This window comes from Pseudomonas sp. KB-10 (genome assembly GCF_018221585.1).
Taxonomy (GTDB): Bacteria; Pseudomonadota; Gammaproteobacteria; order Pseudomonadales; family Pseudomonadaceae; genus Aquipseudomonas; species Aquipseudomonas yangonensis.
Map to the genome: position 1 here is coordinate 1 of NZ_QYYB01000001.1, position 230,686 is coordinate 230,686.

197 protein-coding genes, 4 tRNA genes, 3 pseudogenes and 1 riboswitch (1 of these 205 cut by a window edge) are annotated in these 230,686 nt (G+C 63.5%); of the genes and pseudogenes, 96 read left to right on the forward strand and 108 right to left on the reverse strand.

What is annotated here, in order from left to right; all coding sequences use genetic code 11:
- Both DXK50_RS00005 and DXK50_RS00010 read left to right on the forward strand, forming a co-directional pair.
- Positions 1-606: pseudogene (locus DXK50_RS00005) on the forward strand (hypothetical protein); the annotation flags it as partial.
- Positions 606-1,637 (forward strand): phage integrase, encoded by a 1,032-nt coding sequence (locus DXK50_RS00010; RefSeq protein WP_212628922.1) that lies wholly within the window; start codon positions 606-608, stop codon positions 1,635-1,637. The pseudogene DXK50_RS00005 and the gene DXK50_RS00010, both read left to right, overlap by 1 nt.
- A 34-nt stretch (positions 1,638-1,671) precedes the next feature.
- Here the strand turns inward: DXK50_RS00010 and DXK50_RS00015 are convergent.
- The 7 genes from DXK50_RS00015 to fdnG all read right to left on the reverse strand — a co-directional run bounded on the left by DXK50_RS00015 (position 1,672) and on the right by fdnG (position 11,565).
- Positions 1,672-1,767: transfer RNA gene (locus DXK50_RS00015), tRNA-Sec, on the reverse strand.
- Positions 1,768-1,848: 81 nt separating this feature from the next.
- Complete coding sequence (selB, locus tag DXK50_RS00020; RefSeq protein WP_212628923.1) at positions 1,849-3,825, reverse strand: selenocysteine-specific translation elongation factor; 1,977 nt, start codon at positions 3,823-3,825, stop codon at positions 1,849-1,851.
- Positions 3,822-5,234 (reverse strand): L-seryl-tRNA(Sec) selenium transferase, encoded by a 1,413-nt coding sequence (gene selA / locus DXK50_RS00025; RefSeq protein WP_212628924.1) that lies wholly within the window; start codon positions 5,232-5,234, stop codon positions 3,822-3,824. Before selA ends, selB begins: the two co-directional genes overlap by 4 nt.
- An 11-nt stretch (positions 5,235-5,245) precedes the next feature.
- The gene (fdhE, locus tag DXK50_RS00030; RefSeq protein ID WP_212628925.1) at positions 5,246-6,178 is read right to left on the reverse strand and encodes a formate dehydrogenase accessory protein FdhE; all 933 of its coding nucleotides are present in this window, start codon (positions 6,176-6,178) and stop codon (positions 5,246-5,248) included.
- Positions 6,179-6,914: 736 nt separating this feature from the next.
- Positions 6,915-7,547 carry a formate dehydrogenase subunit gamma gene (locus DXK50_RS00035; RefSeq protein ID WP_024306859.1) on the reverse strand — a complete coding sequence of 211 codons (633 nt, stop codon included), beginning with the start codon at positions 7,545-7,547 and terminating at the stop codon, positions 6,915-6,917.
- Between the two features lie 9 nt (positions 7,548-7,556).
- Positions 7,557-8,483: a formate dehydrogenase subunit beta gene (gene fdxH / locus DXK50_RS00040; protein ID WP_212628926.1), complete on the reverse strand. Its 927-nt coding sequence runs from the start codon at positions 8,481-8,483 to the stop codon at positions 7,557-7,559.
- Between the two features lie 10 nt (positions 8,484-8,493).
- Complete coding sequence (gene fdnG / locus DXK50_RS00045) at positions 8,494-11,565, reverse strand: formate dehydrogenase-N subunit alpha (protein WP_161864814.1); 3,072 nt, start codon at positions 11,563-11,565, stop codon at positions 8,494-8,496.
- 277 nt (positions 11,566-11,842) lie between these two features.
- Between fdnG and DXK50_RS00050 the strand changes: the two genes are divergently transcribed.
- Positions 11,843-12,970: a GGDEF domain-containing protein gene (locus DXK50_RS00050; RefSeq protein ID WP_212628927.1), complete on the forward strand. Its 1,128-nt coding sequence runs from the start codon at positions 11,843-11,845 to the stop codon at positions 12,968-12,970.
- 114 nt (positions 12,971-13,084) lie between these two features.
- Here the strand turns inward: DXK50_RS00050 and DXK50_RS00055 are convergent, their stop codons facing one another.
- The 4 genes from DXK50_RS00055 to DXK50_RS00070 form a co-directional block, all read right to left on the reverse strand.
- Entirely contained in the window at positions 13,085-15,016 is a 1,932-nt protein-coding gene (locus DXK50_RS00055; RefSeq protein WP_161864812.1) for a methyl-accepting chemotaxis protein, read from the reverse strand.
- A gap of 201 nt (positions 15,017-15,217) precedes the next feature.
- The gene (gene pbpC / locus DXK50_RS00060) at positions 15,218-17,590 is read right to left on the reverse strand and encodes a peptidoglycan glycosyltransferase PbpC (RefSeq protein ID WP_249186590.1); all 2,373 of its coding nucleotides are present in this window, start codon (positions 17,588-17,590) and stop codon (positions 15,218-15,220) included.
- A gap of 33 nt (positions 17,591-17,623) precedes the next feature.
- A complete protein-coding gene (locus DXK50_RS00065; protein WP_212628928.1) occupies positions 17,624-17,962 on the reverse strand; it encodes an endonuclease domain-containing protein in 339 nt (112 codons plus the stop codon).
- Between the two features lie 186 nt (positions 17,963-18,148).
- Positions 18,149-23,047, reverse strand: a complete 4,899-nt coding sequence (locus DXK50_RS00070; protein ID WP_212628929.1) for an alpha-2-macroglobulin family protein — start codon at positions 23,045-23,047, stop codon at positions 18,149-18,151.
- Positions 23,048-23,210: 163 nt separating this feature from the next.
- Between DXK50_RS00070 and DXK50_RS00075 the strand changes: the two genes are divergently transcribed.
- The 3 genes from DXK50_RS00075 to DXK50_RS00085 all read left to right on the forward strand — a co-directional run bounded on the left by DXK50_RS00075 (position 23,211) and on the right by DXK50_RS00085 (position 26,228).
- The gene (locus DXK50_RS00075) at positions 23,211-24,569 is read left to right on the forward strand and encodes an MATE family efflux transporter (RefSeq protein WP_212628930.1); all 1,359 of its coding nucleotides are present in this window, start codon (positions 23,211-23,213) and stop codon (positions 24,567-24,569) included.
- A 144-nt stretch (positions 24,570-24,713) separates the two neighbouring features.
- Positions 24,714-25,751, forward strand: coding sequence for a GGDEF domain-containing protein (locus tag DXK50_RS00080; protein WP_212628931.1), 1,038 nt, complete (start codon positions 24,714-24,716; stop codon positions 25,749-25,751).
- Between the two features lie 12 nt (positions 25,752-25,763).
- On the forward strand, positions 25,764-26,228 hold the full coding sequence (locus DXK50_RS00085; protein ID WP_161864806.1) for a DUF2214 family protein: 465 nt from the start codon (positions 25,764-25,766) through the stop codon (positions 26,226-26,228).
- A gap of 1 nt (position 26,229) precedes the next feature.
- Here the strand turns inward: DXK50_RS00085 and DXK50_RS00090 are convergent, their stop codons facing one another.
- Genes DXK50_RS00090 through DXK50_RS00100 form a run of 3 tightly spaced genes read right to left on the reverse strand, consistent with a single transcriptional unit; the run spans position 26,230 to position 27,717 of the window.
- On the reverse strand, positions 26,230-26,661 hold the full coding sequence (locus DXK50_RS00090; protein WP_161864805.1) for a carboxymuconolactone decarboxylase family protein: 432 nt from the start codon (positions 26,659-26,661) through the stop codon (positions 26,230-26,232).
- Complete coding sequence (locus DXK50_RS00095) at positions 26,658-27,281, reverse strand: FMN-dependent NADH-azoreductase (protein WP_212628932.1); 624 nt, start codon at positions 27,279-27,281, stop codon at positions 26,658-26,660. The genes DXK50_RS00090 and DXK50_RS00095 overlap by 4 nt, the downstream gene beginning before the upstream one ends.
- A gap of 1 nt (position 27,282) precedes the next feature.
- The gene (locus DXK50_RS00100; RefSeq protein WP_212628933.1) at positions 27,283-27,717 is read right to left on the reverse strand and encodes a GNAT family N-acetyltransferase; all 435 of its coding nucleotides are present in this window, start codon (positions 27,715-27,717) and stop codon (positions 27,283-27,285) included.
- Between the two features lie 91 nt (positions 27,718-27,808).
- Between DXK50_RS00100 and pdxR the strand changes: the two genes are divergently transcribed.
- Entirely contained in the window at positions 27,809-29,230 is a 1,422-nt protein-coding gene (pdxR, locus tag DXK50_RS00105) for a MocR-like pyridoxine biosynthesis transcription factor PdxR (protein ID WP_212628934.1), read from the forward strand.
- Here the strand turns inward: pdxR and speA are convergent.
- The 4 genes from speA to DXK50_RS00125 form a co-directional block, all read right to left on the reverse strand.
- Positions 29,215-31,128: an arginine decarboxylase gene (speA, locus tag DXK50_RS00110; RefSeq protein WP_212628935.1), complete on the reverse strand. Its 1,914-nt coding sequence runs from the start codon at positions 31,126-31,128 to the stop codon at positions 29,215-29,217. The two genes, pdxR and speA, sit on opposite strands and share 16 nt — an antisense overlap.
- A gap of 120 nt (positions 31,129-31,248) precedes the next feature.
- Positions 31,249-31,620, reverse strand: a complete 372-nt coding sequence (locus tag DXK50_RS00115) for a translation initiation factor Sui1 (RefSeq protein WP_024306846.1) — start codon at positions 31,618-31,620, stop codon at positions 31,249-31,251.
- A 312-nt stretch (positions 31,621-31,932) separates the two neighbouring features.
- Complete coding sequence (locus DXK50_RS00120; RefSeq protein ID WP_212628936.1) at positions 31,933-32,481, reverse strand: NUDIX hydrolase; 549 nt, start codon at positions 32,479-32,481, stop codon at positions 31,933-31,935.
- Entirely contained in the window at positions 32,481-33,542 is a 1,062-nt protein-coding gene (locus tag DXK50_RS00125) for a DUF2333 family protein (RefSeq protein ID WP_212628937.1), read from the reverse strand. The genes DXK50_RS00120 and DXK50_RS00125 overlap by 1 nt, the downstream gene beginning before the upstream one ends.
- 257 nt (positions 33,543-33,799) lie before the next feature.
- Here DXK50_RS00125 and DXK50_RS00130 point away from each other — a divergent pair, with 257 nt between their 5' ends.
- The 25 genes from DXK50_RS00130 (at position 33,800) to ureC (ending at position 63,566) form a co-directional block, all read left to right on the forward strand.
- A complete protein-coding gene (locus DXK50_RS00130) occupies positions 33,800-35,413 on the forward strand; it encodes a response regulator (RefSeq protein WP_161864798.1) in 1,614 nt (537 codons plus the stop codon).
- A 1,025-nt stretch (positions 35,414-36,438) separates the two neighbouring features.
- Entirely contained in the window at positions 36,439-37,482 is a 1,044-nt protein-coding gene (locus DXK50_RS25320) for a methyl-accepting chemotaxis protein (RefSeq protein ID WP_461818366.1), read from the forward strand.
- 168 nt (positions 37,483-37,650) lie between these two features.
- A complete protein-coding gene (gene dsbD, locus DXK50_RS00140; protein ID WP_212628939.1) occupies positions 37,651-39,438 on the forward strand; it encodes a protein-disulfide reductase DsbD in 1,788 nt (595 codons plus the stop codon).
- A gap of 158 nt (positions 39,439-39,596) precedes the next feature.
- The gene (aroQ, locus tag DXK50_RS00145; protein ID WP_024306841.1) at positions 39,597-40,043 is read left to right on the forward strand and encodes a type II 3-dehydroquinate dehydratase; all 447 of its coding nucleotides are present in this window, start codon (positions 39,597-39,599) and stop codon (positions 40,041-40,043) included.
- Between the two features lie 50 nt (positions 40,044-40,093).
- Positions 40,094-40,558, forward strand: coding sequence for an acetyl-CoA carboxylase biotin carboxyl carrier protein (gene accB, locus DXK50_RS00150; RefSeq protein ID WP_161864795.1), 465 nt, complete (start codon positions 40,094-40,096; stop codon positions 40,556-40,558).
- Positions 40,559-40,575: 17 nt separating this feature from the next.
- The gene (gene accC / locus DXK50_RS00155) at positions 40,576-41,931 is read left to right on the forward strand and encodes an acetyl-CoA carboxylase biotin carboxylase subunit (RefSeq protein WP_024306839.1); all 1,356 of its coding nucleotides are present in this window, start codon (positions 40,576-40,578) and stop codon (positions 41,929-41,931) included.
- A 77-nt stretch (positions 41,932-42,008) separates the two neighbouring features.
- Entirely contained in the window at positions 42,009-42,680 is a 672-nt protein-coding gene (locus DXK50_RS00160; RefSeq protein ID WP_212628940.1) for a DUF4272 domain-containing protein, read from the forward strand.
- A gap of 83 nt (positions 42,681-42,763) precedes the next feature.
- Positions 42,764-43,642 (forward strand): 50S ribosomal protein L11 methyltransferase, encoded by an 879-nt coding sequence (gene prmA, locus DXK50_RS00165; protein WP_212628941.1) that lies wholly within the window; start codon positions 42,764-42,766, stop codon positions 43,640-43,642.
- Positions 43,643-43,695: 53 nt separating this feature from the next.
- Positions 43,696-44,973, forward strand: a complete 1,278-nt coding sequence (locus DXK50_RS00170; protein ID WP_212628942.1) for a DUF3426 domain-containing protein — start codon at positions 43,696-43,698, stop codon at positions 44,971-44,973.
- A gap of 229 nt (positions 44,974-45,202) precedes the next feature.
- Entirely contained in the window at positions 45,203-46,201 is a 999-nt protein-coding gene (dusB, locus tag DXK50_RS00175) for a tRNA dihydrouridine synthase DusB (RefSeq protein WP_212628943.1), read from the forward strand.
- Positions 46,198-46,518 (forward strand): DNA-binding transcriptional regulator Fis, encoded by a 321-nt coding sequence (gene fis, locus DXK50_RS00180; RefSeq protein ID WP_026088753.1) that lies wholly within the window; start codon positions 46,198-46,200, stop codon positions 46,516-46,518. Before dusB ends, fis begins: the two co-directional genes overlap by 4 nt.
- Before the next feature lie 74 nt (positions 46,519-46,592).
- A complete protein-coding gene (gene purH / locus DXK50_RS00185; RefSeq protein WP_212628944.1) occupies positions 46,593-48,200 on the forward strand; it encodes a bifunctional phosphoribosylaminoimidazolecarboxamide formyltransferase/IMP cyclohydrolase in 1,608 nt (535 codons plus the stop codon).
- Between the two features lie 130 nt (positions 48,201-48,330).
- A complete protein-coding gene (gene purD, locus DXK50_RS00190) occupies positions 48,331-49,620 on the forward strand; it encodes a phosphoribosylamine--glycine ligase (protein WP_212628945.1) in 1,290 nt (429 codons plus the stop codon).
- A 108-nt stretch (positions 49,621-49,728) separates the two neighbouring features.
- The gene (locus tag DXK50_RS00195; RefSeq protein WP_161864788.1) at positions 49,729-52,509 is read left to right on the forward strand and encodes a hybrid sensor histidine kinase/response regulator; all 2,781 of its coding nucleotides are present in this window, start codon (positions 49,729-49,731) and stop codon (positions 52,507-52,509) included.
- An 82-nt stretch (positions 52,510-52,591) separates the two neighbouring features.
- Complete coding sequence (locus DXK50_RS00200) at positions 52,592-53,185, forward strand: MarC family protein (RefSeq protein WP_161864787.1); 594 nt, start codon at positions 52,592-52,594, stop codon at positions 53,183-53,185.
- A 636-nt stretch (positions 53,186-53,821) separates the two neighbouring features.
- Positions 53,822-55,087, forward strand: a complete 1,266-nt coding sequence (gene urtA / locus DXK50_RS00205; protein WP_212628946.1) for an urea ABC transporter substrate-binding protein — start codon at positions 53,822-53,824, stop codon at positions 55,085-55,087.
- A gap of 172 nt (positions 55,088-55,259) precedes the next feature.
- Positions 55,260-56,828: an urea ABC transporter permease subunit UrtB gene (gene urtB / locus DXK50_RS00210; protein ID WP_212628947.1), complete on the forward strand. Its 1,569-nt coding sequence runs from the start codon at positions 55,260-55,262 to the stop codon at positions 56,826-56,828.
- Positions 56,828-57,919 carry an urea ABC transporter permease subunit UrtC gene (gene urtC, locus DXK50_RS00215; RefSeq protein WP_212628948.1) on the forward strand — a complete coding sequence of 364 codons (1,092 nt, stop codon included), beginning with the start codon at positions 56,828-56,830 and terminating at the stop codon, positions 57,917-57,919. Before urtB ends, urtC begins: the two co-directional genes overlap by 1 nt.
- Entirely contained in the window at positions 57,916-58,758 is an 843-nt protein-coding gene (urtD, locus tag DXK50_RS00220) for an urea ABC transporter ATP-binding protein UrtD (protein ID WP_212628949.1), read from the forward strand. The genes urtC and urtD overlap by 4 nt, the downstream gene beginning before the upstream one ends.
- A 103-nt stretch (positions 58,759-58,861) precedes the next feature.
- Positions 58,862-59,560, forward strand: a complete 699-nt coding sequence (gene urtE, locus DXK50_RS00225) for an urea ABC transporter ATP-binding subunit UrtE (protein ID WP_212628950.1) — start codon at positions 58,862-58,864, stop codon at positions 59,558-59,560.
- Positions 59,561-59,725: 165 nt separating this feature from the next.
- Positions 59,726-60,562: an urease accessory protein UreD gene (locus tag DXK50_RS00230; RefSeq protein ID WP_212628951.1), complete on the forward strand. Its 837-nt coding sequence runs from the start codon at positions 59,726-59,728 to the stop codon at positions 60,560-60,562.
- A gap of 42 nt (positions 60,563-60,604) precedes the next feature.
- A complete protein-coding gene (gene ureA / locus DXK50_RS00235; protein ID WP_024306823.1) occupies positions 60,605-60,907 on the forward strand; it encodes an urease subunit gamma in 303 nt (100 codons plus the stop codon).
- A gap of 3 nt (positions 60,908-60,910) precedes the next feature.
- Entirely contained in the window at positions 60,911-61,411 is a 501-nt protein-coding gene (locus DXK50_RS00240; protein WP_212628952.1) for a GNAT family N-acetyltransferase, read from the forward strand.
- A 7-nt stretch (positions 61,412-61,418) separates the two neighbouring features.
- On the forward strand, positions 61,419-61,727 hold the full coding sequence (locus tag DXK50_RS00245; protein WP_064493952.1) for an urease subunit beta: 309 nt from the start codon (positions 61,419-61,421) through the stop codon (positions 61,725-61,727).
- 138 nt (positions 61,728-61,865) lie between these two features.
- Positions 61,866-63,566, forward strand: a complete 1,701-nt coding sequence (gene ureC / locus DXK50_RS00250) for an urease subunit alpha (protein ID WP_212628953.1) — start codon at positions 61,866-61,868, stop codon at positions 63,564-63,566.
- An 84-nt stretch (positions 63,567-63,650) separates the two neighbouring features.
- Here the strand turns inward: ureC and DXK50_RS00255 are convergent, their stop codons facing one another.
- Together DXK50_RS00255 and DXK50_RS00260 are read right to left on the reverse strand one after the other, a co-directional pair.
- Positions 63,651-64,193, reverse strand: a complete 543-nt coding sequence (locus DXK50_RS00255) for an REP-associated tyrosine transposase (protein ID WP_212628954.1) — start codon at positions 64,191-64,193, stop codon at positions 63,651-63,653.
- A 104-nt stretch (positions 64,194-64,297) separates the two neighbouring features.
- Positions 64,298-64,741, reverse strand: coding sequence for a hemerythrin domain-containing protein (locus DXK50_RS00260; RefSeq protein ID WP_024306818.1), 444 nt, complete (start codon positions 64,739-64,741; stop codon positions 64,298-64,300).
- 295 nt (positions 64,742-65,036) lie between these two features.
- Between DXK50_RS00260 and DXK50_RS00265 the strand changes: the two genes are divergently transcribed.
- Positions 65,037-65,450, forward strand: a complete 414-nt coding sequence (locus DXK50_RS00265; protein ID WP_212629537.1) for a DUF3592 domain-containing protein — start codon at positions 65,037-65,039, stop codon at positions 65,448-65,450.
- 22 nt (positions 65,451-65,472) lie between these two features.
- Positions 65,473-66,063 carry a hypothetical protein gene (locus tag DXK50_RS00270; protein WP_212628955.1) on the forward strand — a complete coding sequence of 197 codons (591 nt, stop codon included), beginning with the start codon at positions 65,473-65,475 and terminating at the stop codon, positions 66,061-66,063.
- Positions 66,064-66,067: 4 nt separating this feature from the next.
- Here the strand turns inward: DXK50_RS00270 and DXK50_RS00275 are convergent, their stop codons facing one another.
- The 6 genes from DXK50_RS00275 to DXK50_RS00300 form a co-directional block, all read right to left on the reverse strand.
- Positions 66,068-66,334, reverse strand: a complete 267-nt coding sequence (locus tag DXK50_RS00275) for a DksA/TraR family C4-type zinc finger protein (RefSeq protein ID WP_212628956.1) — start codon at positions 66,332-66,334, stop codon at positions 66,068-66,070.
- Between the two features lie 69 nt (positions 66,335-66,403).
- On the reverse strand, positions 66,404-67,267 hold the full coding sequence (locus DXK50_RS00280) for an isocitrate lyase/PEP mutase family protein (protein ID WP_161865077.1): 864 nt from the start codon (positions 67,265-67,267) through the stop codon (positions 66,404-66,406).
- 137 nt (positions 67,268-67,404) lie between these two features.
- Positions 67,405-68,406, reverse strand: coding sequence for a type II secretion system F family protein (locus DXK50_RS00285; protein ID WP_212628957.1), 1,002 nt, complete (start codon positions 68,404-68,406; stop codon positions 67,405-67,407).
- Between the two features lie 53 nt (positions 68,407-68,459).
- The gene (locus tag DXK50_RS00290) at positions 68,460-69,218 is read right to left on the reverse strand and encodes a substrate-binding periplasmic protein (protein WP_161864776.1); all 759 of its coding nucleotides are present in this window, start codon (positions 69,216-69,218) and stop codon (positions 68,460-68,462) included.
- Between the two features lie 49 nt (positions 69,219-69,267).
- A complete protein-coding gene (locus DXK50_RS00295) occupies positions 69,268-70,041 on the reverse strand; it encodes a substrate-binding periplasmic protein (RefSeq protein WP_161864775.1) in 774 nt (257 codons plus the stop codon).
- 78 nt (positions 70,042-70,119) lie between these two features.
- Positions 70,120-71,043, reverse strand: coding sequence for a substrate-binding domain-containing protein (locus DXK50_RS00300; protein ID WP_212628958.1), 924 nt, complete (start codon positions 71,041-71,043; stop codon positions 70,120-70,122).
- A gap of 166 nt (positions 71,044-71,209) precedes the next feature.
- Here DXK50_RS00300 and DXK50_RS00305 point away from each other — a divergent pair, with 166 nt between their 5' ends.
- The 7 genes from DXK50_RS00305 to DXK50_RS00335 all read left to right on the forward strand — a co-directional run bounded on the left by DXK50_RS00305 (position 71,210) and on the right by DXK50_RS00335 (position 76,516).
- Positions 71,210-71,938, forward strand: coding sequence for a VC0807 family protein (locus tag DXK50_RS00305; protein ID WP_161864773.1), 729 nt, complete (start codon positions 71,210-71,212; stop codon positions 71,936-71,938).
- A 33-nt stretch (positions 71,939-71,971) separates the two neighbouring features.
- Positions 71,972-72,409, forward strand: coding sequence for a YqaA family protein (locus tag DXK50_RS00310; protein ID WP_212628959.1), 438 nt, complete (start codon positions 71,972-71,974; stop codon positions 72,407-72,409).
- Positions 72,410-72,619: 210 nt separating this feature from the next.
- Positions 72,620-73,594 (forward strand): lysylphosphatidylglycerol synthase transmembrane domain-containing protein, encoded by a 975-nt coding sequence (locus DXK50_RS00315; protein WP_161864771.1) that lies wholly within the window; start codon positions 72,620-72,622, stop codon positions 73,592-73,594.
- 64 nt (positions 73,595-73,658) lie between these two features.
- Complete coding sequence (locus DXK50_RS00320) at positions 73,659-74,924, forward strand: Hsp70 family protein (protein WP_212628960.1); 1,266 nt, start codon at positions 73,659-73,661, stop codon at positions 74,922-74,924.
- A gap of 99 nt (positions 74,925-75,023) precedes the next feature.
- A complete protein-coding gene (locus DXK50_RS00325) occupies positions 75,024-75,380 on the forward strand; it encodes a DUF6152 family protein (protein ID WP_212628961.1) in 357 nt (118 codons plus the stop codon).
- Complete coding sequence (locus DXK50_RS00330; RefSeq protein WP_212628962.1) at positions 75,381-75,863, forward strand: hypothetical protein; 483 nt, start codon at positions 75,381-75,383, stop codon at positions 75,861-75,863.
- A 113-nt stretch (positions 75,864-75,976) separates the two neighbouring features.
- On the forward strand, positions 75,977-76,516 hold the full coding sequence (locus DXK50_RS00335) for a hypothetical protein (RefSeq protein WP_161864767.1): 540 nt from the start codon (positions 75,977-75,979) through the stop codon (positions 76,514-76,516).
- 66 nt (positions 76,517-76,582) lie between these two features.
- On the opposite strand, the gene DXK50_RS00340 is transcribed toward DXK50_RS00335, so the two are convergent.
- From DXK50_RS00340 to dctP, 3 genes are all read right to left on the reverse strand, one after another.
- Positions 76,583-77,908 carry a TRAP transporter large permease gene (locus DXK50_RS00340; RefSeq protein ID WP_161864766.1) on the reverse strand — a complete coding sequence of 442 codons (1,326 nt, stop codon included), beginning with the start codon at positions 77,906-77,908 and terminating at the stop codon, positions 76,583-76,585.
- A gap of 157 nt (positions 77,909-78,065) precedes the next feature.
- Positions 78,066-78,584, reverse strand: coding sequence for a TRAP transporter small permease subunit (locus tag DXK50_RS00345; protein ID WP_212628963.1), 519 nt, complete (start codon positions 78,582-78,584; stop codon positions 78,066-78,068).
- Positions 78,584-79,594, reverse strand: coding sequence for a TRAP transporter substrate-binding protein DctP (dctP, locus tag DXK50_RS00350; RefSeq protein WP_161864765.1), 1,011 nt, complete (start codon positions 79,592-79,594; stop codon positions 78,584-78,586). Before dctP ends, DXK50_RS00345 begins: the two co-directional genes overlap by 1 nt.
- Between dctP and DXK50_RS00355 the strand changes: the two genes are divergently transcribed.
- Positions 79,593-79,790, forward strand: coding sequence for a hypothetical protein (locus DXK50_RS00355; RefSeq protein ID WP_212628964.1), 198 nt, complete (start codon positions 79,593-79,595; stop codon positions 79,788-79,790). The two genes, dctP and DXK50_RS00355, sit on opposite strands and share 2 nt — an antisense overlap.
- A 4-nt stretch (positions 79,791-79,794) precedes the next feature.
- On the opposite strand, the gene DXK50_RS00360 is transcribed toward DXK50_RS00355, so the two are convergent.
- The 8 genes from DXK50_RS00360 to DXK50_RS00395 form a co-directional block, all read right to left on the reverse strand.
- A complete protein-coding gene (locus DXK50_RS00360; protein ID WP_212628965.1) occupies positions 79,795-80,964 on the reverse strand; it encodes an iron-containing alcohol dehydrogenase in 1,170 nt (389 codons plus the stop codon).
- Between the two features lie 8 nt (positions 80,965-80,972).
- Positions 80,973-82,361 (reverse strand): aldehyde dehydrogenase family protein, encoded by a 1,389-nt coding sequence (locus tag DXK50_RS00365; protein WP_212628966.1) that lies wholly within the window; start codon positions 82,359-82,361, stop codon positions 80,973-80,975.
- A 98-nt stretch (positions 82,362-82,459) separates the two neighbouring features.
- On the reverse strand, positions 82,460-83,833 hold the full coding sequence (locus DXK50_RS00370; protein ID WP_212628967.1) for a glutamine synthetase family protein: 1,374 nt from the start codon (positions 83,831-83,833) through the stop codon (positions 82,460-82,462).
- A 253-nt stretch (positions 83,834-84,086) separates the two neighbouring features.
- Positions 84,087-85,124: a TRAP transporter substrate-binding protein gene (locus DXK50_RS00375; protein ID WP_212628968.1), complete on the reverse strand. Its 1,038-nt coding sequence runs from the start codon at positions 85,122-85,124 to the stop codon at positions 84,087-84,089.
- A 134-nt stretch (positions 85,125-85,258) separates the two neighbouring features.
- Positions 85,259-86,584, reverse strand: a complete 1,326-nt coding sequence (locus tag DXK50_RS00380) for a TRAP transporter large permease (RefSeq protein ID WP_161864759.1) — start codon at positions 86,582-86,584, stop codon at positions 85,259-85,261.
- Positions 86,584-87,090, reverse strand: coding sequence for a TRAP transporter small permease subunit (locus DXK50_RS00385; protein WP_212628969.1), 507 nt, complete (start codon positions 87,088-87,090; stop codon positions 86,584-86,586). Before DXK50_RS00385 ends, DXK50_RS00380 begins: the two co-directional genes overlap by 1 nt.
- 158 nt (positions 87,091-87,248) lie before the next feature.
- On the reverse strand, positions 87,249-88,196 hold the full coding sequence (locus tag DXK50_RS00390) for an alpha/beta fold hydrolase (RefSeq protein WP_212628970.1): 948 nt from the start codon (positions 88,194-88,196) through the stop codon (positions 87,249-87,251).
- 92 nt (positions 88,197-88,288) lie between these two features.
- Positions 88,289-89,188 (reverse strand): AEC family transporter, encoded by a 900-nt coding sequence (locus DXK50_RS00395; RefSeq protein WP_212628971.1) that lies wholly within the window; start codon positions 89,186-89,188, stop codon positions 88,289-88,291.
- 276 nt (positions 89,189-89,464) lie between these two features.
- On the opposite strand from DXK50_RS00395, the gene DXK50_RS00400 reads away from it, so the two are divergent.
- Complete coding sequence (locus DXK50_RS00400) at positions 89,465-89,992, forward strand: hypothetical protein (protein WP_212628972.1); 528 nt, start codon at positions 89,465-89,467, stop codon at positions 89,990-89,992.
- A 72-nt stretch (positions 89,993-90,064) separates the two neighbouring features.
- Here the strand turns inward: DXK50_RS00400 and DXK50_RS00405 are convergent, their stop codons facing one another.
- Both DXK50_RS00405 and DXK50_RS00410 read right to left on the reverse strand, forming a co-directional pair.
- Positions 90,065-91,147: a fatty acid desaturase family protein gene (locus tag DXK50_RS00405; RefSeq protein WP_461818088.1), complete on the reverse strand. Its 1,083-nt coding sequence runs from the start codon at positions 91,145-91,147 to the stop codon at positions 90,065-90,067.
- A complete protein-coding gene (locus DXK50_RS00410) occupies positions 91,144-92,232 on the reverse strand; it encodes a ferredoxin reductase (protein ID WP_212628974.1) in 1,089 nt (362 codons plus the stop codon). Before DXK50_RS00410 ends, DXK50_RS00405 begins: the two co-directional genes overlap by 4 nt.
- A 148-nt stretch (positions 92,233-92,380) precedes the next feature.
- Here DXK50_RS00410 and DXK50_RS00415 point away from each other — a divergent pair, with 148 nt between their 5' ends.
- From DXK50_RS00415 to DXK50_RS00505, 19 genes are all read left to right on the forward strand, one after another.
- Positions 92,381-93,016 (forward strand): TetR family transcriptional regulator, encoded by a 636-nt coding sequence (locus DXK50_RS00415; RefSeq protein ID WP_003246868.1) that lies wholly within the window; start codon positions 92,381-92,383, stop codon positions 93,014-93,016.
- A gap of 163 nt (positions 93,017-93,179) precedes the next feature.
- Positions 93,180-93,680, forward strand: coding sequence for an urease accessory protein UreE (gene ureE / locus DXK50_RS00420; protein ID WP_161864752.1), 501 nt, complete (start codon positions 93,180-93,182; stop codon positions 93,678-93,680).
- A gap of 37 nt (positions 93,681-93,717) precedes the next feature.
- Entirely contained in the window at positions 93,718-94,392 is a 675-nt protein-coding gene (locus tag DXK50_RS00425; RefSeq protein ID WP_212628975.1) for an urease accessory protein UreF, read from the forward strand.
- Positions 94,393-94,408: 16 nt separating this feature from the next.
- The gene (gene ureG / locus DXK50_RS00430; protein WP_003246865.1) at positions 94,409-95,023 is read left to right on the forward strand and encodes an urease accessory protein UreG; all 615 of its coding nucleotides are present in this window, start codon (positions 94,409-94,411) and stop codon (positions 95,021-95,023) included.
- 21 nt (positions 95,024-95,044) lie between these two features.
- The gene (locus DXK50_RS00435; protein ID WP_161864750.1) at positions 95,045-95,617 is read left to right on the forward strand and encodes a HupE/UreJ family protein; all 573 of its coding nucleotides are present in this window, start codon (positions 95,045-95,047) and stop codon (positions 95,615-95,617) included.
- 719 nt (positions 95,618-96,336) lie between these two features.
- Entirely contained in the window at positions 96,337-96,951 is a 615-nt protein-coding gene (locus tag DXK50_RS00440) for a LysE family transporter (RefSeq protein WP_212628976.1), read from the forward strand.
- Between the two features lie 235 nt (positions 96,952-97,186).
- Entirely contained in the window at positions 97,187-97,774 is a 588-nt protein-coding gene (locus DXK50_RS00445; RefSeq protein ID WP_161864748.1) for an LOG family protein, read from the forward strand.
- Between the two features lie 65 nt (positions 97,775-97,839).
- On the forward strand, positions 97,840-98,775 hold the full coding sequence (locus DXK50_RS00450) for a DUF808 domain-containing protein (RefSeq protein ID WP_212628977.1): 936 nt from the start codon (positions 97,840-97,842) through the stop codon (positions 98,773-98,775).
- 388 nt (positions 98,776-99,163) lie between these two features.
- Positions 99,164-99,613, forward strand: a complete 450-nt coding sequence (gene azu, locus DXK50_RS00455; RefSeq protein WP_024306788.1) for an azurin — start codon at positions 99,164-99,166, stop codon at positions 99,611-99,613.
- 386 nt (positions 99,614-99,999) lie between these two features.
- Positions 100,000-100,782, forward strand: coding sequence for an efflux RND transporter periplasmic adaptor subunit (locus DXK50_RS00460; protein WP_212628978.1), 783 nt, complete (start codon positions 100,000-100,002; stop codon positions 100,780-100,782).
- Positions 100,779-102,098 carry an efflux RND transporter periplasmic adaptor subunit gene (locus DXK50_RS00465; RefSeq protein WP_212628979.1) on the forward strand — a complete coding sequence of 440 codons (1,320 nt, stop codon included), beginning with the start codon at positions 100,779-100,781 and terminating at the stop codon, positions 102,096-102,098. The genes DXK50_RS00460 and DXK50_RS00465 overlap by 4 nt, the downstream gene beginning before the upstream one ends.
- Positions 102,098-104,191, forward strand: coding sequence for an efflux RND transporter periplasmic adaptor subunit (locus tag DXK50_RS00470; protein WP_212628980.1), 2,094 nt, complete (start codon positions 102,098-102,100; stop codon positions 104,189-104,191). Before DXK50_RS00465 ends, DXK50_RS00470 begins: the two co-directional genes overlap by 1 nt.
- Positions 104,192-104,205: 14 nt before the next feature.
- Positions 104,206-105,006: an aspartyl/asparaginyl beta-hydroxylase domain-containing protein gene (locus DXK50_RS00475; protein WP_212628981.1), complete on the forward strand. Its 801-nt coding sequence runs from the start codon at positions 104,206-104,208 to the stop codon at positions 105,004-105,006.
- Entirely contained in the window at positions 104,994-106,007 is a 1,014-nt protein-coding gene (locus DXK50_RS00480) for a sulfotransferase family protein (protein WP_212628982.1), read from the forward strand. The genes DXK50_RS00475 and DXK50_RS00480 overlap by 13 nt, the downstream gene beginning before the upstream one ends.
- A 131-nt stretch (positions 106,008-106,138) precedes the next feature.
- A complete protein-coding gene (locus DXK50_RS00485; protein ID WP_212628983.1) occupies positions 106,139-106,630 on the forward strand; it encodes a GNAT family N-acetyltransferase in 492 nt (163 codons plus the stop codon).
- Complete coding sequence (locus DXK50_RS00490) at positions 106,627-106,941, forward strand: DUF6916 family protein (protein ID WP_212628984.1); 315 nt, start codon at positions 106,627-106,629, stop codon at positions 106,939-106,941. Before DXK50_RS00485 ends, DXK50_RS00490 begins: the two co-directional genes overlap by 4 nt.
- 61 nt (positions 106,942-107,002) lie before the next feature.
- Positions 107,003-107,566 carry a phage tail protein gene (locus tag DXK50_RS00495; RefSeq protein WP_212628985.1) on the forward strand — a complete coding sequence of 188 codons (564 nt, stop codon included), beginning with the start codon at positions 107,003-107,005 and terminating at the stop codon, positions 107,564-107,566.
- A gap of 151 nt (positions 107,567-107,717) precedes the next feature.
- Positions 107,718-113,807: an Ig-like domain-containing protein gene (locus DXK50_RS00500; protein ID WP_212628986.1), complete on the forward strand. Its 6,090-nt coding sequence runs from the start codon at positions 107,718-107,720 to the stop codon at positions 113,805-113,807.
- A gap of 51 nt (positions 113,808-113,858) precedes the next feature.
- The gene (locus DXK50_RS00505; RefSeq protein ID WP_212628987.1) at positions 113,859-115,343 is read left to right on the forward strand and encodes a TolC family protein; all 1,485 of its coding nucleotides are present in this window, start codon (positions 113,859-113,861) and stop codon (positions 115,341-115,343) included.
- 5 nt (positions 115,344-115,348) lie between these two features.
- On the opposite strand, the gene DXK50_RS00510 is transcribed toward DXK50_RS00505, so the two are convergent.
- The 3 genes from DXK50_RS00510 to DXK50_RS00520 all read right to left on the reverse strand — a co-directional run bounded on the left by DXK50_RS00510 (position 115,349) and on the right by DXK50_RS00520 (position 120,096).
- Positions 115,349-116,458: an SO2930 family diheme c-type cytochrome gene (locus DXK50_RS00510; protein WP_212628988.1), complete on the reverse strand. Its 1,110-nt coding sequence runs from the start codon at positions 116,456-116,458 to the stop codon at positions 115,349-115,351.
- A complete protein-coding gene (locus DXK50_RS00515) occupies positions 116,455-117,702 on the reverse strand; it encodes a parallel beta-helix domain-containing protein (protein ID WP_212628989.1) in 1,248 nt (415 codons plus the stop codon). The genes DXK50_RS00510 and DXK50_RS00515 overlap by 4 nt, the downstream gene beginning before the upstream one ends.
- A gap of 117 nt (positions 117,703-117,819) precedes the next feature.
- Positions 117,820-120,096: a YgiQ family radical SAM protein gene (locus tag DXK50_RS00520; RefSeq protein WP_212628990.1), complete on the reverse strand. Its 2,277-nt coding sequence runs from the start codon at positions 120,094-120,096 to the stop codon at positions 117,820-117,822.
- Positions 120,097-120,376: 280 nt separating this feature from the next.
- Between DXK50_RS00520 and DXK50_RS00525 the strand changes: the two genes are divergently transcribed.
- The gene (locus DXK50_RS00525) at positions 120,377-122,284 is read left to right on the forward strand and encodes a diguanylate cyclase (protein ID WP_212628991.1); all 1,908 of its coding nucleotides are present in this window, start codon (positions 120,377-120,379) and stop codon (positions 122,282-122,284) included.
- Here DXK50_RS00525 and alr read toward each other — a convergent pair.
- From alr to rnr, 8 genes are all read right to left on the reverse strand, one after another.
- The gene (gene alr / locus DXK50_RS00530) at positions 122,281-123,357 is read right to left on the reverse strand and encodes an alanine racemase (protein ID WP_212628992.1); all 1,077 of its coding nucleotides are present in this window, start codon (positions 123,355-123,357) and stop codon (positions 122,281-122,283) included. The genes DXK50_RS00525 and alr overlap by 4 nt on opposite strands.
- A gap of 222 nt (positions 123,358-123,579) precedes the next feature.
- Positions 123,580-124,974, reverse strand: coding sequence for a replicative DNA helicase (gene dnaB, locus DXK50_RS00535; RefSeq protein WP_024306768.1), 1,395 nt, complete (start codon positions 124,972-124,974; stop codon positions 123,580-123,582).
- 260 nt (positions 124,975-125,234) lie between these two features.
- Positions 125,235-125,681: a 50S ribosomal protein L9 gene (gene rplI / locus DXK50_RS00540; RefSeq protein WP_161864741.1), complete on the reverse strand. Its 447-nt coding sequence runs from the start codon at positions 125,679-125,681 to the stop codon at positions 125,235-125,237.
- Positions 125,682-125,702: 21 nt separating this feature from the next.
- A complete protein-coding gene (locus DXK50_RS00545; RefSeq protein ID WP_212628993.1) occupies positions 125,703-126,590 on the reverse strand; it encodes a YybS family protein in 888 nt (295 codons plus the stop codon).
- Between the two features lie 36 nt (positions 126,591-126,626).
- Entirely contained in the window at positions 126,627-126,857 is a 231-nt protein-coding gene (gene rpsR, locus DXK50_RS00550) for a 30S ribosomal protein S18 (protein ID WP_003246847.1), read from the reverse strand.
- A gap of 28 nt (positions 126,858-126,885) precedes the next feature.
- Positions 126,886-127,308: a 30S ribosomal protein S6 gene (gene rpsF / locus DXK50_RS00555; protein WP_161864739.1), complete on the reverse strand. Its 423-nt coding sequence runs from the start codon at positions 127,306-127,308 to the stop codon at positions 126,886-126,888.
- 175 nt (positions 127,309-127,483) lie between these two features.
- Complete coding sequence (rlmB, locus tag DXK50_RS00560) at positions 127,484-128,230, reverse strand: 23S rRNA (guanosine(2251)-2'-O)-methyltransferase RlmB (RefSeq protein ID WP_212628994.1); 747 nt, start codon at positions 128,228-128,230, stop codon at positions 127,484-127,486.
- On the reverse strand, positions 128,227-130,713 hold the full coding sequence (gene rnr / locus DXK50_RS00565; protein WP_212628995.1) for a ribonuclease R: 2,487 nt from the start codon (positions 130,711-130,713) through the stop codon (positions 128,227-128,229). Before rnr ends, rlmB begins: the two co-directional genes overlap by 4 nt.
- 207 nt (positions 130,714-130,920) lie before the next feature.
- Here rnr and DXK50_RS00570 point away from each other — a divergent pair.
- Together DXK50_RS00570 and DXK50_RS00575 are read left to right on the forward strand one after the other, a co-directional pair.
- Positions 130,921-131,007 (forward strand) — tRNA-Leu (locus DXK50_RS00570).
- Positions 131,008-131,090: 83 nt separating this feature from the next.
- Positions 131,091-131,177: transfer RNA gene (locus DXK50_RS00575), tRNA-Leu, on the forward strand.
- A gap of 205 nt (positions 131,178-131,382) precedes the next feature.
- On the opposite strand, the gene DXK50_RS25325 is transcribed toward DXK50_RS00575, so the two are convergent.
- Together DXK50_RS25325 and DXK50_RS25330 are read right to left on the reverse strand one after the other, a co-directional pair.
- Positions 131,383-132,267: a methyl-accepting chemotaxis protein gene (locus DXK50_RS25325; protein ID WP_461818369.1), complete on the reverse strand. Its 885-nt coding sequence runs from the start codon at positions 132,265-132,267 to the stop codon at positions 131,383-131,385.
- Positions 132,241-133,299: pseudogene (locus DXK50_RS25330) on the reverse strand (HAMP domain-containing protein); the annotation flags it as partial. The pseudogene DXK50_RS25330 and the gene DXK50_RS25325, both read right to left, overlap by 27 nt.
- Before the next feature lie 90 nt (positions 133,300-133,389).
- Between DXK50_RS25330 and DXK50_RS00585 the strand changes: the two are divergent.
- The gene (locus DXK50_RS00585; RefSeq protein ID WP_212628997.1) at positions 133,390-133,557 is read left to right on the forward strand and encodes a hypothetical protein; all 168 of its coding nucleotides are present in this window, start codon (positions 133,390-133,392) and stop codon (positions 133,555-133,557) included.
- Here the strand turns inward: DXK50_RS00585 and DXK50_RS00590 are convergent.
- From DXK50_RS00590 to DXK50_RS00645, 12 genes are all read right to left on the reverse strand, one after another.
- Positions 133,542-134,837, reverse strand: coding sequence for an adenylosuccinate synthase (locus tag DXK50_RS00590; RefSeq protein WP_161864734.1), 1,296 nt, complete (start codon positions 134,835-134,837; stop codon positions 133,542-133,544). The genes DXK50_RS00585 and DXK50_RS00590 overlap by 16 nt on opposite strands.
- Before the next feature lie 57 nt (positions 134,838-134,894).
- Positions 134,895-136,082, reverse strand: a complete 1,188-nt coding sequence (locus DXK50_RS00595; RefSeq protein ID WP_212628998.1) for an ATP phosphoribosyltransferase regulatory subunit — start codon at positions 136,080-136,082, stop codon at positions 134,895-134,897.
- Between the two features lie 37 nt (positions 136,083-136,119).
- Positions 136,120-136,305, reverse strand: a complete 186-nt coding sequence (locus DXK50_RS00600) for a DUF2065 domain-containing protein (protein WP_013713860.1) — start codon at positions 136,303-136,305, stop codon at positions 136,120-136,122.
- A 105-nt stretch (positions 136,306-136,410) separates the two neighbouring features.
- Positions 136,411-137,280 carry a protease modulator HflC gene (hflC, locus tag DXK50_RS00605; protein ID WP_161864732.1) on the reverse strand — a complete coding sequence of 290 codons (870 nt, stop codon included), beginning with the start codon at positions 137,278-137,280 and terminating at the stop codon, positions 136,411-136,413.
- Positions 137,280-138,449: an FtsH protease activity modulator HflK gene (hflK, locus tag DXK50_RS00610; protein ID WP_212628999.1), complete on the reverse strand. Its 1,170-nt coding sequence runs from the start codon at positions 138,447-138,449 to the stop codon at positions 137,280-137,282. The genes hflC and hflK overlap by 1 nt, the downstream gene beginning before the upstream one ends.
- Positions 138,450-138,546: 97 nt before the next feature.
- Positions 138,547-139,848 carry a ribosome rescue GTPase HflX gene (hflX, locus tag DXK50_RS00615; protein WP_161864730.1) on the reverse strand — a complete coding sequence of 434 codons (1,302 nt, stop codon included), beginning with the start codon at positions 139,846-139,848 and terminating at the stop codon, positions 138,547-138,549.
- Between the two features lie 12 nt (positions 139,849-139,860).
- Positions 139,861-140,121, reverse strand: a complete 261-nt coding sequence (gene hfq, locus DXK50_RS00620) for an RNA chaperone Hfq (RefSeq protein ID WP_024306757.1) — start codon at positions 140,119-140,121, stop codon at positions 139,861-139,863.
- Between the two features lie 100 nt (positions 140,122-140,221).
- On the reverse strand, positions 140,222-141,193 hold the full coding sequence (gene miaA / locus DXK50_RS00625) for a tRNA (adenosine(37)-N6)-dimethylallyltransferase MiaA (RefSeq protein WP_212629000.1): 972 nt from the start codon (positions 141,191-141,193) through the stop codon (positions 140,222-140,224).
- A gap of 53 nt (positions 141,194-141,246) precedes the next feature.
- Positions 141,247-143,127 carry a DNA mismatch repair endonuclease MutL gene (gene mutL, locus DXK50_RS00630; protein ID WP_212629001.1) on the reverse strand — a complete coding sequence of 627 codons (1,881 nt, stop codon included), beginning with the start codon at positions 143,125-143,127 and terminating at the stop codon, positions 141,247-141,249.
- A complete protein-coding gene (locus tag DXK50_RS00635; RefSeq protein WP_212629002.1) occupies positions 143,127-144,554 on the reverse strand; it encodes an N-acetylmuramoyl-L-alanine amidase in 1,428 nt (475 codons plus the stop codon). The genes mutL and DXK50_RS00635 overlap by 1 nt, the downstream gene beginning before the upstream one ends.
- A 10-nt stretch (positions 144,555-144,564) precedes the next feature.
- Positions 144,565-145,032 (reverse strand): tRNA (adenosine(37)-N6)-threonylcarbamoyltransferase complex ATPase subunit type 1 TsaE, encoded by a 468-nt coding sequence (tsaE, locus tag DXK50_RS00640; protein WP_212629003.1) that lies wholly within the window; start codon positions 145,030-145,032, stop codon positions 144,565-144,567.
- Complete coding sequence (locus tag DXK50_RS00645; protein WP_212629004.1) at positions 145,020-146,519, reverse strand: NAD(P)H-hydrate dehydratase; 1,500 nt, start codon at positions 146,517-146,519, stop codon at positions 145,020-145,022. The genes tsaE and DXK50_RS00645 overlap by 13 nt, the downstream gene beginning before the upstream one ends.
- A gap of 61 nt (positions 146,520-146,580) precedes the next feature.
- Between DXK50_RS00645 and queG the strand changes: the two genes are divergently transcribed.
- On the forward strand, positions 146,581-147,645 hold the full coding sequence (gene queG, locus DXK50_RS00650) for a tRNA epoxyqueuosine(34) reductase QueG (protein WP_212629005.1): 1,065 nt from the start codon (positions 146,581-146,583) through the stop codon (positions 147,643-147,645).
- A gap of 50 nt (positions 147,646-147,695) precedes the next feature.
- Here queG and orn read toward each other — a convergent pair whose 3' ends face one another.
- Both orn and DXK50_RS00660 read right to left on the reverse strand, forming a co-directional pair.
- Complete coding sequence (gene orn / locus DXK50_RS00655; RefSeq protein ID WP_212629006.1) at positions 147,696-148,238, reverse strand: oligoribonuclease; 543 nt, start codon at positions 148,236-148,238, stop codon at positions 147,696-147,698.
- Positions 148,239-148,268: 30 nt separating this feature from the next.
- Positions 148,269-149,063, reverse strand: a complete 795-nt coding sequence (locus DXK50_RS00660; RefSeq protein ID WP_161864723.1) for a class I SAM-dependent methyltransferase — start codon at positions 149,061-149,063, stop codon at positions 148,269-148,271.
- A gap of 89 nt (positions 149,064-149,152) precedes the next feature.
- On the opposite strand from DXK50_RS00660, the gene rsgA reads away from it, so the two are divergent.
- Positions 149,153-150,184 (forward strand): small ribosomal subunit biogenesis GTPase RsgA, encoded by a 1,032-nt coding sequence (rsgA, locus tag DXK50_RS00665; RefSeq protein ID WP_212629007.1) that lies wholly within the window; start codon positions 149,153-149,155, stop codon positions 150,182-150,184.
- Here the strand turns inward: rsgA and motB are convergent.
- Positions 150,178-151,182: a flagellar motor protein MotB gene (gene motB, locus DXK50_RS00670; RefSeq protein ID WP_212629008.1), complete on the reverse strand. Its 1,005-nt coding sequence runs from the start codon at positions 151,180-151,182 to the stop codon at positions 150,178-150,180. The two genes, rsgA and motB, sit on opposite strands and share 7 nt — an antisense overlap.
- A 3-nt stretch (positions 151,183-151,185) precedes the next feature.
- The gene (motA, locus tag DXK50_RS00675; protein WP_024306747.1) at positions 151,186-152,037 is read right to left on the reverse strand and encodes a flagellar motor stator protein MotA; all 852 of its coding nucleotides are present in this window, start codon (positions 152,035-152,037) and stop codon (positions 151,186-151,188) included.
- A gap of 119 nt (positions 152,038-152,156) precedes the next feature.
- Between motA and DXK50_RS00680 the strand changes: the two genes are divergently transcribed.
- From DXK50_RS00680 to DXK50_RS00700, 5 genes are all read left to right on the forward strand, one after another.
- Complete coding sequence (locus tag DXK50_RS00680; RefSeq protein WP_212629009.1) at positions 152,157-153,680, forward strand: HDOD domain-containing protein; 1,524 nt, start codon at positions 152,157-152,159, stop codon at positions 153,678-153,680.
- 50 nt (positions 153,681-153,730) lie between these two features.
- Positions 153,731-154,546, forward strand: a complete 816-nt coding sequence (locus DXK50_RS00685) for a rhodanese-like domain-containing protein (RefSeq protein WP_161864719.1) — start codon at positions 153,731-153,733, stop codon at positions 154,544-154,546.
- Between the two features lie 62 nt (positions 154,547-154,608).
- Positions 154,609-155,469 carry an archaetidylserine decarboxylase gene (asd, locus tag DXK50_RS00690; RefSeq protein WP_212629010.1) on the forward strand — a complete coding sequence of 287 codons (861 nt, stop codon included), beginning with the start codon at positions 154,609-154,611 and terminating at the stop codon, positions 155,467-155,469.
- Between the two features lie 167 nt (positions 155,470-155,636).
- Positions 155,637-157,439 (forward strand): molecular chaperone, encoded by a 1,803-nt coding sequence (locus DXK50_RS00695; RefSeq protein WP_212629011.1) that lies wholly within the window; start codon positions 155,637-155,639, stop codon positions 157,437-157,439.
- A gap of 62 nt (positions 157,440-157,501) precedes the next feature.
- Complete coding sequence (locus tag DXK50_RS00700) at positions 157,502-159,571, forward strand: EAL domain-containing response regulator (RefSeq protein ID WP_212629012.1); 2,070 nt, start codon at positions 157,502-157,504, stop codon at positions 159,569-159,571.
- Positions 159,572-159,634: 63 nt separating this feature from the next.
- Here DXK50_RS00700 and serB read toward each other — a convergent pair whose 3' ends face one another.
- On the reverse strand, positions 159,635-160,849 hold the full coding sequence (serB, locus tag DXK50_RS00705) for a phosphoserine phosphatase SerB (RefSeq protein WP_212629013.1): 1,215 nt from the start codon (positions 160,847-160,849) through the stop codon (positions 159,635-159,637).
- A gap of 174 nt (positions 160,850-161,023) precedes the next feature.
- Between serB and DXK50_RS00710 the strand changes: the two genes are divergently transcribed.
- The gene (locus DXK50_RS00710) at positions 161,024-162,544 is read left to right on the forward strand and encodes an AhpA/YtjB family protein (protein WP_212629014.1); all 1,521 of its coding nucleotides are present in this window, start codon (positions 161,024-161,026) and stop codon (positions 162,542-162,544) included.
- Positions 162,545-162,560: 16 nt separating this feature from the next.
- Here DXK50_RS00710 and DXK50_RS00715 read toward each other — a convergent pair whose 3' ends face one another.
- The 4 genes from DXK50_RS00715 to DXK50_RS00730 form a co-directional block, all read right to left on the reverse strand.
- Positions 162,561-163,469 carry a metal ABC transporter ATPase gene (locus DXK50_RS00715; protein ID WP_161864713.1) on the reverse strand — a complete coding sequence of 303 codons (909 nt, stop codon included), beginning with the start codon at positions 163,467-163,469 and terminating at the stop codon, positions 162,561-162,563.
- A 143-nt stretch (positions 163,470-163,612) separates the two neighbouring features.
- Positions 163,613-164,422, reverse strand: coding sequence for an aldo/keto reductase (locus tag DXK50_RS00720; RefSeq protein WP_212629015.1), 810 nt, complete (start codon positions 164,420-164,422; stop codon positions 163,613-163,615).
- Positions 164,419-165,594, reverse strand: coding sequence for an NAD(P)/FAD-dependent oxidoreductase (locus DXK50_RS00725; protein WP_212629016.1), 1,176 nt, complete (start codon positions 165,592-165,594; stop codon positions 164,419-164,421). Before DXK50_RS00725 ends, DXK50_RS00720 begins: the two co-directional genes overlap by 4 nt.
- Before the next feature lie 62 nt (positions 165,595-165,656).
- A complete protein-coding gene (locus tag DXK50_RS00730) occupies positions 165,657-165,989 on the reverse strand; it encodes a DMT family transporter (RefSeq protein WP_024306736.1) in 333 nt (110 codons plus the stop codon).
- 88 nt (positions 165,990-166,077) lie between these two features.
- Between DXK50_RS00730 and DXK50_RS00735 the strand changes: the two genes are divergently transcribed.
- Together DXK50_RS00735 and waaA are read left to right on the forward strand one after the other, a co-directional pair.
- Complete coding sequence (locus tag DXK50_RS00735) at positions 166,078-166,965, forward strand: LysR family transcriptional regulator (protein ID WP_212629017.1); 888 nt, start codon at positions 166,078-166,080, stop codon at positions 166,963-166,965.
- A gap of 43 nt (positions 166,966-167,008) precedes the next feature.
- Positions 167,009-168,274: a lipid IV(A) 3-deoxy-D-manno-octulosonic acid transferase gene (gene waaA, locus DXK50_RS00740; RefSeq protein ID WP_212629018.1), complete on the forward strand. Its 1,266-nt coding sequence runs from the start codon at positions 167,009-167,011 to the stop codon at positions 168,272-168,274.
- Positions 168,275-168,343: 69 nt separating this feature from the next.
- On the opposite strand, the pseudogene tnpC reads toward waaA, so the two are convergent.
- From tnpC to DXK50_RS00760, 4 genes and pseudogenes are all read right to left on the reverse strand, one after another.
- A pseudogene (tnpC, locus tag DXK50_RS00745) lies at positions 168,344-169,363 on the reverse strand (IS66 family transposase); the annotation flags it as partial.
- A gap of 156 nt (positions 169,364-169,519) precedes the next feature.
- Positions 169,520-171,073: a hypothetical protein gene (locus DXK50_RS00750; protein ID WP_212629019.1), complete on the reverse strand. Its 1,554-nt coding sequence runs from the start codon at positions 171,071-171,073 to the stop codon at positions 169,520-169,522.
- Between the two features lie 612 nt (positions 171,074-171,685).
- The gene (locus DXK50_RS00755) at positions 171,686-172,237 is read right to left on the reverse strand and encodes a sugar transferase (RefSeq protein WP_212629020.1); all 552 of its coding nucleotides are present in this window, start codon (positions 172,235-172,237) and stop codon (positions 171,686-171,688) included.
- Between the two features lie 148 nt (positions 172,238-172,385).
- A complete protein-coding gene (locus tag DXK50_RS00760) occupies positions 172,386-173,828 on the reverse strand; it encodes a TolC family outer membrane protein (RefSeq protein ID WP_212629021.1) in 1,443 nt (480 codons plus the stop codon).
- Between the two features lie 223 nt (positions 173,829-174,051).
- A riboswitch (TPP riboswitch) is annotated at positions 174,052-174,158 on the forward strand.
- A 96-nt stretch (positions 174,159-174,254) separates the two neighbouring features.
- Between DXK50_RS00760 and thiC the strand changes: the two genes are divergently transcribed.
- Together thiC and DXK50_RS00770 are read left to right on the forward strand one after the other, a co-directional pair.
- On the forward strand, positions 174,255-176,138 hold the full coding sequence (gene thiC, locus DXK50_RS00765) for a phosphomethylpyrimidine synthase ThiC (protein WP_212629022.1): 1,884 nt from the start codon (positions 174,255-174,257) through the stop codon (positions 176,136-176,138).
- 228 nt (positions 176,139-176,366) lie between these two features.
- A tRNA-Thr gene (locus DXK50_RS00770) sits at positions 176,367-176,441 on the forward strand.
- A 54-nt stretch (positions 176,442-176,495) separates the two neighbouring features.
- Here DXK50_RS00770 and DXK50_RS00775 read toward each other — a convergent pair.
- From DXK50_RS00775 to DXK50_RS00785, 3 genes are all read right to left on the reverse strand, one after another.
- Positions 176,496-177,230: an SDR family oxidoreductase gene (locus DXK50_RS00775; protein WP_212629023.1), complete on the reverse strand. Its 735-nt coding sequence runs from the start codon at positions 177,228-177,230 to the stop codon at positions 176,496-176,498.
- Positions 177,231-178,442, reverse strand: coding sequence for an FAD-binding oxidoreductase (locus tag DXK50_RS00780; RefSeq protein WP_249186624.1), 1,212 nt, complete (start codon positions 178,440-178,442; stop codon positions 177,231-177,233). It abuts the gene before it with no gap.
- A gap of 73 nt (positions 178,443-178,515) precedes the next feature.
- Positions 178,516-178,926, reverse strand: a complete 411-nt coding sequence (locus DXK50_RS00785) for a GtrA family protein (protein ID WP_212629025.1) — start codon at positions 178,924-178,926, stop codon at positions 178,516-178,518.
- Positions 178,927-178,954: 28 nt separating this feature from the next.
- On the opposite strand from DXK50_RS00785, the gene DXK50_RS00790 reads away from it, so the two are divergent.
- The 5 genes from DXK50_RS00790 (at position 178,955) to DXK50_RS00810 (ending at position 183,718) form a co-directional block, all read left to right on the forward strand.
- On the forward strand, positions 178,955-179,839 hold the full coding sequence (locus DXK50_RS00790) for a decaprenyl-phosphate phosphoribosyltransferase (RefSeq protein WP_212629026.1): 885 nt from the start codon (positions 178,955-178,957) through the stop codon (positions 179,837-179,839).
- A complete protein-coding gene (locus DXK50_RS00795; RefSeq protein WP_212629027.1) occupies positions 179,839-180,249 on the forward strand; it encodes a divergent PAP2 family protein in 411 nt (136 codons plus the stop codon). Before DXK50_RS00790 ends, DXK50_RS00795 begins: the two co-directional genes overlap by 1 nt.
- A gap of 374 nt (positions 180,250-180,623) precedes the next feature.
- Positions 180,624-180,971, forward strand: a complete 348-nt coding sequence (locus DXK50_RS00800; RefSeq protein ID WP_052178371.1) for a DMT family transporter — start codon at positions 180,624-180,626, stop codon at positions 180,969-180,971.
- 15 nt (positions 180,972-180,986) lie between these two features.
- Positions 180,987-181,955 (forward strand): glycosyltransferase family 2 protein, encoded by a 969-nt coding sequence (locus DXK50_RS00805; protein WP_212629028.1) that lies wholly within the window; start codon positions 180,987-180,989, stop codon positions 181,953-181,955.
- Between the two features lie 59 nt (positions 181,956-182,014).
- Positions 182,015-183,718, forward strand: coding sequence for a glycosyltransferase family 39 protein (locus DXK50_RS00810; protein ID WP_212629029.1), 1,704 nt, complete (start codon positions 182,015-182,017; stop codon positions 183,716-183,718).
- Positions 183,719-184,030: 312 nt separating this feature from the next.
- Here DXK50_RS00810 and wsfD read toward each other — a convergent pair whose 3' ends face one another.
- Both wsfD and DXK50_RS00820 read right to left on the reverse strand, forming a co-directional pair.
- On the reverse strand, positions 184,031-185,479 hold the full coding sequence (gene wsfD, locus DXK50_RS00815) for a glycan biosynthesis hexose transferase WsfD (RefSeq protein ID WP_212629030.1): 1,449 nt from the start codon (positions 185,477-185,479) through the stop codon (positions 184,031-184,033).
- The gene (locus DXK50_RS00820) at positions 185,476-186,408 is read right to left on the reverse strand and encodes a lysophospholipid acyltransferase family protein (protein WP_212629031.1); all 933 of its coding nucleotides are present in this window, start codon (positions 186,406-186,408) and stop codon (positions 185,476-185,478) included. Before DXK50_RS00820 ends, wsfD begins: the two co-directional genes overlap by 4 nt.
- A 51-nt stretch (positions 186,409-186,459) precedes the next feature.
- Between DXK50_RS00820 and DXK50_RS00825 the strand changes: the two genes are divergently transcribed.
- Positions 186,460-187,248 carry a peptidoglycan DD-metalloendopeptidase family protein gene (locus tag DXK50_RS00825; protein WP_212629032.1) on the forward strand — a complete coding sequence of 263 codons (789 nt, stop codon included), beginning with the start codon at positions 186,460-186,462 and terminating at the stop codon, positions 187,246-187,248.
- Between the two features lie 36 nt (positions 187,249-187,284).
- On the opposite strand, the gene DXK50_RS00830 is transcribed toward DXK50_RS00825, so the two are convergent.
- The 5 genes from DXK50_RS00830 to DXK50_RS00850 all read right to left on the reverse strand — a co-directional run bounded on the left by DXK50_RS00830 (position 187,285) and on the right by DXK50_RS00850 (position 195,018).
- Positions 187,285-188,184 (reverse strand): foldase protein PrsA, encoded by a 900-nt coding sequence (locus DXK50_RS00830; protein ID WP_212629033.1) that lies wholly within the window; start codon positions 188,182-188,184, stop codon positions 187,285-187,287.
- Between the two features lie 124 nt (positions 188,185-188,308).
- Positions 188,309-190,144, reverse strand: a complete 1,836-nt coding sequence (locus DXK50_RS00835; protein WP_212629034.1) for a hypothetical protein — start codon at positions 190,142-190,144, stop codon at positions 188,309-188,311.
- A 71-nt stretch (positions 190,145-190,215) separates the two neighbouring features.
- Entirely contained in the window at positions 190,216-191,871 is a 1,656-nt protein-coding gene (locus DXK50_RS00840) for a hypothetical protein (protein ID WP_212629035.1), read from the reverse strand.
- Between the two features lie 427 nt (positions 191,872-192,298).
- The gene (locus DXK50_RS00845; RefSeq protein WP_212629036.1) at positions 192,299-193,993 is read right to left on the reverse strand and encodes a glycosyltransferase family protein; all 1,695 of its coding nucleotides are present in this window, start codon (positions 193,991-193,993) and stop codon (positions 192,299-192,301) included.
- Positions 193,994-194,115: 122 nt separating this feature from the next.
- On the reverse strand, positions 194,116-195,018 hold the full coding sequence (locus tag DXK50_RS00850; RefSeq protein ID WP_212629037.1) for a glycosyltransferase family 2 protein: 903 nt from the start codon (positions 195,016-195,018) through the stop codon (positions 194,116-194,118).
- A gap of 367 nt (positions 195,019-195,385) precedes the next feature.
- Here DXK50_RS00850 and DXK50_RS00855 point away from each other — a divergent pair, with 367 nt between their 5' ends.
- On the forward strand, positions 195,386-196,063 hold the full coding sequence (locus DXK50_RS00855) for an NAD-dependent epimerase/dehydratase family protein (RefSeq protein ID WP_349292073.1): 678 nt from the start codon (positions 195,386-195,388) through the stop codon (positions 196,061-196,063).
- 8 nt (positions 196,064-196,071) lie between these two features.
- On the opposite strand, the gene DXK50_RS00860 is transcribed toward DXK50_RS00855, so the two are convergent.
- The 15 genes from DXK50_RS00860 to DXK50_RS00930 all read right to left on the reverse strand — a co-directional run bounded on the left by DXK50_RS00860 (position 196,072) and on the right by DXK50_RS00930 (position 212,130).
- Positions 196,072-196,479, reverse strand: coding sequence for a hypothetical protein (locus DXK50_RS00860; RefSeq protein WP_212629039.1), 408 nt, complete (start codon positions 196,477-196,479; stop codon positions 196,072-196,074).
- Between the two features lie 21 nt (positions 196,480-196,500).
- Entirely contained in the window at positions 196,501-198,693 is a 2,193-nt protein-coding gene (gene gspD, locus DXK50_RS00865) for a type II secretion system secretin GspD (protein ID WP_212629040.1), read from the reverse strand.
- 64 nt (positions 198,694-198,757) lie between these two features.
- Complete coding sequence (locus DXK50_RS00870) at positions 198,758-199,255, reverse strand: hypothetical protein (RefSeq protein ID WP_212629041.1); 498 nt, start codon at positions 199,253-199,255, stop codon at positions 198,758-198,760.
- Positions 199,252-199,848: a type II secretion system protein GspM gene (gene gspM, locus DXK50_RS00875; RefSeq protein WP_212629042.1), complete on the reverse strand. Its 597-nt coding sequence runs from the start codon at positions 199,846-199,848 to the stop codon at positions 199,252-199,254. Before gspM ends, DXK50_RS00870 begins: the two co-directional genes overlap by 4 nt.
- A complete protein-coding gene (locus DXK50_RS00880; protein WP_212629043.1) occupies positions 199,845-200,954 on the reverse strand; it encodes a PilN domain-containing protein in 1,110 nt (369 codons plus the stop codon). The genes gspM and DXK50_RS00880 overlap by 4 nt, the downstream gene beginning before the upstream one ends.
- Positions 200,955-200,959: 5 nt before the next feature.
- Entirely contained in the window at positions 200,960-201,769 is an 810-nt protein-coding gene (locus tag DXK50_RS00885; protein WP_212629044.1) for a hypothetical protein, read from the reverse strand.
- The gene (locus DXK50_RS00890; RefSeq protein WP_212629045.1) at positions 201,766-202,392 is read right to left on the reverse strand and encodes a prepilin-type N-terminal cleavage/methylation domain-containing protein; all 627 of its coding nucleotides are present in this window, start codon (positions 202,390-202,392) and stop codon (positions 201,766-201,768) included. The genes DXK50_RS00885 and DXK50_RS00890 overlap by 4 nt, the downstream gene beginning before the upstream one ends.
- Positions 202,389-202,790 carry a type II secretion system protein gene (locus DXK50_RS00895; protein WP_212629046.1) on the reverse strand — a complete coding sequence of 134 codons (402 nt, stop codon included), beginning with the start codon at positions 202,788-202,790 and terminating at the stop codon, positions 202,389-202,391. Before DXK50_RS00895 ends, DXK50_RS00890 begins: the two co-directional genes overlap by 4 nt.
- Entirely contained in the window at positions 202,787-203,260 is a 474-nt protein-coding gene (locus DXK50_RS00900; RefSeq protein WP_212629538.1) for a GspH/FimT family pseudopilin, read from the reverse strand. Before DXK50_RS00900 ends, DXK50_RS00895 begins: the two co-directional genes overlap by 4 nt.
- Positions 203,235-203,663, reverse strand: a complete 429-nt coding sequence (gene gspG / locus DXK50_RS00905; RefSeq protein WP_212629047.1) for a type II secretion system major pseudopilin GspG — start codon at positions 203,661-203,663, stop codon at positions 203,235-203,237. Before gspG ends, DXK50_RS00900 begins: the two co-directional genes overlap by 26 nt.
- 113 nt (positions 203,664-203,776) lie before the next feature.
- Positions 203,777-204,997, reverse strand: a complete 1,221-nt coding sequence (locus DXK50_RS00910; protein WP_212629048.1) for a type II secretion system F family protein — start codon at positions 204,995-204,997, stop codon at positions 203,777-203,779.
- A gap of 12 nt (positions 204,998-205,009) precedes the next feature.
- Positions 205,010-206,710 carry a type II secretion system ATPase GspE gene (gene gspE, locus DXK50_RS00915; protein ID WP_349292054.1) on the reverse strand — a complete coding sequence of 567 codons (1,701 nt, stop codon included), beginning with the start codon at positions 206,708-206,710 and terminating at the stop codon, positions 205,010-205,012.
- 54 nt (positions 206,711-206,764) lie between these two features.
- The gene (locus DXK50_RS00920) at positions 206,765-210,034 is read right to left on the reverse strand and encodes a class I SAM-dependent methyltransferase (RefSeq protein WP_349292074.1); all 3,270 of its coding nucleotides are present in this window, start codon (positions 210,032-210,034) and stop codon (positions 206,765-206,767) included.
- Between the two features lie 64 nt (positions 210,035-210,098).
- Positions 210,099-211,364, reverse strand: coding sequence for an ABC transporter ATP-binding protein (locus DXK50_RS00925; protein WP_212629050.1), 1,266 nt, complete (start codon positions 211,362-211,364; stop codon positions 210,099-210,101).
- Complete coding sequence (locus DXK50_RS00930; RefSeq protein ID WP_212629051.1) at positions 211,354-212,130, reverse strand: ABC transporter permease; 777 nt, start codon at positions 212,128-212,130, stop codon at positions 211,354-211,356. The genes DXK50_RS00925 and DXK50_RS00930 overlap by 11 nt, the downstream gene beginning before the upstream one ends.
- A gap of 333 nt (positions 212,131-212,463) precedes the next feature.
- Between DXK50_RS00930 and DXK50_RS00935 the strand changes: the two genes are divergently transcribed.
- From DXK50_RS00935 to DXK50_RS00975, 9 genes are all read left to right on the forward strand, one after another.
- Positions 212,464-213,063, forward strand: a complete 600-nt coding sequence (locus DXK50_RS00935) for an NUDIX domain-containing protein (RefSeq protein WP_212629052.1) — start codon at positions 212,464-212,466, stop codon at positions 213,061-213,063.
- Positions 213,054-213,506, forward strand: coding sequence for a DUF1249 domain-containing protein (locus tag DXK50_RS00940; protein ID WP_161864686.1), 453 nt, complete (start codon positions 213,054-213,056; stop codon positions 213,504-213,506). The genes DXK50_RS00935 and DXK50_RS00940 overlap by 10 nt, the downstream gene beginning before the upstream one ends.
- A 211-nt stretch (positions 213,507-213,717) precedes the next feature.
- Entirely contained in the window at positions 213,718-214,533 is an 816-nt protein-coding gene (gene cpdA / locus DXK50_RS00945) for a 3',5'-cyclic-AMP phosphodiesterase (RefSeq protein WP_212629053.1), read from the forward strand.
- Between the two features lie 103 nt (positions 214,534-214,636).
- A complete protein-coding gene (locus tag DXK50_RS00950; RefSeq protein WP_161864684.1) occupies positions 214,637-215,248 on the forward strand; it encodes a YqiA/YcfP family alpha/beta fold hydrolase in 612 nt (203 codons plus the stop codon).
- Between the two features lie 15 nt (positions 215,249-215,263).
- Positions 215,264-217,162 (forward strand): DNA topoisomerase IV subunit B, encoded by a 1,899-nt coding sequence (gene parE / locus DXK50_RS00955; protein ID WP_212629054.1) that lies wholly within the window; start codon positions 215,264-215,266, stop codon positions 217,160-217,162.
- Positions 217,162-218,145, forward strand: coding sequence for an esterase-like activity of phytase family protein (locus DXK50_RS00960; RefSeq protein ID WP_212629055.1), 984 nt, complete (start codon positions 217,162-217,164; stop codon positions 218,143-218,145). Before parE ends, DXK50_RS00960 begins: the two co-directional genes overlap by 1 nt.
- Positions 218,146-218,180: 35 nt before the next feature.
- Positions 218,181-218,666: a retropepsin-like aspartic protease family protein gene (locus tag DXK50_RS00965; protein WP_249186629.1), complete on the forward strand. Its 486-nt coding sequence runs from the start codon at positions 218,181-218,183 to the stop codon at positions 218,664-218,666.
- Between the two features lie 7 nt (positions 218,667-218,673).
- Entirely contained in the window at positions 218,674-220,923 is a 2,250-nt protein-coding gene (gene parC / locus DXK50_RS00970) for a DNA topoisomerase IV subunit A (protein WP_212629056.1), read from the forward strand.
- Between the two features lie 166 nt (positions 220,924-221,089).
- The gene (locus tag DXK50_RS00975; RefSeq protein WP_161864679.1) at positions 221,090-221,812 is read left to right on the forward strand and encodes a PqiC family protein; all 723 of its coding nucleotides are present in this window, start codon (positions 221,090-221,092) and stop codon (positions 221,810-221,812) included.
- Between the two features lie 48 nt (positions 221,813-221,860).
- Here the strand turns inward: DXK50_RS00975 and DXK50_RS00980 are convergent, their stop codons facing one another.
- The 5 genes from DXK50_RS00980 to DXK50_RS01000 all read right to left on the reverse strand — a co-directional run bounded on the left by DXK50_RS00980 (position 221,861) and on the right by DXK50_RS01000 (position 228,353).
- Positions 221,861-223,072, reverse strand: coding sequence for an acyl-CoA dehydrogenase family protein (locus DXK50_RS00980; protein ID WP_212629057.1), 1,212 nt, complete (start codon positions 223,070-223,072; stop codon positions 221,861-221,863).
- 14 nt (positions 223,073-223,086) lie between these two features.
- On the reverse strand, positions 223,087-224,367 hold the full coding sequence (locus DXK50_RS00985) for an acyl-CoA dehydrogenase family protein (RefSeq protein ID WP_212629058.1): 1,281 nt from the start codon (positions 224,365-224,367) through the stop codon (positions 223,087-223,089).
- A 142-nt stretch (positions 224,368-224,509) separates the two neighbouring features.
- Positions 224,510-225,949, reverse strand: a complete 1,440-nt coding sequence (gene hldE, locus DXK50_RS00990) for a bifunctional D-glycero-beta-D-manno-heptose-7-phosphate kinase/D-glycero-beta-D-manno-heptose 1-phosphate adenylyltransferase HldE (protein ID WP_212629059.1) — start codon at positions 225,947-225,949, stop codon at positions 224,510-224,512.
- Between the two features lie 81 nt (positions 225,950-226,030).
- The gene (locus tag DXK50_RS00995) at positions 226,031-227,452 is read right to left on the reverse strand and encodes a PIG-L deacetylase family protein (protein ID WP_212629060.1); all 1,422 of its coding nucleotides are present in this window, start codon (positions 227,450-227,452) and stop codon (positions 226,031-226,033) included.
- Positions 227,453-227,456: 4 nt separating this feature from the next.
- On the reverse strand, positions 227,457-228,353 hold the full coding sequence (locus tag DXK50_RS01000) for a GNAT family N-acetyltransferase (protein WP_161864674.1): 897 nt from the start codon (positions 228,351-228,353) through the stop codon (positions 227,457-227,459).
- Positions 228,354-228,462: 109 nt separating this feature from the next.
- Between DXK50_RS01000 and DXK50_RS01005 the strand changes: the two genes are divergently transcribed.
- A complete protein-coding gene (locus DXK50_RS01005; protein ID WP_349292055.1) occupies positions 228,463-229,644 on the forward strand; it encodes an O-antigen ligase family protein in 1,182 nt (393 codons plus the stop codon).
- Positions 229,641-230,303 carry a BUD32 family EKC/KEOPS complex subunit gene (locus DXK50_RS01010; protein ID WP_212629061.1) on the forward strand — a complete coding sequence of 221 codons (663 nt, stop codon included), beginning with the start codon at positions 229,641-229,643 and terminating at the stop codon, positions 230,301-230,303. The genes DXK50_RS01005 and DXK50_RS01010 overlap by 4 nt, the downstream gene beginning before the upstream one ends.
- A 63-nt stretch (positions 230,304-230,366) precedes the next feature.
- On the opposite strand, the gene DXK50_RS01015 is transcribed toward DXK50_RS01010, so the two are convergent.
- Positions 230,367-230,686: the 3' portion of a glycosyltransferase gene (locus tag DXK50_RS01015; protein ID WP_212629062.1), read on the reverse strand. The gene runs 559 nt beyond the window's last position; 320 of the gene's 879 nt are visible here — the last part of the coding sequence; its start codon lies beyond the right edge, outside the window — the gene reads right to left on this strand; its stop codon occupies positions 230,367-230,369.

Here is a 230,686-nt window from a genome sequence, read left to right on the forward strand (position 1 = left end):
CGAGCTATCGACAAGCTCGATTACTGCGAAGGTGTCTGGAAACGTCGCGATAGCTTCGATGAAGGCGACCCGGACAACTACGACCCAGAGCAAGACGTCTGGCGTGTCGAGCTGCGTTATCACCACTCAGTGATCCAGCAATTCGCCTCCGGCTCGTTCGATCTGCACAGCGGCGAAACCATCGAAACCAACAGCTACGCAGCCTTCGCTCCGCACCTAGACGGCCTGTGGCGTTATGGCCTGCGCCAATTCAAGCTGCTGGCTCGCCCTGGCTACTTCGAACCCATCTGGACGCTGATCCGTGACGATGTGCGCGTCGATCTGCCGGTGGATTCCCTGGTGGATGAAACCGAGTACAAGCGCCAATACAAGACCTCGCGGGGCTTCTCAGGCAAGAACGTCGAGTTATTCCTGGGAAACTTCGTCAGCCTGCTGGCACGGGAGCGAGTGGGCGCTAGGCGAGCATTTCACCGGCTCAAGGATTGGGAATGCTGGCCGGTGATCCGCGACCACTATGCTGCCAAAGGCATGGATGAAGACGGGTTGTATAAGCACATCAAGGGAATACTTGAAGAACGGCATGTGCGTTGGGGGCGTGCTGTCTGATGGCTATCGAGCAGCTGCCTGATGGTCGCTGGAAAGTAGACGTTGAACCCATCAAGGGCCGGCGCTTTCGCAAGACCTTCAAGACCAAGGGTGAGGCTCAGCGCTTCGAAGCCACCTGCAGGGCAAAGGTCATAGAGACGCCGCACTGGTCACCCAAGCCCAAGGATAAACGCCGCCTGCTGGAGCTGATCGAACGCTGGCGTTTACTCCACGGCCACACCCTGGTGGATGTAGAACGGACCGATCTGGTCCTACGCCGCATGGCGGAGGCAATGGGCAATCCGATAGCCGCTCAAATGACCGGGGCAACCTACACCGCCTACCGTGCTGCTCGGCTCGCTGCTGGCATCAGTGGCAAGACGGTTAACACCCAGTTCGGGCACCTCTGCTCGGTCTTTAACGCCCTATACCGCCTGCAGGAAATCGACTACGAAAACCCGCTGGCCTCGGTCAAACCGCTCAAGCTGCAGGAACGCGAACTGTCTTACCTGAGCAACCCGCAGATAGATCAGCTGTTTAACGCCATCCGTACCCACTGCAAGACGCCGCACACCTACATGGTTTCCACCATCTGCCTTGCCACTGGTTGCCGCTGGGGAGAAGCCCAAGCCCTGACACCTGAGCGAGTCCGGGACGGCCAAGTGTTGTTCGTGAACACCAAGGGCAAGCGTCGTCGATCGGTGCCGATTGATCAGGCGTTACTTGACCGAATCCATGCCCACTTTCGCCAGCACGGCCTGTTCAGCAACTGCCGCGATAGCTTCGACTTCGCTGTAAAAATGTCCGGCCTCAAGTTACCGGCTGGCCAGAAATCCCACGTACTGCGACACACCTTCGCGTCTCACTTCATGATGAACGGCGGGAATATCCTCACCCTGCAAAAGGTGCTCGGCCATGCCTCCCTGGTAATGACCATGCGCTATGCCCACTTGGCGCCGGACTACCTCAAGGAAGCCATGGTCCTCGGACCGATTCGGGGTTTTCGACACTTATTCGACACTGACGCCGAAAGTGAAAAAGAGGAACGCTAGAACCCGCGTCGTTCGGGGCTTCTAGAGGAGTGATTGGCGGAAGGCAGTGAGAGTCGAACTCACCCAGGAACGGATGCCGTCCCCCACCGGGTTTGAAGCCCGGCCACGCCACCGGGCGTGATTGCCTTCCCTGTTCGGTGGCTGCCGGTCGCTCGGCAGCCGTTGCGTTGGTTGTGCAGGTTAGCCCATGGCTACCGCTAGTCGTCAATCGCTAAGAGTGCGGCGGATGCACCGACCGTTCGCCGACCGGGTTGCTTGCAGTACCCTCCTGCTGGTTTCCCACAAGCTGAATCGCCAGCGCCGAGTCGCTACGGATACGCCGCTCGTTGGCCAGGCGACGGGTGAAGCCGATGCGGTCGAAGTACTCCAGGAGCTGGATGGCACGCTTGCGGCCGATGCCGATACGGTCTCGCCAATCGACCACACGCAGACTGCCATGCTGCTCCACCAGTTCCAGCGCACGGGCGGCGAGACTGTGCAGGGTTTGCTCGGGATAGAACAGGTCGCGGACCACCTGATGCAACAGGCCCAGGCGCGCCAGTTTTCGCAACAGCAGGCGCACGGATGCCTCGTCCCGTTGCACGGCGCCAGCCAGGTCACGAACCCAGGGTGGGTCGAAGCCGCCATCGAGCAGCAGCGGCCAGATTCGTTCGCGCAGGGCTTCGTCGTCCGGGCTGAGCTGCACGCGGTGGTCCGGCAGGTGCAGCCAGGGGCCGCTGCTGGCGATGCGTCCATCGGCCAGTGCCTCGTCGAGCAGGGCAACGAAGACCGGGCGCTCCAGTTCGCTCAGGGCATAGCGGCGCAGGCGGTCACGGTCGGGACCGAGTTCGTCCGGCGATTCATCATGGAAACGGCGCAAGCCTTCGACCAAGGCATCGCGTAGCGTCTGCAGATGCCCCGCATCGAACAGGCGCGTGCCCTGACGGGTTGCCAGTTCGCACGCCCCGTCCGGCAGCGCCCAGCTCTCACGCGGACGATTGAACTGCCGCTCCAGCAGGGCGGGATCGAGGCCGTTATCGGCCGACTGCAACAGCACCGGCAGGGCCTGTTCCAGGCTGGCGCCCTGCAGGGCCTGCAATTGCCGCAAACGTTGCGGCGCACGGCGGCCGCGGGCCGGGGCGAAGGGATCGAGCACACGGCCGCCACCCAGCGTGCGTTGCGCCGACTGGTCGCGCAGCACCAGGGTATCGCCGTGCACGGCATGCGCCGGGGCGTTGAGCAGCAACTGCGCCAGACAATGCTGCCCGGGCGCCAGGCTGCCGGTGTCGAGCAGGGCGATGCGTCCGGTGACATCCTGCGCGCCCAGGTGCACGTGCACCGGCGTCCAGTGCGCCAAAGCTCGCGACTCCGAGGCAAGCAGCTGCAGTTGGACATCCAGCCGGGTGGTCGGCGCCAGCAAGGCCGGCGCCAGCAGCCAGTCGCCTCGGTGCAGTTGCTCGACCGCCAGCCGCTCGCCAGCCAGGTTCAGCGCCACTCGCTGGCCGGCAAAGGCGCTGTCGGCCTGGCGATTCTGCGCGTGCAGGCCGCGCACGCGCACGCGGCGCCCGGATGGACTTAGCAGCAGCTCGTCACCCAGCGCCACACGGCCGGTAAAGGCGGTGCCGGTCACCACTACGCCAGTGCCCTCGACGCTGAAGGCGCGGTCGATGGGCAGACGAAAATGGCCATAGCTGGTGCGCGCCTGATGCACCGCAGAGATGGCCAGCAGGCGCTCACGCAGGAGTTCGACGCCTCGCCCGCTGAGGCTGTCCACCGCCAGCAGTTCGGCGCCCGCCAGCGGCCCGGGGGCGAGCAGGTTTTCCACCTGCTCGTGCACCTGTTGCACACGCGCGGCATCGACCCGGTCGATCTTGGTCAGGGCGACGAGCGCCTGGCGGATGCCCAACAGCTCGGCTATCGCCAGGTGTTCGCGGGTCTGCGGCATCACCCCGTCGTCGGCGGCCACCACCAGCAACAGCAGGTCGATGCCACTGGCGCCAGCGAGCATGTTGTGGACGAAGCGTTCGTGCCCAGGCACGTCGATGAAGCCGGTGAGCTGGCCGTCGCCCAAGTCGGCGTATATATAACCCAGGTCGATGGTGATGCCACGGGCGCGCTCGGCCGGGCGGCGGTCACCCTGCTGGCCGGTCAGCGCCTGCAGCAGCGCGGTCTTGCCATGGTCGATATGGCCGGCGGTGCCGACGATCACGCCTGCGCCTCGCGCAGCTGCGCCAGCTGTGAGACGAAGGCGGGTTCATCGTCGAGCTGGCGCAGGTCGAGCCACAGGGCGTCGTCATCGATGCGGCCGATCACCGGGATAGGCAGCTCGCGCAACTGCCCTTCCAGTTCGCGCAACGCACGACCACGCAGGCGTTTTGAGGTCTGCGGGCGGATGCACAGCGCCGCACTGGGCAGGCGCGCCACCGGCTGCGCGCCGCTGCCGATCATGCCCAGGGCATTTTCCACGCTGACCTGCCAGTGTTCGCCAAGGCTTGTGGCCATTGTCGGAGCGACACGCTCGGCCTGGGCGCGGATATCCGCCTGCGGACGGCTGAGCAGGCGCAGGCTGGTGAGGCGCTCGCCGAGGCGATCCGGGTCGCGGTACAGGCCGAGCACCGCTTCCAGCGCGGCGAGGGTCAGCTTGTCCACGCGCAGGGCGCGCTTGAGCGGGTTCTTCTTGATACGCCCGATCAGTTCCTTGCTGCCGAGGATGATGCCGGCCTGCGGGCCGCCGAGTAGCTTGTCGCCGCTGAAGGTGACGATATCCGCGCCGTCGCGCAGCGCTTCCTGCACCGTGGGTTCCTTGGGCAGGCCCCAGCGCGAAAGATCGACCAGGCTGCCGCTGCCAAGGTCCTCCAGCAGCGGCAGGCCGTGAGCGTGGGCGATGGCGGCCAGGTCGCGGGTGGCGACGCTGGCGGTGAAGCCCTGCACGCTGTAGTTGCTGGTGTGCACGCGCATCAGCAGACCCGAACGCGGGCCGATGGCGGCCTCGTAGTCCTTGGCGTGGGTGCGGTTGGTGGTGCCGACCTCGACCAGTTTGACCCCGGCACGGGCCATGATGTCGGGGATGCGGAAGGCGCCGCCGATCTCGATCAGCTCGCCACGGGAGATGATGCCCTCCTTGCGCGCACCCAGGCTGTTGAGCGCCAGCAGAACAGCCGCGGCGTTGTTGTTGACCACGGTGACCGCCTCTGCGCCGGTCAGCTCGCGGATCAGGCCGATGATCAGGTCGTCGCGGTCGCCGCGCTTGCCGCTGGCCAGATCGAATTCCAGGTTGAGGGGGTAGCGTGCAGCCTGGGTGATGGCGTCGATGGCCTCCTCCGGCAACAGGGCGCGCCCGAGGTTTGTGTGCAGCACCGTGCCGGTCAGGTTGTACACACGGCGTACACGACCGGCGTGGCGTGCGGCCAGGCGTTCGCCGGCACGACCGGCGAGCACCGCCTCGCTGAGCTCCACGGCGGCAAGTTGGCCGCTGCGGGCGGGTTCGCGCAACTCATCAAGCAGATCACGCAAGATGGCCAGCAAGGCATCGCGACCGTAGCGCTGCTGCAGGGGCGCCACGCTTTCGCAACGCAGCAGGCGGTCAATGGAAGGAAGACGGGCAGCATTGGCATTCATCGTCAGCGCCCTCAGTCGGAACTGCCGGGTGCCAGCAGCAGGTTCGGCGCCCGGCGCAGGTGCCCCTCCTCACTCAGGCGCATGTCCAGATCGAGACTGGCCAGATCATCGGCGACAGCATCGGCCTGATCGTCGAACTCCAGGTAGCACTGCTTCAGGTAGCTCTGGCAGCTCGGGCAGGTCTCGGCGCGGATCGCCGAGCGCTCGGGCGCCACGCCCTCACGCGCGAGCGACAGATAGGCCAGGTGCTTGGAGGATTCGCAATGGCTGCACTTGACCCGCACGTGGTGCCATTCGCAGGCACACAGCGAGCAGCTCAGGTAGCGCAGCCCGGCGTACTTGCCGCGATGGCGCAGCATGCCGGCCACCGGTGGCGAGCCGCAGGCCGGGCACAGGGTCTGGCTGGAGGTTTCCACCAGCCGCTCGCTGGGCAGTGCCAGCAGCCAGTGGCTGAAGGCGACCTGCAGGGCGGCGCCGAGAAACGGCACCAGCGCCGCCGGCAGCAGATCGAACTGGCCACCCAGCAAAGCAATGGCCCAGGCCTTGCGCTGGCCGCTATCGGCCTCGCGCAAGCCTGCCAGGGCGGCACATACCGACGGATTACCGTCGGCCTTGATCCCGGCCAGCAAGGCGTCGAGGGCGGGCTGCCAGGCATCGCCGCGTACCAGGGTGTCGAATGCCAGCGGCGGCATGCGGTGCTCGAAACTGCGCGCCAGGGCTTCGGCCGATGGGCCTGGCAAGGGCGGTGGCGCATCCAGCACACGCTGCTGCGCCTCGCACAGATCGGCCATTAACAGCAGGTAGGCCGCCAGCGGATGATCGGCCGCCAGGCTACGCAGGCGCCGGGCGCGGCGGCTGAACAGGTCGGGCTCGGGCAGGTGGAGAAAAGGCGGGATGTTGGCCGCGGCTTCGATCTGCCCCGGCTCGAGAATCTGGCCTGACACGCAGGACTCCTTAGGGACTGCTCCCGTGAATATGGCTCGTGATCAGCCTAGACCAGGCTGAAGGGGTTTGCCGGTTGCAGAGTTGAGGTTGGCTGGGCGTGGTCGCAGATTGCATCTGGATACGAGACGGTGTGCACGGTTGCCGTGGGAGGTGATTTAGTGGCGCGCGTTGATCGCGGCTGAAGCCGCTCCTACGGGTGTGGGCTGTCGCGGCTAAAGCCCCTCCCACAAAAGCAGAGCGCGCCCCGAGATTACATCCAGGCTACGGGGAGCCCGGTGGCGTGGGAGGCGCTTTAGCGGCGAGCTTTTATCGCGGCTGAAGCCGCCCTACGGGTGTGGGCTGTCGCGGCTAAAGCCCCCACAAAAGCAGAGCGCGCCCCGAGATTACATCCGGGCTACGCGGAGCCCGGTGGCGTGGGAGGCGCTTTAGCGGCGAGCTTTTATCGCGGCTGAAGCCGCTCCTACGGGTGTGGGCTGTCGCGGCTAAAGCCCCCCACAAAAACAGAGCGCCCCGAGATTACATCCGGGCTACGCGGAGCCCGGTGGCGTGGGAGGCGCTTTAGCGGCGAGCTTTTAACGCGGCTGAAGCCGCTCCTACGGGTGTGGGCTGTCGCGGCTAAAGCCCCTCCCACAAAAGCAGAGCGCGCCCCGGATTGCATCTGGCTACGCGGCAGAAGCCGCTCCTACATGAAACGACATCCCGTAGGAGCGGCTTCAGCCGCGATACAGTCATCATTCAGTGGCGCTTGTGGCTGTCTTTGCTGACTTCCTCGTACCAGGCGGCATGGTGCTTGCGCGCCCAGCCGCGGCTGACCCAGCCATTGAGCATGGCGCCGATGGAGCCCTTGACCCAGATGCCGGCGTAGACGTGCACGATGATGCAGATGATCAAGCCCCAGGCCGCCGCGGCGTGCAGCAGCGAGGCCAGGCGGATCAGCTCGATACCGAACAGGTGGCTGAAGTACTGGCGCCACATGACGATGCCTGTGGCCAGCAACACCAGCATGCACAGCAGCAATACCCAGAACAGCAGCTTCTGCCCGGCGTTGTAGCGCCCCACCGGCGGCAGGCGCTCCTCACGGTTGCTGATCACGTCACGCCATTGCGCCAGCCACTGGCGATCGCGCGCCTCGAGGCGGTTGTGCCCGGCGAAGCGCATCACCAGCCAGAGGAAGAACAGGAACATGGCCAGGCCGAGGAAGGGATGCAGAATGCGCGTCCACACCCCGCCGCCGAACAGGTTGCTGAGCCAGAACATCGACGGGTGGAACAGCGCCAGGCCGGACAGGCCGGCGAGGACGAAGAGGATCGCCACCACCCAGTGGTTGCTGCGTTCGCCGGCCGTGTAGCGTTGGATATCGTGTTTCATGCTGGTCTCCTACGGCCGCTGGTTCGGATCATAGGTGTGCACGGCCGGGTCGACCTGATGCACGGCAGGGTCACCCGTCACGGGCTCGTCCTCCTCCACGCGGTTGCGCCCGACGCGGATGTAGTGGAAGAACCCGATCAGCGCCGTGGCGCCCATGGCCAGCAGACCGAGCGGCTTGGTCACGCCCTTCCACAACGACACCAGCGGGCTGATGCTCGGCTCGTTCGGCAGGCCGGCATAGAGCGACGGCTGGTCGGCATGGTGCAGCACGTACATCACGTGGGTGCCGCCGACGCCATCAGGATCGTACAAACCGGCGTTGTCGTAACCGCGTGACTTCAAGTCGGCAATGCGCCCATCGGCATGCTCCTTCATCGCCTCCTTGGTGCCGAAGACGATGGCGCCGGTCGGGCAGGTCTTCACGCAGGCCGGCTCCATGCCCACGGCTACGCGGTCGGAACACAGGCTGCACTTGTAGGCCTTGTGATCCTTCTGCGAGATGCGTGGGATGTTGAACGGGCAACCGGTGATGCAATAGCCGCAGCCGATGCACTTGTCCTGATTGAAGTCGACGATGCCGTTGGCGTACTGGATGATCGCGCCCGGGCTCGGGCACGCCGCCAGGCAGCCGGGCTCGGCGCAGTGCATGCAGCCATCCTTGCGGATCAGCCATTCCAGCTTGCCAGCTTCGTCCTCGTGCTCGGTGAAGCGCATCACCGTCCAGGAGCTGGCGGTGAGGTCGGTCGGGTTGTCGTAGGTGCCGTGGTTCTGACCGACGTCGTCACGCAGGTCGTTCCATTCCGAGCACGCCACCTGACAGGCCTTGCAGCCGATGCACTTGGAAACGTCGATGAGCTTGGCCACCTCGCCGACCTGCCGTACGGAGGGCATCGGCGTGGTGGTGGCGGAGCGGGCGATGATGTCTTGTGAGGCCATGGCGCTGCTCCTATGCCTTTTCCACGTTGACCAGGAACGACTTGAATTCCGGGGTCTGCGTGTTGCCGTCGCCGACGAAGGGCGTCAGGGTGTTGGTCAGGTAACCGTTGCGCGCCACACCGGCGAAGCCCCAGTGCAGCGGGATGCCGATCTGATGCACGGTTTTGCCGTCCACGGTCAGCGGCTTGATGCGCTTGGTCACCACCGCCACCGCCTTGATATAGCCACGGTTGGACGACACCTTGACCCGCTCGCCGGCGACGATGCCCAGCTCCCTGGCCAGCGCCTCGCCGATCTCGACGAACTGCTCGGGCTGGGTAATGGCGTTGAGCCGACAGTGCTTGGTCCAGAAGTGGAAGTGCTCGGTCAGGCGGTAAGTGGTGGCGGCATAGGGAAAGGCGTCCGCCTTGCCCAGCATCGCCATATCGGCCTTGAACACCCGCGCCGCCGGGTTGCTGATGGCCAGCGCATTGTCCGGGTGCATCGGGTTGCGCCCGATCGGCGTCTCGAACGGCTCGTAGTGCTCGGGGAATGGGCCTTCGGCCATCTTGTCCACGGCGAACAGGCGCGCCACCCCTTCAGGGTTCATGATGAAAGGGTTCATGCCCTCGGCCGGCGGCGAGTCGGCCTTGAAGTCGGGCACGTCGGTGCCGCCCCAGGCCTTGCCGTTCCACCACACAAGACGCTTCTTCTCGACGTCCCACGGCTTGCCGCTGGGGTCGGCCGAGGCACGGTTGTAGAGAATGCGTCGGTTGGCCGGCCAGGACCAGGCCCAGCCAAGCGTCTGGCCCATACCGTAGGGGTCGGCGTTGTCGCGCCGCGCCATCTGGTTACCCTGCGCCGTCCACGAACCGCAGAAGATCCAGCAACCACTGGCGGTGGAGCCATCCGCGCGCAGCAGGCCGAAACCACTGAGCTGCTCGCCGGCCTTGGCCTGCAACGCCCCGGTGGCCGGGTCATGGAGATCTTCCAGGGCCTTGCCGTTGAACTCGCGGGCGATCTCGTCCGGCCCGGGCTCGTCCGGTTTCAGGTACGACCAGTCGAGGTTGAGGATCGGATCGGGGAAGGCCCCGCCCTCGGTGGCGTAGGCCTGGCGCAAGCGATGGAACAGCCCGGCCATGATGGCGATGTCGGTGCGTGCCTGGCCGGGCGGTTCGGCGCCCTTCCAGTGCCACTGCAGCCAGCGGCCGCTGTTGACCAGCGAGCCGTCCTCCTCGGCGAAGCAGGTGGTGGGCAGGCGGAACACCTCGGTCTGGATGCTGGCGGTGTCGACGTCGTTGAACTCGCCGGCATTGCGCCAGAACTCCGAGGTCTCGGTGGCCAGCGGGTCCATGATCACCAGGTACTTGAGCTTGGCCAGCGCGGCGCTGACCTTGGCCTTGTCGGGGAACGAGGCGATGGGATTGAAGCCCTGGCAGAAGTAACCGTTGACCTTGCCCTCGTACATCATGTCGAAGACCTTGAGCACGTCGTAGCCGGGCACATCCAGCTTGGGCAACCAGTCGAAGCCCCAGTTGTTCTCCGCCGTGGCGTTCTTGCCGTACCAGGCCTTCATCAGGCTGACGTGGAACTTCTCGTAGTTCTGCCAGTAGGACAACTGCCCCGGCCGCAGCGGCTTGGGCGAGCGCCTGGCGATGTAGGCGGCATAATCCTGCTCGGCGTCCAGCGCCAGGCTGAGGTAGCCCGGCAGCAGATTGGAGAGCAGGCCGAGGTCGGTCAGGCCCTGGATGTTGGAGTGACCACGCAGGGCATTCATGCCGCCACCCGGCATGCCGATGTTGCCCAGCAGCAACTGCAGCATGGCGCCGGTACGGATCATCTGCGAACCCACCGAGTGCTGGGTCCAGCCCAGGGCGTACATGATGGTCATGACCTTGCCCGGTGCCGAGCATTCGGCGACGGTTTCCCACACCTGCAGCATCTGCGCCTTGGGTGTGCCGCAGATGCTGCTGACCAGATCCGGCGTGTAACGGCTGTAGTGCTTCTTCAGCAGGTTGAACACGCAGCGCGGGTGGGTGAGCGTCGGATCGACCACGGCGTAACCGTCTTCACCGATCTCATAGCCCCAACTGCTCTTGTCGTAGCGCCGCATCTCGGCGTTGTAGCCGCTGAACATGCCGTCTTCGAAGGCATAGTCCTCGCGCACCACGAAGCTGACGTCGGTGTAGTTGCGCACGTACTCATGCTGGATCTTGTCGTTCTCCAGCAGGTAGTTGATCAACCCACCGAGGAAGGCGATATCGGTACCGGTACGGATCGGCGCATAGAAGTCGGCCACGGAAGCCGAGCGAGTGAAGCGCGGATCGACCACCACCAGCTTGGCCTTGTTGTGCGCCTTGGCTTCGGTCACCCACTTGAAGCCACAGGGGTGGGCCTCGGCGGCATTGCCGCCCATGATCAGCACCAGATCGGCATTCTTGATGTCGGTCCAGTGGTTGGTCATGGCTCCACGGCCAAACGTCGGGGCAAGACTTGCCACCGTCGGGCCATGTCAGACACGTGCCTGGTTGTCGAACCCCAGCATGCCAAGGGAACGCACCACCTTGTGGGTGATGTATCCAGCCTCATTGCTCGATGCCGAGGCGGCCAGAAAGCCCGAGCTCAGCCAGCGGTTGACCGTCTGGCCCTGCTCGTTCTTCTCGATGAAATTGGCGTCGCGGTCGGCCTTCACATGCCGGGCGATGCGATCCAGCGCTTCGTCCCAGTCGATACGCTTCCACTCGTTGGAGCCGGCTTCGCGTACTTGCGGATACTTCAGGCGGTTGGGGCTGTGGACGAAGTCCAGCAGGCCTGCGCCCTTGGGACAGAGGGTGCCGCGGTTGACCGGATGGTCGGCGTCGCCCTCGATATGGATGATGTTCTGCGCCACGTTCTTGGCCGCATCGCCCTGGCTGTAGAGGATCAGGCCGCACCCGACCGAGCAGTAGGGGCAGGTGTTGCGGGTTTCCGTGGTGCTGGTCAGTTTGAAGTGCCGCACCTGGTCGGCGAAGGCTTCCGGGGGCGCGACTCCCAGAGCCGCCAGGCTCGATGCTCCAAGGCCTACACCGCAGACCTTGAAGAACTGTCGACGGTTCATGTCCATCGTAGGTCTCCCAAATCAGGCTGACGCCCGGTGCGTTGCCGGGCGCATCGTTATCAAGCCTAGACCATCGCGTCACGTTCGCCAGCCAGCTCGCCGCGGCGTTGGCGAGATCGAGAACGACGAGCGGCAAACAGATAGTGGCATTTAGACATCCGAGCAATCCCAAAAACCGCTATGCTCGGCAAGTGACTTCTGTGATCACAGAAGCTTTTGGAGAAGTTTTGACGTCGCTCCAACGGCCCGGACGCTGGTTGCCGGCGACTGTGGACCGAAAACCATGACCGACGCCGAAGTACCGCACCAGCCCAGCACCTTCGCCTTATGGCGCGAGGTGGACGACACCCGCATTCGCACGCGCCTGGGGGGCGTCTTCTACCTGCTCGCCTGGCTGCTGACCTGGATTTTCAGCGCCGCCCCGGCCGAACAGGTCTTCAGCGGCATGCTGGGTTGCGCCTTGTTTGCCGCACTTCTCGCTGCGCGTCTGCTGCATCGTCCCGATGGCCTCGACAGCCCCGAACAGTTACAGCGCTGGCTGGATCGTCACTGGGGGCTGATCCTCCTGACCGCGCTGTGCTGGGGCCAGGCCCACGCCCTGGCCCTTTACAGCGACGCCTATACCGATTCGGAAATGGTCGCCACCCTGGCCACGGTGGCATTCAGCACGGCGATGACCTTCAACTTCGCCATGCGCCGCGGTCGCGCGCTGCTGGCGCTGGGGCTGCTCTACCTGCCAGGCCTGGCTGTCATGGCCCTGAACTGGCAGCAACAATACGCGATGTTTACCACCCTGGCCTTTTACCTCGGTTATCTGGTGCTGGTGCTCGGTCGCAATCATCGTGAATACCGCGCCACCCTCGACCTCGAGCTGAAGCTGCTGGAACAGCAGAGCCAGCTCGACCTGCTCAGTCGCACCGACAGCCTGACTCAGCTGGGCAACCGCTATCAATTCAACAATCTGTTCCCCAGCCTGGTGGCCAACGCGGTGCGCCAGGGCGAGCCACTGTCGCTGGTGCTGATGGACATCGATTTCTTCAAGAAGGTCAACGACGAACGCGGCCACGCCGGAGGCGACGCCTGCCTGAGTGCCTTCGCCGAGCGCATGCGCAAGGTGTTTCGCCGCGATGGCGACGCGCTGCTGCGCCTGGGCGGCGAGGAGTTCGGTGTGCTGCTGCCGGGCACCCCGCTGGCCCAGGCCCTGGACCTGGCCGAGCAGTTTCGTCAGGAGCTGGAAAGCGAAGGCCTGCTATTGGCCGGTCAGCACCTGGCGCTGACCACCAGCCTCGGCGTCGGCTGTTTCAGCAGCCGCCACGATGGCGACGCCGACGCCTTCTTCAAGCGCGTCGACGAGGCGCTTTACCGCGCCAAGCGTGAGGGCCGCAACAGACTGGTGGCGGCCGATCATTGAGGCCCGCCTGCCTCGGCATCAGGCAGGCCTTTGGCTGGGGGCCGACCAGGCTGCGCGCCCCAGCAGATCGTCGGCGCTAATCGCTGCGCACCACACCGTTGAAAACCGTCAAGCCTAAAGGCGGAACTTGCCCATTTGCACGGTCAGGTCCTCGGCCAGGCGGCTCAGCGTCTGGCAATCCTCACGACAGGCGTGCACTTCACCGGCGGTGGCATGTGCCAGGTCGGCGATGCCCTGCACGTTGCGGTTGATCTCCTCGGTCACCGAGCTTTGCTCTTCGGTGGCTGCGGCCACCTGGGTGTTCATGTCGCTGATGCGCTCGACTTGCGAAGTGATCGCCCCGAGCGACTGGCCTGTACGCTGACTGGATTCGACGCCGGTGCTGGTAGCCGACTGGCCGGCATGCATCGAGCTGACTGCGGTTTCCGCGCCCTGCTTGAGGCGCTGAATCATCTGCTGGATCTCGTCGGTCGAGGCCTGGGTACGGCTGGCCAGGGTGCGCACTTCGTCAGCCACGACCGCAAAACCGCGCCCCATTTCTCCGGCCCGCGCCGCCTCGATGGCGGCATTGAGCGCCAGCAGGTTGGTCTGCTCGGAAATGCCACGGATCACCGCCAGCACCTGGTCGATGGAGGCGACCTGCTCGGCCAGCTCGCTCACCGCCTCGGCGGCACTGCCGATGTCGGCGGACATCCGTTCGATATGGGCGATGGACTGCCCGACCACCTGACGCGCACTCTGCGCTTCCTCGCGGGCGCTGTGCGAGGACTGTGCAGCATCGCTGGCGTTACGCGCGATTTCCTGCACGGTCAGGCCCATCTCGTTCACGGCGGTGGCCACCATATCGGTCATTTCCTGCTGCTGGCCCGCGCGTCCGGCGGTGTTCTCCACCACCCGCGCGACCTGGCTGACCGCGGTACGCAGCCGCTCGCTGGTGGCCAGCACATCGCCGATCAGGTCACGCTGGCTGGCGAGAAAACGGTTGAAGCCACGGGCCAGATCGCCCAGTTCATCAGCCCGCGATTCATCGAGGCGCCGTGTCAGATCACCGCCACCCCCACCGATTTCCACCAGGGCCTGGGTCACCTGACGGATCGGCCGTACCAGGCCACGCGCCAGCAGCACCACCAGGCCAAGGAACAGCAGCGCCACAGCCACGCCGATCAGGCTGGTCATCAGCAGCGCCTGACGGGCCTCGGCGTAGACTTCGGCCTCCGGCACCTGGCTGACCAGCAACCAGTCGATACTGGCGAATTTCTGCGCCACGGCAAGAAAGGTCTCGCCATCGCGTTCGAAGCGCACCGCACGGCTGTCGCCGCTGAGCACCTGGCGGCTGGCATCGGCACCGAACAGCTCATCAAGCTTGCCATTGCCGCTCAGCTCGGACCGCGGGTGCACCTTGACGTTGCCCTGGCTGTCGATCAGAAATACCTGCCCGCGCTCACCAAAGCGAAAGTCGCTGATCATTCTCGACATGTCCGCCAGGTCGTAGCCCAGGCCGGCGACACCGAGCGTCTTGCCGCCACGCTTGATGCGCTGATTGATGAACAGCGTGGGCAGGCGCGTGGTCTTGTCGATGTCGATTTCCAGCACGCGATCACGATCACCGTCGACCAGGCGATAGAACCACTGGTTCTCCGCCTGATTGCGGTCGAGCGTGCGCATCAGGCCTTCGCCAGTGGTGTAGTTGCCGCTGGCCAGGGCAACGATGGACGTGGTCATGGCGTTCTGCTGTGCACGCACGCCTTCGAGATAACGGGCGAACTCGTCACGTCTCGCGGCGTCCTCACCTGCAGCCAGCCAGTCCTGCACCAGACTGTTCTCGGCAATGGAGGCGTTGGCGGTGATCGGCGCGGTAAGCACGCGTTCCAGGTCGTTACGGATCGCCAGCACCCGAGCTGGCAGCGCTTCATCGATCAGGTAGCGCTCGGTCAGGCGGTCGACCACCGCGGAGTAGATGCCGACGACGATGAGAATGCTGGCCAACAGGGCCGCACCCATGCTGAGGATCAATTGCCACTGAATACTGCGTTGCCAGAGGCGCATGGAAGCTTCTCCCGGTGGTGGTTTGGAGTTTGGCCGGACAATTGGATACAAAAATGTACACAAATTGCAATTAGGTTACCGCCAGATTCCATATCGGCGGTTCATGACCAAGCTTTATTCACCAATACCGGATGATTCGCTGCGCTAGCCGGGCGCTCGGAACAGAGCGGCCGCGGCTTGCAGCTTCGCCAGCGAATCCAGTCAGGGCCCTACGCTGAATTCCAGACGAGCGGTCTGGCCGCCTTCGTCGAGCACACTGAGCTGGTGCCTGCCGCTGTCGAAGGCATGGCTGAAGGGCGCATCCTGAGCACTGTCACCCAGTGGCTGACCATCGACAAACCACCAGCGTCGGCCATTGCCGCCCAGAGCCGAAAGGCTGAGGCGCAGCGGTTCATGATTGCCCTGCGGCCGGCGCAAGCGATCACCATCGCGCACGCCGACAATGGAAAGGGGCGCTACCTGGCTGCTGCCTGGCGGTGGACAACTCGGATCGACAGCAGGCAAGCGCGCCAAGCGCCGCTCCCGACGTGGCAGCCAGGGTTCCAGCGGTGCCGGCCACAACACCAGCTCACGCGTCTCGGCGCCTACGCAGGTGGGCCCGACGCGCTGTCCCTCGGCATTGACCCAGTAACGTTCGCGCAGGCCACTGCCCAGCGGCTGATCGGCAGCCTGCAAGGTCGGTGGCGTGGTGCCCTCCAGCGTCCAGGCGAAGCGCAGGCGTCGGCAGTTGGGATCGTCCCTGCTCATTGGCTGCCCCAGCGGCCAGCAGATGGCGGCCACGCCAACCTCGGCCGGCTGCGGATCGGCCGGTGCGGCGATGCCGCGCTGGCTATCGCGATTGACCAGCAGATCATGCACCTGCAGCAACAGCGGCGCAGCCGAGGCCAGACCGAACTGGCCGGGCACCGGGGTGCCGTCCGGTCGACCGATCCAGATGCCGATCAGATGGCGCGGCCCGACGCCAATGGCCCAGGCGTCGCGAAAGCCATAGCTGGTGCCGGTCTTCCAGGCCAGGGTCGGGCGCTGTGCCAGCTGTGCGCGCGGGTCGCGATCCGGCCGCGCCTGGCCGCTGAGGATGCGCCGGATGATCCAGGCCGAACCGGGTGACAGCAGACGGCGCTCACGTAATTCATCGTCTGGCTGCAGGCGCGCGCGGGCCGCCATACCACCGCGGGCGAAGGCGCTGTAACCGGCCACCAGCGATTCCAGCCGCGAGCCACCGCCACCAAGGATCAGCGCCAGGTTGGGCTCGGCCAGCGCCGGCAGACGGATCGGCAGCCCCGCGCTGCGCAGCTCGCCGGCAAAACGCTTCGGGCCGTAGGCTTCGAGCAGCTGCACGGCCGGCAGGTTGAGCGAGGTGGCCAGCGCCTCGCTGGCCGACACCGGGCCGATGAACCCGGCGGCGAAGTTGCCGGGGCGGTAGTCGCCGTAATGCCGCGGCACGTCCTGCAGCAGCGACTCGGAGTGGATCAGCCCGGCATCCAGCGCCATGCCGTAAAGAAAGGGTTTGAGCGTCGAGCCGGGCGAACGCAGGGCGCGCACCATGTCGACGTGGCCAAAGCGCGAGGTGTCAGCGATATCCACCGAGCCAAGATAGGCGCGCACCGCCATGCTCTCGTGCTCCACCACCAGAATCGCCGCCGAGGTGCGCTCGGGCAGGCGCGCGCGCCAGCCCAGCAGCAGGTCTTCCAGGCGCAGCTGCAAACCGGCATCGAGGGTGGTGCGAATCAGCGGCGGGCTGCCGGCACGGTTCAACCGCCGCGCCAGCAAGGGCGCCAGGCTCGGCTCGCGGCGCGGCGCGAGAAATACCGGCTCTTCCAGCGCTTCGTCCACCTGGATCTGCGGCCACACCTGAAACTCACCCAGGCGCCTGAGCACCTTGTCGCGCGCCGCCTGGGCGCGCTCGGGGTGGCGATCAGGGCGCAAGCGGCTGGGCGCCTGCGGCAATACGGCAAGCAGCGCAGCATCGGCGCGGGTGAGCTGGCTTGGTGGCTTGCCCAGATAGCTCCAACTTGCGGCGGCAACGCCCTGCAAGGTGCCACCGAAGGGCGCGCGATTGAGATAGAGCGTGAGTATCTCGTCCTTGGACAGGTGCCACTCCAGCTGCGCGGTGCGCCAAAGCTGCTTGAGTTTGCCAGGCAGGTCACGCCCGTGCGGATCGAGTAGGCGCGCCACCTGCATCGACAGCGTACTGCCGCCGGACACCACACGCCCGCCGTTCAGGTTCTGCCAGGCCGCACGCCCCAGGGCTAGCGGGTTGACCCCGGGGTGCTGGCGGAACCAGCGGTCTTCGTACGTCAGCAGCGCTTCCAGGTAATAGGGTGAGACCTCGTCCGGCGTCACCGGGTAGCGCCATACGCCGTCACGGTCGGCGAAACGCCACAATGGCGTGCCGTCTTCGGCCAACACCACGCGGGCCAGGTCGTCTTCGGGCAGGGGCAGCGGGAAGAGGCGGTCGGCTAGCCAGAGCAGGGCCAGGGGAAGCAGGAGGATAAGGAGCGCTCGCAGCCCTCTCCCCCAGCCCCTCTCCCGCAAGCGGGAGAGGGGAGCCGTTCGGTGTTTGGCCTCGGTCATATCGACACCCGCACCACCCCAGCGAAGACGCAGCTATTCATCAGGACGAGCAACCTGGCGAATCTGCTCAAGTACAGCCTCCGTTTCGGCCAGCACCTGATGATTCCAGAAACGCAGGACACGATAGCCTCGACTCTCCAGATAATGCTCACGTTGCTGGTCGTATTCCGTCTGCTGCTGGTGTTGGCCACCGTCCAGCTCGATGACCAGCCAGCGTTCGGTGCAGATGAAGTCGACGATATAGGGGCCAATGGGTTTCTGCCGTTTGAACTTCAGGCCTAGGAAACGGTGAGCGCGCAGGTAATACCACAGCCGTTGCTCGGCATCGGTCATCTCGTGCCTAAGGCGTTTGGCGTTGTCGAGTAAGGTCATGGTTCCTCCTTGAACCTGTTTTGCCCTCTCCCCCAGCCCCTCTCCCGCAAGCGGGAGAGGGAGCTATATGAGGTAAGCCTGATACCGAGTGCACCCTGCCTTGCAAGCCGTGTGACGCACATCTGACAGCTGACACGATCGGCTCCCTCTCCCATTTTTGGGAGAGGGTTGGGGAGAGGGCCGCTTTTAACGCCCCCTCACCACCAGCGAAGACGGCGCGCTTCCCAGTGCCTGCCAGCTCGGCCGGTACATCGACTCCACCTGAGGTGGCGGTACGCGGTAGCTGCCAGGCGTCACCGCGCGGGCCAGGTAGAGCAGATGGGTAGTGCCGTAATCATCCACGTCCACCGCTGCCACGTAGCGGTCGCCGCGATATTCCTGATGCTTGATCCGCGCGTTCTGCATCGACTGGCGCCACTCCTTGACGTTGCTGCCGGCGTCGTCGAGGCTCGCCGCGCTTTGCGCCAGGTTCTGGTTCTCCAGCTCCAGGCCGGCCGGCAGCAGGTCGACCACCAGTGCATCCGGTACGCGCTGGCGGGCCCGCACGGCCAGGTGCACCAGCACCAGTTCGCCGCTGTCCAGGCGCTGCAGATCGAGCGGACGGCCGTCCATGCCCAGGTACTCGCGCTCGATGCTGAGGTTCTCGCCCCCGGCGCGCGGCGCCTGGCTCGGGTAACCGGACAGGGTCAGCTGCTGATACAGCTTGGCGCTGCCGGCGTTGCTCACGCTAAGCGGCTCGGCCAGCTCGCCACGCTCCAGTTTGATACCGGGCTGCTGGTTGCTCAGCTCGAACTGGAAGGCGCCGCTGGCAAGCGCAGCGCTCCAGGTCTGCTCCGGCTTGCCGAGAATGCCGCGCCCGGCGAGGAACAGCGAGTTGCGCTCCTGAGTCGACAGCCAGCGCTGACCCGCCAGCTCATCGGCCAGGTTGAACAGCCGCTGCTCGCGCTGGCCGGCCGCCAGGTCGTGCTCCTCAAGCAAGGCGAGAATCAGCGCCTGGTCGCGCAGCGGGCTGCCGTAGTCGGCCATCCAGCGTTCGCCATCGCGCTGCTGGATCAGCCCCTGGTTCAGCGCCTGCTCGGCACGCGGTGCATCGCCCATCAGCTTCAGCGCAGCGGCCAGTTGCACCAGCGGCAGGCCGGAGCGCGCATCGTTGCGGCGGTCGAACAGGCTACGCAGCGCCCCCAGCGGTGCCTGCTGGCTGCGCGCCAGAACGTAGCCGGCGTACGCCTGCACGGCGAAGCGGGTGTGGGCGAAGTCCTGGCTGTAACTGGCCTCGATCAGGCTGCTCTGCTGCAAATAGCGCAGCAGGCGATCATTGGCCTTTTTCAGCGCCTCGGCCGGTACGCCGAAGCCCTGCTCGCGGGCACGCAGGAGGAAATCGGTGACATAAGCAGTAAGCCAGTATTCCTCTTCGCTCTCGGCGCTCCACAGGCCGAAGCCACCGTTATGCCGCTGCATGCCGAGCAGGCGCTCGATACCCAGCTCGATGCTCTTGCGCCGCTGTTCGTCCGGCTCGCCTTCCAGCCCCAGGCGCTTGAGGCTCGCGGCGTCGGCATAGAGCGACGGGTACAGGCCACTGGTGGTCTGTTCCAGGCACCCGTACGGATAGGCCTTGAGTGCACGGATCTGCTCGCCGAGGTTTAGCGGCGGCCGGCTCGACAGCGCCAGCACGGCTTCCAGCCCGGCAGGCTCGAACTGGTTCAAGATACCGGCCGGCAGGGTCCAGGGCTCGCCCTCCCCCAGTACCGCACGGAAGTGTTGCAACTGCGCCGGGTAAGCCGGACGGATGCCCAGCGTCCACTCGCGGCTGAAGTCGCCCAGCGTCTCGTTCGGCAGCACCAGCCCCTGCACCTCGACATGGATACGGCCCTGGCCCAGCCCGCCTTCGGCGCGCACCGGAATGCGCAGGGTCGTGCGCTGACCATCGTTCAGGCGGATCGGCGCTTCGCCCTGGTTGAGCAGACGCAGTTGGCCTTCCACACCGACCTGCACGTCGAGCTGCTGCTCGGCGCCGGACAGGTTGGTCAGGTCCAGCGCCAGGGTGGTTTCGTCACCACCGGCAAGGAAACGCGGCATCGACAGTTCGGCGATCAGCGGCGCCGCGACTACCGTCTTGGCCTCGGCCATGCCGAAGCGTTCGTCGGTCCAGGCTTGGGCCATAAGTCGCAGCTCGCCGTTGAAGTCGGGAATGTTCAGGCTGACTTCGCCTTCGCCCTTGTCGTTCAGCTGCAGCGCATCGCTCTGCAGCGCGACGATCAGCACGCTGGTATCCGGGCGCTTGCCACCGGCGGCAAGGCCGGCGTCACCACCGAAGGCCAGGCTGGCGACGCGCCCCTGGGCCTCGATCAGTTGGCCGTAGATATCCAGCTGGTCGGCGCCATAGGCCTTGCGCCCGAAGAAGGTGGCGAAGGGATCGGGCGTGGCGTAGCTGGTGATGTTGAGGATGCCCACGTCCACCGCGGCGACCAGCACATGCACCTTGTCGGGAATGCTGCCGTCGGCATTACGTGCACTGACCTTGACCTTCAGCGGCTGTTTGGGCCGCATCTTCTCTGGCGCCTCCAGGCTCACCGCCAGCTTGCGCGGAGCACGTTCCAGCGGCAGATGCAGCAGGCCGACCGCGCGTTTCGGCGTGACCTGCGCCTTGCGCTCACCCGGTCGCACCACCAGGGCACTGAGGTAGAGGTCGTGGCGTGCCCATTTCTCGTCGATGGGCAGCTCGAAGGTCTTGCCCTCGGCCGGCACGCTGATTTCCTCCCACCACAGCGGCCCCTCGCTGGACTCGACCAGCAGGTAGCCGTTACCGGCAGCGGGCGGGGTGACGGTGATCTTGGCCACATCGCCCGCGGAATAGGCGGGTTTATCCAGCGCCAGCTTGACCTGGTCCGGGCGCACCGCGCCGCCATCGGCGTTGTCCTGCCAGCGGTAGCCGGCCCAGAAGCGCAGGCTGCTGACCAGCCCGGTCTGGTTGTCCACTACCTCGACCCGATAAGGGCCCCACTCCACCGGAAAGCTGACCTTGGCGGTGCCGCCCGCGGCGACCTTCAGCGGCTCGTCGCTGAGGGTCAGGAATTTCTCGTTGTAGTTGTGACGCCAGCCTTCTCCGTCGGAGAAGCTCCAGAAGTAGTCGCGGCGCTCGCGCACCAGGCGCACGTTGAGGTTGTCGGCCGCCAGCTTGTTGCCGGCGGCGTCGGCCACCAGGATTTCGAATTCGGCCAGGCTGTCCGCGTCGACTTCCTCGCCCTCGAACAGGCCACGCAGGCCCGGCAGGCGGTCGGCCGGCCATACCGGCTGGACGATGCGGCGGGTGATGGGGCGGCCACCGGACTCCTGCAGGCTGGCCTGGAGGATCAGACGCAGCGGCGATTTGGCGTCACCCCAGCGGTTTTCCGGGCGCAGCGTGGCGCGGCCCTGGTCGTCGAGATTGACCTCGTCGAGCTCCTGATCCTGGCTCAGGTCGGCTTCGGTGACGTCGCCGAACTGATAGCCCGGCAAGCTCGCCACCGCCTCACGCAGCGGGCGCACGTAGAGCTGCCCGGTCAGACGATTACCGGCGGCCGGCGCACCGTAGAGGTAACGCCCGGTCACCGCGAATTCGGCGCTGTCGCCCGGCGCGTAGGGCTGGTCCTGGCCTTTGAGCTCCAGGGCCATGCGCTCGGGCAAAAAGTCCTCGACGAGGAATTCATAAAGCTGCGGGCTGCCGTCGCCCAGATCGAGCAACAGTTGCCAGCGACCGGTCGGCGCCTCTTCGGCCAGCGGCAGCTGGTACTGGTAAAGACCGTCGTCACCGGCATTCCAGACGAACTTGCGGCTGATCTGCTCGTCCGGGCGGCGCACCTCGACGCTGACCGGCTGAGCCTTGACCGGGCTACCGTCGGCATCGCGCAGCAGGCCGTTGAGCAGCACGGTCTCGCCGGGGCGGTACAGATCGCGCGGGCCGAACACGAAGAACTGCAGGGCATGCGCCTTGGGGCCGGTGATATCGAACTCGGCCAGATCCAGCGCCGGCGTGTTCAGGCGCAGCAGGCTGGTCTGTTCGTCCTGCTTGGCCAGCAGCACCTGGGCCTTGGCCGGCAGCGGCAACTGCGCATGGCCCGCCGAATCGGTCTTGCCTTCGGCGAGCAGCGCACCGTCGCCATCGAGCAGTTCCAGCTGCACCCCGGACTGCGCCTTGCCACCTTCCAGCGCCTGAGTGAACACATCCAGACGGTCACGATAGCGATGCGCGGAGAGGCCGATATCGCTCAGGGAAAACAGCGTTGCCGGCTGCGAATAGCTGTAACTGCCAGCCTCGCGCATCACCGCCAGATAAACACCAGGCTGCTTGAACGGCTCCAGGCCGGCGATGGGCAAGAGCAGGGTTTCACGGGTGTTGCGCGCCGGGTTCAGGTCGAAGCGGCCGCCATAGACCAGCTCGGCCATCGGCAGCAGCTCGCGCGCCTCCCAGGTATCCAGGTTGCTGGCGCGGCCCCAGCGCGAGAGGAAATTCGGCAGCGCCTCGGGCTTGATGCGGAAGAACTCGACATTGACCTTATCGACGTTCAGCGCGATCACCGGCAGGCCCTCGGCCAGGCGGGTCGGCAGAAGCGATCCACGGCTGGCGAAACCGACGCTGGCCTGCAGATCGCGAGTCTCGAAGCGGCTGACATGCTCGGCAGCGAGCTTGCCGCCGTTGATCGACTTCAGCCCGGCATCGATGGTCAACGACAGCTTGCGCTTGGGCTCCAGGTGACGCAGGCGCAGTTCACTGAGATTGTCTGTCAGCTCCCAGGCGCCATCGACCTTGCCCGAGACGCTGTCAACCAGATGCAGGCGTTCGGCGAAGGGCTGGTCGGGGTCCAGCGGGATGGAGAAGGTCACCGACAGCGCACTGGCACCATCGAGCTGTACTTCGGAAACATCGACCACCTCCAGCTCGCGCCCGGCGTAACGCTCGGCCAGCGCGTCACGGTCGACCGCAGGCTTGGGCGCCTGCGGCTGTTGCGCCGCGGGGGCAGCGGGGGTCACCGTCGCTGGGGGTTCAGAGGAATCACAGGCGCTGAGCAGGGTCAGCACCAAGGCCAGAAGCAGTCCTTTGTTCGGCATTGCGGGCTCCGGAATCAGGGGGCGCAGAGGCCGACAACTATAGCCGAGGCGCCCTGAAGGCGACGAGTCGTGCCGACGAATTCGCCAAGCCACTCACACTCCTGAGGAGCCGTGCGGCCAGGCCGGCGCTGTGCCTATAATCGGCGTTTTGCCGGAGCTGTCCATGTCCGCCCTGCTCGAGGCCTGGCGCCACACCCCAACCCAGCGCAAGGTCTGGGCGCTGGCGGCGCCGATGATTCTCTCCAACCTCTCGGTGCCGATGGCGGCGCTGGTCGATACCGCCGTGGTCGGTCACCTGCCGCATGCTCACCAGCTGGCGGCCGTAGCAGTGGGTGGCAGTCTCTATACCCTGCTCACCTGGGCCATGGGTTTTCTGCGCATGGGCAGCACCGGTTTTGCCGCACAGGCTGCCGGCCGCGAGGACGGCGGCGCCCTGCGTCAGGTGCTACTGCAGGGGCTCGGCCTGGGCGTGTTGCTGGCCTTGCTCCTGGGTTTGCTGGCTGTGCCCTTCAGCAGCGCCGCGCTGAGCCTGATGCAGCCATCGGCCGAGCTGGACCAGTTGGCGCGCCACTACTTTCAGATTCGCCTGTTCGGCCTGCCCGCCAGCCTGGCGACCTATGCGCTGATCGGCTGGCTGCTGGGCACCCAGAGCGCGCGCGGTCCGCTGGCCATTCTGCTCAGCGCCAACCTGATCAACGTGTCGCTGGATCTGCTTTTCGTGATCGGCCTCGAATGGGGTGTGGCCGGCGCGGCCTGGGCCTCGGTGATTGCCGAATGGAGCGGTGCCCTGCTCGGCCTGTGGCTGGCCCGCAGCGCACTGGCTCGCTATCCAGGCCAACTCGACGGCAGCGCACTCAAACGCTGGAACAACTGGCGCCCGCTGCTGGCGGTCAACCGCGACATCTTCATCCGCACCCTGGCGCTGCAACTGGTGTTCTTCCTGATCACCGTGCAGGGCACACGCCTGGGCGATGCCACGGTGGCGGCCAACGCCCTGCTGCTCAATGGCCTGACCCTGACCGCCTATGCCCTGGACGGCCTGGCGCATGCCGTCGAAGCCTTGTGCGGTCATGCCCTTGGCGCGCGGGACCGCGATGCGCTGCGCCGCTCGCTATTGGTGGCCGGCACCTGGTCGCTGCTGGCCAGTGCCGGCTTTGCGCTGTTCTTCCTGCTCGGCGGGCACTGGTTCGTCGGTATGCTCACGAACATTGCCGAGGTCCGCGAACTGGCCCTGAACTTCCTGCCTTATCTGGCGTTGCTGCCTCTGCTGGCGGTGTGGAGCTACCTGCTCGATGGTCTGTTCATCGGCGCCACCCGCGCCCGCGAGATGCGCGACGCCATGCTCATCGCCCTGGCATTGACGCTGCCGCTGGGCTGGTGGCTGCAAAGTCTGGGCAACCACGGGCTGTGGTTGGCATTTCTGGCATTCATGGGGCTGCGCAGCCTGGTATTGGCTGGCTATGCTTGGCAATTGAGCCGTCGCGACCTGTGGTTCCCTTCCCCTGAATTAGCAGGCCGTTGAAAAACGTAGGCGAGGCAGGTAAGACAAGGCAAAAACGGCCGAAAAAGCGCAGTTTACAGGTGTAAATGAGCATTTTGAGGCCGTTTTTAACGCAGTATTGCCAACGTAGGTAGTTTTTCAACAGCCTGCTAGGAGAGATCGCTCATGCTCAGCGTGCCAATCCCACCGAATGAAGCCGAGCGCCAGGAAGCGCTGGATCGCATGGAGCTACTCGACACGCCCGCCGATCCCTATCTCGACGCGCTGACCCGCCTGGCCCGCGACCTGTTTCAGGTGAAGATGGCGCTGGTCAGCCTGGTCGACCGTGATCGTCAGTGGTTCAAGAGCCGCCAGGGGCTGGACGCAGCTGAAACGCCGCGCAGCCTTTCTTACTGCTCCCAGGCGGTACTGCGCAACGAGCCACTGATCGTCGAGGACAGCCAGGCGGATGTGCGTTTCGCCCGCACCGAACTGGCGCGTAATACCCCTGACGTGCGCTTCTATGCCGGCTGGCCGCTGCACAATGCCGACGGCTTGCCGCTGGGTACCCTATGCCTGGCCGACCCGAAGCCGCGCGCGTTCGGCAAACAGGACATATTCAAGCTGCGCGACCTGGCCTACCTGGCCGAACACTATTTGCACCTGCAGCATTGCTCGCAACAGGCCAGCGACCTGCGCGACGCCCTGAGCCGCGAGCAGCGCAAGGGCATGCTCGATGCGCTGACCCAGCTGTGGAACCGTGCAGGGCTGCTGCACTTCCTGCCGCTGGAGCAAGCCGCAGCCGAGCGCCACCAGTTGCGCCTGGGCCTGATCTACTGCGATCTGGATCACTTCAAGCAGGTCAACGACAGGTACGGCCACGATGGCGGCGACCACGTGCTGTGGGAAAGCGCGCGGCGCATGAGCGCAGCGGTACGCCCCCAGGATGTGGTCACACGCAATGGTGGCGAGGAGTTCGTCATCCTCTCCCAGGTGCACGATGAACAGGAGCTGCTGCAAATTGCCGAACGCATCCGCCTGGCCATCGCCAGCCAGCCGATGCAGCTGGAAAAGGCCGAACTGCAACAGACCGCGAGCCTCGGCTGCACGCTGATAGGCGCCAACGAGAGCCCCACGGACGCACTCAAACGTGCTGATCAGGCGCTTTACCAAGCCAAGCATGGCGGTCGCAACCGCACTGAACTCGCCCCCAACGCCCACTGAAAGGAAACACGGATGGCTGCCGCGTTCGTCGCTTACCTGCACTACCTGTCGATCTTCGCCCTGTTCGCCCTGCTCAGCATCGAACACGTGCTGTTCAGGGCGCCGCTGGATCTGTCCCGGGCACGCAGCCTGATGATCGCCGACCTGGCCTACGGCATCTGCGCCGGCCTGGTGCTGGTCACCGGTATCGCCCGGGTGCTGTGGTTCGGCAAGGGCGCGGCCTACTACATGGGCAACAGCCTGTTCCACGCCAAGCTCGGGCTGTTCGTGCTGGTCGGCTTGCTGTCGATCCTGCCCACCCTGGTGTTCATCAAATGGCGTAGCACGGTGAAGGCCGGCCAGGTGCCCGAGCCGAGCGCGCGGCAGGTTCGCCTGGTGACCTGGAGCATTCGTATCGAGCTGCTGCTGTTGCTGGTGATACCGCTGCTGGCCACGCTGATGGCGCGCGGCTACGGGATGATCGCGGCAACGCCGTGATTCACAGGCGCATGCCGATGGCCAGACGATTGAGCCCGCTCATCAGGGCTACGGCGATGGTCAGATCGGAAATTTCCCTGGGCGAGAAATGCGTCTCCAGCGGCAGATAATCCTCATCGGCAGCGTGGCTGCGGGTGATGTCGCTCAGCGACTCGGCCCAGGCCAGCGCCGCTCTTTCGCGCTCATCGAAATGGCCACTGACCCGCCAACCGGCCAGGCTGTCCAGCTTGACCTGCGGCACGCCCTCCTCACGCAGTGACTGACTGTGCTTCTCCAGGCAGTAGGCACAGCCGTTGATTTGCGACACACGCAGATAGAGCAGCTCCACCATCGCCTTGCCCAATGGTCCGTGCTCCAGCGCGGCCTTGGTGGCAAGCAGCGCCTGCGTGGCTTCGGTGGATAACTCGTAGTAAGGCTGACGTAGCGCCGTCATGACAACGTCTCCTGTGCAATGAGATGGGGATTGAGAGCCAGCTGCTCGCGCGCCTGCGCCAGCATCGCCTGCGCATGCTCCTGGCCACGCACCAAGCCCTGGAGATGGACGAACTCAAGGTCATGAATGCCAATGGTGCTCAGCACATGGCGTAGATAGGGCGTAAGAAAATCCGGCTGGCGCGCCTGCTCGCCGCGATAGACGCCACCAGAGCTGACCACCACGAAGGTCGGCCGATCTGCCAGCAGCCCGACCTTGCCCGCCTCGGTATTGGCGAAACTGCGGCCGATGCGCAGCACATAATCGATCCACGATTTGAGCGTCGCCGGCACGGTGAAGTTGTGCATCGGCGTAGCGATCACCAGACAGTCGCTGCGCTCCAGCTCATCGATCAGTTGCTCGGAAAGGCCCAGCGCCGGCTCGTCGTTCGGCGCCCGCGCCACCAACGCAGTGGCGTAATCAGCGTGCGGCGCCGGCAGGGGTTCGCTGGCCAGGTCACGCTCAAGCAACTGCACGTCGGGATGACGCTGACGCAGACGCTCCACCAGTTCCAGAGCCAGGACGCTGCCGCGGCTCTGACGGCCATATGGACTGCAGTGCAATAACAGGATTCGTTGCATCTTAAAGTGCCTCGCGAAAGTGCATGCCCAGGGCCAGCAACCCCTGACGGTAGTAGAAGCGCTGCCCGCGCGCATTAGCCAATGCCGTATCCAGCACCAGATTGACGCAGCTCAGCCGCCGCGCCTGCGCGCGGGCCTCGTTCAGCAACTGCTCGCCGATGCCCTGGCTGCGCAGGTTCTCGCGCGTCACCAGATCGTCGAGGTAGAAAAAACGGCCATGCAGCAGGTTCTCCTGCAAGCGACAGCCGGCCAGCCCCACCACCTCGTCACCGGCACGCGCGGCCAACAGGCGATAGCCTTGCTCGGCCTGGCGCTGCAGGCGCTGGACGAAGTCATCGGCATCGCTCAGGTGCGGACGCAACACGCGCATCAGCTCGAAGCAGGTGCGCCATTGCTGAGGGGTATCGAGCCATTCGTAGTAGTAGTCGGGGTTCATGGCGGTTCTCCGGCGAAGATGAGCACTACTCTAGGCAGAACATGGCATAGTCAGTAGAGCCAAGACCTTGCAAATTGAGTAGGACATGGAAATGCGCGTTCAACTCGCTCCCATGCGTGATCAGGCGGCGCCGATCTATCTGCAGCTTTATCAACGCTTGCGTGAAGCTATCGCCGATGGGCGCTTGCAGCCAGGTGAGCGCGTGCCTTCGGTGCGCGCCCTGGCCAGCGAACTGAACCTTGCGCGCGGCACGGTGGAAGCGGCTTATCAGTTGCTGGTCGGCGAAGGCTATCTGCTGCCCCGCGGCCCGGCCGGCACAGTGGTCTCACCCCAGCTACCGCAATCCCCGCCAAGCACCGGCGTGTCGACCAAACCCCGAACCAGATCAGCACCGAGCGAACGCTCACTGCGCGAAGCACTACCCTTCCAGCTCGGCTTGCCAGCCCTGGACGCCTTCCCCCGCAAGCTGTGGAGTCGCCTCGGCGCCCGCCATTTGCGCCAGCTGGCGTCGGCCGACCTGGACTATCCGGACGCGCAGGGCCTGTACGCCCTGCGCAGCAGTCTGGTGCGCTATCTGGGTGTGTCGCGCGGCATCGCCTGCGAGCCGCAACAGGTGTTCATCACCTCCAGTTACCGCAGCAGCCTTCTGCTGATTCGCCAGGCGCTGCTGCAAGCAGGCGATGCCTGCTGGTTCGAGGATCCAGGGTATTTCAAGGCGCGCGAGGCACTCGAAGGTGCCGATCTGCAGTTGATTCCGGTGCCGGTGGATGATCAGGGACTGCGCGTGGATGATGGGCGCAAGCTAGCCGCCAATGCCCGTTGCGCCCTAGTCACGCCATCACACCAGAGTCCGCTCGGCGTGTCCCTGAGCCTGCCGCGCCGCCTGGCACTGCTGGACTGGGCGCAAGCCAGCCAGGCCTGGATCGTCGAAGACGATTACGACAGCGAATACCGCTACGTCGGCCCCCCGCTGCCGGCCCTGAAGAGTCTCGATCACCACGGTCGCGTGCTGTATTGCGGCACCTTCAGCAAGGTGCTGTTCCCCGGCCTGCGTCTTGCCTATTTGGTGGTGCCGCCGGCGCAGGTGGAGCGCTTCACGGCCTGCGCACGCATCTTCGATCACGCCGGCCCGGCATTGTCCCAGGCCATCACTGCGGACTTTCTCGACCAAGGCCACTTCGCCCGCCACCTGAAACGCATGCGCACACTCTATGCCGAACGGCGCGACTTTCTGGCAAAGGCACTGGAGCAGGTATTCGGCGCGCGTTTACGGGTGGAGTTGCAGGCTGGCGGTATTCACCTGCTGGCACGGCTTAACGAGTCCGAAGATGACAGCGCCCTCGCCGCCCGGGCGCAAGGTGCAGGGCTGGCCGTGATGGCCTTGTCGCAATGGGCGCGCAAGTATCCCTGCGGTAGCGGGCTGCTGCTGGGCTTCACCAATATCGCCAGCGCCGAGCAGGCATTGCACCTGGCCCGGCGGCTGGCGAAGGCGCTCGATCAGGAGGCCAGGTAGGACGAGCGGGTCAGCCCCAGACGCAGCGCGTCGAGGAACTGGGTACGCTCACGGGCACTGATCCTGGCGCTGGCTACCTTGTCGCGGTAGTGGGTCATCAGCTCCTCGGGCGACAGGTGCACGTAGCGCAGCATGTCCTCGATGGTGTCGTGGGTCTCGATGCCGGCATGCACCACACTGCCATCGGCGGCCTGGTAGATGTTCACCGAGTCGGTATCGCCGAACAGGTTGTGCATGTCGCCAAGGATTTCCTGGTAGGCGCCGACCAGGAAGATGCCCAGCACGTAGTCCTCGCCCTCGCGAATCTCGTGCACCGGCAGACTGGTCTCGATGGACTGCTCGTCGACGTACTGACGGATCTTGCCGTCGGAGTCGCAGGTCAGGTCCTGCAGCACGGCGCGGCGCAGCGGTTCCTCGTCCAGGCGCGACAGCGGCAGGATCGGCAGGATCTGGCCGATGGCCCAGGTGTCCGGCAGGCTCTGGAATACCGAGAAGTTGCAGATGTACTTGTCGGCGAGCTTGTCGTTGAGTTCGTCGAGCACCGCGCGGTGCGAACGCTGGCGCGCCTTGAGCTGGTTGTGCAGGCGACGGCAGATGGCGAAGTAGCACTGTTCGGCCAACGCCTTCTGCGCCAGGCTCAGCTTGCCGGCGGAATACTGCGCGGCCACTTCCTCGATGTAGTGGGTGGCGCGCCAGTAGGTCTCGGCGACCATTTCCGGGTCGCTGTCGTCGAGCAGCTCGATCAGCCAGTGCAGCACTTCCGGCTGCTCCACGCTCGGGTCGATCTCGGGCACCTTGTCGTTGTGTCGCTCGACGTCGGTGACCTGCACCAGTAGCACGGCGTGGTGCGCGGTCATCGCCCGGCCGCTCTCGGAAAAGATGTGCGGATGGGGGATTTCCTGGCGGTCGCAGAACTCCTTGAGCATGTCGACCACGGCATCGGCGTAGTCACGCATGTCGTAGTTGATCGAGCTGGCGTTGCGCGAGTGGGTGCCGTCGTAGTCCACACCCAGGCCGCCGCCGACGTCGATGTGATCGACCGGCAGGCCCATGGCGCGCAGCTCGCCGTAATAGCGGATGGCCTCACGGAAGCCCTTGCGGTAGTCGGCGATGTTGGCGATCTGCGAGCCCATATGGAAATGCAAGAGCCGAATGCCTTGGTCCAGCCCGGCGGCACGGAAGCGCTCGACCACCGAGAGGATCTGCGCGGCGGACAGGCCGAACTTGGACTTCTCGCCGCCGGTGTCGGCCCACTTGGAAGATGCCAGCGAGGACAGGCGCACGCGCAGGCCGATCTGCGGTGCCACCTTGAGTTCGGCCGCCTCCTCGATCACCAGGGCGACTTCCGACTCCTTCTCGATGACGATGAACACGTTGTGACCGAGCTTCTGCCCCATCAGCGCCAGGCGGATGAACTCGCGGTCCTTGTAGCCGTTGCAGACGATGGTGCCGCCCTTCGGCGCCAGTGCCAGCACCGCCAGCAACTCGGGCTTGGAGCCGGCTTCGAGGCCGATGGAGACGTTCTGCGTGGCGATGATGTTCTCGATCACCGCCTCCTGCTGATTGACCTTGATCGGGTACAGCGCGGTGTAGCGGCTCTGGTATTCCAGGCGCTCGATACTGGCGTCGAAGGCGCCGGTCAGGCGGCGCACGCGATCCTGCAGGATGTCCGGGAAGCGCACCAGCAGCGGCAGCGACAGGCCGCTCTGACGCAACTCGTCGACCTGCTGACAGAGGTCGATGGGCTGGCTGTCCGGACCATTGGGACGCACTTCGATACGCCCGGCATCGTTGATCGAGAAGTAACCGGCGCCCCAATGGCGAATGCCATAGACACTGCGGCTATCGGCTACGGTCCATTGGCTGCCGTCGTCTTTGCGGGTGCGTCGTGCGGACATCTAAGTCTCCCTGGAAATGGGTTTTCGCAACCGAAGGTCGCGTCAGAAATTAAAGGCGATAGATGACGGTTGCTCGGCGGTCGACCACCAAAGCTCGTCGAAAGTTTAGAAAAAGCTGGCTCAGCCGCCGGACTTCTTCGCGGTAAACCCGCGTTTGCTCAACTCGGCGAGCAACAGATCGACATGGTCGCCCTGAATCTCGATCACGCCATCCTTGAGGGCACCGCCGGTGCCGCAGCGCTTTTTCAGCGCGCTGGCCAGCTCCTTGAGCGGCTCCTCGGCCAAAGGCACCCCGCTCACCGTGGTGACGGTCTTGCCGCCTCGCCCCTTGGTTTCGCGACGTACACGGGCGATGCCATCGCCCTCGGGAATGCGCGTCTGTTTGCAGATGCAGGCATCCACCGGCTGATTGCAGTCCGGGCAATGGCGACCGCCATCGGTGGAATAGACGAGACCGCTCAGGGCGGAGAATGAAGAGGCTTTCTTGACCACCGGTTTGTCCTCGTAGGGGTCAGGATAGCGACTGGCTGAACGGATTCAGCCGCGAAGCCCCACTCAGGCAGGGGCAGCGCAGGCGGACAGACGTCCGCCGAAAAGGCCGCGCAGTGTAACGGCAAAGGCCGGGATTGCTAAGACCATATTTGCGTCATTGTGCGGCACTTTGGCGACCCACCTGACACCTTGCCAGAGAACTGGTAGGGCGGGTGCAACACGCCGCAGCGAAAACTCGACGAAACACGCGAGCCGACACGACCACCCTCTCCCGCCCTTCGGGCACCCTCCCCCATAAATGGGAGAGGGACATCAGCCGACCGCAAGCGGCCGGCTTATATAGCGCTGCAGCGCCGCCAGCGAGTCCGGGCAATAGGGTAGACGGTGGGTTTCCTCCAGCGCCTGCTCGATGCTGATGAAACGCGCCTCCAGCACCTCTTCCGGTTGCAACACCAGCGGCGCATCGGACACCGCCGAGTAGGCCATGCACCACAAGCGGCTTTCCGGTGCGTCGTAGAGAAAATGCGAGTGCTCGATCAGCTCGGCATCGACTATGCCCAGTTCCTCGGCCAGTTCGCGCTCGGCGGAAAGCCGGTAGTCCTCGCCCTCCAGCACCATACCGCCGGCTGCCACATCCCAGTAGCCGGGATACAGCGCCTTGCTCAACGTGCGCCGGTGCACGCACAGCAAACCGGCCGAGTTGAACAACAGGATATAGGTGCCACGCCCGATCAGCCGCCTCTCGCGCAGCTCGGCGCGGGAGACGCCGCCCAGCGGCTGGTCGTTCTCGTCGACCCAGGCGACTCGCTCCTGGTCCGAAGCGGCGCGATGCGCCGCCTCGGTCGCCGAGATCGCCTCCATCACCCCTGGCTCAGCAGCTGGCGCAGGTCGATCAGGCCGGCGTTGGCGCGGGAGATGTAGTTGGCCATCACCAGCGAGTGGTTGGCGAGAATGCCGTAGCCGCTGCCATTGAGGATCATCGGGCTCCACAGGGTCGCTTGCGCTGCCTCCAGCTCGCGGATGATCTGGCGCACGCTGACGGTGGCGTTCTTCTTCGCCAGCACGTCGGCGAAATCGACCTCGATGGCGCGCAGCAGGTGAGCCAGCGCCCAGGCCTGACCGCGGGCCTCGTAGAACACGTTGTCGATCTGCAGCCAGGGCGTCTCGTACACACCGTCACGCCCTACCAGGCCGGACTCTTCGGCGTCGTTGCCGACCTGCAGATTTTCGTTCAGGCGCACCTGACCCACGCTGGCGGAGAGGCGCTGAGACAGCGAGCCAAGGCGAGTGCCGGCATCGCCCAGCCAGTTGTTGAGGTTGTCGGCACGGGCATAGAACAGCGCGCTTTTCTGCCCCGAATCGGACAAGCGGGCGAGGTAGCGATCCAGCGACTTGATGCCCTCGCGATACTCGGACTCGGACGCCGGCAGCGCCCAGCTCTTGTTGTCGAAGTGAAAGCGCGGCTCGGCCTTGGCCAGGTCCGGATCCTCGGTGGACTGCGACTGCGAGCGGGCGAAATCCTTGCGCAGCGCGCGGGAGAAATCGCGCACCTGCACCAGCACGCCATATTCCCAGCTCGGCATGTTGTCCAGCCACAGACCGGGCGGGGCAAGGTCGTTGGACAGGTAGCCACCCGGCTTGTCGAGCAGTGTGGAGGCGACCTGCTTGAGCGTCTCCACCGTCGTATAACCGGTGACCATCTGCCGCTGCGCCTGCTGCGCCGCGCTCTGCGCGTGCTGCTGTACCTGGAAAGCAGACGGCTCCTGACTCCAGTACCAGCCGACCACCAGGGCGATCAGCAGATAGGCGCCTATCAGGCCGCCCAAGGCTCGGGCGATCAGGCTGCCGCCGCTGCGGCTGCCTGCTGAGGCCTTGTCGGCACCGTCTTGCGAGTTCGTCGCACGATTCTTCCAATCCAGCATGGCAGTGTCCTTTTCAAGCGAATTCGAGTGTTCGACCACAACCCGGCCAGCGGGTTGCGACCTGCTGCGCACTATAAGACAAGCCCACGGCAAAGCGCAGGAAACAGAGGCAAACTTACCGCTGGTACGGGAAACTTCCGTTTCTGTCGCTTATTCGACAGAAATACCGGCGTCAATTGATCGACGGCAATGTCAGAATCGCCAGCAGGTGATAGCATCAAGCCACCACTGACTTAACCCTTTATAGAAGTCGGCCCATGACCGAGCACCCGGACCCCAGTCGCGATCGGCTCAAGCATCACTTCGCCCAGCGCGTGATCCACCAGGCACGCCAGGTGCTGGAAGTCTGGCAGCGCCTGCAACGCAGCGAATGGAACGACACCGGCATGGCCGAGCTGAGCGAGGCCAACCTGCGCCTGCTGCGTTATGCCGAGCGCTTCGACCAGATCGAACACGCACAACTGGCGCAGAGCATCGGCACCAGCCTGGACGAAGTGGTGGAAAACCGTGGCCGCCTGAACAGTAGCCTGATCGCCAGACTCAATCAGGCCATGCAGCGCCTCTCACGTACCGGCCTGCGTCATGGTGACGCCTTCGAGCAAACCTTTCTGCCGCCGCTGCGCAAGCCGGTGTACATCGCCCTGCAGGACGCCAAGCGTGCCGAGCGCCTCGCCCAGCAACTGGAGTTCTTCGGTCTGGCCGCACAGGCGCTGAGCGATGAGCGCGCCTTCCGCGCCGCCATCACCGAGCGCCACCCGGCGGCCATCGTCATGGATGTCGACTTCGCCGGCGCCGGGCTTGAGCTGGCCGGCTCGGTGCAGGAAGGCCTGGAGCAGAAGATTCCACTACTGTTCTTCAGCCACTGCGATACCGATACCCCCACGCGCCTGGCCGCGGTACGCGCCGGCGGCCAGGAATTCTTCACCGGCTCGCTGGATGCCTCGAGCCTGCTCGAACGCATCGAGGTGCTGACCCACGTTTCGCAGTACGACCCGTACAAGGTGTTGATCGTCGACGACTCCAAGGCCCAGGCGACTCACACCGAGCGCGTCCTCAACAGCGCCGGCATCCTCACCCATACGCTCACCGAACCTATTCGGGCGATGGACGCGCTGGCCGAGTTCCAGCCGGACCTGATCATCCTCGACATGTACATGCCCGAGTGCAACGGCACCGAGCTGGCCAAGGTGATCCGCCACAACGACCGCTACGTCAGCGTGCCGATCATCTACCTGTCGGCAGAGGATGATCTGGACAAGCAACTCGACGCCATGAGCGAGGGCGGTGACGACTTCCTCACCAAGCCCATCAAACCGCGCCATCTGATCGCCACCGTGCGCAACCGCGCAGCCCGCGCGCGCAATCTCAAGGCGCGCATGGTGCGTGACAGCCTCACCGGCCTGTACAACCACACCCACACTCTGCAGTTGCTCGACGACGCCTGTTATCGCGCGCGCCGCGAAGATCAGCCGCTGGCCTTCGCCATGCTCGATATCGACCATTTCAAGAAGGTCAACGACACCTATGGCCACCCCATGGGCGACCGGGTGATCAAGAGCCTGGCGCTGTTCCTCAAGCAGCGCCTGCGCAAGACCGACCATATCGGTCGTTATGGCGGCGAAGAGTTCGCCGTGGTACTGCCCGATACCGACGAGCAATCGGCGCTCAAGGTGCTGGAGGAAATTCGCCTGCGCTTCGCCGAAATCCACTACCCGGCCCAGCCGCAGGACCTGTCCTGCACGTTCAGTTGCGGCATCGCCATGCTGCAACCGGGGCTCGATGGCAACGCATTGTCCAAGCGCGCCGATGAAGCGCTGTACAAGGCCAAGCACGGCGGCCGTAACCGGGTGGAGCTGTACAGCGGCGACTGACTGCCGTGCCGGGCGCAAAACGTGATGCAGCGCACGTCGTCATAAGCCTGTAACCAAACCGCAATAAGCTCGCGCGCATCGTTCAGTTGTCGATCGAGCCCGCCATGCGTCTCAAGCTGCTCACCAACCTCAACACCCTGCTACTGGTCACCGTCTGCATCGCCCTGGCAGCGACGCTCTGGTGGTCACAGCGCGCCTTGCAGCAGCCGGTACAGTTGATGGAGCGCTATCTGACGCTGTCCCAGCAGTTCCAGCACGACGTGGCCGACAACATCCAGGCCTACCTGGCCAGCGGCAATGCCGTGCAACACAGCGCCGCGACCCAGGCCATCGACGCCTTCGACGAATCCCTCGAACAGCTGCCGCAACAATTGGCCAATGAGCTGCGCCCAAGCCTGGAACAGCTGCGCGCGTTCAGTGCCAACCAGCTGCTTGCGGCCGGCAAGCTGGCCGGCGACCCACAGGGGCTACTGCTGCAGGCCGAACGCGAGATGCTCGCTGCGCTGGAGCAACTCGGTCAGTACGTCGACAGCGCCACCAGCCCGGTTGCTGCGAGCTATCGCAAGCCGTTGCAGGAGGCCGGCTCGCGCCTGCTGAAGCTGGCACATGCCCGTGAGCGCTTCACCAGTCAGGGTCGCAGCGAACTGCTCGGCGACGTCGAACGCGAACTCAAGGCCCTGGGCCAGCAGGTGGAAGCGCTCGACAGCCTGCCACTGCTCGGCGTGCAACAGGCCGACAGCTCCGCCAGCATAGGTTTCGCCGCCCTGCTCGGACTGGATGATGCAGACCAGGAGCAACAGGCACAGGACCGCGGCATCGATCTGAAACGCGAGCTGAGCGCTCTGGTGCGCCGCTACCCAGGCGAACTGCAGCGCACCCGTGAACTGGTCGAGCAGCGTCAGCAACTGGCCGTGACCACGGTTGAGCGCGTGAGCCAGGTGCAGCAGGCCCTGGCTGCGCTGGAGCCGCTGGTGAAAGGCGAGTACGCACGCATCCAGCGCGAAGTGCGGCTGATCCAGGGCCTGATGATCGGCCTGATCCTGCTGATCGCCCTGGTGATAGATCGCATCCAGCGACGCCTGTCCCAGGTGCTCGGGCATCTGGTGCCGGCGCTGTCGAGATGGGCCAGCGGAGATTTCGCCACACCGATCAGCATCAACTCACGTACCCGCGAATTGCGCGACATCGAAGACTCGCTCAACCATCTGCGCCGTTATCTGGTGGAGCTGGTCGCTAGCATCCGTGGCCACGCCGAACAGGTCGCCGGTTCCAGCCGCACCCTGGCCGATCTCAGCGGCGGCCTGCACAGCGGCGCGCAGCGCCAGGCAGCCGATACCACATTGATCCGCGACGCGCTGAGCGAACTGGAGGCCACCATCGGCCAGGTCGCCGAAGATGCCAGCCAGACCGCCGATGCCAGCCGCGACGCCGACCGAGCGCTGGTGCACGGTCAGCAGGTCATCGGCCAGAGCCTGGAAGGCCTGCACGCGCTGGTCAGCGAAGTGCAGGACAACGCACAGGCCATCGAGCGTCTGGCCAACGAGACCGCGACCATCGGCGGCGTGTTGACGGTGATTCGCGGCATCGCCGAACAAACCAACCTGCTCGCCCTCAACGCCGCCATCGAAGCCGCGCGTGCCGGTGAGGCCGGCCGTGGTTTCGCCGTGGTCGCCGACGAGGTGCGCTCGTTGTCACAACGCACCGGCAGCGCCACCGCGGAAATCCAGGAAGTGATCGGTCGCCTGCAACAGGCAGCGCACCAGTCCGTACAGGCGATGCGCGCGCAGGTCGAGCATGCCGAGGCCACTGCCGGCAAGGCCGAGACCGCCGACGGCGCGCTGGATGAAATCGTCAGCGCCATCCGTACCATCGCCAGCATGGCCCAGCGCATCGCCGAGGCCACCGCCCAGCAGAGCGGTGCGGTCGGCGAGATTCGCGAGCACGGCGAACGCATCCACCAACTGGGTGACGACAACCTCAGCCTGATCGCCAGCGGACGCAACGAGAGCGAACGTCTGCTGCAGCTTGGCGGCCAGTTGCACAGTGCCGTGCAGGCGTTTCGCGTCTAGCGGGCTGCGACACGGCAGCGCAGGGCAATTCTCGGCAGGAACTCGGTAGCACCGGACTTCTCCAAGGCTCCGCTCATACCCCATATCCGACGCTCCGGCATGGCGACGGCGATGCGGCGGAGCGCTTTCCGGTATCATGCCGCCACCTTTAGTCGAGATGTTCGCCCGATGTCACTGCGTCGACTGTTACTTCCCCTGCTTCTGCTCTGCCTGAGTTTGCCTGCCGGCGCCGGCCTGTTCGATCAGCGCCCGGCCGCGTCGACGATTGGCGCGCCGCTGAACAACAGCAGCGATTTCCTGCCCGTACGTGAAGCCTTCAAGCTGAGCCTGGTAAGCAGCGATAAACAGTCGGTCACGCTGCGCTTCGTCGCCGCCGAGGGTTACTACCTCTACCGCCACCGCTTCAACTTCAGCGTCGAGCCGGCGGACCTGACACTCGGCGAGGCCGAGTTGCCTGCCGGCCAGGCCAAGCACGACGAGTTCTTTGGCGATGTCGAGGTGTACTACGGCGTGCTGGATATCCGCCTGCCGCTGAACAACCCGGACGAGCGCCCGCTGCGCCTGCAGGTCGGCTATCAGGGCTGCGCCGACAAGGGCCTGTGTTATCCGCCGGAAACCGAATTCATCGAGATTGGCGAGATGCCGGCTGCCAGCGGCGGCGATGCAGCGCCAGTCGCGGCAGACTGGAACTGGAAAGAATTGGCACTGTTCTTCCTCGGCGGTCTGGCGTTGACCTTCACGCCCTGCGTACTGCCGATGCTACCGATCCTGTCTGGAGTGGTGCTGCGCGGCCAGCTCGGCGGTCTGCGCAGCCTGACCCTGTCACTGGCCTATGTCCTGCCGATGGCCGCCTGTTTCGCCATTCTCGGCACGCTGATGGGGCTGTTCGGCGCCGGCCTCAATTTGCAGGCACGCCTGCAATCACCCTGGGTACTGGTGCCCTTCGCCGCCTTCTTCGCCGTTTTCGCCCTGGCCATGTTCGGCCTCTTCGAGTTGCGCTTGCCACGCGCCATCAGCGAACCGCTGGATCGCCTGGCTGGCAAGACGCACGGTGGTTCGCATGTGAATGCCGCACTGCTCGGTGTACTTTCCAGCCTGTTGGTCAGCCCCTGCGTTTCCGCACCGCTGGCAGGCGCGCTGCTTTATATCAGCGCCAGCGGCGATGCCCTGGGCGGCGGCCTGAAGCTGCTCGCCCTGGGCCTTGGCATGGGCACACCGCTGGTGCTGTTTGCCGTGGGCGGCGGTGCATTGCTGCCAAAAACCGGGACCTGGATGGTCACCGTGCGCAACGCCTTCGGCGTGTTGCTCCTGGCCGTCTCGGTCTGGCTGCTCGAGCGCGTGCTGCCGGGTAGCCTCAGCCTGGCGCTCTGGGGGCTGCTGGCCGGCGGTGTGGCAGTGTTCCTCGGCGCCCTGGAGTTCGGGCCCAAGACGCACCGACAGAAGCTCGGCCAGATCGCCGGGTTGGCTTTGCTGGTCTATGCCCTGGCCGCCTGGGTCGGTGCCCTGCAGGGCGCCAGCGATCCGCTCAAGCCGCTCGGCCAGTTGCAGGCCGGCACCAGCCAGAGCAGCGCCAAGAGCGGCGCCTGGCAAACCCTGAGCAGCCCGGCCGAGCTGGACGCGGCCCTGGCCGACGCCAAAGCCGGCGGCCAGCCGCTGTTGCTGGACTGGTACGCCGACTGGTGCATCAGCTGCAAGGTCATCGAGCGCGAGGTGTTCGGCAATGCCGAGGTTGGCAGCAAGCTGGCCGGCTGGCGCCTGATCCGCTTCGATATCACCGAAAGCAACGCCGCGCAGCGCGCCCTGCTGGACCGCTACAAGCTGTTCGGCCCACCGGCCATCCAGCTGTTCGCCGGCAATGGTGACGAATGGCTCGATCTGCGTGTCGTAGGAGAGGTCGACGCCGCCACCTTCGCCGCCCGCCTCGACCAGGCCGGTAGCCGTCAGGGCGGCCGCTGAGAAACCTCGGCGCGATCAGCGCCAGGCGCCTGGCAACGACCAAAATCAGCGCTATAGTCATATTTTTGCCGCAAACGCCGGGCATCGTGTCGGCTATTGCCGACATCGGGCCAGCTACGGCATAGTCCCGCGCAGCCCGAACAACAAGGAACGCGACCATGGCCACCCTACTGGTGCTGCACGGCCCCAACCTGAACCTGCTGGGCACCCGCGAGCCCGACAAATATGGTGCGACCACCCTCGCCGAGATCAATCAGGATCTGGAGCAGCGCGCCCGCGAAGCAGGTCACCATCTGCTGTACCTGCAGAGCAATGCCGAGTACGAACTGATCGACCGCATTCATGCCGCAAAGGGTGAAGGTGTCGACTTTATCCTGATCAATCCCGCCGCTTTTACCCATACAAGCGTCGCATTACGTGACGCGTTGCTGGCGGTGAGCATCCCATTCATCGAAGTGCACCTGTCCAACGTGCACAAGCGTGAACCTTTCCGCCATCACTCCTACTTTTCCGACGTTGCCGTAGGGGTGATCTGCGGGCTTGGCGCCAGCGGTTATCGGCTGGCCCTGGAAGCGGCACTCGAACAACTGACCGGGCGCGCCTGACGCGTAGCCTGGTAGACAAGTCCTACCTCACCTCTGGGAGTTGACCATTCATGGATATCCGTAAAGTCAAGAAACTGATCGAGCTGCTGGAAGAGTCCGGTATCGACGAGCTGGAGATCAAAGAGGGCGAAGAGTCCGTACGTATCAGCCGTCACAGCAAGCAGCCGGCCTATGCCGCGCAGCCGGTCTACGCCCCGGCACCCGCTCCGGCTGCCGCGCCTGTAGCCGCTGCCGCCGCTCCGAGCGCTGAAGCTGCTCCGGCCGCCGCGCCGAAGCTGAACGGCACCGTGGCTCGTTCGCCGATGGTCGGTACCTTCTACCGCGCCGCTTCGCCGACCTCTGCCAACTTCGTCGAAGTCGGTCAGACCGTGAAGAAAGGCGACATCCTGTGCATCGTCGAAGCGATGAAGATGATGAACCACATCGAAGCCGAAGCCAGCGGTGTGATCGAATCCATCCTGGTGGAAAACGGCCAGCCGGTTGAGTACGACCAACCCCTGTTCACCATCGTTTGATGCACGGGGAGCCTGCAATGCAGAAGCTGGAAAAAGTCCTTATCGCCAACCGTGGCGAAATCGCCCTGCGTATCCTGCGTGCCTGCAAGGAGCTGGGTATCAAGACGGTGGCCGTGCACTCCACCGCCGACCGCGAACTGATGCACCTGGGCCTGGCCGACGAGTCCGTCTGCATTGGTCCGGCAGCTGGTGCGCAGTCCTACCTGAACATCCCGGCGATCATCAGTGCCGCTGAGCTGACCGGCGCCACCGGTATCCACCCGGGCTACGGCTTCCTCGCCGAGAACGCCGACTTCGCCGAACAGGTGGAGAACTCCGGTTTCGCCTTCATCGGCCCGACCGCCAACGTGATCCGCCTGATGGGCGACAAGGTGTCGGCCAAGGACGCCATGATCAAGTCCGGCGTACCGGTGGTTCCCGGCTCCGACGGCCCGCTGCCGGAAGACGAGGAAGAAGCCCTGCGCATCGCCCGTGAAGTGGGCTACCCGGTGATCATCAAGGCCGCCGGTGGCGGCGGTGGTCGCGGCATGCGCGTGGTGCACAAGGAAGAAGACCTGATCAAGTCGGCCAAGCTGACCCGCACCGAAGCCGGTGCGGCGTTCGGCAACCCGATGGTCTACCTGGAAAAGTTCCTCGGCAACCCGCGTCACGTGGAAGTCCAAGTGCTGTCCGACGGCCAGGGCAACGCCATTCACCTGTATGACCGCGACTGCTCGCTGCAGCGTCGCCACCAGAAGGTGATCGAAGAAGCTCCGGCCCCGCTGATCGACGAGAAGGCCCGCGCCGAAGTGCTCAAGCGCTGCGTCGATGCCTGCATCGAGATCGGCTACCGTGGCGCCGGCACCTTCGAGTTCCTCTACGAAGACGGTCGCTTCTACTTCATCGAGATGAACACCCGTGTTCAGGTAGAGCACCCGGTCACCGAGATGGTCACCGGCATCGACATCGTCAAGGAAATGCTCAGCATCGCCGCCGGCAACCCGCTATCGATCAAGCAGGAAGACGTGAAGATCCTCGGTCACTCGGTCGAGTGCCGGATCAACGCCGAAGACCCGGACAACTTCATGCCCAGCCCCGGCAAGGTCAAGCACTTCCATGCTCCGGGCGGCAATGGCGTTCGCGTCGACTCGCACCTGTACAGCGGCTACAGCGTTCCGCCGCACTACGACTCGCTGATCGGCAAGCTGATCACCTTCGGCAAGGACCGTGACGAAGCCATGGCGCGCATGCGCAATGCCCTGGACGAGATCGTGGTCGACGGCATCAAGACCAACGTGCCACTGCACCGCGACCTGACCCGCGACAAGGGTTTCGTCAAAGGTGGCGTGAACATCCACTACCTGGAAAAGAAACTGGGTATGGACAGGCACTGAGCAGGTTCTTGTAGCATCGAAAGGGAGCGGCCAAGGCCGCTCCCTTTTTACATTCCACCCTGCGAAGGATGAACCACATGAACGGACTCACCCCCGCGGAGCGCAAGGCCGCCTCCATCGCCAGACTCCAGGCAGCCGGCATTCCCTATATCGACCACCTGCCAATGATCGAGCCCGCCAGCGAGGTTCGCATACGCAGTGCAGAGGAAATCGCCCAGCGCGCCATTGCCTGCCTGATCACCATCCAGGCCGCCTGTGACCGCAATGCCGGCAACTACTCGCCCGACACGGCGCAGTGGTGCCAGCAACTGCTGGAGCAATACGGCGTCACCGAGCTGACTCCCGCCGAGGTGCGCATCCTCAGCAATCAGGGCGAGCAGCAGGACGTCATCAATATGGTCTGGAAGTACGAAGCCTACTGGGTACTGCTCTGGGCCCTGGGCATCGTCGAGACGCTGGATTTTCCCGACCACACCATCGACTGCGATTTCGCCATCGAGGCCGTTTCACGGCATGAGGATTTCGCGGCGTTCCTGCAGCACGTTCGGCTACGCGACATCCACAGCATCCTCGACGAGGCCGATCTTATCTATCGCTACCACTGGGCCTGCGTCGACGCCCGCCTGAAACAAGCGCCGATGCCCGCCAGCATGAACGCAAGCGTAGTCATGGAACGCCACGCCGCTTTAAACTGGCTAATCGATAACGATGGCCAGAACGACTGGGACAATCCCGACGTCAGTACCTGAGTAGCCCATTGCTCCGCCTTCGGGCGCCCGAACCAAACACGCCGCGCCCAGTTCGACCGCGCGGCTCGCACAGAGAGTTTCCCATGCCCTGGTTACAAGTCCGTCTCGCCATCACTCCCGAACAGGCGCAAACCTACGAGGACGCCCTGCTGGAAGTAGGCGCCGTATCGGTGACCTTCATGGATGCCGAAGATCAGCCGATCTTCGAGCCGGACCTGGGCACTACCCCGCTGTGGTCGCACACCCATCTGCTGGCCCTGTTCGAAGCCGACACCGACGAGACCGCACTGATCGCCCACCTGCAACTGCTGTGTGGCGGCTCGCTGCCGGAGCATCATGTCGAGCGCATCGAGGATCAGGACTGGGAGCGCAGCTGGATGGACAACTTCCAGCCGATGCGCTTCGGCCAGCGCCTGTGGATCGTACCGAGCTGGCACGCCGCCCCGGAGCCGGACGCAGTGAACCTGCTGCTCGATCCTGGCCTGGCCTTCGGCACCGGCACCCACCCGACCACCGCACTGTGCCTGGAATGGCTCGACGGCCAGACGCTCGACAACTGCAGCGTGCTCGACTTCGGCTGTGGCTCGGGCATCCTCGCCATCGCCGCCCTGCTGCTCGGCGCGCCGCAGGCGGTGGGCACGGATATCGACCCACAAGCTCTGGAAGCCTCGCGCGACAATGCTTCGCGCAATGGCATCGACCCGGCACGCTTCCCGGTCTACCTGCCGGCCGATCTGCCACAGCAGCCGGCGGACGTGGTCGTCGCCAACATCCTCGCCGGCCCGCTGGTTTCCCTGGCACCTCAGATCACCGCGCTGGTCAAAGGCGGTGGACGCCTGGCGCTGTCGGGCATCCTCGCCGAGCAGGCCGAGGAAGTCCGCGCTGCCTATGATGGCGCCTTCGACCTCGACCCGACGGCCACCAAGGACGGCTGGGTGCGCATCAGCGGCGTCAAGCGCTGATCCGCCCACAGTCGTTGCGTTAGACTAGCTGCTTGGATTTTCCGGACCCGCGCATGAGCGAAAGCCACGTCACCCAGTGCCCCCATTGCCGTACCAGCTTCCGCGTCAGTCAGGCGCAGCTGGCTGCTGCCCATGGCGCAGTGCGCTGCGGTGCCTGCCTGCACGTGTTCAATGCTGCCGAGCAGCTCTTCGGCCCTCGTGCTGCGGCACCTGCACAAGCGCCTGCTAAAGCAGCCAGTGCTCAGGCCAGCACGACTCAGGCGGACAGCAGCGCCAAAACGCCAGCGAAGAAGCCGGTCGACGATACCCTGTGGATTCATGACGACCTCGATCTGGACAGCCTCGACCTCGACGAAGAGCTGGCCAGACTGGAGGAGCAGGAACAGCAGTTGTCACAGCAGTTCCTCGCTCTGGAACGGGCGCCGCGTTACGCCGAAAACTTCCACAGCAGCGCCGCGGACGAACCCGAAGAAGCGCATGACGAAGCCTGGGCCGAAGCCCTGCTGCGTGACGAGCAGGTGAAGCGCGAGCGCGACAACTTCGAACTGCAACCGGCTGAAGACCAGCCCGATTCGATTGCCGCACCTGAACCCAAGGTCACCGCCGAGTTCGCCCCGCCTATCACGCCCCGTACGCAGTCCATCGACGAGGACCTCGACGAAGCCGACGAGCCACGCCTGGGCAATCTCGATGACGAACCGGACGAGCGCGAGCAGCAGGACGAAGAGCTGCGCGGCGAGCATGAAGCGCCCAGAGTGACCCGCAACGAGCCGGGTCTACGCGAGGAGCGCCTGTTCGACCTGGACGACGAACCCCTGCAGCTCGACTGGCGCCAGCCACAGGGCATCGCCTGGGGACGCGTATTCGGCTGGGGCCTGCTCAACCTGCTGGCGGCAGCGGGCCTGCTGGCACAATACGCTGCGTACAATTTCGATGAACTGGCACGCCAGGATCGCTATCGCCCCTGGTTCGAACAGCTATGCCCAAGCATCGGCTGCACCCTGCCGTCGAAAGTCGATATCGGCCAGATTCGCAGCAGCAACCTGGTGGTGCGCAGCCATCCGGAGTTCTCCGGTGCGCTGATCGTCGACGCCATCCTCTACAACCGCGCGCCTTTCGCCCAGCCCTTCCCGCTCCTGGAAATGCGCTTCGCCGACCTGGGCGGGCAATTGGTCGCCAGCCGTCGCTTCAAGCCCAGCGAATACCTCGCCGGCGAGCTCGCCGGGCAGAGCGAAATGCCACCGCAGACGCCCATTCACATCTCGCTGGACATCCTCGATCCGGGAACCCGCGCGGTCAATTACAGCCTCAGCTTCCACTCGCCCGAGTAGCCTGCAGGCGGCGCGGCCGTTGGTCGCAGGCCTTCGATCTAACTACTGGCGATAAGCCCATAGCTGTTCAGAATTTGTTCAAAACGACCTTTATCCGGTCACCCAGAGCGGGTATCATGCCCACCCTTTCGCGAGCACCGACCCACCATCGTTTCCCCTGAGGACACAGTGGAGGCCAGGTGTTGATCGCCAACTGTCTCAACTGCGAACCAACAAGCAGGGACGCCCCATGTCGGCCCCACGTATTGGCCCCTACACATTGCCCAATCGGTTGATTCTGGCCCCCATGGCCGGCGTCACCGATCGCCCGTTCCGCCAGCTGTGCCGTCGTCTTGGTGCCGGCCTGGTGGTGTCGGAGATGGTCACCAGCGATGTGCGCCTGTGGAACAGCCGTAAATCCAGCCTGCGCCTGCTGCATGCCGGTGATCCCGAGCCACGCTCGGTGCAGATCGCCGGTGGCGACCCGCAGATGATGGCCGACGCCGCGCGCAAGAACGTCGAACTGGGCGCGCAGATCATCGACATCAACATGGGCTGCCCGGCCAAGAAGGTTTGCAACAAGGCTGCCGGTTCCGCCCTGTTGCGTGACGAGCCGCTGGTGCGCGAGATTCTCGACGCCGTGGTCGGCGCGGTGGACGTGCCGGTGACCCTGAAGATTCGTACCGGCTGGGACCGAGCGAACAAGAACGGCGTTACCGTGGCAAAAATCGCCGAAGACGCCGGTATCTCTGCACTTTCCGTACACGGCCGCACCCGCGCCGACCTCTACACCGGCGAAGCCGAGTACGAGACCATTGCCGCCATCAAGCAGGCGGTATCGATTCCGGTGTTCGCCAATGGCGACATCGACTCCCCAGAAAAAGCCAAGGCCGTGCTCGACGCCACCGGCGCCGACGCCTTGCTGATCGGCCGCGCCGCTCAGGGCCGGCCGTGGATCTTCCGCGAAATCGAGCATTACCTGCGCACCGGCGAGACCCTGCCGGCACCGAGCTTGCTCGAAGTGGAACGCATTCTGCTGGAACACCTTGCCGCACTGCACGCCTTCTATGGCGAATTGATGGGCGTACGCATCGCCCGCAAGCATGTCGGCTGGTATCTGGCAACCCTGCCGGGCGCCAGGGAGTTTCGCGCCCAGTTCAACCGTCTGGATAGCACGGACGCACAGTGCGCCCACGTTCGCGCGTTCTTCCGCGAACGGCACAACGATGAAAACGAGGTGGCCGCATGACGTTGATGACAGAGACCCTAGTGAGTGGAATTGCACCCGTGAGTGACAACACCAGCCTTAAACAGCACCTGAACACGCCGAGCGAAGAGGGCCAGACCCTGCGCGGCGCCGTGGAGAAGGCGCTGCACAACTACTTCGCCCATCTTGAGGGCGCGGACGTCACCGACGTGTACAACCTGGTGCTCACCGAAGTCGAAGCGCCGCTGCTGGAAACCGTCATGAATTACGTGAAAGGTAACCAGACCAAGGCGTCCGAGCTGCTCGGCCTGAACCGTGGCACGCTACGCAAGAAGCTCAAGCAGTACGACCTGCTGTAACCCCGAACTCCCGAAAAGGGCGGCCCGCATGAGCCGCCTTTTTTGCTGATATCCCCGCTCTGATGGATAGTGAAATGACCGACCAGACCACCCTTCTGCCCGTCCGCCGCGCGCTGATCAGCGTTTCCGACAAAACCGGTGTCCTCGAGTTCGCTCGCGAGCTGGCCGCCCTCGGTGTCGAGATCCTCTCCACCGGCGGCACTTACAAGCTGCTCAAGGACAATGGCGTGAGCGCAGTGGAAGTCGCCGACTACACCGGCTTCCCGGAAATGATGGACGGCCGCGTGAAGACCCTGCACCCGAAGATCCATGGCGGCATCCTCGGTCGCCGCGCGCTGGACGGCGCGGTGATGGACGAGCACGGCATCAAGCCGATCGATCTGGTCGCGGTCAATCTCTATCCCTTCGAAGCCACCGTAGCCAAGCCTGATTGCTCTCTTCCCGACGCCATCGAGAACATCGATATCGGCGGCCCGACCATGGTCCGTTCGGCGGCGAAGAACCACAAAGATGTGGCCATCGTGGTCAACACCGGCGACTACGCCGGCATCGTCGAGTCCCTGAAAGCCGGTGGCCTGAGCTACGCCCAGCGCTTCGACCTTGCGCTCAAGGCCTTCGAGCACACCGCCGCCTACGACGGCATGATCGCCAACTACCTGGGCACCATCGACCAGGGGCGCGACACTCTGTCCACCGAAGGCCGTGGCGCCTTCCCGCGCACTTTCAACAGCCAGTTCATCAAGGCGCAGGAAATGCGCTACGGCGAGAACCCGCACCAGAGCGCAGCGTTCTACGTCGAGGCGAAGAAGGGCGAGGCCAGCGTTTCCACCGCCATCCAGCTGCAGGGCAAGGAACTGTCGTTCAACAACGTGGCCGACACCGACGCCGCGCTGGAATGCGTGAAGAGCTTCGTCAAGCCGGCCTGCGTCATCGTCAAGCACGCCAACCCGTGCGGCGTGGCCGTGGTACCGGAAGACGAGGGCGGCATCCGCAAGGCCTACGACCTGGCCTACGCTACCGACACCGAGTCGGCGTTCGGCGGCATCATCGCCTTCAACCGCGAGCTCGATGGCGAGACCGCCAAGGCCATCGTCGAGCGTCAGTTCGTCGAAGTGATCATCGCCCCGAAAATCAGCGCCGCCGCCCGTGAAGTGGTGGCCGCCAAGGCCAACGTACGCCTGCTCGAGTGTGGCGAATGGCCGGCCGAACGCGCTGCTGGCTGGGACTACAAGCGCGTCAACGGTGGCCTGCTGGTACAGAGCCGCGACATCGGCATGATCAAGGCAGAAGACCTGAAGATCGTCACCCAGCGCGCGCCGAGCGAGCAGGAAATCCACGATCTGATCTTCGCCTGGAAAGTGGCCAAGTTCGTCAAATCCAACGCCATCGTCTACGCCAAGAACCGCCAGACCGTCGGCGTCGGCGCCGGCCAGATGTCGCGCGTCAATTCCGCGCGCATCGCCGCGATCAAGGCCGAGCACGCCGGCCTGCCGGTCCCGGGCGCGGTGATGGCCTCCGACGCCTTCTTCCCGTTCCGCGACGGTATCGACAACGCCGCCAAGGCCGGCATCACCGCAGTGATCCAGCCGGGCGGTTCGATGCGCGACAACGAGGTGATCGCGGCGGCCGACGAGGCCGGCATTGCCATGGTGTTCACTTCGATGCGTCACTTCCGCCATTGATCGACAGGTGGATGGCTTCGTCCATCCACCCTACGTCACGCGAAATGTGTAGAACGTAGCCCGGATGAAATCCGGGGACGCCCTAATTGAAAGCCCCGGATTGCATCCGGGCTACGCTCAGGAGAACCCCATGAACGTACTGATCATCGGCAGCGGCGGTCGCGAACACGCCCTGGCCTGGAAAGTGGCGCAGGACAAACGCGTCGAGAAGGTCTTCGTCGCCCCCGGTAACGCCGGCACCGCGGTGGAAGCCAAGTGCGAGAACGTGGCCATCGACGTGCTGAACATCGAAGCGCTGGCCGACTTCGCCGAGAAGAACGTACAACTGACCATCGTCGGCCCGGAAGCGCCGCTGGTCAAAGGCGTGGTCGACCTGTTCCGCGCACGCAAGCTGGACATCTTCGGCCCCACCGCCGCCGCCGCCCAGCTGGAAGGCTCCAAGGCCTTCACCAAGGATTTCCTGGCCCGGCACAAAATTCCCACCGCCGACTACCAGAACTTCACCGAGATCGAGCCGGCATTGGCCTACCTGCGCGAGAAAGGTGCCCCCATCGTGATCAAGGCCGATGGCCTGGCCGCGGGCAAGGGCGTGATCGTCGCCATGACCCTGGCCGAAGCCGAAGACGCCGTGCGCGACATGCTCGCCGGCAATGCCTTCGGTGAAGCCGGTTCGCGCGTGGTGATCGAGGAGTTCCTCGATGGCGAAGAAGCCAGCTTCATCGTCATGGTCGACGGCGAGAACGTGCTGCCGATGGCCACCAGCCAGGACCACAAGCGCGTTGGCGACGCCGACACCGGCCCCAACACCGGCGGCATGGGCGCCTATTCGCCGGCACCGGTGGTGACCGCCGAGGTGCACAAGCGCGTGATGGACGAGGTGATCTACCCGACCGTGCGCGGCATGGCCAGCGAAGGCAACGTCTACACCGGTTTCCTTTACGCCGGCCTGATGATCGACAAATCCGGCGCGCCGAAGGTCATCGAGTTCAACTGCCGCTTCGGCGATCCGGAAACCCAGCCGATCATGTGCCGCCTGGAAAGCTCCCTGGTGCTGCTGGTCGAGGCCGCGCTGGCCAGGGCGCTGGACAAGGTCGAAGCGACCTGGGACCCGCGTCCGACCGTGGGTGTGGTGCTGGCCGCCGGCGGCTACCCGGGCGACTATGCCAAGGGCGACGTGATCGAAGGCCTGGACGAGGCTGCCAAGCTCGACGGCAAGGTGTTCCACGCCGGCACCGCACTGAAGGATGGCCGGATCGTCACCGCCGGTGGCCGCGTGCTGTGCGCGACCGCCATCGGCGCCAACGTGGCCGACGCCCAGCAGCAGGCCTACCGCCTGGCCGAAAAGATTCGCTGGAACGGCATGTTCCATCGCAACGACATCGGCTACCGCGCCATCGCCCGCGAGCAGGACGAAGGCTGAAGGCGCTCAAGAATACGGCGCGGTAGGTGGTAAAAAGGCTCGCCGCACCGTATTCCCCCGAGCAAATGCTTGGCTATAATCCGGCCACTCATTTAGAAGGATTTGCCCGTGCGCCGGCTCAGGATTGCCATCGGACTACTCGCCAGTTTGCTGTTGCTCGGCCTTGCCCTGACAGCCAGTGCGAACTCAGCCCCGACAATCGCCCACGGCTGGTCCTATCTGGTCGACGCCAGCGCCCGCCTGGGCCTCGAAGAAGTGCGCGCCCAGCGCCAGCAATTCAAGCCACTGAGCAAACAGTCCTTCACCTTCCCGCCCAGTGACCACGCCGTGTGGCTGCGCGCCGAACTGGCGCCACAGCAGCAGCCAGCCTGGCTGTGGATCTTCTCGCCACGGGTGCAGTATCTCGACTACTACCTGCTGAAAGACGGCCAGCTGGAGCAGAACCTGCACACCGGCGAAGCCATGCCGCTGAATTCGCGACCGCTGCCATCGCGTTTCTACCTGATGCCCCTGCCCAACGACGGCCAGGCCCGCGTCGCCTATGTCCGCCTGACCTCCAACCATCCGCTGATGACCTGGTTCAAGGTCATGGATCAGGCCGAGCTGGTCAGCCTGGAAAAGCCCGCCTACCTCTACGGCATGCTATTCGGCGCCCTGTTGCTGCTGACCTTGTACAATCTCATCCGCTTCATATACAGCCGCAGTGCCAGTGGTCTGTGGCTGGCCGGGGTGAATATCGGCCTGGCGGTGTGCTCGTCGGCCAACCTCGGCATCTTTGCCCAGTGGCTGCCCAGCCTGGGCTACAACCAGTCATTGATTGCCGACCTTTCCGCACTGTTCGCCGCGTTCAGCGCCCTGGCCTTTGGCCTCAGCTTCATGCATGGCACGCCGGTGCAGCACAGCCCGCTCAACCGCCTGCTGCAGGGCAATGCGCTGCTGATCCTGGCCTACGCTCTGTGCATCACCGTTACCGGTTTGTTCTGGTACAGCTCACTGGTCTACCTGCTGGTGGTCCTCAGCTCGCTGAATCTGCTGCTGGTGAGCAGCCTGCACTGGCGCTCGGGCTATCAGCCGGCGCGCCTGATCACCGTGGGCATGGTGGTTTTCAACCTGGGCTTCGGCTTCTTCGTGCCGGTACTGCTCGGTTTCGATCAGCTCAATCCGGGCTGGCTGGTGCTCGGTGTGTTCAGCGTCGCCACGCTGGCCGGCCTGATCCTCAGCGTGTCGCTGACCGAACGCCAGCGGCAGATCCAGCATGACACCCTGCAAGCGAGCACTGCCCTTGCGGCCAGCAGCGCCGAGCTGCGCGCCAAGGCCGAATTCCTGGCCAAGATCAGCCACGAAATCCGCACCCCGATGAACGGCGTGCTGGGCATGACCGAGCTGCTGCTGGGCACGCCGCTGTCGGCCAAGCAGCGTGACTACGTACAGACCATCCACAGCTCGGGCAACGAGCTGCTTACCCTGATCAACGAAATCCTCGACATTTCCAAGCTGGAATCCGGGCAGATCGAGCTGGACGACGTGCAGTTCGATCTCGGCGCGCTGATCGAGGACTGCCTGGACATCTTCCGCGCCAAGGCCGAACAGCAGAAGGTGGAACTGATCAGCTTCATCCAGCCGCAGGTGCCGCGCGTGATCAGTGGCGATCCGACGCGCCTGCGCCAGGCACTGCTGAGCCTGCTGGACAACGCCTTCAAGCAAACCGACGAAGGCGAAATCCTGCTGGTCGCGGCACTCGACAGCAGCGATGGCCAGTACCGCCTGCGCGTTGCGGTGCAGGACAGCGGCCGACCGCTGCAGCCGGAAGAGCGCGACGCCCTGCTCAATGCCGAACTGCAGAGCCGCGACTTCCTCGCTGCCACACAGCTGGGCGGGCGCCTTGGCCTGATCATCGCACGTCAGCTGGTGCGCCTGATGGGCGGCGAGTTCGGCATCCAGGGCAGCGGTAACCAGGGCACCACCCTGTGGCTGACCCTGCCGCTGGACGCCGCCCGCCTGGAACAACCGGAAACCGATCTGGACAGTCCGCTACAGGGCGCACGCCTGCTGGTGGTGGACGACAACGACACCTGCCGCAAAGTGCTGATGCAGCAATGCAACGCCTGGGGCATGCAGGTCAGCGCCGTGCCCTCCGGCAAGGAAGCACTGGCGCTGCTGCGCACCAAGGCGCACATGCGCGAATACTTCGACGCGGTGCTGCTCGACCAGGACATGCCCGGCATGACCGGCATGCAGCTGGCGGCCAAGATCAAGGAAGACCCCAGCCTCAACCACGACATTCTGGTCATCATGCTCACCGGCATCAGCAACGCGCCGAGCAAGGTGATCGCGCGTAACGCGGGGATCAAGCGCATCCTGGCCAAGCCGGTGGCCGGCTACACGCTCAAGACGACCCTGGCTGACGAGCTGGCCCAGCGCCCCAACGACAGCCCCGCGCAGGCCGCGCCGACGCCAGTGAGCACGCCGCTGAACGTGCCGGCCGACTTCCGTATTCTGGTCGCCGAAGACAACAGCATCTCCACCAAGGTGATCCGCGGCATGCTCGGCAAGCTCAATCTCAAGCCGGACACCGCCAGCAACGGCGAGGAAGCCCTCAGCGCAATGAAGGCGCAGCCCTACGACCTGGTGCTGATGGACTGCGAAATGCCGGTGCTCGACGGCTTCTCCGCCACCGAACAGCTGCGCGCCTGGGAGCAGAGCGAGAAGCGCCCGCGTACGCCGGTGGTGGCACTGACCGCACACATATTGAGCGAACACAAGGAACGCGCGCGGGCCGTGGGCATGGACGGCCATATGTCCAAGCCGGTGGAGCTGTCGCAGCTGCGTGAGCTGATCGAGCACTGGATCGCCGAACGCGAACTGCGTCGCCAGCGCGAGGTGTCGTAATGTCGTCGGGCGGACGACACCCGCCAGGCTATCGATGGCAGGTTGTACCCGCCCTACTCTCGCCCCAGCAAACGAGTCTCACATGTCCGAGTTGTTCAGCCTGTACCTGAAGATGCTGGTGCTCTACAGCCCCTTCTTCGTCCTCTCCTGCTTTATTGGCCTCAGCCGCGGTTACACCCTGAAGGAGCGCAAGCGCCTGGCCTGGAAGGTGGCCCTGGCCACTCTGATTGCCAGCGTGCTGCTGTACCTGTTCGGCAAACACATCTTCACCCTGTTCGGCATCACCATAGACGCCTTCCGTATTGGCGCAGGCAGCGTGCTGTTCATCTCCGCCCTCGGCATGGCCCAGGGCAAGCCGGCGGTGCAGAGCGACAACGTGCAGCAGGACGTGACCATCGTACCGCTGACCATTCCGCTGACCGTCGGTCCCGGCACCATCGGTGCCCTGCTGCTGATGGGGGCCAGCCAGCCGCACTGGGACGACAAGCTGGTGGCCGTGGCGGCGATCTTTCTCGCCAGCCTCACCGTCGGTGTGGTGCTGTACCTTTCCAACCAGTTCGAGCGCCTGCTTGGCGAGCAGGGCCTGCAGATCGTCAGCCGCCTGATGGGCCTGTTCGTCTGCGCTCTGGCGGCGCAGATCATCTTCACCGGGGTGAAGAACTACCTCGTGCCCTAAGCTCTGCCGATCATCGCGCCCTTGAGATAACCACCTGCCACTCGTCCTGCCGGCAACAGCCGCCTGATCACATTCCCCAGACCCGGCGCCGCGTTTTCTGGATTTTCTCTGGTAGCCGCTGCGCTTTTCGCGACGCTCTCATCTCACATCCGAGGCTCAGTCGAGCGCTGCGCTCCACCGTCGAACATGCGCTTGCACTATTCCTGCTGAAGCGCACCCGCATGGTGCGGCACCTGCAATCAGTGCACGTCAGTCGCGCCTGGACGAAGAACTGCGCCATCAATTGCTACCGCCACGAGCAATCGCGAGATGGCCCGTTTTGCTGCTGAGATCAACGAGAAGATCCGCATTCCAGGGCGGCTGGACAGCGCTCGGACGCTGCGCGCCAAGTTGAAGCCACGCCACGCACGGGTGGGTTCTCGGGGGCGATCCTGAGCCGTTGTGCAGAAGAGGCACAGCAATTGCTCAAGAGCCCTATAGAGGTCAGCAAGGCACAGGTGCATCGATCACCTTGCCCGGGCTGTACGGCGCTCGCCGGCGCCTAGCGCAGATGCCCGGACAAGCGGGCCATGACCTTCACGCATGACCAATAACAACGCTGTCCACTTACTCACGCTTGTGAATGGAGATCGCACCATGCAACGTCGCAGCCTGATCAAGGCCTTTACCCTTTCCGCTTCCATCGCCGCCATGGGCCTGAGCTGGTCCATCCAGGCCGCCGAGACCATCAAGGTCGGCATCCTGCACTCGCTGTCCGGCACCATGGCCATTTCCGAAACCTCGCTCAAAGACATGGCGTTGATGACCATCGAAGAGATCAATGCCAAGGGCGGCGTGCTCGGCAAGCAGCTGGAGCCGGTAGTGGTCGACCCGGCCTCCAACTGGCCGCTGTTCGCAGAAAAAGGCCGCCAGCTGCTGACCCAGGACAAGGTCGCGGTGACCTTCGGCTGCTGGACCTCGGTATCGCGCAAATCCGTGCTGCCGGTCTACGAGGAGCTCAACGGCCTGCTGTTCTACCCGGTGCAGTACGAAGGCGAAGAGATGTCGCCGAACGTCTTCTACACCGGCGCAGCGCCGAACCAACAGGCCATTCCGGCGGTGGAATATCTGCTCAGCGAAGACGGCGGCGGCGCCAAGCGCTTCTTCCTGCTCGGCACCGACTACGTCTACCCGCGCACCACCAACAAGATCCTGCGCGCCTTCCTGCACAGCAAGGGCATCGCCGACAAGGACATCGAAGAGGTCTACACCCCCTTCGGCCACAGCGACTATCAGACCATCGTCGCCAACATCAAGAAGTTCGCCGCCGGCGGCAAGACCGCCGTGGTCTCCACCGTCAACGGCGACTCCAACGTGCCGTTCTACAAGGAACTGGCCAACCAGGGCCAGGAAGCCACCGAAGTGCCGGTGGTGGCCTTCTCCGTGGGTGAAGAGGAACTGCGCGGCATCGACACCAAGCCGCTGGTCGGCCACCTGGCAGCCTGGAACTACTTCCAGTCGGTGGAGAACCCGGTCAACGAGAAGTTCGTCGCCGACTGGAAAGCCTACGCCAAGGCCAAGAAGCTGCCGAACGCCGACACCGTGGTGACCAACGATCCGATGGAAGCCACCTACGTGGGCATCCACATGTGGGCGCAGGCCGTCGAGAAAGCCGGCACCACGGACGTCGACAAGGTGCGTGAAGCCATGGCCGGCCAGGAGTTCGCCGCGCCGAGCGGCTTCACCCTGAAGATGGACGAGAAGAACCACCATCTGCACAAGCCGGTGATGATCGGCGAAATCCAGGAAGACGGTCAGCTCGAAGTGGTCTGGGAAACCGAAGGCCCGATCCGCGCCCAGCCGTGGAGCCCGTTCATCGAAGGCAACGACAAGAAAGCCGACACCCCGGTGAAGTCGAACTAAGGCAAAAGCCCTCTCCCGCTTGCGGCAACCACAGTTCGTCAATGGCTTGCAGTGCCGCTTGTCTCCCCTCTCCCGCTTGCGGGAGAGGGGCGGGGGAGAGGGTCGCCGTAGCCCGGATGCAATCCGGGAAGCTCGCCCCGGACTTCATCCGGGCTACGCCAAGGACACCCATATGCCCACTGCCCTTACGCGAATTCTCCTGAGCCTGCTGCTGTGTCTGCCACTGGCGGCGCAGGCTGGCGAGGCCGACGATTTCGTCACCGCCAACGCCGGCAAGCAGGCCAAGCTGCTGCAGGACTGGGCCGCCGCGCCCAATGCCGAACGCCTGCCACTGCTGCAGGCCCTGCAGCAGGGCCGCGTCGGTAGCGATGCCGACAAGCGCGCCTTCATCGAACAGAGCGGCACCTGGCAGGCCGCCGATGGCGCAGCCGAGGCCAACGGCACGCCGCGCAAACTGCGTCTGAACAACCGCCTGCGCGGCCTGATCGGCTTCGCCGTCGCCAGTCATCAGTTGCTCGACAAGGATGCAGCCGTGCGCCTCGGCGCGGCCAAGCAACTGCAGCGCAATACACCGCCGGCACTGCTGCCGTTGCTGGAAAGTCGCCTGAGCATGGAGGCCGATGAGAACGTACGCGATGCCCTCACCCTGGCCCTGGCCAACCTGCAGCTGGAGGCCAGCGACCCGGCCGTGCGCCTGGCGGCCGTGGAGCGCCTGGGCAGGACCGGAGACCCGCTGGCCCGCACGCGCCTGCAAGGCCTACTCGATGGCGATGAAAGCGATGCCGAAGTACGCGCCGCCGCCGAGAAAAGCCTGGCTCAGGTGAAGAACAAACTGCTGATCGGCGAGCTGCTCGGCCAGGCCTTCAGCGGCCTGTCGCTCGGCTCGATCCTGCTGCTGGCCGCCCTGGGTCTGGCCATCACCTTCGGGCTACTCGGGGTGATCAATATGGCCCATGGCGAGATGCTGATGCTCGGCGCCTACACCACCTACGTGGTGCAGCTGAGCTTCCAGCGCCTGGCCCCGGAATACCTCACGCTCTACCCGCTGGCCGCGTTGCCCGTGGCCTTTCTGGTCACCGCCTGCATCGGCATGGCGCTGGAGCGCACGGTGATCCGTCATCTCTACGGCCGCCCGCTGGAAACCCTGCTGGCCACCTGGGGCATCAGCCTGATCCTCATCCAACTGGTTCGCGTCACCTTCGGCGCGCAGAACGTCGAGGTGGCCAACCCGGCCTGGCTGTCCGGCGGCGTGCAGGTGCTGCCCAACCTGGTGCTGCCGTACAACCGCATCGTCATCATCGGCTTCGCCCTGTTCGTGGTGGCCCTGACCTGGCTGCTGCTGAACAAGACGCGCCTCGGCCTGAACGTGCGTGCGGTGACGCAGAACCGCAACATGGCCGCCTGCTGTGGCGTACCCACCGGGCGCGTGGACATGATGGCCTTCGGCCTCGGCTCGGGCATCGCCGGCCTCGGCGGCGTGGCCCTCAGCCAGATCGGCAACGTCGGCCCGGACCTGGGCCAGAGCTACATCATCGACTCCTTCCTGGTAGTGGTGCTCGGCGGTGTCGGCCAGTTGGCCGGTAGCGTGCTGGCGGCCTTCGGCCTGGGCGTGGTGAACAAGTTCCTAGAGCCGCAGATAGGTGCGGTGCTCGGCAAGATTCTCATCCTCGCGCTGATCATTCTGTTCATCCAGAAACGCCCGCAAGGCCTCTTCGCTCTCAAAGGACGGGTGATCGACTGATGACCATGCCACTCAATCAAACGCTACTGGCCCGCGCCAGCGCCAAACTCGGCCCGCAGATTTCCATCGCCATCGGCCTGCTGGTGCTGGCCGTGCTGATCGCAATGCCGCTGCTGCACCTGTTGCCGGCCGACCATGCCCTGCACCTCTCGGCCTACGCCCTGACGCTGGTGGGCAAGATCCTCTGCTACGCCATCGTCGCCCTGGCGCTGGATCTGGTCTGGGGCTACGCCGGCATGCTGTCGCTGGGCCATGGCCTGTTCTTCGCCCTCGGCGGTTATGCCATGGGCATGTACCTAATGCGCCAGTCGGCGGGCGACGGGCTGCCGGCCTTCATGAGCTTCCTGGCCTGGAGCGAGCTGCCCTGGTACTGGTACGGCACCTCGAGTTTTCTCTGGGCGCTGTGCCTGGTGGTACTGGCGCCCGGCTTGCTGGCCCTGGTGTTCGGTTTCTTCGCCTTCCGCTCGCGGATCAAGGGCGTGTACTTCTCGATCATGACCCAGGCGCTGACCTTCGCCGGCATGCTCTTGTTCTTCCGCAACGAAACCGGCTTCGGCGGCAACAACGGCTTTACCGGCTTCACCCGCATCCTCGGCTTCGACATCACCGCGCAGGGCACCCGCGCCGCGCTGTTCTTCGCCACCGTGGTGCTGCTGCTAGGCAGCCTGTACCTGGGCTTTCGCCTGGCGCGCAGCAAGTTCGGCCGCGTGCTGACCGCCCTGCGTGACGCCGAGAACCGCCTGATGTTCTGCGGCTACGATCCGCGCGGCTACAAGCTGTTTATCTGGGTGCTATCCGCTGTGCTGTGCGGCCTGGCCGGCGCGCTGTACGTGCCCCAGGTGGGCATCATCAACCCCAGCGAGATGGCCCCGACCCAGTCCATCGAAGCCGCCGTGTGGGTCGCCCTCGGTGGTCGCGGCACGCTGATCGGCCCGCTGCTCGGCGCCGGTATCGTCAACGGCATGAAGAGCTGGTTCACCGTGGCCTTCCCCGAATACTGGCTGTTCGCCCTGGGCGCGCTGTTTATCGTCGTCACCCTCTTTCTACCCAAGGGCGTGATTGGCCTGCTGAAGAAGGAGAAGGATCAATGAGAGCCACTCCCCTGCCCGAGACCATGCTCGAAGCCGCCCTCGACCCCAACGGCCTGGCACTGGACACCGGCAAGAACGTCGGCAAGGGCGTCAACGTCCGCCACGGCACCATCCTCACCCTGGAAGACATCAACGTCAGCTTCGACGGATTTCGCGCGCTGACCAATCTGACCCTGTACATCGGCGTCGGCGAACTGCGCTGCATCATCGGCCCCAACGGCGCCGGCAAGACCACCATGATGGACGTGATCACCGGCAAGACCCGCCCGGACAACGGCGTGGCCTACTTCGGCGAGCAGTACGACCTGACCGCCATGAGCGAGGTGGAAATTGCCCAGGCCGGTATCGGTCGCAAGTTCCAGAAGCCCACGGTATTCGAGGCGCTGACGGTGTTCGAGAACCTGGAGCTGGCGCAGAAGACCAACAAGTCGGTGTGGGCCAGCCTGCGCGCCAGGCTCAACGGCGAGCAGAAGGATCGTATCGAGGAAGTACTGAGCACCATCCGCCTGGAAGCCTCGCGCCATCGCCCGGCCGGCCTGCTCTCCCACGGCCAGAAGCAGTTCCTCGAAATCGGCATGCTGCTGGTGCAGGAGCCGCACCTGCTGCTGCTCGACGAGCCGGTGGCCGGCATGACCGACGCCGAAACCGAGTTCACCGCTGAGCTGTTCAAGTCCCTGGCACGCAAGCACTCGCTGATGGTGGTCGAGCACGATATGGGCTTCGTCGGCTCCATCGCCGACCACGTCACCGTGCTGCACCAGGGCAGCGTGCTGGCCGAAGGCTCGCTGGAGCAGGTACAGAACGATGAGCGGGTGATCGAGGTTTATCTGGGGCGCTAACGCCCCACGGCTGCAGGCTTCAGGCTTCAGGCTTCAGGCTAAGAGCGCTTTTGCCTGCAGCCTGAAGCCTGTGGCCTGCAGCCCCAAAAACAGGATTTGAATCATGCTCCAAGTCGAAAAACTGCATCAGTATTACGGCGGCAGCCACATCCTCCGTGGCCTGTCGTTCGACGTGAAGGTCGGCGAGGTCACCTGCCTGCTCGGCCGCAACGGCGTGGGCAAGACCACCCTGCTCAAGTGCCTGATGGGCCTGATCCCGGCCAAGGCTGGCCATGTGCAATGGGAGGGCAAGGCCATCACCGCCTACAAGCCGCACCAGCGCGTGCAGGCCGGCATCGCCTACGTGCCCCAGGGGCGTGAGATCTTCGGCCGCCTGACGGTGGAAGAGAACCTGCTGATGGGCCTGTCACGCTTTCCCGGCAGCCAGGCCAAGGAAGTGCCGGCGTTCATCTACGAACTCTTCCCGGTGCTGCGCGAGATGAAGCATCGCCGCGGCGGCGATCTGTCCGGCGGCCAGCAGCAACAGCTGGCCATCGGCCGCGCCCTGGCCAGCCAGCCACGCCTGTTGATCCTCGACGAGCCCACCGAAGGCATCCAGCCCTCGGTGATCAAGGAGATCGGCGCAGTGATCAAGAAACTCGCCGCCCGTGGCGACATGGCCATCCTGCTGGTGGAGCAGTTCTACGACTTCGCCGCCGAACTGGCCGACCAGTATCTGGTGATGAGCCGCGGCGAGATCGTCCAGCAGGGCCGTGGTGAGAACATGGAAGCCGAAGGCGTACGCGGGTTGGTGGCGATCTGACCTGCGCCCGCCTGTGGGAGGGGCTTTAGCCGCGACGACTCAGAGGTAGCAACCTCCCGACCACGGGTGCATCACAGGTGTTGCCAGCTCACACGCACCGAATTGGTTCGAGGCACGCCTATTGCTTGCCCACTCGGTCAACTATTGCATGGAACCTGCCCTGCCATGAATCTGCCTGCCGCCCTGTTCACGCCCAGCTGGCCCGCCGAGCTGGAGCTGGCTTACGCGCGCCACGGCGAACGCACCACGCCGGTGCGCAGGCGTCATCTTGGCCCTCTCCGGGTGCAGAAACACCTCCACGCCGAGGGGCCGGAGGTGTGCCAGCACATCATCGTCCACCCGCCCGGCGGCATCGCCGGTGGCGACCGCCTGGACATCTCGGCCCATGCCGGCGAACGCACCTGGGTGCAGCTCACCAGCCCCGGCGCAGCCAAGTGGTACCGCGCCGCTGGCGCGGCCCGCCAGGATCTGCGCCTGCGCGTCGAGGCCGGCGCCACCCTGGAATGGCTACCGCAGGAAACCATCGTCTATGCCGGCGCCCAGGCCGAACTGCACACGCAGATCGAGCTGCACGGCGACGCTCGCCTGTTCTACTGGGACATCGTTGCCCTCGGCCGCCCCGCCGCCGACGAGCGCTTTGCCTGCGGCCACTTTCAGGCCGCACTGGATGTTCGCCGGGATGGCAGGTTGCTGTGGCACGAGCGCCAGCGCGTGAGCGGTGGCGACGGCCTGCTCGACTCGCCCATCGGCCTGAACGGCCAGCCGGTATTCGCCACCCTGCTGGTCAGCGGCGAGGCGGACAACGAACTGCTGGAGCGCTGCCGCGAAATGAAGATCGACGGCGTGCGCGGCGACCTCAGCCAGCTCGCGGGCCTGCTGGTCGCCCGCTGCCTGGCCAGTGAAGCGCTCAAGGCGCGTGCCTGGTTGATCGAACTCTGGCGCCTGCTACGTCCGGCGCTGCTGGGGCGTGAAGCGGTTCCACCCCGAATCTGGAATACCTGAGGCGGAGGCTGCCTGCAGCCACCCCATGAACTGGAGCGAACAATGGATCTGAGTCCACGCGAGAAAGACAAGCTGCTGATCTTCACCGCCGGCCTGGTGGCCGAGCGCCGCCTGGCCCGCGGGGTCAAGCTCAACTACCCGGAGGCCATGGCCTATATCTCCGCAGCCCTGCTCGAAGGCGCGCGCGACGGCCAGACCGTGGCCGAGCTGATGCACTTCGGCACCACCCTGCTGGCCCGCGAGCAGGTGATGGAGGGCGTGCCGGAGATGATCCCGGAGATCCAGATCGAAGCCACCTTCCCCGACGGCACCAAGCTGGTGACCGTACACCAGCCGATTGCGTGATTCATGAGTTATTCGATAGTGAATGCCGGCGAAGCCGATCTGCCCGGCATCCTGGCCATCTACAACGACGCCGTGCAGCACACCACGGCGATCTGGAACGAGACCCTGGTTGATCTGGCCAACCGCCGTGCCTGGCTGGCCGAACGCACGGCGGCCGGCTTTCCCGTACTGGTCGCGCGCGATACCAGCGGCGAGGTGATCGGCTATTCCAGCTACGGCACCTGGCGCAGCATCGAAGGCTTTCGCCACACCGTCGAGCATTCGGTCTACGTACGCGCCGACCAGCGCGGCCAGGGCCTGGGCCCGGCGCTGGTGCAGGCGCTGATCGAGCGCGCTCGCGCCGCCAACCTGCACGTCATGGTCGCCGCGATCGAGTCAAAAAATGCCGCCTCGATTCGCCTGCACCAGCGCCTCGGCTTCGTCACCACCGGACAGATGCCCCAGGTCGGCCGCAAGTTCGGCCGCTGGCTGGATCTGACCTTTATGCAACTGATTCTGGAGTGAGCAGCCCATGATTCCCGGCGAATACCAGATTGCCGATGGCGAGATCGAGCTCAATGCCGGCCGCCGCACCCTGACCCTGTCCGTGGCCAACAGCGGCGACCGGCCGATACAGGTCGGCTCGCACTACCACTTCTTCGAGACCAACGATGCGCTGATCTTCGATCGAGCATCCACGCGAGGCATGCGCCTGAATATCCCAGCCGGCACCGCGGTGCGTTTCGAGCCCGGGCAGAGCCGTGAGGTCGAGCTGGTCGATCTGGCCGGTGCGCGCCGGGTGTTCGGCTTCGCCGGCCGGGTGATGGGCGACCTGGATTGAGTTGCCCCTTGTAGGAGCGGCTTCAGCCGCGATAACGGCTTCGCAGCTAAAGCCGCTCCTACAAGAAGAACCACAGCTCCTAAATCCCCTGACAGACAGAAAAGACGCGCCAGCCTTCGCGCCACAAGGGAAGCGAATATGAAAATCAGCAGACAAGCCTATGCCGACATGTTCGGCCCCACCGTCGGCGACAAGGTGCGCCTGGCCGATACCGACCTGTGGATCGAAGTGGAGAAGGACTTCACCACCTACGGCGAAGAAGTGAAGTTCGGCGGCGGCAAGGTAATCCGCGACGGCATGGGCCAGGGCCAGCTGTGCGCCGCCGATGTGGTCGACACGCTGATCACCAACGCGCTGATCATCGACCACTGGGGCATCGTCAAGGCCGACGTCGGCCTCAAGGACGGGCGCATCGCTGCCATCGGCAAGGCCGGCAACCCGGATATCCAGCCCGACGTGACCATCGCCATCGGTGCCGGCACCGAGGTGATCGCCGGTGAAGGCATGATCCTCACCGCCGGCGGCATCGACACCCATATCCACTTCATCTGCCCGCAGCAGATCGAAGAGGCGCTGATGAGTGGCGTCACCACCATGATCGGTGGCGGCACGGGCCCGGCCACCGGCACGAACGCCACCACCTGCACCTCCGGGCCATGGCACATGGCGCGCATGCTGCAGGCTGCCGACGCCTTCCCGATGAACCTCGGTTTCACCGGCAAGGGCAACGCCTCGCTGCCGGAGCCCTTGATCGAGCAGGTCAAGGCCGGCGCCATTGGCCTGAAGCTGCACGAGGACTGGGGTACCACGCCGGCGGCCATCGACAACTGCCTGAGCGTGGCCGACCAGTACGATGTGCAGGTGGCGATCCACACCGACACGCTGAACGAGTCCGGCTTCGTCGAAACCACCCTCGACGCGTTCAAGGGCCGCACCATCCACACCTATCACACCGAAGGCGCTGGCGGCGGTCACGCGCCGGACATCATCAAGGCCTGCGGCTTCCCCAACGTGCTGCCGTCCTCGACCAACCCGACCCGGCCCTTCACCCGCAATACCATCGACGAGCACCTGGACATGCTCATGGTCTGCCACCACCTCGACCCGAGCATCGCCGAGGATGTGGCCTTCGCCGAGAGCCGCATCCGCCGGGAAACCATTGCCGCCGAGGACATCCTCCACGACCTCGGTGCCTTTTCCATGATCAGCTCCGACAGCCAGGCCATGGGCCGCGTCGGCGAGGTGATCACCCGTACCTGGCAGACCGCCGACAAGATGAAGAAACAGCGCGGCGCCCTGCCCGAGGACGCCCCCGGCAACGACAACTTCCGCGCCAAGCGCTATATCGCCAAGTACACCATCAACCCGGCGATCACCCACGGCATCAGCCACGAGGTGGGCTCGATCGAAGTGGGCAAGTGGGCGGATCTGGTGCTCTGGCGCCCGGCTTTCTTCGGCGTGAAGCCGACGCTGATTCTCAAGGGTGGGGCGATTGCCGCCAGTCTGATGGGCGACGCCAACGCCTCGATCCCGACACCGCAGCCGGTGCATTACCGGCCGATGTTCGCCAGCTACGCCGGCAGCCGCCATGCCACCAGCATCACCTTCATCAGCCAGGCGGCGTTCGACGCCGGCGTGCCGCAGCAGCTCGGCTTGCAGAAGCAGATTGGCGTGGTGAAGGGCTGCCGCGAGGTGCAGAAGACCGACCTGATCCACAACGGCTACCTGCCGCACATCGAGGTCGATCCGCAGAACTATCAGGTCAGGGCCGACGGCCAGTTGCTCTGGTGCGAACCGGCCGAGGTGCTGCCGATGGCGCAGCGTTATTTTCTGTTCTGACATCCCTGGCGGGTTTCGCCCGCCCTACGGGATAGGCGATTGCCCCGCGTGCGCAAACCTGTAGGGCGGGTGCAACCCGCCAACTTACTTGCCAACACCCAGGTCATCAAGGTTCGAATCCCCGTCCCAATCGACGGGATAAACGCCCTGTTTCACCCAACGGTGAAACGACGACCAGGGCCAATCCCGCACACGCGTCACCAGCCCATGCTTGAGCGGGTTGCCGTGCAGGTAGTCGAAGTGCCGGGCATAGTCGTCCTCGTCACGGATCAAATGTTCCCAAAAGCGTTGCTGCCAAAGCGTGCCTTGACCCCTTGCATAGCGTCGCTCGCTCATCAGGTCGATACGGTTGTAGTCGCGACAGGCATGAGTAACGTGTCGCTTGATCAGGCGCCATCGATTGGAAAAGTCCGCATCATCGGGTGGCAAGCGCCAGATGGCATGCAGGTGATCGGGCAACAGTACCCAGGCGTCGATTGCGAAGGGCTGGCTCAGGCGCACCGTCTCGATTGCCTCGCGCAGGGCCTGGCGAATATCGGGGCGGGTGAGAATTGGCTGGCGCCGCTCGCTGACCAGCGTGAAAAAATAGGTGCCGCCAGGAACGGCGGCGCGGCGGTAGTCAGGCATGGCAACGTCCTTGTTGCAGATGGTCGATGGCGGGTTTCACCCGCCCTACGGATCATGGGTAGGGCGGGTGCAACCCGCCATTGCAATACAGACTAGCTAAAACATCAGGACGCCTGCTTCATCTCGTCATAGGCATTGAGATAATCACCCGCCAGCTGTTGTTTCTCCTTGTCGCGAAGCAGTTTGCCGGCCATCTGGAAGAAGGTGTGTTCTTCTTCCTTGAGGTGATGCTCGACCTTTTCCGCCAGCGCCTTGGCTTGCGCCAGCCAGCTGGGGCTGCTGGGGTCGGTTTCCTCCAGGCCCTCGACCATTTCATCCATCTCGTGATGCTCGGCAATCGCATGGCGCGACAGATCGACGCCCGCATCCTGCTGCATCAGGGGGATATAGAAATGGCGCTCCTCGGCCACTGAATGCACGGCCAGTTCGTGCTTGAGCTGGGAGAACAGGGCGTGGCGCTCGGCGCTGTCGCCCTGGGTGGCGATCAATTTCTGCGCCAGTTCGCGCTGGATGTCGTGGCTGATGCGTAAGGCTTCGAAAATCGTCATGCAGGCACCTCTTCCTGAGTCACGGTTGTAGTAGCACTAGACCATCAGGACGCGTATAGGTGCCGTACCGCTTGCTCAACGCAACTGGCTGTCCTTGTGAACCCCACCACGCGATGCATCGCCACGAACCCTTATGATCACGCTTGGTCGCATGCCGAAATGCAGACCGGCATCAGCGAATACCTTCTGTTTCAAGCTGTGTTGCAGTGGCAGGGAATCTCGAAGACGAACACCTGTCCTAACGTCCAGCCCAGAATTCTCTGGCAATTTCATGGAAGATCAGGAATACCACAGGATGCCTACTACTCCATCTCGCCTGCTCAAGGGCGGTCTCTTCGCCTTGACGGGCCTGGCAATGATTGCGGCGATGGTCGTGCACACCTCGTCCCGCCTGGACTTTCTAGATTCCGCCCTTCAGGCCGAAGGTAATGTCGTCGCTCTCAACGCAGGCGGCTCCCATCCCGAGATAGCCTTTACCGATGACAGCGGCGCCCGTATTTCCTACCCCCAGGGCGGCTGGATTTATGGCTATCAGGTTGGCATGCAGGTAAAGGTCTACTATCGGCCCGAGGCGCCGGCCACCTCTGCTGTGATCGATGACTTCGGCGCTCTTTGGGGAACCTCGGCCCTTCTTGGGCTGCTGGGTTCCGTCTTCATGGTCAGCGGGCTGCTGACCCTCGCCAGACGCACGCCTCACGAAAGCGTCTGAGCAACATCACAAGGAAGCGATAATGTCGATGATGACCATCCCTCTGCCCGTCAACCCCAGCCGCTGGGACTATGTCACTGCCAGTGGTGGCGGCTTGACCGTAGCCTTCGTGGCCGGTAGCGGCGGCTCGATAACCCTACGCTCGCCAACCGGCGAGAATCTCAAACTGAACTACAGCGGCATCGGTGCGGGCATTGGCTTAGGAGCCAAACTGCCACGCTTCGGCAAAGTGGACATCAAGATCAAGGGTAAGAGCGTCGGCGGCGCCGGGGCAGCGGAAGCCTTCCCCAGCGACGGCGCGATCTTCGTCGCCGACGACCTGGTGGCTGGCGACCTCACCCGCGACCATATAGTCGGCCCCTGCATGTACGTGGAAGCGGGCGGAGGTGTTGCGCTCGGTGTATCCGCAACGGCCATGCTGTTCGGCCTGGACCCGAAGCTGCTGGCGGCGGTCATGCTGTCGAATGCAACTCCAGCAACCAACCTCACCATCTCGCCGATACTGACCCGCAAACTGATGCAGTCCGCGAATGGCGCGCTGCTGATGGCAGGAGCCAATCTCGGCGTGCAAGCCGGGATCGGCGGAGCGGTCTATATCGGCGCGCTGTTCTGAGGTTTCAACGCAACTGGCTGTCCTTGCTGCCCCGGCGGTTATAACCGCTATAGACGGCGTTTTCCCGGTCGTGCTCGGCCTGGCACTTGACGCACAGGCGCACGCCGGGAATGGCCTGGCGCCGGGCCTCGGGGATGACGGCATCGCATTCTTCGCAATGCCGCAGACTCTCGCCTTTCGGCAGTTGCCGGCGAGCACGCGCGACGGCGTCCTCGATGCTGCTGTCGATCTGTTCCTGAACTGCGTCGTCGCTTGCCCAACCGCCTGCCATGCTCGACCTCCTCGCATTCACCCGACAGATATGCGCCCGGTAAATGCGAAGTGCAAGTGCTGCCCGTCGCTACTCGCGGACTTCCATGAACTCCTTGGCCCAGAGGATGTAATCCTCGGGCATGGTGTACTTGTGGGTCAGCTCGGTTGCGTTGAGGTCGCACGGCTGCGCGCCGCGCTGTTCGCGCAGGCAGTCGTAGGTGGCCTTGATCGCGGCGAAGTAGGCGGCGTGGCCGTTGACCACGATGCGCACGCCCAGGCGCGCCAGGCGCTGGTTGTCACGCAGCTCGGGGTTGCCGTAGGTGACCAGCATCAGCGGCACCTTGAGACCTGCCGCGATCTGCTCCAGGTGGGCGAAATCCCTGACTCCGACCAGGCAGATGCCATCTGCGCCGGCCGCCTCATAGGCGCGGGTACGGCGGATCACTTCATCGACTTCCAGCACGCCGGCATGGGTACGGGCGATGACGGCCAGGTCAGGATCGACGCGTGCTTCCAGCGCGGCGAGGATCTTGCCGACACCCTCCTCGATGGAGATCAGGTCGGTGGACTTGCGACCGAACTGGGCCGGCAGCAGGGTGTCTTCGATGGTCAGCGCGGCAACGCCGGCGCGTTCCAGTTCGACCACGGTGCGCATCACGTTGAGCGCATTGCCGTAGCCATGGTCGGCATCGGCGATCACCGGCAGGCGCGCGACGCGGCCGATGCGCGCGGCCTGCTCGACGAATTCGCTGAGGGTGATGAGGGCGAAGTCCGGCGCGCCGAGTACCTGTAGGGAGGCGACGGAGCCGCCAAGGATGCCGACTTCGAAGTCGAGATCGGCGGCAATGCGGGCGGACATGGGATCGAAGACCGAAGCCGTGTGGTAGCAGCGGTCGGAAGCCAGCAGGGCACGAAAGGCGCTGCGCAGCTCATGGTGGGATGCACGTTGCAGGATGGGCATGGGGCGTATTCCAAAGTCGGTTGAATCGCTTTTTTCTCTTTTTAGTAATGGCGTAGACGTGACGAATGCTAGCGCAAGGCACTTGCTGCCAGCTTTCAAACGAATCGCCGTGGCGGATGACCAGCAATTTATCGGCCAGCCAGCTCCGCGGGCAGCGCCGGGAAGAACCCACCGCCGGTAAGCAGGCCGTATGCCATCCAGATGGCGACGGCCAGATAGAACAGCCGAGGCGCCCAGCTCGCCAGCATCTGCTGGCTAGCAGCCAGCTGCTGCGCCTGCAGGCGGGCGAAACGCAGCAGTGCCTCGCCCGGCCGTCCGGTCGCTTCACCGGTATTGAGCACGCCGATCAGCATGGCCTTGCCGGGAAAGCTCAGCCCATCGAAGGCACGCACCAGCGATTGCCCGGCAGCGACTCGCGGCGCCAGAGTGGCGAAATCCCGCCTTAGCCGCGCATTGCTCACCGCGCTGCAGGCTCGTGGCAAGGCATCGAGCACCGGCATGCCGGCCTCCAGCAATAACCCGAGACTGTCACAGAAATTTCGCAGGTCAGCGCGGCGCTGCAGGCCGCCGAGCACTGGCAGGGCCAGTAGCAGATCGTCGAGAGCGCCAGGCTGAGCGGTGCTTCGCTGCTGCCAGCGACGCCACAGCGCGCGAGCCACCCACAGTGGCGCAGACAGCCAGAACAGCGGCAGCAGTACGGCAGCAAGGTATCCCGCAACGCTAAGGTTTCCAGCGACCAAAGCGGGCAAGGGTTTGACCGCCAGCGCCAGCAGCAGCACGCCTGCCGGCAGCAGCAGGCGCGACACCAGTTCAGCCGCATGGCGAGCCTGTCCCTCGTAACGCTGCGCCAGTTGCTCGTAGATATGAGCCAACGCGCCGGCTTCCTGCGCGGCGCGTACCAGGCTGCTTTCCAGTGGCGTGAATACGCCACTCAACTGGCCGGAACTCGCCAGGTCGCGACCGTTGCCCACCATCTGCCGCAAGCGCTTTACGGCGGCCTCATGGCGGCCCCCGAGGTTCAGACTGGCCAGCGCTCGATCGATGGGCACACCGGCGCGCTCCATCGCCCCCAGGTGAGCGAACAACGCGGTGCGGCTGCGCAGATCGAGAGTAACTTTGGCACGCGACATGATCGGACTCGGTGGATTGCAGCGCTCAGGTTAACCAGTCGCCATGCGAGCCGCTACGGTTCCATGGGCGGCATCGGTGCATGCGGCATCCAGCGCCTGAGGATCGCCTCGAGGCTGCCGTCCTCGTGCATCTGCCGCAACGCGCGCTGCCAGCGCACCACGCGCACCACCGACGTCTGCGGGGAGAAGGCGATGTAGTAGGCCGAGCGCATGAACGGCGCATGCGCGGTGACATCCTGCGGTTTGAGATCCACGGCGGCGAGCTCGCCAGCCAGGGTCAGGTCCTCGGTAGCGATCAGGTTGACCCGGCCATGCTTGAGCAAGGTCATCATGTGCTTCGAACTGGGCACGCCGTAGAGATTGGTGAACCCCTTGGCACTCAGAGTCTCAAAGGTGTACCACTGCTTGGGCAGCGCCAGAGGTCCGCTGGTTGCGGCCTGCTGCAAGGTGTCGATGCTCAGGTGGCGGGATTTCAGCGAGTAGAAGCTGGTGGTGCCAACCACTATGGGGCCGACCCATTGAAACTTGCCCTCACGCTCGGGCGTACGCACGGTGGAAAACAGGGCGATGTCTTCATCCTGTTGGGCCAGATGGAACGCGCGAGTCCAGGGCGCCATCTCGATCTGTCCACGGTCGCCGGTACGCGCCAGCAAGGCCCTGACCACTTCGACGGAGAAACCACTGGCTTCGCCGTCGCGCATGAAACTCATCGGCGGCGCATCCTCGGTGAGCAGACGCAATTGCGCTGCCGCCGGTGCGCACAGCACCACCAGCACGACACTCAACCATTGACGCAAGCGTTTGCCCATCATGCCCCCTCCCGCTTGCAGCCTAGCAAGTCACACTGCGCAACGCAGCAGCTCACTCGACGCGAAGCAGATCAGCCAGCGCCCTCTCGTCGGCATTGGGAAACCAGCGCCGATAGATACGCTCCAGGCTACCGTCCTGGCGCATGCCCTGAAGCGCCTGCTGCCAGCGGGCAACACGAGCGGCATCGGTGTGCAGGGAGAAGGCAATGTAGGAGTCGTTGGGCATCAGGTCGAACTGCGCCTGCAACTGTCCGGCATGCATGCCCTGTTCGGCGAGCATGCCATCGAGGGTCAGGGTGTTGGCCAGTAGCAGCTTGACCCGGCCATGGCGAAACATGCGCAGCATGTCCTGCGGGGTTGGCACGCCGTAGAGGTTATCCATATTCCGCTGACTCAGCAGTTCATAGCTGTACCACTGTTTGGGCACGGCCAGGGTCCCGAGTCGGCGCACATCGTCGAGACTGGTGACGCGCAATCCGGCATCCTTGTGCGTGTAGAACCGCGTATAGCCCCGCGCGATCGGCCCAACCCACTGGAACTCGGCTTCACGCTGCGCAGTGCGGACGGTGGAAAACAGCGCGGTATCGGCCTGGTGACGAGCCTGGTGATAGCCGCGTGTCCAGGGCACCAGTTCGATACGCGCCGTATCACCGGTGCGGCGGATCAGCGCCTCGACAACGGCCACGGCCATGCCGCTCGGCTCGCCGTCCTGCAGAAAGCTGAACGGTCGATAGTCTTCGGTGTACAGCCGCAACTCGGCAGCTGGCAAATGGGCGCCAAGGCTGCCTAGTAACAACAGAACCGCAACCGGGTACTTCAGGTTCATTACGCTATACCGTCAAGGGCACGCCCTACAGCGAATTCAGAGCGTCCGGGGCAGGATCATAAACGCCGGCGCAGTCCATCACCAAGCTTGTGCAGGCGCGGTCGTATCGGCCAAATCCCTGGCGCTCATTACCCGGGGTTCGAGCAGCAGTTGCAGGCGCGAGCTGGCCCGTTCACCGCTCAGAGCGCGCTGCACCAGGCGCACCGCATGGTCCCCCATGGCTTTTGGCTGTTGCAGCAGCAGTGCCTGGATCTGTCCCTCGCGCAGAGCACTGAGCAGCGGCTCGCCCCCGTCGAAGCCGACGAAGTCTACCTGCCCGGCCTTGCCCAGCTGGCGCAGGGCCGCCAGGGTTGCGCGAGTGCTGGTGCCATTGGCGCTGAACAGGCCGTCGAGTCTGGGTAATTGCTCGCTCAGGGCCTGGACGATGCGCTGGCGGTCATCGCCCAAATAGCTATCGAACACTACCTGCAGCCCCGCCGATTGGGCTGCGAGCAGAAAGCCGCGCTCGCGTTCTTCGGTCGATTGCAGGCCGGGGCGCAGGCGCAATACACCGACCCGACCACCGCGCCCGAGACGCTCGGCCAACTGCTGCCCGGCCAACTGCCCGGCAAGGAAGTTGTCGGTCGCCACCAGCGCATAGGCGCCGTCACCGGCGACGCTGCGATCGACGTAGACGGTAGGAATGCCTTCGGCGCGCAGAGCCGCGATACGTGTGTCGATGGCGTCGCCGGCAGGTGCGATGATCAGCGCCTTGCAGCCATGGGCAAGAACATGTTCGATCAGCTGCAGCTGCACCTCGACGCGGCCCTCCTGTGCCGGCCCGCGAGTGTAGAGTTGCAGTTGCAGATCGTCGGCGGTGCGCCTCGCTCCGGCCTCCAGCTCGGCCCAATAGGCCGAGGTGCCGGCCGGCACCAGGCCAATGCAGTCGCGCGCCCAGGACGGCGTCGCCGGCAGGCCCCAGGCGCTCAGCAGCAAGCAAATGAAAGGGATGATTCTCGGCATGTTCGACTCCAGAGCCTCGCCATCACTTTAGCAGCGCCATTGCGCGGCGCGACTCCTGTCGGCAAGCTGTCGGCTCATACTTTTTCACATTCAAAACCGACAGTCGGGCTAGCTCTGGCGCGCCGGGCAGGCGATCATCGGGCTTCCTACGCAGACTCCAGCTACCATGACCGCCACTACCGACAGCCGTACCCCGACGCACAAGCCCCGCCCGTTGATCGATCTGGCGATCAGCATCCTGATTCCCTCGTTCATTCTGATGAAGCTCAGTGGCGAGCATCGCCTCGGCGCCGACGGTGCGCTGCTGCTGGCCCTGGCGTTCCCCCTGGGTTGGGGCGCGTTCGAGCTGATCAAGTATCGCAAATTCAACTTCATCGCCCTGCTCGGCCTGATCAGCGTGGCGTTGACCGGCGGCATCGGCCTGCTGCATCTGGACACCCAGTGGCTGGCCGTCAAGGAAGCCGCCATACCCGGCCTGATCGGCATCGCCGTGCTGGTTTCCACCCGCACCCGCTATCCGCTGATCCGCACCCTGCTGTTCAACAAGACGGTGCTCAACGTCGACAAGATCCATGATCGGCTGGAGCAGGGTGGTCACGTCGAGCATTTCGAAACGCGGCTGATGCGCGCCACCTACTGGCTCAGCGGCACCTTCTTCTTCTCCTCGTTCATGAACTACGTGCTGGCCAAGTGGATCGTGGTCAGCCCGGCCGGCACCGAAGCGTTCAACGACGAACTGGGGCGCATGACCCTGCTCAGCTATCCGATGATCGCCATTCCCTCGATGATCATGCTCATGGCCATTTTCTACTACCTGTGGAAAACCATTCATGGCCTGACCGGGCTGAGCCTGGAGGACATAATGGCCAACACCGGTCAGGAATCGCAGCACTGAGTCGCGCCGACCTGCGGGTCGGCAGCGCTGCACATGTTCGGTCTATCTGCCTACCCGGCCCTGTTTATCTCCGCCTTCGGCGCGGCGACATTGCTGCCACTGCAGTCCGAGGCGGTGCTGGTCGCCCTGCTACTGGCGGGTCAGCATCCGCTCTGGGCACTGCTGCTGACGGCCACCCTGGGCAACGTCCTGGGCTCATGGGTCAACTGGCTGCTGGGGCGTTCGATCGAACATTACCGCGAGCGGCGCTGGTTTCCCGTCAGCCCCGCTCGGCTGCAGCAGGCACAGGCCTGGTATGCCCGTTACGGACGCTGGTCGTTGCTGCTCAGCTGGATGCCGGTGATCGGCGACCCATTGACGCTGGTCGCCGGGGTGATGCGCGAACGCCTGTGGATATTCCTGGCCATCCTCACCCTGGCCAAAGCCGGCCGCTACGCGGTGCTGGCAGCGCTGACCCTGGCGTGGATATGAACGTATCGGAACAATCGCTGACACAACTACAGAAGGGTGCCTGCATGCTTGCCAGTTGAGTACTGGCGGCGGCTCCCTGATACTGCGCAGCGCGCCGCGCGGGCACGATCCGCCAACGGCCGTTGCGAGCGGCCGGCAAGCCGGTGAACAGCCGCCTCGTCAGAGGCATGCGGCCCCACTACCCCGGGGCCTGGTGAGCGAGGAATAGCGGTGTCTGTCGTAGAAGCCAAACCCAAACTGAAGCGCAGCGACCTGATCTGGACGCTGATCGGGCTCGGTGCCGTGGTGCTGTCTGGCTTCCTGCTCTACCGCGAACTGCGCAATATCTCCCTGGACGAAATCAAAGGCAGCCTCGAAGCGATCTCTCACATGAACTGGCTGTTGGCCGCTGCCGCGACGCTGGGCGCCTACTGGGCGCTGGCCTGGTACGACCGCATCGCCATCGCCCATCTTGGCAAGAAGATTCCCTGGCGCTTCATCACGCTGTGTTCCTTCACCACCTACGCCCTGGCTCACAACATCGGTGCGTCGGTGTTCTCCGGCGCGGTGGTGCGTTACCGCGCCTATCGCAGCAAGGGCCTGACGCCACAGGAAATCGGCATCCTCATCGTCTTCTGCTCCTTCACCTTCGCCCTCGGCACCCTGCTGGCCAGCGGCTGCGTGTTGATCGCCCAACCCGATCTGATTCACCGGGTGGCCAATATCACGCCGCTGGTCTCGGTGATCATTGGCAGCGTCCTGCTGAGCCTGGTCGGTCTTTACGTGCTGGGCTCCTGGCGCCAATTCAAACCCTGGACCCTGGGCAAGCTGCACGTGGAATATCCGCGCCTGCCTATCGTCAGCCGCCAGTTGCTGGCCGGCCCGCTGGAGCTGCTATGCGCGGCGGCGATCATCTATTTCGCCCTGCCGGCCGACAATCACCCCGGCTATCTGGTGGTGCTCGGCGTCTTCCTCGCCTCCTTCTCGCTGGCCCTGCTGTCCCATGCGCCAGGTGGTCTGGGCGTGCTGGAAGTGACCTTCCTCGCTGCCCTGCCGGAAATTCCCGCGGCCGACGTACTGGCTGCGCTGATCGTGTTCCGCGTGTTCTATCTGCTGCTGCCCTTCGCCCTTTCACTGCTGGTGGTACTGGGCTTCGAATGGAGCCAGTGGAAGGAAAAACAACGCGGCACCCATCTGCCATCCTGACGACTCGCCGCCACCGCAGCACTGGCATAGAATACGCGGCCATTTTTTGCGGCCCTGCGTTTCCATGTCCTTCTCTACGCCCGCCCGCGCCTGCGGCATCGACTTCGGCACTTCCAACTCAACCGTCGGCTGGCTGCGGCCCGGCCAGGACAGCCTGCTGCCCCTGGAAGACGGCAAGATAACCCTGCCCTCGGTGATTTTCTTCAACACCGAGGAACGCCGCCCGGTATACGGTCGTCTGGCGTTGCACGAGTACCTGGAAGGTTACGAGGGGCGCCTGATGCGCTCGCTGAAAAGCCTGCTCGGCTCCAAGCTGCTGAAAAGCGAAACCACCGTGCTGGGCAGCGCCCTGCCCTTCAAGGACCTGCTCGGGTTCTTTATCGGTGAACTGAAAAAACGCGCCGAAGCGCAGGCCGAACGCGCCTTCGAGGAAGTGGTGCTGGGCCGCCCGGTGTTCTTCGTCGACGACGATCAGACGGCCGATCAGGAAGCGCAGAACACCCTGGTGGCCGTGGCGCACAAGCTCGGCTTCAAGGAGGTATCGTTCCAGTACGAGCCCATCGCCGCGGCCTTCGACTACGAGTCGAGCCTGGCGCGCGAGGAGCTGGTGCTGATCGTCGACATCGGCGGCGGCACCTCGGACTTCTCCCTGGTGCGCCTGGCGCCTGAGCGTCATCAGCTGGCCGAGCGTCAGGACGACATCCTCGCCACTGGCGGCGTGCACATCGGCGGCACCGATTTCGACAAGCAGCTGTCGCTGGCCGGGGTGATGCCGCTGTTCGGCTACGGCAGCCGGATGAAGAGCGACGCCTTCATGCCCACCAGCTACCACCTCAACCTGGCCACCTGGCACACCATCAACGCGCTGTACGCACAGAAAACCCAGCTGGCGCTACAGAACATGCGTTACGACATCGTCGACGCCACCGGCATCGACCGGCTCTTTGGCCTGATCGAACAACGCGCCGGGCACTGGCTGGCGATGCAGGTGGAAGAGAGCAAGATCGCCCTCAGCGAGCAGGAGGCGCGCGCCATCGACCTGTCGCGCGTCGAGCCGGGCCTGGTCGCCGAGCTGACCCGCCCGCTGTTCGAGAACGCCATCGAGCCGCTGCTCGAGCGCATTCGCGCCAGCCTCACCCAGCTGCTGGCCGATGCCGGCATCGCTGCCGATCAGGTCGATACTCTGTTCTTCACCGGCGGCTCCAGTGGCGTGCCGGCCCTGCGCCAGAGCGTAGCGGCGATGCTGCCCAACGCGCGCAGCGTAGAAGGCAATACCTTCGGCAGCATCGGCAGTGGCCTGGCCATCGAGGCGAAGAAGCGCTACGGCTAAGGCTGGCGCCATTCTGTTTCCAAATGTGCCCGTGCGCCACGGCGCCGGTCACAGGGGCTAGGTTTACCCGGTGTTCAATCAGCCCACCGGGTGATCGCCATGCTGAAGAAACTGCTGCTCGTTGCCACCGCGCTCGGCCTGCTACTCACCGGCCCCTTCGTCCAGGCCCATCATGGCTGGAGTTCCTATGATGCGGACCAGCCTCTGACCCTGGAAGTGCCGCTGCAGAGCGTCAACTATCGCAACCCGCACGCCGACGTGAGCATCGAACACGACGGGCGCACCTGGCAGGTGATACTCGCCCCGATCAGCCGCCTGCAGTCACGCGGCCTGCCGGAAGCCGACCTGACGGAGGGCAAGACCGTGACCATAGTCGGCTATCCACGCAAGGACGGCACCGCGGAGATCCGCGCCGAACGCATCATCATCGATGGCCGCACCATCGAACTCAGGTAGATGGACAGCCTGATCGCCTGGTCGGCCTGGCTGGAAGCCTCGGGCCTGGGCGAGCAGATGCGCAGTTCGGCGCTGCTCTATCCGCTGTTCAACTTGTTGCACCTGCTTGGCCTGGTGCTGCTGCTTGGCCCCATGCTGCTGCTCGACGCGCGCTTGCTCGGGGCCGGCCGCGCCTTCTCCCTGCCGGCCGTGTCGCGGGCGCTGACGCCGTTGGCGGTGGCAGGCCTGTTATTGCTGGTGGGCAGCGGTATCTGCCTGTTCGCCGCCGACGCCGGACCGCTGGCAGTCGACCGTCTGCTGCAGCTCAAGCTGCTGCTGATCGTCATGGGTATCGGCAACGCCCTGCTGTTTCGCCACCTATGGAGTACGCGGCTGAGCGAATGGGACAGGCGCGCGCCACTGCTCGGCCGAATTCAGGCGGCACTGTCGCTGCTGCTCTGGCTACTGGTGATGAGCCTCGGTCGCCTGTTGGCCTACTTCTAGGGCGGCGTGCGCTGTTTGGGCGTTGCGTTTAAAAACTCCCAGCGTTGGCAGGACCGTTTCAAAAATGACCTGTTATCCTGCGCGCCTTCGCCCCCTCGAACAGGAACGCCCCGATGCAAGCCCAGCTGAAAGAATTGATAGCCAAGATTAGCTCCGGCTGCCTGAGCGAGGACGAGATCACGCGCATCGCCGACGAGGCGGCGCAGGCCTATGCCGATCCCGCCGCCTTCCTCGCCGCCAACCCGGACGTCAACTACGATGACGACTTCCCGATCCCGTTGGGCGAATGGGTGGTGATCGGCAGCCTGCCGGATACCGTGCTGTTCCAGGCCGACAGCTATGAAGAGCTGTTCCAGCGCATCACCGAGTCCTTCGGACCGCAGGTGCAGTTCGTGCTCAAGGCCAAGCAACTGGCCAAGACCGAGCCGCTGAAGGCGCTTAACCGCATCCAGGTGCAACTTTCGGCGCTGTCGCCGGAAACCGGTGGCTATACGCTGGTGGATATCAGCGAGCCACTGGACGATGAACTCCAGGCAGTACTGGTGTACACCAGCGACCTGCCACGCGTGATGGAGCTGGCGGTGGAAGTGGGCATCTACGCGGCACCAGCGCTGGAAGCCTTGCAGGCAGCGCAGGACGAGGCACAGGCGTAGCCCGCTCGGCTGCAAAAGAAAAAGGGGCCCGAAGGCCCCTTTTCTTTGCCGGCAGCTGTAATCGACTCACGGCCCGTAGAGGGTTTCCGGCAGCCAGAGCGCAATCTGCGGAAAGGCCAGCAGCAAGCCGAGACCGATGATCTGCAGCACGATGAAGGGAATGGCAGCCTTGTACAGGTCGTAGATGGTGATCTCGGGTGGCGCCACCGAGCGCATGTAGAAAAGGTTGTAGCCAAACGGTGGCGTCAGATAGGCCGACTGCATGCTGACGATGAACAGTACCGCGAACCAGATGGTGTCGAAGCCGAGAGACTCGACGATCGGCACGAATAACGGCACCGTGATGAAGACGATGGCGAAATCGTCGAGGAACATGCCTAGCACGAAGTAGCAGGCCAGCATCATGATGATGACCCACATTGGCGACACGTCGGCATCCTGGATGATGTCCTGCAACATGAAGCCCGCATCGAGGCCGATGTACACCTTGCTGAAGAAGATCGCCGCGATGGTGATCCAGATGAGCATCCCCATCAGACGAGTTGTGCTGATCAGCACGTCCTTGAGCATCGACCAGCTCAGCGTGCGGTAGATGGCAGCACAGACGATCGCACCAAAGGCGCCGATGGCCGAAGCCTCGGACGGCGCAGTGATCCCGGAGATGATGCAGTAAAGCACGGTCGTGATAAGCGCCCCCGGCAGGATCAGAGCCTTGAGCGACTTAAGCTTGTCGAGCGCACCGATGCGCTGCTCCTGCGGTACGGGCGGCGCCAGCGAAGGATTGATACGGCTGCGGATGAGGATGTAAAGGATATAGATGCCGGCCAGCATCAGCCCCGGCATCAGGCCTGCGGCGAACAGCTTGCCGACTGACTCCCGCGCCAGGAAGGCGTACAGGATCATCAGCACGCTGGGCGGTATCAGGAAGCCCAGCGCGCCGCCGGCCATGATGGTGCCGGTCACCAGTCGCTTGTCATAACCGCGCTTGAGCATGGCCGGCAGCGCGATCACCCCCAGGCTGACGGTCGCGGCGCCGGACACACCAGCCATCGCGGCGATCAGTGCGCAGATGATCACGGTACCGATACCGAGCCCTCCGGGGATCTGGCCCATCAGCTTGTTCATCATCTCGAACAGGTCGTCGGTGATACCTGATCGCTCCAGCATCAATCCCATGAAGATGAACAAGGGCAGCGCGACCAGCAGGAAGTTGTCCATCGCATCGAAGGAGCTGATGGCCAGCAGCTCGAGGCCACCGGTGCCCCAGAGAAAATAGGCGAACACCACGCCTACACTGAGCAGTGACCAGGCCAGCGGCGCGCCGAGCATCAGCATGATGAACATGGCGCCGAACATGCCGGCGGTCACGAGTAGCGGATCAAGTTCTGTCACCTTGAATTCCTTTGTAAACCTTGCGTTATCGGGCGTCAGTGCGCCCCGGGGTTGGGCCAGGTACGGATGGATCGACACGCGCCCACAGGTGCGGCGACGCGGACCGGAGCATCGATAGCCGGCAGAGGCACGGCCCTGGCTGATCCGGTATCGGCCTTCAGGCTTTCTCGGGTGTCAGGTTGAAAGCTACACGCAGATCCCGAATCCAGTGCGCAAAGCTTTGCAGCAGCACCAGGCCGACACCCAGCGGCAACATGGTCTTGAACGGGTAGATCGGCACGCCCCAGGTACTCTTCGATGACACCTCCTGGCTCTGCCAGGAATCCAGCGCGAACTGGCAGGCGATGTAGAAGAACACGCTGAAGATCACCAACATCACGCCACCAGTGATGACATCGAGAACCGCACGGGTGCGTAATGTCAGCACGTGATAGATCACCTCACTACGCACGTGAGCCTGGTGCCGGTGGGTATAGGCGCCGGCCAGGATGCAGAAGGTGCCGTAGAGCATGGTGGTGCTTTCGTGTGCCCAGGAGGTCGGGCTGAGGAAAAAATAACGAGCTGCGATTTCGTACAGGAGGACGCCGATCATGGCAAGGCACATCCAGGAGATGGCCTTGCCAGTGAATTCGGATATCCCGTCGATTGCATCGAGCAAGCGAGATATCCCCGTCATCAGGCTCTCCCGGTAGCCTTGGCGGCTTCCTTGAGGATGTCGATGGCTTTCTTGTTACGCTCGGATTTGGCCGCTTCCTCTTCCCAGATGACCTCTGCGGCCTTGCGCAGACGGGCAGAGTCTTCCGGCGGCAGCGCGCTCATCTCGAAGTGGCCGGTGGTGGACGCATCGATCGAGCCGCTGACCATCCAGGTGTGCATCTTGCTCGCGTGACTGGCGTAGCCCAGCTCGATGCACTTGCGCTGCTCGTCGGTCAGCCCTTTCCACTTGTCCATGTTGACCAGCATCTGGTCGGTATAGCCCGGGCTGACCATGTTCAATGCCGTGTAGTACTTGGCCGCTTCGAAGAGCTTCATCGACAGGTACTCGTTGGTACCGGCGTAGATGACACCGTCGATGGTGCCGGTGCTCAGGCCGACATAGAGTTCGGAACCGGGCAGGAACACGGTCGGGATGTCGAACTGCTGGAGGATTTTCGCCACGCTCGGGGTCGCGCGGATCTTCATCTTCTTGAGGTCGTCCAGGCTCTTAACCGGTTGCTTGGTCAGCAGGTCGAAGGGGCCACCCATGATCGGGCCAAGATAGTGGACGTTGTGCTCGGCGTAGGCTTCGCGGATCAGGCCGATCAGGCCCTTGGTCTCCATCACGTACATGGCTTCGTCGTAATTGGTCCAGGCGCCCGGCAGGCCTGCCTCGATCGAAGCGATATCCAGCTGGCCCGGCCAGTAACCGGCGTAGCCCTGGCACATGTCGATGGTGCCCTTGCCGACGGCCTGAAACATCTCTGCGTCCGGTACCAGCGAGCTACCGGTGTAACGACGGATGCGCAGCTCGTTGTTGGAGGCGACCTTCACGTCATCGACGAAGGCGTTGAAAATGTCGTTGGCCTCTTTGCCCCAGTAGGTCTGCATACGCAAATTGACGGCGGCGTTGGCGAACGTGGCGCCCATCGCCAGAGGGGCGGCGGCGAGTCCGGTTGCGGCGGTCTTGATCAGATCACGTCTTTTCATGTTTGAGATGCTCCATTCCGTGTTATCTGTTATCAGTCTTATCGTTTTTATGAAAAACCTGGAGGCTGATACTTTGGCGTTCTATCTCCAGCGTAGCGACAGACAAGCGACCTCCGCTTATCTGTTTGCGACGAGCGCCGCCCTGGTAGAGCGCCTGCGCCAGCTTGACGCAGCGCACGCAGCGCTTCGTCCGTGACGACCTATAGCACCCCGCGCAGCGCCTTGTCGAACAACGCGCTGTATTGGCTGGCCGAATAGACGATGGGGTTGGTGCCGGCCGAGGGGTCCACCTCGGCCATGCGTCCGACCTGCTCGATGCGCGCATCGTCGATGCCGATCTCGCCCAGGCAGTGGGCGATACCCACTTCGCTGCGCAGCGCCAACACCCACTCAAGCACCGCCTCGAAGCCGCTGCCCGGCAGTGCCAGGTAGCGCGCCATCTTCTCCATCTGCGGCTCGATGGCGCCGCGATTGGCCACCAGCACGTAAGGCATCAGTACCGCATTGAGCAGGCCGTGATGGGCGTCGTACAGCGCCCCCAGCGGATGGGCCAGCGCGTGCATGGCACCGAGGCCGCGCTGGAAGGCGGTGGCGCCCATGCTCGAGGCCACCAGCATCTGCAGCCGCGCCTCGACGTCGGTGCCCTGACTGACCGCACGCGGCAGGTACTGCTGCACCAGGCGCATGCCTTCCAGGGCGATGCCCTCGGCCATGGGATGGAACAGCGGTGAGCAGAAGGCCTCCAGGCTGTGCGACAGCGCGTCCATGCCGGTGGCGGCGGTGATCTTCGCCGGCAGACCGACCGTCAGTTCCGGGTCGAGAATCACCAGCGCCGGCAGCATGCGCGCGTGGAAGATGATGCGCTTGATATGCGCCGCCTCGTCGGTGATCACCGAGGCGCGGCCGACCTCCGAGCCGGTGCCGGCGGTGGTCGGCACCGCCACCACCGGCGCCATGCCGGCGACATTGACCCGGCTGGCGTTGTCGCCGACGTCCTCGAAATCCCACAGCGGCCGATCCTGGCCGACCATCAGGGCGATGGCCTTGCCGGCATCCAGCGCCGAGCCGCCGCCGAAGGCGATCACCCCGTCATGCCCGCCGGCCTTGAACGCGGCCACACCGTCCATCACGTTGGCGCCGGTGGGGTTGCCCTTGATCGCCGAGAACAGCCCTGCGTTCAAGCCTGCATCGCGGCACTGACGCAGTGCCGCGTCGATCATCGGCAGTGCGGCCAGGCCGGGGTCGGTACACAGCAGCGGCGCGCGCATGCCGAGCTGGCGGCAGGCCTCGGCCAGCTCGCTGATGCGGCCAACGCCGACGCGCATCGAGGTGGGGTAATTCCAGTTCATGCGGTACTGATCGAGAGTCATTGCGCGCCTCACAGCTGAGTCTTGAAGTGGAAGGATTTCGGCCGGGTCAGCTGCTCGTAGCCGACCCTTGAGAGGGTGCAGCCGCGCCCGGAGTGCTTCACGCCGGTCCAGGCCAGCCCCGGGTCGAGGTAGTCGCAACGGTTGAGAAACACCGTGCCAGCCTCCACCCGATCGGCCAGGGCCATGGCAGCATCGACGTCGCGACTGAAGATCGCCGCGGTCAGGCCAAACTCGCTGTCGTTCATCAGCGCCAGCGCCTCCTCGTCGTTGGCGACCTTCTGAATACCCACCACCGGGCCGAAGGACTCTTCGGTCATCACGCGCATTTCATGGCTGACGTTGGTCAGCACCTGCGGCGCCAGATAGGGCGTACCCGGCGCATCCAGGGGAAACTCTGCCGGGTCGATATGCGCCCTGGCGCCCTGCGCGACCGCCTCGGCGATCTGCGCGCGGACGAAATCGGCAGCCTCGGCCCGCACCAACGGGCCCAGGGTGATCTGCGGGTCGTCCGAGCGCCCCAGCTTGTACTGGCGCACCAGCGCCACCGCCTGCTCGACGAAGGCGTCGTATAGCGACTCGTGCACGTAGATGCGCTCGATGCCGCAGCACGATTGGCCGGAGTTGAAGAAGGCGCCGTCGATGGCGGTTTCCACCGCATGGGCCAGGTCGGCGTCGGCGCGCACATAGGCCGGATCCTTGCCGCCCAGCTCCAGGCCGACGCTGATGAAGCGCCCGGCCGCCGCCCGCTCGACCATGGCCCCGCCCGGCACCGAACCGGTGAAGGCGACGTGGTTGATGGTCGGCGCGCGAATCAGTGCTTCGGTCTCGCCGTGGCTCAGGTGCAGGTACTGGAAAACGCCTTCGGGCAGGCCGGCCTCGGCAAAGGCCTCGACCATGCGCTCGGCGCACAACGGAGTCTGCGCCGAGTGCTTGAGCAATACCGCGTTGCCTGCCAGCAGTGCCGGCATCACCGCATTCACCGCGGTCAGGTAGGGGTAGTTCCAGGGCGCGATGACCAGTGCCACGCCCAACGGCTCGCGGCGGATGAAGCGGGTGAAGCCGGGCTTGTCCGGCAGGCGGATATCGGCCAGCGACCCCTCGGCGATATCGGCCATATGCGTGGCGCGCTCGACGAAGCCGCGGATCTCGCCGGCGGCATAGCGGATCGGCCGGCCCATCATCCAGCACAGTTCCTCGGCCAGCTGGCTCTCACGTGCGGCGAAGGCTTCGATGGCGCGCCGACCGATGGCGATGCGCTCACGCAGCGGCGTCTGCTTCCAGGCCTGTTGCGCCAGCTCGGCCTTGGCCAGCGCGGCCTGGATCTCGGGGTTGGAGGCCAGGTGACGCTCGACATAGACCGAGCCGTCGATGGGGGAAATGCATTGCAGTTTGCTCATTAGGTGCTCCACGAATCTTGCCTTCGTAGCCCGGATGCACTCCGGGGACACTCGACGAAAAGCCGCCCCGGATTGCATCCGGGCTACGGGAATGGGGATCAGATGATTTCGAAGTAGCGATCCAGCTCCCAGTCGCTGACATGGCGGCGGTACTCGCGCTCTTCCCATTCGCGGCTGGCGGCGAAGTGCTCGACGAAGGCATCGCCGAACAGCTCGCGCGCCGCCTGCGAGCCCTTCAGGCGCTGCGCCGCATCCCACAGCGTGCGCGGTAGCGCCAGCTCCTCGGGGTGCTTGACCGCATAGGCGTTGCCGCTGACCGGCGCGGTCGGCTCCCACTGCTGCATGATTCCGTACAGCCCCGAGCCGATGGCCACCGACAAGGCCAGGAAGGGATTGCCGTCGGCGGCGCCAAGGCGGTACTCCTGGCGCTGCGACTTGTCGCTGCCGGGGATCACCCGCAGCGCCGCGGTGCGGTTCTCCACCCCCCAGGTGGCGTCGGTGGGTGCCCAGAAGCCGGGAATCAGACGCCGGTAGCTGTTCAGCGTCGGCGCCACCATGCACAGGAATTCCGGCATCAGGCGCTGCTGCCCGGCGAGGAAATGCCGCTGCAGCGTGCTCATGTTGTGCGCCTGATCGGGATCAAAGAAGGCCGACTTGTCGCTCGCACGGTCACGCAGCGACACGTGGATATGCCCGCTCTGCCCCGGATACTTGCCCGACCATTTGGCCATGAAGGTGGCCATCAGGCCGTTGCGCTGGGCCAGCACCTTCATGAAGGTCTTGAACAGCGCGCCCTTGTCCGCCGCCGCCTCGGCGCGGTCATAGGCGATGGCCGCCTCCAGCACGCCCGGCCCGGTCTCGGTGTGCAGGCCCTCGATGGGAAAATCCATCGCCTCGCCCATTTCGAGGATCTGGTGATAGAGCTCGGCGTGCACCGAGTTGCGGATCATCGAGTAGCCGAACCAGTCCGGCGTGAACGGCCTGAGGTCGCGAAAGCCCTTGGCACGCGCCGACTCCGGCGTTTCGTCGAACATGAAGAACTCGTACTCCAGCGCCGCATAGGGCTCGAAGCCCATGGCCTGGCAGCGTTCGATCACCCGGCGCAGGGTGCCGCGCGGGCACACCGCCTCGGCCTGCTGATCGAACTCGGCGAGAAACAGCAGCATGCCGTTTTCGAAGGGAATCTCACGACAGGTGTGCGGCAGGATGCGCACCGGCGCATCGGGGTAGCCGCTGTGCCAGCCGGTGTACTGGGTGTTGTCGTAGAGCTGATCCTTGACGTCCCAGCCGAGCACCACGTCGCAGAAGGCGAAGCCGTGCTCGAGGGCGGAGAAGAACTTGCTGCGGCTCATGTACTTGCCGCGCATCACCCCATCGTTGTCGAACAGACCGACCTTCACGTGGCTCAGGCCACGTTCCTCGACGATGCGCCGGGCCTCGCCGACGGTCTTTACATCCCGTGGTTTGAACATGCTAACCCCTGTGTCTTGTTGTTATGGCAAGCGGGTCAAGCGCAGGGCTGGGCATTCATGACTGGCCTGGCAGGGCCGACGACGCAAGAGCGCAGCACGACGCTTGGTATAGCGTCCGTTTCAGGCTCATAGAGTGTGGTACAGGATTGCCGGGATGGCAGGCAAGCGGAGGGAAAAATCTACCTGACGCTGTACAGCGGCTGAATAAAGCCGCGCCCGTACCGCCAGGTACGGGCGCTCCGGCTCAACGGCCTCAACCGCGATAAGGCGCCCCCGCCTTGGCCATCAGCGCGTTGTACTTCTTGAAGATATCCACCACTTTGGCGCAGCGCGGGCTGGTCTTGGCGATCTCGTCCCAGAATTTCTGCGCTTCGGCTTCCACCATGGCCCATTCTTCGGCCGGGATCGAGGTCAGCTCCAGCTTGCCGCCCTCCACGCGCAGTTGCGCCTCGCCGCCCCAGTACCAGTGCTGGCGATAGTAGTTGGAGCTGTCCATGCACAGTTTGAACAGGGTCTTGAGGTGCTCCGGCACCTCGGCCCATTTGTCCGAGTTGGCGAAATAGGAGCCGATCCAGGCGCCGGAGATGTTGTTGGTGAGGAAGTACTTGGTGACGTTGGCCCAGCCCACCGTGTAGTCCTCGGTGATGCCGGACCAGGCGATGCCGTCCAGCTCGCCGGTCTGCACTGCCACCTCGACATCTTCCCAGGGCAGGGTCACCGGGATCACACCGAAACGGGCGAGGAACTTGCCAGCGGTAGGAAAGGTGAAGATGCGCTTGCCCTTGAGATCGTCGAGCTTTCTGATCGGCTGCACCGTGGCGAAGTGGCAGGGGTCCCAGGCACCGGCGCCGAGCCAGGTCACACCCTTGACCTCGCCGTACGCCTCGGCCCAGATCTCGTTGAGCCCGTACTGCTCGAACAGCACCGGCACGTCGAGGCTGTAACGGGTGGCGAAGGGGAAATAACCACCGAACACCGAAACGTCTACCGGCGCGGCGATGGAGTCGTCGTCACTCTGCACCGCGTCGATGGTGCCGCGCTGCATGGCGCGGAACAGCTCGCCGGTGGGCACCAGCTGGTCGGCGAAGTACAGCTTGATCTCCATCTGGCCGTTGGCAGCCTTGTTGAAGGCGTCGATGGAGGGCTTGATCACATGCTCGGCCAGCGCCGCGCCGGCGTAGGTCTGCAGGCGCCAGGTGATCTTCTTCGGCTCGGCGGCGTAGATGTGCGCCGAGCCCAGGGCAGCGGTGCCGACCGCGGCGGTTTTCAGGAAATCGCGTCTCGTACTCATGCTGGTCTCTCCAATAGTGTCGATGCAGATGCAATACAACCGCTCATTGCCGTCGCGGCATCGCGACAGCCTTGCCAGTGACCGGCAGGCGCCGGCTCGACTGCTGGCGCGCGGGGCGCGCCGATTTCCTTTGATCAGCCGCCGTAGTGCAGCTGCGGCAACCAAAGCGCCAGCTGCGGGAAGACCATGACCAGAGTCAGCGCCAGGACCATGATGATGACGAAGGGGATGACCGAGACGTAGATGTCGCGCAGTGTCACTTCGGGCGGTGCCATGGCGCGCATGAGAAACAGGTTGTAGCCGAACGGCGGCGTCATGTAGGCGATCTGACAGGTGATGGTGTAGAGCACGCCGTACCAGACCAGGTCGAAACCCAGAGCGCCGACCAGCGGAATATAGAGAGGCGCGACTATCACCAGCATGGCGGTGTCATCGAGGAACATGCCCATCAGGATGAACGACAGCTGCATGATGATCAGAATCTGCCAGGGCCCCAGATGGAGGCTGTCGACGAAAAAGTTCTCGATAGCCCTGACCGCGCCGAGGCCGTCGAACACCGCACCGAAGCACAGCGCGGCGAGGATGATCCACATGAACATGCAGCTGATGGCCAGCGTCTTGCGCAGCGTTTCCTCCATCACCTTGCCGCTGAGGCGCCCCTTGAACAGCGCTGCCAGGGTCGCCGCCGCCGCGCCGACCGCCGAGCTTTCCACCAGGCTGGTGTAGCCCAGCAGGAACAAGCCGGTCATGGTGAAGAAGATGAACAGCGGCACCAGCCCGGCGCTGAGCAGGCGCAACTTCTCCGGCATGCTGATCTGCTCGCGCTCGGCCTTGGCCAGCGGCGGGCCCATGTGCGGCTGCAGGCGGCAGCGAATGGCGATATAGAGCATGAACATGCCGGCCATCATCAGCCCCGGAATGGCGCCGGCCAGCCACAGCTGACCCACCGGCTGGCGCGCGATCATGCCGTAGAGCACCAGCACCACGCTGGGCGGAATCAGAATCCCCAGCGAACTGCCGGCCTGGATCACCCCGGTGATCATGATCTTGTCGTAGCCACGCCTGAGCAGCTCGGGCAAGGCGATGCTGGCGCCGATGGCCATGCCGGCCACGCTCAGACCGTTCATCGCCGAGATTGCCACCATGAGGAAGATGGTGCCGATGGCCAGGCCGCCCGGCAGCGGGCCCATCCACACGTGGAACATCTTGTAGAGGTCTTCGGCGATGCCCGACTCGGAAAGCATGTAGCCCATGAACACGAACATCGGCAGGGTCAGCAGCGGGTACCACTTCATCAGCTTCATCGCCGCGCTGAAGGCCATCTCCGAGCCGCCGTCGCCCCATAACAGCAGGGCCGCGGCGGCCGCTACGAAACCGATGGCACCGAACACGCGCTTGCCGGTAAGCAGCAGCAACATCATCGAGGAGAACATCAACAGCGCGATCAGCTCGTAGCTCATCACAGCGTCTCCCCACGGGCGGCGTAGAAATCCTTGAAGAAGGTGGCGATGGCCTGCAGCAGCATCAGGGCGATGCCGAAGCACATGACGATCTTGATCGGCGCCATGTAGGGCGACCAGGCCGAATAGCTGGTCTCCTTGTATTCGATGGCGTAGTCGGTGGAGGAAATGCCGCCGACCAGCAGCATCACCAGGTAGAAGATCAGCATGAACACGGTGATCGCATCGACCACGGCGCGGGTGCGTGGCGACCAGCGGCTGTAGGCCAGGTCCATGCGCACATGGGCGTCGAGTTGCATCGAGTAGGCGCCGCCGAGCAGGAAGTAGGCGACCATGAGGAACTGCGCGCTTTCCAGGGTCCAGATCGACGGGGTGAAGAAGGTCTTGCTGATCGAGGAATACAGCAGCACCGCCAGCATGGCGAAGATCAGGTACATGGCGAAACGCCCGACCCTCAGGTTGAATGCGTCCACGACCCGGACGAAAGCTCTAATGCCGTTGCGCATGCAGTTTCCTGCTGTTTTTGTTCGTTATCCCGTCAGCCTAGACGAAGATTCGCCAAAGCCAACCGCCCCGCCGAGCCATAGCAGGAAACGCGCCACCCCTTAGCGCCTGGCACTTCAACGAACAAAATCAAGCACTTGGAAAATACCGCGCTAGAGCCTCAGCGCTGCAAAAAGGCGATCAGCACTGCAACGGTGCGCTGCGCGTCCTCTTCCTGGGGCACATGGCCAAGATCATCGAACAGCACGCGCTGGCTGCCCGCGATATCAGCGGCGAAGCGCTCGGCATTGTCCGGAGGAATAAGCCGGTCACGCGCACCCCAGATGATCAGCGTGGGTAGTTGCAGCTCGCCGATACGCTCATGCAACTCGCCGCTGGGGGCCTGAGCGAAGCGCTGGCGCAAGGCCTGGCGATTACCCTCGCGCAACGTCAGTTGGTAGTAGCGCTCGACCAGTTCCTCGTCGACTTTGTCCGGATCGCCATAAACGTTGCGCACGCTCGACTCGATCATGCTCCTCGGCAACAAGCGGCTCATCAGCGGCGCCAAGGCCGGGATACCTGCCAGGCGAAAGCCTATCGGTACCGACTCGGCGTTGCGCGGATAGCCGGCCGCGTCCACCAGCACCAGCCGCGCGCTGCGTTCGGGATGGGCCAGGGCGAAGCGCCAGGCCAGCTGGCCGCCGAAGCTGTTGCCGACCAGCACGACACGCCTCACCTGCAGGTGATCGAGCAGGGCGAGGAGAAACGCCGTGTAGTGCTCGACGTGGTAATCGCCATTGGCGAATGGCCCGGTGAGGCCGAAGCCGGGCAGATCCAGGCTGATCACCCGGCGCTGCGGGACCAGTTCGTTCACCCAGCCTTCCCAGGTGTGCAGGCTGGCGGACGTACCGTGCAGCAGCAGGATCGGCTCGGGGTCATCGCGCCGCCCCTGGTCACGCAGGTGCACCGACATTCCAGCGATATCGACGAACTGCGAGGGCGGTGGTGCCCAGCGTGCCTTGAGCTCGCCGACGGGACGGTCCGGCGCCCAGTTGAGGACGACGAAACCGGCAAGGCTCAGCCCGAACACCAGCAACAGACCGAGCAGCACATGGGCGAGTCGTTTCATCGATGCAGTCCTGAACGGAGGGGAAGCGCGATGCTAGCCAGACACCCCAAACACGCCTATCGCCCGGAAGAGGGAATTACCAGAAAGAGCGATCAGAACCCCACCAGCAGCATCCAAAACGGCAGGGATATCGCCGCCAGCAGCGTGGAGAGGGAAATCGCCGCGCTGACGCTACGGCTGTCTTCAGCCGTGCGGGCAAAGGCCATCACGTTGACTCCGCTGGGGCAGGCGGCGAGCAGCACCAGCACGCTGCGTGCGGTCTCGTTGAGGCCGGGAAGCTGGCCGCTGAGCCACCAGACCAGCGCCGGGAACAGCAGCAGTTTGGCCGAGGCCACGCCCCAGGCCTCGCCGGTCGGACGCAGGCGATAGCGCGACAGGCTGGCGCCGAGCACGATCAGCGCACAGGGCAACGCAGCCTGACCGAGCCAGGTGATTGCCCGCCACAGGCTTTCCGGCACCTGCAGTCCAGACAGGTTGAGTAGCGCCCCCAACCCCAACCCGATGATCATCGGGTTGGCCAGGTTCTTCAGCAGCGCCCGGCCGTCGACACGCTCCTGGCTGCCAAAGGCGGCGTAAAAGCTGTGCAGGGAAAACAGCGTTAGGCTGTGGAACACCAGGATGGCGAAAACGTAGAGCAGGCCGTCGTTGCCCATCAGGCTGGCAATCAGCGGGATGCCCACCAGCACGTTATTGGAGAACGCCGCCACCAGCCCCAGCGGCGTCGCCGTACCGCGCCGCCAGTGCGCCAGCGCATTGACCGCGGCGAACACCAGCAGCACCGGCAGGTAATAAGCCAGCAGCAGCATCGGCGACAGGCCTTCGGCCAGCGACGCCTTGGCGATACCCGCGAACAGCAGCGTGGGCATGAACAGCTTGAAGGTGATGTTGGCCAGGCCGGCCGCCGACTCTGTGGTGAGCCACTGCCGCCAGCCCAGCAGGTAGCCGAGAACGATCAGAGCGAAGATCGGCAAAATGGCCTGTGCCGCGAGCATGGCTGAACCTGCCTCCTGGGTAGTGCTTAAGCGGACGGATCGAGCTCGACCCGCGGGGGGGGTCGCCAAGCATACGCGTGCCGAGCGGTCAGCGCGATGCCTCGCGGAACATTCGCCGCTGCGCTTGACATCAACCTGTAAGTCCCGAGATAGAGCGTCCCGATCAAGTATTGAGGGGATCGATTTTCACTATCGGACCAGTCAAGTTTTTATCTGCGCGCATGTCCTGAAGAATTGACTCCGAAGCCACTTATTACTCCCTACGGAGACATCGACATGAAAGCGCAACTGACTCTCGCCGCCCTGGCCCTTAGCCTGATGACCACCAGCGTATTCGCTGCCTCGAGCGGTGCCCCTTTCCCGCTGGTAGGTGAAGCCAAAGACAGCCAGGTGCAACTGCAACCCGTCGCACCGCTGGCCGAGAATGGCTCGGAGCGCACTCCCGGCGCCAAGCGCATCCAACTGGTCGAAGGCGGCTATGAGCGCACTCCGGGCGCACAGCGCGTTCAGCTGGCCGAAGGCGGCTACGAGCGTACCCCTGGTGCTCAGCGCGTTCAGCTGGCCGAGGGCGGTTACGAGCGCACCCCGGGCGCACAGCGCGTTCAGCTGGCCGAAGGCGGCTACGAGCGTACCCCCGGTGCCAAGCACGTTCAGCTGGCTGAAGGCGGTTACGAGCGCACCCCGGGCGCACAGCGCGTTCAGCTGGCCGAAGGCGGCTACGAGCGTACCCCCGGTGCCAAGCGCGTTCAGCTGGCCGAAGGCGGCTCCGATCGCCTGATCGAGCAGCACGGCCGCACGGTTTGAGCGTTATTGCAACACCCACAAGCCCGGCAAAAGCCGGGCTTTTTATGTTCGCCATCGGATCAGCCGAGTGGCTCATGCCATCCCGGCATGGGGCAGACGGTAAAGCCAGATGCGCCGCAGCACGGTCGCGAACTGCCCCCACAAGGTGCCGCAGTTGTAATGCTGGCCATAGCGCTGGGCAATCAGGCGCACCTCACGCGCCAGCTCGGCATAGCGCCGCGCCGGCAGGTCGGGGAACAGGTGATGCTCGATCTGGTGGCTGAGGTTGCCGGTGAGGATATGCAGCAGCGGGCCACCGGACAGGTTGCTGGAACCGCGTAGCTGACGCAGGTACCAGTGCCCGCGCGTCTCCCCCTCCAGTATTTCAGGTGCAAATACCTCCGCCTTCTCGGTGAAGTGACCACAGAAGATCACCAGAAAGGTCCACAGATTGCGCAGCAGATTGGCCACCAGGTTGCCGCTCAGTACGGCCAGTGCATTGGCGCCGAGCAGAAGCGCCAGCAGCGGAAACGCCAGATAGTCCTTGCCCCATTGCCGCATCAGCTTGGCGCCGAACCGACGTGCCAGCGGCCGTACCTCCTCCTTGCTGATACGTCCCTTGACCAGCTTGTCCAGGCGCAGGTGCTGAATGGCCACGGCGTACTGGAACAGCAGCGCCTGGATCGTCACCCACAGGGGTTGCCAGCGATAGAACGGCTTCCAGCGCTGCTCGGGGAACAGGCGCACCACGCCGTAGCCGACGTCATCGTCCATACCCAGCACGTTGGTGTAGGTGTGGTGCACGTGATTGTGGGTGTGCCGCCAGAAATCGGCCGGCCCGACGATGTCCCATTCGTACTGGCGACCGGCGAATTCCGGGTCGTTCATCCAGTCGTACTGGCCGTGCATCACGTTGTGGCCCAGCTCCATGTTCTCCAGGATCTTGCCCAGGCCCAGCAGCAGGGTGCCGAGCAGCCAGGTCGGCGGGAACCAGCCGAGCATCAGCAGCGCACGACCAGTCCAGCAGCACCCGCGCACGGCCGCGCGTACACGGCGAATGTAGCGCGCATCGGCCTCGCCCAGATCGGCCAGGGTGCGTTGGCGCAGGGCATCCAGTTCCTGGCCGAAGGCTTCGAGTTCGGCGGGGCTCAGTTCACGGTCGAGGCGGGTCGTCACAGGTCGATCTCCACATCCCCATGTGGGGCGCTGACGCACAAGCGAATGGGTTGATTGGGTTCGGCGAACAGCTCGCCGCTACGCAGATCGCGCACCGTGCCGGCCAGCAGCAGGCAGGTGCAGCTGGTGCAGATGCCCTGACGACAGCCATGAGCCGGGCGCAGCCCGCTGGCCTCGGCCTGCTCCAGCAGACTGGCATTGCCGTTGCCCGAAACCTGCTGGCCGCTGCGCGCGAAGCGCAGATGAACCTCGCCGGTATCGGCCTCGGCCAGCACCGGCAGCGGGCTGAAGCTTTCCGCCTGCAGGCTGGCCCCGCGCCCAGCATCGCGCCACCAGCCGCACGCCTGCTCGACGAAACCACGCGGACCACATATCAACAGGTGCTCGCCCGGCAGCGCCACCAGCTGTGCGGCCGTCAGGCGGCCACCCACATCACCACTGAAGGCCCAGCGCACCTGCAAGTTGGCATGACGCGCCGCCAACGCCTGCAGCTCCTCGGCAAAGGCCTGCTGCCCCTGGCGACGCACCTGATGCAGCAGCGTCACCGGCGCAGCGAAGCCACGCGCCAGCGCGTCACGCAGCAGGCCGAGCAAGGGCGTGAGGCCGCTGCCGGCCGCCAGCAACAGCACGGCGCCCTGCCCCTGCGGCCAGGCGAAATCGCCGAAGGCCTGGCCCAGCTCGATCACTTCGCCAACCGCCAGACGATCGAGCAGCAAATTGGACAGGCGTCCGCCCGGCTGGCGCTTGATCGCGAGTTCGATGCGCCCGTCGGCCGTCACCCTGGTCAGGCTGTAACTGCGCCCGTGGCGCACACCGTCCTGTTCCAGATAGAGCTGAACGTGCTGTCCGGCTCGCCAGTCATGCGCATTGCCGTTGCAGCGCAACTCGATTGCCAGCATTTCGTCGGCCACCCAACGGCGTGCCTCGACCAGGGCGAACACGCGATTGAGGCGTAGCGCCGGATGCAGCAGACGCAGGCACAGGTCGACGTCCGCCTCGCGCAGCCAGCCGGACGCACAGAGCCGGCGCAGCGGTTGCAGGCCGCGCGCGACATTCCGTGCCAGCGCCAGGGAAAGCAGAGCCATAAATCGATTCCAGTGAACACTTGTGCACAAGGCTGACAGAACCGCCTCATCTCAGTCAACACTTGTTCACTGAAAGCTGCCCGGCATGGTTCGACGCTGGCGCCGCGCATTTGCTAGAGTGCGGCATCGCTCAACGACCCGATCTCACATGACGCCACGCGCCGAACAGAAGCAGCAGACCCGCCAGGCCCTGATGGAAGCCGCGCTCACCCTGATGGAGAGCGGCCGCGGCTTTGGCAGCCTGAGCCTGCGCGAAGTGACCCGCGTCGCCGGCATCGTGCCCACCGGTTTTTATCGCCATTTCGCCGACATGGACGAGCTGGGCCTGGCGCTGGTGGCGGAGGTGGGCGAAACCTTCCGCGCGGCGATCCGCCAGGTGCGTCGTCACGAGTTCGAGATGCGCGGCATGATCGACGCCTCGGTGCGCATCTTCCTCGCCGAAGTGGCCGCCAACCATGGCCAGTTCCTGTTTCTGGCCCGCGAGCAGTACGGCGGCTCGCAACCGGTGCGCCAGGCCATCGCCGCCCTGCGCGAACGCATCACCAGCGACCTGGCCGCTGACCTCAAGCTGATGAACCGCATGCCGCAGCTCGACGATGCCGGCCTCGACGTGGTGTCGGATCTGGTGGTAAAGACGGTGTTCGCCACCCTGCCCGAACTGATCGACCCGCCGGCGGAGAATCTGCCGGCGCACCTCAGCGCCGAAGCCAAGATCATCCAGCAGCTGCGCTTCATCATGATCGGCGGCAAGCACTGGCTGGGCCTGGGCAAGCCCTCCGAATAGCACGCACCACAAGCGTGCGCACGCAGCGAAAACGCACCAAATAAATCCTGACCGCTTCGCCAAGTTATCCACAGAGCGCCTGAACGCCCCGTCCTGCGCCACTCTTCGGCCTTGGCAAGCCACTTGCACTATTTCCGGGCACATTGCCCCGGAATAGATACGCATGCTGGTGATCCACACCCGAATCGCGCCGCAGGCTGCTGCGGACGCCGAACTGGAACTGACCTTCGAAGCCCGCAGCAAAAGCCGCCTGCGCTGCTTCACCACGGCAGGCGAGGAGGTCGGCCTGTTCCTCGAACGCGGCCAACCGGCACTGGCCGATGGTGAGTTTCTGCAGGCCAAGGACGGACGCATCGTGCGCGTGCGCGCCAAGCCCGAGCCGCTGCTGCATGTCACCTGCGCCAGCCCCTTCGAGCTGATGCGCGCCGCCTATCACCTGGGTAACCGCCATGTCGCCCTGCAACTGGGCGACGGCTGGCTGCGCCTGCCCGACGACTACGTGCTCAAGGCCATGCTCGAACAGCTCGGCGCCACGGTCGAAGCCATCCAGGCGCCCTATCAGCCCGAGCAGGGCGCCTATGGCGGCGGTCACCATCACTCCCATCATGGCGACGAGGAGTTCAACTACGGCCCGCGCCTGCACCAGTTCGGTGTGCGCAAGTGAGCCAAGCGACGTCGCCCGCGCGTATCGGGGTCTGCTCATGAAACCGGCCTGGGCCCTGCTGCGCCTGGCCAGCCCGCAGCTACCCATCGGCGGTTACAGCTACTCACAAGGCCTGGAGTGGGCCATCGACAGCGGCCTGATCCAGGATGCCGACGCCGCCGAACGCTGGCTGGCCGATCAGTTGACGCTCAACCTCGCCCGCTTCGAAGCGCCGCTGCTGCTGGCTCACTGCCGCGCCGCGCACGAGTGCGACTGGCCGCGCCTGCAGGAACTGGCCGAACGGCACCGCGCCAGCCGCGAAACCCGCGAACTTGCACTGGAAAGCCGGCAGATGGGCTACTCGCTGCGGCAACTGCTCGAAGGCCTGCCCGAGCTGGACGAAGCCGCGCGTGAACTGCTCGCAAGCCATCACGAACCGGGCCTGGCCCTGGCCTGGGCGCTGGCCGCACGCGCCTGGCAGATCACCCCGGACGATGCCCTGGCCGCCTGGCTCTGGGGCTGGCTGGAAAATCAGCTGGCCGTCCTGATGAAGGTGCTGCCGCTGGGCCAGCAGGCCGCCCAGCGCCTGACCAGCCGCCTGCTGCCAACGCTCGAGGCCGCCCAGCTGCAGGCTGCCAGCCTTTCCCCCGAACACTGGGGCAGCGCCGCCTTCGGCCTGGCCCTGGCGAGCATGGCGCACGAGCGCCAGTACTCGCGTCTCTTCCGCTCCTGACGAGGAACATCAGCACATGAACAGCCAACCTCTGCGTGTCGGTATCGGCGGCCCGGTCGGTTCCGGCAAGACCGCCCTCACCCTGGCCCTGTGCCGCGCTCTGCGCGAGCGCTACAACATCGCCGTGGTCACCAACGACATCTACACCCAGGAAGACGCCCAGTTCCTGGTGCGCAACGAGGCCCTGGAGCCCGAGCGCATCATCGGCGTGGAAACCGGCGGCTGCCCGCACACCGCCATCCGCGAAGACGCCTCGATCAACCTGGAGGCCGTGGAACAGCTCAACCGCCGCTTCCCCGGCCTGGACCTGATCATCGTCGAGTCCGGCGGCGACAACCTGTCGGCCACCTTCAGCCCTGAGCTGTCCGACCTGACCCTCTACGTGATCGACGTATCGGCCGGCGACAAGCTGCCGCGCAAGGGCGGCCCGGGCATCTGCAAATCCGACCTGCTGGTGATCAACAAGGTCGACCTGGCGCCCATGGTCGGCGCCTCGCTGGAAGTGATGGAGCGCGACACCCTGAAGATGCGCGGCGACAAACCCTTCGTCTTCAGCAATCAGAAAATCGGCCAGGGTCTCGACGAGATCATCGCCTTCATCGAACGCCAGGGCATGCTCACGGCGGCCTGATTCCACCTCAAGGAGATCCACATGAATCTGCGCAAAACTCTTCACACCATTGCCCTGCTCTGCACCCCGGCGCTGGCGTTCGCCCATCCCGGGCATGGCGATTCCGGGCTGATGGCCGGCCTGGCCCACCCGGTGTTCGGCCTCGATCACCTGCTGGCGATGTTCGCCGTCGGCCTGTGGGCCGCGCAGCAAAGCGGCGCGGCGCGCTGGGCGCTGCCCGTGACCTTCGTTGGCAGCATGCTGATTGGCGGTCTGCTGGGTTTCGCCGGTGTGGAAATCCCGCTGATGGAAACCGGTATCGCCGGCTCGGTGCTGGCCTTCGGTCTGCTGGTGGCCGTGGCGGCGCGCCTGCCGATGGCCGCCTCCATGACCCTGACTGCGCTATTCGCCCTGACCCACGGCGTCGCCCACGGCCTGGAGCTGCCGGACCTGGCCAGCCCCTTCGGCTACGCCGTCGGCTTCGTCGCCGCCACCGCAGCGCTGCATGCCATCGGCTTCGCCCTGGTGCGTTTCCTGCCGCAAGCAGCGGCACCGCTGGTGCGTATCGCTGGCAGCGCTTCGGCAGTAACCGGTGTCTGGCTGCTGGCGAGCTGAATATATTTGGTACTGCGCGGTAACGGGTATCGCGTCGCTGGGTCACAACGCTCCGAGCCGTGCCCGAAGCCCTGTCTCATGCAGCGCCTCACCCTCGCCCCGCTGCTGGTCGGAGCGGCCTTGCCGACACTCGCGTGACTCACGCGTCCGGCAAGCCCCGCCCGAAGACCCGTGCCGGCGCCCGCTGAGCAGGCTGGCGAAAAACTCAGCGGTTGCCTGAGCCGCAGCAACGACGGGTCGCGACAAAACCCGCCCCCAACTTATGCACAGGAAGATCAACAGTTTCCGGGGATAACCAGCACGTTGCCGCGTTGGGCCCTCCCAGGCTATGGACAAAACTGCGCGTTTTCTATCTCGGGCGGGCATCACGCAGCGCTGTACAAAAATCACACAAAGCGCTGAAGTACTTGTAATACGTGGGATTCAGCAATGGGTACAGAAGTTATCAACAACATCACCCACAACTATCGTGGACAAGCCCAAGGCCCTGTCTATACACCTTGGGAACATGTCAAGTGCCTGTGCACAAAGGAAAATCCCGCCTGCTCAAATCTTCACCAACAGGATGAAAGCGGCGTTTCTAGGGTTTCACAGGCGAGAACCACCAGCTTATCCACAATTCTTTCAACAGCCTGCGTGGAAAACTTTATTTTCATTTCCCGGCACACTCCCTGCTTTGGGTCAGTAGCCTCCGTTCTCCTGCCTGTTAAGGACGCTTCATGTTCAGTTTCTTTCTCGCCGCCATGGTCCTGGGCTTCGTGTTCAACGCCGCCCCGGGAGCCGTGTTCAGCGAAACGTTGCGCCGCGGCTTGCGTGACGGCTATCGCCCCGCCTTGCTGGTGCAGATTGGCTCGCTGGTCGGCGACGCCACCTGGGCGGCCCTCGGCCTGACCGGTCTGGCGCTGCTGCTCGACAGCGCGCAGATCCGTTATCCCCTGACCCTGGCCAGCGCCCTGTATCTGGCCTGGCTCGGCTATCAGTCGTTGCGCGACGCCCATCGCCCGCCGCAGCCGAACGACGGCGGCCAGGTCGCGGCTGGCAGTGCTTTCGCCGCGGGTGCCGCGTTGTCGCTGACCAACCCGCAGAACATCGTCTACTGGGCGGCCATGGGCGGGGCGATGGCGGCCATCGGCGTAGCCCAGCCAACGCCGACCCACCTGGCGGTGTTCTTCGCCGGCTTCATGGTGTCCTCGCTGCTCTGGTGTTTCATCTGCGCCGGCCTGGTGGATTGGTTTCGCCGCGCCGCGTCGTTGATCTGGCACCGTCTGACTTACGCGGCTTGCGGCGTGGTGCTGCTGGGCCTGGCCGGGATGAGTGCGCTGGAGCTGATGTGATGGAGTGACGGCTATCGTCCTCATCGAAACAATCTAAGGGCGCGACGTCAGCGGCGGGACTAGCCTGCACCCATGTCCCCGCGTCAGGAAGCCGCGCCATGCACCTCAACGACCTGCTCAAGCAACTGCTCGCCAGCTACGCCTGCGCCACCTGCGGCATCGATACACGCCACTGACCCTTGGTGGCAGCCCGGCGGCTGGTTAACCTTGGCGCACTCAGTCAAGGAGTTCGTCAATGTCCCTGCGTAGCGTCTGTGTCTTCTGTGGTGCCAGCCCCGGCGCCAGTCCCGTCTATCGTCAGGCCGCCGAAGCGCTCGGCCAGCACCTGGCCGAACGCGGCGTACGGCTGATCTATGGCGGCGGCGCCGTCGGCCTGATGGGTGTGGTCGCCGATGCAGCGCTGAATGCCGGTGGCGAGGTCATCGGCATCATCCCGCAGAGCCTGGAGCGTGCCGAAATCGGCCATCGTGGCCTGACCTGCCTGGAAGTGGTGGATGGCATGCACGCACGCAAGGCGCGCATGGCAGAATTGGCCGACGCCTTCATCGCCCTGCCCGGCGGCCTCGGCACCCTGGAAGAGCTGTTCGAGGTCTGGACCTGGGGCCAGCTGGGCTACCACGCCAAGCCACTGGGCCTGCTGGAGGTGAATGGCTTCTACAGCAAGCTGGGGGATTTTCTCGATCACCTGGTGGCCGAACGCTTCGTGCGCCCGCAGCACCGCGAGATGCTGCAGATCGCAGACAGCCCGCAGGACCTGCTCGACGCCCTGAACGAGTGGCGTCCCAGTGCAGCACCGAAGTGGGTGGACCGCTCGCCCGTCTGAGCCTTTACGCAGACATGTAACACAATGCTACGCTCTGCGGCTTCTCTCCCTACGGAAGCCGCAACATGGCCGGAAGCAGCCTGCTCGCCCTGATCGACGACATCAGCACTGTCCTTGATGACGTCGCCACCATGACCAAGATCGCCGCGCGCAAGACCGCCGGCGTGCTGGGTGACGACCTCGCACTCAACGCCCAGCAGGTCACAGGCGTGCGCGCGGACCGCGAATTGCCGGTGGTCTGGGCCGTGGCCAAGGGCTCGCTGGTGAACAAGGCGATCCTAGTGCCGGCCGCGCTGCTGATCAGCGCCGTGGCGCCCTGGCTGGTGGTGCCCTTGCTGATGCTCGGCGGTCTGTTTCTCTGTTACGAAGGCGCGGAGAAACTGCTGCACAAATTGCTGCATCGGCATGAACCCGAGGAACAGCAGGCACGTCTGGAGGTGATAGCCGACCCTGCGATCGACCTGGTGGCATTCGAGCGCGACAAGATTCGCGGCGCCGTGCGCACCGACTTCATTCTCTCCGCGGAAATCATCGCCATCACCCTCGGCACCGTCGCTACCGCCAGTTTTCTCAATCAGGTACTGGTGCTAAGCGGCATTGCCCTGGTGATGACCGCCGGCGTATACGGGCTGGTGGCCGGTATCGTCAAACTGGACGATGCCGGGCTTTACCTCAGCCAGCGCCCCAGCACCTTCGCCCAGGCCTGTGGCCGCGGCATCCTGCGTCTCGCACCCTGGTTGATGAAGGCACTGTCGGTGATCGGCACCGCAGCCATGTTCATGGTCGGTGGCGGCATCCTCAGCCACGGCCTGCCGCCCGTCGATGCCGCCGTGCATCACGCCGCGCAGTGGGTAGCCCAGGATGCAGGACAGCTACTTTCGGCGCTGGTGCCGACGCTGCTCAATGCCCTGCTGGGTGTGCTCGCCGGTATGCTCAGCCTGCCGCTGGTTGCCCTTGGCACTCGCGTCTGGCAGATGCTTCGCTCATCCAGGAACAGCTGAGACGATCACTTCATGATCAGCCGGCGGTACCCTTCTACCGGTGCGGCCGGCACGCACTTCCCCAAGCTTATCCACAGCTTGCTCCACGCTTTACGGGGATAAGCCAGCGCAGCTCGACAGAAGCCCGCACATTTTCTCTGCGCACCTCCAATCAATTCATTACAAAGGATTTTTTTGCTTGGCAGGGGCGCCCTGAGCAAAACCTGACCAGCCACCCAGAAAGCCCGCGAAATCAGGCGCTGGAGCGCCGTTGCAGAGCTTCTCAACAGAGTTACCCACAGATTGTCGGGATAACCTCACGTGGCGTTCGGTCGCACCCACGAGTACTCAAAGCTGTGCGAATCTGTCCAGACCTGACCGGAAACTCAGAATCTGGAGGATTCACATGATGTTGCGTAACGCCGCTCTAATCGCTCTGCTCGGCCTGGCCAGCACTCCGCTGCTCGCTGCCGAATGTTCGGTGGATGTCGAATCGACCGACCAGATGACCTTCAACACCCAAGCCATCTCCGTCAGCAAAAGCTGCGAGACCTTTACCGTCAATCTCAAGCACACCGGCTCGCTGCCCAAGACTGCCATGGGCCACAACTGGGTGCTGAGCAAGACCGCCGACATGCCCGGCATCGCTACCGACGGTATCCCCGCCGGTCCGGACGCCAGCTACCTCAAGGCGGGCGATGAGCGCGTCATCGCTCATACCGATCTGATCGGTGGTGGCGAGAGCACCTCGGTGACCTTCGATGTCAGCAAGCTGGCCGCCGGCGAGGACTACAGCTTCTTCTGCTCCTTCCCTGGCCACTACTCGATGATGAAAGGCAGCGTAAAGCTGGTCGACTAAGCCATCCCCAAGGGCCTCAACCGAGGCCCTTCACCCCGCCTATCCGAGCGGCAATACCCTGGCCTGTACTCTCTGCTCGTAACTGCCGACTCCCGCTCACCTCACGCAACTGCGACAAAGCGAAAACCGCCCCTGCCGCGGGTGATTTCCCCCAGCGTGACGTATCTGTTATCCAGTCGAAGATCGCCCTGTCTGGTGAGTTCAGGCAGGATCTCTGACGGGTGAAGCTCTGGCAGAGCACGCGAGCCAGGAACAGCCATACTGCAGCAAGGCCGACCATCGCCCCGCGGCAGCGCCCGCAAGGGCCGAAAATGCATCGTTACAGCCAATTTGCCATGATCGAGTTCTGCCGTAGACTGCGCTGACCTCATGCAAGGACGTATGCCATGCCGCGAAACGCTCCAACCCTCCTGCTCCTCGGCCTGGTGTCCTGCGCATTCAGCTCTTACCTGCTGGCCGACGACTTGCTGCTCGAGTCGCAGTCGGCGGACGTCACGCATTCCGGCGAACGTCAGGTGCGTGGCGTGCTGCGCGCGCGCAATCAGGCCGTGCTGTCCAGTGAGCTACCCGGCCGCATCACCGAGATGCCATTCAGCGATGGCCAGGGCTTCAACAAGGGCGACGTACTGGTGCGCTTCGACTGCAGTGCCTACCAGGCCCAGCTCAACGCCGCCCAGGCCGCGGCCCGGGCTACCCGCGAAGAGCTGAACCACAAGAAGCAACTGGCTGCGCTCAACTCCGTCGGCCGCTTCGAAGTGGCTCTGGCTGAGGCCCGCCAGGCGCAAGCCCAGGCGGAAACCCAGGTGTATCAGGTGCAGGTGAAGCGTTGCAGCGTCAACGCCCCTTTCAATGGCCGCGTGGTGTTACGCCGCGCCCAGCCCCATGAAAGCGTCGCCAGTGGCGCGCCGCTGCTGGAAGTGGTGGATAACGGCACGCTGGAAATCTACCTGTTGGTGCCATCTGCCTGGCTCGGGCGCCTGGAGCCGGGTCAGACCTTCGACTTTATTCCCGACGAGACCGGCACGCCGCTCGAGGCCAAGGTCAAGCGCATCGGCGCGCGCATCGATGAAGGCAGTCAGACGCTGTTGCTGATCGGCAGTCTGCCCGAGGACGCCAAGGGCCTGCTCGCCGGCATGAGCGGCACGGCCCAGTTCAAGGTGGTGGAATGAACGCGCCGCTGCCCGGGACGGCCGAACGGGTATTCGCCCTGTTCCTCGGGCTGGAGCAGCAGGCACGCAAGGCCGGCAGCACCGAGCAACTGGCCTTCGCCATGGTCAACGATGGCCAGGCACTGTTTGGTTTCCGTCATGCCGCCCTGCTGATCGCCGGCAAGGTGCAGGCGCTGACCGGCATCAGCGTGGTGGAGACCAATGCCCCCTTCGTCGCGTTTGTAGAGCGTGCCGCCTCGACACTACTCGATCATGGTCAGCTGGACGAGGGCCATGCTGTCGACCCGGCGTGCCTGGACGAGCAGACGCGCCTGGACATGAACAGCCTGTCCGCCCCGCATGCCTACTGGTTGCCCCTGAAGAACCGCCGTGGCGAGACCTTCGGTGGCCTGTGGCTGGCCCGCGACCTGCCATTCAGCGAGGCCGAGCAGTCGCTGCTCAGGCAACTGGCCGGCACCTACGCCCACGCCTGGCTGGCACTGCAGCCGCGCAAGCCGTGGCGCATGCGCTGGCCACGACGCAAGTTGCTGGCGGTGGCCGCCGCGCTCTCGCTGTTGCTACTGATTCCGGTGCGTCAGTCGGTGCTGGCACCGGCCGAAGTCGTGCCTTTGGGCGGCCGGGTGGTCGCCGCGCCGCTGGACGGGGTGATCGCCGAATTCCTGGTCAAGCCCAACCAGAACGTCGCCGCCGGCGATCTGCTGGTGCGCTTCGATGCCACCAGCCTCAGGGCCCAGGCCGATGTCGCCGAACGCGCCCTGGGCGTGGCCGAGGCCGAGCTGAAGGCCAATACCCAGCGCGCCTTCGCCGATGCCGAATCCAGCGCCCGCCTTGACCTGCTGGCCGCCCGCGTCGAGCAGAAGCGCGCCGAACGCGACTATGCCCGGCAACTGCTGGCACGCAGTGAAGTGCGCGCCGAGCGTGCAGGCATCGCCGTGTTCGCCGATGCCGAACGCCTGACTGGCAAGCCGGTGCAAACCGGCGAGCGGCTGATGCAGATCGCCGACCCCAGCCAGGCCGAATTGCGCATCGAATTGCCCGTCGGTGACGCCATCGCCCTGGAGCCTGGCGCCGAAGTGGCGCTGTTTCTCGACAGCGACCCGCTCAATCGCCACGAAGCCCAGCTGGAACGCTCCGCCTACGAGGCACAGAGCACCGCCACCGGTCAGTTGGCCTACCGTCTGGATGCGCGCTTCGTCGAGACCCCGCCGCGCATTGGCCTGCGCGGCACCGCCAAGCTGTTCGGTGATCGTGCACCGCTGGCCTATTACCTGCTGCGCCGGCCGCTGGCCGCCGCTCGCCAGAGCCTGGGCTTGTGATGCTGCCCGCGCTGCGGCCCGACCTGCAGCTGTCGCCCGCCGAACCCGGCCTGGACGGCGCACCGCAATGGACGCTGGCCGATCCGCTACGTGGCCGCTACTTCAAGCTCGGCGCCGCCGCCGTACGCCTGCTTCGCCACTGGACGCTGGGCGAGCCGCAACGTGTGCTGGCGGCAGCCAACGCCGAGCCTGGACTGCCGCTGGGCGAGGCGGAGCTCGAGGACATGCTGCGCTTTCTCGGCAGCCACGACCTGATAACGGCGCTGGACGACAAGCAGCGCGCCAGCTACGCCATGAAAGCCGCGGCCCAGCGCCAGAGCCCATGGAAGCAGGTGCTGCACCAATACCTGTTCTTCCGCATCCCGCTGTGGCGCCCCGATCCCTTCCTCAATCGCGCCTGGCCCGTACTCGAACGCCACGGCCCCTGGCTGCTGCGCTGGGGCCTGCCGTTGGTCTTCGCACTGGGCCTGTTTCTGGTGTTGCGGGACTGGCAACGCTTTCTCGCCACCTTTCCCCACCTGTTCAGCCTCGGCGGAGCCCTGGCGTTCGGCATCGCGCTGACCTTCGCCAAACTTTGCCACGAGTTCGGTCACGCCTTCATGGCCAAACGCGCAGGCTGTCGGGTGCAGAGCATGGGGTTGGCCTTCATGGTCCTGTTGCCGATGTTCTACACCGACGTCAGCGATGCCTGGCGCGTGCGCGACCGGCACTCGCGACTGTTGATCGGTGCAGGCGGCGTATTCGCCGAATTGCTGCTGGCAGTGCTGGCCCTGCTGGCCTGGTCACTACTGCCGGACGGCCCCCTGCGCACCTCGGCCTTCATGCTGGCCAGCGCTACCTGGATCACCACTCTGGCGATCAACCTCAATCCCTTCATGCGCTTCGATGGCTATTTCCTGATAAGCGATCTGTGGGGCGTCGACAACCTGCAGAACCGCGCCTTCGCCTTGTGCCGCTGGCGCCTGCGCGAAGCCCTGTTCGGCTATGGCGAGCCGGCACCGGAGCCCTGGTCGCCGACCATGAGCCGGCGCCTGCTGATCTGGGGCTACGGCTCCTGGATCTGGCGCGCGATCCTCTTTCTCGGCATCGCGCTGGCGGTCTATCACCTGTTCTTCAAGGTACTCGGCATCTTCTTGATGGTCGTTGAGCTGCTGTGGTTTATCGGCCTGCCCATCTGGCGTGAACTCGGGGAATGGTGGCAACGCCGTGAACAGGCCGACTCGCGCAAGGTGCTGATCACCTGCCTGGGTCTTGGTGTCGTGCTGCTGGTATTGATCGTGCCCTGGCGCAGCTCGGTGGAAGTACCCGCATTGCTCGAAGCTTCGCGCACCAGCGCCCTGCATGCTCCGGTGGCCGCGCGCTTGAAAGCGGTGCACGTGCAGGATGGCCAGAACGTGGCCGCTGGCGACCTGCTGCTGGAGCTGGACTCGCCCGACCTCGACTCGCGCCAGGCCATCATCCGCCGCGAGATCGACATTCTTCAGCTGCAGCTGCGCCGCCAATCCGCACGCAGCGAAACGGCGGCCGATGCCGGCATTCTCGAACAACGCCTGGCCGAGGCCGTCGCCGAATACCGCGGCCTGGCCGCCCAGCGTGAGCGCCTGCAGCTGCTCGCACCACACTCGGGGGTAGTGCGCGACCTGCAACGTGACCTGAGTGCAGGTCGCTGGCTGCACCCTGCAGAAGCGCTGACCCGTATCGTCGAGCCGGGGCTGCGCCTGCGCGGTTACCTGGCCGAAGAAAGCCTTTGGCGAATCGAAGCCGGCAGCGCCGGTCGCTTCATCGCCGACGACCCGGCGCGCCCGGCAATGAAAGTACGCTTGGATGAAGTGGACGCAACCGGCGTCGCCTACCTGGAACTGGAGGCGCTCAGCTCAGACCATGGCGGCCCCATCGCCGTGAGGCGCGACGCCCAACAGCGCGCCGAGCCCGTACAGGCGCAGTATGGCGTACGCCTGACGCTGCTGGATGACGGCGTACACCCCGATCATCCGCTGCGCGGCATGGTGGTACTGAACGGTGAACGGCAGTCGCTGCTGGGCGCGGTATGGCGGCGGGTCGCAGCACTCGGCGTAAGGGAAAGCGGTTTTTGAGACAAGGATGCGACATGAGCCAGGATGCCTTACCTCGATGCTCCCGCCTGCCCCTGATGCCTCAGTTACCCGCCCTGCTGGAGGCACTCGGCACAATTGCTGACGACGCCTGGCAACATCACTTCAACACCGGTTATTACCAAGGTGAATGGAGCGGCGTCGCGCTGATCAGCCCTCAGGATGCACCTTTACCACTTGCTTCGGGACAGGGCGCGCCCGTGCCGAGCGACTGGTGGCAAGACGAGGCAGCCTGGCATGCCGTGCTCGCCCTGTTCCAGACCACCATTCGCAGCGCACGCCTTCTGCGACTCGGTGCAGGTGCTCGCATTCACGAACACTGCGACCCCGATCTCGGCCAGCCCGGCGCGGACATGCGCTTGCATGTACCTCTGCTCAGCCCTCCGGAAGTGGAGTTTATCGTCGACGGCCTGCAGGTGCCCATGAAGCCGGGCGAATGCTGGTTCATCGATCTATCCCGGCCGCACCGGGTAGACAACCCAGGGCCTGGGGTGCGCGTTCATCTGGTGCTGGACTGCGAACCCAATCCCTGGCTGCTACAGCAGGTCGCAGCCGGTCTCGCGGGCACACCGGCGCTGCTACCAGGGAAGGCGGAGCTGGCCTTCGCCGATTTCCGTGAACGGGTCACAGGCGATCCGGCCCTGGCCGAGCGCCTGCGCACGATTACCGATACATACCTCTTCTGCGAGGAGGTCGTTCGTCTGGCGCACGATCTGGGAATCGACTTTTCCACCAGTGATGTCAGAAGCGCGATGCGCAAGGGCAAAGGGACATGGAACGAGCAATGGCGCGTCTGACTCCCGAGCAGGACTTCCATGGCTGGTTGCCGATCCGCATCTGGCAGGTGGACGGCCATTGGCAGGTCGACTGGTGCTGGTTCGGCGAACAGCGACTGACTCGCCCGTTCTTTCGCGACGACGTCGAACAAGCGCTACGCCTGCCCTTCAACCAGGCCTTTCGCCGACAAACCGGACTGGATGCACTGCTGACGTGGCAAACAGCTAGCCCGGGACTTACGCCCAGCGCCTTTATCTTTCATGCCTCACGCTGCGGATCGACGCTGATGGCGCAGATGCTGGCGGCATTGGAAGGCAACATCGTGCTCTCAGAGCCGCCCCCACTGGACAGCCTCCTGCGTGCCCACCGACTGGACTCACGGGTCGCCCCCCGGCAATCCGCCTGGCTCGCAGCGCTGCTATCGGCCTATGGGCAACGACGCAGTGGCAACGAACAACGACTGTTCATCAAGCTCGACGCCTGGAACGTGTTCGAGGCGCCGATGCTGCTGGCCTTGTACCCGGACGTGCCACGCCTGTTCCTGTATCGCGACCCGCTGGAGATCGTCGTTTCCCAGTTGCGCCAGCCGGGCATGCACCGAGTGCCAGGGCTGCTGGGTCCCTCCGCGCTGGATATCCCAGCAGAGCAAGCGTTGCGCCTGACACCAACCGAGTACACCAGCCGCATGGTCGGCACCATCCTCCGACAAGGACTGGTGCTCTGCCAAGAGCATGGCGCGGTGGCAGTGAACTACCAGGAGTTGCCAAGCATTTGCTGGGAACGGCTGGCGCCCATTTTGGGTGTGCGTGATGAAGACCTGTCGAGGCTGCGTGAAACAGCGAAGGCCGATGCCAAGCAACCCTCGCAGGCATTCAGCGCCGACACCCGAAGCAAACACGAAGCTGCAGGCAGCTCCCTGCGAGACACCACAGAAGCCTATGCGGGCGACACCTACAGGGCGCTGGAAAGCTGGCGCCAGACCAAGCGAGAAAAAGAAAGTTCCCGCAAAGCTCAAAAATGAGATTACCGTCCATCAGAACGGTAGCGATCGACTACAAATTTCGGCTAGGCTTCGACCTGATAGTCGCATAGTGGCACAACAATACGGCCCGCATCCGAAGCACGGAAGCACACCAGGAAGCCCCCAACGCCATGCGTTTCACCGAGTTGCGTTTTCGTCCCGTCGAGAAGGCCGACCTGAGCTTCCTGCGTGGCTTATATACGAGTACCCGCACCCGGGAAATGGCCCGGACTGGCTGGCCCCAGCCCGCAATAGATACCTTCCTCGACCAGCAGTTCGATGCCCAGCACCGCCACTATCAGGAGCACTATCAAGGGGCTGATTTTTCTGTCGTGCTCAGTGGCGAGCACCCTATCGGACGCTTGTATGTCCTGCGTGGCGCCAGCACCTACAACCTGATGGACCTGTCGCTATTGCCAGCCTGGCGCTGCCTGGGCATAGGCAGGCATCTGCTGTCACTGCTTACAGAAGAAGCCGACACCGCCGGCAAGTCCATTCGCCTGTACGTCGAGCCGGACAACCCGGCTCGCCGTCTTTACGAGCGCTTCGACTTCGTCATCACCCGCCAGGATCCGGTCTACCTGGAGATGCACCGCCTCGCAACCCGGAGGCTGAGCGCATGAACGACATCCCGAGCCAGGAAGACCTGCAGAAGGGTCTGGGCCACGTATGGCGCCTCAGCTGGGAAGGCCATACCGGCGTCGAGGTGGAACTGGTCGAGGTTAGTCCAGGCAAGGCCATGAACCCGCGCTACCAGTGTTACGACGCGATATTCCGGCAGCCTCCAGGCATCGATCTGCCGCAATACAGCTACACCTTGCACAGCCCGACGGCATCGTCATGGTGGGTCATGCTCACCCCGATCGGCCCGGACGACGACGGAACGCGACTGCTGCAGGCCGTGTTCCACGTTCGAAAACCGGAAAACCACTAGCACACCCCTATACAGCCAACTTGCCGGCAATGCCGGCGCCCAGACAGCAGGGAGCAACAACATGGAACCGTTCCTCGGCGAAATCAAAATGGTCGGCTTCAACTTCGCGCCACGAGGTTATGCGATGTGCCAGGGCCAGCTGCTATCCATCGCGCAGAACAACGCACTTTTCGCGTTGCTCGGCACAATGTATGGCGGCAATGGCCAGACGACCTTCGGCCTGCCGGACTATCGTAGCCGTAGCCCGGTAGGCATGGGGCAAGGGCCTGGATTGAGCCTTATCAATCAGGGCGAATTGGCGGGCACCGAGAGTGTCACGCTGACTACGGCACAACTGCCCCCACATGCGCCAAGCGCCACCGCCAGCGTCGCCATTCCCGCTGTAACGGCCAGCAACAACGTAGCCGCTGCGCCGGCCAACAATACACACCTCGGGCCAATCACCGCAGGCGGTCGCGCCGGCACCCTGTACAGCACCGACGCCGCTGACACCACGCTTGCTCCGTTCAACGCGACCGTTACCGTATCGCCTATAGGCGGCGGGCTTCCCGTAAACCTCCGCAGTCCCTTCCTCGGTACCAATTTCGTCATCGCCACAGAAGGGGTTTTCCCGTCTCGCAACTGACCCGTTGCCATCGGCCCTGCTCACGCGGGGCCTTTTTCGCACGACCACGGCGGTACAACAGGAGCATCGTATGAAAACCCCACACTCTATTGGCAACACCGATGCCGCTGTCCGCCCTCGCATGCCTTTGATGCGCGCCCTTGAACCACGCATGTTATTCGACGGCGCGGTCGCTGCCACCGTTGCCGATTCAGCTCAGCCCATCGACGCCCAGCCTGACGACGCTCATGCCGGCGAAGATACCTTGGCCGCCACGCCACAAGGCGTTACCGGGCAACGCCACGAAGTGGTCTTCATCGACAGCAACGTACGGGATTACCAACAGCTTCTGGCCGGCATGCCATCCGGCACCGAGGTGGTGATACTCGACGCCCGGCAGGACGGTTTACAGCAGATGGCCGATTACCTGGAGGGGCGCACGGGCATCGAAGCCATTCACATCCTGAGCCATGGTGACACCGGAAAAATTCAGTTGGGCAACCAGTGGCTCGATGTACAACAGTTGCAGGCCCGCTCCGGTTTGCTGGCAGCCATTGGCGAAACCCTGAGCGAAGACGGCGACATCCTGCTCTATGGCTGCAACGTTGGCGCCGATACCGTAGGCGTCGACTTCATAAGCTCGCTGGCCGCGGCAACCGATGCCGATGTCGCCGCATCTACCGATGCAACCGGTGCTGCCGACAGGAATGGCAATTGGGTTCTGGAAACGCAAACCGGAGAAATCGAATCAAGCGTTCTGGAGCTCGAAGCGTGGGATGGCGTTTTAACCGCATTCTCTGAAAACTTTAGTTCGAACCCCATTGGTGGCGGCCCTGTTACTAGCTTCGAGAAAACCATTGGCGGCACTTCGTTCACATTTACCTTCACGGGCGATGGCGACGGTGGTGACATGACGTATGACCCCGCCAACGGAGAGGGCGGGAGCGCATCCATTGGTCTATGGGGCATTCCTGGAGGAGGTACGGAACGCTTCACCATCACCCGAACCGACGGAGGTCAATTTACTTTTGGCAGTATTTTTATCAACAATGCTCTTGGCGGCGCGGAGGCCACGGTCGCCGCATACAACGGCGCGACTCTGGTCGGAGTTCAGTCTATAGGCCACACGTCCGGCACACTGAACTTCTCAAACATCGGTATTACCGAGGTCAGGATCACAAGCACTGATCTTAATTTGAATCTGGACAATTTTGTTGGCGACACCAATCCTCCCAGCATCGCTCCAAGCCTAGCGGCCACCGGCACCAACCCTACCTTCATCGAAAACGGTAGTCCTGTCGATCTGTTCAGCGGCGTAACGGCTGCAACCAATGACACCGGTCAGAGCTTCACAGGCGCCACCTTCACCGTCACCAATGTCAGCAATGGTGCCTCGGAGATTCTGAGCATTGATGGCACGAGCATTGGCCTCACCAACGGTAACAGCGGCTCACTGGCGAACGGTGGCAACTACAGCGTCACTGTCGTATCTGGTACCGCTACGGTCACGCTCAGCGGCATGAGTCGTAGCAATGCCCAGATGGGCACCCTTATCGACAACATCACCTACAGCAACAGCAGTGACAATCCCGGCAGCAACAGCCGCGTCGTCACCATCGCCTCAATTACTGACAGCGGCAGTAACAACAACACCCTAACCCCCAATATCGCCTCCACCGTATCGGTAACTCCGGTCAACGACGCTCCGACCCTTACCGCCACTGGCAACAATCCCACCTACACTGAAAATGGCAGTGCGGTCGATCTGTTCAATGGTGTCAGCGTTAACACCATCGAAACCGGCCAGACCATCACCGGCATGACCCTGACCGTCACCAACCTGGCTGATGGCAGCAACGAAATCTTGCGCATCGACGGCACCGACATCGCCTTGCTCAACGGCGGCAACGGCACGACGGCAGGCAATGGCATCAGCTACTCGATCAATCTCAGCGGCGGTACGGCGACCATTACCCTGAGCAGTGCTGCTGGCCTCAGCGCGGCGGCAACGCAAACCGTGGTCGATGGCATGAGCTACCGCAACAGCAGCGACGCCCCGAGCACCGCAACGCGTGTCATCACCCTCACCAGCATCACCGACAGCGGCGGCACGGCCAACGGTGGCGTCGACACGACTGCAACCTCGATCGCTACTTGGGTATCCGTGGTTGCCGTCAACGATGCGCCAATTGTGACCTCCAGCGGTGGCGCCAGCACATTCACCGAGGGCGGTGGCGGCGCGGTGATCGACTCCGGGCTCACCCTGAGCGACCCGGACAACTCCACACTGCCGAGTGCCACAGTTTCCATCAGCGGTAACTTCCAGCCTGGCGCCGACCTGCTGATCTTCATCAACGATGGCAGCACCATGGGCAACGTCACCGCCAGTTACGACGCCGGCACCGGCGTGCTGACGATGACCTCGGCAGGCGCCACCGCTACCCTGGCCCAGTGGCAGGCAGCCTTGCGCTCTGTGACCTTCAGCAACAGCAGCGACGCGCCCAGCACGGCCAGTCGCACGGTCAGCTTCGTCGTCAACGATGGCCAGGACAACAGCACGACCGCTACCAAGATCGTCAGCGTAACGGCTGTCAATGACGCCCCGCAGATTTCGGCACCCGTGACCATTGGCGTCACCGAGGACGTACCCAGCACCATCACCGGGATCAGCTTCAGTGATGTCGACGCAGGCAGTGCCAACGTCACTGCCACCTTTTTGATCAGCTCCGGCACGCTGTCAGCGACCAGCGGCGGCAGCGTCACTGTTGGCGGTACTGCCTCGGCGCTGACCCTGACCGGCAGCATCGCCAACATCAACAGCTTTATCGCCGGCAGCAATCTCCGCTTCACCACCGCAGCCAATGCCACCGCCAATGTGACCCTGACGGTGAACATCAACGACGGCGGCAATACCGGCACTGGCGGTGCGCAAAGCGCCAGCGAAACCATTACGCTGCAGGTCACGGCTGTCAACGATGCGCCGATCATCAGCGCCCCAGGGTCCATCGCTATTACCGAAGATGTTCCCGGGGCATTGACCGGTATCTCGTTCAGCGATGTCGATGCTGGCAGCGGCAACGTGACGGTGACCTTCTCGGTACCCAGCGGCATGCTCAGTGCCACCAGCGGCAGCGGGGTCACCATTGGCGGTACGTCCCGCGCGCTGACCCTGACCGGCAGCCTGGCCGACATCAACACCTTCATCGCAGCATCCGGCGTCAGGTTCACCACCGACGCTAACGCTACAGCCAACGTCACCCTCGGCATCATGATCGAGGATGGCGGCAACACCGGTAGCGGTGGCGCGCAGACCGATAGCACCAGCGTGACGCTCGTGGTCACCGCCGTGAACGACGCTCCGGTCAACTCGCTACCCACGACACAGAGCGTCGATCAGGATGGAGTCCTGGTATTCAGCAGCGCCAACGGCAACCTGATCAGCATCAGTGATGTGGATGCAGGCTCCAATCATGTGCAGGTAACGCTAACGGCGACCAATGGCCTGCTGACGCTCGGCAGTACTGCCGGGCTCAGCTTCTCGGTGGGCTCAGGTAACGGCGACGGAACCATGACTTTCACCGGCAGCATCGCCGATATCAACAGCGCCTTGAACGGCATGGTGTTCTCCCCCACCAGCGGCTACAACGGCCCAGCCAGCTTGCAAATCCATACCAACGACCAAGGCAACAGCGGCAGTGGTGGCGCGCAGACCGATACCGACATACTCGCTATCAACGTCAACAGCCTCAGCCCGCGTATAACCGAGGTCAGTAGTTCCACGGCAAATGGCACTTACAAGATCGGAGATACCATTACCATCACGACAACCTTCGACCAGGTGGTGACGGTCGATACCGGTGGCGGTATTCCCACATTGCTGCTGGAGACAGGGCTGACTGATCGTATTGCCACCTACGTATCCGGCTCTGGCAGCAATACCCTGACCTTCAGCTATACGGTGCGGGCCGGTGACGTCAGTGCCGACCTGGATTACCAATCGACAGCCGCGCTGAGCCTCAATGGCTCAAGCATCCGCGGCCTCACGGCCAACGATGCCGTGCTAACCCTGCCGAGCCTGGGCGCTGCCGGCTCGCTAGGCGCCAACAAAGCGCTGGTTGTGGATGGCATACGACCGGCAGCCACCAGCATCACCCTGAGCGACACGGCTCTGCGCATCGGCGAGACCGCCACCGTCACCATCACCTTCGCAGAGAGAGTGGTTGGGCTGGATACGGCAGACTTCACGGTCGCTGGCGGCACGCTCACAGGCCTGAGCAGTGCCGACGGCGGTCTCACCTGGACCGCCACCTTTACTCCGGATAGCAACCTCTCCGACACCACCAACGTCATCACCCTGGACAACACCGGCGTCATGGATCTGGCGGGTAACATCGGCAGTGGCACCACCGACTCGGTCAACTACGCCATTGATACCCAGCGCCCGACAGCCAGCATCGTGGTCACCGATACCGCGCTCAGGGCTGGGCAGAGCACCACCGTCACCATCACCTTCAGCGAAGCGGTAGTAGGGCTGACCATGGCGGACTTCAGCGTGGCCAACGGCACCCTGAGCAACCTGAGCACCTCGGACAACATTACCTGGACGGCAGCCCTGACGCCGAGCTCCAACGTCACAGACACCACCAACCTGGTCACCCTGGACAACACCGGCGTGCAGGACACGGCCGGCAACGCTGGCGTCGGCACCACCGATTCCAACAACTACGCCATCGACACCCAGCGCCCAACGGCCGGCATCGTGATCACCGATACCGCCCTAAAGGCTGGGCAGAGCACCACGGTCACCATCACTTTCAGCGAGGCCGTGACCGGGCTGACCACGGCGGACTTCAGCGTGGCCAATGGCACGCTCGGCAACCTCAGCAGCAGTGACGGCGGCATCACCTGGACAGCGACCCTGACGCCTGACGCCGACGTCACCGATGCTACCAACCTGATCACTTTGAATAACACCGGTTACACCGATGCCGCCGGCAACACCGGCACCGGTACCACCGACTCCAACAACTACGCCATCGACAGCAAGGCACCGGCTATCACCTCTGTCGGCGTGCCGGCCAACGGCACCTACGTGGCGGGTGACGCCCTCGACTTCACGGTGAACTTCGACGAAGCCGTAACCGTTGATACCGCTGGCGGCACACCGCGCCTGGCGATCACCCTGGATACCGGCGGCACCGTCTACGCCAACTACCTGAGTGGCTCGGGCAGCACCGCGCTGGTGTTCCGCCTGACCATCGCCAATGGCCAGCAGGACAGCAACGGCATTGCCATCGGCACCAACCTCCAGAGCAACGGCGCGACCCTGCGCGATGCCGCCGGTAACGACACAGCGACGACTCTCAACAACGTCGGCGCCACCAGCGCCGTGCTGGTTGATGCCGCCCCACCACAGGTGACAGGCATCGCCCTCGAGGACACATCGCCCACCACCAATACCACCCTCGGCTTCACCGTTACCTTCAGCGAAGACGTCAACGGCGTCGATCTGAGCGACTTCGCTCTGGCCACCACGGGCAGTGCCAGCGGTACCCTGCTCTCGCTGGTACAGATCGATGCACGTACCTATCGAATCACCGTCGGCAGCGTGACCGGCCAGGGTACGCTTGGCCTGTCGCTCACGGCCGCTGGTAGCGGCATCGTTGATGGCGTCGGTAACACCTTGCAGAGCAACTTCTCCAGCGCCGGTTACACGCTGGGCGGGCTCAATACCGGCGATCCGGAGTTCCGCACCAATCCGACGCCCAACGTCCCCACTACACCGACCGCACCGCCTCAACCCAATGTGCCCGGCGCGCCACCCTCCAGCACCACCTCGCCACTGTTGCCGCCGCCATTGTTCGAGCAACCGACTCTCGGTAGCGGCGTACCCACGGTGGGCAACATCTTCATCAACAACGGTGCGTTGGCGCCCAGCTTCATCGCCCAGGTCTTTGCCAGCAGCGACAGCGGTGCCGGCAATGGCAGCGGCATTGGCTTCCTCGGCTTTGGTGGCGGAGACGGCGGCGTGTTCGGCACCAGCAGTTTCTCAAGCATGTTCAGCAAGGACGTACCACTCGAGTCGGGTGATATCCAGTTGCGCTGGGGAAGCTCGAGCGGCAATGGCGTGGGCGGAGGAGAGATTCTCGGAGCACCAACGCTGGGCCAGCAATTGCAAGAGATAGGTGAAAGCGAGCAGCGCCAGATCAGAGATTTGGCTTGGGCATTGGGACAGATTTCCTTGCAGGCGCCAAACGCGTAATCGACTACACACAAGAATAGAACGAGTGCCGTACCAGGGGGCGGCCCAAGGATGAGCAGAGCAGCGAAGTTTTTCAGCATCAGCTTGTTGGCGCTGGCGGTTACCGGCTGTGCCGTGACCAGCCAACCCATCGACCGCAGCGTCAGCGAGCAACGTGCGCAGCAGGATCTGGCAATCATGTTCAAGGATCAGGAGCCACTCAGCGGCCCGCTGACCTTGCACGAGGCCATGGCCCGCGCGGTTAAGTACAACCTCGAGGCCCGCCTGAAGGTCATGGAAGAAGCCATGGCCCAGCGTCAGGTCGACCTGGCCACCTTCGACATGCTGCCGCGCATGGCGTTGTCGGCCGGTTATGCCGGACGCAGCAATATCAGTGCTTCGAGCAGCGAGAGCATCCGTACTGGCACCCAGTCGCTGGAACCGTCGACCTCACAGGATCGCGACCGTGGCGTCGCCGACCTCACCATGGTGTGGAACGTACTGGACTTCGGTGTCAGCTACGTCAGCGCCAAGCAGCAGGGTGACCAGCGCCTGATCGTGCAGGAGCGACGCCGCAAGGTCGTCCACACCATCATTCAGGACGTGCGCTCGGCCTACTGGCGTGCCGTGGCCGCTGATCGCCTGCTGACCCAGATCGACAGCCTCATGACCCGGGTCGGCCAGGCCCGAGAAAACAGCCAGCGCCTCAGCGAACAACGCATCGGCGATCCTGTCCAGGCGCTGGGCTACCAGCGCGCTCTGATCGAAGCCACCCGCCAGCTCGAAGAGCAGCGTCGCGCCCTGTCGCTGGCCAAGACCGAGCTGGCTACCCTGATCAACCTGCCGCTGGGCACTCAGGTCGAACTGGCGCCCGAGGACGGTTATCAGGTACCGGAGCTGAAGGTTGAACTCGGCACGCTGGAACAGGAAGCCCTGGCCAGCCGCCCGGAGCTGCGCGAGCAGGACTACCAAGCGCGCATCAGTGCAGCCGAAACCCGCAAGGCCATGCTTCGCCTGCTGCCAGGTCTGGAATTTTCTGCCGGTGGCCACTACGACAGCAACTCGTTCCTGGTGAACCAGAGCTGGGCAGACTACGGCGTGAAGGTGACCTGGAACCTGTTCAACGTGCTCTCGGCCCCCGCTGCCATCGATGTCGCCAAGGCCGGCCAGGAGGTTGCCGATGCGCGGCGCCAGGCCATGTCCATGGCTGTCCTGGCCCAGCTGCACGTGGCAAACGCCAACTTCCGCGAAGCGCAGCGCCAGTTCCAAACCAGCCAGCAGCTGGCCGGCCTGGATGGGCAGATCGTCGAGCAGTTGCGCAATCGCTACCAGGCACAGGGCATCGGCGAGCTGGAACTGATTCAGGGCGAGCTAAACACGCTACAAGCGGATCTGCGTCGTGATCTGGCCTACGCCGAGCTGCGCAACAGCTATGGCCAGTTGTTCGCCAGCGTCGGCCTCGACCCACTGCCGGAGAGCATCGCCTCCGACAGTGTCGCGGACATCGCAACCGCCCTCGCCAACCGCGAGGCGCAGTGGCAGGCAGGCCAGCTATAGGCTGATCAGCACTCGCCATCGAGACTGGCGATCCAACGGTCGATCAGTTCCAGCCCTTCGCGGTGGGAGATGGAGCGTCCCAGCTCGGGCATCATGATGCTGGGGTCGGTGCTGTGCAGGCGGAAGCTCAGCACCGACTTCTCCGGCGCGCCGGGGTGGATATCCACCAGGCGGTCACCGGAGCCCTTGCCAGCTGCCACCGGTTGTTTGCATAGCCCGTAGGCGATGCCGAGCGGCGTGGCCGGATCGAGATAGAGACCGGATGTGCGCCCTGGCCCTGCTGGGTTATGGCAGTGCGAGCAGTTGGCATCCAGGTAGCTGCGCGCCAAGGCCTGTAGACCTTCTCCCGGAAGCGGCTCGCCCCAACGCGCATTGCGTGGCAGATCATTCGCCTCAGTCGGGACGTCCCGCAGAAAACCGACTGCCTGCCAGCGCCGCAACTGATTGGCAGTGCCATCGGCATAGGCGAATTCCTTGTTCAAATGCCTCACCTTTGGCCCCAGCGGCTGTACGCCCTTGCCGGCCTGCTCTTCATGACACCCCGCGCACTGATTGGCGTCAGGCACCTGATAGTCCACCGCCAGCACCTCGCCGCGCTCAGCGTGCAGCTCGAGGTCGAAGCTCGCGCCAGCCCAGTCCAGCGTCGCCTCGCGCTGCTCGGCATCCCAGACGTAGGGCAAGGCGACCCAGCCCTGCTCCTGACGCAGCAGGATACGCGTCTCGATCAGCCTCACCCGTTCAAGCTCTACCACTTCGGCGTCGCGCTGCTCGCTACGCAGCAGGCGTCCATGAAGGTCGCGCGGGTAGTAGAACGTCTTGCTCAGTACCGTGCCCACCGGGTAATCGAAACGCGCCTCGCCGTACTTCGCGCTGCTGCCTTGCGGCATCCAGATGGTACGGAGCTTGTGCGCGTAGTCGGTGAACAGCGGCGTATTGAGGTCATAGGGCAACACGCCGTCGACTGGCTGCAGTTGGCCGTCACGCTGTTGCAGCACGCCCCAGCCACTGAGCGTTTCCGGATAGTTCTCGCCACTGGGCAGATAAAGAGGCGCACGCGGCTGCTGCTCGCAGCCTGCAAGCAGCACGACAGTGAGCACTAACCAAGCGTTTTTCATGCGCCCTCGCCTGCCTCGGCCAGTGCGGCGCGCAGCTCGACAGAAGGCAGGCGCGGCAGCGCGCAGCGATGCGGCTCTATATCGGTGCTGATGTTCTTATAGCCGCCCGGCCCATCGACATTGACGATGCCGGCGTCACCATTATCGACACAGATGGCCAGCTCGGGCGGCAGCTTACCGTCCACCAGCTTGTCAGGATTGACGTAGCCGTCCCAGAGAATGTCCGGCAGACGACCGTTGAGGCCGAACTGGGTCAGCTTAAGCGCCTTGAGCTCCAGGTTGTCAGGGCTGTCGCCCGCCGGGCCGAAGCGGTTGCCATGGATATGGATGGCTTCCGGATAGGGATCGAAATCCTCAGTGGTGGAGAGATCGGTGTAGCCGGTGCTGAAGTAACTGCTGACGATGACATTGGCCGTACGATGGTCGCCGATATCGTTGTCGAAGATTTCCACCTTGTCATTGGAGTTGACCAGCACGCCGGAGCCCGCCGGCACGCTGGCTACCGGCGTACCCTTGTGGCCGAAGTTCTTGTGGTTGTTGCCCTCGACCCTGTTGCGATAGACCCGTGTGGTGTGGCCCGGTTGCGGCAGGTTGGGCATGTTGAATACCAGGATGCCGCCGGTATTGCCGGTGGCGACATTGTCGTAGACGTCGGCACCGATGGTGTTCTCGATCTCGATGCCGGCGACGTTGCGCTCGGCGCGGCTGTTGCGCACCACCACGTTGCGCGACTGGCCGACGTAGATGCCGGCGTCCGACGCCCCGATGGCCACCACGCCGTCGATCAGCACGTTCTCGGTCTGCACCGGGTAGATACCGTAGGCTCCGTTCTCGGTCGCCGGCCCGTTGGTCCACTCGGTGCGCACGCGGCGGATGATGATGTTCTCGCCGCCTACGACCTTGAGCGCATCGCCCTTGGTGTCCTCCAGCGCCAGGTCCTCGATGGTGAAGTCGGATGCATTCACCAGCAGCCCTTCGGCGCCAGACTTCTGCCCCTTGAAATTGAGGATGGTCTTATCCATCCCGGCGCCCCTGAGGGTCACCCCGCTGACCTTGAGACTGAGACTGCGGTCTAGCTGCCAGGTCCCGGCGGGAATCTCGATGACCTCCCCGGGCCTGGCCTTGATCAGCTGGGTCTGCAGCTGTTTCTGAAAGTCGAGGTTGGCGACGGGCGGCGCTTCGGAATCCCCGCACGCGGTCAGCAGCAGGTGCAGTGCAAGCAAAGAGAGGACGGCGGTGCGCATGGCAGGCTCCAGTATTCTTGTTTAATTGGCACCTTAGTACCAATTAAGACAAAAACCAAGAGCTGCCCGAATTGATCGCCAGGCAAGAAAACGCCAGCACGTGGCTGGCGTTCTTATTCAGCGCGGCGCGACCGGCCTGGGCTTCTTCTTCCCGCCGCCCGATTTGCCACCCTTCTTCTGCTCTTGCAGCTTGGCGAAGGCCGCCGCCTTGGCCTGCTCGCGCTTGTCCCAGGGCTTGGCGCCATCGCTGGCGCGTGGTGGCAGGCCGTTGTGCTGGGTCAGCACCTTGCCCACCTTCTTGCTGCCGGCCGGTGTCGAGTTCTTGCGTCGGGCGCTCTGGTACTCGTCGGTCTGCGGCTGGTAGGTGGGGATCAGGTGATGCTTGCCGTTGCCAATCAGGTCGGCACGGCCCATGCGCTCCAGCGCTTCACGCAACATCGGCCAGCCCTTGGGATCGTGATAACGCAGAAAAGCCTTGTGCAGGCGACGCTGCTGCTCGCTCTTGACGATCTCCACGCCATCGCTCTTGTAAGTGACCTTGCGCAGCGGGTTCTTGCCCGAGTGATACATGGCCGTGGCGGTGGCCATCGGCGAGGGGTAGAACGCCTGCACCTGGTCGGCGCGGAAACCGTTGCGCTTGAGCCACAGGGCGAGGTTCATCATGTCCTCGTCGGTGGTGCCCGGATGCGCGGCGATGAAGTACGGGATCAGGTACTGCTCCTTGCCCGCCTCCTTCGAGAACTTCTCGAACATCTGCTTGAAGCGGTCGTAGCTGCCGATGCCCGGTTTCATCATCTTGTCCAGCGGGCCGCGTTCGGTGTGCTCCGGAGCGATCTTGAGATAACCGCCAACGTGGTGGGTGACCAGTTCCTTGACGTACTCCGGCGACTCCACCGCCAGGTCATAGCGCAGGCCCGAAGCGATCAGGATCTTCTTCACGCCCGGCAGCGCACGTGCCTTGCGGTACAGCTCGATCAGAGAAGAGTGGTCGGTGTTGAGGTTCTCGCAGATACCGGGGAACACGCACGACGGCTTGCGGCAGTGCTTCTCGATTTCCGGGTCCTTGCAGGCGATGCGGTACATGTTGGCGGTCGGCCCGCCGAGGTCGGAGACCACGCCGGTGAAGCCCGGCACCTTGTCGCGCATTTCCTCGATCTCGCGGATGATCGACTCGTGCGAGCGGTTCTGGATGATGCGGCCCTCGTGCTCGGTGATCGAGCAGAAGGTGCAGCCGCCGAAGCAGCCGCGCATGATGTTCACCGAGAAACGGATCATCTCGTAGGCTGGAATCTTTTCCTTGCCATAAGCCGGGTGCGGCACGCGCGCGTAGGGCATGCCGAACACGTAATCCATTTCCTCGGTGGTCATGGGGATGGGTGGCGGGTTGAACCACACGTCCACCTCGCCATGCTTCTGCACCAGCGCGCGGGCGTTGCCCGGGTTGGTTTCCAAGTGCAGCACGCGGTTGGCGTGGGCGTAAAGTACCGGGTCGTTGCGCACCTTTTCGAACGACGGCAGGCGAATCACCGTCTTGTCTCGGGTCATGCGCGGACTTTCGAGAATCTGCACCACCTTGGCTTCGTTGGGATCTTCGACAGGCCCCTTGGCCTGCTCGATGGCGCAGGCTTCCATGTCCTGGGTGTTGACGTAAGGGTTGATGATCTTGTCGACGCGGCCGGGGCGGTCGATACGGGTCGAGTCGACCTCGAACCAGCCTTCGGGGGTGTCGCGGCGAATGAACGCGGTGCCGCGCACATCGGTGATGGCTTCGACCTTCTCGCCTCGCGACAGACGCTGGGCGATCTCCACAACGGCGCGCTCGGCATTGCCGTAGAGCAGGATGTCAGCGGTGGCGTCCATCAGGATCGAGCGGCGCACCTTGTCCTGCCAGTAGTCGTAGTGGGCGATACGGCGCAGGGATGCCTCGATGCCGCCGAGGATAACCGGCACGTGGGTATAGGCCTCCTTGCAGCGCTGGCTGTAGACCAGGCTGGCGCGATCCGGGCGCTTGCCGGCCAGACCGCCGGGCGTGTAGGCGTCGTCGGAGCGAATCTTCTTGTCCGCAGTGTAGCGGTTGATCATCGAGTCCATGTTGCCGGCCGCCACGCCGAAGAACAGGTTCGGCTCGCCGAGCTTCATGAAGTCGTCTTTGCTGCGCCAGTCCGGCTGGGCAATGATGCCGACCCGGAAGCCCTGGGCCTCGAGCAGGCGACCGATGATGGCCATGCCAAACGAAGGATGATCGACGTAGGCATCACCGGTGACGATGATGATGTCGCAGCTGTCCCAGCCGAGCTGATCCATCTCTTCCCGGCTCATCGGCAGGAAGGGCGCAGGCCCGAAACACTCGGCCCAGTACTTGGGATAGTCGAACAGCGGCTTGGCGGCTTGCATATTTTTTGATCAATGGGCTATCACGAGGGGCGCGGATAATAGCACAAATTTTGACCAAACCAGACTACTGCGCTGGGTTTAATGCCGTCAGCGCCCTCGCCATCGAACGCCCAGGCGCGTGGGTCAGCAGGCTTTCTCCCGCACCCCACTCAAACATCACGGGCCTGAAGCGCAAAAAATCAGGATTTTTCAGAGATAGCCATACGCCATCTTTGATTTCGTCCGATAACCATCCTGTGCATATACTCAAGCTACTCGGCCAGCCGATTCCAGGACACCTATGCTGCAGCGTTTCGCCTTCCTGCTCGTTCTTCTGCTCGGCCTGTCGACCACGGGCCTGGCTGTGGCATCCGTGGTGCTTATCGACGGTAGCAGCGGCATGCAGCTCAATGCTCATATCGAGCTGCTGGAGGATGCTGACGGCACCCTGACCATCGACGATCTGGCGTCTCCTGAGCAGCAGTCTCGGTTCCAGGCTGCCAATGGCCGCGCCAGCGTCGGCCAGAGCCTGAACCCGTGGTGGATCAAACTCACCCTGCAGCGCGATGTGCGGGCTCCAACTCGCTGGGTACTGGAAGTCGGCTCGGTGACCCAGCTCGACCTGCAGCTCTACCAGGCCGATGGCCAGGGCGGCTGGCAATTGCGCCAGTCCGGCGAACGCGTGCCTTTCCGCGAGAGTCGCGACCACCCGTACCGGCGCATGGTGTTCGACCTGCCCCCGCTGGGTGAACAGCCAACAACCTTCTACCTGCGCGCCTTCGACCCGGCCGGCAACTCGTTCCCGCTGCGCATCTGGCAGCTCGAAGACCTCACGCAACTGGCAGCGCGCGAAAACCTGGGCCTCGGCGCCATCTATGGGGTGGTTTTCGCGTTGCTGCTGTACAACCTGTTCATTCTCATCTCGCTGCGTGACCACGCTTACTTCTGGTACGTACTGACCACCGCCTTCGCCCTGCTCTTCATCATCAGCATGACCGGCCATGGAGCCCAGTACCTGTGGCCCAATAGCGCGGTTCCGCCCTGGCTCGATCGCATTACTCTGCCGTCGCTGTGGGGCCTGTTCGCCTGCCGCTTCACCCAGACCCTGCTGCAGACCAGGCTGTATGTGCGCTGGGCGCATCATCTGCTGAGCATGGCCTGCGTCATCTACATCGTGGCCATCGCGCTCAACCTGCTTGGCCATCGCTACCTGGCAGCCTGGGCCATCGCCCTGCTATCGCTGACCAGCATCCCTGCCGCCCTGGGTAGCGCCCTGGTTCGCTGGCGCCAGGGTTTCTTCCCCGCGCAGCTGTATCTCTATGGCTATGGTCTGGTGCTCGGCGGCGTGGGCATCCTGCTGCTGCGCACAACCGGCGTGCTGCAACCGGCAGACTGGAATGCGTACGTATTCCCGCTGGCAGTGGCCGCAGAATCGATTCTGTTTTCCTTCGCCCTGGCTTATCGCATCCAGATACTCAAGCAGGAACGCGCTGAGGCCCTGCAACAGGCCGATCGCGAGAAGACCGCGCGCCTGGCCCAGCTGCAGGCCAACGCCGATGAACTGCAGATTGCGGTGACCACGCGCACCGCCGAGCTGGCCGCGACCAACGAACAACTGCGCGAACGCGAGCGCGAACTGCAGCATGCCGCCTTCCACGACCCGCTGACCGAGCTGCCCAACCGACGCTACCTGGTGGAGCGCTGCGAATCGGCCCTCGGCCATGCCGAGCGGCACAAGGAAAGCGTGGCACTGCTGCTGGTCGACCTGGATCACTTCAAGCCGATCAACGATCGCTTCGGCCACGCGGCCGGTGACCTGATGCTGCAGGTGATCGCCAAACGCCTGCGCGATCACGTTCGAGTAGGCGATGCGGTCGCCCGGCTGGGCGGTGACGAATTCGCCGTCCTGATCTGCGGCAGCGATGCCGAAAGCCAGGCCCGGGAAATCGCCGAACGCCTGCTGGCGGAGTTGTCCGAGCCGGTGCACTACGGCGCCGAGCGCCTGCGCGTGACCATCAGCATCGGCGTGGCGCTTTATCCACGCCATGCGAAGACCTTCACCGGGCTTTACAAGATCGCCGACCAGTCGCTTTATCGCGTCAAGGAACTGGGGCGCTCAGGGGCGCGCGTGCACGGCGATGATGGGGAGCTGAGCGAACAGGCCTGCCTGCAGCTGGACATCCTCAAAGTACCCAGCGGCCTGGCCTAGCCGATATAGCGACGCGGCACCCGCGCGGTGACTTTGCTCAGCAGCTCATAGCCGATGGTGCCACACGCTGCTGCCACTTCATCCAGCGGCAGATTGGCGCCCCAAAGCTCCACCGGCGAATCGACATCAGCCGCGGGCAGGTCGGTGATGTCCACAGCCAGCATGTCCATCGACACCCGGCCCGCCAGGGTCGCGCGCTGCCCATCGACCAGCACCGGTGTGCCGCTCGGCGCATGCCGCGGATAACCATCGGCATAACCGCAACTGACCGTGGCGATACGCGACGGCCGTTCGGCAACCCAGGACGCGCCATAACCGACACTTTCACCGACTGCCACTTCACGCACGGCGATGACCCGAGCGGCGAGGGTCATCGCCGGTTTCAGCCCAAGCTCACGCGCGCTCAGCTCGGCGAACGGGGTCGCGCCGTAGAGCATGATGCCGGGGCGCAGCCAGTCCATGTGCGCGGCGGGAATGGTCAACACCGCCGCTGAGTTGGCCAGCGAACGATGATTGAAATCCAGATCCAGCAACTCGAGAAAACGTTCTACCTGCAGCTCGGTGAGCGGATGCCCACGCTCGTCGGCACAGGCGAAATGACTGAGCAGGTTAAGCTCGGCGACCTGCCCGGCATCTTCAAGCCGCGCATGCCATTGGCGCAGGCTGGTAGAGTCAAAGCCAAGGCGATGCATGCCGGAATCCAGCTTGAGCCAGACGTTGAGTGGCCGCACCAGCTCACTGGCGAGCAGCGCCTCGGCCTGCGCCGCGCTCTGCACCACCAGATCCAGCCCCAGCTGTGCAGCGATGGGGTACTCGCTGGCGTCGAAACAGCCCTCGAGCAGCAGGATACGTGCCTCGCCATGCATGGCGCGTACTTCTGCCGCCTCCTCCAGGCAGGCCACGGCGTAGCCGTCAGCAATATCGTGAAGCGCCGTTACCACCTCACGCACGCCGTGCCCGTAGGCATTGGCCTTGACTACCGCAAAGGCCTGACGCCCGGGCGCGCAGCGCTTGGCGACCGCATAGTTATCGGCAATAGCAGAGAGGTCGACGATGGCGGCAAGCGGGCGCATGAGGAAAGCCTGAAAAAAAACGGGTGCCCATCTTAACCGCTGGGCACCCGTTTTCATTGAGCGAAATCAGCTACAGGCTACAGGCTACAGGCTACAGGCTACAGGCTACAGGCTACAGGCTACAGGCTACAGGCTACAGAGCATGCGAAACGGCACAGTTCCCGAGTCAAGCGCTTTTGGGCTTTCAGCCTGCGGCCTGCAGCTTGGGGCCTGTAGCCGCTGTTATTCGTCCTCGAACTGATAACTGCCCGGCGCCAGGTTCTCGAAGCGAGAATACTTGCCGAGGAAGGCCAGGCGCGCAGTGCCGAGCGGACCGTTACGCTGCTTGCCGATGATGATCTCGGCCACGCCCTTGTACTCGGTTTCCGGGTGGTACACCTCGTCACGGTAGACGAACAGAATGATATCGGCGTCCTGCTCGATCGCCCCGGACTCACGCAAGTCGGAGTTGATCGGGCGCTTGTTGGGCCGCTGTTCCAGACCACGGTTGAGCTGTGACAGGGCGATCACCGGGCAATTGAACTCCTTGGCCAGCCCCTTGAGCGAGCGCGAAATTTCCGAGATCTCGTTGACCCGACTGTCGCCACTGGAGCCTGGAATCTGCATCAGCTGCAGGTAGTCGACCATGATCAGGCCAATCTCGCCGTGCTCACGCGCCAGGCGCCGCGTGCGCGCACGCATCTCGCTGGGAGAAATGCCCGCCGTATCGTCGATGAACAGCTTGCGATCGTTGAGCAGATTGACCGCGCTGGTCAGACGCGGCCAATCGTCATCGTCGAGCTTACCGGAACGCACCTTGGTCTGGTCGATGCGCCCCAGCGAGGCGAGCATACGGATGACGATGGATTCCGAGGGCATTTCCAGCGAATAGACGAGAATCGCCTTGTCGCTGCGCATCAGAGCGTTCTCCACCAGGTTCATGGCGAAGGTGGTCTTACCCATCGACGGACGACCGGCGACGATGATCATGTCGGCCGGCTGCAGGCCGCTGGTCAGGTTGTCCAGGTCATCGAAACCGGTCGACAGGCCGGTGATCGCCTCGCCCAGATTGAACAACGTATCGATACGGTCGATGGCCTTGACCAGAATGTCGTTGATGCCAACCGGGCCGCCGGTCTTGGGTCGGTCTTCAGCAATCTGGAAAATCAGCCGCTCAGCCTCGTCGAGAATCTCCTCGCCGGTACGGCCTTCCGGCGCATAGGCGCTGTCGGCGATCTCGTTGCTGATACTGATCAGTTTGCGCAGGGTGGCGCGCTCACGAATGATCTGCGCGTAAGCCTTGATGTTGGCAACCGACGGCGTGTTCTTGGCCAGCTCGGCGAGATAAGCCAGGCCTCCGACCTGCGACAGCTGTCCTTCCTTGTCCAGCTGTTCGGACAGGGTGACCACGTCGAAAGGCTCGTTACGCTCGGCCAGCTTGAAGATCGCACGGAAGATCAGACGGTGGTCGTGGCGGTAGAAATCGGTATCGGAAACACCGTCGAGCACGCGCTCCCAGGCATTGTTGTCGAGCATCAAACCGCCCAGTACCGCCTGCTCCGCCTCGATGGAGTGCGGAGGCACTTTCAGGGCAGCAGTCTGCAGGTCGTATTGCTCGGGAATGCTGATGTCGTTCATAGGCTCGAGAGGAAAATGCTGCGATAGAAAAACAAAGGGCACGGATCGCCGAAGCGATGCCGTGCCCGATTGTCAGCAGACCTGCACCTGAGCGCAAGCCCGCCTGGCGGCTGCCAGCTAGAGTCTGTTCATGATCCCGCGAGCTAGAGCCCTGCAAGGCGAACGCTGGTGAGCAAGCGCAGTTTACGAGTGGTAAATGAGCATTGCGAACCAGCTTTCAACGCAGCAGGGCCGACGCGCAGCAGATCATGGGCGGGCTCTTAGGCGGCGACCACAATTACCTTAACGGTGGCTTCGACGTCGGTGTGCAGGTGCACAGCTACGTCGTATTCGCCGACCTGACGGATGGTACCGTTGGGCAGGCGAACTTCGGCCTTGGCCACTTCAACGCCGGAGGCGGTCAGGGCGTCAGCGATGTCGTGAGTACCGATCGAACCGAACAGCTTGCCTTCATCGCCAGCGGTGGCGGTGATGGTGACTTCCAGCTCAGCCAGTTGAGCAGCGCGAGCTTCAGCGGAAGCTTTCTTCTCGGCAGCCAGTTTTTCCAGCTCGGCGCGGCGGGCTTCGAACGCAGCTACGTTCTCAGCGGTAGCAGCGGTGGCCTTGCCTTGCGGCAGCAGGAAGTTACGGCCGTAACCGGCTTTAACATTCACTTTGTCGCCCAGGTTGCCCAGGTTGGCGATTTTTTCCAGCAGGATGACTTCCATTTGGGTCTTACCTCTTAACTTTTAACCTTCACCGTCCGCGGACCCACTCTTGCGAGCGAGGCGACCGCGAAAATCAAACAGACTGTCGACCATGGCCAGGACCACCAATAGCGGATAGATCAGCTGCATGAACAGCAGGAGCGTGATGTACATGCCTACCAGCCAGAAGCGAGCGAGCCCCCCTTTTTCTACCAGGCCGTGCACCAGGGCGATCCCGGCGAACAGCAGCGGCACACTGCACAGCGGCGTAAGCATGGCCAACTGCGGTCCCAGATTGGGGCCTAGCATCATGCCCACCAGCAGCAACAGCGCCTGCGGCAGCGGCAGTCTCAGCGCGCGAAACTCGCGACCGAAACCGCCAGGGTTGTACAACACGGCCTGCCAGTAACGCCCAAGAATCAGGCTCAGCAAGCTCAGGATCTGCAGCAAGGCTGCCAGCAATCCGGTCAGCACTGGTGCGATCAGCGCTTCGAGACGCTCGCGTTCACTCACCGACAATTGCTGGTGAGCCCCATCGAACATGGTCGGCAAAAGCTTCTGCAGCTCGCCGGCCATGGCCTCGATGGGTTCGCGGAACACCGCCCCGAGGACCAACCCGTACACCAGGCCCAGCGCCACACTGCACAGCAGTATGCGGTTCCAGGTCCAACTGGCGCGCAACAACAACGCCAGGCTCAGCGCACCGACCAGCACCAGCAAGGTGCGCGGTTCGCCGAAATACCACCAGGCTATCGCCGGCAGCATGGCCCAGGCCAGGATGCCCATGGCATCACTGGCTCCGCGCCGCAACAGCACCAGGCTGCCAGCGGCTGCACTCAACCAGAACAACAGCGGCATCGCTGCCGATCCCACCACCACGAGGGTGGCCTGCATACGGCCGCGCATGATGTATTCAGCCAGGGCGCGCATGCGATCTATTCCTTAACGCTTGTCGACTATCCGATCTCAGCGGCCGTGGCTGTCGGTGTAGGGCAGCAGGGCCAGGAAGCGGGCGCGCTTGATAGCGGTGGCCAGCTGACGCTGATAACGAGCCTTGGTACCGGTGATACGGCTAGGAACGATCTTGCCGGTTTCCGAGATATAGGCTTTCAGGGTGTTGAGATCTTTGAAATCGATCTCTTTCACGTCTTCAGCGGTGAAGCGGCAGAATTTACGACGACGGAAGAAACGTGCCATGTGATTGGCTCCTCAATAGATCCGTGGATTACTCGTCAGCGTTGTCGCTGTCGTTGTTGTCGCTGTCATCGCTGTCGTTGGACTCGGCGTTTTCAGGACGTTCACGACGCTCGCGGCGCTCACTGCGGTTTTCTTCGGCCTTCAGCATCTCGGACTGGCCAGTGACGGCCTCGTCGCGACGGATGACCAGGTTACGGATCACGGCGTCGTTGTAGCGGAAGTTGTCTTCCAGCTCGGCCAGGGCCTTGCCGGTGCACTCTACGTTGAGCATCACGTAGTGGGCTTTGTGGACGTTGTTGATGGCGTAAGCCAGCTGACGACGGCCCCAGTCTTCCAGGCGGTGAATCTTGCCACCGTCTTCTTCGATCAGCTTGGTGTAACGCTCGACCATGCCGCCGACTTGCTCGCTCTGGTCCGGGTGAACCAGAAAGATGATTTCGTAATGACGCATAAATGCTCCTTACGGGTTGTAGCCTGCCAACTAAAGTGGTCAGGCAAGGAGTGGGTTTTTCTCGTGATGAGCTTGCCGGGCGGTAGGCGCAAAAAGGCCTGCCGTCACGGCAAGGGGCGCCATTCTAGAGAAGCCCCCTGCCGCACGCAAGGCGAATTGGCGATTATTTGAGCAATCAGCCCTTGGCCTGACGCTGGCGTACCGCCTCGAACAGGCAGACGCCGGTGGCGACCGAAACGTTGAGACTGCTGACGCTGCCGCCCATGGGCAGCTTGACCAGGTAATCGCAGTGCTCGCGGGTCAGGCGGCGCATGCCCTTGCCCTCGGCGCCCATGACCAGCACCGTCGGGCCGGTCATGTCGAGCTGGTACAGCTCCTGCTCCACCTCACCGGCGGTGCCGACCACCCACAGGCCCTTCTTCTGCAGTTTTTCCAGAGTACGTGACAGGTTGGTCACGGCGACCAGCGGGATGACCTCAGCCGCGCCGCAGGCCACCTTGCGCACGGTGGCGTTGAGGGTGGCGGATTTGTCCTTGGGCACGATCACCGCCAGCGCCCCCGCGGCATCGGCGGTGCGCAGGCAGGCGCCGAGGTTGTGCGGATCGGTCACGCCGTCCAGCACCAGCAGCAGGGGCACGCCCTCGCTGCGTTCGAGCAGCTCGTCGAGCATGTTCTCGCCCCAGACCTGGCTCGGGCTGACCTCGGCGACCACGCCCTGGTGCACGCCCTCGGCCCATTCGTCCAGCTCCTGACGCTCCTTGTGCCCGACCGGCACGCGGTGCTGCGCCGCCAGTTCCAGCATCGGCTGGATGCGCGGCGCCTGGCGGCTCTCGGCCAGCCATAGCTGCTTGACCCGCTTGGGATGATGGCGCAGCAGCGCCTCCACGGCATGCACGCCGTAGACCTTTTCCAACTGACTCATCGTTTCGCCTTACGCTTACTCGGCTTGCTACCGCTTGTCTCGTCCTTGGCCTTCGGCGCCGGTGCGCCCTTGCGATGGCCGGAGGTCTTCTTCGCCGGCGCTTTGCCACCGCTCTTCTTGGCGCTATCGAGCAGGGCCTTCTTCACCTCGCGGCTTTTCTGCACGTCGGTATTGCCCATGCCCCGCGACTTGCCAGCACGACGCGCATCATCGTCCTTGCCGGTCTTGCCCTGGCTCAGTTCGAAGTCGATCTTGCGCTCGTCCAGGTCGACGCGCATCACCTTGACCTCGACGCTGTCGCCAAGGCGGAAGCTGCGACCACTGCGCTCGCCGGACAGGCGGTGGTGAACCGGGTCGAAGTGGTAGTAGTCGGCCGGCAGCGCGGTGACGTGCACCAGGCCTTCGACGTAGATATCGCGCAGCTCGACAAAGATACCGAAACCGGTCACCGCGGTGATCACGCCGGCGAAGGTCTCGCCGACGCGATCCTGCATGAATTCGCACTTGAGCCAGTTGACCACGTCACGGGTCGCCTCGTCGGCGCGGCGCTCGGTCATCGAGCACTGCTCGCCGAGCTTTTCCAGGGTCGCCTCATCGTACGGATAGATGCGCGCCTTGGGCATGGTCGCTGCACCGGCACGCTCCACGTGTTTGGTTTCGCGCTTGGAGCGGATCACGCTGCGAATGGCGCGGTGCACCAGCAGATCGGGGTAGCGACGAATCGGCGAGGTGAAGTGGGTATAGGCCTCGTAATTGAGGCCGAAGTGCCCTTCGTTCTGCGCGCTGTATACCGCCTGGCTCAGCGAGCGAAGCATCACGGTCTGGATCAGGTGGTAGTCCGGGCGCTCGCGGATGCTCTCCAGCAGACGCTGATAGTCCTTGGGCGAGGGGCCGTCCTTGGACTTGCCACGCTGCAGCGACAGCCCCAGCTCACCGAGGAAGGCCTTGAGCTTTTCCAGGCGCTCGAGCGGCGGCCCGTCGTGCACGCGGTACAGCGACGGGATCTCGTGATCCTGCATGAAGCGCGCAGTGGCGACGTTGGCGGCCAGCATGCACTCCTCGATCAGCTTGTGCGCATCGTTGCGCTGGGTCGGGCGGATCTCGTCGATCTTGCGATCGGTGCCGAAGATGATTCGCGTCTCCTGCGTCTCGAAGTCGATGGCGCCGCGCTCGTGACGCGCCGCGACCAGCACCTGGTACAGCGCATAGAGCTGGCTGAGGTGCGGCAGGACTTCCTTGTACTCGCTGCGCAGGGACTTGCCCTCGCTGCTCTTGGGATCTTCCAGCATCAGGCTGACCTTGTTGTAGGTCAGACGCGCGTGGGAGTGGATCACCGCCTCGTAGAACTTGTAGTCGACCATCTGGCCGCTCTTGGACATGGTCATTTCGCAGACCATGGCCAGCCGATCGACATGCGGGTTGAGCGAGCACAGGCCGTTGGACAGCTCCTCCGGCAGCATCGGCACGACGCGCTCGGGGAAGTACACCGAGTTGCCACGCTCGACCGCCTCGGCGTCCAGCGCCGAACCGACCTTGACATAGTGCGACACGTCGGCGATAGCCACGTAGAGTTTCCAGCCACCGGAGAACAGCTTCCAGCGGCTGCTGTTCTTCTCGCAGTACACGGCGTCGTCGAAGTCGCGCGCATCCTCGCCGTCGATGGTGACGAAAGGCAGATGGCGCAGGTCGATGCGCTTCTCCTTATCCTTCTCCTCCACCTCGGGCTTGAGCTTGCGCGCTTCCTTGATCACGCCTTCGGGCCAGACATGCGGGATGTCGTAACTGCGCAGCGCCACGTCGATCTCCATGCCCGGCGCCATGTAGTTGCCGATCACCTCGACGATGTCGCCCTGCGGCTGGAAGCGCTGGGTCGGCCAGTGGGTGATCTTGATCTCGACGAACTGGCCGACTCGCGCACCGGCGGTGCGACCTGGGGTGACCAGCACTTCCTGCTGGATCTTGGGGTTGTCGGCGACGACGAAGCCGATGCCGTTCTCTTCGTAATAACGGCCGACGATGCTCTCATGAGCGCGTTCGATCACCTCGACGATGCCGCCTTCACGGCGACCGCGCCGGTCGAAACCCGCCACTCGCACCAACGCGCGATCACGATCGAACACCAGGCGCATCTGCGCCGGACTAAGGAACAGATCGTCGCTGCCGTCGTCCGGCACGAGGAAGCCGAAGCCATCGCGGTGACCACTGATGCGGCCGCAGATCAGATCGAGCTTGTCCACCGGCGCGTAGGTGCCGCGGCGGGTATAGATCAGTTGGCCATCGCGCTCCATGGCGCGCAGACGGCGGCGCAGCGCCTCGAGCTGGTCTTCGGTGTCGAGTCCGAATTCTTCGACCAGCTGCTCGCGGCTGGCGGGCGAACCCCGTTCGGCCAGGTGGGCCAGAATCAGTTCGCGGCTAGGGATGGGGTTGTCGTATTTTTCCGCCTCGCGGGCGGCCTCGGGATCGAGGGATTGCCAATCGGCCATGTAGGAAGGATTACCTATGCTTATGTATAGAGGTGTATGCCATCTGCCTATTGAAGCGCGAAAACGTCATTCGCGGCAGCTTTTCCGGCGACAATAATTTTTTTGGGGTCAGGGGTTTACAAGGTAAATGCCCGCCCGTATAGTTCGCGCCCACAGCGTCGAGCAGACGTTGTAACACGAAGCCGATGATGATTCATCGTTTTCAGTGCCCAGGTGGCGGAATTGGTAGACGCGCTGGTTTCAGGTATCAGTGGTGGCAACACCGTGGAAGTTCGAGTCTTCTCCTGGGCACCAAATTTCGTGAAGTGGCTTGATAACCCACTTTGCAAATAACGGATGCAACGCTCCGTGTCGGTAACGACGAACATTGCTGCAGTGCCCAGGTGGCGGAATTGGTAGACGCGCTGGTTTCAGGTATCAGTGGTGGCAACACCGTGGAAGTTCGAGTCTTCTCCTGGGCACCAAATTTCAAAAAACCGAGTCAGATGACTCGGTTTTTTATTGCCTGAAAAAAGAGGCTACAGGCTACAGGCTACAGGCTACAGGCTACAGGCTACAGGCTACAGGCTACAGGCTACAGGCTACAGGCTACAGGCTACAGGCTGTCAGCGTGTTGGTGGGCCGGCCCCCTAGCAAGCTTTCCGCTCTTGCCTGCAGCCTGAAGCCCTCTCAGACCCTGAACTGCCCCAGACTGGCCTTCAGCTGCGCCGCCAGTTCATCCAGCGCCCGCGCATTGCCGGCAATCGCCGCCACGGCCTCGGCTGCATGCTGCGCCTCGGCGTGAATGATCTCCACACGCCCGCGCACCGCTCCAGCACCCTCGGCCTGATGGGCTGCGGCCTGAGTCGCCGCATTGATGGCGCCATGCACCTCATCCACTGACTGCTGCACCGACTGCTGCAGGCGCGCACTGTCACGCAGAACCTGCAGACCCTCGCTTCCTTGCGCTCCAGCCTGAGCAATTGCCGCCACAGCCTCCTGCGCGCCACGCTGCAGGGCAGCGATATGGGTCTGGATATCGCCAGTGGACTGCTGCGTCTTGCTTGCCAACGCCCGCACCTCGTCGGCCACCACGGCGAAGCCGCGCCCGCTCTCGCCAGCGCGCGCCGCCTCGATGGCGGCATTGAGCGCCAGCAGGTTGGTCTGCTCGGCAATGGACTGGATCACCGTCAGCACCACCTCGATCTGCTCACTCTGCTTGGCCAACCGCTCGATCACCGCCGAACCGTCCGCGACACGCGCGACCAGCCCCTCGATGAGCGCGGACAGGCGCTGCGCGATAGCGGCATTCTCGTGCGCCGCCTGACGAATGGTATCGACGCGCTGCAGCGCGTCCTGCATGGACTGGCTTTCCGCCTGCGCCTCGTCAGCCATCTGCTCCAGCGCCTGCAGGCTTCCAGCCACCTCGTCGCGCTGACGTCCGGCCGCCGCTTCGGCCGCCACCCCGCGCTGAGTCAGGCTGCGGATCTGCTCACCGGTACGCAGCGCCACTTCGCCCGACTCGCGCACGATGGGTTGCAGCTTGGCGATGAAGCGGTTGACTGCATCGGCCATCTCGCCCACTTCATCCTGACTGTCGATACTCACGCGCCGCGTCAGATCCCCCTCGCCGGCCGCCAGATCATTGAGCGCCGCGCTGAGCAGACGCACCCGGCTCAATACCCGCCAGCCCAGCACCAGTGCCACCACCAGCATCGCCAGAGCACCGACCAGCAGCAGCCCAAGAGCAATGTTCCAGCGCAGCGAGTCTGCCGCCGCGCGCACCGACTCGCCGCCGTTGCGCGCCATCTCCTGGGTATAGCGCTCGGCCGATTGCAAACGCGCGCGCAACGCGGCGGTCGCCTCCTCGGAAGCACCCGCCAGGCTGCTGTCGACCAACTCGCCGGCGCCGTTGACCAACGCCGCGAAACGCCCGTCCAGGGCAGCGACCTCGCGCTCGACGACATCCAGCGAAAGCCCCATCTGCACCTTGCCGATCGGCGCGCCCATCGGGCTGATTTCTGCCTCAACCACATACACACGCGGGTCACGGGAAGCGGCATCCACCAGCTTGTCCAGCGGCGAATCGCCCTGCCCCGCCGCCACCAGGTCGCGCACCTGTGCGTTGCTGCGATTGAAATTGCGCGTCAGCCGCTTGCCTTCGGCGTCATAGATGATGGCGAACAGCACCGCCGGATCCTGCTGGGCAATGCGCGTCAGCGCGGTGAGCGCCGGGATGTCCAGATCCCAGATGGACTTGGGCGCTACACCGGCGAGCAGTTGTGCCAGGGCCTGGCCGGACTGCTTGAGATTGCCCTCCAGCACCACGCGCAGCTGCGCCTGCTCATCCTTCAGTTGGCCGGAAAGGCCTTCACCCAGGCGCGTACGCGTACTGCTCGCGAGCGCCGCAAGCCCCTGGCTCATCTCGCGCTCGGCCATGCCCAACTCTTCGCCCAGGCGGCGACTTTCACCGCCCAGGCGCTGAGCCAGGTCCTCGACCATGCCATCGACCGATGCACGCATCAGCCACACCGCCAGCCCCACCTGCACCAACATGGCCAGGCCAAGCGCGACGAACACCGGGCGCAGCAGGCGGCTGCGCAACATGGAAACGATGGCAAACACTGGGGACACTCCTCAACGACCGTAACAGCTATAACGGCGACTTCCGGGATTTATTGAGTGCAAGCAAGGCGCATGCCCAAGCTCGAACCAAAACAGCGATCAACCAACGAACGATCCGGCATTATGGCTGCAATTGCAGCCAATAGCGCCTGGCGTGAGCAAGAAAGCCAAGCCACAAAAAAGCCGCCCGAAGGCGGCTCATCTGCGGCTCGAGAGCATCTCGATCAGGCAAACGGATGACGCAGCACGATGGTCTCGTTGCGGTCCGGGCCGGTGGAGATGATGTCGATCGGCGCACCGACCAGCTCTTCCACGCGCTTGATGTAGGCGCGAGCGGCGGCTGGCAGATCTTCCAGGGTCTTGGCACCCAGGGTGGATTCGCTCCAGCCCGGCATCTCCTCGTAAACCGGCTGCAGGCCGATGTAACTGTCGGCATCGGTCGGCGCATCGACCAGTACCTGGCCGTTGGCGTCCTTGTAACCGGTGCAGATGCGAATGGTTTCCAGGCCGTCGAGCACGTCCAGCTTGGTCAGGCACAGGCCGGAGATGCTGTTGATCTCGATGGCGCGACGCAGGATCACGGCATCGAACCAGCCGCAACGACGGGCACGACCGGTGGTGGCACCGAACTCGTGACCACGCTTGGCCAGGAAGGCACCGACATCATCGAACAGCTCGGTCGGGAACGGGCCGGAACCGACGCGAGTGGTGTAGGCCTTGGTGATGCCGAGGATGTAGTCCAGATACAGCGGACCGAAGCCGGAGCCGGTGGCAATGCCGCCAGCGGTGGTGTTGGAGCTGGTGACGTAGGGGTAGGTACCGTGGTCGATGTCCAGCAGCGAACCTTGGGCGCCTTCGAACATGATGTCCTTGCCCGCCTTGCGCAGGTCGTGCAGTACGGCAGTGACGTCAGCCATCATCGGCTTGAGCAGCTCGGCGTACTCCATGCACTCGTCCAGAGTCTTCTGGAAGTCGATGGCCGGCTCTTTATAGAAGTTGACCAGCTGGAAGTTGTGGTAATCCAGCAGCTCACCCAGCTTGGCGGCGAAACGCTCGCGGTGGAACAGGTCACCGACGCGCAGGCCGCGACGCGCGACCTTGTCTTCGTAGGCCGGGCCGATACCACGACCGGTGGTTCCGATCTTGGCGTCGCCACGGGCCTTCTCGCGCGCCTGGTCCAGCGCCACGTGGTAGGACAGGATCAGCGGGCAGGCCGGGCTGATGCGCAGGCGCTCGCGCACCGGCACACCCTTCTCTTCCAGCTTGGTGATTTCGCGCATCAGGGCATCGGGCGCGACGACCACGCCGTTGCCGATCAGGCAGTCGACGCCTTCACGCAGGATGCCGGACGGAATCAGGTGCAGGACGGTTTTTTCACCGTCGATCACCAGAGTATGGCCGGCGTTGTGGCCACCCTGATAACGCACGACTGCAGCGGCCTGCTCGGTGAGCAGGTCGACGATCTTGCCCTTGCCCTCATCACCCCACTGGGTGCCCAGGACGACGACATTCTTACCCATGATACTTGTCCTCTTCGCGCAAGCTTGGATGCCGGCCGCGGGCCGGCGAAAGTGAATTCAGGGCGCCAGGGGCGCCACCTGCCAACGTCCATCGCGCAGCGTCAGCAGGCGGTCACAGCCTGCTTCGCGCGCATCCGCCTCGCTCTGCCCGGGCAGCGCCTGCACCACGCGCTCACCCTCACCACGCAGACGACGAACGGCCTGCCACAGATAGAGGTCATGATTATCCGGCGCCCAAACGCCGCTGACGGACTCATCCAGACGCATATCCCCCAGGGTCACCAGGGTCTTCAGGTCAGTGGAGAAGCCGGTCGCCGGACGAGCCCGACCGAACACCGCGCCGGTATCGTCGTAACGGCCGCCCTGAGCGATGGCACCGCCTTCGCCCGGCACGAACGCCGCGAACACCACGCCGGTGTGATAGTTGTAGCCGCGCAGCTCGCCCAGGTCGAAATACAGCGGCAACTCGGGATAACGCAGCTCCAGCGCATCGGCGATGGCCACCAGCTCATCGAGCGCAGCATGCACCGCATCCGGCGCCTCGACCAAGGCCGCCTGGGCCAGGTCCAGCACTTCACGCCCGCCGCACAGCTCGGCCAGCGAACGCAGCATGTTGCCCAGACCTGCCGGCAAGGCCGCGGTCAGGGTCTCGATTTCGTCCATGGCCTTGCGCTGCAGCGCATCGAAAAGCTGCTGCTCGGCCTCGCCGGACAGCCCGGCGGCACGCGCCAGGCCGCGATAGATACCGACGTGACCGAGATCCATGTGCACATCCGGCACCGCAGCGAGTTCGAGGGTCTCGACCAGCAGGCTGATCACCTCGATATCGCTGGCCGGGCTGGCATCACCATAGAGTTCGGCGCCCAGCTGGATGGGGCTGCGCGAGGTGGTCAGCGCGCGCGGCTGAGCGTGCAGCACGCTGCCGGCGTAGCACAGACGGCTCGGACCTTCACGGCGCAGGGTATGGGCATCGATACGCGCCACCTGCGGGGTGATGTCGGCACGAAAGCCCATCTGCCGACCAGACAGCGGATCGGTGACCTTGAAGGTGCGCAGGTCGAGATCCTGGCCGGCGCCAGTCAACAGGGATTCCAGGTACTCGATATGCGGGGTGACGACGAATTCGTACCCCCAACGCTGGAACAGATCCAGCACCTGGCGGCGTGCCGCCTCGATGCGCGCCGCTTCCGGCGGCAGTACTTCTTCGATGCCATCTGGCAGCAGCCAGCGGTCTACCGTTGCCATTTCGCCATTCCCCTCTCGATCCGGGCGGCACAAGCCTTCAGTGAAGCAGATATAGAAGAGCAGTCCCCAGCAGCATGCTGGCCAGCCCCATAAGACGCAGTCGACGGTCGGGCAGACGCGCAGCCTGCAATACCGCCCCGCGCCAATGGCGCGGATAGAGGAAGGGCAGGATGCCTTCCAGCACCAATACCAGACACAATGCGATGCCGAGTTCCTGCCACATGATTCCCACAGACGCAAAAAAGCCGGGATTTTCCCGGCTGCCGCATCATACCACGTTTTCCCCTGAGGTCACCCTGGCGACGCATCGCGCCGCCAGGGTTGCCGATCAAGGCTTGGCTTTTTCCAGGTAGCGGAAGAAATCGCTACTCGGGTCCAGCACCAGCACATCGCGCTTGTCAGCGAAGCTTTCACGATACGCCTGCAGGCTGCGGTAGAAGGAGTAGAACTCCTGATCCTGACCGTAGGCACGGGCGTAGATGGCGGCCGCCTGGGCGTCACCGTCACCGCGCAGCTCTTCCGCTTCACGGTAGGCTTCGGCCAGCAGCACACGGCGCTGACGGTCGGCATCGGCGCGAATACCCTCGGCCAGCTCCCGACCCTTGGCGCGGTGCTCACGGGCCTCACGCTCACGCTCGGTGCTCATCCGCTCGAACACGCTGCGATTCACTTCACGCGGCAGGTCGATAGCCTTGACCCGCACATCGACCACTTCGATGCCCAGCTCACGCTCGGCAGCGCGATTGAGCGTCGCGGTCACGTCGGCCATCAGCGCATCACGCTCACCGGATACGGATTCATGCAGGGTGCGCTTACCGAACTGGTCACGCAGCGACGCCTCCAGACGACGCGCCAGACGCTCGTCGGCAACCTGCTTCATGCCGGAGGTAGCCTGATAGAAACGCTCGGCATCCTTCACCCGCCATTTGGCGTAGGCGTCGACCATCAGCGCCTTCTTCTCCAGGGTCAGGAAGCGCGAGGAGGTCGAATCCAGGGTCAGCAGGCGACCATCGAAGATGCGCACCTGGTTGACGTAGGGAATCTTCACATGCAGGCCGGGCTGCACATCAGGCTCAACCACTCGCCCGAACTGCAACAGCACCGCACGCTCGGTTTGCGCCACGATATAGAAGCTATTCCATGCCACCAGGGCCAGAACCACGGCCACGATCAGGCCGATCAGGGACTTGTTGCTCATCAACGGCCCTCCCGGGTACGCAGGTTACGCTGCGACAGATCGCTGCTCAGCGGCACGGCCGGATCACGCGTCGTCGAATTGCTGCTATTGGCCGAACTGGAGGAAGAGGAACCACCACGGCTGTCGATCATCTTGTCCAGCGGCAGATAGAGCAGGTTGTTCTGCCCCTTGTCGCCAGTGACCAGAACCTTGCTGGTGTTGCTCATCAGCTCTTGCATGGTGTCCAGATACAGACGCTCACGAGTGACTTCCGGCGCCTTGCGATACTCGGCTACCAGCTTGGTGAAGCGGTCGGCCTCACCCTGGGCACGGGCGATGACTTCGTCACGATAACCGTTGGCCTCTTCCAGCAGACGCTGGGCCTGACCACGGGCCTCCGGAATCACGCCGTTGGCGTAAGACTCGGCCTGGTTCTTCTCGCGCTGCTCGTCTTCACGGGCACGGATCACGTCATCGAAGGCTTCCTGAACTTCACGCGGCGCCGCAGCGCTCTGGATGTTCACCTGAGTGATGGTGATACCGGTGCGGTAGTTGTCGAGGAAACGCTGCAGACGCTCACGCACTTCGCTGGCCATCAGCTCACGACCTTCGGTCAGCACCTGATCCATCTCGGTGGAGCCCACGACATGGCGCACGGCACTGTCGGTGGCGTGCTGCAGGCTGACTTCCGGCTGGTCGACGTTGAGCACGAAGTCCTGCAGATTGCTCACGCGGTACTGCACGGTCAACGGCACTTCGATGATGTTCTCGTCTTCGGTCAGCATGGCGCCCTGCTTGCTGTAGGCGCGCTCACGGGTGACGTTTTCCTGGAACTTGCGATCGATCGGCGGGAAGTAGATGTTCAGACCCGGCCCGACGGTCTCGTGGTATTTACCGAAGCGCAGCACCACGGCCTGCTCCTGTTCATCGACCACGTAGATCGCGCTGTAGAGCCAGATCACCGCCAGCAGGCCGAGGCCTACGAACAGCAGACCGAAGCCACCGCCGCCACCGCTGCGCCCGGAATCGTCGTCACCACGTTTCTTGCCGCCTCCGAAAAGCCCGTTCAGGCTTTCTTGCAACTTGCGGAACGCTTCGTCGAGATCCGGCGGGCCCTGCCGGCCACCGCCTTTGCGGCCGCCCCAAGGGTCTTGATTGTTCGAGTTGCCACCCGGCTCATTCCAAGCCATAGCGTTCTCCGTACTGATAAAGCGAAGGCGCGCCCGCGGCGCGCCGGCCAATGCTACCCAAAGCCCCAGGGTGACGGCAAAGCCGCCACTGCAGGCTTTATTGCAAAGTATGTTGCTCGATGAAAGCTTGAGGCTCCAAACCCTCTCGACTCACCAGGCGATTGAGCTCGACTCTTGGCAAACGCACCGACAGCAAACTGTGCCCCTGCTCGTCATGCTCTTCGCTCTGCACTGCCCCCAAGGCGAAAAACTGCGCGCGCAGCCTGCCCAGTCGTTGCGGCAACTGCAGCGTGGCGACGAACAAGTCCTCGCCCAACAGCTCTGCCACTGCCTGCCGCAACAGCTCCAGACCACGCCCCTCGCGCGCCGACAACCAGACACGAACCGGTTTGCCATCACCATCGCGCTGGATCTGCGGCTCGACACCATCCAACAAATCCAGCTTGTTGTATACCTCGAGCATCGGCAACTCGTTCGCGCCGATCTCCTTGAGCACTTCCTGAACCTGCTCGATCTGCGCCATGCGCTCGGGTTCATGGGCATCGATCACGTGCAGCAGCAAGTCGGAGTTGCTCGACTCTTCCAGCGTAGCGCGGAAGGCCTCGACCAGCTTGTGCGGCAAGTGGCGAATGAACCCCACGGTATCGGCCAGAACGATCGGACCGAGGTCGTCGAGTTCGAGGCGACGCAAGGTCGGGTCGAGCGTGGCGAACAGCTGATCGGCCGCGTAAACCTCGGAGGTGGTCAGGGCATTGAACAGGGTGGACTTGCCGGCGTTGGTGTAGCCCACCAGGGACACCGACGGAATGTCCGCACGCTTGCGCCCGCGACGCGCCTGCTCACGCTGGCTGCGCACCTTCTCCAGCTTCTGCTTGATCTGTCGGATACGCACGCGCAACAGACGGCGGTCGGTTTCCAGCTGGGTTTCACCCGGCCCGCGCAGGCCGATACCGCCCTTCTGCCGCTCGAGGTGGGTCCAGCCTCGCACCAGACGCGTACTCATGTGATCGAGCTGAGCCAGCTCGACCTGAAGCTTGCCTTCATGGGTACGCGCGCGCTGGGCGAAGATATCGAGAATCAGCCCGGTGCGATCGAGCACGCGGCACTCGAAGGCGCGCTCGAGGTTTCGCTCCTGGCTGGGTGTCAGGGTGTGATTGAAGATAACCAGATCGGCCTCGACGGCCTTGACCTGATCGCGCAACTCCTCGACCTTGCCGCTGCCGATCAGAAACTTGGCAGTCAGGCGGCTGCTGGGCACGCTAAAGAAAGCGGCCATGTCGGCACCCGCCGACATGGCCAGTTCCTGGAACTCCTGGGGATCTTCGCTCGCCTCGGAGTCTTGGCCTTCCAGATGAACCAGGATGGCCCGCTCACCGCCCTCATGACGCTCGAAGAACAATGAAACCCCCTATCAGGCGTTACCCGGCTCGCTATCGCCCTGCTCGGAGTCGCCAGCGCTCGGCAGGCGCACCGGACGGCTGGGTACGACGGTGGAAATGGCGTGTTTGTAGACCATCTGGCTGACAGTGTTCTTCAGCAGGATGACGAACTGGTCGAAGGATTCGATCTGGCCCTGCAGTTTGATGCCGTTGACCAGATAGATGGAAACAGGGACGCGTTCCTTACGCAGGGTATTCAGGTAAGGGTCTTGTAGCGAATGCCCTTTTGACATGTGCCGCACTCCTTTCGAGGATCAATTTTCAATAATTTTAGTAAGTAAACAATGGCTTCAGACCGCCCCACCCCAAGGATAGACGGCCAGCGGCAAGGTCTCATTTCAATATGGAGACGCTTTCCAGGTATTTCAAGACGCGAGACAGATTGTCGCAGGCCAGACTATCCAGCCAGTGTAAACCGTCCCAGCCACGTAGCCAGGTAAATTGCCGCTTGGCCAACTGCCGAGTAGCGACGATGCCACGCTCGACCATCTCGTCTCGCGACAGCTCGCCTTCGAGGTATTCCCAGACCTGGCGATAACCTACCGCTCGTATAGACGGCAATCCCGCGTGCAAGTCACTTCGGCAACGCAGGGCTTCGACCTCTTCCACGAACCCCTGTTCCAGCATCGCCCGAAATCGTTGAGCGATGCGGTCATGCAAAACCTGACGCTGCGCTGGCGCGATAGCAAGCTGAGCGACAGTATAGGGTAATTGCCCACTGCCTGATGTGCCCGCCTCGGGATTTCCTGCAGCCTGGCGCCGCCGATGCTCGGTCATGCTCAGGCCACTCACGCGATAGACCTCCAGCGCCCGGGTCAGACGCTGCGGGTCGTTGGGATGAATGCGCGCTGCGGACTCCGGATCGACCGCTGCCAGTTCGCGGTGCAGCACCTCCCAACCTTCGGCCAGCGCGCGCGCCTCCAGTTCGGCGCGTATCGCAGGATCGGCGCTGGGCATATCGGCCAACCCTTCCAGCAGCGCCTTGTAATAGAGCATGGTGCCGCCCACCAGCAGCGGAATACGGCCACGTGCCGCGCTCTCGGCCATGGCCGCCAGCGCATCGGCGCGAAACTCCGCCGCCGAATAGCTCTCGGCCGGGTCACGGATGTCGATCAGGGCGTGGGGAAACTCATCGAGAATGGCCCGCCCGGGCTTGGCCGTGCCGATATCCATGCCGCGATAGATCAACGCCGAATCCACGCTGATCAGGTCGCACGGCAGCAGGCGCGCCAGCTCCAGGGCCAGATCGGTCTTGCCGGCGGCGGTCGGGCCCATCAGGAAGATTGCAGGAGGAAGCGAAGACATCGATATGGCTCGAACACGGAAACGGGGAGCCCCAGCCTCGGGGCCTCACTCAATTACTGGCCGCGCATGAACAGCTTGTCGAGCTGATCCATGCTCAGTTGCGTCCAGGTGGGCCGACCATGGTTGCACTGACCGCTGCGTTCGGTCTGCTCCATGTCACGCAGCAGGCCGTTCATCTCGGGAATGGTCAGACGCCGGTTGGCGCGCACTGCACCGTGACAGGCCATGGTCGCCAGCAGCTCGTTGAGGTGCGCCTGGATGCGATCACTGGTGCCGTACTCGAGCAGATCGGCCAGCACGTCGCGCACCAGCTGGGTGGCTTCGGCCTGTTTCAGCAAAGCCGGAATCTGACGGATTGCCACGGTTTCCTCGCCCAGGCGCTGCAACTCGAAGCCCAGGCGCTGAAACCATTCGCCATGTTCCTCGGCGCAATCCGCCTCGCGCTGGCTCAGAGCGATGGACTCCGGCACCAGCAATGGCTGACCGCGCAGCCCCTCGCTGGCCATGGCCTGTTTGAGACGCTCATAGGTGATGCGCTCATGGGCCGCGTGCATGTCCACCACCACCATACCCTGAGCGTTCTCTGCGAGGATGTAGACCCCCTTGAGCTGCGCCACGGCGTAACCAAGCGGAGGAATGTCGCCCTGCTCCTGCGGCAGGGGTTGAATCTGAGCAGTCGGCAGCGGCGAGAAATACTCGCGATATGCGGCCTTCGCTTCGGCGGCCGGCACGCCGGGATTGCTGACCGGCTGCTGATAGCCAGCCCCGGCACCACGCCAGGCTGGCTGCGGGTTGGCCACGGGGGGTTCGAGCACGCTGGCGGCCAGGCCCATTTCCGCCTGCGGGCCGAACTCGCCGGCGGCCAGGCCCGTCGGGCGGATCACGGGCGAAACGGAAGCCGGCGCGGCGACCTGATCTTCCGGGCGCACATCAGCAAGCGCTCGATGCAGCGTGCCGTAGAGGAAGTCATGGACCATGCGCCCGTCACGGAAGCGGACTTCGTGCTTGGTCGGATGGACATTGACGTCCACCGTTGCCGGATCGATCTCCAGAAACAGCACGAAGGTCGGATGGCGACCATTGAACAGCACGTCGCGATAGGCCTGACGCACCGCGTGGGCGACCAGCTTGTCGCGCACCATGCGGCCGTTGACATAGAAGTACTGCAGGTCTGCCTGACTGCGCGAGAAGGTAGGCAAGCCGACCCAGCCCCACAACCGCAGGCCGCCGCGCTCGATCTCGATCGGCAGCGCCTGCTCCAGAAACGCCGGGCCGCAAACCGAGGCGACGCGGCGTGCGCGACTGATGTCGTCACCCGCCTCGTGCAGGCTGAGCACAGTCTTGCCGTTGTGACGCAAGTGGAAGCCGACATCGAAACGCGCCAGCGCCAGGCGCTTGATCACCTCCTGCAGGTGATCGAACTCGGTTTTCTCGGCCCGCAGAAACTTGCGCCGCGCCGGAGTATTGAAAAACAGGTCACGCACTTCCACCGAGGTGCCCACCGGATGCGCGGCAGGTTGCACGCGCGGCTCCATGTCCCGCCCTTCGGTTTCCACCTGCCAGGCCTGGTCGGCATCGGCCGTGCGTGAGGTGAGCGTCAGGCGCGATACCGAGCTGATCGACGCCAGCGCCTCGCCACGAAAGCCCATGCTGAGCACGGCTTCCAGATCTTCCAGTTCACGAATCTTGCTGGTGGCATGACGCGCCAGAGCCAGCGGCAGGTCATCGGCGGCAATGCCACCGCCATCATCACGCACCTTGAGAAGTTTGATGCCGCCCTGCTCGACTTCGACATCGATGCGCCGGGCACCGGAGTCCAGGCTGTTTTCCAGCAGCTCCTTGGCTACCGAAGCCGGGCGCTCGACCACCTCGCCCGCAGCGATCTGGTTGGCCAGGCGCGGGCTGAGCAAATGAATACGGGACATGACACTCACTACTGGGCAGCCAGGGACGTGGCGGGTATCTGCAATGTCTGGCCGACCTTGATCACATCGCCATTGAGCTTGTTGGCACTGCGCAAGGCGGCCAGGCTGATCTGATAGCGCTGCGCGATCAGCGCCAGGCTTTCGCCACGGGCAACCATGTGTTCACGCGGGCCGGCGGCGATCTTGCCTTCGTCACGCAGCCAGGCGACGTAGGTGCCAGGCGGCGGGTTTTCGTGGAAGAACTGCTTGACCCCCGAAGTGATCGAGCGCGCCAGCGCCTGCTGATGGCTGGCTGTGTGCAGCTTCTTCGCTTCGTTGGGATTGGAGATGAAGCCGGTTTCCACCAGGATCGACGGGATATCCGGAGACTTGAGCACCATAAATCCCGCCTGCTCAACGCGGCGCTTGTGCAGCGGGGTGATGCTGCCCATATTCGACAGCACCTTCTGTCCCACGTTGAGACTGGAGGACAGCGAGGCGGTCATCGACAGGTCCAGCAACACGCCGGCGAGCATCTTGTCCTTGTCGTCGAGGCTGACGTTGCCGGCACCACCAATCAGGTCCGACTGGTTCTCGGCATCGGCCAACCAGCGGGCGGTCTCGGAAGTCGCACCGCGTTCGGACAAGGCATAGACCGAAGCGCCGAACGCAGAAGAGCGCGGTGCAGCGTCGGCATGAATGGACACGAACAGATCGGCGCCCTTCTTGCGCGCGATCTCGGTCCGCTTGCGCAACGGAATGAAGTAATCGCCGGTACGCACCAGCTCGCCACGAAAGCCTTTCTCGGCGTTGATCTGCCGCTGCAGTTCCTTGGCGATGGCCAGGGTCACGTGTTTTTCGTATTGCCCCTTGACCGGCGAAAGCGCCCCCGGATCCTCACCACCATGACCGGCATCGATGGCCACGACGATGTCACGCTTGTCATTGGGCACGGGCGTCAGCTTGGGCGGAGCCTGGGTTGGCGTGACCGGGACGGGCGGCGCGCTGGCGGCAACGCTCGGCGCCTGGGTGGCAGGCGGCGCACTGCCCTGATCGAACAGATCGACCACCAGACGATGGCCATACTGCTGGTTCGGCGCCAGGGTGAAGCTCTTCGGCGAAACCGGTGCCGACAGATCGATGACCACGCGCAGCTCTTCTGCGCTGCGCTGCGCCGAGCGCACGCCGGTAATCGGCGTATTGGCGAGTGAAAGCTGATCGAGACTGGTGGCCAGTTTGGCCCCCGTGACGTCGATGACGATGCGATCAGGTGCAGCCAGGGTGAACACACTGTGCTGCACCGGGCCGGACAGGTCGAAGACCAGGCGGGTATTATCCGGGGCACGCCACAGGCGCACGCTGCGCACATCGGAAGCGGCCAGCGCCTCGGCAGCCAGGGCCGCCAACAATACCCCCACAGCGGTAACCAGCGCGCCTATGCGCATAACCAACCCCATCACGTCTTATTCATTGCTTGCCGCTCAGAGCCTTGCACCAGGCCTCCCCTCGAGCCCCATGCCCCTGCAGCAACAGCGAGCGGCCGCTCGCTTGGGGGGTAATGGTAATGTCAAGGTCGGGCTTTGGCAAAATGCCTGCGCCGCGCTGCGGCCATTCGATCAGGCACAGAGCGTTCCCCTCGAAGTAGTCGCGGATGCCGAGAAACTCCAGCTCCTCCGGGTCGACCAGGCGGTAGAGGTCAAAATGGAAGGCGCGTACCGCGCCTATTTCATAGGGTTCGACCAGAGTAAAGGTCGGACTCTTGACCGCCCCGGCATGGCCCAGGCCGCGCAGAATGCCGCGTGACAGGGTGGTTTTGCCGGCGCCAAGATCGCCGCGCAGATAGATGGTGCCCAGACCGCCACTGACCTCGGCGATTGATGCACCCAATGTCAGCATCGCAGCTTCGTCGGCTGCTTCGAGCTTCACTTCACACACGGACACAACTCCTCCAGTAACTGACGAATGGTACCGGGCAGATCACCGGCAGCCAGTCCGCGCCCCTGCGCGGCCAGCACCTCACCGGCCCGCGCATGCAGCCAGACCGCCAGGCAGGCGGCATCATAAGCGGTCATGCCCTGCGCCAGCAGCGCACCGATCAATCCAGCCAGAACATCACCCAAACCCGCTCCGGCCATTGCCGGGTGGCCGCGATTGCACAACGCCAGGCGTCCGTCCGGCGCAGCGATCAGACTGCCAGCGCCCTTGAGCACGACCACCAGACCAAAACGCTGCGCCAGAGCCCGCGCCGCCGCGGGCCGGTCCGCCTGCAGCGCCGCCGTATCGATACCCAGCAAGCGCGCCGCTTCGCCGGGATGCGGCGTCAACACACCCTGGCGTGGCGCTGCGACCTGACCGGCAGCAAGGAGATTCAGCGCGTCGGCATCCCACACCTGCGGCTGCCCGATGCCCGACACGCCAGACAGCAGGCTGCGCCCCCAGGCGGCCTGGCCCAGCCCCGGCCCCACCACGCAAACATCGGCACGCTCGACCAGCGCCAGCAACTGATTGGCCGAAGCCACAGCCGCGCACATGATTTCCGGGCGCCGCACCAGCGCGGCCGCCACGTGCTCGGCACGTGTCGCCACTGATACCAGGCCGGCACCGGCACGCAGGGCGCTGTCGGCGCTGAGCAAGGCGGCGCCGCCCATGCCCAGATCGCCGCCGATTACCAACAGGTGGCCGAACTGCCCCTTGTGCGCCACTGGCGAGCGCACGGCCAGACGCGGCAGATTGGCGGGATCGAGCCGTTGCGCGACACAGGGAGCCGCTGCCAGCAGCTGCGCATCGCCCTGCAGGTCATCGAACTGCAGCTCGCCGCATAACTCTGGGCCCAGGCCCGTGAAAAGACCCAGCTTGAGTGCGATGAAGGTCACGGTCAGATCAGCCTGCACCGCGGCGCCGAGACGCGCGCCATTATCGGCATGCAAACCGGAGGGTACATCCACAGCCAGCACCGGCAGACCGCTCTGGTTGAGCATGCGAATCGCCTGCGCATAAGGCTCGCGCACCGCACCGGTGAGGCCCGTGCCGAGCAATGCATCGACCACGACGCCGGCCATCGGCGCGCATTCGCTCCAGGGCAGAATGTTCACGCCTATCGCCCTGGCCTCGGCGCAGGCCAGAGCGGCATCGCCAACCAACGCAGCGGGATCGCCAACGGCCAGCACGCGTACACGCCAGCCGGCACGCTGTGCCAGGGCAGCGACCAGATAGCCGTCACCGGCATTATTGCCGCGCCCGGCCAGAACGGTGATTTCGCCCGCCTCCGGCCAGCGACGACGCAAGGCACGCCAAACGGCATGGGCGGCACGCTGCATCAGCTCGAAACCCGGCGTGCCGGCGGCGATCAGTTGCGCGTCGAGTGCGCGCACCTGCTCGGCGCTATGCAGACTCAGAGGCAAAGGGACGGAAAGTGAATGCATGGCTCGCTCGCGACGGATGTCTGGCAGAATTATACCCACCTCCATTGCCCGCGCCCGCCCCATGTCCAACCAAACCCTCGATCTCGATGCCCTGGCCCTGTCCATCAAGGACTGGGGGCGCGAGCTGGGTTTCCAGCAGGTCGGCATCACCGATGTCGAACTGGGCGAGCACGAGGCGCATCTCAAGCGCTGGCTCGCAGCGGGCTATCAGGGCGAAATGGACTACATGGCCGCTCACGGCGACAAGCGCTCGCGTCCGCAGGAGCTGGTACCCGGCACGCTGCGTGTGGTGTCGCTGCGCATGGACTATCTGCCTGGCGATACGCAGATGGCCCAACGCCTGAGCGAGCCGGAACAGGCCTATGTGTCGCGCTACGCGCTGGGCCGCGATTACCACAAGCTGATCCGCAAACGCCTGCAACAACTGGCCGAGCGCATCCAGCAGCAGATCGGCCCGTTCGGCTACCGCGCCTTCGTCGACAGCGCGCCGGTGCTGGAAAAGGCCATCGCCGAAAAGGCCGGGCTGGGTTGGATCGGCAAGAACACCCTGGTACTCAATCGCAAGGCCGGCAGCTATTTCTTTCTCGGCGAGCTGTTCGTCGACTTGCCGCTGCCGGTCGATGCGCCGCATGGCAGCGAACACTGTGGGCGCTGCAGCGCCTGCATGGACATCTGCCCCACCGCCGCTTTCGCCGGCCCTTACGAGCTGGATGCGCGGCGCTGCATCTCCTACCTGACCATCGAACTGAAGGGCTCGATCCCGGTGGAACTGCGCGCGCCTATCGGCAACCGGGTTTTCGGCTGCGACGACTGCCAGATCGTCTGCCCCTGGAATCGCTTCGCCCGCCCCACCGAGCAGGGCGACTTCCAGCCACGCCACGGCCTGGACAACAGTGCCCTGGCCGAATTGTTCATGTGGACGGAAGAAGAGTTTCTCAGTCGCACCGAGGGCTCGCCGCTACGCCGCGCCGGCTACGAGCGCTGGCTGCGCAATCTGGCAGTCGGCCTGGGCAATGCGCCCTCGACCATTCCGGTGCTGCAGGCTCTGCAGGCGCGCCGCGAACACCCATCAATGCTGGTGCGCGAGCATGTGGCGTGGGCTCTGGAGCGACACGGCGCTCTGTAGCCCGGATTGCATCCGGGCTACGACACGCTCGATGCGCCGAAGCGGCTCACTTACACCTTGAGGAAATGCTCGCGGTAGTGGCGCAGCTCGGCGATGGACTCGCGGATGTCGTCCAGCGCCTGGTGCGTGGCGGTTTTCTGGAAGCTGTCCTTGACCTCCGGCGCCCACATGCCGGCGAGGATCTTCAGCGTCGAGACGTCCAGGTAGCGGTAGTGGAAGTAGGCTTCCAGCGCCGGCATGTACTTGTAAAGAAAGCGCCGATCCTGACCGATGCTGTTGCCGCAGATCGGCGACTTGCCCTTCGGTACCCACTGTTCGAGAAAGGCGATGGTCTGCGCCTCGGCTGCCGCCGTGTCGATCTGGCTCTCGCGCACGCGCTGGGTCAGGCCGCTCTGGCCATGGGTGCGGGTATTCCACTCATCCATGCCGGCCAGGGCCTCGTCGCTCTGGTGAATGGCGATCACCGGACCTTCCGCGAGCACGTTCAGCTCGCTGTCGGTGACGATGGTGGCCATCTCGATGATCACGTCGCGTTCCGGCTCCAGGCCGGTCATTTCCAGATCGATCCAGATCAGGTTGTTGGGGTTTTGCATGCTCAGGACTCCTTGGCTCAGGCGCCAATTCTAGCGGATAACCGCGCCCTTCATCTGCCAGAGAAACAGCGAGGTTTGCCGCCCTTCGTTGATCTCGAACAGCCGATCAGCCGGCACGCCGGGAATCTCGAAGGTGTTGCTGATCAGCCAGCTGCCGGCGCGCATCTCGGCTTGCGCCTTGGACCAGAGCCGCGGCATCGGCACCGGCGAGAGAAAGCAGTAGACGACGTCAAACTCACTCAACTCGGCGCGCCACAGACTGCGATAGCGGATACTGCAGTTCTCCTGAAACAGGCAACGCAGCCAGGCAAGCACGAAAAGCAGCGGCGCTGTTTCGACACCAACGAACTGCCCGCGCGGAAACTGCCGGGCCAACTGCAGCAGCGTCCCTGCCGTACCACAACCCAGATCGACGAAACGCAGCGTCGGCTCCCGCTCGCTCAGGCACTGCTGCAGGCGTTGCTGCGCCTTGCGCCCACTCAGGTACAGCGGCACCTGTTCGCGCAGGCTGTTCCAGTTGACCAGCAATAGCAGCACGAAGCCCAACAGGAACAGCCAGGCCGGCAAATCGGCGCGCTGCGCCAGCAACAGCGCGGGCAGAAACGCCAGATTGATCCACAGCCACCAGCGCGACAGCCCCAGACGCCAGCCTATGGCAGCGGCCAGCACTCCCTGCAGCAGGGCGACGGAAAACAGCGACATGCGCCAGGGCAACAACGCCAGCAGATAAACCAGCACCACCACCAGCGCCACCGCCAGCCCCTGCGCCAGGAGCGCGCGCAGCACAGGCAGCCGCAGCACCGTTCTTTCACCGCCTGTCGTCATTGACGTCCCCCGCTTCCGGCAGCCGAATGACCGCCCCGCGCTCATGCTAAACTCGCCGCGATCAACACTCCACCACCCCCGGATGCTTCATGGCCAAACGCCAACTCAACCGCCGCCAGAGCTGGCGCATCGAAAAGATTCAGGGCGAACGTGCCGCCCGCGCCGCCAAGCGCGAATCGCGAGCCGTGGAAGCACTGGAAGGCGGCGATCTGGGCCTGGAGCAGACCGGTCTGGTGATCGCACACTTTGGCGTACAGGTGGAAATCGAGGGGTTGCAGGGCGAGCTGGCCGGCCAGGTGTTTCGCTGTCACCTACGCGCCAACCTGCCGGCCCTGGTGACCGGCGACCAGGTGGTCTGGCGCCCCGGCAATCAGGGTGACGGCGTGATCGTCGCGCAGTTGCCGAGAAACAGCGAACTGTGCCGCCCGGACATGCGCGGTCAGCTCAAACCGGTGGCGGCCAACGTCGACCAGATCGTCATCGTCTTCGCCCCCCTGCCCGAACCGCACGCCAACCTGATCGACCGCTATCTGGTGGCAGCGGAGCATGCCGGCATTCGCCCGCTGCTGTTGCTGAACAAGGCCGACCTGATCGACGACCAGAACCAGGTGGCATTGGACGCCCTGCTCAAGGTCTATCGTCAGCTGGAATATCCGCTTCTGGAAGTCTCGGCCCATCACGGCGACGGCATGGAGCAGTTGAAGAAGCGCCTGGACGGTCATGTCAGCGTATTCGTCGGCCAGTCCGGAGTGGGCAAGTCATCCCTGGTCAACAGCCTGCTGCCCGGCGTCGACACCCGCGTCGGTGCGCTGTCGGAGCTGACCGGCAAGGGCACGCATACCACCACCACAGCGCGGCTGTTTCACTTTCCCGGTGGCGGCCAGTTGATCGACTCCCCAGGCATTCGCGAGTTCGGCCTCGGTCATGTCAGCCGTGACGATGTGGAGGCTGGCTTCATCGAGTTCCACGACCTGCTCGGCCGCTGCCGTTTCCGCGACTGCAAGCACGACCGCGAGCCGGGCTGCGCGTTGCTGCAGGCCCTGGAAGACGGTCGCGTACAGCCACAGCGAATGGCCAGCTACCGACACATCCTCGCCAGCCTGCCGCAGGACGACTACTGATTGTTCAGTTGATCGAGCGGGCTATTGCCACTTTCGAAGATATTCAGGCGTTCACGCAGCTGATCGGCCGGCAACGCCTCGGCAGGCGCCCCTGACGGGGCAGCCGCAGGAGCCTGCCCCTGCGCGGCCGGCTCCACGCCCGCGCCCTGCTCACCCTCGATCGCACGCTGCGCCTTCTTGGTCAGCACGACGATATCGATGCGCCGATTGACCGGATTGAACGGGTCCTCTCGATCGAACAACGCAGAAGACGCGTAACCGACCACCCGCGCCACCTGCTCGTCCGGATACCCGCCGGCCACCAGCGCCCTCCTTGCCGCGTTGGCGCGATTGGATGACAACTCCCAGTTGCCGAAATCGCCGCGCCCGGCGAAAGGCTTGGCATCGGTATGGCCGCTGACGCTGATCTTGTTCGGCACCGCGCGAATGGTGTCGGCCATCGCCAGCAGGATGTCCTCGAAGTAGGGCTGCAGGTTGGCACTGCCGAGGGCGAACATCGGCCGGTTTTCGGCATCCATGATCTGGATGCGCAGACCATCCTGGGTGATCTCGAACAGAATCTGATCCTTGAAGCGCTGCAGCTCGGGATTTTCCTCGACCTTGTTCTGCAGTTCCTGCAACAGCAGCTCCAGGCGCTCCTGCTCCATCTTCTCGGCCAGGGTTTCGATCTGATCGGTGCTGACGCCCGTCTCGTCCGGCTGGCTCTCCGGCGTTTCGGATATATCCGGGTTGAGCGTGCGCTCGGGCGCCGGCGTCGGCGTGCCACCCAGATCGATAGCATAGGGACTGGCGCTTTCGGTGAAGCCGATGGGGTCCTGGAAATAACCGGAGATGGCCTTCTTCTGCTCTGGCGTGGCCGATGTCATCAGCCACATCACCAGAAAGAAAGCCATCATCGCGGTAGCGAAGTCGGCGAAGGCGATCTTCCAGGCACCGCCATGGTGCCCGCCCGCGACCTTCTTGACTCGCTTGACGATGATGGGTTGGTTGTTTTCCATGACTTAGCTGCCGCGCATGGCCTGTTCGAGCTCGCTGAAGCTCGGACGATGCGCCGGATACAGCACCTTGCGCCCGAACTCTACAGCCAGGGTCGGCGGCATGCCCGAGGCGGAAGCGACCAGGGTCGCCTTGATCGCTTCGTAGAGGTTCAGCTCTTCCTTGGCGTCGTGCTCCAGGGCATTGGAAAGCGGGCCGAAGAATCCGTACGACGCGAGAATGCCGAGGAAGGTACCGACCAGCGCGGTCCCTACCTTCTCACCGATCTGGGCATTGTCCGCCTCGGCCAGAATCGACATGGTGATCACGATACCCAACACCGCCGCAACGATACCCATGGCCGGCATGCCATCGGCGACCTTGGCGACAGCGTGCGCCGGGTGTTCAACTTCTTCCTTGAGGCTGGTCAGCTCCATGTCGAACAGGCCTTCGAGTTCGTGCGGAGCCATGTTGCCGGAGGACATGATGCGCAGGTAATCGCAGATGAAGGCGGTCATGCGCGCGTCCTTCAGTACCGCCGGGTACTTGCTGAAGATCGGGCTGGCATTGGGGTCCTCGACGTCCGCCTCGATGGCCATCATGCCCTCGCGGCGACTCTTGTTGAGGATCTCGTACAGGAGCTTGAGCACTTCCAGGTAGTACGTGTGGGTGAAGCGGCTGCCGAACATACTCAGCGACTTCTTGAACACGGTCATGAACATGCTGCCCGGGTTGGCCTGGAGGAATGCCCCCAACGCCGCACCGCCGATAATCAGAACCTCGAAGGGGTGAACCAATGCCATGAACTTGCCGCCCGAGAGTATGAACCCACCGAGCACGCAGCCGAAAACAACAATGATGCCTATGATTCTTACCATGAAATAAACGCTTACAGAGCCAAGAGGATGGGCTATTAAAAACTGCCCTTCTAATTATCGGAACTTATACGCCAGACTATAGCCAGTTATGGTCAAAAGCCAGTTCGACTCGAGCCAATATGTCGACGCCAAAGTCCCCGCCACGCACACTGGACGCCTGGGTACAGCACCTGGGCAAGTTGCCGCTGCCAATCGAGCAGCAGCAGCACGCGCGCATACGTCGCATCCTCGCTGACAGCCGCCGCACCTGGCGTGAAATCGCCGAGGCGATCGAGTCGAGCCCGTCCTTCGCCCTGCAGGTACTGCGCGAAGCCAACCAGTCCAGCAACAGCCTCAGCGATCCGGCTGAAAGCGTCGAAACCGCACTTTCACGCCTGGGCCTGAGCCGCTGCGAAGCCCTGCTCAGCCAGGCACCTGCATTGCCCGAGCACGAAATCCCTCAGGCGTTTCGCCAGATCCTGCTGATCAGCCTGCACGCCAGTCAGCAGGCCCGCGGCCTGTTCGGCGCCCGCCTGGCGCGCCTGTGGAATGAGCTGCATGGCTGCAGCCTGCTGTTTCTCGCGCCGATCTGGCCGTTGCTGTGCGCCCATCCACAACTGCTGGAAGCCTGGGAACAACGCGTGCTGCTCAAGGGCGAACGGCCGGCGGCGGTGGAAAAGGACCTGCTGGGGGTCAGCCTGATTCAACTGTGCCTCAGGCTGGCCGAACGCTGGCGCCTGCCGGAATGGATCGTCCGTGGTTATCGCCTGCTGGAGCGTGACCGCCGGCAGTTGGTCAAGGCGCTGCACATTGCCCGCGACAACAAACATCCGCTGCATCAACAACAGATGCTCGACGAAGACACGCCCCTGCGTCACTGGCTCACCCAGCCAAGCAACTGCGTGCTGCTGGCCAACGGCCTGGCGGTATCGGCCCACCACGCCTGGGACACGCCACACAGCCTGCGCTGGCAGCGTCTAACCGGGCTGTATCTGCAGATTCCCTTGGGCGAGCTGCAGCAGGAGGTGCACCAGCACGCTGTCAGCAGCGCCCGCCTGATTGACGACGCAGCGCTCTGGCATCCCGCCCAGGCCTTGATCTGGCCATGGGACGCCCATCGCCTGAAACCTGCCGTCAGCGCCCCGCCACCGCCAAAACGTGACGACCTCGCGCTCTGGCGTCAGCATTGCGCGCGCCTGCTGGCCGAACCCAGCAGCTTCACCAACGTCCCGCAACTGACCGCGTGCGCTCGCGATGCACTGCAAGCCTGTGGCCTCAAGCGCGTCCTGCTGATGCTCGCCGACCGCCAGCACACCCGCCTGCAGACCCAGCAACAGGCCGGCCTTGATGCCGGCGCGGCGAACCTCAGCCTCGACCCGGCGCAGAGCCAGGTGTTGAAACGCCTGCTCGCCGAGCCAGGCCAGCTGCGTATCACGCCGAGTAACATGGCGCAGTTTTCTGCCCTGCTGCCGGGCAACCTCAAGGCCCTGTTCCCCAGCGAGCACCTGCTACTGCGCTCTGTGGCCAACAGTGGCCGAGTGGTGATGCTGGTTGTAGCCGATCAAGGCGGCCAACCACTGAATGACGTCAGCCTGCAGGCCTTCGCCAAGACCGCCCAGTGCATCGAGCGCGCGCTGAGCAGCTTTTCCAGACGCGGGCGCTGAACAGTTCCGTTTCCGCTACAATCGACCTCTTTTCACACGAGGAGGCCGCGATGTCCGCCTTCGACAATCTGCCGCTGGTGATCGAGCCGGCCGAGCTGGCCGGGCGCCTGGACGCAGCCGACCTGATCCTGCTCGACCTGAGCAGCGCAGCGCGCTACACCGCAGGCCACATACCCGGCGCGCGCTGGGTGGATGCCAAGCGCACGCAACTGGGGCAACCTCCGGCCCCCGGCCTGCTGCCCGAGCGAGCGCAGCTCGAAGCCCTGTTCGCCGATATCGGCCACCATCCGCACGCCACCTACGTGGTCTACGACGATGAGGGCGGTCCCTGGGCGGGCCGTTTCATCTGGCTGCTCGACGTGATAGGCCACCAGCGCTACCACTTCCTCAATGGCGGCCTGCACGCCTGGATCGCTGACGGACTGGCACTGAGCCAGGACGTACCCGCAGTGGCCCGCAGCGCAGTGTCGCTGAACCTGAGCGACGCCCCCACCGCTACCCGCGACTACCTGCAATCGCGCCTGGGTGCTGACGATCTGGCCATCTGGGACGTACGCGGCGCCGACGAATTCCGTGGTGAGAAGCTGAGTTCGGCGCGCGGCGGGCATATCCCCGGCGCCACCCATTTCGAATGGACCTCGGGCATGGACCCGCAACGCGGCATGCGCATCCGCACGGATATCGCCGAAGTTCTGCAAAACCTGGGCATCACACCGGACAAGGAAGTGATCACTCACTGCCAGACCCATCGCCGCTCCGGCTTCAGCTACGTGGTGGCCAAGGCGCTCGGTTATCCGCGCGTGAAAGCCTATGCCGGCTCCTGGTCGGAATGGGGCAACCTGCCCGATACGCCCATCGAACGCTGAGCCCGCCGTCAAATGCACCCTGCGCGGTCAAGCAGCAGGCCAAGAACTCTCAAGGACATACGATGAAACAACGCCTCTTCATTCTCAGTCAGTACCTGCTGCCCCATCACCTGCTGTCGCGACTGATCGGTTGCGTCGCCGAATGCCGTATCGGCTGGCTGAAGAATCCGCTGATCTCCTGGTTCGCCAAGCAGTACCAGGTCAACATGGGCGAAGCGCAGAACGAAGACCTGCGCTCCTTCGAACACTTCAATGCCTTCTTCACCCGTGCGCTGAAAGCAGGTGCGCGGCCGCTGGACGAAACCCCGGGAGCCATTCTCAGCCCGGCCGATGGCGCGATCAGCCAGCTCGGCGCGATCGAGCACGGCCGCATCTTTCAGGCCAAGGGCCACAGCTTCAGCGCCGTCGAACTGCTCGGCGGTGATGCCGAGCGCGCAGCGCCCTTCATGGGCGGCCAGTTCGCCACCGTGTACCTCTCGCCGAAGGACTACCACCGCGTCCATATGCCGCTGGGCGGCACGCTGAAAGAGATGGTCTACGTGCCCGGCCGCCTGTTCTCGGTCAACCAGACCACGGCGGAAAACGTGCCGGAACTGTTCGCCCGCAACGAGCGCGTGGTCTGCCTGTTCGACACCGAGCGCGGGCCGATGGCCGTGGTGCTGGTGGGCGCGATGATCGTCGCCAGTATCGAGACGGTATGGGCCGGCCTGGTCACCCCGCCCAAGCACGAGCTCAAGAGCACCCGTTACGACGCACCAGCGCGCGGCCCGATCGAGCTGGCCAAGGGCGCGGAAATGGGCCGCTTCAAACTGGGCTCCACGGCAATCGTCCTGTTCGGCCCGAACCAGGTGCAATGGGCCGAAGAACTCTGCGCGGGCAGCGCCGTGCGCATGGGCCAGCTGCTGGGCAACGCTCGGGGCTAAGCCAGTGAGCACGGGAACCCGCGCCTCGACCATTCGGTCATACATTCGTACTCTGCCAGGCCGCCCCGTCCGAGCGGACAGGCTGCCAGCGCAGTCAGATGCTGCTAGAGTTCGAAAGATTATTACTAGAGCCGCTTGTCATCGTGTGGCCGGAGTATCCGAGTTCGATGGATAGACAGAGTACCCACCTACAGCTGTTACGCGTCCCCACACCGAGCAAGCAGAGCCTCAGCTTTTGCGACGGCAGCCCCCGTGATCTCAAACGCTGGATTGCGGGTCTGCCCAAGGCGAACATCGGCGAAACCGCGCGGCAGCTGTATCAGAGCCTGGTGGAACTCAACCAATTCCTCACCCCTTCGGAAAACCGCCTGCAACTGCTGGAGCTGCTACGTCCCGAAGTCAGCTTCGTCTGCCAGCACCTGGAACGTCACTTCCTCAACCAGGCCATCGTGCTCGACGAGCGTCCACGCAAGGTCGCCAACCTGTGCCAGGCGCTGCAGAACCACCTGGCGGTTGGTTACAAGCTGATCATTTCCCGTGTCATCGCACGCAGCGGCAAGGACCGCGACCAGCTCCTCGCCGTCGCCCTGCAGCGCGCCAGCCACAGCCTGTGCAGCCCGTTGATCCGCGCCAGCCAACTGTACTGCCCTGTGCCCGAAGGGCTATGGCTGGAACTGCACCAGCTTTACCAGATTGCCTGCGAGCAGCGCCTGCAGCGCCAGGTCATCCGTGACCCACTGGCTCGTCACACGCAGGGCCTGAGTACCGAGCAAACCTATATCACCGCACTGCTGTTGGGCTGCGCACGCACCAACCAGATGCGTCAGAACGGCATCGCACGTCTGGCCGAAGCGCTGGAGCCCTGGAGCGCACTGATCAAGCTTCAGGCCGGTGACGATGCCCACAGCCTGTTCGTGCTGGCCCCGCAGATCGACGGCCCGCCGCGTTACAAGTCGCTGTATCAGAGTAGCGAATTGCACAACCTGCTCGGTATCGACACTCAGCCGCTGGTCGATGCGATAAAGGAATACCTGGAGCTGCCCGACAGCGAGCGCAGCAAATCGCGCCTGCTGATTCCCGAAGGCATCAGCCTCGACCTGCTGCAGCACGTCGCCGCAGCCTGGGGTGACATCGCCGAGCGCACCTTCCAGCGCACACCTGGCCATGGCAACCTGACCCTGTGTATCGGCATGACCGCACTGCACTTCTTCCTCTCCGGTCGCCGCTCGTTCGGTGAAGTGCTCAAACGCCCTGTGGAAATCGGCGCAGCCGTGTTCAAGCCGGCCACCGGCGAGCCTGACGTCTGGTCGAACGCCTTCGACGCCCAGCGCAGCGCCGCTGACGAGATCCATTTCGAAGAAATTCAGTACACCAAGGTCAGCCCCGGCGAACAGGCGCCGCCTGAGAGCAATGGCGAGAATTACCCGACCTTTGCCCTGGCGATCGTCAATCACAGCCCCGGTGGTTATTGCCTGTCCTGGCCCAAGGACGTTCCCAGCCAATTGCAGGCCGGCGAGTTGCTCGGCGTGCAGGACAGCCCCAGCCAGGGCTGGAGCGTCGCCATCGTACGCTGGATTCGTCAGGTCCGCGGCGGCGGTACGCAGATGGGCATCGAGTTGATCGCACCGCATGCCCGCCCCTGTGGTCTGCAACTGCTGCGCAAGGGCGATCAGAACAGCCAGTTCCTACGCGCCTTGCTGCTGCCGGAAATCAGTGCCATCTCCCGGCCTGCCAGTCTGATCACGCCGCGCCTGCCGTTCCAGGAGGGCAGCAAGGTGCTGATCAACGACCACGGCGAAGAGCACCGCGCAGTGCTCACTCGCAAGCAGGTCAGCACCGGCAGCTTCAGCCAGTTCGAGTACCACCGCGTGGGTGTGGAAGAAGACGCGGCCGGGACACCGGTCACAGCCTCGAAAAGCCAGAAGCCTGCGGGGGAGGAAGATTTTGACTCGCTCTGGAAGTCGCTGTAGGCTCCGGCGAACTCACCATTTGTCGCCTTTTCGTGCCCGCTCGGCGCGGTAATGACCCCTCTATGGCAATCGAAAAAAAAACCATCCGCCTGCTGATTCTCGAAGACTCGCAGAACGAAGCAGAGCGTCTGGTCAGTCTGTTCCGCAACGCCGGGCACGCCACTCGCGTGCATCGCCTGACGTCCAGCGACGACCTGGCTGAAACCCTGCAACAGACTTGGGATCTGCTGATCTGCGCACCGAGCAGCGAGCATCTCGACCCCAGCGAGGCGATCACCGCGATCCGCCGCCAGGCCAAGGACATCCCCGTCATCCAGCTGGTCGAAGACAACGACTCCGAAATCATCACCGAAGCCCTGCTGTTCGGTGCTCAGGACGCCCTGCCGCAAGGCGAGGATGAGCGCCTGGTGCTGGTCGCCAAGCGCGAGCTGGCCAACCTCGAAGAACGTCGCGCCCGCCGCGCCGCCGAGGTGGCCCTGCGCGAGGCGGAGAAACGTTGCCAGCTGCTGCTGGAAAGCTCGGTGGACGCCATTACCTACGTCCACGATGGCATGCATATCTACGCCAACCGCGCCTACCTGGAGCTGTTCCGCTACGAAGACGGCGAAGAACTCGAAGGCATGCCCATGATCGACCTGATCGATTGTGCCGATCACGGGGCGTTCAAGGATTTCCTGAAAAACTACCAGAGCGCCGAAGGCCATGCCGAGCTCAATTGCCAGGGCGTACGTGCCGACGGCAGCAGCTTCGTCGCGCAGATGAGTTTCTCCCCCGCCACCTATGATGGGGAGCCGTGCATTCAGGTGGTGATCCGCGCAGAAACCTCCAACGCCGAGCTGGAAGAAAAATTACGCGAAATCAGCAGCCAGGACCTGGTCACCGGCCTGTTCAACCGCAACCATTTCCTCGAACTGATGGACAGCGCCGCCGAGCGCGCCGTCAGCACCGGCCAGCCCTCGACTCTGGCGTACATCCGCGTTGATCGCTACGCCAGCATGCAGGGCGAGATCGGCCTGGCTGGCATCGACCTGCTGCTGACCGACCTGGCTGGCCTGCTGCGTGCGCACTTCCCGGCGGAGACCGAGTTGGCCCGCTTCGGTGACGACGTGTTCGCCGCCCTGCTACCGGGCCAGACGCCCGAGCAGTGCCAGCCTAGCCTGGCCCTGCTGCTGAAGAAGGTCGAAGGTCACCTGTTCGATGTCAGCGGCCGCACCGCGCAGACCACCCTGTCGATCGGCGTGGCAGGCCTCAGCGAGAAGACCGCCAAGGCGCAGGAAGTCATCGACCGCGCGCACCGCTGCGCTGACGAACTCAGCGACGGCAACGCCATCAGGCTGTTCAACCCGGCCGACGAACTGGCCGCCGCCGCCAACCGCGGCAACCTGTTGGCAATGGTGCAGCAGGCGCTGGAGAACAACAGTTTCCGCCTGCTGTTCCAGCCGATCATCAGCCTGCGCGGTGATGCTCACGAGCACTATGAAGTGCTGCTGCGCCTGCTCAGCCCGCAGGGTGAAGAAGTGCCGCCTGCACAGTTCCTTGCCGCGGCCAAGGATGCCGGACTGGGCGAGAAGATCGACCGCTGGGTGATCCTCAACTCGATCAAGCTGTTGGCCGACCACCGCTCCAAGGGTCACAACACCCGCCTGTTCGTGCACCTGTCCAGCGCGAGCCTGCAGGATCAGACCTTGCTACCCTGGCTCAGCGTGGCGCTCAAGGCCGCCCGCCTGCCATCGGATTCCCTGGTATTCCAGTTCAGCGAGCCCGATGCCGTTACTTACCTGAAACAGGCCAAGGTGCTGACCCAGGGCCTGGCGGAACTGCATTGCAAGGTTGCCCTGAGCCAGTTTGGCTGCGCGCTGAACCCCTTCAACACGCTCAAGCACCTGCAGGTAGACTTCGTCAAAGTCGACGGCTCGTTCACCCAGGACCTGAGCAATGCCGACAATCAGGAAGCCCTGAAAACCCTGCTCAGCAGCCTGCATGCCCAGGCCAAGCTGACCATCGTGCCCTTCGTCGAAAGCGCCAGCGTGCTGGCCACGCTGTGGCAGGCCGGGGTCAACTTCATCCAGGGTTACTACCTGCAGGGCCCGAGCCAGTCGATGGACTACGACTTTTCGGCCGGCGACGAATAAGGTCGCAGCAACGAAAAAGCCGCCTGAACAGGCGGCTTTTTCATTTGCGAGAGGACGCGACGCTTACTCCTGTCCCTCGCGATCACGGAAGCCCAACAGATAAAGAATGCCGTCCAGCCCCAGGGTGGAGATCGCCTGCTTGGCCGATTGCTTGACCAGCGGCTTGGCACGGAACGCCACACCGAGGCCGGCCAGGCCAAGCATCGGCAGGTCATTGGCGCCATCGCCAACCGCGATGGTCTGCTCCAGCTGCAAGCCTTCCTTGTGCGCCAGTTCGCGCAGCAGATCGGCCTTGCGCTGCGCATCGACGATGGGCTCGACCGCCACTCCGGTGACCTTGCCGTTCTCGATCTGCAGTTCGTTGGCGAACACGTAGTCGATACCCAGCCTGGCCTGCAGCTGCCTGGCGAAATAGGTGAAGCCGCCTGAGAGAATCGCGGTCTTGTAACCCAGGCGCTTGAGTTCGGCGAACAGCACCTCGGCCCCCTCGGTCAGGCGCAGCGAGGCGCCTATCTCCTCGAGCACGTCCTCCGACAAACCCTGCAGCAGGCCCAGGCGTTCCTTGAAGCTGGCGCGAAAATCCAGCTCGCCGCGCATGGCCCGTTCGGTGATCTCGGCCACCTGTTCGCCCACGCCAGCGGCCTTGGCCAGTTCGTCGATCACTTCGGCCTCGATCAGCGTCGAGTCCATGTCGAATACCGCCAGGCGACGATTGCGTCGGAACACCGAGTCGCGCTGGAAGGCGATGTCGACGTTGAGCTCCTGCGCCACGCTGAGAAACTCGGCACGCAGCGCCACCGGATCGGCCGGTTCGCCACGCACGGAGAATTCGATGCAGCCCTTGCCTTGCTCGGCGGGCATGTCCAGCGGCATGCGCCCGGAAAGACGGTCGATATGATCGATATTCAGGCCGTACTTGGCGGTGATGGCGCTGACCCGCTGCAACTGTTCGGCACTGACCTTGCGCGTCAGCAGGGTGACGATATGGCGGGCCTTGCCCTGGCCGCTCACCCACTGGCGGTAGTCGTCTTCGGAAACAGGGGTGAAGCGCACCTGCTGATCCAGCTCGTAGGCGGTGAACAGCAGATCCTTGAGCACGGCCTGGGAGCGACCGTTGTCCGGAATCTCGATGAGGATGCCGAACGACAGGGTGTCGTGGATCACCGCCTGACCGATATCGAGGATGTTCACCCCGCCCTGAGCCAGCACGCCGGTGATGGCTGCGGTGAGTCCGGGGCGGTCTTCGCCGGTGATATTGATCAGGACGATTTCGCGCAAGACGCACCCTCCAAGGCAAACGATTGAGGCAGGCAGGCGACGATTTGGCCGCCGGCCGACGAAAAGGCGCACATTCTACCCAGTTTCCCTTCGATCCGGGCAGCCATGCGCTTTGCCCGCTCCAGACCGCTCGCTATACTGCGCGGCAACTTCAGTCGACAAGAGCCGTGCTCTGTGAACCGGCCCGCGCCCGTCAAACCCGACAATTTCTTCATCATGATCTTCCACGCGCTGCGTCAGCGGCGGGTGCCCCTGGTGCTGCGCATCGCCAGCCACAGCCTGTTGCTGGTGGCGTTGGCGATGGTCATCTACGCCTGGGTCATGGGTATGCAGTTCAAGCAGGCCATGCAGCAACAGGCCGATGCGCTGGGTCAGGCGCTGATCACCCAGACGGCGGCGTCGGCCACCGAACTGCTGGTGTCCAACGACATCCTCAGCCTCAACGTATTGCTCAGTAACCTGGCAAAGAACCCGCTGGTGGCCCATGCCGCCATCTACAGCGTGGACAGCCGCATCCTCGCCGAGGCGGGCCCACGCCCGACTCGCAGCGTGCTGGGCGAAACCGAAGGCCTGTACTCCACCTCCATCACCTTCCAGGAAGTGATGGCCGGGCAGCTGCGCATCAGTCTGGACATGAGTCAGTTCCAGCAGCCGATGACCATCAGCCTGCAGAGCATGGGCATTCTCAGCCTGATCCTGCTGGCCCTGACCCTGTCGCTGAGCATGCGCCTGGGCCGGCATATCTCCACGCCGTTGCTGCAGATGCGCCTGTGGCTGCGTGATCCGGATGATCCCGCACCCGGCGCGGGGCGCAACGACGAGATCGGCGACCTGGCGCGCCAGCTGCAGGCACGCCTGGTGCCGGAAAAGCCGGAACCCGAGCCGGAGCTGGATGACGAGCCGCTGCTCGATGAGGTTGACGACTATCTCACGGAAGAAGACGACGGTCGTTTCGACGAGGAGCCAGAACAGCCTCGCGCCGGACATACTTTCGATGAACTGGACAGCGACGACGAAGCGCTCAAGCCCTGGCCCGACTCGATAGAACCGGACGATCCCTTCGCCGATCTGCGCGACGAGCCCGAAGTTTCTGTGCCCGCTGCCCAGGTGCCAGGCCCGTCGCGGGCCAGCGCCGTACTGGCCATTCAGCTCGGCGCCCAGGAGCAACTGCGCCGCCTGCCGCGTACACGCCTGCTGGACCTGCTGGATCGTTACCGGGGCTGCCTGGAACAGGCCGCTGCGCTGTATCAGGGGCAACTGCATACCCTCAAGGACGGCAGCAGCCTGATGCTGTTCCACGAACGCGAGTGCGGCGAGGACTACCTGACCCACGCCATCTGCTGCGGCGAGCTGATGCGCGCGCTGGGCCATGCCCTACAGATCGAGGTCGCCGACAGCGGTATCACTCTGCAACTGCAGCTGGGTCTGACCCTGGGCAGCGATCTGGAGGACCTGGGCCAGGCCGAACTGCTGCTCAGCGACAGCGCCCTGGACGCGCTGGCCTTGTCGCAGCACAGCCGCAACCTGCTGCTGGTGGAACAGCGCGTCGCGCAGGATGCCCTGGCGCGTCAGCGCGCCCGCATCCGTCCGATCGCCAGCCCGGAAGGGGCCAGCTGCGTCGAGCGCCTGCTCGATCCTTATCCGGCACTGCTGGAGCGACAGCTGACGCGCATGCACGACAGCCGGGCGCACTGACGCCCGGCTTCATCCATTAGGCGCTGGCCATTGCGCGCCGCTGCGGCGTCTTCACACCATAACGCAGCAGCCAGTCTTTCCAGCGAACCCGCTCGTCACGCACCAGCCAGCCGTCCTGCTCGGCGAAGCTCTCCGATAGCCACACCCCGCGTGTGCTGGCGGCCTGCAGCTCACCCTTGCGCAAGGTGAACAAACCGCCACTGGGTACACCCCGGTGCAGCGCCAGCAGATAGATATCCGGCCGCCGACGCTCCAGACGCGCCACCAGGCGGCCATCCTCCAGGCACTCATCGACGTGGAACAGGCTCAGTTGACGGGCATCGCGCGGCAGCTCCAGGCTCAGGTCGTAGACCAGTTGCAGTGACGCGGTCGGCAGATGCACGTAGGCGCGCGGTCTTTCCAGCAGGGTCAGGTTGCCGCACTGCACCGGACGCGCGGCGCCGGACAGGGGACTGAGGCGAAAATGGCTGGCTTCGCGATAACGCAGCGTGCCCTGATAGGGCGTAGGCAGCCAGGTATCGGCGAAACGCCCGCTCAGCCAGCCATCGGCGCTTTCCAGCAGGCATTCCTCGGCTACTTCCTGAATGGCGGTCAGCAGCGGCAGATTGAGCTCATGCGCCGGCACGTAGCCGGAAATCAGCTTGAGCACGGTGTCGCCACGATCAGGGCGGCGCTGACGCACCAGCAACCAGTAGTCGCGCCCCTGCAGGCGCAGGGTCAGGCGCACCGAGACGCCAAGGTTGGCCAGCTCCACGGAAAAACGCGAGCTGTCCGCCACTTCGACCGGGCGGCGGCGTTCGAGCATCTGCTGGAAGTTCAGCGGCTGCCCCAGGCTCTGGTAGCTCAGCCCATCCGGGCTGGCTTCGACGAACAGCGGTAGGGTCTTGAAGTTACTCGGGTCCTTGCGGATCAGCGTACGCGCCATCTCGACTCCTTGTTCCGTCTAGGTGTGAGCCGGCTCGGCGGCCAGCGCTCACGCGAGGTCAGGTTGAAGCGAAAACCGCTCAAGGCTGCCCCAAGCCGGCCAACCAATACAACCCAAGGCTGTAAGAGGACGTGACCGAAACCTCAGCCAAGGCCTTGCAGCACGGAGGCCACGGTTGCCACATTGGCCGCCAGGTGCGCAGGCGTGATGGTGCCGACGATGGCGCTGCTGACGCCCGGATGGGCGAAGATCAGCTCGAAACTGGCGCGCACCGGGTCGACACCCTCGGCCAGGCAGGCGTGGCCGCTGGCCAGCGCCTTCTTGATCAGAATGCCTTTGGCGTGACTGGCAGCGTAGTCCAATACGGGTTTCTCGCCCTGCTCGCCGAGGTTATAGGTGACCATGGCGCAGTCGCCCTGCTCCAGCGCCAGCAACCCGCCCTCGACGGTCTTGCCGGAAATGCCGTAGGCGAGAATCTTGCCTTCGCGCTTGAGCTCGGCCAGCGTCTGGTAGACGCCGGTGTCTTGCAGCACGCGCAGGTCGTTGCCGTCGGAATGCACCAGCAGCAGGTCGATACGGTCAGTTTCCAGGCGCTTGAGGCTGCGCTCGACCGATAGACGGGTATGCGCCGGCGAGAAATCGAAATGCGACTGGCCCTGCTCGAACTCCTCGCCGGTCTTGCTGACGATGACCCACTCATCACGCTGGCCACGCAACAGCGGGCCGAGGCGCTGCTCGCTGATACCGTAGGCAGGCGCGGTATCGATCAGATTGATGCCCAACTCGCGCGCCTGATTCAGCAGGGCACGAGCCTGGGCGTCGTCGGGAATGGTGAAGCCGTTGGGATACTTCACACCTTGGTCGCGGCCGAGCTTGACCGTACCGAGGCCCAGCGGCGAAACCCGCAAACCGGTGGAACCCAGCGGGCGATGCAGATCGTGCAGCGTGGTCATGGCAGCAGCGCCTCCCAGACTGGCTGGCCCAGCGGTGGGCGTGGCAGTTCGGGCAGCGGTGCATGAGCCGCCGGCTGCACATGTTCACGCTGCAGCGTGGCCAGCACCCGATCGGCGAAGTCCGGCGCCAGCGCCAGCTTGGTTGGCCAACCCACCAGCAGGCGCTGCTGTTCTGCCAGAAAGGCGTTGTCCGGGCGCACCAGGCCCGACTGCGCGGGTTCGGCGCGATCCACGCGCAGTGTGGCCCAGCGCGTCTGGCTCTGGTCGACCCAGGGCAGCAACGCCGCCATCTCCTTCTGCGCCGCCTGAATCTGCGCCGCCTCGTCGCGGGCGACGCCATCGGCTTCGGCCAGATCGCCGCCCAGATACCAGACCCACTGGCCATCGGCGGCCGGATGGGTGGTAACGGTCACCCGCGGCTTGGGTCCGCCGCCGAGGCAGTGGGCGTACAGCGGTTTCAGCGTCGGCCCCTTGGCCAGCACCATATGCAAGGGACGCAACTGCTGCGCCGGCTGCTCGATACCCAACGCTGCGAGCAGCTCGGCGTTGCCGGCGCCGGCACTGAGCACTACGCGCTGTGCACGAATCTCGCGGCCGTCGACGATCAGCCCGCACAGTTCGCCATTGTCCTGCAGCGGCTCGATACGCTCGGCAGCCAGCAGTCCGCCGCCGGCCAGTTCGGCCAGGCGAGCGATCAGGCTCGGCACATCGAGCACCAGCTCGGCCAGACGATAGACCTTGCCCTTGAACTTCGGATGCTGCAGCGCCGGCGGCAACTGCTCGCCCTTGACCTGATCGACTCGGCCGCGCACCGCCTTGCTGGCGAAGAAACTGGTGAGGTTGCCGGCCAGAGTACCGGGCGACCAGAGGTAATGGGCATCGGAGAGAACACGCACGCCGGACAGATCCAGTTCGCCCGTACCGGCCAGCGCCTCGCGCCAGCGGCGCGGCATATCGGCGATGGCCTCGGAGGCGCCGGTCAGCGCGCCATGCAGGGCATACTTGGCACCGCCATGGATGATGCCCTGCGATTTCAGGCTCTGCCCGCCGCCCAGGCTGCCGCGCTCCACCAAAATGCTGGCAAAGCCCTGCTGACGCAGGCGGGCGTTGAGCCAGAGGCCGGCGATACCGCCACCAACGATCAGGACATCGGTGCTGAGAGACTGGGACATGAACGGGCCTCGGCGAAAAACAGGCGCGCAGTATAACGCGTCAGCCTCCTCGCCCGCGGCCATCAATGCCCGGTCGATTGCGAGAACAGCTGGATCACCACCACACCACTGACGATCAGCCCCATGCCCAGTACGGCCGGCAGGTCGAGCTTTTGCTGGTAGATGAACATGGCGGCGACGCTGACCAGCACGATGCCCAACCCGGCCCAGATCGCGTAGGCAACGCCCACCGGGATGGTGCGCACCACCAGCGTCAGCATCCAGAAGGCGATGCCGTAACCGCCCACCACCAGCAGCAGCGGCAAGGGCTTGCTGAAGCCGTCGATCGCCTTCATCGAGGTGGTGGCGATCACCTCGGCCGCGATGGCAATGGCGAGATAGAGGTATCCGGGCATGATGGCGACTCCTGAGAGATGCTCGCCATTCTAAGCTGCCGAATGATGGGATAAAGTCATTACCTATCTATTCTAGAGATAGGTCGCCATGAACTGGAATCTCGACCAGCTTCACCTGTTCGTTCGCACCGCCGAGAGCCGATCCTTCTCCGCTGCGGCGCGACAAACCGGGCGTGCGCAATCGGCCGTCAGCAACGCCATCGCCCTGCTCGAAAGCGATCTCGGCGTCACCCTGTTCGAACGCAGCAGCGGGCGCCAGCCGCAACTGACCGAAGCAGGAACGGCGCTGCTCGAGGAAGCGCGCAGCGTGTTACAGCAATGCCAGCGCCTCGATGGCCGTGCGCTGGGGCTGGCCCGCGGCGAGGAAGCAAGGCTGCGCCTGGCGCAGGACGAGGCCATGCCTTACCAGCCAGTACTGGCCAGCCTCGAGGCGCTCGCCGACGCCTTCCCCCTGCTGGAAGTGCAGCTTTCCAGCGGCGCACAGGGCGACGTGGCGCGTAAGCTGCTGCAGCGCCAGGCGGACCTGGGCCTGCTGTTTCACCACGAACAGATGCCGCGGGAGCTGGAGAGCCAGCGTCTGGGCACCATCGAGATGGTCACGGTATGCAGCCCGAACCATCCGCTGGCTGGACTCGCCAATATCGAACGTCGCCACCTGGCCGAACATCGCCAGTTGCTGATGACGCCGCAGGACAGCCACTACCCAGGCGGCGAGCAGATCAGCCCGCTGGTGTGGCGCGCCGACAGCTTCTACGTGATGGCCGAGCTGGTGATTCGCGGCGTTGGCTGGGCCTGGCTGCCGCGCCATGTGGCGCAATACCCGACCTACCAGGGCCACCTGCAGGAGCTACGTAGCGACTGGGCGCCGCTGCCGCTGGTGGTGGAACTGGTCACCCGCCGCGACGGCGCGCTCGGCCCCGCTGCCAGCTGGCTGGCCGACTGCCTGGCGCGCGAACTGTTGCGGCCGCAGGCATGACTGCCCTTCCAGCGCATCGCCGGCGACGCTAAGCTGCGCGCCCATGAACAGATTCCTCTACACCCTGCTGCTGCACCTGGCCCTGCCCTTGATCGCCCTGCGCCTGGCGCTGCGCGCACGCAAGGCGCCGGCCTACGCTCGGCGTATCAGCGAACGCTTCTCCCTCGGCCTGCCGGCAATGAAACCCGGCGGCATCTGGGTGCATGCGGTATCGGTGGGCGAAAGCATCGCCGCCGCGCCAATGATTCGCGCACTGCAGGCACGTTATCCCGAGCTGCCAGTCACCGTGACCTGCATGACGCCGACCGGCTCCGAGCGCATCCAGGCGCTGTTCGGCGACAGCGTGCAGCACTGCTACCTGCCCTACGACCTGCCGTGGGCCGCCGCACGCTTTCTCGACCGCGTACAACCACGTCTGGCGGTGGTGATGGAAACCGAGCTGTGGCCGAACCATATTCACCAGTGCGCCAAACGCGGTATCCCGGTGACCCTGGCCAATGCGCGCCTGTCCGAGCGTTCGGCACGTGGCTATGCACGCTTTGCCAAACTCACCGCGCCGATGCTCGCCGAACTGTCGCTGATCGCGGTGCAGACCGAGGCTGAGGCGCAGCGTTTCCTGACGTTGGGGGCACGGCCCGACTGCGTGGAAGTGACCGGTTCGATCAAGTTCGACCTGAAGATCGATGCCCAGCTGCCGCAACGGGCTGCCGAACTGCGTCGTCAGTGGCAGGCCGAACAGCGCCCGGTGTGGATCGCCGCCAGCACCCATGCGGGTGAAGACGAGATCATCCTCAGCGCTCATCGCCAGTTGCTGAAGACTCGTGACAACGCCCTGCTGATTCTGGTGCCGCGCCACCCCGAGCGTTTCCACGCGGTCCATGATCTATGCCTGAGCCAGGGGATGACGACTCGCCGTCGCTCCACCGGCGAAGCTGTCCAGCCTGGCGATCAGGTGCTGCTGGGCGACACCATGGGTGAATTGCTGTTTCTCTATGCACTGGCGGACATCGCCTTCGTCGGCGGCAGCCTGGTGGCCAACGGCGGCCACAACCTGCTGGAGCCGGCGGCCCTGGGCAAACCCGTGCTGAGCGGCCCGCATCTGTTCAACTTTCTGGAAATCGCTGCGCAGTTGCGTGAAGCCGGTGCCCTGAGCGAGGTGGAAAACGCCGAGCAACTGGCAGGCAGGGTCATCGCACTGCTGGGCGAGCCCGACGAGATGCAGCGTATGAGCCAGGCCGGCCTTGCCGTACTCAAGGCCAATCAAGGCGCGCTGGAGCGCCTGCTCAATCGATTGCACCGTCTTATGTAGCTCCAGCCCCACATATCGGCTCAGGCCAATGGTTAGCTTGCCCGCCCAATGCTTCGGCAGGGCGCGATCTCAGTAAGCGCTCCATAAACCCCATCTTTCTTTGATGGGGCTTGTGATTAGGCTCCACGGCAGCAGGGCTTCGTAATCCTCAACGCCGCTGGCGGTCGGCAGACGTTCGAGGATGTGGCGCAGCCAAGCGCAAGGCTCCTGGCCGTTTGCCTTAGGCGCTTTCAATCAGGCTGTAGATCTACGCGCTGGCCGTGGCCCCCCCCTTGGGCGTGTCGCTGAACAGCCAGTTCTTGCGGCCGCCACGAACGGCAGATGTCCACCTACGACGTAGCGCACCAGCCGGCTCCAGTTGCTGGCAAGGTAGTTCACTGCCTTGCCCAAGGCCGCCTGCCCGGCGTCCTGCGGCTGGGTCCTGTCCAGCCAGGCCTTGAGCTGCTCCAAGAGGGGCTGACTGCGTTGCTGGCGGGCGGCCAGGCGTTCGCTGTCGTCGGCCTCTTTCAGGTCGCGCTCGATGCCGTAGAGCTTGTTGATCAGGTTAGCGCCATGTCAGCGCGGCAGATCTCGCCCTTGGGTTGCACCTTTTGGGCTTTGACGAACTTGCGCCGCGCATGCGCCCAGCAGCCCAGGCGTTCGATGCCCTCTTGCACGGCCACGGCGTTGTAGCCAGCGTAGTCGTCGGTCATCAGGTAGCCGCGATAGCCGTCGAGCAGGCGCAACGGCACTTCCTGCGCGCGGCTGGTCGTGTAGTCGAAGAGGATCACCGGTTTATCCGGCGGTCCACCGCTTTGCACCCACCTCCAGGACTGCGCGGTGGGATCGCGTCGCGGTTCATGCAGCACCTGCAAGCGCATCTCGTCGCAGTGCAGCACCGGGTGCTCCAGCAGCTTGTCGCGCATCAGGTTGAGCAGCGGTTGCAGTTGCTCGTCGCACTGATCACCCAGCGCGCCAGGGTCTGCGTGGGATGTCGACGCCGTGGCGGCTGAGCATCTTCTCAAAGCGGTACAGCGGGAGGCCGTTGGCGTACCTGGTGGTCAGCAGCCCCGCCAGCACGCTGGGGCTGGCGAGGCTCTTCTCAACCAGTGCACGGGATTATCAGCCTCTCGTGAACTGCCACCGTCTAAGGCGGGGCGTAATGACACGCACTCCACGCCCAGCCAGCACCGGTCTCGCCGAGCGAAGACAAGCACCTTCTTGATTTGTGGCTCGACATGAACAACGACAGCCAGCCACGCATTATTAGAGCGGTGCGCACATGTCAACACCCTCGTAAAGCCAGCCGTCCCGCACCATCGGCTGAATCAAACTGGCATCGGTGACAAAACGATGATTAGAAGGCTTCCCCTTGGCAAAACCGTCGTTATAAAAGCGATGCACAGCGATGGTGCCGCCCGGACAGCGGCCATTAGCATCCGGCGGGGTGCTGAAAAAGTCATAACTCTCGAACTTCCAACTGGCAATATTTGCATCAAAAATACTGATCAGCTGATTGCAGCCCTGTTGATCCACCGTGTAGAAATGCGAGTTAGGTCCATAGATCGCATTAGTTGCTGGATCAACATTAGTGTTACCATAAAAGCGGCACGCAGCAACGCTGCCGCCCGCCTTAAAACTTTGCCCGGTACGCAGCCAGCGACCGACAGCACCACTATCGACAAAGGCCTGCTCAGCTGCATCTGCGGTAATGAAATAATGATTTAGGTCGGGATTATAGAACTCCACCACTGTACGTCCATCAGCTAAAGAAGTGCCACTTGGAGCAAGCCACTGCTTAATGCCGTTTTCATAGGCCGGTGCAAGCAGACTATATCGGTCATATCCAGTTGGATTATTGCATGCCGAGCTACCACCATATAGCTGAGCAATCAGCTTCCCATCACTGTATAAGCCAGAGCCGCTGCTCCCGCCCTCGGTCACACCAGCACTCCAAAGCACCTCAACAGCTGTTGCACGAGCCTGAGTGCTACGATAACAAAAACTATCGTCGCAGCTCAAATAATTCACCACTGCACCTTTGCTGATTTTTTGTAAGTCGCCGGACGGGTTATGCAGACCAATGATAGTCTGGCTAAAATTATAGAATCCGGGATTGGTACTCCAACCGGAGAATGCGACAGCCTCGGGAGCTAGGTCGTTAAGCCTAAAAAAAGACGTATCCTGAGCTTTATTAGTGTATAATAACTGCGCGCCACCGTACAGCATGCTGAACTCGCCATCAAGCTGTACTCCCTGGCAAGTTGCTGCACGATACAACCAATATGTAACCAAAGTCGAAGCGCTTATCTGACTGCTAATGCAGTGATTAGCACTAAGGAAATAAGGCGTGCGATCTTGACGAGTATTATTGAGCAAGGTGCCAGTACAAATATAAGCATCACCTTGGTCAATAAAGCTCATCTTCGCAACCGAACGACTCTGCGCATCAAGTAATGTATTATAAGTCGCATCGCACTGGTAATTTACATTACAAGTACCGGACTGCCCGATGCCTTTGACCAGATTTTTTTCAAGATCGCCAGCAGGATCAGCAAACAAATGCGAAAGAGTCGGAATGCTGACCTGAAGTTGATCGCGATTAGCGCTAGACGGCAGCTCAATTTCCAAGGTAATTTCATCGCCTGTAACAGGCGGCGACCAATAGGTTCGCGCCTGCTCACTATCATCACCAGCGGCCTGGTTTGCAGCTAGCACTTGCAAGACTTTGCTAGCGTGTATTTCCAGGACCTGATTATCCTGCTGGGAATAGAATCTTAGCACCGCTGAAGTCGGTAGATGAGTGACCAGCACCCCCATTCGCAGAGCCATAGCCTCAGGCGAGATAATACTGATCGCGGCGACCTGCCCTCCACGGGAAGTGACGCTCCATTTCAGGACCTCGTTTACGTGCTGCCACGACTGCAGCGCTGAAATCTTACGGCGCAAACCTACCTGAATGGGTGCACCACTAACTTGATCAGCGTGTCGGATATCGCTCCCGAGCTGACTCTTATGCAAGCTCAAGGGCTCAAGGCCTACGGAAAAAGCCGCCGGCCTGAGCGATAGGCTTTTGGGCTGAACAGGGGAAGCACTAGACCGCGACATACCTGCGGTATCTAGCGCAGTTAGACTGCTAGCATGGGCAACAGAGGCTAGCAGGAAGGAACAACCCAATAGCAGATGCGTCTTCATGGTTCCCAATCTAAAATGGCCCACTAGGTGGAGGGAGGCAGATCAAAGCGCGGAAGTTGAACATACTAACATGCGCACTAACAAACGGACGCTTTTGGAGTAAACGGGGCGCTTGCGGGTACTGATTGCAACGGCCCATTATCCTAACAAGGAAACTGCGTTTAGTTTTTGCAGCGCTCATTGAGGGCAGTCCCGCCCCTCTAGTTGCTCCGACGCAGGTATCGTGGCGCACACGAGTCATTGCTGCACTCGATCACCACGCCCCCGTCCCAAAACCGTCATTAAGATAAATCTGAAATAGCTTGTAAGCGTTAGCTGCGCAAGCATGTCAGCATCAGTCTTGGCAAGCAGTTTAGGTGTCGACATGTCAATACCACTGATTTGCGCAAGACCGGTGATACCAGGCCGAGCCTCAAACACGCGAAGAGCATGGCGCTCCTGTAGTAGGATATCTTGATTATACAGTCCAGGACGCGGGCCAACGAGGCTCATGTCACCTTTCAGCACATTCCATAACTGCGGTAACTCGTCGAGCTTTGTGCGACGCAGCACGCGCCCTAAGTAAGTAATACTAGCAGGTGAGGCCAAGTGGCTAGCCACCGATGTCGTACCTAAGCGCATCGTGCGAAACTTAACCAGAACAAAGGGCTCGCGATAGCGCCCAACACGCTGCTGAAAGAACAAGGGGGACCCCGTATCCAGAAGCCCTGCGCAAAAGATCAGAAGCAAGACAGGGCTTCCTAGCAGAAGGCCGATTGATGCGAGTAAGACGTCAAAGAAGCGGATCAATATAGCACAACCTCTTAATTAGCTTTTTCACAGGAAGACGGCAGCGCATTAGTCAAAAAGAACATGATCTCCATCTTCGTCACGCAGCAATGGCGCCACGTGCTGTCGGCGCCCCACCTCAGTGTAACCACGTCTTTTTTTTCAAATATCAGAAATCCTGATTGCTTTTTAGGCGCTCTTCGGCAGCTGAGGCCAGATCCGGCGGCAGGAAATCCTTGTCCGGGTTGTAGTCCGGCTTGAGGAAACTGCCCAGCGCTTCCAGGTCGGCCGGGCTGAGGGTGCCGGCGGCCTGCTTCAGGCGCAGGTTGTTGAGGATGTAGTCGTAGCGCGCATCGTTGTAGTTGCGCACGGCGCTGTACAGCTGACGCTGGGCATCGAGCACGTCGACGATGTTGCGAGTACCGACCTGATAGCCAATCTCGGTGGCTTCCAGGGCACTCTGGTTGGAAATGATCGACTGACGCCGCGCCTGCACGGTTTCCACATCGGTGTTCACCGCGCGGAACAGGTTGCGGGTGTTCTGCACCACCTGGCGACGCAGGCTTTCGCGCAGCTGCTCGGTCTGCCCGAGACGCTGGTAGGCCTCGCGCACCTGCGAGCTGGTCAGGCCGCCACTGTAGATCGGGATGTTCAGTTGCAGGCCGATGGAACGCTGCGAGACATCGCCACTGTAGCCTGGCGACAGCGGCGAACCGGAGTTGGTGAAGCCCAGGCTGTCGTTATCGCCCTTCTGGTAGCTGGCCACGGCGTCGAGGGTCGGCGCATGGCCGGCCTTGCGCTGACGCAAGCTCTCTTCGGCAGCCGTCACGGCATACAGGCTGGCCTGCAGGTTGAGATTCTGCGCAGCGGCGGTATCGACCCAGGACTTGGCATCGTTCGGCGTCGGCGCCAGCACCGGCAGGGTGTGGACGATGCCTTCGACCGCCACGTAATCGCGGTTGGTCAGGGTCACCAGGGCTTCGAAGGCGTCATCCACCGCACGCTCGGCGAGCAGGCGATTGGCCCGAGCGGTATCGAAACCGGCCTGCGCTTCGAGCACATCGGTCTTGTCGGAAAGGCCGACATCGAAACGCTCGTTGGCCTGGTCCAGCTGACGCTTGAAGGCCGCCTCTTCGGCCCTGGTGGACGCCAGGTTGTCCTGAGCACGCAACACGGCGAAGTAGGTTTCGGCACTCTGCAGAATCAGGTTCTGCTCGGTAGCCGACAGCTCCAGCGCAGCTTGCTCGCTGGTAGCCTCGGCCGCCTGCAGCTGAAACCAGCGGTCGGCGCGAAACAGCGGCTGGCTGAGGTTGGCCTGATAGACCAGGCCGCTGCGCGAGACAGTGGCACTGGGCGAATCGACTTCGGTGCGCGTATCGCCGTAGTTGGCGCCGGCAGACAAATTGGGCAGCAGGCCGGCACGGGCCTGCGGCACTACTTCGCGGCGAGCCTGATAATCGGCACGCGCGGCGGCGATGTCGGCATTGTTTCTTGCCGCCTCCTGATACACGGTAACCAGGTCGGTTTTGCTCGACAGCGGGGCCTCTTCGGCCTGAACCAGGCCCACCGAAGCGGCGGCCACGGCAATTGCCAGGGAAAGTCTGCGCAACATGATGGATGTCGATCCTTGAATAGGCGGTAATCGGCAAGGCTACGGGGCGCCACTGACGGGGGTCAAGCGCGCCGCAAGCGGCATAAGTCTAGCTGGCGGCAAGCTATGTTGCTCGTCTGCAACAATCGAGGCTCGACCGAAGCGGCAGTCGCTTTCCGACGCACGGGTCGACCTTTATTGACCGCCGGGTTGGTTTTCTCCCACCAGCTTGTTTAGACTGCCAGGGTTCTTGTCGGGGTGCCCCAAATGCGGGGCTGAGATTGGCAGCTGCCGGATCCCGTTGAACCTGATCAGGTTAAGGCCTGCGTAGGGAACAAGATGTCCTCGCCCGTATCCGGCGAGTCCTCTCGACACCGCCCATGGTGTATCTCGCGCCCTTCGTCCGCTCAGGTTCCAACTCCGACATCTATCCCGGAGAGAGCCTTGATGAGTGCACAACAACAAAAGAATCTGAGTGAGTCGGCAAAAGTCGACCAGCAGTCGGTGCAACCCTTCCCCCGTTCGCAGAAAGTCTACGTACAAGGCTCGCGCCCTGACATTCGCGTGCCGATGCGCGAGATCAGCCTGGACGTGACCCCCACCGACTTCGGCGGTGAGATCAACGCCCCGGTCACCGTCTACGACACCTCCGGCCCCTACACCGACCCGAACGTGACCATCGACGTGCGCAAGGGCCTGAGTGATGTGCGCAGCGCCTGGATCGAGGACCGCGGCGACACCGAGAAGCTGCCGGGCCTGTCCTCCGAGTTCGGCCAGCGCCGCCTGAATGACGCCGAGCTGTCGGCCATGCGCTTCGCCCACGTGCGCAACCCGCGCCGGGCCAAGGCCGGACACAACGTCAGCCAGATGCACTACGCCAAGAAAGGCATCATCACCCCGGAGATGGAGTTCGTCGCCATCCGCGAGAACATGAAGCTGGCCGAAGCCCGCGAAGCCGGCCTGCTCAATGAGCAGCATGCCGGGCATAGCTTCGGCGCCAGCATCCCGAAGGAAATCACCCCCGAGTTCGTGCGCTCCGAAGTCGCCCGCGGCCGCGCCATCATCCCCGCCAACATCAACCACGTGGAGCTGGAGCCGATGATCATCGGCCGCAACTTCCTGGTGAAGATCAACGGCAATATCGGCAACAGCGCCCTGGGCTCCTCCATCGAGGAAGAAGTGGCCAAGCTGACCTGGGGCATCCGCTGGGGTTCGGACACGGTGATGGACCTGTCCACCGGCAAGCACATCCATGAGACACGCGAGTGGATCATCCGCAACTCGCCCGTACCGATCGGCACCGTGCCGATCTACCAGGCACTGGAAAAGGTCGGCGGCATCGCCGAGGACCTGACCTGGGAGCTGTTCCGCGACACCCTGATCGAACAGGCCGAACAGGGCGTGGACTACTTCACCATCCACGCCGGCGTGCTGCTGCGCTACGTACCGCTGACCGCCAAGCGCGTCACCGGCATCGTCAGCCGCGGCGGCTCGATCATGGCCAAGTGGTGCCTGGCGCATCACAAGGAGAACTTCCTCTACACCCATTTCGAAGACATCTGCGAAATCATGAAGGCCTACGACGTGTCCTTCTCCCTGGGTGACGGCCTGCGCCCCGGCTCCATCGCCGATGCCAACGACGCCGCGCAGTTCGGTGAACTGGAGACCCTCGGCGAGCTGACCAAGATCGCCTGGAAACACGACGTGCAGTGCATGATCGAAGGCCCCGGCCACGTGCCCATGCAGCTGATCAAGGAGAACATGGACAAGCAGCTGGAATGCTGCGACGAGGCACCGTTCTACACCCTCGGCCCGCTGACCACCGATATCGCCCCCGGCTACGACCATATCACCAGCGGCATCGGCGCAGCGATGATCGGCTGGTTCGGCTGCGCCATGCTCTGCTACGTCACGCCGAAGGAGCACCTGGGCCTGCCGAACAAGGATGACGTGAAGACCGGCATCATCACCTACAAGATCGCCGCCCATGCCGCCGACCTCGCGAAAGGTCATCCGGGCGCGCAGATTCGCGACAACGCCCTCTCCAAGGCGCGCTTCGAATTCCGCTGGGAAGATCAGTTCAACCTGGGTCTGGACCCAGACACCGCGCGTGCCTTCCACGACGAAACCTTGCCCAAGGACTCGGCCAAGGTGGCGCACTTCTGCTCCATGTGCGGGCCGAAGTTCTGCTCGATGAAGATCACCCAGGAGGTGCGTGACTACGCCAAGGAAAACGGCTTGACCGACGAGCAGAAGGCCATCAAGGCAGGCTTCAGCGAACAGGCGGAGCGTTTCAAGGAAGAAGGTTCGGTGATTTACCGGCAGGTGTGAACGGCAAATCTTACCTGGATACCAAGCCATTCGAGAGCAGCATATCCGAGTCGGGTTAGAACTGCTCTGCCAGATGTGCCGAGCATTGAGTACTGAGCCGCCGCCAGGCGGCCTGTACGCAAACCTAGACAAGCTTTCGCAGCAAAAGAAGATTTTGTAGGCAGGCGGCAAAAAACCGAATCAAGCTCGATTTTTTCGTCGCGACGCAATAGAATTCGCGCCCCTACAGCCCATGTAGCTCAGCGGTAGAGCACTCCCTTGGTAAGGGAGAGGTCGGCGGTTCAAGTCCGCCCATGGGCTCCAGCCCCGTGGCGCAGGCGATGCACGCAGCAGAGCTGCGCGCTATCAGGCAGCCGGTTACAGCGACAAGCGCTTGAAAAACGCCTCGGGAATCGACTTTATGACCAGCATGATCAGCGCCCAAAACCCCGGCGTATAGATCACGTTGCGCTGTTTGTGCAAAGCCCGATCAATATCGGCGGCGACTTTGGCGGGGCTGGCCCATAGCGGGCCCTTGGGGAAACTAGCGGTCATCGGCGTGTCGACGAAACCAGGTTTGACCGTCAGCACCTGCACACCGCTCCTGGCCAGGCGATTGCGCAGCCCCTGGAGAAACACGCTAAGCCCCCCCTTGGCAGTGCCATACAGATAGTTGGACTGCCGCCCCCGGTCGCCAGCAACCGAGGAGATCACCGCGATCGCCCCCTGACGTTGCGCCTCGAAATGGTTGGCCAGCGACGTCAGCAGCGCCACGGTACTGAGCAGATTGACCTTAAGCCCTTCGATACTTTGTGAAACCGAACGCTCGCAGTCCTTCTGCTCGCAAAGGGTGCCATGGGCGATCAGCACACGATCCAGCACGCCCGCATCAGCAATGACATCCGCGATCAGCGCATCCATACCCTCGATGTCGCGGGCGTCGAAAGCTTTGCAGCTTACGCTGGCCGCCCCCCTGACCCGGAGATCCTGCGCAATGCTGTCGAGACGCTCCGTGTCACGGGCCAACAGGTAGAGCGCATGGCCCTGAGCAGCGAAACGCCGGCTGCAGGCGGTAGCGATTGCCGACGTTGCCCCAATTACCAAAATCTTCATTCAGTCAAGTCCAAGTCTGCGCGACTGCTTTGAGGAGAAGGTTCCCAAGGCGCCGTAACGCTCGCGAACCTGTTGAAAGTCCAGCCACTGCGGGTAGCTCTGCTTGAATACTCGCTCGCTCATGCGCGCATCCTTGGCCAGGTAATGGCGCCCGCCGTATTCGAGAACCATGGCGTCGAGTTCTGCAAGCAGCTTCAGCACCTGGTCCGACAACCTGAAGTCCAGTGCCAGCGAATAACCTTCGACAGGGAATGACAGCGGGCAGCCGTTGTGCGCACCCATGACCTTCAGCACCGCAAGAAAGGATCCCTGTCCCGACGCAGCGATGCGCTGCAGGATCGCCTGCATGCCAGCCAGCCCCGCCGCTTTCGGCAAGACGAATTGATACTGCACAAAACCGTTGCGTCCATACAGACGATTCCAGTTCTGCAGGTTATCCAGCGGATAAAAAAAGCTCCGACTGTCGACCAGGCGCATGCCCGGCCTGGCACGCCCGTAGTAGAGGGCATTGAACGCACGCACCGAAAGCGGATTCAACAACTGCGCAGGAGCATGGCACGGAATGCTCAGAATGCGCCGCGAAGGCAGATGCAGATTCCGATCAGCGGCATGCTCACCGAGCATGAGAACGGATCGCCCCAGGTCCTTTCCGCTGGCCAGGCAATCGATCCAGGCGACCGAATAGGTGGCCTGAGCGTGGACCTCGAAAAGCTGCAACGCCTCTGCGAGGTTGGCCGCCTTCAGGGTTCGCTGCTCGATCCAGGCACTCCGCACCGCACGCAAGGACAAGGTCGCATCGACTATCACGCCTGTCAGCCCCATGCCGCCGCAGGTCGCCTGAAACAACTCGACATACTCATGGCGCGAACAGTTGACCAGAGAGCCATCGGCAAGCAGCAGCCGCATGGACTCCACACAAGCACTGAAGCACCCATGCAGATGATGGTTCTTGCCATGCACGTCACTGGCTATCGCCCCTCCCACCGTCACCCGACTGGTTCCCGGCGTAACCGGCAGAAACCAACCACGCGGCAGGAAAACATCGATCAGTTCCTGCAGCGACACGCCTGCCTGGCAACGCAGCAACCCCGTTTCGTCATCGAAGTGCTGCAGAAGGTTCAGATTGCCGCTGCCGATGACATGCTCGCCAAGCGCACTATCGCCATAGCTGCGCCCCAGCCCGCGACAGGTGAAACGCTGTCCGCGGCCCATGAGCACACCGAGCTCGGACGTTGAGGAGGGCTCAACGAGCTCCCCCTGACAGCGAGGGAAATTGCCCCACCCCCTAAGTTCCATGGTTATCACTCAGCCTGAATACGAAGCGTCTATCGAGAATGAACTTGAGCCAGTAACCGGCTGCTAGTCCAATGACAGCACCTAGATAGCGCATCTCGCGGGTTGCGAACAGCGCATGGAAAAGCAGCTCGGTACCCCAGAACAACAGGGTGGTGAACCCTCCCATAGCCGCGTAAAGGAGAAACACTCTGCTATCATGCGCAAGATCTTTCGCCTGGAAGGCGAAGATGAAGCGCTTGTCCAGCGCGTACTTCAGCACCAGCCCCAGCAGCGTGCCTGCCAGAATGGACAGTGCAATAGCATGTGCCCCTTGATAGACACGCAAGAAAACGTCCTGAGTCGCAATATTGGCAAGCGTCGCCAACGCTGCCAGCAAGGCATAGATCAGTGCCAGTCTCATTCATACCAGCCAGAGAATTGGAAGCGGCATGCATCCTACCGCAACAGCGCATACATCACTACAACGGGGGAAGGCGCTGCTGACCCTGATACGCCCACGGCAATGGATCAAGAACAGCTTCGTGCTTGCGCCGCTGTTGTTCACCGGGCAGTTCATGTCGCTACCCGCCGTTACATCCGCCGTGATCGCAGCCTTGCTGTTCTGCCTGGCCTCTTCGGCGGTCTATATCGTCAACGACCTGCATGACATCGACAAGGATCGCCAGCACCCCGTCAAAGCCCATAAGCGTCCACTCGCCAATGGCACGCTGGAAAAGCGGCATGCCGTGGCCCTCCTGGCACTGCTCTACCTGCTGTTGGCTGGCGCCTGGTACCTGGGACAGCAGGCCGTGGTTGCTGTCGCCATCACCTACATGCTGCTCAACCTGGCCTATAGCTTCTGGCTGAAGCACCAACCCGTGATCGACATCTTCACCATTGCCATCGGTTTCGTCCTGCGGGTCTATGCCGGTGCGGCAGCACTCTCGGTGCCGCTGTCGTCATGGATGTTCGTCACCACGCTGTGCCTTGCGCTGTACCTCGCAGCGATCAAGCGCCGCCAGGAACTGGCCAGCAATGGAGATCGAAGCCGCAACGTACTCAGGTATTACAGCCCTGAGCTGATTGATCGATACGCGGAAATGTCGGCAACGGGCGCGGTGCTGTTCTACAGCCTGTTCGTGATGAACACCCACCCCAAGCTGGTGGTCACCATTCCACTCGTGCTCTACGGGATGTTCCGCTACTGGTTCATCGTCGCAAGGAACAACGCCGGCGAGTCGCCCACCGACGCCCTGCTCAGCGACTGGCAACTGCTCGCAACCGTCGCCCTGTGGGGTGCCGCTTCACTCTTCGTACTCTGGCCACAACCCTGATGCAGACCATCGACCTTTCCTACCTGATCACCCCCTTTCTGGCATGGTTGCTTGCAGGCTGCTGCAAGTTCGCAGTGAACTGCCTGCGCGAGCGGCGCTTGGCGCTGGACCTGATCGGCTACGGCGGCATGCCCAGCAACCACAGCGCGATCGTCAGCAGCATGGTCGTGCTCATCGCCCTGAAGGAAGGCCTGGACAGCCCAGCTCTGGGCGTCGCCACGACCTTGGCATTCATCGTCATGCTTGATGCCACCAGCCTGCGTCGCCATGTCGGTCGGCATGCCCAAACCATCAATCTGCTCGCAGCGGGAAAGCAGGTGCGACTGCGTGAGCGTATGGGCCATTCGCCCCTGGAGGTCGCCGCCGGCGTGCTAACGGGCGGACTCACAGCCTGGCTGATCAGCCTCTGACATTACTCAGGGGCCTGCCGAGCCTCCTTGAACGCAACACAGCATCGCACACACAGCACACGAAAGACGTGACCGCCACTGGCAAGGGAAAAAGGGATGTCCTGCTGCGGGAATGATGCAAAGCGCCGAAAAAAAGGGCGGCCATTTCCGCATCAGAAAGGCCGACCCAAGCACGTCATTAAAGCAGGTCGTCCTTAACCACTCACGGTTCGACAGCCACCTGATACAAAGTTCATCCCGCCCCCTGACCATTCGTCGGTGTCGCACGGCAGCCGGTGGCGGATGGCAGCTAGCCCATTACCGGGTAAAACAGCTAACATATGGCGCGCTTTCCCACCCGCTCCGGTCGACGACCCACTGCACAAGGAACGGATGTGTCGATTTTCTATATTGTTGCCACGCTGTTGTGCGTATTTGGTATCGCGGCCGGACAGATCCTGTTCAAACAAGCTGCCCTCAACATTCAGGACGCCACTGCCTGGCAGTCCTGGCTGTTCAACGGCGCGCTCATCGCCGCTCTGGCGTTGTACGGCTTCACCACGCTGTTCTGGATATGGATTCTGCGCCACGTTCCATTGCATCTGGCGTATCCATTCATGGGCCTGGCTTTCATAATTGTCCCGCTTCTGGAGCATCTGGTATTCGGCTCCACCTTGCAACTGCGCACGTTCATCGGAGGCGGACTCATTCTTATCGGCGTCATGATTGCCGCCTCCGCCTGACAAGGAACGGTTCGCTTGAAAATCGCAGTAGTCATTCCCTGCTATAAAGTACGCAACCATGTGCTCCAGGTGCTCGAAGCAGTCCCCGAGGTCGTGAAACGAGTGTATGCGGTCGACGACTGCTGCCCTGATCGTAGCGGCGACTTTATCGAGGCCAACTGCCGAGATGCGCGTGTACGGGTGCTTCGTAACCCCGTAAACCTTGGGGTCGGCGGGGCGGTCATCACTGGCTACCGTGCAGCCATCAAAGACGGCATGGACATCGTTATAAAAGTTGATGGCGATGGCCAAATGGACCCGCGCCTTGTCCCCTACTTCGCACGCCCAATCATTCAAGGGCGAGCCGACTACACCAAAGGCAATCGTTTCTACCGCCATGAGTCCTTGCGGGACATGCCAAAGGTACGACTGATTGGCAACGCAATGCTGTCGTTCCTGACCAAGCTGAGCTGTGGTTACTGGAACCTGATGGACCCGACCAACGGTTATACCGCCATTCACACCCAGGTACTGCAAGAGCTACCGCTCGATAAGCTGGAGACGCGTTACTTTTTCGAAACGGACATGCTGTTCCGTCTCAACACTGTCCGCGCAGTAGTGCGGGACATTCCTATGGACGCCGTATACGCAGACGAAGTCTCAGGGCTCAACGTACGCAAGGTCCTGCCAGAGTTCGCCCGCAAGCATCTTTCGCGACTTGGGCGACGCTATGTTTACAACTACTGGCTGCGCGACTTCAATATCGGCTCACTCTATAGCCTGATGGGGAGTTTACTCATTGCGAGTGGCAGCCTGTTTGGTCTTGCCCACTGGCTCAGCAGCATCATCCAACAGACACCGGCAACCAGCGGCACCGTCATGCTGGCCAGCCTGCCTATTCTCGTCGGCACACAACTGCTGATTGCCTTCCTGCATAACGACATCAGCAGCACGCCGCAGGAGCCGCTGCACCTGCAGCTAACCCCTCACCCGACAAGACCATGAAGCCTACTGAACAACCCTTTGAGGCCCTACGCGGGCGGACGGTATTCTGGTGCCTGGGCTTGCTCCTCCCATTGCTCGTACAGCAGTGGTTGTACCGGAGCACACCGCTGGTTCAGATTATCAACTTCGACACCCAGTACACCTACCTGCCGATGGCCCGGCGCTTCCTGGAGGATGCAGGAGCGCTATTCGCCGATCCGTGGCATCTAATCGTCGCTCCCGGTTCCTTCATCTACATGGCACTGCTGGGAGCTGACAACGCAACGGTGGTGCAGGCCAACCTGCTGGCTAGCGGCCTGATTTTACTCCTGACGTTCGACACCCTGCGACGCATCGGCGGCCGCCCTGCTGCTGCCGCGGCCAGCTGGCTTATTGCGCTATCCCCCCTGATGCCAAAAATAGCCATAGCAGCACTGAGCGAACCCCCGCAATTACTGTGTCTGAGCATCTGGCTATGGGCCTGCGCGCTGATCTGTGAGTCGCCGACAAGACGCTGGCCTGTGATACTCGGCGGCATCGCATTGCTCCTCTCGATTCTGGTCAGAGCTACCTATGTCTATTGGATCATCGCCGCCTGCGGTGCATGCGTACTACTGATATGGCGAGGCGCCCCCACTGTAAGAATGATCGCAGTGCGTCTGTTGCTGCTACACCTGATTGCCGGTGCAGGCACCGCCGCCTATATCAACTACAACAGAGCAACGTTCGACCTGCCCATGGTGGCCACTGGTAGCGGCGCGGCACTTTACTTTGGCATCAACCCCGCAGTGGCGGGTTACGAGCCTCCGTTTTTTGGGCTTCTGCATGACCATTTCCAAGCACTGGACGGAATTGGTACACATCTATCCATTGAGGGCGATAGGCGACTTAGCCAAATGGCCAAGGCCGAACTGCTGGACATGCCGCCCGCGGTTCTGGGCAGCATACTGCTGCAAAAAGCTGGCGCCACCCTCTTCTTCAGCCAGGCAGAGCTGAGCCGCCAGGTATTCAATGACCGGGCATGGCATGTGTTGCTACTGGCACTGGCTGCATTCGCCATCTGGCGTCACCGGCGCCAGCCCTACCTGTGGATGCTGGGTTGCATTCTGGCTTACCAAGTAGCGATCATGAGCCTCGTCATGCACAACCAGCGCTACGCTATCGGTGCGATCGAGTTACCCTTGACGCTCGTTGCCGCTCTCGGCGTAGCAGCCATCGCACAGGCGAGCGCGCCCTTGCGCACGAGTGCGGCCGCCGCCGCCCTGATTTTGTGCGGTATTGCCGGTGGCTACTTGCACCAACGCTACAGCCACCCACTAATGCCAGATCTAAGCCATGTGCAGAATGAGGTAATCGCCCGCGCCAAACCAGCTGAACTACTCACTCAAGGTTTCGATGGCGACCCCTTCTCAGCGCAGGGTGCACGAGTCAACGCCCCCAACGCCATGATTACCTGGCAACCGATCACATACCTGAGGCTGGGAGGGCAGCCAGTGATCCAGTTTAATGCGCAAGCGTTCTCCAGCCGTTGCGAGCGTGTGCAGCTCAACTATCAACGACCAGATGGCGCACTCAGAAGCACACGCATGTTTCTCAATCACATGCAGCCTCCGCAGATTATCAGCCTGGGCTCTCTTAAACTCGACGGGCTCGATCCGCAGGGAGGCGCACTGAGCATTCAACTTGACTGCCCTGCTGGCACCCATATTCAACTGAGCGATCTGCAGCTGCGCACTGTTACCCGCGGCATCCACTACCGTAAGGTAATAGAGCGACAACAGTGATACGCAGGCAGCAGCATGATCAGGTTCTGCGAACCAACCCGCATCGCAGAGTTACCCAAAGATGGCCACATGTAGCCAAAACGGAATCATGTAGCTATCCTTTTGTGGCAGGGCAATAAAAAGGGCCGCTTCAGGATGAAGACAGGCTGACGCCCAAGCACGTCACTAAGCTGTGATATAAAGACCGGGGTGCCTACAAGGCATAACCCCTGGTGCGAAGGTTCCACCCTGAGCACCAATGGGCCAGCGGGCGCAAGCCCCGCTGGCCTTGTCATATCGTCCTCACCTGCCAATCCCGTCAGTCATCACCCTCTACGGTGCGCTGCGCAGCGGCATTAACTTGCAGCCTGCCCACAGCGCCCAAGGCCATGATGCCAGCATGAACGCCAGGCCTACGCCGAAAGCCACAGCGTGCTTGGCCAACTCGATGTAGCCATCACCGAATACCGAAGAGAACAGCGCATAGAGCGTCGTCAGGGCTCCAAGCACCTGCATCCCCATACAACCACGCTGAATGACCGACAGCGCCGCCATCTGACGTGATTGCAGTACCAGCACCAGCGTGGACAGCAGCGCCGACAATGCGAGGAGCGCGAGCACCAGCTGATAGCCAGCCTGCGGCAGCAGCGACAGCAGCCAGGTGAACGACAACGGCTTCGCCACGGCAAGTTTCCCTGCGCTTTCGGCCTCGCTGGACGGCGGCACCATCCCCAGATAATCGGGATAGAAAGGGCGCACCCGCAGCACGGCTTGATACAAAGGCTGCAGCAAGGTACTCGGCTGACTCAAAAACAGAGCGGGCAAGCGAGCACGACCAGCCTGTACCACTTGCGGACAGGGCCGGGAGCCCTCCTGGCTGTACCAGGTGCTACCGATGGCCGGAAGACAGCTTTCGGGCAAACCGAGCGTTTCGAGTGCGGCGATGGGGTCACGAGCCGCAGGCAGCACCGCACCAAAATACGTATTGGTCTTATTGGCCTCGTCTATCCCGCTCATCATCGTTAATGAGGCGGGGTTGAGCCATGAGAAGCCCACCGCACAAACCACCGCGCACAGGCCCAACGCAGTCGTCATAGCAAGCGCACGCCAACGCAACCAGCAGAGCCCAGACAACACTGCGGCCAACAGCACAGCCAACGGTGCGTACTGCTGCTTGCTCAGCCCGAGCCACAGTAATGCAAACAGCAATAAACCAAACAGGCCCATGCCCGGGCGTTCATGGCCCGCCAACAAGCACGCACCGGCTCCCAGCACCCAGAAGCTGGCCATCAGCACCGAAAACTCCAGATACAGAGTATTGGCGTAAGACAAATACGCCCAGTTGCTGAACAACAACGCGAACACCACAGCCAAAACCAGCCGCATCGCGTCCGCACGCCACAGCAGCACACCCGTTCCAACGGCCAACAGCATGACTTTACCTAGGCCTACGTCGACCATACTTAGCAACTGACCGGGCGAATGCCCCCATGTGGCGAACCAGGCGAAGAGGTTGTCACTCGAACGCATGCAGGCTGCAGGCCGCAGATCACCATCGTAAAGCAGCATGGTCGCCGGAAACTGATGGTTGCCCGCGGTCTTGTCCACGCCTTCGATGAACTGCCAAAGCCCCAGACATGCCGACTGCCGGGTGAAATCATAATTGTTGGCATAGCCGACAAAAGGCGGGGCGAACACGAACCAAAGCATGTAAGCCAGCACTGAGAGAAACAGCAGCCAGGCCAGACCATCCAGCCAGCCATCTGGCTTGAGCCGACTCATTGCTCCGGCTCAGCAAAGGTCGACACCCAGGCCCATACGTGCCAGGCTTCGGGCTGCCGCTGCAAGGCCTGCTGCAGGTGAGCGGCCAGCCGCTGCGCCAGCGCCAAGGCATCCAGCCCGCTCAAAGGCCCCTCCATATGCAAATGACGATGCCCATTAAGCGGGTCGACCACAATGGAATAAACCAGCACCGCCACTTCATCCTGCGCTGCCATGCGGATCGCTCCGGCAGGCATGCGCGCTGCCCGCCCCAACAACTGCACAGGCAGCCATGACTGCCCAGGCTGCAACGGCGCATCAGGCATGACCATCACCGGGCGCCCCTCACCCAACAGGCGTTGACGCATGCGCGCCACGCTACCGCCCACGGCGATGGTCGGCGCGCCGCATAAGCGTCCTACCTGCGCGATGCGCCGACGCCCCATCCACCCCGCAAGCTTCTCACCCAAGGGGGCCACCTGCGGCGGTGGGGCGTGCAACCAAGCCACCGGGTAGCCAGCGGCACGCAACCAGCGCAGCGCCCAGAATCCCTGCCCGTAATGAAAGGTCACCAGCATAGGAGCGGCCCCCTCACCCGGTGCCGGTAAGGCGTCGCCGCTCACGTGCAAGTATCGGCGCATCCAGCCGTCACCGTACTTGCACGTCAGAAAGTAGTCAGCAACATCCACCAGCCGGTGCAGCGCCTGCAGCCGCACCGCATGTGCCCGTTCAGCCCCCAGCCAACACGCCATTTGCCGGGCACCGCGTTGCGCGACATCGCCCTGAAACACAGCGAACCGCGTCATCCAGCGCAAGCCGCGAAACGCCAACGGCCAGGGCAACAGCAAGGTCAGTGCGGCCACGCAAAACAGCTCCAAGGCCACCGTCAACTCGCGCACCAGCGCCTTGAATATGCGGTACAAATCACTCTCTCCGGGATTTACCTTCATTGCACACGCCACAAGACCACCGGCGTTTTCAATGCACAGGCAACCCTGTTAATGTTGCCAGCCGTATACCTGCCGCCGATCGTCATGCTTCATCTCCCCGCTATAGCGCTGCTGACGCTGCTGATCACCACGCCACTGCAAGCCGCAAACTTCTATAAATTCGTAGACGATAACGGCGTCGTCACTTATGGCAATCGCCCACCCGCCGAGACAACGAACAAGCGCAGCCACGCACCGCCGGCCGACGTAAAACCGCGCGCCAATCAACGCCACAGCGACAACCACAAGGATGCCAACCGCCGCCTGCAGGCACTGCTGCAGCAGGACATCCTGCGCCATGTGCTGGAGAATGCGGATACCTCCCTGCGCGCCAGTCCGGCAGGCGGGCAAGGATATCGTTATGCGCTACCCTGGAAAAGCGGCAGATTCCCGGTCACCCAGGGTGCCGAGGGTGGTTTCAGCCACAACACACCACAAAGTCGTTACGCCCTGGACATCGCCATGCCGGTGGGCACGCCCTTGTATGCGGCGCGGGGGGGTACAGTGACGAGGGCACTCAATATCGGCAACGGGGCCAATGGCAGCTACCTGCGCATCGCCCATGGAGATGGCAGCTCCAGCGCCTACCTGCACCTGCAGGAGGGCTCCATCGTGGTGCAGGCGGGACAGCGGCTGAAGCAGGGTGATTACCTAGGCAGATCCGGCAACACCGGTCGCAGCACCGGACCGCACCTGCATTTCGTGGTACAGGTGCGCAGCGAAACAGGCTACCGCTCGATTCCCTTTGTCTTCAACGAACCGCTGGCAACGCTGCCCAATTTCGCCGACATGCAACCCTGAGACGCCGGAAAGACCGGCGCCCAGGGCATCCTGGCGCTACTTGGCCTGAGCCTGCTGCTGGAAAGCCTTCAGTGCCTCATCGTCGATTTTCACATCGTAGCCACGCACACGGTTGAGCTCCTCCTCAATGTAGGTCTTGCTCAGCTCCGTGCCAATTTGCTCTTCGATCTGCGCCTGAACTTCCTCGAACGGCTTCTGCCGGCCTGGCTTGCGATCATTGAGACGGATGACGTGATAACCGAACTGGCTCTTCACCGGCTCGCTCAGGTCACCCTTGTTCTTCAGCGCAAAGGCGGCATCGGCAAACGGCTTGACCATGCGATCCGCCTGGAAAAAGCCCAGATCGCCCTTGTTGCTCTTGGCCGAGGGGTCATCGGAGTACTCTTCAGCCAGCTTGTCGAAGGCCTCGCCCTTCTTGGCCTTGGCCAACACTTCCTGGGCACGCGCAAGCGCCGCCTTCTCATCACGTTCATCGTTGATGGCAATCAGTACATGACTGGCATCCACCTCGGCCGGCACGGCGAAACTCGCCTTCTTGTCGATGTAGCGCTCCTTGGCCAGCTTGGCCAGGTCAGGATTGCGCTTGCGGGCTAGTTCAGCCAGGTAGAAGCGCGCCAGCATTTCACTACGCTGACGGTTCAACTGCTTGACGAACATGGGGTCGCGATCAACGCCGGCCTCAGTGGCTTCCACATCCAGTTGGCGTAACACGTAGTACTCGGCCAGAGTCCTGCGTAGACGGGTCTCATCCTGCAGAATCTCGGCCCGTGCATCTGCCGGAACGGCAACCTCGAAGAAATCGGCAAACTCCTGCTGGGTGATCTTCAGCTCACCACGCTCGACCAGCACCTCACTACCGGCGGCCGAGGCCGTAATGGACACTACGCCCACAACAGTGGCCAGCGCCAAGGCCAGCGCGTTTTTCGACATCGACATCTAACACCATCCTCAAGGATTGAAAAAAGCGGCGCTCATGATAAGAGCGCCGACCTGCGGTAACAAGCGCCACACCGGCCGCCTGCCAGGATTGGCGGCTCTGACCGCCAGATGGGCGAAAAGTTCAATCGGCAAGCGCAGCCGGCAACGGTGTCAGCCGCAGCTGCCAGTCGCTCGCCCAGTCGCGACAACCACCGGGGCAGTAGAGATTGATCGCCACCACGCGGTTACGCGCGAAGAACGTGGGTTCCCCCCTTAGCAGGCGGGCGAAATCATCGGTATCGTTGACCAAGGGTGACAGCGGTATGGGCTCGACGGCCATGCCGGGTACGAATCGATAGTCTAGGTGACGTCCATCGGCCAGCTCCACACCCAGACGCAACGGCTGAGCCTTGTACAGCAAACCCCAGACCTGACCACGCAGGCTCTTGCGCACCACTACACTGGCTTGCCAGCCCGCTGCACCTTCCGGCACCAGCAGGGCCTGACCGAGATGAGCGGGCAGGCGCAGTGTCGGCTCAAGCGGCGCAGACGCCTGCACCGCCGGCCGTCGCTGCAGGTACAAGTAGCCATTGCCGGCCTGCTGACGCAGCCGGTAATGCTGTGCCAGGGTCGCCCAACTGGCCCCATCCTCGAGCGCCGGCAGGCGCCCGTCGATGGGCTCGATCCGTAGCAGCAGGTGCTCCGGCACATCGGCACTGCGCAGGAATTCACGATTACGCGCCGCCAACCAGGGCGTGTAGGCGGTATAGCTCTGGAACACCGGCCGTGGCTGCCAGCGATTGCGCGACGCCAGCAACTCGGCCTGGTTAGCCGAATAGATATCCACCCCACCGGTCAGCGACGGCAAGTCGTAGCGCTGCTGCAACGCCTCCAACGCGGCCCAGAACCGCTGATCCAGGCGCTCAGGGTGCCAGATACGCGACCACAGCGCCTGCACCTTGCCTTCATAGAAGCCCGCGGCACGAGCAAAAAGCGGCGGCCGATCAGCATAGGGGTACATGACATCCAACTGCTGCCACGCCAGCAGCGACGCAAGCAGGGCCACGCCGGCGCTCAGGCGTCGCGTCGCCACACCCAGCAGCAGGCAGGCCAGCAGCAGCAGGCAATCGCTGGCGATCACCGCATGCATGTCGTGGCGCACGAACCCGGCCTTGAAGGCCACGAAAAGCAGGGCCAGCAAGTTCAGCACCCACGGCCAGCGACCGCTGTTCGACCAGGGCTGAAACGCCACGGCCAGGGCGACGATTGCAGCCATAGCCAGCCACAACAGCACCTGCCACTGCGGGCCGTCGCTGCTCATGGCGTCCGCGAAACCGCTGATCAGCGGCAACTGACCGCGCCAGTATGCGCCGAGCGCATCGAGCGGTTGCCCGGCCAGCAGCCACAAGACCGGAACGGCCAATACGACGCTGCCGACGAAGCCCAGTGCGCGCCGCCCATCACCACGGCGAAGCAGCACAATGGCAGCGGTGATCAGCGCCAGCAACACCAGCGGCAGCAGAGAGCCCTTGGTCAATAGCAGCAGGCCCAGGGGCGCGCCGAGCAGGATACTGCCATGGCGCCCGCGCAATACGGCGAGCAGCGCCAGCAGTGGGTAGCAGAGCAACAAGGCATCACGAGAAGTGAACAAGCTAGCCAGCAGCAGTGTTGCCAGCACGGCGGCTACGGGTGCAGGGCGCAGTTGCCAGCATATGGCGGCATAGCCGACAGCGAGCAGGCTGCCCGCAGCAAGCATCAGATCATCGGTCCCCGGATGGTAGAGAGCGGTGTACAACGGCGCATAGGGCCCCAGGGTAAAGATCACCTGACGGCCGAATACCAGGCCATCAGCCTGGGCCTGGGCCACGGCCAGAGCGAAGGAGGCGTCCAGCCCCCAGCCAGGCATCAGCGGCGCCAACGGCAGACAGAACAGAACCAGGGTAATGACCAACAAGGCGCGTGCGGCAGAGGCGATCATGGCGACTCCGGCAAAAAATAGGCAATAAAAAACGGGGCCCGAAGGCCCCGTTTCTTTCACTCACCCAACTATTAGTTAGACTTGTGGTTCCAAGCAGCGTTGTAGTTGGACAGTACGCCGCCCAGGTCGCCATTGGTGACCTTGATGGTAGCGAAGCCCAGCGCCGGCAGACCACGGAAGGTCTGAGCAGGCGCAGTGGCAGTCACAACGTTAGCAGCGTTGGTGTCCAGGCCGATGGTAGCCCAACCGGAGGTGTAACCAGTTTCCAGCGCCCAGTTGTAACGAGCGTAGCTGTCACCGGCAACCAGAACGTTGCTGTTGTTGAAGGTTACAACGTTGGCTTCGTAGCTCAGAGCGAAGCTGACGTTCGGGATGGTCGGACGCGGGGAGAAGCTGATGTCACGAACGACGGTGACTTCTTTCTCTTCGCGATCCAGGTAGCCCAGGGTAACCGGCACTTGCGAACGAGCATTGCCATCCACACCCTGCCACAGGCTGGCAGTCTGGAACGGGCTGACATTATCTTGAGCGGTAGCGCCGGTGTAGTCAGCTACGTTGGTGCCGTTTACGCCAGGAGCATTACCGTTCGGCACACCAGCAGTGGTGATCGGACGGGTGCCGTCGGCCTGGATCTGCGAATCCCAAACATAGTGGTGCTTGGTCGGGAAGGTAACGACCCAGTCGGTACCGCCACCAACAGCGTTCTCAACCGAGAACTCGTTGCTCAGGCTGGTACGCTGCAGGACAGCGCTGACCGCATCGATGGTTTTGCCGAAGGTGTAGTTGGTGCCACCGATGTTGGCGACCAGCGAACCACCCAGACCAGCAGCCGGAGCAGTCACAGCAGCGCCCGGAGTACGGTTGCCGTTCAGGTCAGGGAAGGAGTAGCCAGTGGCGTTGTGCAGGTTACCGATGGCGGCGCCGCCAGCAGTTTCAGCGTCAACCAGGGAGATGAAACCATCGATAGCGGTGGCGTCATAACCGATCTGCTGACCAGCGAAAACGTTGGTGATGGTACCTACGCCGTACAGGCCGCCCAGGCCGCCGTCGGTGGAGGCATTGATGGCAGCAACGTCTTTGAAGCCGTAGCTGAAATCGTTAGGAGCAACATCTTTCCACTGACCGGAAACGTACTCGGCAACGATAGCGCCACAGTTACCCGGAACGCCATTAACGTGCTTGATGGCGGTGCCAAAGGTGGCAGGCTGGCCGTTGACAGTGCCGCTGGTGGTGGCAACGGTCGGATCCAGAACACCCAGCTCGATGATTTCAGCGTAACCAACACGGGTACGCTTCAGATCTTGAGGACCGCCATCTTGGCCGCGCAGAGCAGTTTCAACTGCGCCACCGGTGTAGGCCAGGTTGGTGAAAGCCTGACCATCAGCCGGAATGGCCGGCACGGTGCAGGAAGTATCGCGAGTGATCAGCTTGGCGCCATCGTCGGTAGCAACAACAACACCGTTCCAAACGTCTTTCGGCGACAGGAACAGATGGAAGTCCAGTACGTCTTGAGAGTTCAGGGCTTCACGGAAGCGAACCTTGACAACCTTGTACTCGTTGGTGGTGTTGGTGACACTGATAGCAGTATCGTTGCCGTTTTCAACGGTGTACATCGGGTACAGGAGAACTTCACCCTGACCGTTGTGGTTCAGGCTGATAGCAGCGTTAGCGGATGCAGCAGCACCCACGGTAGCTGCCAGCGCAATGGCTTTAGCCAAAGTTTTCATGCAGAGATTCCTTTTCAGCTTTAATGGACGTGTTGTAACAGCTTTTTTTGCAGACACTGCTTACAAAGCGCAGTGGGATGCTACCCACGCATCATGCCCTTTGCAAGCCTGCACTGTGAATAAAAGCGGTTTTTTTTGAGCTTGGCGGGAAAATTGCGGGGGAGCATCGCGGCCCTCTGAAATTGGGCCCTGCAAACCAAAGCGGGTGACTGGCGCAGATAAAATCAGGGCCCGCCCGCCGGGCAGTGAACTGCCGTTTGGGAAGGCCCCGACCCAACACGTTACATCAAGCTGGGCTGCTGCAAGTGCGCTTTAGCTTCATCAGTATAGGGAAAGCCCCCTACAGAATACAACCGCTATTGCACTTTGCACGGAACTAATTAGCCATTAGCCAAGCAAGCCCTGACACCCGCCGCAACGGGCGCCGTCAAGGTATTGGCGCGCTGGAAAACAGGCGCTTGGCCTGCCGCAACAGGTTGTACGGCAGCCACCTCAGCATCGCCCCCACCAGCGGCCGCCGATACAACGCCAGCACCAGGCGCAGCGCGCTCTGGCGCCAACAAGGCGCCACAAGCGAGACAGCGGCAGGGCTCCCCCAGGCGTGCACGGGGGGTAGCGACGGTAAAACCCCAAGCGCCTGAGGGGCCAGATATTCAGCCCAATAAAAGGGCACTGGCGACGCTTGCGCCCAATTTTCAGGCACGGACACCACCTGCAAACGCTCGCGCACCTCGAGCAACCGCTGCAACCAGGCCTCGGCGTCGCTACCCGGCGCCTGCAGCCAGCTCAACGGACGCCCGCGCAAGCGCTCGGCAAAGGCGCCCAGGTCGCAGGCCAACACCGGCACCCCGGCCTCCAGGGCCGCACTCAGGGTATAGCTCCAGGTTTCCGGCCAGCGCACCGGGAACCATAAGAGGTGGGGCTGGTGCGCAGCCAGTAGCGCAGGTAACTCGGCATCGATATAACGCCCCAGCTCGGTAACAGCGCGCCCCGGCGCAACATGAGCGCTGCCGAGCAACAGAAACTCCAACGGCGCCCCGCGCCGACGGGCCAGGGCGGCCACCTGACGTAGCTCCTCAAGGCCCTTTTCACGCCCTAGCGCGCCGAGACACATGACCCGCAGCGGACCGCTCAGCGGCGGCACATGCGGGGCGGGATAAGCACCGATACGCTCGCGATCCGGGTGCGGCCGCACTTGCAGCTCGAGCTCGGGCAACTGCTCAGCGAGGCGCAGGCGCATATCTTCACTGGGCACGATGCAACGGCGCGCAGCACTGGCCAACTGGCGCAAGCTGAGCGCCAGGAGCGGGTTCGCCAGCTCGTGCACCACGCCAGGAGCGGGCGCACGGTAGTGACCGCGCCGATCGGTAAGGGTCGGGCTGCCGCCGATGATGGTGTAATCATGCAGCGTCAGATCCAACGGTGCCTCCAGGGCGAGCAACCAAGGCCAGAAATCAGCACAATAGCCAGCGACATGCTGCACGTGCACCTGAGCCAGCCCAACGCCGCGAAGCAGGCCAGCGAGCTGCTCAGCTTGTTGCGGCCAGGCGAAACACAGACTTTCGCCCTCGAAACTCAGCCGTACGCTTTGCCCCCCAGGCTGCGGCCGTAAAACCAAGCTCCATGCGCGCCCGGCCACGCAGTCAAGCAACTCGCGAACGTAGCGCTCGACACCGCCTCCCATCGCATGGGTCACCTGGAGCATCACCGGTAACGGCGAATCGCGTAGCGCCTGGAGGGCCAGTGCAAATCGTTGCACGGCGGCCTGACGCTGCTGCCCCTCCCCCCAACGGCCAAACGCAACAGCTGCAGGAATCAGCAGGTGCGCCATGCCTTGGTGGGTCAGCTCCGCCAGGGCATCGTCAAGCGAAGCTGTAGCGAGATCCAACCGTGCGACAGCTGCAGCTGAAAGCAGCAAGCAGTCGAGGTCCACAGAACCCAGCGACAGCGGGGCCTCATCGAACTGCGCAGCTGCCTGCTGCAGCAGCGTATGAGGCAGCGCCACCAGCCCCCCCAAGGATGCCAGCGGCGTGACACTGGCAACGGTCTCATCGACAAAACCAGACAACAGGCGAAACAGGGAAGCCTCATCCAGATAGAGGTCATGACGACGAAGAAACAATGCCCGCCCAGCATCACGCGCGGAACTGACGGCTTGGCGCCAATCTAAATCGGCGCCGCCATGCAGCCAGAGAAGGGGCTCGCCATCAACAACAGCAGAACGATGCTCCGCCGCCAACGCGTTCACGCAGCACCACCGACCAGGCGACGGCCGAACTGGCGCAGCACCAGCAGGGTGAAATGCAGCCAGACCCCCATCGCGACAGGAACGGTCAAAACGGCAGCAGCTAAACCACGGTTGAACTTACGGAAGTAACGCAGCATGCCCTTGTGCTTGTGCCACTCGACAAACAAGGGGGTAGCCCGACTGCAAGCACCCTGGTGATGAATACCACGAGCCGCAGGATCAAACAGAACCTGCCAGCCCGCGCGATGAAAACGCATGCACCAGTCCAAATCCTCGCAATGGAGGAAGTAGCCCTCGTCCCAGGCCCCAACCTCGCGCAACGCAGCGCCGCGAACCAGCATGCAGGCGCCGGAAACCGCATCCACCGGTTCGACAGCGGCAGGCAGCGGCTGTGTATGCATCTCAATCGGGGCCGCCAATTGCGGCCAGCGCCGGCTTAGCACTTCAAGGCCGAACAGGCGGACGAACGCCCCGCCGACACTGGGAAAGCGCCGACGGCAGCCGCGCTGCTCACTGCCATCAGGATTTAGCAGAAGGGCACCGACCATTGCGCTACGAGGGTTTTGCTCCAGGCTGGCATACAGGCTGGCCACCGCACCAGGTTGCAGGCGGCAGTCGGGGTTTAGAAAGAGGAAATTGTCATAACGGGCTGCCGCGATACCATGGTTGCACGCAGCGGCGAAGCCGAGATTGCTCCCGCTGAGCAGTACCTTTACAGCGGGCTCATTGGCAGCCCACACCCATAACTGCTCGACGCTGCCATCTTGCGAGCCGTTATCAACCACGACTACCTCTGCCACTTGGGGCAACACGGCAGCGATGCAGTCAACAAGCAGCGGGCCTGCATTGTAGTTGACTATGATCACCGATACCGCAGGACGGCTGGTTGATTGCAGCATTACGAGAAACTCCCTGAGGGGCCCTTAAAAAGCGGTGAATAGTAAACCAGTATGCACATTGGCGCAGCTTGGACAGATTGCATGGCATTGCAGCACTGTTCACCTCGGCTGGAGTGCTCCTGCGTTTGAAGTCTCGCCACGCTACAATGACGTTTTCTTTGTCTACCGAACTATGACCGACACCGCAGCTCTTTTACTCACTGGCGCCACGTCTCAGTTGGGCGATTTCCTATTGCCAGCACTCCAGGACAGATCACAGACGCTCATAGCGTGCAGCCGCGCGCCTCGCCCCAGCGGTAATGACACAGGCCAATGGCTGCTGGGTGATTTGACTAACCTGCTAGTCCCAGAAGGCACACGTACATTGGTGCATCTGGCTCCGATCTGGCTGCTGCCACCACTTCTGCAACGCAACGACTGTCGAGGCTTGCGGGTATTGGCCATCAGCTCCTGTAGCCTGCATGCCAAGATTGATTCGCCATCTACTGCAGAGCGAGCATTGGCTTTACGCTTCAGCGAAGCAGAAGCGGCGTTATGGTCGCTGGCACAGCAGAACGGACATAGACTGACATTGCTGCGCCCAACCATGCTTTATGGGGCAGGCAGGGATGGCACCGTGGCGCCCATGCAGCGCTGGATAAAACGCTGGCGCGTGCTTCCGTTTCCCGTCCTGGACTACGGCCTGCGCCAGCCGGTACACGTGGAGGATGTGGCAGGCGCCGTGCTGGCCTGCCTGGATAATCCCGCGACTGTCGGTAAAGCTTATGATCTGGGCGGCGGCGAACGCCTGATGCTCGATGCTTTGGCGCAGCGACTATTCAGCGATAATGACTTGCGACCAAGGCTGCTGCCCGTGCCACGCCAAGCCGTAGCCCTGGCAATCAGTCTATTGCGACGCTGGCGCGGTGCGCAATGGGATAGTGCATTGCTGCAGCGGGCGCTACGCGATCAGGTGGCAGACAACAGCGCGGCAATAGCCGACTTCGGCTATGCGCCGCGCCCTTTCGACGGGCGCTTCCCGCCTGCTTTGCGGGCGCCGCGCTGAGGAGCTCGTCAGTTCTGACGCAGGAACCACCATTGGCCTTCGGTGCGGATCCAGCGCTCCTGCGTGGCGCGCTCGATGACCATGGGCTTGCTACCAATGGAGGAAACGTATTTGTAACGTACGTCCACCATCACCGTGCAAGCGTCCTGCTCGCAACTGGCGGATTTGACGCTAGCCGAGACGTAACGCGAAATACCTGCGGCGTAGTCGGCGCGGAACCGCGCCTGGCTATGGGTCTCGCGGTAGCCGGGCGTGGAAAAGGCGTAGGCTTTTTCGATGTTACCAGCCATCAGCTGATCAAGGCGCTCCTGGGAGCGAGCCTCGACCTGCTCGCTGTCCGTCTTGGCCGGCAGCAGGCTGCAGGCACTCAGACTCAGAACCAGGGTAGCGAGCGCAGCGTTTTGCAGAGCAGTCACGGGAATTACCTCTTGATACGGTTATTGACTGAGTTCCTCACGGAAGGATTCGGTGATACCGCGCATCTTGTCGCGGAAGGCCTCACCGATGCGATCGAAATCACGATAGCGATTGACCGCCTTGGGACTGATGGTCACCAGCAGTTCGGTACGCGCACCCGCATCGGTCTTGTAGCCGAACAGCGGACCGATGAGCGGTAGCGTATGCAGGTAGGGGATGCCGGCATCACCGGTTCGGGTGCTGTCCTGGATCAGACCGCCGAGAATGATGGTGTCACCACTCTGGATGGCCACGGAGCTCTCGATGGCTCGCTTGAGAAAGGTCGACTGGCCAGTGACCGCATCTCTCTCTTGGCCGACGTCGGTGACCTCCTGCTGGATGTCCATGACCACCAGCCCCCCCGCATTGACCCGCGGGCGCACGGTGAGCTGGACCCCGGTGTCCTTGAGCGTGAAGTTCTGCGTCGTGGTTGGCGTACCGCTGGTGGGGAATGAGGTGGTGCCGGTGGAAATCGGCTGCTGGGTACCGACCTGAATGGTCGCCTCGCGATTGTCCAACACCAGCACCGACGGCGAGGACAGCGACTTGACGCTGGATTTGCTGGACAGCAGGTTGATCACGGAGCGCCAGTCGTTACCGGTGAATACGTAGGAGAAGCCGGTGCCGATACGGCCCAGCTCGTTGGTCAGCGACAGTTGCCCACCGCCGACAGTACCATCGCCGCCCGTCTGGGTATTGAAGAACCACTCGACGCCGTACCTCAGATCATCGCTGAGGGTAACCTCCCAGATGGAGACCTCCACCAGCACCTGTGCCGGGGTCTTGTCGAGCTTGGTCAAGGCCGAGCGCATGGCTCGCCACTCCTTGGCGTCCGCCATGATCAGCAGGCTATTGGTGCTTTCGTCGGCAACGATACGACTGCCGCTCTCGGTGACCATGCCGGTGACGCCAGCAGCCCCCGAACGTCGCGACGAGCCCCCCGACGAGCTGCTACTCCCCAACGAACTGCCGCCCAGCGAGCTTGTGCTATTGCTGGAGGTGCTAGTGCTACTGCCGAGGCTGCTGCCAATCTCGCTCTGTCCGAGCCCCGGCGCGGTGGTGCCACTGGTCTGACTGGTGCCGGTACCGCCATTGGCGCTGGCACCGAAAAGCTGACCGAGCAGACTGGCCAGGGTGGCCGCTTCGCCGTTCTGTACGCTGTAAACATAAATCTGCGAGCCGGGGACGCTGTCGTCGATACCGACCTGGTCAAATCGCTTGATCCAGTCACCGATGGTGGCGAGCTGCTCGGCCTGCGGCGCGATGACCATGACACTGCGAATCTCCGGCATGGCCAGCAGCTTCACCGAGCCGCTCATCCCTTCCAACTCAGGATTGGCAAGCATGGCGTTGAAGCGCTCGACGACCAGCTCAGGGTCGAGATTGAGCATCTCGTAAACTCCGAAGGACATCCCCTTGAGGACGTCGACATCGAACATCTGCAGGGTGCGCAGGGCATTGCTCATCTGCGGCCCGGACGCCGCGAGCATAAGGATGTTGCGACTACTGTCGACCCTGAGGATGCCGTCCTTGAGCCCCAGAGGCTCGAGAATCTTCACCGCCTCGGCAGCTGACAGGTACTTCAGCGGGATGATCTGGACACCATAACCACGCTGCACTCCGCCGCTGCGCGGGGTCACTGCGACATCCTTGCGCAGCTGCGCTGCCGGGCCGACACGATAGATGCCGTTACTGCCCTTCAGCATGGCGATACCCTGGGCGTCCAGCAGCGACTCGAGCATATCGAGCAGCGCGCTTTCAGGCACCGGCGTAGCGGAAACCAGGGTGATATTACCGCCCACATCACCTTCCAGCGAATAAGGCACCTTTAGCATGTCACCAAGAATAGCGGCCAGCACATCCGCCAACGGGGCGTTTTCAAAATTGACGTTGACGGTATTCTCCCCGGCCCGGGTCTCCCCTTGCGGCAGAGACGTCACGAACCTGCCACTACCCTTTTGCTCCAGCAGGGTACGACCGCTCTTGCGGACCTCATCCGTGACAGCCTCGTCACTCGGCGCGATCACTTCCTGGCCTGTGCGCATCAGTTGCACAGGCTGTTCCGGCGCCACCGTTACCGGGTCACTGGCGCATCCCGACAGAAACATCGCCGCACAAAGCAGGCTGAGGGGAAAACGCAAATGGTGGCGCATGGCCTGAGAGGCAATGTTCATCGGATTCTGCTCATGTTAAAGCGCATGGATTGCGACTCGTGGGAATTCTGAATTAACAAGACGTTCATGGTTTCTGCATGGGCTCGAGGCGGATCGACGAGTTACGCGGACTGAGCACCTGCAGTTCCACGCTGCGCCCATTGGCACTGAGGCTGACGCTCTGCAGCGCGATATCCTCTACGCGCCAGCCACTGACACTCCCCCCCCGACGCACTCGCTCGACCTTCTGCCCGTCATGAACCAGGGCCGTGGGCACGTCACCGTTGACGATGATCCCGAGCACACGCAGACCATCAATAGTGGCAAGCGCAGTACCGCTCGATTCCTCTTCCAGGACCAATGGGCGCCGCCCCTCCCAGAACAACGGACGCTCCAGCAGGACCTGAACGTCTGCATCGGACACCCGTTCCTGCAGCAACACTCTGGGAATACGGTAGTCCGGGGTCGAGGCAATACGCGGCGGCTCGACGCTGACACCAGACCAGGCAATGAAGATCAGCAACAACAGCATGGCCAGCACGGCGCAGAGCACTGCGGTGAAGTGGCGCAGAAGGAAACTCACAGCTCGGCCTCCGAAGATCCGGGTGTGGGCTCGGGCAGGTAGGAGACCACCGACATTGATACCTGCAGAATCTGAGGCGCCGGGCCCCGAGCAACACTGCGCGGCACTGCGGCGACCATGCGCAGACTCTCAATGGCCAGCATCGGCCGCGCGGCCTCGAGACGGCGCACAACCTGCTGGATCTCGTCCAGACCGGCGGCGAACTGTGCTTGCACACCGACCACGAGGACACCATCTCGCGGCGGCAGGCTAAGCGGTGCGATGGAGCGGATGGAGGCGTTGGAAGCACCGAGTGCGTCCGACACGCTGCGCTGAATGGAAAGCGACACGGCCTGGGCATCCTGCCCGCTGGGGAACAACCACAGGCCCAGGTTGTTGGCTTGGTATTCCTGGTTGGCTGCCTCTAACTGCGCGCGTGACGCCTCGACGCTTTGCAATTGCTGCAGAGTGCGACCATCGCGCAGCAACTCGAAGCGATACCGCTCGTGGCGCTCAGCTAGCGCGCCAGCATACAACCCAAGCAAAAGGATCAGCAGCACGACTAGCAAACCCCAGCTGACCAGCGCATGATGACGGTTGAGCAACGGACTCATGGCTGCGCTCCCTGTTCGGGCACCAGCAGGCTGGCGGTGATGGTGAACTGGTCCAGACCGGTCTGCATGTTGCGATTGACCGGGGCGGAAAACTTTGCGGCGTCGAACATTGGCGAATCGTTGATTGCCTGAATCAATTCGACTGCCCGCGGCCCGATACCGTTGACTGTGATACGGTCGCGCTGAATGTCGAGCACTGACAGGTAGTAGTCGTCTGGCAGCAGGCGGGTCATTTCCGCGAGCACCTGCACGGCGGATGGAACCTCGCCACGACGCGCCTCCATTTCACCCAGACCATCGAGGCTGTGCTGCAGTGCTTCACGAGCGACCAGCAGGCTCTGGACCTGCGGACGAAGCGCAGCAATCTGTTGCTTGCGCTCGATGACCAAACCGCGCTCACGCAACACCGGGGCACTCATGGCCGCCAGCAATGCCAGGGCGATGGCCATCAGCAACCAGCTGTTGCCATTGAGGCGCTGCCACCAGCGACTGGCGACACGCGCCTGGCCAAACAGGTTGACCTGCGCCACCCCTTCGACCTCCAGGCGCGAGACGGTGAGGCCGGTCAGGGTCTGAATCTGCCCGACCACGGGATCGACCTGATCACGCGGCACAGCCAGAAGCTCGACTTCGACCTGGTCGTCCACCGGGCCGATGATGCGGGCATCATAGTAGAGTTTCTCCACCGCGAAGGGGGTAAGCCGGCCGACCTGGTAGCCGAGCACTTCGCGCAGGTTGTCGACCGCCTCCACTGGCAAGCTGATGCGTTTGCGCAACACACGCGCAGCCGGCCACTGCACCACCAGCTGCAGCAACTCCCGACGCACGCCGGTAAGCAGCGCCGCCTGCAGATCTACGTCGTGCCCCTGCACACCCTGAGCATCAACTATGACCCGGGCGACCTCCTGCTCCGAACGCCCCTGCACCTGGCGAAAGCTCAGCACGCCGACATCCGGCAGGGGCACCACGTGCAAGGTGGGCGAAGGCTTGAGCAGGCGCGCCAGGATGATGCCGGCAGGCCCTGCAGTCAGCCCGCGGCGCCACCAGCGAAACAGCTGATTGAGATCGACTCCGAAGAGGCGCAGGTCACCGACGTCAAGCTTCATGCAGGTCAATCCAGATAAAAAGCGGGATTATACTCATTGCGCCGGACGATCTGATAGTCGGCATCCCCTCCTCCAAAAACGATCGTGACTTCAACCTTCCGCACATCCCTGCCTTCACCCACTTCGACCTGCAGACGAAACACACGCCCGCCGGGGCTTACCAGCACGCCGGGAGGAACACCAAGCGCATCGCCCCCCCCCTCACGAATAGCGTCATACAGACGCCTATCGCCAGCAAGCAGCAGAAGCCCGAGGCGCTGAGGGGCCAAGGGCAGGAATACGCCTGACTGATCGGTATCCACGGTTACCAGGGGCGACAGGCGCTCCACAAGCGCCCTATCGAAACCTGGCAACTGCAAAAGTTCCCCCACAGAACGCAGTTTTTCCACCTGCTGGCCGCCCTGCTTCGGCAGGCGACGCGCCATCAGACTACTCACCGCCAGGGCGACATCGGCCTGCGGCCCGGCCAGCGCCGCAATGACCGGTTCCAGCAGCTCGGGTGGCGCACCCGTCAGACTCAGATACGCCTCTTCAGGCAACAGGCGGAAACGTACCCGCTCATCATCGAGCGGCAACACCAGCACCTGCCCTGCAAGCGAGCCCCAGGTGTCGCCACCCAGTCGCTGCATCCCGGCAAGGTAGGCCAAAGCCGCGTCAGCAGCGGCGCGCGCGCGCACACGTTGAGATACCTCGGCAGCGAGCTGACTGTCCACCCGGACGGAGGTACTGAACGCAGCCAACAGCAGCATCAGCAACGCCAGCACCCAGAGCACAATGATCAGCACGACGCCGCGCTGCGCACCTGTCGCGCTCATCGTACGAACCTCAGGGTTGGTGGCTGCTCGTTACTGACCTGCACGACCTCGAAGACCAGCAGAGGCCAGACACCGTCGTCGCCGCTCAGCTGCATGGACACGAGCTGCGGCGGCAGCTCGCCCTGATACTGATCGACCCAGGCACTCCCTCCTTCCTGCTCGACGAAGTAGGCAAAACGCATCTGCACCTTGTGACTGAGCTGGCTGAAGCTAGCCGATTGCAGCAAGTCATCCGCTACCTGATCGGCAACATAGGGCGCGAAACGCGCCCAGACTCCCCCGCGCCCCTGCCAGTTGCTCACCCACTCGAAGATATAGGGCACGCTGCCAGAAGACATCGAGAGGGGGGCCACGTAACGCAAATGATCGGGCGCACCGAAGAACAGCGCTGACGCCTGCCCAGCGTCATCGGCAGCCAGACGCGCCGGGTACAGTTGCCCCAGGTGGCGATAGAGCATCGCACTCAGCTGACGCGAGTCCTCGACTCGGGCGCTGTGCTGCTCAGCAAGCTGCCAACTGCGCACGCCGGCACGAAAGCCGCCGAACAGCACGACCATCAACAGGCCAAGCAGCACCAGCACGACAAGTACTTCCAGAAGGGTAAAACCGCGACTGCGCCTCACCTTTGCACCTCATCGATGCGGCCAAGACGCAACGTCACCAGATCATATCGAGCGGTGCGGCCGCGACCGTCATCCCACAGCACGCGCGTACTGACACGATAGAGCACGCGCTCACGCTCCTGCAGCTGTCCGGCCAATTCCCAGCGTAATGGCTCGATACCCACCTGCCAGCTGTAGCCGGATGCGTCGCGGCCTTCATGGTAACCTGCCTGCAACGGCACGGAGTGCCCCACTTCGGCCAGCCGCGACTGAGCAACCAGCGCAGCCTGACTGATCCGGTCGGTGCGCGACAGCCCGCGCAGACCACCGGCGAACGCAGAGAGAATGACACTGAGCAGCAATGCCGCGATGACGAAACCGACCAGGACCTCGAGAATGGTGAACCCACGCTGCTTCAACGGGCCGACTCCTCGTGCAGCGAGACCTTGCCACTAAGCCAGTCGACGTCGATGCGCAGCCCGCCGGCAGCCCCGGCCAGCCGTACATGCCCCCCGGTCGAGGAGCCATCGGGAAAGAAGCGAATGGCCGCCAGTCCATCATGCAGCTCAGTGCTGGCGACCCTGGCGCGCACCACGATGTCCCGGCCGATGTCGCGTTTGTCGTCGCCAGCAGTGTCCTGCCAGTAACTGCGCCCCTGGACGTCGAGCACTAGACTACGGCTCTGCTGCTGCAGCACCGCCGCCGAGCGGGTACGTCGCAACTCCACCTGCAGGTCACGTGCCACATCGCTGAGCGAACCGCCACGTGTCTTGCTGATCGCTGGAACGACAACGACCATGACCAGCGCCATGATCCCCAACACCACCAGTACTTCGATCAGCGTGAAGCCGCGCAGGGACGTGCTACTCCCAGCTGACGATATCGGCATCCTCGCCCTCTCCACCAACCTGGCCGTCGGCACCATAGGAGTAGAGGTCGAACGCGCCATGCTGGCCAGGGAACCGGTAGATGTAGTCGTTGCCCCAGGGATCCTTGGGGACACTGGACTTGCGCAGATAAGGGCCATTCCAGCGTGCAACACCGGCCGGTCGCGTGACCAGAGCGTCCAGCCCCACGTCATTGGCCGGGTAACGCCCCACCTCGAGATGGTACATGTCCAGCGCGGCGGCCAGTTCCTGGATCTGCATCCGCGCGGTATCGCTCTTGGCACCACCGACGTATTTCATGACCCGAGGGCCGACCACCGACATCAGCAGGCCGAGAATGACCAGTACGACCAGCAACTCGATCAGGGTGAAGCCGCGCTGGCGGCCGGTGCGATTCTTTTTCACTGTGCAGACAACCTTTAGGATTCTGAATTGCAAGCGCACGCCCGGAAAGAAGGGCTGATCGCGCGTTATGGGGAAGGCCCGGGGCACGCCGACGCAACGCGTTGGCACGCCATTCAACCAACCAGATCATTGACGCCCAGTATACCGAGCAGGATGGAAATGATGATACCCGCGATCATGACCCCAAGGCTAAGAATCAGGACCGGCTCGAGCAGCGCCAGCAGCCGCTTGATCACGGTCCCTACCTCATCCTCATAGATATCGGCAACCTTGAGCAGCATTTCTTCCAAACGACCGGTCTCCTCACCCACCTGGATCATGTGCATGGCGAGCATGGGGAAGCGCCCGCTGTCGAGCAACGCACCACTGAGCGAGCGACCTTCGCGTAACACCACGGTCGCCTCATCAAGATCATCCCGCAGCATGCGATTGCCGATTACCTCGCGCCCGATGGCCAGGGCGTTGACCAGCGAAACGCCGCCCTGCAGGAGGACGCCGAGGGTACGCGCGAAGCGACTGGTGTCGACATTGCGGACAAGCTCGCCAATGATGGGCCAGCCCAGGCTGCGCGCATCGAGACGCCGGCGTACCGCCTCGTCACGCCAGAGCCGTCCGGCCAGCCAGTACAGGGCGCCGAACAGCAGCAACACCAGCCACCACCAGTGCGCCATGAAGTCGCCCAGGCTCATCACGAAGCGGGTAGGCGCCGGAAGCTGCCCCCCCATGTCGGAAAACAGGTCGGAAAAACTCGGCACGACATAAGCGAGCAGAAATACCAAAGAGAGCACGGCCACGCCAAACAGGATCGCCGGATAGGTCAGCGCCGACATGACCAGCTGACGCATCGCCTTGGCACGCTCCAGATACTCTGCCATGCGCCGCAGCGAGACCTCGAGCGAGCCGCTGGCCTCTCCGGCCTTGATCATGCTGATGTAGAACGGCGAGAACTCGCGGCGCTCGGCGAACGCGTCCGCCAGGGTACTGCCCTTGCGCACAGCGGCTCGGATGTCGCCGACCAGCGCCTTGCCAGCATCATCGGCCAGCTCTTCGAGAATGGCCAGGCTACGATCCAGCGGCAGGCCGGAGCCGAGCATCACCGACAGCTCGCGGGTGAAATGCAGCACCCGATCACGCTCATTCATGCGCCGGCGCCGGCGCGGCGTGCGAGACGCGCCCGGGCGCCCCCGCGAGCGCCCGGCCGCAGGCTGTATGCTCAGCGGAACCCAGCCCTCGCGCCCGAGCCAGTCAGCCACCTCAGCCACGGTTTTCTTATCAATGACGCCTTCCTGGCTCTTGCCGGAGCGATCAAGCGCCTTGTATTTGAACTCTGCCATAGTGCCTTCTGGTCAGCGGCCAGGCTGCGCAACGCGCAGGACTTCCTGCACGCTGGTCAGCCCTTGCAGGGCCTTCATGAAACCATCTTCGAACATGGTGCGCATCCCCTGCTCACGCGCCAGCCGATAGATTGCCTCGCTGCTGGCATGCTGGATCACCAGGCTGCGCAACTCGTCGCTCATCATAAGCAGCTCGTGTATGCCCATGCGCCCCCGGTAGCCGGTATGCGCACAGGCGTCACAGCCATGCGCGTCCCACACCTGCACCGCTTCGCTCTGACCATGGGTCAGCAGGTGGCCGGAGCCCATCTGCTCAACTTCCTGCCACGCCATTTCATGAGGCCGCTTGCAGTGGCTACACAGCACCCGCACCAGACGCTGCGCCATGATGGCGTTGATGGTGGATGTAAGCAGGTAGTCCTCCATTCCCATGTCGAGCAGACGCGTGATGGCGCTGGGCGCGTCATTGGTGTGCAGGGTACTGAGCACGATGTGACCGGTCAGGGCGGCTTGAATGGCGATACTCGCGGTTTCCCGGTCACGCATCTCACCGATCATCACCACGTCGGGGTCTTGCCGGAGGATCGAGCGCAGGGCCCCGGCGAAATCCAGGCCCAGCTTGCTGGCCGTCTGGATCTGGTTCACGCCCTGAATCTGATATTCGACCGGGTCTTCAACGGTCAGGATCTTGCGATCAACGGTGTTCAAGCGGGCCAGCGCCGCATAGAGGGTAGTGGTCTTGCCGCTACCGGTGGGCCCAGTCACCAGGAAAATACCATTGGGACGTTCGAGCACGGCCTTGAAATCGTTCAGGATCGGTGCGGAGAGACCAATGTTATCCAGATCGATGGTCATACTCTGCTTGTCGAGAATCCGCATGACCACGCTTTCACCATGCATGGTCGGCACAGTGGATACGCGCAGGTCGATGGCGCGCCCCTGCAAGCGCAACTGAATACGGCCATCCTGTGGCAAGCGTCGCTCGGCGATATTGAGTTTGGCGAGGATCTTCAAGCGGGAAATGACGGCCGGTGCCAAGTTCGAGGGCGCGGCATCGATTTCCTGCAGCACGCCGTCAATGCGCAGGCGCACGATCAGGCTTTGCTCGAAGGGCTCGATGTGGATATCCGACGCTCGACTGTCCAGCGCCTTGGAAAACACGCCATTGACCAGCCGGATGACCGGAGCCTCGCTGGCCATATCGCGCAGACGCTCGACATCATCGGTATGCGCTGCAAGGTCGACCTCGGCAACATCGACATCGTCGGACGCCACCGCCGCAGCACCAGCACCATAGAGGCGCTCGTATGCGCTTTCCAGTTCGGACGACAGGCCCAGCATCGCCTCGACCTGACGCCCCGTGGCCATCTGCAGCGATTGCAGGACATATTCGTCCGAAGGGTCCAGCATGGCCACGCGCAGTGTGACGCCATCATCCGCCAGCGGCAAAACATGCTGCTCACGCATGAACAGCGGCGATACCAGATCGGCATCCATCACCGGCAGAGACGGATAGTCCTCGGCGGCCACCAGGCGGCAGCCGCTGCGCTCGACCTGCACCTGAGCCAGGTCACGCTCCGAAACCATGCCCAGGCGCACCAGAATATTGCCGAGCTGTCCACCGGAAACCTTTTGCACTTGCAAGGCGCGCTGCAGGTCTTGCTCGGAAAGCTTACCCGCCTCCACCAACCACTGGCCCAACTGATGTTTCACTGGGAACCTCCCCACTACCGCGACGTGCGCATACCGCTCTACGTGAAGCCACCTTCACGCGTGCCATAATACTTGCTTGATTCGCTGCTTCCACGCCGGCGAGACGACCCGCACGAGCCGCCCCATGCCGGGCAGGCCAAGCACTCTCCGCAGCAGGCCAACAGCAAGCGGGAAACGAGGGGCAGCGCCTCGCCGAGCCATGCTCCCCAACTGTGCCCAGCCTTCGTGCAGTTGCCGCCAGTCCGGCTCGCCCGGCGCCAACGAACCGATCATTTCCACCGCGAGATAGTCGCCCTCATAGGTAAATGCCTGCCCATAATCGCCGTCGAACACGCTGACCTGAGGCGCCACGCCGGATTGCAATTGGTTGCCTATCTCCATCAGCCTGGCCAGAACTTGCGGCGCCTCGATCTTGATCGGCAGCAGCCAGCTCCAGGGGCGGCCAGCGAGACGCTCCGGATAGGCGCCGACCTGCGGTGCTACCACAGGCAACCCCAGCTTCAGGCATGTCGAGAGGGTGTAGCTGTAGGTTTCGGGGCAGGTGCCAGGAAACCATACCAGGTCCGGAGCCAGGCCACGTATCAACGTCTCAACCTCTGCATCGTCGTAAGCGCCGTGGACATGCAGGTTGCTGAACGGGTAGGCCGCCAGCTCGCGATAGGCGTACCCCAGCAGGTGAAATTCCAGCGGTGCTCGCTGACGTCTCGCCAGCAGGGCACAGGCCTCGAGCAAATCAGCCCCCTTAAACACGCTCAGCGCACCAAGTACGAGAACCTTCTGAGGCCGTGTCATGTCGCCACTCGTCACCTTGAGCGGCTCCGTGACCGCAGGCTCGTGCGGTACCGCGACGAAGTGAGCATCCGGGAAGTAGCGCTGCATTCGCATACGCGTATCCACGCTGGGGGTGAACACTCGCTCGGCGCCGCACAGCAGCTTTTCGCCGAATGCCCGCCATTGCTGGATATCGACACCACCCGGCGCCGGGCGCTGTTTCAGACAATCGTTGCAGCCCGACTCATCGGGGGCGCCACAGTACCGTCCACGCTCATCCGTCAAGGTGATCTGCGGGCAGGCCAGGTAGTAATCATGCACAGTAACGTCATAGGGCACGCCAAGCTGCTGGGGCAGCAGCAGGAACTGCAGGTGCACACCGATAGTGTGATGAAAATGGATGCGGACCACGCCAAGGGCCTGCAGGGTCTCGAGCAGCAACGACGCATCATGCAGCGGGTCGAAACAGAGGCGGGCACTCTGATCACCCTCGACAGGCCCCAGAGAAACCACCCCACCCTCGTCGACCGGCTGCAGCAGGTAAAATTCGGCCGATTGCGCCAGACGCCGGGCCAGATCGTGCAGGTGGCGCTGCGTACCGCCACCACGACTGTGGTTGATCAACAGAACGACCGGTCGCTGAGAGCGCCTCGCACGCAGCAGATCGACAGCGAAACGCATGCGACGAGCCGGGTCCGCCATGATGTGCTCACGCACCACCAGATCATAACGAGGGTAGACCATGGTCAGCGCGCGATGACCAGCCTTCTGATGCTCGCTCTGGGTTTCGGCGAAACTGACGCCCCCCTTGTGATAGACGAAGGTGTCACCAGCGAACAGGTGCTGCCAACCTCGCTCAGCGGAGCGCATGCAGAACTCGTTCTCCTCACCGTAGCCACGACCAAACAGCACAGCATCGAACAAGCCACAGTCATCCAGGCAATCACGCCGGATGTACATGCAGAAACCGATTGCGGTCGGGATAGCCACACACTGGCCTGGATTGGCCTGACGAAACAGCTCATCCATCTCCGCGACGACCAACCCGGTGGGCAGTTCGTTATCCTGGCAAAAACGCGGATAACTGCAGATGGTGGCGCTGTTGGAAAACGGCGTCACCGAACCTACGCGAGGGCGCCCGTAAGCAACCTGCTGCAACCGGGCCAGCCAGTCACCGGCGACTTCGGTATCACTGTTGAGCAGCAGGACGTCCCGCTCGGGATGCAGCGCCATGCCGCGATTCACTGTTTTGACGAACCCGAGGTTCTGCTCGTTATGCAAGAGCGTGACGCGCTCATCGAGGGTGCGCAGCCAGGCAACCAGTTGCGGGTCCGGGCTACCGTCTTCGATGACGATGATCTGCGCCGGCACACTGAAGCCTGCAGTCAGCACACTCTCGATACAGGCCTTGGTTTCTTCGAGGCCTCGGTACACAGGAATGATCACATCGACCAGAGGACGGGGGCCGGGCGCCTGCCAAGATGAAGGCGCCACCGACGGCTCAAGCGTGCCCAGCACTCTGTGCGGCTTGCCCAGCAGCCGTAGCATGCGATTACGCGCCCGCCAAAGGCGACTCGAGGCTATCTCGCCCAGGCGTGCCTGCAACCGGCGACCATGGGCGGTGCTCTGCATGTATGACTCGGTGAGCTCAGCGATACGCCCCCCGCTCGCTTCTGCAACCTGCTGCTGCTGCGCCAGGGTGCGCAACAACTCATCACGCTGCTGATTATATTGCTCGAGTAGGGCATCACGTTGCGCCACTACATCGCGAGCATGCTGCAGGTCGGCACCCAAACCCTCAAGCTGCGCCTGACGCTGAGACAAGGCACGTTCGCTCTTGAACAGCTCTATGCCGTCGCCCAAGGCATGGAACAGCTGGATGACCCGGCGTGGCTCGCTACGTGCCAACTGCAGGAAATCGAGCATGGGCGCCGGGACCTGAGCACCCACGGCCAGCACGCCCAGACCGAACCCATAGGGAAACTCGAAGCCGGGATAGCGCTGGACAAGCTCGGCCCATAGCTGCCAAACGGCAAAATCCCCGTAGTGGACATTAGTGTCGTGAAAGATCACCACCCCACGCTCGCTCATCTTCGGCAACCAGGTCTCGAAGTCGTGCTTGACCGCGTCATAGGTGTGCAATCCATCGATATGCAGCAGGTCGACGCTACCATCGGAAAAATGCGCCAGGGCCTCATCGAACGTCATGCGCAGCAGCGTGGAAAAATCGCCGTAACGAGGATCGTGGAACCCTGACAGTTCGCTGTAGATATCATCCCCATACTGGCCGGCCTGACTGTCACCCTGCCACGTGTCCACGGCGTAGCAGCGAGTGGCGAGCCCCTGATGGACGACACCCTGGCAAAAAGCACTGTAAGAGTCGCCCTTGTGCGTGCCCAGCTCCACGAACACCCTTGGTTCGAGCATATCCAGCAAGGTGAAAGCGAATGGCATGTGGCGATGCCAGGAGCCAATGTCGGTGAGCCGCTCGGGCATTTCAGCCTTGGCGGCAAGAGACAGCAGATCAAGTGACGGCATGGTATTTTGGTTCATTCGTGAATGGCGGTTATGTTCGGCCGGCACCAGTAGGCATCCTGCCAGGTCGAGATCAGCAGCATTAGTGTTCTGCGGTCCGCGCTGGTTCAGCAGTCCGGCATGCAACGAGCGAACAGCGTGGAAGATCGAGCTCGAATAGCCCGGTAAGACTCGGGTCAGCCTGACAACGGAAAGCCAGCGCATCGTGGATCCAGTGATGCTGCACATGCTGCTGCTGAGTGCCGGCGCCCAAGGCGACACTGATGGTGTAGTCGCCAGTAGCCAGCAGCGGGAGATCGAACTCGAAGGCAATGCAACAGCCCTGACCTGCACCCAGATGCTGCCAGGTCGGCAGCAGGCGAATGCTGTTCTCGCCACACAGCGCCTGACTCAATCGGTCCTTGATGAAAAAACCGAGAATCGGTGACTCGATGTCCTGCAGCGCCCGGCAGTCCACCTCCAGGCGTACACGCTGGGCCGCGCTGATGACATTCAGGACCTGCCCGGCCGAATCGAGCAGACGACACCCTTCGATACGACCACCACCCAGGCCAAACTCGCGCCCTGAGGCGACGGCGTCGCCCGCCTCGCTGACGCCGTGCTCATTCAGCTTGTTTTCATAGAAAGAGCCCAGGTACTGGTCACTGACGCTCTTCGCATCGCCAAAGCACTTCACCCTGCCGTTTTCCAGCCACAACGCGCGCCCGCAGAGGCTGACGACCGAATGGGTGTCGTGACTAACAAAAAGCAGCGTTCCCCTTTCCGCGAAGGCACGCAGGAAACGCAAGCACTTCTGGGTAAAGTAGACATCGCCAACCGCAAGAGCTTCATCGATCACCAAGATGTCCGCATCCAGATGCGCTATCACGGCGAACGCCAACCGGACGAACATACCACTAGAGTATGTCTTGACCGGCTGATCGATGAAGTCGCCGATCTCGGCGAAAGCCAGAATGTCATCCATGCGCGCCTCGATAGCGGAACGATCGAGACCATGGATGGCGGCGCTAAGGTAAACATTCTCGCGACCACTGAACTCAGGACTGAACCCCGCCCCCAGCTCGAGCAGCGCAGCAACCTTACCATTGATCCTGACGCTGCCCGCGCTTGGCGTCAGCGTCCCGCAGATAATCTGCAGCAAAGTGGATTTGCCAGCACCATTACGACCGATGATGCCAAGCGTTTCGCCCTTTCGAACCTCGAAATTGATGCCCTGCAAGGCATCGAAGGCACGCCCCCCCGAGCGGGGACCGCCGAAAAGCAGGTGCAGAAGGCGCTGCCCCGGAGAATCGAACAGCTGGTAGGACTTGCCGATGTCACGGACCGATATGACGACATCAGAGGACATCGGCAAATCCCCGCCGCGTGCGCCGGAAGAAGAGTCCGCCCAGAGCGGCACAAAGCACGGCAAGAGCAAGATAGGCCAGATAGGCTGCGGGCTGCGGCAAGAGTCCGCCGAGCAACAGATTGCGCATCATTTCGATCGAAGGTGTCAGCGGATTGAGATAAAGCCAGCCCTGATAGGCCTCAGGCAAGGCCGAAACGGGATAAAACACCGGCGCCATGAACATCATCACGGTCATCAGCACTGGCACTATCTGGCCGATGTCCCTCAGGAAGACACCCAGAGCCGCCATGAACCAGGCGACTCCAAGTGTTACCAGGATCAAGGGGAGCATGACAATCGGCAACATAATGAGCTGCCAGTGGATATGCCCGTATATGCAGATGTAAGCCGCCAGAAGTACAAGCAGACTGATGAGTGCATGAAACAGCGCAGAAGCAAGCACGACCGGAGGCAGTATCCACAGAGGAAACACGACGCGCTTGACGTAACTAGTGTACTGCAACATCAGTCCTGGCGCACGATTGACACACTCGGCAAAAAAGCCGTGCACGATGATACCCGCAAAAACGTTGAGCGCGAACGCCAGCTTGTCATCGCCGCCAATGCCCCAGCGAGCCTTGAACACTACACTGAATACAAAGGTGTATACAGTCAGCATGACCACCGGGGACACCAGCGACCATAGCACCCCCATGACCGACCCGCGGTATCGTGCCGCGACGTCTCGCCTGCTCAGCTGGTACAGCAGGTAAAGGTAGTACTTCATGCAGGGTCATAACCTTGGCGGAAAATCGGCCATTATCGTGATCCCCAGTTTCTTTGCAATGACTAGCAGATGAGCGCCTCCAGCTAGCAAAGTGCTATCCTTCGGCACATCCGACCGGCGCATCCGAAGGGTAGCCGCCCTCACGGCGAGTGGATTGTGCATGTTATGCCGCCGGAAGCGTTCAAAATCGTGACGCCTATATTACAAAGCCTCAAGCCTCCTCGACGCTATGCTGGCGGCGCAGCCGGCTTGCAGAAAAAGCGATTGCAACGCGCTTGCATCTCACCACCCTGCCCTGTCAGGGTGTCGTATCGCTCACAGGCAATAACGAACATGACCAAAGACGACATCGAAATCCTCGCTCGCGAGAGCTGCTTCCGCGGCTTCTATCGCCTCGACCGGATCAAGCTGCGCCATCGCCAGTTCGCCGGCAACATGGGGCCGCAACTGACCCGCGAGCTGTTCGTGCGTCACGATGCCGTCTGCGTGCTGCCGTACGATCCGCAGCGCGACGAGGTGGTGCTGATCGAGCAGTTCCGCGTCGGCGCCATGGACAAGACGGCCAACCCCTGGCTGCTGGAGCTGGTCGCCGGGCTGATCGACAAGGACGAGGAGCCCGAGGAGGTCGCGCGTCGCGAAGCGGTCGAAGAAGCCGATCTGGTTCTCGGCCCGCTGTGGCCCATCACCCAGTATTTCCCGTCCCCTGGCGGCTCCGACGAATTCGTCCACCTGTTCCTCGGTCGCTGCGACAGCGCCGGTGCCGGCGGCGTGCATGGCCTGCCCGAGGAGGGCGAGGACATTCGCGTGCACGTGATGCCATTGGCCGATGCCCTGGCTGCCGTGCGCGACGGGCGCATCAACAACGCGGCCAGCATCATCGCCCTGCAATGGCTGGCGCTGAACCGCGACGAAGTGCGGGGGATGTGGTCGTGAATCTCTTGCGCGAGCGCTATCGGGTCGACCTGGTCGAGCTGCAGGCGGCTTGCGAGGCCAACTATGCGCGCCTGATGCGCCTGCTGCCGCACATGCGCGAGCATCGCGAAAGTCGCCGTGTCGCCATCAGCCAGGGCGAACATCTGCTCGGCGTGCTGGCCCTGGAAGTGCTGGAAAGCTGCCCCTACACCACCACCCTGTGCGTGCGCCAGGAACACAGCCTGCCCTGGCTGCCGGTGCCGCAGCTGGAGGTGCGGGTCTATCACGACGCGCGTATGGCAGAGGTGGTCGGTGCCGAGAATGCTCGCCGCCTGCACATTCGCTACCCTTATCCGAACGCAGCCATGCATCAGCCGGATGAAAAGAGCCAGCTGAATCTGTTCCTCGGCGAGTGGCTGAGCCACTGCCTGGCCTGTGGGCACGAGCCGCAGCCGGTGATGTAACACGTCGTCGACTTAAAGCTTTCCTTCGCCTGGCCGATAGCGCGCCGTCACATGCTCATGTGGTTTACCGTCGAGGGCGGCCGCCCGAGGTCACTGCAAGGAATGACAAAAGCGCTTTCGGCGTTTTTCTGTGATCTGCGTCCGCTTCCCGCGTTTTCCCTTTATTGCGGCAACCACCATAATTCACTCGATAGAGCCCAAGGAGACGGTCTTGCCGAGCCTGCCCACCCCACCCTCCGATTCATCGGTTCTGCTGGTGCAGTTGTCCGACAGCCATCTGTTCGCCGAAGCGGACGGCAAACTGCTGGGCATGGACACCTGTGACAGCCTGCAACGGGTGATCCAGCAGGTGCAGGAGCAGCAGCCGCAGATCGACCTGATCCTGGCAACGGGCGATCTTTCCCAGGACGGCAGCGAGGCGTCCTATCAGCGTTTTCGCCAACTCACCGCGGCCATCGGTGCACCGAGCCGCTGGCTGGCCGGCAACCACGACGAAACGCCCCCCATGCAGTCCGCGTGCAAAGGGAGTGAGCTGCTGGAGCCGGTGATCGACCTCGGTGCCTGGCGCATCATCATGCTCGACTCCTCGATCCCCGGCGCGGTGCCGGGTTTTCTCGCCGAGAACCAACTCGAGCTGCTCGAGCGCGCTCTCAGCGAAGCGCCGCAACGCCATCACCTGATCTGCCTGCACCACCACCCGGTGCCGATCGGCTGCAAATGGATGGACCCCATCGGCCTGCGCAACGCCGATGCCCTGTTCACCATCCTCGACCGCCACCCGCAGGCCCGTGCCGTGCTCTGGGGGCATGTGCATCAGGAGTTCGACCAGATGCGCGGCAATCTGCGCCTGCTCGCCTCTCCCTCGACCTGCGTGCAGTTCGCGCCGGGCAGCGAAGACTTCCAGGTCGGCAGCGAGGCCCCGGGTTATCGCTGGTTGCGCCTGCATGACGACGGCAAGCTGGAGACCAGCGTCTCGCGCGTCACCGGCATCCATTTCGAAGTGGATTACAGCGTCAAGGGCTATTGAGGCCATAAGCTGCAGGTCGCAGGCTGCAGGAAAACCGCTTTGCTCTTGCCTGTAGCCTGCCGCCTGAAGCCTACCGCCGTTTTTTGTAGTAGCCTCCCGCACCATGACCGCATCCATCCTCTATATACACGGCCTGAACAGCTCGCCCGCCTCGCACAAAGCCAGCCAGCTGAGCCGCGCCATGGCACATCTCGGCCTGGAAAAGCAGTTGCGCGTGCCCGCACTGCATCACCACCCACGCCAGGCCATCGCTCAGTTGCAGGCATTGGTCGCCGAGCTTGGCGCGCCGGTGCTGGTGGGCAGCTCGCTGGGCGGCTATTACGCCACCTACCTGGCCGAGCAGCACGGACTCAAGGCCCTTCTAATCAACCCTGCCGTACAGCCGCACCTGCGTTTCGACGGCTACCTGGGCCCGCAGAAGAACTACTACAGCGACGAGACCTGGGACCTGACCGAGGATCACGTTCAGGCTCTGGCCGAACTCGAAGTCCCGCCACCGAGCGATCCCGCGCGATATCAGGTGTGGCTGCAAACCGGCGACGAAACCCTCGACTACCGTGACGCCGAGCGCTACTACCGCGGCTGCGCCCTGCGCATCCAGGCCGGTGGCGACCATGGCTTCCAGGGGTTCGCCGAGCGCCTGCCGATACTCTTCGCTTTTGCCGGTATTAACGCCACACTCTGGCGCGATATCGACTTTTCCGTATTCAATTGATGAACAAGAGACCCTATGGCCCAGCAGAACGCCTATAACGCAGACGCCATCGAAGTCCTTTCCGGCCTCGACCCGGTGCGCAAGCGCCCGGGCATGTACACCGACACCACGCGCCCCAACCACCTGGCTCAGGAAGTCATCGACAACAGCGTCGACGAAGCGCTGGCCGGGCATGCCAAGTCGATTCAGGTAATCCTCCACGAGGACAACTCGCTGGAGGTGCTCGACGACGGCCGCGGCATGCCGGTGGACATCCACCCGGAAGAAGGTGTGCCGGGTGTCGAGCTGATCCTCACCAAGCTGCATGCCGGCGGCAAGTTCAGCAACAAGAACTACCAGTTCTCCGGCGGTCTGCACGGCGTCGGCATCAGCGTGGTCAATGCCCTGTCGACCCGCGTGGTGGTGACCGTCAAGCGTGACGGCAACGAGTACCAGATGAGCTTCGCCGATGGCTTCAAGGCCAGCGAGCTGGAGGTCATCGGCACGGTCGGCAAACGCAATACCGGCACCAGCGTGCACTTCTGGCCGGACGCCAAGTATTTCGACTCCTTCAAGTTCTCGGTCAGCCGCCTCAAGCATGTGCTCAAGGCCAAGGCCGTGCTGTGCCCGGGCCTCTCGGTCACCTTCGAGGACAAGGCCGCTGGCGAGAAGGTCGAATGGCATTTCGAGGACGGCCTGCGCTCCTACCTGGTCGATGCCGTCAGCGAGTTCGAGCGCCTGCCAGCCGAGCCGTTCTGCGGCACCCTGGCCGGCAACAAGGAGGCGGTCGACTGGGCCCTGCTGTGGCTGCCTGACGGCGGCGATGCGGTGCAGGAAAGCTACGTCAACCTGATCCCCACCGCCCAGGGCGGCACCCACGTCAACGGCCTGCGCCAGGGCCTGCTCGATGCCATGCGCGAGTTCTGCGAGTTCCGCAACCTGCTGCCGCGCGGCGTCAAGCTGGCTCCGGAAGACGTCTGGGAACGCATCGCCTTCGTCCTCTCGATGAAGATGCAGGACGCGCAGTTCTCCGGCCAGACCAAGGAGCGCCTGTCCTCGCGTGAGGCCGCGGCCTTCGTCTCCGGCGTGGTCAAGGATGCCTTCAGCCTGTGGCTCAACGCCAACCCGGAAACCGGCCTGCAACTGGCCGAGCTGGCCATCAGCAACGCCGGCCGCCGCCTCAAGGCGGGCAAGAAGGTCGAGCGCAAGAAGATCACCCAGGGCCCGGCGCTGCCCGGCAAGCTGGCCGATTGCGCGGGGCAGAACCCGCTGCGCTGTGAGCTGTTCCTGGTCGAGGGCGACTCGGCCGGCGGCAGCGCCAAGCAGGCGCGCGACAAGGAATTCCAGGCCATCATGCCGCTGCGCGGCAAGATCCTGAACACCTGGGAAGTGGACGGCAGCGAAGTGCTGGCCAGCCAGGAAGTGCACGACATCGCCGTGGCCATCGGTATCGACCCGGGCTCGAGCGATCTCTCCGGGCTGCGCTACGGCAAGATCTGCATCCTCGCCGACGCCGACTCCGACGGCCTGCACATCGCCACCCTGCTCTGCGCGCTGTTCGTCCGTCACTTCCGCACGCTGGTGGATGCCGGCCACGTCTACGTGGCCATGCCGCCGCTGTACCGCATCGACCTGGGCAAGGAAATTTTCTACGCCCTGGACGACGCCGAGCGTGATGGCATCCTCGACCGCCTGGTGGCCGAGAAGCGCCGCGGCAAGCCGCAGGTCACCCGCTTCAAGGGCCTCGGCGAGATGAACCCGCCGCAGCTGCGCGAAACCACCATGGACCCGAACACGCGGCGCCTGGTGCAGCTGACCCTGGACGATTTCGAGGGCACCCGCGAAGTGATGGACATGCTGCTGGCGAAAAAACGCGCCAGTGACCGCAAGAACTGGCTGGAAACCAAGGGCAACCTGGCCGAGGTACTGGCCTGATGCGTAATCATCTCCTTGCACTCGGTCTGTTGGCCGGCGTCGCGAATGCCGAGCCAGTGGTGCTGGAAGAACTGCAATTACAGGCCGAATATCCGGTGACGGACATGCCCAGCGGCAACCTGTCCGGCCTGGCGCTGTGCGGCGAGACGCTGTGGGCGGTATCCGACCGCGATGACGACCGTGTCTATCAGTTGCACCGCGAAGACAACCTGCTGCGCGCCGAAGCGGAAACCTTCGTCGCCCCGGAACCGCCCGACAGCGCCCTGCCCTGGGGCCTGCGCATGCGCAACTGGGCGGCCGGCCTGGTAAGGGGCGGCAAACTGGATTTCGAAGGCCTGTCCTGCGATGCCCAGGGCAACCGTTATTTGGTCAGCGAGACACGTGCCGCCGTTTTGCAGGTGAGCAGCAACGGCAACGCCCAGTGGCTCAACCTGCCCAGCGGCCTGGTTCGCCAGGCCCGCGCCAGCGGCATGCTGCTGCACTTCAATCAGGGGTTCGAGGGCATTGCCATCGATCCGGCCGGCGAACGCCTGTGGCTGGCCGCCGAACAGCGCCGCCGTGGCCTCACCGTGCTGCATCGCCGTGGTAGCAGTTGGCGCTGCACCGGTGGCTGCGTGCTGACCAGCGAAAGCGGCGAGGAACCCTCGCCGGAGGCGCTCGGCGGTCATCCGGCCCCTCGCGACTTCTCCGGCCTGGCCTATTTCGGCGAGAAGCTCTTCACCCTGGAGCGCCAGGCTCATCGCATCTGCCGCCGCACCCTGAGCGACGGTGTCGCGGAGATCTGCTGGTCGTTCGCCAACGAGGCCCTGAGCGAGCCGCGCCGCTATACGCCGGGCTACGGCATGGCCGAAGCGCTGTGGATCGACAAGGACGGCGCCTGGATCGGCGTCGACAATGGCAGCCAGGCCCGTGCCGATGGCGAAGAGCGCCCCATCGTCTGGCGCTTCAAGGCGCCCAAGGGCGGCTGGAGCCGACGCCCGTGAGTGAACAGACGCCGGGCCAACGTGCCGGACGCGTGATGTGGGTGCTCGCCTGGGGCGCCGGCCTGCTGCTGGCCACGCATTTCTTCGGTGGCTGGGAGGACCGCCAGCGCAATCCGAACCAGATGCCGCAGTCGGTGCATGGTGACGGTTTCGTCGAAGTGAGCCTGGCCAGCAGCCGCCAGGGGCATTACGTGGTCAATGGGCAGATCGATGGGCATGACGTGACCTTCCTGCTCGATACCGGCGCCACCCAGGTGGCGATCCCCAGCGCGGTGGCCGAGCGTCTTGGCCTGCAACGCGGCGCGCCAATCATCATCAGCACCGCCAACGGCCGTGCCACGGGACACCGCACCCGCCTGGACAGCCTGCGCCTGGGCGATATCGAACTGCGTGACGTCGCGGCACTGATCGCCCCGGGCATGGACGGCGACGACGTGCTGCTGGGCATGAGCGCCCTGAAACAACTCGAATTCAGTCAGAAGGGCGGCACCCTGGTGCTGCGCCAATCAACCTTGCAATGAGGCCCGCATGAGCGAATCCCTCGATTTGAGCCTGGAAGGCGTTGAACGCCGGTCACTCGCCGATTTCACCGAGCAGGCTTATCTCAACTACTCCATGTACGTGATCATGGACCGCGCCCTGCCGCATATCGGCGACGGCCTGAAGCCCGTGCAACGCCGTATCGTCTACGCCATGAGCGAGTTGGGCCTGGATGCCGACTCCAAGCACAAGAAATCCGCGCGCACCGTCGGCGACGTGCTCGGCAAGTTCCACCCGCACGGCGACAGCGCCTGCTACGAAGCCATGGTGCTGATGGCGCAGCCGTTCTCCTATCGCTACACCCTGGTCGATGGCCAGGGCAACTGGGGTGCGCCGGACGATCCCAAGTCCTTCGCCGCCATGCGCTACACCGAGGCGCGTCTGTCGCGTTATTCCGAGGTGCTGCTGAGCGAACTCGGCCAGGGTACCGTCGACTGGGTACCGAACTTCGACGGCACCCTGAACGAGCCGGCGACGCTGCCGGCGCGCCTGCCCAACCTGCTGCTTAACGGCACGACGGGTATTGCGGTCGGCATGGCTACCGACGTACCGCCGCACAATCTGCGTGAAGTCGCTGCCGCCTGCGTGCGCCTGCTGGACGAGCCCGGTGCCACGGTCGAGCAGCTATGCGAACACATCCAGGGCCCGGACTTCCCCACCGAAGCCGAGGTCATCACGCCCAAGGCCGACCTGCTGAAGATCTACGAGAGCGGCCGCGGCTCGGTGCGCATGCGCGCCGTCTATCGCGTCGAGGACGGCGACATCGTCGTCACCGCCCTGCCGCACCAGGTCTCCGGGGCCAAGGTGCTGGAGCAGATCGCCGCACAGATGCAGGCCAAGAAGCTGCCGATGGTCGCCGACCTGCGCGACGAGTCGGACCACGAGAACCCGACCCGCATCGTCATCATCCCGCGCTCCAACCGGGTCGATGCCGACGAGCTCATGACCCACCTGTTCGCCACCACCGATCTGGAGTCCAGCTACCGGGTCAACACCAACGTCATCGGCCTCGACGGCAAGCCACAGGTCAAGGACCTGCGCACCCTGCTCAGCGAGTGGCTGGTGTACCGCGTCGGCACCGTGCGCCGTCGCCTGCAGTTCCGCCTGGACAAGGTGGAAAAGCGCCTGCACCTGCTGGAAGGCTTGCTGATCGCCTTCCTCAACCTGGATGAAGTGATCCGCATCATCCGCACCGAGGATTCGCCCAAGCCAGTGCTAATGGAGACCTTCGGCCTCACCGACGTGCAGGCCGACTACATCCTCGACACCCGCCTGCGTCAGCTGGCGCGCCTGGAGGAGATGAAGATCCGCGGCGAGCAGGACGAGCTGGCCAAGGAACGCGAAAAGCTGCTGGCCCTGCTCGGCAGCGAAGCCAAGCTGAAAAAGCTGGTGCGCAAGGAGATTCTCGAGGACGCGGAAAAATACGGCGACGACCGTCGCTCGCCGATCGTCGCCCGCGCCGAGGCCAAGGCGCTTTCGGAAACCGAGCTGATGCCGACCGAGCCGGTCACCGTGGTGCTTTCGGAAAAGGGCTGGGTGCGCTGCGCCAAGGGCCACGACATCGACGCCACGGGCCTGTCCTACAAGGCCGGCGACGGCTTCAAGGCCGCCGCGCCCGGACGCTCGAACCAGTACGCGGTGTTTATCGACTCCACCGGCCGCAGCTATTCGCTCACCGCCCACAGCCTGCCTTCGGCCCGTGGCCAGGGCGAGCCGCTCACCGGCCGCCTCACCCCGCCACCGGGCGCGACCTTCGAATGCGTGATGCTGCCGGAAGACAGCGCACTGTACGTGATCGCCTCCGACGCCGGTTACGGCTTCGTGGTCAAGGGCGAGGACCTGCAGGCCAAGAACAAGGCCGGCAAGGCGCTGCTCAGCTTGCCCAACGGCGCCAGGGTGGTTGCTCCCAAACCGGTCACCAACCTGGAAGACGACTGGCTGGCCGCGGTGACGACAGAAGGCCGCCTGCTGCTGTCCAAGGTCACCGATCTGCCGCAACTGGGCAAAGGCAAGGGCAACAAGATCATCGGCATCCCGGGCGATAGAGTGGCCTCGCGCGAGGAATATCTGACCGATCTGGCTGTGCTGCCCAGCGGCTCCAGTTTGGTTTTGCAGGCCGGGAAGCGTACCCTGACACTGAAAGCCGACGACCTCGAGCACTACAAGGGCGAGCGCGGCCGCCGTGGCAACAAGCTGCCGCGCGGCTTCCAGCGCGTCGACCAGCTTCTGGTGGAATAACGTCGGCGACACGCCCCGTTCATCCGGGATATTCGCGCTACCGGCAGGCAGCCAAGGCTGGAGTCGCGGCGCGGTTTGACGGATGATACGCGCCCCGGGTCATCCATGACCCCCGCATGATATGGGATCGATGTGCAGCTGCCCCAGAAGCGGCTGCCTGGAATTGATGATGACTGTAGTACGCCCTATGGTCCTGCTTCTGACCGCGCTGCTGATGCTGAGCGGTTGCAGCCTGCTGCAGCAGAAGCCGGTACCCCTTTACCAACTCGACAGCGGCGACGCGGTAACGCCGACCAGGGACAACGGTGTGACCGTGCTGGTCGGCCCGATCAGCGTGGCCGATTATCTGCGCCAACAGCACCTGTTGCAGCGCCAGGCCGATGGCAGCCTGGTTGCCGCGCAGGATGCCCGCTGGGCCAGCGGCCTGGCCAACGATATCGACCAGCAGATGTTGCGCCAGCTGGCCTGGCGCCTGGATAGCCAGCGCCTGGTTCTGGCGCCGGCTGCCCCCGGCTTCAGCGCCGATGCGCAGGTCATGCTGACCATTACCCGCCTGGACTCCGGCCCGACCCAGCCTGCCGTGCTCGAAGCGCAATGGCGTCTGCTGGACCGTCGCGGACAGTTGCGCGACAGCCGCCTGATCCGTCTGGAACAGCCGCACGGGGGGCCCCTGGCCGAGCAGGTCAAGGCGCAGAGCGCCCTGCTGCAGCGCCTGGCCGCAGAGATGGCAGTGGCCATTCAACCGGTTGCAGCCGCTGACCCTGCGCCTGAGCCGACGCGCAAAAAGCCTCCGGTAGCCAAAGCCAAACCGCAGGAGCCTGCTACCGCCGGGCCGAAGATTCCGGTTGCAGAACCGATCAAGATCGACACGGAAGTCTTCCGTTTCTAAACAAAAGCCCGCAGATGCGGGCTTTTTTTTCAGGTCGCGGTGTAGGCTCTACTTGAGTTCGCTGGAACTCTTGCCCAGCAGGCGCCGGGCGACGATCAGCAGCTGGATCTGCTGGGTACCTTCGAAGATGTCGAGAATCTTCGAATCACGCGCCCACTTCTCTAGCAGTTCGTCTTCGCCGTAACCCAAAACGCCAGCCAGCTCCACGCACTTGAGCGTCACTTCGCTGGCCACACGCCCGGCCTTGGCCTTGGCGATGGAGGCCTCCTTGGAATTGGGCAGCTTGTTGTCAGCCATCCACGCCGCCTTCAGCGTCAGCAGACGCGCGGCCTCCCATTCCGCCTCCAGGCGATACAAGGTGGCCTCGGCGTGGCTGACGCTGAGCAGCGGCTTGGCGTAGTCGAAGCGACAACCGGCCTTGCTCAGCAGCGCACGGGTACGTTCCAGCGCTGCGCGCGCCACACCGACCGCCATGCCGGCGACCAGCGGCCGGGTGTTGTCGAAGGTCTCCATGACCCCGGCAAAGCCCTTCTGCACGTCGATTTCGGCGTTGCCCAGGAGGTTGGCCGCCGGTACCCGGCAGTCGCTGAAGCTGATCGACGCCGTGTCCGACGCCTTGATGCCCAGCTTCTTCTCCAGGCGGGTGACCGTCATGCCCGGCGTGCCCTTTTCCACCACAAAGGACTTGATCGCCGAGCGCCCAAGGCTGCGGTCGAGGCTGGCCCAGACCACCACGGCATCGGCGCGCTCACCCGAGGTGACGTAGATCTTCTCGCCGTTGATTACGTAGTGATCGCCATCCTTCACCGCCGTGGTGCGGATCGCCGCCGAATCCGAGCCGCAGCCAGGCTCGGTAATGGCCATGGCCGCCCAGGTCTTGCCAAAGCGCGCCAGTTGCTCGTCATTGGCTACCGCCGCGATGGCCGCATTGCCCAGCCCCTGCCGCGGCATGGCCAGCAGCAGGCCGACATCGCCCCAGCACAACTCCATCACCCCGAGCAGTGCAGCCATGTTGCCGCCGTTCTTGATGCCCTCCTGTTGCTCACGAGCGGCGCCGCGCTTGCTCGCCGAACCGGCACCGACGGCATCGGGCGAGCCTTCGTTCATGCCATCGAGCAGTGCGGCGAGCAAGTCCAGCTCCTTCGGGTAGGCGTGCTCGGCCTTGTCGTACTTGCGCGAAATCGGCCGAAAGTAGTGCTTGGCCACTTGCCCGGCCTGGTGCTGCAGGCCGCGGAATTTTTTCGGAGTTTCCAGATTCATGATTACCCGCCTGTTCAGAGATGAAGGCCGCCAGCCAGTACGGCAACGCTGCGCAGATCGCGATACCAGCGCTCGACCGGATGCTCCTGGGTAAAACCATGACCACCGAGCAGTTGTACCGCGTCGGAGCCGATCTTCATCGCCTTCTCGGCGCAGAGCAGGCGCGCCAGATAGGCCTCGCGGCGAAATGGCAGGCCCGCCTCGGCGCGAGCGCAGGCGCGCCAGGTCAGCAGGCGCATGGCGTCGAGCTCGATGGCGATGTCGGCCACCATGAAGGCCACGCCCTGGCGATGGCTGATGGGCTCACCGAAAGCCTGGCGCTCGTTGCAGTAGGTCGTCACATAATCCAATGCAGCCTGCGCCGTGCCCACGGCAAGGGCGCAGAACGCCAATGCCGAGTAATCGAGAAAAGCCGGGAAGTCGAACCCCTCGCCGGCAAGTCGGCAATCGCTCGGCACCTTGACGCCTTTAAGCTGAATACGTGCCAGGCCGCACGCCTTGAGCCCCATGCCTGGTTCGGCGCGACGACTGACCCCCTTGCTCGCCGCATCGACGACGAACAATGCCGGGCCATCACTGGCCTGGGCGCTGACGATCAGGCGACTGGCATCCAGACCGGCGATCACCAGCGCCTTTTCGCCATCGAGCAGGTAGCGTTTGCCGCGCTTGCGCGCCCGCGTGGCGGGCCGAGCCGGATCATTCAGCACACCAGGCTCGCTAACCGCCAGCGCGAAGGGTGGCGCCCCGTCTTCGCTGACGAATGCCGGCAACCAGGCGGCCTGCTGCGCCGAACTGCCCCAGCGACGAAGGCAATTGGCGGCAGACAGCGGCACCAGCAAGGCTGCGGCCAGGGAAAAGTCGCCTTGCGCCAGACTCTCGGCGATCAGCGCATTGCTCAACACCGTGCGCTCACCGGCAAGCCCACCGTGGGCCTCACTGACGCCGTAGTGCGCCAGGCCCAGCTCACGCGCCTGATCGATCAGCGCAGCCGGCACGCTCGCCTGGGCATCGGCCTCGTGCGCAGCAGGGCGCAGTACCTCCAGCGCGAAGCCCTGGAGCATGTCCACCAGCATCTGCTGTTCGTCGGATAGCGACAGATCGAACAGATCGTCAGGCGCAGACCGAGCATCTCGCGGCTTGCCGGCCGCGCGGCCGGCGGCGAAGCGGAAGCTGGCACGGCTGCCGCTGTAGACGAGTTTCTCGAAGGATTTGCGCACCTTGAGCCGATCCGGCCAGTCGGCCTGGGCCAGCTTGCTCAGCACGCTCAGGGCCTGGCCCTGTACATCGACGGTCATGGCATCTCACTCCACCTGAGGGATGCCATTGATGATGAGCTCAGGGCTGGCGAGTGCCTATGACCAGTCAGCCAGGTACAGTTGGCAGACCGGTCAAGCGCCTGGGTACGGCGGGGCCGCGGGTGGGGCGCTGGCCCCGCGCCTATTCGCGGCTAAAGCCGCTCCTACCCTGGATCTTCTCGACGATGGCGGTGGTGGAGCTGTTCTCCACCAGACCGAGCACGCGCACTTCGCCGCCATAGGCCTGAACGATATCGGCGCCGACCACTTGGTCGATACCATAGTCGCCGCCCTTGACCAGCACATCCGGCTGCACCTGCTTGAGCAGGCGCTCAGGGGTGTCCTCGCCGAAGCTCACCACCCAGTCCACCGCACCGAGGCCGGCGAGCACCGCCATGCGACGATCGACGGCATTGATCGGCCGGCCCGGCCCCTTCAGGCGGCTGACCGAGGCGTCATCGTTGATCGCCACGATCAGACGGTCGCCCTGGGCACGCGCCTGTTCCAGATAGGTCACGTGACCGGCGTGGAGGATGTCGAAGCAGCCGTTGGTGAAGACGATCTTCTCGCCATGGGCGCGGGCATCCTCGATGGCGATCAGCAGTTGGTCGAGGCTCAGCACGCCGCGCTCGGAGCCTTCCTCGCGCTGCACCGCGCGGCGCAACTCCGGTGCACTGATGGCAGCCGTGCCCAGCTTGCCGACGACGATGCCGGCAGCCAGGTTGGCCAATGCCACGGCATTTGGCAGCTCTTCGCCGGCTGCGATGGAAGCGGCCAGGGTGGAGATCACCGTATCACCGGCGCCGGTCACGTCGAACACCTCGCGGGCCCGGGCCGGCAGGTGCAGCGGCGCATGTTCGGGACGCAGCAGGGTCATGCCGTGCTCGCCACGGGTGACCAGCAGCGCACCCAGCTCCAGTTCACGCATCAGCCTGGCGCCCTTGCTGACCAGCTCCGCCTCATCGGCACAGCCACCGACGATGGTTTCGAACTCGTGCAGATTCGGCGTGATCAGGCTGGCGCCACGGTAGATGGAGAAGTCCTTGCCCTTGGGGTCGGCCAGCACCGGGATGCCCTTCTTGCGCGCGGCCTGGATCAGCGCCTGATGATTCTGCAGCGCGCCCTTGCCGTAGTCCGAGAGCACCAGCACCTTGACCCCGGCGAGCAGCCCCTCGACCTCGCGCGCCATGGCCGCAGCATCGGTATTGAAGGGTTCCTCGAAATCCATGCGCAGCAATTGCTGGTGCCGGCTCATGACGCGCAGCTTGACGATGGTCGGCTGATCCTCGATGCGCTGGAAATGCGCCTGCACCCCGGCGCCACGCAGGCTATCGGTGAGACTGTCGGCGGCCTCGTCCTCGCCTGTAACCCCGACCAACAGCGCCGGCGCACCGAGCGCGGCGATGTTCAGCGCCACGTTGGCAGCCCCGCCGGGGCGATCCTCGATCTGGTCGACACGCACCACGGGCACCGGGGCTTCCGGGGAAATCCGCGAGGTGCCGCCATGCCAGTAGCGGTCAAGCATGACGTCGCCCACCACGAGGACGGGGGCTTGGTCGTAACGGGGCATGGATAATTTCATGCGGAAACTCCGGGATTGCAAAATCGCCGCGGAGAATAACACATCGGCCATCGTGCACCGCCGCGAGCTGTTCAGCATGCGTCAGTGGTCGAAGGGGCGAACCCAGAACAGCTCGTGCCGACGTACAGCCTTGCGGAAGAACTCGTCTTCACCTGCCTGTGGCCAGCGGCGTGCAGCCAGACACCACTGAATGAAACGACGCAGACGCTTCTTGAAGGCCAGCGGGGTTTGCAGGTCATGCTGCATTGCCAGTGCCTGGCTCTTGTCGACCAGCACATGATCCTCTAGCAGCAGGCACCAGAGCTTGTCGGCCGGCAAAGGCTCGATGCACGGCGGTAGAGCGATACCGTTGCCCGCGGGCCCCATAGGCCAACGATCGTTGTCAGCCAGGTGGTTGGCATAGAGCAACTGCACATCCGGCTGCCAGCCACTTTGCTCGATAGCCTGGCGCAACGCACGCCCTGCCTGGATGTGGTCGGGATGAGGGTCGAGCTCAGGATGCGGGAGTACCACGACTTCGGGTTTGAAATGTTCCAGCAAAGCGGCAAGATCGGCCGTGAGGTTATGCCAGGTGGGAGCGCCATCCACATCGCCGGGCAACTTCATCGCATTGAAGCGGCGCACGCTTCGGATATCGGAATCGCCGGATTCACGTGAGGCGAAGGGCATCGACGGCTCAGCCTCCATATGCCTCAGCTGCATGCAGTAGTAGCCCAGCTGGACGCAACGACTGGGCTCGACACCGCCCCACAGCGGCACCGTCTGGCTGCTCCAACTACGCAGCCGTCCCTTGAGACGGGCCGCAGCAGCATCGCTGAGACCGAGGCGACGGTAGAAGTCGGCCTCAATCTCCCCCTGGGTCAAGGTGACGATGGACACCTCGCTGGTGCGGCTGTAAAGACCAAATGCCGCGAGTTCGGCATCATCGGCATGAGGCGCGAGCACCATCACCCGCCGCCGCGAATAATCGGGATTGTTGAAGCAATACAGGGTCGCCTCACGACCCAACCGACAGAAACGCCCACGCAGCCGCAACTGCCCGCTGCGCAGCGACGACAGGCAGCCTGACAGATTGAGAAAGCGCACACCATTGACGCCCCGCTCGAAATCCTGTCGATCCTGCGCTTCGCCCTCGCCGATGAGCACATGAGGATCGAGGTAGCGGCCAAGCCAATCGCTGCGAACGTGCACCGCCAGCACCAAGGTGTCGGCATCGTCGGGCAATACAGCACCATTCGGGGATACTTGCCCCTTGCGGTCGAGCAGAACCGTCAAGCTCAGGGTTTCTGACGGAAAGGCATGGCGATAGTCATCGCGGGGGGAGTAGAAAAGATGATCGGAAAACCAGGCCTCGTGGGCGATCCAGGCTAACAGCAGTACCACCGGGGCGGTGCCCCATGACCCGAACCAGTCCAGGGCTACCAGAATCGGCAACGCCACGACCATAAGGATGCGCTTGTTACGCCGATGCCGACGTACCAATTGCTGCTTGCGTGCTTCCATTCATTTACACCTGAAAAACGGGATGGCGATTACACCAACGATCCTTGTATTCCACATCGGCCCGGCCGAATGAGTAGCGCAGCGGTTTTCCTCTCGCGTGTGCGTCCTCCCATGCGTTCTGCGTATTGATGAAGCTGAGCACGCTGCCGGGACTGAAATCACGGGAGGCTGGATCGACGCCGCCGTTGATGTATTCGATGCTGATCCAGTCTGGCGATTCGACCCTGTACAGTACCTGAACGGCTATGGGCTTTCCGTCCAGTTGCAGATAACTGCCCCAGAGAAAGTCCTTCAGCGCCTCGAACACTTCGCCCAGGTGCTGCTTGCCAGGGACATCGAAGCCCCACCTTTTTTCGAACAGTTCCGTGTAGATGGCGGCCAGGGCATCGGGGGACAGGCCTGAAACCGGCAGGATTTCACCACCCGCCTCTTCCAGCATTCGCAACTCGCGCCGCTGGTTGTAGCGGAACTTCTTGCCGTATTCCTCTGGCTGGCGCGCCAGGGCCAACTCTTCCCGCTGTTTGCGCAGTGTCGATATCCCACCTTCATGGAGGGCGGCCACATAACGCATGCGTTGCCGAACCGGAGCCATCGCACCTGCCTTGATCGGCAATATAACCTCGGCATTGCCCAGATCGAACAGATCCCGTCGGCCCTGACGCTTGAGCACATCGCGTGACAACGCCAGGTGGCTGCCCCATACCGGAACCGCGGCCTGCAACTCTTCCTGCAGCGGCCAGCCCAGATAACGCACAGGGATACCCGCCAGCGCTGAAAGCCGCGATACCACCTCCGGATGAGTCATCACACTGCCACCCAAACGTGCCCAAGTCTGTGCATAAAGGTCAGCGCTGATTGGGCGCCAGCCACGCTCGCGCCAGCGTTGTAAGGGGTTGAACATCAAGCATTCGGCTCAAACGAAAAGGTCGCACAGCTTAACACGTGGTCGCTGCCTCCCACCCCAACGATGCTTTAACATAGGCGCTTTCCATCAATGCTTAGGATTTCGGGTGCACCTTCATTCCCAGCCTCGCGCCATTCGCCTGCGAGTTCACGATTTCATTACCAGCCGCTGGCTTGTGGGGGGATATCTGGTTTTGCTGACAGGCCTGTTCTGGGTACCCGACGGCAGTCTGTACACGAAACTCTATTACGCGCTCAGCGCGGCCCCCGCCCTGTTGGCAATCCTGCTTGCACCCGCTCAGATGAAGGCCATCCTGCGCGATCCGGTGATCCTCGGCTTTCTGGCGTTTAGCGCGTGGCTGCTGATCAGCATGAGCTGGAGCCGCACTGATGATGGAATAGGCAGCCTAGCCAAGCGCCCCCTCTATGTGTTGATGCTGTTCATAGGCTGTGCACTAATCGCTCTTAAAAGCGAGGACCTGCTGCTGAAAACGCTGCGCCTCAGCGCTGCAATCGGTGCACTGGCCGCCCTAATCAATGTCGCCTGGTTCCTGCACAGCGCAACGCCGAGTGCGCGGTTGATCGGAACCGGCGCCCTGCGCAACCCCTTGCTAACCTCTCACGTTCTCGGCTTCCTGTGCACCTATTGGATCGCGGTGTGGCTGTCGCGCAACGAGCGTCACGACTGGCTGCCGCTAGCAATGGCGATGCCTCTGCTGGCTGCACTGCTCGCCACGGGCTCACGCACGCCGCTGATGGGGTTGATACTGACCAGTATCTGGATGTTGTTTATGAGCGGCAAACGGGCCGTGTATCTGGTTGCGGCACTGCCGCTCGGTGTAGGCGCAGCCTATCTGGTCGCGCCAGAAATTGTTCTGCAGCGCGGCATGTCATTCCGCCCTGAATTGTGGAGTGACGCCTGGCACCAGGCTGGTCAACATTTTTGGCTAGGCGCCGGTTATGAAAGCAAGTTCGAGTTCGATATCCGCGGCGTCGGACACCTTCTTCACGATCCTCATAACGTCGAGCTTGCAGTTCTTCTCGAACTGGGCATGATCGGGCTTGGTGTATGGACGGTCATGTACGGATTCGCACTGGTGCGCTGCCTGCAGCTGCGCGCGCTGCCACAATTCCAGATCGCTTCGGCACTACTGGTCTATGGCTTATGCGCTGGCCTGACCGAAGGCGGCAATTATCTGTCACGCCCCAATGAAAGCTGGTTTCTGATCTGGATTCCATTGGCATTGTTGGGCGCCCTTTCCATCCGACACCGACAGACCCAGGCATGAGACGAATCAACGCGGCGCAGTTGAGCGCACTGCTGGAGGGCGCCAAAACCATCGAAGAGGACGGCCTGGGCGTCAAGGTAGCGCGCCTGCAGGGCGGCGACTTCCTGAAGCTCTATCGGCGCAAGAGGCTACTGTCTTCGGACCTCTGGAACTTGCCGGCACAGCGCTTTGCGGACAATGCGCAAGGTCTGCTACGCCTCGGCATCACCGCACCGAACGTTCTTGATGTTCTGATGATCAGCCAATGCCGCTTGAGCGCTGTGCGTTACCAGCCCGTGCCAGGTGACACCTTGCGTGACCAGCTACGCCAGCAGGATGCTGCAGCGCGCACAGAGCTGGTGGCGAAATTCGGCACCTTTCTAGGTGAACTGCACCAGCAGGGCGTCTACTTTCGCTCCCTACATCTGGGCAACGTGCTGATCCTGCCGGACGGCACCTTCGGCCTGATCGACCTCTCGGACATGAAGCTGGAGGGAGGCCCGCTCGCATCATGGAAACGGCGCCGCAACCTGCAGCATATCCTGCGCTACGCGGAAGATATTGACTGGTTGACGCAACAACACCTTGATAGCTGGCTAGCTGGCTACGCGTGCAGTACCGGAAAGCGCGAGGCCGAACGCTTCGCCCGCGATCTCAAAAAATGGCTCAAGAACAGATGACCCTGCCATAACTGCATAATGATGTCGCGGCAGCGGTGCCGCTCTCATCTGGGGGCCACCCGCTCAGCGCTTGAGCCAGTAGCGCCAGAGCCCCTTGAGTGTCTTCAGATTGCGCGAGCGCCAGGGAATCTGCGCCAGCAACTCGCCAGCCAGCACGTGATCCTCATTGGCCACCTTGGTGAACATGGCATTGAGATAACGCAGGCGCGTTGCTTCGTAGCCTGGGTGGTCACTGAAGCGCTGATAGATCGCCAGCTCGGTCTCGATCATCAGACGTCGGTTCTTGTAAGTGTTGCTTCCGTGCACGCGATACAGGGCAAGCGGCTCCTCGAGTATGTCGATGAAATAGCCGGCCCGTGCGATACGCAGCTCCACGAAATAGT

Bases quoted from the DNA above. Each gene is read 5' to 3' on its own strand.
- DXK50_RS00010 (WP_212628922.1), top strand. From the start codon at position 606: ATGGCTATCGAGCAGCTGCCTGATGGTCGCTGGAAAGTAGACGTTGAA.
- selA (WP_212628924.1), bottom strand. From the start codon at position 5,234: ATGAATGCCAATGCTGCCCGTCTTCCTTCCATTGACCGCCTGCTGCGT.
- DXK50_RS00035 (WP_024306859.1), bottom strand. From the start codon at position 7,547: ATGAAACACGATATCCAACGCTACACGGCCGGCGAACGCAGCAACCAC.
- fdxH (WP_212628926.1), bottom strand. From the start codon at position 8,483: ATGGCCTCACAAGACATCATCGCCCGCTCCGCCACCACCACGCCGATG.
- DXK50_RS00050 (WP_212628927.1), top strand. From the start codon at position 11,843: ATGACCGACGCCGAAGTACCGCACCAGCCCAGCACCTTCGCCTTATGG.
- DXK50_RS00055 (WP_161864812.1), bottom strand. From the start codon at position 15,016: ATGCGCCTCTGGCAACGCAGTATTCAGTGGCAATTGATCCTCAGCATG.
- pbpC (WP_249186590.1), bottom strand. From the start codon at position 17,590: ATGACCGAGGCCAAACACCGAACGGCTCCCCTCTCCCGCTTGCGGGAG.
- DXK50_RS00065 (WP_212628928.1), bottom strand. From the start codon at position 17,962: ATGACCTTACTCGACAACGCCAAACGCCTTAGGCACGAGATGACCGAT.
- DXK50_RS00070 (WP_212628929.1), bottom strand. From the start codon at position 23,047: ATGCCGAACAAAGGACTGCTTCTGGCCTTGGTGCTGACCCTGCTCAGC.
- DXK50_RS00075 (WP_212628930.1), top strand. From the start codon at position 23,211: ATGTCCGCCCTGCTCGAGGCCTGGCGCCACACCCCAACCCAGCGCAAG.
- DXK50_RS00080 (WP_212628931.1), top strand. From the start codon at position 24,714: ATGCTCAGCGTGCCAATCCCACCGAATGAAGCCGAGCGCCAGGAAGCG.
- DXK50_RS00085 (WP_161864806.1), top strand. From the start codon at position 25,764: ATGGCTGCCGCGTTCGTCGCTTACCTGCACTACCTGTCGATCTTCGCC.
- DXK50_RS00090 (WP_161864805.1), bottom strand. From the start codon at position 26,661: ATGACGGCGCTACGTCAGCCTTACTACGAGTTATCCACCGAAGCCACG.
- DXK50_RS00095 (WP_212628932.1), bottom strand. From the start codon at position 27,281: ATGCAACGAATCCTGTTATTGCACTGCAGTCCATATGGCCGTCAGAGC.
- DXK50_RS00100 (WP_212628933.1), bottom strand. From the start codon at position 27,717: ATGAACCCCGACTACTACTACGAATGGCTCGATACCCCTCAGCAATGG.
- pdxR (WP_212628934.1), top strand. From the start codon at position 27,809: ATGCGCGTTCAACTCGCTCCCATGCGTGATCAGGCGGCGCCGATCTAT.
- speA (WP_212628935.1), bottom strand. From the start codon at position 31,128: ATGTCCGCACGACGCACCCGCAAAGACGACGGCAGCCAATGGACCGTA.
- DXK50_RS00120 (WP_212628936.1), bottom strand. From the start codon at position 32,481: ATGGAGGCGATCTCGGCGACCGAGGCGGCGCATCGCGCCGCTTCGGAC.
- DXK50_RS00125 (WP_212628937.1), bottom strand. From the start codon at position 33,542: ATGCTGGATTGGAAGAATCGTGCGACGAACTCGCAAGACGGTGCCGAC.
- DXK50_RS00130 (WP_161864798.1), top strand. From the start codon at position 33,800: ATGACCGAGCACCCGGACCCCAGTCGCGATCGGCTCAAGCATCACTTC.
- DXK50_RS25320 (WP_461818366.1), top strand. From the start codon at position 36,439: ATGATCGGCCTGATCCTGCTGATCGCCCTGGTGATAGATCGCATCCAG.
- dsbD (WP_212628939.1), top strand. From the start codon at position 37,651: ATGTCACTGCGTCGACTGTTACTTCCCCTGCTTCTGCTCTGCCTGAGT.
- aroQ (WP_024306841.1), top strand. From the start codon at position 39,597: ATGGCCACCCTACTGGTGCTGCACGGCCCCAACCTGAACCTGCTGGGC.
- accB (WP_161864795.1), top strand. From the start codon at position 40,094: ATGGATATCCGTAAAGTCAAGAAACTGATCGAGCTGCTGGAAGAGTCC.
- accC (WP_024306839.1), top strand. From the start codon at position 40,576: ATGCAGAAGCTGGAAAAAGTCCTTATCGCCAACCGTGGCGAAATCGCC.
- DXK50_RS00160 (WP_212628940.1), top strand. From the start codon at position 42,009: ATGAACGGACTCACCCCCGCGGAGCGCAAGGCCGCCTCCATCGCCAGA.
- prmA (WP_212628941.1), top strand. From the start codon at position 42,764: ATGCCCTGGTTACAAGTCCGTCTCGCCATCACTCCCGAACAGGCGCAA.
- DXK50_RS00170 (WP_212628942.1), top strand. From the start codon at position 43,696: ATGAGCGAAAGCCACGTCACCCAGTGCCCCCATTGCCGTACCAGCTTC.
- dusB (WP_212628943.1), top strand. From the start codon at position 45,203: ATGTCGGCCCCACGTATTGGCCCCTACACATTGCCCAATCGGTTGATT.
- fis (WP_026088753.1), top strand. From the start codon at position 46,198: ATGACGTTGATGACAGAGACCCTAGTGAGTGGAATTGCACCCGTGAGT.
- purH (WP_212628944.1), top strand. From the start codon at position 46,593: ATGACCGACCAGACCACCCTTCTGCCCGTCCGCCGCGCGCTGATCAGC.
- purD (WP_212628945.1), top strand. From the start codon at position 48,331: ATGAACGTACTGATCATCGGCAGCGGCGGTCGCGAACACGCCCTGGCC.
- DXK50_RS00200 (WP_161864787.1), top strand. From the start codon at position 52,592: ATGTCCGAGTTGTTCAGCCTGTACCTGAAGATGCTGGTGCTCTACAGC.
- urtA (WP_212628946.1), top strand. From the start codon at position 53,822: ATGCAACGTCGCAGCCTGATCAAGGCCTTTACCCTTTCCGCTTCCATC.
- urtB (WP_212628947.1), top strand. From the start codon at position 55,260: ATGCCCACTGCCCTTACGCGAATTCTCCTGAGCCTGCTGCTGTGTCTG.
- urtC (WP_212628948.1), top strand. From the start codon at position 56,828: ATGACCATGCCACTCAATCAAACGCTACTGGCCCGCGCCAGCGCCAAA.
- urtD (WP_212628949.1), top strand. From the start codon at position 57,916: ATGAGAGCCACTCCCCTGCCCGAGACCATGCTCGAAGCCGCCCTCGAC.
- urtE (WP_212628950.1), top strand. From the start codon at position 58,862: ATGCTCCAAGTCGAAAAACTGCATCAGTATTACGGCGGCAGCCACATC.
- DXK50_RS00230 (WP_212628951.1), top strand. From the start codon at position 59,726: ATGAATCTGCCTGCCGCCCTGTTCACGCCCAGCTGGCCCGCCGAGCTG.
- ureA (WP_024306823.1), top strand. From the start codon at position 60,605: ATGGATCTGAGTCCACGCGAGAAAGACAAGCTGCTGATCTTCACCGCC.
- DXK50_RS00240 (WP_212628952.1), top strand. From the start codon at position 60,911: ATGAGTTATTCGATAGTGAATGCCGGCGAAGCCGATCTGCCCGGCATC.
- DXK50_RS00245 (WP_064493952.1), top strand. From the start codon at position 61,419: ATGATTCCCGGCGAATACCAGATTGCCGATGGCGAGATCGAGCTCAAT.
- ureC (WP_212628953.1), top strand. From the start codon at position 61,866: ATGAAAATCAGCAGACAAGCCTATGCCGACATGTTCGGCCCCACCGTC.
- DXK50_RS00255 (WP_212628954.1), bottom strand. From the start codon at position 64,193: ATGCCTGACTACCGCCGCGCCGCCGTTCCTGGCGGCACCTATTTTTTC.
- DXK50_RS00260 (WP_024306818.1), bottom strand. From the start codon at position 64,741: ATGACGATTTTCGAAGCCTTACGCATCAGCCACGACATCCAGCGCGAA.
- DXK50_RS00265 (WP_212629537.1), top strand. From the start codon at position 65,037: ATGCCTACTACTCCATCTCGCCTGCTCAAGGGCGGTCTCTTCGCCTTG.
- DXK50_RS00270 (WP_212628955.1), top strand. From the start codon at position 65,473: ATGTCGATGATGACCATCCCTCTGCCCGTCAACCCCAGCCGCTGGGAC.
- DXK50_RS00275 (WP_212628956.1), bottom strand. From the start codon at position 66,334: ATGGCAGGCGGTTGGGCAAGCGACGACGCAGTTCAGGAACAGATCGAC.
- DXK50_RS00285 (WP_212628957.1), bottom strand. From the start codon at position 68,406: ATGTCGCGTGCCAAAGTTACTCTCGATCTGCGCAGCCGCACCGCGTTG.
- DXK50_RS00290 (WP_161864776.1), bottom strand. From the start codon at position 69,218: ATGATGGGCAAACGCTTGCGTCAATGGTTGAGTGTCGTGCTGGTGGTG.
- DXK50_RS00295 (WP_161864775.1), bottom strand. From the start codon at position 70,041: ATGAACCTGAAGTACCCGGTTGCGGTTCTGTTGTTACTAGGCAGCCTT.
- DXK50_RS00300 (WP_212628958.1), bottom strand. From the start codon at position 71,043: ATGCCGAGAATCATCCCTTTCATTTGCTTGCTGCTGAGCGCCTGGGGC.
- DXK50_RS00305 (WP_161864773.1), top strand. From the start codon at position 71,210: ATGACCGCCACTACCGACAGCCGTACCCCGACGCACAAGCCCCGCCCG.
- DXK50_RS00310 (WP_212628959.1), top strand. From the start codon at position 71,972: ATGTTCGGTCTATCTGCCTACCCGGCCCTGTTTATCTCCGCCTTCGGC.
- DXK50_RS00320 (WP_212628960.1), top strand. From the start codon at position 73,659: ATGTCCTTCTCTACGCCCGCCCGCGCCTGCGGCATCGACTTCGGCACT.
- DXK50_RS00325 (WP_212628961.1), top strand. From the start codon at position 75,024: ATGCTGAAGAAACTGCTGCTCGTTGCCACCGCGCTCGGCCTGCTACTC.
- DXK50_RS00330 (WP_212628962.1), top strand. From the start codon at position 75,381: ATGGACAGCCTGATCGCCTGGTCGGCCTGGCTGGAAGCCTCGGGCCTG.
- DXK50_RS00335 (WP_161864767.1), top strand. From the start codon at position 75,977: ATGCAAGCCCAGCTGAAAGAATTGATAGCCAAGATTAGCTCCGGCTGC.
- DXK50_RS00345 (WP_212628963.1), bottom strand. From the start codon at position 78,584: ATGACGGGGATATCTCGCTTGCTCGATGCAATCGACGGGATATCCGAA.
- DXK50_RS00355 (WP_212628964.1), top strand. From the start codon at position 79,593: ATGTTTGAGATGCTCCATTCCGTGTTATCTGTTATCAGTCTTATCGTT.
- dctP (WP_161864765.1), bottom strand. From the start codon at position 79,594: ATGAAAAGACGTGATCTGATCAAGACCGCCGCAACCGGACTCGCCGCC.
- DXK50_RS00360 (WP_212628965.1), bottom strand. From the start codon at position 80,964: ATGACTCTCGATCAGTACCGCATGAACTGGAATTACCCCACCTCGATG.
- DXK50_RS00365 (WP_212628966.1), bottom strand. From the start codon at position 82,361: ATGAGCAAACTGCAATGCATTTCCCCCATCGACGGCTCGGTCTATGTC.
- DXK50_RS00370 (WP_212628967.1), bottom strand. From the start codon at position 83,833: ATGTTCAAACCACGGGATGTAAAGACCGTCGGCGAGGCCCGGCGCATC.
- DXK50_RS00375 (WP_212628968.1), bottom strand. From the start codon at position 85,124: ATGAGTACGAGACGCGATTTCCTGAAAACCGCCGCGGTCGGCACCGCT.
- DXK50_RS00380 (WP_161864759.1), bottom strand. From the start codon at position 86,584: ATGAGCTACGAGCTGATCGCGCTGTTGATGTTCTCCTCGATGATGTTG.
- DXK50_RS00385 (WP_212628969.1), bottom strand. From the start codon at position 87,090: ATGCGCAACGGCATTAGAGCTTTCGTCCGGGTCGTGGACGCATTCAAC.
- DXK50_RS00390 (WP_212628970.1), bottom strand. From the start codon at position 88,196: ATGAAACGACTCGCCCATGTGCTGCTCGGTCTGTTGCTGGTGTTCGGG.
- DXK50_RS00395 (WP_212628971.1), bottom strand. From the start codon at position 89,188: ATGCTCGCGGCACAGGCCATTTTGCCGATCTTCGCTCTGATCGTTCTC.
- DXK50_RS00400 (WP_212628972.1), top strand. From the start codon at position 89,465: ATGAAAGCGCAACTGACTCTCGCCGCCCTGGCCCTTAGCCTGATGACC.
- DXK50_RS00410 (WP_212628974.1), bottom strand. From the start codon at position 92,232: ATGGCTCTGCTTTCCCTGGCGCTGGCACGGAATGTCGCGCGCGGCCTG.
- DXK50_RS00415 (WP_003246868.1), top strand. From the start codon at position 92,381: ATGACGCCACGCGCCGAACAGAAGCAGCAGACCCGCCAGGCCCTGATG.
- ureE (WP_161864752.1), top strand. From the start codon at position 93,180: ATGCTGGTGATCCACACCCGAATCGCGCCGCAGGCTGCTGCGGACGCC.
- DXK50_RS00425 (WP_212628975.1), top strand. From the start codon at position 93,718: ATGAAACCGGCCTGGGCCCTGCTGCGCCTGGCCAGCCCGCAGCTACCC.
- ureG (WP_003246865.1), top strand. From the start codon at position 94,409: ATGAACAGCCAACCTCTGCGTGTCGGTATCGGCGGCCCGGTCGGTTCC.
- DXK50_RS00435 (WP_161864750.1), top strand. From the start codon at position 95,045: ATGAATCTGCGCAAAACTCTTCACACCATTGCCCTGCTCTGCACCCCG.
- DXK50_RS00440 (WP_212628976.1), top strand. From the start codon at position 96,337: ATGTTCAGTTTCTTTCTCGCCGCCATGGTCCTGGGCTTCGTGTTCAAC.
- DXK50_RS00445 (WP_161864748.1), top strand. From the start codon at position 97,187: ATGTCCCTGCGTAGCGTCTGTGTCTTCTGTGGTGCCAGCCCCGGCGCC.
- DXK50_RS00450 (WP_212628977.1), top strand. From the start codon at position 97,840: ATGGCCGGAAGCAGCCTGCTCGCCCTGATCGACGACATCAGCACTGTC.
- azu (WP_024306788.1), top strand. From the start codon at position 99,164: ATGTTGCGTAACGCCGCTCTAATCGCTCTGCTCGGCCTGGCCAGCACT.
- DXK50_RS00460 (WP_212628978.1), top strand. From the start codon at position 100,000: ATGCCGCGAAACGCTCCAACCCTCCTGCTCCTCGGCCTGGTGTCCTGC.
- DXK50_RS00465 (WP_212628979.1), top strand. From the start codon at position 100,779: ATGAACGCGCCGCTGCCCGGGACGGCCGAACGGGTATTCGCCCTGTTC.
- DXK50_RS00470 (WP_212628980.1), top strand. From the start codon at position 102,098: ATGCTGCCCGCGCTGCGGCCCGACCTGCAGCTGTCGCCCGCCGAACCC.
- DXK50_RS00475 (WP_212628981.1), top strand. From the start codon at position 104,206: ATGAGCCAGGATGCCTTACCTCGATGCTCCCGCCTGCCCCTGATGCCT.
- DXK50_RS00480 (WP_212628982.1), top strand. From the start codon at position 104,994: ATGGCGCGTCTGACTCCCGAGCAGGACTTCCATGGCTGGTTGCCGATC.
- DXK50_RS00485 (WP_212628983.1), top strand. From the start codon at position 106,139: ATGCGTTTCACCGAGTTGCGTTTTCGTCCCGTCGAGAAGGCCGACCTG.
- DXK50_RS00490 (WP_212628984.1), top strand. From the start codon at position 106,627: ATGAACGACATCCCGAGCCAGGAAGACCTGCAGAAGGGTCTGGGCCAC.
- DXK50_RS00495 (WP_212628985.1), top strand. From the start codon at position 107,003: ATGGAACCGTTCCTCGGCGAAATCAAAATGGTCGGCTTCAACTTCGCG.
- DXK50_RS00500 (WP_212628986.1), top strand. From the start codon at position 107,718: ATGTTATTCGACGGCGCGGTCGCTGCCACCGTTGCCGATTCAGCTCAG.
- DXK50_RS00505 (WP_212628987.1), top strand. From the start codon at position 113,859: ATGAGCAGAGCAGCGAAGTTTTTCAGCATCAGCTTGTTGGCGCTGGCG.
- DXK50_RS00510 (WP_212628988.1), bottom strand. From the start codon at position 116,458: ATGAAAAACGCTTGGTTAGTGCTCACTGTCGTGCTGCTTGCAGGCTGC.
- DXK50_RS00515 (WP_212628989.1), bottom strand. From the start codon at position 117,702: ATGCGCACCGCCGTCCTCTCTTTGCTTGCACTGCACCTGCTGCTGACC.
- DXK50_RS00520 (WP_212628990.1), bottom strand. From the start codon at position 120,096: ATGCAAGCCGCCAAGCCGCTGTTCGACTATCCCAAGTACTGGGCCGAG.
- DXK50_RS00525 (WP_212628991.1), top strand. From the start codon at position 120,377: ATGCTGCAGCGTTTCGCCTTCCTGCTCGTTCTTCTGCTCGGCCTGTCG.
- alr (WP_212628992.1), bottom strand. From the start codon at position 123,357: ATGCGCCCGCTTGCCGCCATCGTCGACCTCTCTGCTATTGCCGATAAC.
- dnaB (WP_024306768.1), bottom strand. From the start codon at position 124,974: ATGAACGACATCAGCATTCCCGAGCAATACGACCTGCAGACTGCTGCC.
- rplI (WP_161864741.1), bottom strand. From the start codon at position 125,681: ATGGAAGTCATCCTGCTGGAAAAAATCGCCAACCTGGGCAACCTGGGC.
- DXK50_RS00545 (WP_212628993.1), bottom strand. From the start codon at position 126,590: ATGCGCGCCCTGGCTGAATACATCATGCGCGGCCGTATGCAGGCCACC.
- rpsR (WP_003246847.1), bottom strand. From the start codon at position 126,857: ATGGCACGTTTCTTCCGTCGTCGTAAATTCTGCCGCTTCACCGCTGAA.
- rpsF (WP_161864739.1), bottom strand. From the start codon at position 127,308: ATGCGTCATTACGAAATCATCTTTCTGGTTCACCCGGACCAGAGCGAG.
- rlmB (WP_212628994.1), bottom strand. From the start codon at position 128,230: ATGAGTCAGTTGGAAAAGGTCTACGGCGTGCATGCCGTGGAGGCGCTG.
- rnr (WP_212628995.1), bottom strand. From the start codon at position 130,713: ATGGCCGATTGGCAATCCCTCGATCCCGAGGCCGCCCGCGAGGCGGAA.
- DXK50_RS25325 (WP_461818369.1), bottom strand. From the start codon at position 132,267: ATGGCCGATGCAGTCAACCGCTTCATCGCCAAGCTGCAACCCATCGTG.
- DXK50_RS00585 (WP_212628997.1), top strand. From the start codon at position 133,390: ATGCCCAAGCTCGAACCAAAACAGCGATCAACCAACGAACGATCCGGC.
- DXK50_RS00590 (WP_161864734.1), bottom strand. From the start codon at position 134,837: ATGGGTAAGAATGTCGTCGTCCTGGGCACCCAGTGGGGTGATGAGGGC.
- DXK50_RS00595 (WP_212628998.1), bottom strand. From the start codon at position 136,082: ATGGCAACGGTAGACCGCTGGCTGCTGCCAGATGGCATCGAAGAAGTA.
- DXK50_RS00600 (WP_013713860.1), bottom strand. From the start codon at position 136,305: ATGTGGCAGGAACTCGGCATCGCATTGTGTCTGGTATTGGTGCTGGAA.
- hflC (WP_161864732.1), bottom strand. From the start codon at position 137,280: ATGAGCAACAAGTCCCTGATCGGCCTGATCGTGGCCGTGGTTCTGGCC.
- hflK (WP_212628999.1), bottom strand. From the start codon at position 138,449: ATGGCTTGGAATGAGCCGGGTGGCAACTCGAACAATCAAGACCCTTGG.
- hfq (WP_024306757.1), bottom strand. From the start codon at position 140,121: ATGTCAAAAGGGCATTCGCTACAAGACCCTTACCTGAATACCCTGCGT.
- miaA (WP_212629000.1), bottom strand. From the start codon at position 141,193: ATGTCTTCGCTTCCTCCTGCAATCTTCCTGATGGGCCCGACCGCCGCC.
- DXK50_RS00635 (WP_212629002.1), bottom strand. From the start codon at position 144,554: ATGGGGTTGGTTATGCGCATAGGCGCGCTGGTTACCGCTGTGGGGGTA.
- DXK50_RS00645 (WP_212629004.1), bottom strand. From the start codon at position 146,519: ATGCATTCACTTTCCGTCCCTTTGCCTCTGAGTCTGCATAGCGCCGAG.
- queG (WP_212629005.1), top strand. From the start codon at position 146,581: ATGTCCAACCAAACCCTCGATCTCGATGCCCTGGCCCTGTCCATCAAG.
- orn (WP_212629006.1), bottom strand. From the start codon at position 148,238: ATGCAAAACCCCAACAACCTGATCTGGATCGATCTGGAAATGACCGGC.
- DXK50_RS00660 (WP_161864723.1), bottom strand. From the start codon at position 149,063: ATGACGACAGGCGGTGAAAGAACGGTGCTGCGGCTGCCTGTGCTGCGC.
- rsgA (WP_212629007.1), top strand. From the start codon at position 149,153: ATGGCCAAACGCCAACTCAACCGCCGCCAGAGCTGGCGCATCGAAAAG.
- motB (WP_212629008.1), bottom strand. From the start codon at position 151,182: ATGGAAAACAACCAACCCATCATCGTCAAGCGAGTCAAGAAGGTCGCG.
- motA (WP_024306747.1), bottom strand. From the start codon at position 152,037: ATGGTAAGAATCATAGGCATCATTGTTGTTTTCGGCTGCGTGCTCGGT.
- DXK50_RS00680 (WP_212629009.1), top strand. From the start codon at position 152,157: ATGTCGACGCCAAAGTCCCCGCCACGCACACTGGACGCCTGGGTACAG.
- DXK50_RS00685 (WP_161864719.1), top strand. From the start codon at position 153,731: ATGTCCGCCTTCGACAATCTGCCGCTGGTGATCGAGCCGGCCGAGCTG.
- asd (WP_212629010.1), top strand. From the start codon at position 154,609: ATGAAACAACGCCTCTTCATTCTCAGTCAGTACCTGCTGCCCCATCAC.
- DXK50_RS00695 (WP_212629011.1), top strand. From the start codon at position 155,637: ATGGATAGACAGAGTACCCACCTACAGCTGTTACGCGTCCCCACACCG.
- DXK50_RS00700 (WP_212629012.1), top strand. From the start codon at position 157,502: ATGGCAATCGAAAAAAAAACCATCCGCCTGCTGATTCTCGAAGACTCG.
- DXK50_RS00715 (WP_161864713.1), bottom strand. From the start codon at position 163,469: ATGGCGCGTACGCTGATCCGCAAGGACCCGAGTAACTTCAAGACCCTA.
- DXK50_RS00720 (WP_212629015.1), bottom strand. From the start codon at position 164,422: ATGACCACGCTGCACGATCTGCATCGCCCGCTGGGTTCCACCGGTTTG.
- DXK50_RS00725 (WP_212629016.1), bottom strand. From the start codon at position 165,594: ATGTCCCAGTCTCTCAGCACCGATGTCCTGATCGTTGGTGGCGGTATC.
- DXK50_RS00730 (WP_024306736.1), bottom strand. From the start codon at position 165,989: ATGCCCGGATACCTCTATCTCGCCATTGCCATCGCGGCCGAGGTGATC.
- DXK50_RS00735 (WP_212629017.1), top strand. From the start codon at position 166,078: ATGAACTGGAATCTCGACCAGCTTCACCTGTTCGTTCGCACCGCCGAG.
- waaA (WP_212629018.1), top strand. From the start codon at position 167,009: ATGAACAGATTCCTCTACACCCTGCTGCTGCACCTGGCCCTGCCCTTG.
- DXK50_RS00750 (WP_212629019.1), bottom strand. From the start codon at position 171,073: ATGGGGGTGCTGGTCACTCATCTACCGACTTCAGCGGTGCTAAGATTC.
- DXK50_RS00760 (WP_212629021.1), bottom strand. From the start codon at position 173,828: ATGTTGCGCAGACTTTCCCTGGCAATTGCCGTGGCCGCCGCTTCGGTG.
- thiC (WP_212629022.1), top strand. From the start codon at position 174,255: ATGAGTGCACAACAACAAAAGAATCTGAGTGAGTCGGCAAAAGTCGAC.
- DXK50_RS00775 (WP_212629023.1), bottom strand. From the start codon at position 177,230: ATGAAGATTTTGGTAATTGGGGCAACGTCGGCAATCGCTACCGCCTGC.
- DXK50_RS00780 (WP_249186624.1), bottom strand. From the start codon at position 178,442: ATGGGCCGCGGACAGCGTTTCACCTGTCGCGGGCTGGGGCGCAGCTAT.
- DXK50_RS00785 (WP_212629025.1), bottom strand. From the start codon at position 178,926: ATGAGACTGGCACTGATCTATGCCTTGCTGGCAGCGTTGGCGACGCTT.
- DXK50_RS00790 (WP_212629026.1), top strand. From the start codon at position 178,955: ATGCATCCTACCGCAACAGCGCATACATCACTACAACGGGGGAAGGCG.
- DXK50_RS00795 (WP_212629027.1), top strand. From the start codon at position 179,839: ATGCAGACCATCGACCTTTCCTACCTGATCACCCCCTTTCTGGCATGG.
- wsfD (WP_212629030.1), bottom strand. From the start codon at position 185,479: ATGAGTCGGCTCAAGCCAGATGGCTGGCTGGATGGTCTGGCCTGGCTG.
- DXK50_RS00820 (WP_212629031.1), bottom strand. From the start codon at position 186,408: ATGAAGGTAAATCCCGGAGAGAGTGATTTGTACCGCATATTCAAGGCG.
- DXK50_RS00825 (WP_212629032.1), top strand. From the start codon at position 186,460: ATGTTGCCAGCCGTATACCTGCCGCCGATCGTCATGCTTCATCTCCCC.
- DXK50_RS00830 (WP_212629033.1), bottom strand. From the start codon at position 188,184: ATGTCGATGTCGAAAAACGCGCTGGCCTTGGCGCTGGCCACTGTTGTG.
- DXK50_RS00835 (WP_212629034.1), bottom strand. From the start codon at position 190,144: ATGATCGCCTCTGCCGCACGCGCCTTGTTGGTCATTACCCTGGTTCTG.
- DXK50_RS00840 (WP_212629035.1), bottom strand. From the start codon at position 191,871: ATGAAAACTTTGGCTAAAGCCATTGCGCTGGCAGCTACCGTGGGTGCT.
- DXK50_RS00850 (WP_212629037.1), bottom strand. From the start codon at position 195,018: ATGCTGCAATCAACCAGCCGTCCTGCGGTATCGGTGATCATAGTCAAC.
- gspD (WP_212629040.1), bottom strand. From the start codon at position 198,693: ATGAACATTGCCTCTCAGGCCATGCGCCACCATTTGCGTTTTCCCCTC.
- gspM (WP_212629042.1), bottom strand. From the start codon at position 199,848: ATGAGTCCGTTGCTCAACCGTCATCATGCGCTGGTCAGCTGGGGTTTG.
- DXK50_RS00880 (WP_212629043.1), bottom strand. From the start codon at position 200,954: ATGAAGCTTGACGTCGGTGACCTGCGCCTCTTCGGAGTCGATCTCAAT.
- DXK50_RS00885 (WP_212629044.1), bottom strand. From the start codon at position 201,769: ATGAGCGCGACAGGTGCGCAGCGCGGCGTCGTGCTGATCATTGTGCTC.
- DXK50_RS00900 (WP_212629538.1), bottom strand. From the start codon at position 203,260: ATGCCGATATCGTCAGCTGGGAGTAGCACGTCCCTGCGCGGCTTCACG.
- DXK50_RS00910 (WP_212629048.1), bottom strand. From the start codon at position 204,997: ATGGCAGAGTTCAAATACAAGGCGCTTGATCGCTCCGGCAAGAGCCAG.
- DXK50_RS00920 (WP_349292074.1), bottom strand. From the start codon at position 210,034: ATGAACCAAAATACCATGCCGTCACTTGATCTGCTGTCTCTTGCCGCC.
- DXK50_RS00925 (WP_212629050.1), bottom strand. From the start codon at position 211,364: ATGTCCTCTGATGTCGTCATATCGGTCCGTGACATCGGCAAGTCCTAC.
- DXK50_RS00930 (WP_212629051.1), bottom strand. From the start codon at position 212,130: ATGAAGTACTACCTTTACCTGCTGTACCAGCTGAGCAGGCGAGACGTC.
- DXK50_RS00935 (WP_212629052.1), top strand. From the start codon at position 212,464: ATGACCAAAGACGACATCGAAATCCTCGCTCGCGAGAGCTGCTTCCGC.
- DXK50_RS00950 (WP_161864684.1), top strand. From the start codon at position 214,637: ATGACCGCATCCATCCTCTATATACACGGCCTGAACAGCTCGCCCGCC.
- parE (WP_212629054.1), top strand. From the start codon at position 215,264: ATGGCCCAGCAGAACGCCTATAACGCAGACGCCATCGAAGTCCTTTCC.
- DXK50_RS00960 (WP_212629055.1), top strand. From the start codon at position 217,162: ATGCGTAATCATCTCCTTGCACTCGGTCTGTTGGCCGGCGTCGCGAAT.
- DXK50_RS00965 (WP_249186629.1), top strand. From the start codon at position 218,181: ATGTGGGTGCTCGCCTGGGGCGCCGGCCTGCTGCTGGCCACGCATTTC.
- parC (WP_212629056.1), top strand. From the start codon at position 218,674: ATGAGCGAATCCCTCGATTTGAGCCTGGAAGGCGTTGAACGCCGGTCA.
- DXK50_RS00975 (WP_161864679.1), top strand. From the start codon at position 221,090: ATGATGACTGTAGTACGCCCTATGGTCCTGCTTCTGACCGCGCTGCTG.
- DXK50_RS00980 (WP_212629057.1), bottom strand. From the start codon at position 223,072: ATGAATCTGGAAACTCCGAAAAAATTCCGCGGCCTGCAGCACCAGGCC.
- DXK50_RS00985 (WP_212629058.1), bottom strand. From the start codon at position 224,367: ATGACCGTCGATGTACAGGGCCAGGCCCTGAGCGTGCTGAGCAAGCTG.
- hldE (WP_212629059.1), bottom strand. From the start codon at position 225,949: ATGAAATTATCCATGCCCCGTTACGACCAAGCCCCCGTCCTCGTGGTG.
- DXK50_RS00995 (WP_212629060.1), bottom strand. From the start codon at position 227,452: ATGGAAGCACGCAAGCAGCAATTGGTACGTCGGCATCGGCGTAACAAG.
- DXK50_RS01000 (WP_161864674.1), bottom strand. From the start codon at position 228,353: ATGTTCAACCCCTTACAACGCTGGCGCGAGCGTGGCTGGCGCCCAATC.
- DXK50_RS01010 (WP_212629061.1), top strand. From the start codon at position 229,641: ATGAGACGAATCAACGCGGCGCAGTTGAGCGCACTGCTGGAGGGCGCC.